Source organism: Halomonas huangheensis (assembly GCF_001431725.1).
Taxonomy (GTDB): Bacteria; Pseudomonadota; Gammaproteobacteria; order Pseudomonadales; family Halomonadaceae; genus Halomonas; species Halomonas huangheensis.
In genome coordinates, this window is sequence record NZ_CP013106.1 from 2,359,349 (window position 1) to 2,590,034 (window position 230,686).

The following is a 230,686-nucleotide window of genomic DNA, read 5'->3' on the forward strand; positions in this document are numbered from 1 at the left end:
AGAAGAAATCAGATGGGATGCAGCCGCCGTCAGGCAGCGCTTAAACCGCCGGATTATAACGTGCCAGCCCACCGTGCGACCAGCCTGGTCCAGCAATACGCAACCAGACTGTCATTTATCTGCGACCTGTTTGTCATCCTGACTGTACAACATCAAGCCCGGTCCGGCGGGCCTGAACCGTGACCCGCCCCAGGATCTGAACGGATCCTCGACGTCAGTGTGCGAATCGTCAGTCAATATTTCGTCACTGGCCAAAACCATCGGGGCACAAGAGCGGGCGAACTCGCTATCCAGCTATCGCCCGACATCCATCCGGCTCTACCACAACATCACGCCCCTATATCCATATAAGGAGAATGCTCATGCGTACCACAAGACGACAGTTCCTGGGACTTGGCCTCAAGGCCGGCGCCGGCCTCGGTCTGCTGAGCACTGCTCCTGGCATAGTGATGGCCGAGAGCCGCCGTCCAGTGATTACCTCCGGTGTCATGAGCGGCGACCTTTTGACCAATCGCGCCATGATCTGGTCTCGCGCCGATCGCCCGTCACAGATGCTGGTGGAAATCGCGGACAACGCCGAGTTCCATAATGCTCGCCAGTTGACGGGCCCCACTGCTCTGCCATCCACCGGCATGACCAGCAAGCTGGATGTCACGGGCCTCGGCAATGATAGCGAGCTGTATTACCGGGTACGCTTTGCCGCCCTGGGAGATCATCGCGCGATTAGTGAGCCCGTCGTCGGCAGGTTGCGCCTGGCTGGCGACAGCCCGCGCAATGTTCGCTTTGTGTGGTCCGGAGATACGGTCGGTCAAGGCTGGGGAATCGACAATTCGCGTGGTGGCATGCGCATCTATGAAACCATGCGCCAGCAGACACCGGATTTTTTCCTGCACTCCGGTGACACCATCTACGCCGATGGTCCTCTCGAGGAAACGGTCACCCTGGAAAATGGCGAAACATGGCACAACCTGATGACCGCCGAGAAATCCAAGGTCGCCGAGACGTTGAACGAATATCGGGGTCAGTACACCTATAACCTGCTCGACGAAAATCTCAAGCGCTTCAATGCGGAAGTGCCGATGTTCGCCCAATGGGACGACCATGAAACGGTCAACAACTGGTTCCCTGGCGAGATTCTCGACGATCCACGCTATAGCGAAAAGAATGTCTCGCTACTCTCTGCCCGAGCTCGTCAGGCATTCCTCGAGAACATGCCGATTCGTCAATGGCCAGACGCGCCGCAACGCATCCACCGCCGCTTCAACTATGGACCGGATCTCGAGGTATTCATGCTCGATATGCGCACCTATCGTGGTGCCAACTCGGCAAACATGCAGAATGCCGACGACCCAGCATCAGCGATCCTTGGCGGCAATCAAGTGGATGAACTGATCGCAGCACTATCCTCTTCCTCCGCGACATGGAAAGTCATCGCCTCGGATATGCCGGTAGGCCTGGTGGTGGCTGACGGCGACAACTTCGAAGCGGTAGCCAACGGTGACGACGGCTCGCCGGCCGGCCGCGAGCACGAAATTGCCCGACTGCTCAAAGCCATCCGCGACAACAACATCTCCAATGTGGTGTGGCTGACCGCAGACGTACATTACACAGCGGCGCATCACTATGCCCCCGAACGCGCCAGCTTCAAGGAATTCACGCCGTTCTGGGAATTCGTCAGCGGGCCGCTGCATGCGGGCACGTTCGGGCCCGGGGAGCTGGACGCCACTTTCGGCCCACAAGTCGCCTTCCAGAAAGCTCCGGAAGAAGGTCGCGCCAATCTGGCTCCCAGTGAGGGATATCAGTTCTTCGGCCAGGTCGACCTGGATGCCGAGAGCAAGGAACTGACCGTTACCCTCAAGGATGTCGAAGGGACTTCTCTGCATACAGAAGTGCTGACCCCAAAGATGGCGTGATACCAGACTACCCGTATGGCGATATAGCACCGATACTATCGAGTGTTGACGTGACGCTGCCAGCCACATTATGAGCAGAATGTTGCTCACAATGTGGCTGGCAGCTATTTTTTGAGCAGAAAAACTCTCATCTTCTGTCAAGACTGCTATTCTCTGAGAAGAATATCGCTCAACTGTCTACAGCCAAACTCAAGAAGCCGTCATGAAACTAACCGTCCAGATCCATCTGGAGCATTGCTGGCAAGATGCGGCCACTCTCATGTTCGATGATCCCGACAGCGGAGTCAGAGGCCCCTGCAAACTTGGATATCATCAGGAGCACGCTCTTGCCTGGATGTTTCGGGACGACCATCACGCCTGCAGTCTAAACCTGCCGGTAGAACTGATGTACAGCCACCACAGTGACCATTGGTTCGGCTTTCTTGAAGACATCATGCCCTCGGGAGCCAGTCGCCGTTACTGGGTCAACCAACTGGGTCTACAGCGTATGAGCAGCGCACAACAGGACAGCGTACTCTTGCGTCACGGCACCATTGCACCGGTCGGTAATCTACGTATACGCGAATCACTGCCTGAAACCCGCTCCGACAACCTCAGCAAACAGCGGTTTACCGTCAGCGATGTTATCGAACGCCAGGTGGATTTTCTCGAGTACGCCCAACAGATGGGAGCAGCCAGTGGCGGGGCTACCGGGGCAGGAGGAGAAGCTCCCAAGTTGCTGATTCGACGTAGTTCCAGCGATGAGGTCTGGATAGACACCTGGCAGGAGGACAACGTCCTTCTCGACAGCCCGTATCTGGTCAAATTCCCGCGTGGCCAGCGCCGTACGGATGACTGCGATATTCTTCGTGCGGAATACCATTTCTATCATGAATTGGAGGCGTTGGGACTCGACACCATCGATACCGGGCTGATGCAACTGCACGAAGGAGAAAGATATCCCTCGCTCTGGCTACCTCGCTTCGATACGGAACTCACCGAGACAGGGCGCATCCGTCACGGACTCGAAACCATATCATCACTGCTCAGCGCTCCCGCCGCCGCGCATCTTCGCCACGAATCGACACTACGTGCAGTGTTGCACAAGATGCATCAACAACACCGTGTTACCGGGCAGGATGAGCCCTTCAACTCACAGCGCTTCGCTATCGAGTGGGTCAAACGCGATTTACTGAACATTGCCTTTGGCAATTCCGATAACCACGGCCGAAACACTTCGATCATCAAGCGTCCACAAGGTATGTGGTTGGCACCCATCTATGACTTTGCCCCAATGAAGGCTGACCCGGAGGGTATCACCCGAACCATGCAATGGGGCCCTCCGCTGGAACAGGGAGGCGAGTACGATTGGCCTGGCATCGCATCAGCGCTGAATGACCTGGTTCCCGAGGAGCAACTGATCAACGAGCTCCAGACTCTCGCCAGCCAACTGACCGGGCTCCGTGATCGGCTAGCCGAACGTGGCGTTGCACAACGCCTGCTCGATATGCCGGGAGTCGGCCTGACATCACTCGATACACGCCTTCAACGCTGGGGACTATTGCCATGAAACATACACCGTTGACTCCAGAACAGCTCGAGGCGCTACTCCAGGAGCACCTGCAGCGACTGTTTGATGGGCGTTCGACTCAAGGTGAAGTATTGAGCGAACTGAGACGCAAGGTGCTGGGATTCAACCAGACACAGTATGCCGAACTAGTAGGTATCAGCCGGCGCACGCTATCAGATATCGAGCGTGACAGCAGCAATGTTACCGTAGCAACCCTTAGCCGCGTCTTTCGACCACTAGGCCTGCAGCCCGGTCTAATGCCGCGCCGGAAATCGCTACTGACAGCTCTCGTGTCCCCCGAAGCCAGCGACAGCAGCAGCTAACCTCGTCCGTGGCCAATGACGCACCCGCTGGCGTAACACCGGTACTGCTCTCAAGAAGACCACACGGCTCTCAAGAAGACCACACGGTCCATCTCTCAGATCTCATAGCACTGATACCGCTCAGCGCGACGAAGGTACTCCTGATGCGCTATCATCGCCACGCACAATAAGGGAGAGATCATGCCTGCCGCCCTGCCCCTGCCGCTTTCCACACCCAACCGCAACCTGGTACGCCTGACCTACGTTCGAGGCATTACCTGGACCGGCTTTCTGATCGCCATCATCATCGGCATCGAAGTGCTCGGTTTCGCGCTTGACGTACCAGCGGTGATCGCTGTCATCGTGGCCATGGGGCTGATCAATATCGCCACATGGTGGCGCCTTGGATGGCCTCGCGACGTCAGCCACCTCGAGTATCTGATTCACCTGTTGCTGGATGTCGCAGGCCTGAGTCTGCTGTTCTACTTCACTGGCGGTGCGACCAACCCATTCATTACCTACTATCTGGTACCGGTCACCATCGCCGCCGCTACCTTGCCCTGGTACTACGCCTGGGTGCTGGCGGCAACGTCCATGGGCGTCTACAGCATCCTGATGCTGACCTATCACCCGGTCCCCCAACTCGGCTCCCACTACACTCTGAATCTCAACCTTCACGTGCTGGGCATGTGGTTGAACTTCTTTCTTTCCGCAGGACTGGTGACCTTCTTCATCTACAAGATGGCCCATGCTCTGCGTCATCGTGATCAGGCACTGTCACGCACCCGTGAGTCAGCATTACGCAATGAGCAGGTATTGGCCGTTGCGACCCAGGCTGCCGGAACCGCTCATGAGCTTGGAACACCGCTGTCGACCATGGCAGTACTGCTGAATGAGATGCGCGAGGATGCCGACAAGGGCAGTCAGCTCGATGAGGACCTCACACTGCTTCGCCAACAGGTCGATCTGTGCAAGGCGCACCTGCGCCATCTGGTGGACAATGCGGACCGCCGGCGCATGGCCGAACCAGAGATTCGCGATGCCGAAACCTGGCTGAAGGCCTTGATCAGCCGTTGGCTGGTATTGCGTCCGGATGTCACCTATCAACTGGATATCGCCCGTCGCCGAGGCCATGCACAACTGGAGGTTGATACCACCCTCGACCAGGCGCTGACCAACCTGCTCAACAACGCTGCAGATGCCAGGCCGGACGATATCGTCATCGGACTCGACTGGAACTCGGAGAGCGTCATCATCGATATCCGCGACCACGGCCCCGGTATCGCCATGGAAATTGCCGACCAGCTTGGTGAGACGTTTGTCTCCACCAAAAGCAAAGGCCTCGGTATTGGCCTGTTCCTGACTCACGCCACGATCAACCGCTTTGGTGGCGGCGTTAGCCTGTACAATCACCCCGACGGCGGCACTCTGACCGAAGTCACGTTACCCCGCTCCGGCCAGGGCCTACATCCTTGAGGAAATCATGCAAGATTCAGCACAACGGCTTCTGATCATCGACGATGACGACATGTTCTGCCATGTACTCGAGCGCGCCATGCAACGCCGCAATTTCGACGTGGAAGTGGCACACGACGGACTTCAGGCTTTGGAGCTAGCCGGGCGCCATCAGCCTGAGATCGCCACGCTGGATCTGAAACTGGAAAATGAGTCCGGACTCAAGATCCTGCCTGAACTACTCAGCATCGTACCCGATTGCCGGGTGGTGGTGCTCACCGGCTACTCCAGCATTGCCACGGCGGTGGAAGCAATCAAACTCGGCGCAGTCAACTACCTATGTAAACCAGTAGATGCCGATGAGGTACTCGCCGCGCTGGCAAAAACCGAGGGCAACCCGGAAGCTGAAGTCGCCGACAATCCGCCTTCGATCAACCGTCTGACCTGGGAGCATATCCAGAAGGTGCTTCAGGAACATGACGGCAATATCTCGGCCACCGCCCGGGCACTGGGCATGCATCGACGCACGCTACAGCGCAAGCTGCAGAAGCGTCCGGTGCGCCGCTGATCTGCCACCGTTCTGAACGATATCAACGACAGAGGCCGCTTCTGAGGCGGCCTCATGCATCTCGCATGTTGATCCGGAACGACTCAAACCAAAGCTACTGAGCGGTCCATCCCAGATCAATATTCCAGCTCGCCCCAGTCACAGCACCAGCAGCATCCGACGCCAGATAAGCGACCAGAGAAGCCACCTCGGACGGTTCGATAAGGCGCTTTACTGCCGCATTCTTGAGCATGACCTGTTCGATCACTTCCTGTTCGCTCAAACCATGCAGCTTCGCTTGATCGGCGATCTGATTGTCGACCAGCGGGGTTTTCACGTAAGCGGGAAGCAGTGCATTGGCCGTAATACCCTGAGCGCCACCTTCGAGCGCCGCTGTCCTGGTGAGGCCAATCAACCCATGCTTGGCACTGATATAAGCCGCCTTGCCCGGTGAAGCCACCTGGGCATGTACCGAGGCGATATTGATGATGCGTCCCCAGCCGTTCTCACGCATCGATGGCCATGCCGCCTGGGTGAGTAGAAAGGGAGCAGTCAGCATCAGATCAATGATCTGACGCCACTTCTGCTCGGGGAACTCTTCGATTGGTGCGACGTGCTGGATGCCTGCGTTATTGACCAGAATATCGACACGCCCGAACCGGGATACCGCATCGGCGACGGCACTGCGACAGGCATCCGCGTCAGTGAGGTCCGCCTGGTGAAACACCGCACCGACCTTCTCGGCAACAACGGCGCCAGCCGGGTTGAAATCCACCGCCATGACCTGCAATCCCTGTTCACGTAGCTGGCCCACAACGGCAGCGCCAATGCCACTGCTGGTGCCGGTAACAAGGGCGACTCTCGGGGTTGTTGCTGACATGCGTGTCTCCTTTCATCAAAAGGCCTCGCGGATGCCATCCGCCAGGCCGACAAGGACAGAATCACAGCATAGGGAATGCTGCGTCGCAGAACCAGTGTCGTACCGGAAGTATCCCAGGCCCGGCGCCGACAATCTGACCTTCTACAATAGGTCGTCACATTGCACTGCACAAATGATCATGGAGTGGTAGCATTTCACAGCAAAGTGGCCATACACAGCAGGCGCCAGCTACCTTGTACAGGCCCCTGTCGCCCACTCATCAGTGATCACGGAGTTGCTCATGTCACCAGAGCAAATGTCTTCAGAACAGATGTCTTCAGAACAGCGCCTCAACAAAGCCATCGAAATCGCCAATGCGGCAGGACGTATGGTTCTCGAAGCGCGTGAAGCGGACAATCTCGAACACCACTTCAAGGATGGCCAGGAACTGGTCACCACCACTGACGTGGCAGTCGATACTCTCATCCGTGAGCAGCTCGAGATGTGCTTTCCCGGCGAGCAACGCCTGAGTGAAGAACTTGCTCCGGATCGCGATGCTGTCGAGCATGGGGGAGCACTATGGGTCGTTGACCCCATCGACGGCACTGTCAACTTCGCTCATGGACTGCGCCATGTCGCAGTCTCCATCGCCTATGTCGAGGATGGTGTCACCCAACTGGGCGTTGTGCATGCACCGTTTCTGAACGAGACCTTCACGGCCCTGCGTGGAGTAGGGGCCTGGCGCAATGGACAACCTATCAAGGCCAGTAATGGCACGAACCTGGAGCACAGTCTCGTCGCCACCGGCTTCCCTTACCGCCGCGACAGTCGCCCACCGCTGATGCGCCGCCTGCACGCAGTGCTCAGCCACTGCCGCGACATCAGACGCAACGGCGCCGCCGCCCTCGATCTCTGTGATGTGGCTTGCGGCAGACTCGACGCCTACTACGAGACGGTATCGCCCTGGGACTTCGCCGCTGGCTGGTTGATCGCCAGAGAAGCAGGTGCAGCGACCGGCCACCTCTATCCGTGCCCGGATGGCATACCGGAAGATCTGTACGGTGAGAACCTGCTGGTATGCAGCCGCGGCATATTCGATGAACTCGGCGACCTGCTGCGGGATGCCGATGCCGGCAAGTTCAACGACCACTGAACACACGGAACTCACACCCGCGATAGCGAGGATCGATCAGCATTCGCGGGAAGCAACTATTGGCGATGAACGTCACAATCGTTCACAATGCGCCCATCCTCTCTATCCTCTTCAATGCACCTCGGAGTGCAAGGAGCTGTAATGTTTGTTGTCATCTTCGGCCGCCCCGCTTGTCCCTTCTGCGTGCGCGCCAAGGAGTTGGCCTCTCGTCTGAGCGATGCCGGTAGCATCGAAGGCTATCGCTACATCGATATCCATGAAGAAGGCATTACCAAAGCCGACATGGAGAAGACCATCGGCAAGCCAGTCGAGACCGTTCCACAGATCTTTGTCGACCAGACACATATCGGTGGCTTCACCGAGTTCGACCAGTACGTGCGTGATAACGCTCTGGCAACCGAAGCCTCCTGATAGAAGCCGCCTGATACCAGCATCGATGATTCCCTCCAGGGCCGCCTACCGGCGGCCTTGTCATATCCAGCGTTCTGTCGTCCACCTGCCACCGTCCTGGTGCCGTTGAATAAACGTGTCTGGCCTGCGCCTATACTCAAGGCGCAAACAATAGGCTACGGCCAACAACAAGGCATGGAACCACCCAGCAGGCTTAAGGACCGGCAATGACTGAGCAGCCATCAATCAGCCAACAATTGTGGCTGGATTTTATCCATCAGCATCCAGAAGTCGGAGCACTGCGCCTGTGGCCAGCCGAGTCTCCGCTGGAATATCTCGTATTGGCCACCCTCAGCCAATCTCCCTGGAATATGGCCAATACGCTGACACAGCTCGAGGAACATGGTTATCGTGCTGTCAGCCACTATGCGCTGGCAGACCGCGGCCTATTGGTGTCACTACTGGCCAGTAATCGGCCAGGGCCACGATTGATCATCATCGAGTTGCAGACCACTCGCTTATCCTCGCCCGCACGAACCACACTTCAGCAACTGGTGACCGCTGGCGTACCAAACCAACAGCCATTGCTCGGCGCCAGCCGCCCCTGGCCAATACCCGACTGGGCCAGCTATCAGTTACTGCAGGATGATCATCCCCTTGCGGGTTGGCTGGCAGTGATGGGGCCGCGGGTCCATCACGTTGGTTACGACTGCGCCCAACTGGGGCGATCGCTCGCCGAGCTCGATAACGAGCTTCAGGTGCATGGCTTCAAACCAGCGGCAGTCAACGAGCAGCTATTGCCGGTATCGGCGCTGATCGAGCACCGCTACTATTCCGCTTGTTCACGCCGTCAGGCCTTCGCCGATGGCGATGAACACCGCATTGCATCAGGCGGCTTGCAGTTGGTGCACTCTCCACCCAGCGCTGGCAATGAACGTGTGGCGGATGTGCTGCTGCCACCCTATACGTGGTGCGAGATTTCCTGAGGTTCCAACTCGAGTTCAAGCTGTTGAGGTTCGAGGCGAGGATCCAGCTCGGTGAAGTGCGGTGTTTCCATGACCGGTACTGCGACGAAGGGCTCCTGCTCAACGAATTCGGTTCGTTCACCATGCAGGCGCACCATGACGAACATGGCGAGGCTGAACGCTGCGGCACCGAGGAATAACCACAGGCCATCGGGTCCCGCCACCTGCATCACCAGCGAGGCACTGAAGGGACCGACCACCGAGCCGATGCCATACCAGATCATCAGCTTGGCATTGGCCGCGACCACCTCTTCCGGCTCAAGCCAGTCATTGGTATGCGCCAGACTCAATGAGTACAGCGTGTGCAGCATTGCAGTGTGGAAGCAGGCAACAACCAACAGAATCCAGAAACTTGCGTTGCCCACCGCCGAGATGATCGCACCAGTCACCGTCATCACGATCGCCATCCACAGAATGACCCGCCGACGATCGAGGCGATCCGATACACGCCCAAGCGCCCACTGTGCAACCAGTGCAACCAGCGTGGTAATCGCCATGAAGCGCGCCGTCTGCGCCGTGGTCAACCCGATTTCCTGACCATAATATGGCGTCATGGCGAAGAACGCCTGTGCCATCAAGCCACCGGTAAATGCTCCGAGCAAGCCGACCGGCGCTCGCTGGTAGAGCGCCTTGAGGCGTATCTTGCGCGGCTGTATATCATGGTGACGGCTGGGGCCGTGGATACGATGGATCGACAGCGGTACCAGCGACAATGCGAACAGCATCCCCACCACCGAGAACAATACCGGGCCGGATGGGTCGGCAAGATTGAGCATCCACTGCCCTCCCGCCAGCGAGGTGGTCGATATCACCATATACCACCCCAGCACTCGCCCACGGTTGTCATTGGTGGACTCACCCGATACCCATGACTCCATCACCATCAGCATACCGGCAGTTGCGGCACCACCCACCAGGCGCCAGACCAACCACGCCCAGGGGTTTATCCACAAGCCATGAGCCATCGCGGTCACTGCCAGGGAAGCCGCACAGGCAGCGAAGACGCGAATATGCCCAACTCCGCGAATACGCTTCTCCAGCCAGTAACTGCCGAACACGAAGCCGAGCGAGAAGCTCGACATCAACAACCCCGCCATCTGCGAAGGAAATCCTTCCAGCGACATACGTACGCCGAGCAGCGTCATGATCAATCCATGGCCGAGCAGAAAGCTGATCTCGCAGAGGAACAGGATCGGCAAGGTGGCAGGCAGGGCGCGCAAGATAAACTCCCGGGAGTTTCAGGGTGGGTTGGGGCCGAGCATTCTACTGGCTGAAGAGATATCTTCCATCCCTCGGCAGCAGGATAATCCACAGATTCTGTGGATAACGCTGTGCATCAAGACGTTTGAAAACCCGCCGAGCGCGACAATCTCTAGCCTCGACTCAAGTTGGTCATAAAATCGACAACTGCTCGATACACAAATGGCCCGGCGAGAGCCGGGCCATTTGTTGTGCCGGAAGTGCAGCAATCCCTGTCGCGCTTTCGTTACTCGAAGGTCAGTTACTCGAAGGTCATTTCCGGAACATGATCGGGCACGACCAACTTGCCTGCGGTCTTTTCCTTGATCTCTTCGACACTGACACCCGGCGCGCGCTCCTTGAGAATGAAAGCGCCATCCTTGATCTCAAGGTAGGCAAGATCGGTCAGGACACGGTTGATGCAACCGGCACCGGTCAGCGGCAGCGTACACTGCTCGAGTAGCTTGGAAGTTCCATCCTTGGATGCATGGGTCATGGTACAGATGATGTTCTCTGCTCCAGCGACCAGGTCCATCGCGCCCCCCATGCCCTTGATCAACTTGCCGGGAATCATCCACGAAGCAATATTGCCATTCTGATCAACTTCGAAGGCGCCGAGGACAGTGAGATCGACATGGCCGCCGCGGATCATGGCAAACGACTCGGCAGACGAGAAGATCGCCGAGCCTGGTCGGCTGGTGACTGTCTGTTTGCCGGCGTTGATCATGTCAGCATCGACTTCATCCTCGGTGGGAAACTGGCCCATGCCCAGCAAACCATTCTCGGACTGCAGCATTACGTCCATGCCTTCCGGAATATAGTTGGCCACCAACGTCGGGATGCCGATGCCCAGGTTGACGTAGAAACCATCTTCGAGCTCGCGCGCGACGCGCTGCGCCATTTGTTCACGAGTGAGTGCCATCTTGATACCTCTTGTGTTCGGTGGAGAAGTCAGCCGTTTGTACTGGCGTCAAATCCGCTCAGGATTCACGCACGGTGCGCTTCTCGATGCGCTTCTCGAAGGTTCCCTGGATCAGGCGGTCAACATAGATGCCCGGTGTATGGATCTGGTCGGGGTCCAGTTCACCCGGTTCAACGATCTCCTCCACTTCGACCACGGTGATCCGACCTGCCGTAGCCACCATCGGATTGAAGTTACGCGCCGTCTTGCGATACATGACATTGCCGTAACGATCCGCCTTCCAGCCTTTGACGATGGCGAAGTCGCCGACGATGGCTTCCTCGAGGATATAGTGTCGGCCATTGAACTCCCGGACTTCCTTGCCATCGCCAATCGGCGTGCCATACCCGGTTGCTGTGTAGAAGGCGGGAATGCCAGCACCTCCGGCGCGCAGTCGCTCGGCCAGAGTGCCTTGAGGTGTCAACTGAACATCGATCTCACCATCGAGCATCTGGCGTTCGAACAACGCATTCTCACCGACGTAGGAGGCCAGAATTCGACTGATCTGGCGGTCTTCCAGCAGAACACCGAGTCCAAAGCCATCTACCCCACAGTTATTGGAGACCACGGTCAAGTCCTTGACCGCACGACGCTTGATCTCGGCAATCAGGTTTTCGGGAATGCCGCACAGTCCGAAACCTCCGGCGAGCACCGTCATCCCGCTGTCGATGCCGTCCATCGCCTCTTCATACGAATACACGCGCTTGTCGAATCCGGCCATTATGGCGCCTCATCTGTTGTCTGATGTGGATGCTATGTGATTAGTGCTATGTGGTTAATACAGTGTGGACAGTGTTGCCTCTTGTCATATATTTGTTAAGTTTGTTTTTCTTATCAATTTATTGGAAATTCCAATAAATTTGACCTTGGTCGTACACTCATGAGTGCCGAATCCCATGACCGTTAAACAACTGCGTGCCTTTCTTGCCGTCGCACGTACGCTCAGTTTCACGCAGGCCTGCGACCAACTTCATATGTCTCAGCCGGCCCTGAGCCTTGCCATCAAGGGACTCGAAGAGAGCCTCGGCGGTCGCTTGATGATCCGCACCACCCGCAGTGTACGACTGACCCCGGAAGGTGAATCTCTGGTACCACTGGCCAAGCGCCTGCTTGCCGACTGGGACAACACCGAGGAATTGTTGCGCCTGCGCTTCACCCTCCAGCTCGGCCACCTGTCGTTGGCTGCCATGCCCTCCTTTGCCGCCAGTCTGTTGCCGGAGGCTCTCAACCGCTTCCGCCGCATACATCCTCGCATCAACGTCACGGTGCATGATGTGGTCAACGAGCAGGTTATCGACATGGTGCGCCAGCGCCAGGTGGAGCTCGGCATCGCCTTTGAACCCGAGGCCAGTGGTAACCTCGACTTCGTGCCGCTCTACACTGACCGCTTTGTCGCCGTTGTGCCTCCTGACTCGCCGCTCGCCCAGCACTCCCGACTCGACTGGGACACGCTCATGACTCGCGACTTTGTCGCCCTGCAACGCCCGTCCATGGTGCGGCGCCTGCTGGAGCAGCAACTGGGGCCACGCTATGCCTCGCTCAAGATCGCCTGCGAGGCTCACCAACTGGCCAGCGTCGGCAGAATGGTCGCCAGCGGCCTGGGAGTCAGCGCGGTCCCTTCGCTGTGTATTCGACAAATGCACGAGATCGGCGCCGTCTGTCGTCCGTTGGTAGCGCCGCGGATCGAACGCGCCGTAGGCTTGATTACCTGGAACCCTCATGAGCTCTCCGTCGCCGCTCGTGTCATGGTAGAGATGCTGGAGTCGATCAGTGTTCCACCGTCGCTGCCTGACTCAGAGTAGTCCACTGCGGCGACCCACTGGGCATGTGAGGCACGATCCATTAGCATTGCTCGACTCTGGACTATCAGTCCTCTGTGACTCTTCCGCATGGAGCCTGCTTGCATGTCGAACATCAAGGGCCTGATCAGTGTTCTGCTGCTCATATTGAACACCTTGTTCTGGACACCGCCACTGCTGTGCCTGACTCTGATCAAGGTTGTGACACCCGGCCGGCCACTGCAGCGTCGAATCCTCGCGGGCCTCAACGCCATTGCCTTGAACTGGATCGGTTTCAACCTATGGTGGATGAAGCTCTGGGTACGTCCCAGCGTGCATCTTGAGGTTCCCGAAGAGCTCAGTCCCCAACAATGGTGGCTGGTTCTCTCCAATCATCGTAGCTGGACTGATATCTTTCTCCTGATGATGGCATTTCATCGGCGCATCCCCATGCCACGCTTCTTTCTCAAGCAGCAGTTGATCTGGATTCCCATTGTCGGGCTGGCCTGGTGGGCACTGGAATATCCTTTCATGCGTCGCTACACCAGAGAACAACTGAACAACAATCCAGCACTTGCGGAACGAGATCGTAAAGCTACCGAACGCATGTGCGAGCGCGCCCGTGATGTCCCCCTGTCGATCATCAACTTCGTCGAGGGCACACGATTCACGCAAGCCAAGCGCAACGAGCGACAGAGCCCCTATTCTCACCTGCTGCGACCCAAGGCCGGAGGCATCGCTCAAGTACTCAGTCTGCTCGGCGACCGCCTTGCTGGTATCATTGATGTCACAATCGACTACCAGTCACCGAAGCCCAGCTTCTGGAGGTTTCTGTGTGGCCGCGAACAGGGCATTCGAATCGAGGCCCGCACACTGGAAATTGAGGACTGGATGCTCGATGGCACATATCATAACGACTCGAACTACAAGGAACGCTACCATTCATGGCTGAATGCCCTGTGGCGAGAAAAGGACGCCTCACTCGACTCGCGCCCCTGGTAATCGCGTTGATACTGGCCGGCTGTGCCAACCAGTCGAGCCATCCACCCTCCAGTGGCCAGGCAATAAGTTCCTCCAGCGCCAGCATCTCCGGCAACTGGGTCACCATTCAACGTGGTGATACCCTCGGCAGCATCGCTTCACGTGCGGGAGTACCACTTGTGCGTCTGGAACGCTTCAACCCCGGAATTGATTCGCGCCATCTCGCGGTCGGACAACGCGTGCTCGTGCCCGGCCAACGGGAACGAGCACCCTCCGGCGGCCCCTACCGCTATCAGGTGCGAGCAGGCGACACCTATTCATCGATCGCGCGATATTTCAACTCGAATCCGCAACGTATCCAGAACGCCAACCCTGGCGTCAAGGCAACCGACATGCGTGTTGGACAGCTGATTCAGGTACCGTTGAACAGTACTCGGGCAACGGCTTCCAGCTCTGGTGCGACATCCTCGTCTTCTGCATCAACATCAGCGCAACTGCCTGACCCGGGGAATGTCCCATCGAAAGCACGCGGCTGGCCCTGGCCACTGGACGACTACCGCATCGTCCGTCGTTACGGTGCTGACTCACGGGGTGTTCTTCAGCCCATGTTGCTGGCGACCGATGAAGGCGCACAGGCCAAGGCAGTTGCCAATGGGGAAGTGAGCTTTGCCGACAGCATGCGTCAGCTCGGCAAGGTGGTTATCCTGCACCACAGTGACAACCTGCAGAGTGTCTATGCGCTGTGTGATAGTGTACTGGTCAAGAATGGTCAACAAGTGACGGCCGGCACACCATTATGTCGTGTGGGGCGTCACAGCAGCACTGGCCGCTACGATCTGCTGTTCGACATGCGCCACGGTGGCAAGCCAATCAACCCCACCACCATACTGCGCTGAGCCTCGTGCTGAGGTAAACCTCCGTTGAGAGGACACTGTGATACTCCATCGGGCGTCACAGTGTCTTCACACGACTGTCCCGGTCCTGTCACGAACTCCCCCCAACCTTGTGTCTGAGGCGGCCATAACAGGCCCGATAGACACGAGGAACTCCATGCAAATCTGTCTGGTCAGCGAAACCTGGTCCCCCGACATCAATGGGGTTGCGCATACTCTTGGCCGGATCAGCCAGGAACTGCGAGAAATGGGCATTACCTTGCAACTGGTTCGCCCACGTCCCGCTGCGCCTGACGCTCCTGCTGCCGAAGGAATTGAATCCGAGGTACAGGTACGCGGCATGTCGGTACCAGGCTACAAGGAAGTGCGCATTGGCTGGCCATCAGGACGCGCCATCAAGCGCCTGTGGAAGCAACAGCGCCCCGATGCGGTATACATCGCTACCGAAGGCCCGTTGGGATGGTCAGCGCTGCGTGCGGCGGAAAGCCTTTCGATTCCCGTGGTCAGCGGCTGGCACACCAACTTCGACCACTACTGCCATGACTATGGATTCGCCTGGCTCTCTCCGCTGGTGCGTCGTCGCCTGCGACACTTCCACAACCGTTGCGATGCAACCCTCGTGCCCACGCACCAGCAAGCTGAAGCGTTGACTGAGCACGGATTCGAACGTGTCAGCGTGATGGCACGAGGCATCGAAGGCGACCGTTTCACTCCAGACAAGCGCGACCAGACTCTGCGAGACAGTTGGGGAGCCAATGTTCATCAGCCGGTAGCACTCTACGTCGGTCGTCTGGCACCGGAAAAGAACCTCGACCTGTTGCGCGACACCATGCTCGGCATGCAGCTGGCCCGTCCAGACCTGCGCCTGGTCATCGTTGGTGATGGACCAGGACGAGCCTCGCTACAGAAAGCCCTGCCGGATGCGGTCTTCACCGGTTTCATCCCGTCCAGCGATCTCCAGGTCCACTATGCCAGTGCCGATATCTTCGTCTTCCCTTCATTATCGGAAACCTGGGGCAACGTGATACTCGAGGCGATGGCCAGCGGCCTTGCGGTTGTCGCCTACCGGCACGCCGCAGGCAGCGAACTGATCAGCAACGATCTGGATGGCATCAGCCTGCCGGCCGATGATCCCCAGGGTTTCCGCCTGGCGGCGGTGGAACTGTGTCAGCAGCAGGCTCGTTACGCGCGCCTGGGTAGAGCAGCACGTCAACGAGCACTGGCCTATCGCTGGCCAGCAATTGCCGAAACCTTCCTCAATGCTCATCGCAATGCAAGGGAGTCTCGCCATGCCATCTCGAATCCCGCAGGTGTTTGATCGTCTCGACATGCTGGAATGGCACCTCTGCCAACGCATGGCCGGGTTGTCTATCCATCGGCCTTGGCTATCGACGCTAAAGATCGCCAGCAAGGTCGGCGACTGGCCGGTATGGGTAGTGCTGATTCTGGCCCAGCCGGTCATCCACGGGCGTGAGATCGGTATACGCCTGATGCTCGAATACACTCTCACGGCATTGGCTGCCATTGCGGTCTATAAACTGGTCAAGACGCGACTCTGCCGTGAACGCCCATTCATTACCTTCGGCAAGAGCATCATGTGCAATGAGCCGGCGAGGGATCGCTACAGCTTCCCCAGTGGCCACACCATGCATGCGGTGATGTTCTGTGTGCTGGTAGCAACCCACGCCCCGGCGCTTCTTCCCTGGCTGGTACCGCTGGCCATACTGATCGCGATCTCTCGTGTCGGTCTTGGTCTGCACTATATCAGCGACGTGGTTGCCGGCGGAGTGCTTGGCTATGGCTTTGCTGCCGCCAGCCTGACGCTCTCAACAACAACAGCGCTGCTCGTTGAAGAGACACTACTCAGCGCCGCGTCTTGAATCATTTGTCGCTGGGCAGAGTAACGCCAGACGTGACATGCTGTGATCATGACTCCACGACCTTCACTGCCCGGCAAGTGTGTGCTTGACTCTCCGCCCCTCCACTATCTTGCCGACTTCCTGCCTTCAGCACAGGCCGACCAATTGCTGAACAGGCTGGGCCTGGAACTCGACTGGCAAACACCAGAAGTCCGAGTCCACGGACGACTTCACCCGATCCCTCGTCAGCAGGTGTGGATGGGGGATCACGCCTACCGCTATTCTGGTCAGCGATTTCAACCCTGCGCCTGGCACCCACTCGCCGATAAACTACGCCAGCGAATCGAACAGCATCTCGTCACCGCGCAACCCGGGCATTGGACCTTCAATAGCCTACTCCTCAATCGTTATCAGCATGGGGAGCAGCGTATGGGCTGGCATAGCGACAACGAAACGGAGCTCGGCGAGCATCCCTGTATCGCCTCGGTCAGCCTGGGCGCCGCACGCCCACTACGCTTTCGCTGGAAGGACCGCTCGCACGCGTCATTCAACGTCTGGCTCGAACACGGCAGCCTGCTACTGATGGGCCCCGGAGTACAGCAACAGCTCGAACACGCGCTGCTGCCGCGACGCAGTGATGGCGAGCGAATCAATCTGACGTATCGGTGGGTCAAGACGTAAGAGAGAAGAGAGAAGAGAGAAGAGAGAAGAGAGAATCTCAAGCGACGAATGACACGTTGTCAAAGCCCGGGAAGCCAGCCTTTCAGTTCCAGATTGACAGCAACATGCTGTTCATCTTGCAGCTACTTTGAGTTCGAAGGTCGGGCCTCTTTCCTTCTTCCCTCTTGTTTCTCGATACCAACAAACAGCGCGGCACCAATGGCACCACGCTGCAGATTCTCAAGATAACGGTATAAAGAGATACGTGGCACAGCGGCTCTATCGCCGTCCCTAGCCTCGACAGCCCCTTGGCCGCGATAGCCCTTAGCCGCGATGGTATCCAGGGGTTATGACCGGCATCTTGCTGACTGTCATCGGCAAACGTTTGCCACGTACTTCAGCAAATACGGTATTACCGATCTCGGCCTGATCGATGCTGACATATGCCATCGCGACGGGTTTGCCAACGCTGGGGCCAAAGCCACCCGAGGTTACCGTTCCGATATGCTCACCACTCTCATTGTAGAGCTCGGCTCCTTCACGCACTGGCGCACGCCCTTCGGCGAGCAGCCCCACACGCTTGCGTTGGTGATCCTTCTTCTCGATCTGATGGAGCACCACATCGGCGCCAGGGAATCCTCCCGCACGATCGCCACCACGACGACGAGGTTTGCCGATGGCCCATATCAATCCGGCTTCGACAGGCGTGGTGCTGGTATCAATATCGTGGCCGTAGAGACACAGACCCGCTTCCAGGCGCAGCGAGTCCCGTGCGCCAAGACCAATCGCCTCGACTTCCTCCTCCGCCAGCAACAGACGCGCCAGCTGTTCGGTCTGCTCTGCCGCCACCGAGATTTCGAAGCCATCCTCGCCGGTGTAGCCACTGCGGCTCACCCACACCGGAATCCCGGCAATCTCGAAGCGAGCGTGCTGCATGAATACCAGCTTGCAGGCTTCCGGGCACAGACGCTCCATGACCGCCGCCGTTTTCGGTCCCTGGATAGCCAGCAGACCACGATCAAGCTCTTCGACATCATGCTCGGGCAAGCCACGGCGCAGATGCGCCAGATCCTGGTCACGACAGGCAGCATTGACTACCAGATATAGGTGATCGCCCGCATTGACCGTCATCAGGTCGTCGAGAATACCGCCGTCTTCACTGGTAAACAGGCCATAGCGTTGCATGCCTACCGGGAGATCAGCCAGATCCGCTGGCACCAGCGTTTCCAGTGCGCCCAACGCCCCTTCTCCATGGATCAGGATCTGCGCCATGTGCGAGACGTCAAACAAGCCACAAGCAGCGCGGGTGTGCTCATGCTCCTTCTTGACCCCAAGCGGATACTGCACAGGCATATCATAACCGGCAAAAGGCACCAGCTTCGCGCCCAACTCCTCGTGCAGCGCGTGAAGTGGTGTGGTCTTGAGTTCTGTCATGGCGAATTCACTCATCTATCGTTGAAGAACCGGCCTGTTGCGAAGAGGCGCCCCGCAGGGCGCCTCGAAAAGCCAGCAGGCTCAGGATTTACCGTGACCCAGGTCTTCGCCGGGCAAGATATCCTTACCGTCGAAGTAATCCCTGGTCAGTTTAAACACCACCGGCGACAGCAGCGCCAGGGCAATCAAGTTGGGAATGGCCATCATGGCGTTGAAGGTATCGGCCATCAGCCAGATGAAGTTCAGCTTGGCCAGAGCACCCACTGGCACCGCGATCACAAACAGAATGCGGTAAGGCATGATCGAACGGGTACCGAACAGGAACTGGCAGCACTTCTCACCGTAGAATGACCAACCAAGGATGGTCGTAAAGGCAAATACCGCCAGCGCAATCGCGACAATGGCATCACCCGACGTACCGGCCAACGCATGGCTGAAGGATTGCGCAGTCAACGCCGCACCCTGCACCCCTTGTTCCCAGATCGGAGATGTCAGGATCACCAGCGCAGTGATCGAGCACACCACGATGGTATCGATGAACGTACCCAGCATGGCAATCAGACCCTGACGGACCGGGTTCTTTGTCTGCGCGGCAGCATGGGCAATAGGAGCACTACCCAGCCCTGCCTCGTTGGAGAAGATACCGCGCGCGACACCGAAACGAATGGCAGCCATCACCGCGGCACCGGCAAATCCACCAGCGGCGGCATGCGGGTTGAAGGCGTAGTAGAAGATACTGCTGAATGCCGCACCAATTTGATCAGCATTGGCAATCAGAGCGATGACACCCGCTACGATATAGGCGATACCCATGATCGGCACAAGCTTACCGGCCACCTTGGCGATACGCTTGATACCACCCAGAATCACCGCACCAGCGAGTACCATCATCACCACACCGGTGACCCAGGGGGCGATACCGAAGCTGGACTGCAACGCATCTGCCACCGAGTTGGCCTGTACCGTGTTACCGATACCAAAGGCAGCTATGCCACCAAAGAAGGCAAAAGCCACGCCCAGCCAGAGCCATTTACGCCCCAGGCCATTCTTGATGTAGAACATCGGGCCACCGATGTGATTGCCATTGCTGTCGGTCTCGCGATAGCGCACCGCCAGCACCGCCTCGGCAAATTTGGTCGCCATACCTACCAGTGCGGTAATCCACATCCAGAACACAGCACCTGGGCCACCCAACGCAATGGCAGTCGCCACGCCCGCGATGTTACCGGTACCGATGGTGGCAGAGAGTGCTGTCATCAAAGCGTTGAATGGAGAAACCTCACCATCCTTGGCATCGCCTTTGCTGTCGCGTCCCGCCCACATCAGTTTGAAGCCGGTACCCAGCTTGCGGATCGGCATCAGCTTGAGCCCCGCCTGAAGGTAGATGCCCACCCCCAGCAACAGGACCAGCATGATGGGTCCCCACACCACTCCATTGATGGAGGTGAAGATATTGTTGAGTGCTTCCACGGAAGTCTCCCTATGCAAGGCAATTATTTTTATGTACTGCCGATCCATCAAGGCGATCCATACAGATCGTGCGAATCAATGCGTCAGCCTCAACGAATACCGATTCCCCTGGTGCAGAGTCGACAGTACGAACCCGCCTACGATAGCGGATAGAGGCGAATTCGCACCAGCAGCAATAATCCACGCTGACACCACGCTACGCTGTGCGCCGTGTTTCCAGAATTTTCTTATTGGAAACTCAGGATACTCTAATGCGTGACTCTCTACGGTACAATCCCTCTCTCACTCAACGAGCCACTGTCGCTCATAGACACCCCACAGCCGCTGCGGGAATAGCTGTCCAATGACAGATACCAGCGAGGAGACGACAGAACGGTGCCGGATACAGCCGGATATCCCCTTTCCATCTTGCAGTGACTACTATTGCTACTGGACGCCACGCGCCTGTCGTTCCAATCTACAGCAGAGGATTTCGGTGGTTCCCGAATTCTTCAGGAACACTTATTGATACAGAGACTCGCAAAACGCCTTCGTTGGCGTTAGCATGCGCAACATCGGAAAACCAATTTTCGTATAGGAAATCGTGATGAGCTCTATCCCCGCCAACCTGCGCTACACCGACAGCCACGAGTGGATCCTGGACAACGGAGACGGCACCGTGACCATCGGCATTACCGACCATGCCCAGGAAGCTCTGGGCGACGTGGTCTTCGTCGAACTTCCCGAAGTCGGCAGTGCTCTTGCACGTGGCGATGAATTCGGCGTCATCGAATCGGTCAAGGCCGCCTCCGACCTCTACGCTCCTGTCGACGGCGAAGTCGTCGAGATCAACAACGAGCTGGAAGATTCACCGGAGACCGTCAACGATGCGCCCTATGAAGACGGCTGGATCATGAAAGTGCGCCTCGAAGACAAGAGTGTCCTCGAGAACCTACTCGATGCAGACGGCTATCAGGCCATCATCGACGCCGAGGGTTAACCCTCAATTCCATCTGTCTGACGGATGGATGAGCTGTCTGCCTGCCTTATCAGCAGGCAGCGGCTCTTCAACGCTCCATGCACTGTGACTACCCGCGCACTGCAATTACCCGCAAGCTATGCGATGCCCCGCAAACCATGCGTTGACCCGCACAGCATGCGCCTTGTTCACCATTGGGCTGTTGCCCACCACGCTACCAGGGTGTTCCATGGCTTTTGACAAACGCCGCCTGGCCGAACTGGCCGACCACGATGCCTTCATTCGTCGCCACAATGGACCGCGAGAGGACGACAGAAACACCATGCTGTCGGCCTTGGATATGGATAGCGTGGATACGCTGATTGACCGCACCGTGCCAGCCAATATCCGGCTCGGACGCGAGTTGGATCTCGATCCGCCCAAGGCCGAAGCGGAAGCTCTCGATTACCTCTATCGCCTGGCACGCCAGAACAAGGTGGCACGCAGCTATATCGGACAGGGGTATTACGACACTCACCTTCCGTCAGTCATCCAACGCAACGTGCTGGAAAATCCGGGTTGGTACACCGCATATACGCCGTACCAGCCTGAAATTTCCCAGGGCCGCCTTGAAGGTCTGCTCAACTTCCAGCAGATGGTCATGGACCTGACCGGCATGGAACTGGCCAATGCCTCATTGCTGGACGAGGCAACTGCCGCTGCAGAAGCCATGGCACTGTGTCGCCGCTCGAACAAGAAAGCAAAGAGCAACGCTTTCTTTGTTGCCGAAGATGTCTTCCCACAGACCATCGATGTCCTGCGTACTCGTGCCGCCTGGTTCGGCTACGAGATCATCACTGCTCCCGCCAGCACTCTGGGCGAGCATGATGTGTTTGGTGCACTGCTTCAGTACCCGGGTAACGATGGTCGCATCCACGACCTGGCACCGCTGATCGACTCGGCTCGCCAGCGTGGCGTCATGACCTGTGTTGCCACTGATCTGATGGCGCTGGTACTGCTCAAGGAGCCTGGCATGCTGGGCGCCGATATTGTTGTCGGTTCCTCGCAACGCTTTGGCGTCCCGATGGGCTTCGGCGGCCCGCACGCCGCCTTCTTTGCCACCACCGACAAGCTCAAGCGCTCGATTCCCGGCCGCATCATCGGCGTGTCGAAGGATGCACGCGGAAATACCGCGCTACGCATGGCGATGCAAACCCGTGAACAGCACATCCGCCGCGAAAAGGCGACGTCCAACATCTGTACCGCCCAGGCACTGCTGGCCAATATCGCTGGTTTCTATGCCGTCTATCATGGCGCCGAGGGCCTGCGCACCATCGCTGGCCGCATTCATCGCCTGACCACCATTCTTGCGCACGGTCTGCAGCAGAAAGGCATCCAACTGGTCAATGACAGCTGGTTTGACACTCTGCGTCTGACTGGTGTCGACCGCGGCAAGATCCTTGGCCGCGCCATGACCCATGACATCAACCTGCGCTACTTCGACAATGGCGATGTCGGCGTAAGTCTCGACGAGACCACTACCGCTCACGACCTCGATATCCTCTTCGACGTACTGCTCGGTGAAGAACACGGGCTCGGTGTTCGCGAGCTCGACGATGGTGTGGTCGCTGACCAGGCCAGCGGTATCCCGGCTGCCTGCCAGCGTACCAGCGACTTCCTGAACCATCCGACCTTCCAACGTTACCGTAGCGAAACCGAGATGCTGCGTTACCTGAAGCGTCTTGAAAACAAGGACCTGTCGCTGGCACATGCGATGATTCCGCTGGGCTCCTGCACCATGAAGCTCAATGCCACTACTGAAATGATGCCGATTACCTGGCCAGAGTTCGCGCGCATCCACCCCTTTGCGCCGAAGGACCAGGTGGCCGGCTATCGGCAGATGATTGATGAACTGGCGGCCTTCCTGGTGGAAATTACCGGCTACGATCACATCTCGATGCAGCCCAACTCCGGTGCCCAGGGCGAGTACGCCGGTCTGGTAGCGATTCGCCGCTACCAGGCCGCACAGGGTGAAGGCCACCGAGACATCTGCCTGATTCCGAGCTCCGCACACGGCACCAACCCGGCCTCCGCCGCCATGTGCAGCATGAAAGTCGTGGTCGTCGAGTGTGACGACAACGGCAACATCGACCTCACGGACCTGCGTGCCAAGGCCGAACAGCATGCCTCACAGCTTTCGGCAATCATGCTCACCTACCCGTCGACCCATGGCGTATTCGAGGAAGGTGTCCGCGAAGCCTGCGAGATCGTGCATGCCAATGGCGGCCAGGTATACATCGATGGCGCCAACATGAACGCACAGGTGGGTCTGGCCTGCCCGGGTGACTTCGGCGGCGACGTCAGCCACCTCAATCTTCACAAGACATTCTGCATCCCGCATGGCGGCGGTGGCCCCGGAATGGGCCCGATCGGTGTAAAGGCACACCTTGCGCCCTACGTTGCCAACCATGTGGTAACACCTCTGGAAGGCGTGGAAGCCAACTCCGGCGCAGTATCCGCCGCCGCCTTCGGTTCGGCTTCGATCCTGCCGATCTCCTGGGCATACATCAAGATGATGGGAGCTCGCGGCCTACGTGAAGCCACCGAGCTGGCAATCCTCGGTGCCAACTACATCGCCCGTCGCCTGGGCGACCACTATCCGGTGCTCTACAAGGGGCAGAACGGTACCGTCGCCCACGAATGCATCATCGATATTCGCCCGCTCAAGGCCGCTTCCGGCATCAGTGAGGAAGACATCGCCAAACGCCTGATCGACTATGGTTTCCATGCGCCAACCATGTCGTTCCCGGTGCCCGGCACCTTGATGATCGAGCCAACCGAGTCGGAGTCGCTATACGAGCTGGATCGTTTCTGCGACGCAATGATCGCGATTCGTGAGGAAATCGGCAAAGTGGAAAGTGGAGAGTGGACAGCCGAGGACAACCCTCTGGTGCACGCACCGCATACCATGGCCGACCTGATGGATAGCGAGTGGACGCGCAGCTACTCACGTGAAATCGGCGCGTTCCCTTCCGATGCGGTCAAAGGCGCCAAGTACTGGCCGGCAGTCAACCGTGTCGACAACGTGCTGGGCGATCGTCAGTTGATCTGTTCATGCCCGAGCATCGATGAGTACCGCGACTGACCTGCAGTCAAGTATGTACTCGATTGACACCCCGCTGCGGCGGGGTGTCATCGTTTCAGGTGCTGGAATAGTTGGCGGGAATAGTTGGCGGGAATAGTTGGCTGGAATAGTCATCTGGAATAGTCGGCTGACTCAGTTGGCGCCAGACGCATCCGGTTCGCCTGACGGTCGGTTGTCCGGGTGACCGAAGCGCTCAAGATGGCGCTGCTCGCGAAAAGCTTCGAGCAGCCGGAAGTAGCGGCCGGGAATCCGTGCATCGCGACGACTGACCAGATAGAAGGTCTCATCAACCGGCTGCGAGAGTGGCAGCTCACGTACCTGACGCTGCCAGGGAGACGTCTCCAACACCAACCGCGATACCACACTGAAGCCGAGTCCACGCGCGACCGCATCCAGCACCATGCCGACCTCGTTGGTAAAGCCCTGGCTGGGAAACTGGCTCATGGACCGAAACTCACTGGAAAAATTGGCCTTGAGTAGCGCACGCGCCTTGTCCAACCCCTCGCTGTAGTTGATGAATCCCAGCCCCAATAGATCATTGAGCGACGCTCCCGCGAAGTCCGCCGGGACCACAAGACACAACGGCTCGTCATACCATGCCTCGACATCAACCGCCTCCTCCCGAGGCATCTCAGTCACCACCCCGACATCATGACGACCGGTGATCACATCGGTGATGATCTCCGGCTGGAAGGCGAAGCAATAGGTCACACTCAAGCCGGGATTAAGCTGCTGCTGGCCGAGCAGAAATGGATACAGCATCACACCGATACTGGCGGTGGAGGCAATTCGGCACTCGCCACTGAACAAGCTATCGTCATCCAGCGAATGGCGAAATTGCTCATGATCCGAGAACAACCGGACACCATAATCATGAGCGCGCCGCCCTGCTTCGGTCAGCCTGATCCGTCGCCCCTGACGCTCGATCAGAGGCTTGCCGAGATACTGCTCCAACTTGCGCACATGTTGACTGACGCCAGGCTGCGTCATCGATAGCCGCCGGGCAGTGCCCGTAAAGCTACCGGTCTCGACGAGCGTAATGAAGGTACGGAAGTATTGAGCATTGAACATGGGCAGTCGGCCACTCCGTGAAAGCGCCGCCATTCTATCACTTTGCAGGTTCTACAGCAGCGCTGCCCCGGGCCTGCGGCTCGTGTTAGCATCAACATCAGCCATTTCGTACACCTCTGTTCTACCCAGTTTGAGAGCCCTGTTCATGTCCGACCCTATCGCCGCTCGCGCCGACGCCATCCATGAAGCCCTGCTGTCCATGGAGCAGGAGGCTGGTGCCGACGACCTCTTTCCTCTGGGCTACCTCATTCCCCAGATTCCTCTCGTCTTCGATCAACTCGACTACGACCCGATGGATGTGGACGGTGAAGAATTTGACGCCGTCTTCCATCAATGGCTGGACAACACTTTCGCCCAGGATGGCATGAGCGACGCTGACCAGCAGGCAGTTAGACAACTCTTCAACCTGGCGTGCCTTCAGGCCCAGGCCAGCACGCCCTGACAAGGAAGCCAGCAATGCCAGAAACCATTTCTGCCACCATCTCTCCGGAAGGCAGTCTTGAAATCCTGTCCCAGCACGAGGTCAATCGTCTGCGCGACACGTCTCAGGCCGGCCTGCATGACATTCTGCGCCGCTGCGCCCTGGCGGTGCTCAACTCGGGCAACCCGATGGATGATGGTCTTGCGCTGATGGAGACCTACCCGGATTTCGATATCGAGGTTCAGCAACAAGACCGTGGCGTACGCCTCAAACTGTCCAATGCGCCCGCCGAAGCCTTTGTTGATGGACGTATGATTCGCGGTATCCGAGAGCACCTGTCATCGGTGCTGCGCGATATCGTCTACGTCTACAACGAGATTCAGACCCAGAACCGTTTCGACCTGAGCTCCGGTGAAGGCACCACCAACGCCGTCTTCCACATCCTGCGCAAGGCCGGGACTCTGAAACCAGGCCTGGACCCCAGCATGGTGGTCTGTTGGGGAGGGCACTCGATCTCTCGCGAGGAGTACGAGTACACCAAGGATGTCGGCTATCACCTCGGTCTTCGCGATCTCGATATCTGCACCGGCTGTGGACCCGGCGCGATGAAGGGGCCGATGAAAGGAGCCAATGTCGCGCATGCCAAGCAACGCCGCTACCCCGCTCGTTACCTTGGTGTTTCGGAGCCCGGCATCATCGCCGCGGAAGCCCCCAACCCCATCGTCAACGAACTGGTGGTAATGCCGGACATCGAGAAGCGTCTCGAGGCTTTCGTGCGCCTGGGCCACGGCATCATTGTCTTTCCTGGCGGCGTTGGTACCGCAGAGGAAATCCTTTATCTGCTTGGCATCCTGCTGCATCCCGACAATGCCGATATGCAGTTGCCGCTGATATTTACCGGGCCTGCCAGTGCTGCCGATTACTTCACGCGCATCGATGAGTTTCTGGTCTACACCCTGGGAGAATCGGTGCGTAACCTGTATCGCATCATCATCGCTGACCCGGCGAGTGTCGCCAGAACCATGCGCGCCGATATTGAAAAGGTTACCGAGTATCGTCGCTCCCGGCAGGATGCGTTCCACTTCAACTGGCGGCTGACCATTGCTCGCGACTTCCAGGAACCCTTCACGCCAACTCATGAAGCAATGGCTTCTCTGGCCTTGCGTCGTGAACTACCCAAACATGAATTGGCTGCCAATCTCCGTCGCGCCTTTTCCGGGATTGTCGCGGGCAACGTCAAGGAACAAGGTCTGCGTGCCATAGAGGCGCATGGTCCCTTCCGCCTGCACGCCGACGCCGACCTGATGGCGAAACTGGATGCCCTACTGACATCCTTCGTCGCTCAAGGCCGCATGAAGCTGGCTGGTGAGTACGAGCCCTGCTACACGCTGGGCAATGCTGGCTGAGGCAAGAGTTGCTCGATGATCGCCGGGACGACTGCCATAACGGCCGCCCTCAACGATCATCACAACGACAACGGCCCGGGTTCATTACCCGGGCCGTTGCTGCTCTGACTCACCTGACGACTTCTGATTCACCTGGATTCGCCTAGCGACTGCTGTGTCTGGCAACTGCTGTGTCCAGTAATTGCTGTGTCTAGCAACACGCTTTCGACAGTGGTCAGTCCTTGCGTGCAAATATCAGCACGATGGCATACAACAATAGGCCCGCCGTTGCTCCCTGGGACAGCGTCGCAAGGCCAAGCGGCACACCACTTCCGACGACCTTCCAGCCGATCATCGCCAACATGCCAACAACCAGGCAACCAATCAGAGTGAACAACAGGCGCAGGAAGCGCGAGCGACCAGTTCCATCGAGGAACCGCCACTGCATGAGACTGGCCAACGCCAGCACACCAAGGATAATCCAACCAAGTGTTTCCCGGGTGGCATGACCCGCCACGGAGTAACGCGGCAGGGTCAAGGCCAGCACGATCATCAGCCCGACCATCAGGCTCAGTCGCGCCGGACTGGCCACCTTACCGGCAACCTTCGGTGTCCTTGACTCGCTCATCAGGCCACCTTGAGGTCTTGTGCGCTGATCCAGGCCTCGACCCAGGGCAAGGCAGCATCGTCAGCCATGAAGGTCTCCATGGCATCAATCTCCAGGCGCTCGTCCAGGCGCGTTGCCCCCTGACCCTGCAGCAGCTCATCGAGGCGACGCCCGGCGCCACAGAACGTGTCGCCGTAGGAGCTGTCGCCCATGGCAATCAAGCCATAGCGCAAGCTCGGGAGCCCGGGGCTCTGATCCTGAAGTTCTCTGACGAAGGGAACGAAATTACCGGGAAAGTCGCCGCTACCGGTCGTCGAGACGCAAAATAGTGCGAGGTCGGTATCTTCTGCGGTGACATCAGCGAGACTGGGCTGGTCGAGAACCTGCACCTCGTAACCCGCGTCTTCGAACAACGGCTTGACTTGTTCGGCTACGTCCAGGGCACCACCATACATGGTACCGACAAGTATCTTGAGTGTAGGCATATGAGGCTTGACTTGATGAAAGGGGCTGGAAAAACTGTGTAAATTCTATCATGTACGCCAGTCCTGGCATAACCCTGAGCTCGACCAGCTGGCGTCGCCCACATTCACCGCTTCACCACAACATTCGAGTTCCCACCATGCAGGAAACCTTCGACGCCTGGATCACCCCGATCATGATCGGCGGCCTGATGCTGTTCATGTGTTTCATTATCCGCGACCTGGCACGCACATCGCGCGCTGGACGCTTCGGCACCCTGATGTTGTTCGTCGTACTTGGCGCCGGCATGCTCGGTTATATCTTCAAGGTGGCAATTGGCTGGTGGCTCCAACAACAGGGCATTCAGACCTCATAGCTCATAGCTCATAGCTCATAGCCACCTTCATCATCGCCATTTCCCATATCACCAGTATTATCAAAGGCATCATGGCCAGTGCCAGGTGGGCATATCCAGAATTCCGCGACCGGGAATCTGCGTCTCACCCAACTGCTTGTCCAACTCAATACCTTGGCAGCGCTCTGAACCACCAAGAGCCGCGACCAAACGACTCGAATGGGTAACTACCCAAACCTGCGTGGACGCACTGACGCTGATGATCAACCTGGCCAATGCCGACAACAGATCCGGATGCAGACTATTCTCTGGCTCATTGAGCACCATCAGCGAGGGTGGTCGTGGCGTGAGCAATGCCGCCATCAATAACAGATAGCGCAAAGTACCATCGGAAAGCTCACTGCTGGACAGCGGCCGCAGCAGACCATGCTGATGGAAGGCCAGTGCCAGCCGACCGCCGCCCATCGGTTCGATCGCCAGACGGGCTCCCGGAAAGGCATCCTCGATCGCCGCATCGAGCGACTGGGCATCGCCAATCTCGCGGATCGTCTGTAGTGCTGCAACGAGATCGCGGCCATCGTGGTGCAATACCGGCGTACGGGTCGCCAACGGCACCTGGCGCGCCGGAGCCTCTGGATCAGTCCGAAAGTGATCGTAGAAGCGCCAGTCGCGAATTCTCTCACGCAACTCAAGTACCACAGGCGTCGCCCTGGCATCCGCCACCTGGCTGAACAAGCTGTCAAAGCTCTGTAGCTGCTCGCTGACACCGATCCAACGCCGCCCCTCCCTGACCCTTACCAACGGGCCCTTGCGGTCCACAATCGCACTTGTGGGCCGCCAGGCACTACCTACCCAGATAAGCTCACGCTTGATTTCCGGATCGAGGTTGAAATGGCTGGTGGAATCGGGGCGCGGCAGCCCCAGCTCGATCAGATAGCCGAAATCCTCACTGCTGAATCCCAGCTTGAGGCGCACGGCTTGCTGACGAGGCCCGCCCTGAACAGGCTCACTGCCCTCACGCATACCACGTGAAAACTGCTCGGGACCGGCCCAGAAGCAGGACGGTAACCCTCCCTCACTGGCCAGTGCGGATACCACGTCGCCCTGAGCGGTAGCAGCCAACAGACGCAGCGCACGATAAAGGTTGGATTTGCCACTACCATTGGCGCCGGTAATGACATTGAGCGCACCCAACTCGAGTCGCAGATCACGCAATGAGCGGTAGTTGGATACGGCCAGAGAAATCAGCATGGTGTGGATCTCACACGCGAGGCACCGCTCCTGAGAAGGATATCGCAACGCAAACAGCGCCGCTCCCCGAAGGAAGCAGCGCTATCGTGGCAGTCTGCGATCAGGAATCGAAGTCGGAGTCGGAATCCCCCACCTGACTCTTGAGCTTCTGCCCGGGACGGAAAGTCACCACTCGCCTGGCAGAGATCGGAATCTCCTCACCAGTCTTGGGATTACGTCCCGGTCGTTCACGCTTGTCTCGCAGGTCGAAATTACCGAACCCAGACAATTTGACCTGCTCGTTCTCACGCAGGCAAGCGCGGATTTCCTCGAAGAAAGCTTCCACCATGGACTTCGCTTCCCGCTTGGAAAGGCCGAGTTCCGTATGCAGATGCTCTGCCAGTTCGGCCTTGGTCAACGCACCCATGTTGTCATCCTCATGGTGATGGTCTTGCCAGCCGTCTGCGCTCACATACCGCTCCCTTCGATCAGGCTCTCAATTCCGCCTGTAGACGCTGGCGAGCAGTGGTAACGATGGCATCGACCAACTGATTGATTTCATCGTCATTTAGCGTGCGCGAAGGATGCTGCCAGGTCAAGCCCAGAGCGACACTCTTGTGTTGCTCAGCAACGCCCTTGCCCTGATAGACGTCAAACAACGCCACATCGGTCAGCCATTCGCCCGCCTCGCTGCCCACGGCATCAAGTAGCGCCTGGACCGGCGTGGTATCGGCTACGACAAAGGCCAGATCACGGCGGACCTCGGGGTAGCGTGACAGGGGTTTGAACGCAGGAACCCGTCCTTCGGTCAGTGCATCGAGACGCACTTCAAAGAGAATCGCATCAGCCTTGAGCCCCAGTTTCGCTCGCGTTGCCGGATGCAGTGCTCCGATCCAGCCGGCCTCTTCGCCACGATGCAGCACTCGTGCGCACTGTCCCGGATGCAAGGACGGGTGCTCACCCGGTTCGAAACGCCAGGCATTCGCATCACCAGCAACACCAAGCAGGCTCTCGAGATCACCCTTGAGGTCGAAGAAGTCGACCTTGTCACGACCACCGGTCCACCCCTCCGGCAGGCGTGATCCGCAAACCACCGCACCGAGCATCGGGATCTGCTCCAGCTGATCGAGTTCGCCGCGGAATACCAGACCACTCTCGAACAGCCGCACACGGGTCTGTTGGCGATTGAGATTGTGTTCCAACGCACGTACCAGACCCGGGAACAGACTGGCACGCATCACCGAAAGATCCGTAGAGATCGGGTTGGCCAGTACCGGCGACTTTGCCTCAGGCAACAACGCCTGCTGCAGCTCGGGAGCCACGAAGCTGTAGGTAATCGCCTCCTGATAGCCACATGCGGTCATCTGACGGCGCAGCAGTCCCAGCGGAGTGCGACCTTCGGCCTCGGGTTGCAACGCCAGGCGCACGGCTGGGCGACGCACAGGCAACTGGTTGTACCCATGGATCCGTGCGACTTCCTCAATCAGATCCTCTTCAATGCTGACATCAAAGCGCCAACTCGGCACCTTGACCGTCCAGCCATTATCCACGGACTCCACTGCCATACCGAGACGCTCGAGGATCTCGGCAATCTCGGCATTGTCCAGATGCTTGCTCAAGGCTCCCGCAAGGCGCGCCTCACGAAGGGTAACCTCTCGCCCGACGGGCAGATGCGCCTCACTGACCTGCTCGTTGAGAGGCCCGGCTTCACCGCCACAGATATCGAGCAGCAACTGCGTTGCACGCTCGATGGCACGACGCGTCATCTCGGGATCAACACCACGCTCGAAGCGATGAGAGGCATCGGTATGCAGGCCGTAGGAACGTGCCTGGCCGGCAACAGCAAGCGGCGTGAAGAAAGCTCCTTCGAGGAAGATATCGCGTGTTTCGCTGTTCACCCCGGAGTGCTCTCCCCCCATGACACCAGCGATGGCCAACGGCCCCTTCTCGTCAGCAATGATCAGCGTTCCGCTATCCAGCGCAACGTTCTGACCATCGAGAAGTACCAGCTCCTCACCCTGACGCGCCAGACGCACGATCACCGCCCCATTGAGGTTGGCGAGATCAAAGGCGTGCAGCGGCTGTCCGAGCTCGAGCATGACATAGTTGGTGACATCGACGGCCGGATCGATCGCGCGAATACCGCTGCGACGCAAGCGCTCCACCATCCAGGTTGGGGTGCTGGCGGTGATATCGACGCCCTTGATCACTCGTCCGATATACCGCGGGCAACGCTCGGGGTCATCGAGCTGGACCGGAAAGGTCTGGTCATGGGCAGCGACAACCGGAGTCCCCGGCAACTCGGCAAGCGGCAGGCGATTGAGCACTCCCACTTCCCGCGCCAGGCCGACCACACTGAGGCAATCGCCACGATTGGGAGTCAGATCAACCTCAATGGTGTGATCATCCAGTCCCAGGTACTCGCGCAGCCCAGTGCCCACCGGCGCATCCTCGGGCAACACCAGGATACCTTCAGACGTACCTTCTTCGAGCCCCAGCTCCGAGGCCGAGCAGATCATGCCGAAAGACTCGACACCTCGCAGCTTGGCCTTCTTGATCTTGAATGGCCCAGGCAATACCGCACCCACCTGGGCAAAAGGAATGCGCTGCCCGACGGCTACATTGGGGGCACCACAAACGACCTGCACGGTCTCACCACCACCGTCACGAACCTGACAGACATTCAACTTGTCAGCGTCGGGATGCTGAACCTTACCGACGACTTCAGCGACAACCACGTTGGTGAAATCGGCAGCAACCGGTTCCACGGCATCGACTTCCAGGCCAGCCATAGTGATCTGGTCGGCCAACCCCTGTGTCGAGAGCTGCGGCGAGACCCATTCGCGCAGCCACTGTTCGGAAACTTTCATTTCGGCTCCTGTTACGTCTGTTGCTGGCGAATGTCAGTGAAACTGCTTGAGGAAACGCAGATCATTTTCGAAGAACAGGCGCAGGTCGTTGACGCCATAGCGCAACATGGCCAAACGCTCCGCCCCCATACCGAAGGCAAAGCCGGTATAGCGCTCGGGATCAATACCGCCATGGCGGAATACTTCCGGATGCACCATTCCACAGCCCATGACTTCGAGCCAACCAGTCTGGGAGCACACACGGCAACCTTCGCCAGAGCACATCACGCATTCGATATCGACTTCGGCAGACGGCTCGGTGAACGGAAAATACGACGGGCGGAAACGCACCGAAAGGTCATCACGCTCAAAGAAGGCGTGCAGAAAATCCTCGATGGTGCCTTTGAGGTCGGCAAAGCTGACACCTTCCTCAATCAACAGACCCTCCACCTGATGGAACATCGGAGTATGGGTCAGGTCCGAATCACTGCGATACACGCGCCCCGGACAAACGATGCGAATCGGCGGCTCACCCGCCTTCATGGTGCGCACCTGCACCGGAGACGTATGGGTACGCAGCAGTCGAGTAGCATCAAAATAGAAAGTGTCGGCCATCCCCCGCGCAGGGTGATGCGCCGGAATATTCAGGGCTTCAAAGTTGTGGTAGTCATCCTCGAGCTCCGGGCCAACGGCAACGTCATAGCCAATGCGCCGGAACAGCGACTCGATACGTTCGAGAGTACGAGTCACGGGATGCAGACCGCCAGCAGGCTGACCACGCCCTGGCAACGTGACATCAACCCGCTCATCCGCCAGGCGCGCATCGAGCTCTGCCCTGGCCAGAGTATCGCGGCGTGTCTCGAGTTCCTGTGCCAGCGCCTGCTTCGCCTGGTTGATCTGCTCGCCGGCCGCAGGCCGCTCTTCAGGTGGCAGCTTACCGAGCCCCTTGAGCAGCGCCGTCAACTCGCCCTTCTTGCCCAGATAACGCACCCGAATCTCGTCGAGCGCCACCATGTTGTCTGCGGCCTTGATGGCCTCGCGAGCCTGTTGAACCAATACAGGTAGATGGTCCATCCGTAGAGCTCCGATGTGGTTGATCTTGCAGTGGAAACAAAAAAACAGGGGAAGAGCGGCTGCTCTTCCCCTGGGACGATCATGCTTCAGTACCCCTGAGGGTACGATGCGCTAATCGGACGCGCTTACTGGGCAGCCTTGGCCTTTTCCACGATGGCAGCAAAAGCAGCCTTCTCGTGAACGGCCAGGTCAGCCAACACCTTACGGTCGATTTCGATACCAGCCTTCTTCAGGCCACCAACGAAACGGCTGTAGGACAGACCATGCTGACGGGCACCGGCGTTGATACGCTGGATCCACAGGGCACGGAACTGACGCTTGCGCTGACGACGGTCACGATACGCATACTGACCGGCTTTGATGACGGCCTGCTTGGCCACGCGAAAAACGCGCGAACGGGCACCGTAGTAACCCTTGGCCTGCTTCAGAATCTTCTTGTGACGACGACGGGCGACGACACCACGCTTGACACGAGTCATAGCACTCTCCTGACTTTATCTAGTTACACCAAGGGTTAAATGTACGGCAGCATGCGACGCACGAGTGCCTTGTCGGCATCGTGAATCTGCTGCATGCCACGCAGCTGACGCTTACGCTTGGTGGACTTCTTGGTCAGAATGTGACTACGGAAGGACTGCTTGTGCTTGAAGCCATTAGCAGTCTTCTTGAAGCGCTTGGCTGCGCCACTGTTGCTTTTGATCTTCGGCATGAGGATAAACTCCGCTCGATATTTTTTAGAAAACCCGGGGCCGATCGCCAGTTCTTCAACTGACGACCCGTTTGTCTGGCCGTCGGATCACTTCTTCTTGGGGGCAATGATCATGATCATCTGGCGCCCTTCCATCTTGGGGAAGGCTTCCACTGTGCCGATCTCTTCGAGATCTGCAGCAATGCGTTCCATCAGCTTGCGGCCGAGGTCCTGGTGCGCCATTTCACGCCCACGAAAACGCAGGGTGACCTTGCCCTTGTCGCCACCTTCGAGGAAACGAATCAGGTTTTTCAGCTTGACCTGATAGTCTCCCTCGTCGGTGCCAGGCCGGAACTTTACTTCCTTGACCTGAATCTGCTTCTGCTTCTTCTTCTGAGCAGCCTTCTGTTTCTTCTGCTCGAATACGAACTTGCCGTAATCCATGATCTTGCAAACGATCGGATCGGCATTGGAAATCTGTACGAGATCCATCCCCTCAGCTTCGGCACGCTCAAGAGCATCGCTGGTATCCACGATGCCCAACTGCTCGCCGTCGCTCGCGATCAGGCGAACCTGATCCTCGGTGATGCGCTCGTTCATTGGCGGACGCTTTTCCTGGGGGCGTCCTCTGGGGTTGCTACGCTTGATGGTTGCGTCTCCACTTTAGCTTAGGAAGATGTCGAACAGGCGGCGGCCACATGACCGCCTACCCTCAATACCGCTCGGCCTGGACTCTCTCGATGAAGGCATCCACCGTCATGGTGCCCAGATTCTCACCGCTGCGCGTGCGCACAGCCACCGAGTCGGCCTCGACTTCCTTATCTCCGACGACAAGGAGATAAGGGACCTTCTGCAACGTATGCTCGCGGATTTTAAAGCCGATCTTCTCGTTCCTCAAGTCCGACTTGACGCGAAGGCCAAGATTCTGCAAACGAGAGGTCAAGGCTTCGGCATAATCTCGCTGAGCATCGGTGATAATCATCACCACTGCCTGCTCTGGAGCCAGCCACAGCGGCATGGCACCAGCATAGTGCTCGATCAGGATGCCAATGAAGCGCTCCATGGAGCCGACGATGGCACGATGGAGCATGACCGGAGGTTTGCGCTCGCCCTCTTCGGTCACATACTGGGCACCCAGGCGAGTAGGCATCATGAAGTCGACCTGCATGGTACCGACCTGCCATTCGCGCCCCAGGCAATCCTTCATATGATACTCGATCTTGGGACCATAGAAGGCGCCTTCACCCGGCAGTTCCTGCCATTCAACGTCACATGCCTTCAAGGCACTACGCAACGCATCTTCAGCACGGTCCCAGACTTCATCATCACCGATCCGCTTATCCGGACGCAGAGCAATCTTGATGGCAATGTCATCAAAACCAAAGTCACTATAGACCTTTAGCGCCTGCCGATGGAAGTCGGTGACTTCCGATTCGACCTGGGCCTCGGTGCAGAATACGTGACCATCGTCCTGAGTGAAGGCTCGTACACGCATGATACCATGCAGCGCGCCGGACGGCTCATTTCGGTGGCAACCACCGAACTCCCCGAAACGAACCGGCAACTCGCGATAGCTTCGCAACCCTGAATTGAAGACCTGGACATGTCCCGGGCAGTTCATCGGTTTGAGAGCATATTCTCGCTTTTCCGACTCAGTGAAGAACATGCCATCGGCATAGTTATCCCAATGGCCGGACTTCTTCCACAACGAAACATCCATGATCTGCGGACAACGAATTTCCTGATATCCGCCTGCCTTGTAGACGCCACGCATGTACTGCTCAACGACCTGCCAAAGCGTCCAGCCATTGGGGTGCCAGAACACCATCCCTGGCGCCTCTTCTTGCATATGGAACAGGTCCAGACGACGAGCCAACTTACGGTGGTCGCGCTTTTCGGCTTCCTCAAGGCGCTGGATATACGCCTTGAGCTGCTTCTTGTCTCCCCATGCGGTGCCGTAAATACGAGTCAGCATGGCGTTTTCGGCATTGCCACGCCAATAGGCCCCGGCCAGCTTGGTCAGCTTGAATGCCTTGAGGTGTCGTGTATTGGGCACGTGTGGGCCACGACACATATCCGTGTATTCCTGATGATGATAGAGACGAATGGTCTCGCCCTCGGGAATCGCACTGACGATTTCCTGTTTGTAGGGCTCATCACGATCGACAAAGGTAGCCAACGCCGTGTCGCGATCAACGTACTCGCGAACAACGTCATATTCCTCGTCGATCAATTGTTTCATACGCGCTTCGATGACTTCGAGATCTTCAGGAGTCACCGATTTACCGAAATCGATATCGTAGTAGAAGCCATCCTCGATCACAGGCCCGATGGCCATGTGTGCTTCCGGATACAACTGCTTGACGGCGTGGCCGATCAAGTGAGCGCAGGAATGTCGGATGATTTCCTGACCGTCTTCATCACGTGCAGTGATGATATCAACTCGCGCATCACGCTCGATCACGTCTGCGGCATCGACCAACACACCGTCGATTCGGCCGGCAATACAGGCCTTGGCCAGTCCCGGACCGATACTTGCGGCCAGGTCCATGATGCTCAAGGGTTCGTCAAAGGTTCTCTGACTGCCATCAGGCAGTGTCACGATGGGCATGAAAGCTGTCCTTGTGCAACAGTGGTGATCCATACCAGGGACCACATGCTGCCATCAGATGGATTCGAGGAGTTCAAACAGCGGCATAGCGTACCAGAAACGGGGCTTCGAGCGCCATCGGGATTGCCATCTTATCGACAATCACACCGGGCGGAAGTACCGATGCCCAGCGACCACCCACAAACAAAAACGAGGCGCCCGAAGGCGCCCCGTTTTTCATCGCTCCGGCCCGGGGGCCGGTAGAGACAAGAGTCAGGACAGAATTACTGCCACTCACCCAGCTCAACGCGACGGTTTTCAGCGCGGCCAGCGTCAGTGTCGTTAGACGCAACCGGCTGCTCTTCGCCGTAACCAACAGCACGCATGCGGCTCGGGTCGATGCCCTGGCTGGCCAGGAAGCGAGCAACAGAAGCAGCACGCTCCTGAGACAGCTGCTTGTTGTACGCAGCAGCACCAGTAGAGTCAGTGTGGCCTTCGATCACAACACCAACGTTGGAGTTGTTGCGCAGCGGCTCAGCAACACCCAGCAGAACCTGCTCAGCTTCCGGAGTCAGCTTGGCAGAATCAAACTCGAAGTGAACGCCACGCAGTACCAGGTTATCTTCACAACCCAGAGCGTTGACCTTCACACCAGCCGGAGTACCCGGGCACTGGTCCTGGAAGTCCGGCACGCCGTCACCGTCGGAATCCAGCGGGCAGCCTACTGCGTCAACAGCAACGCCAGCCGGGGTACCGGGGCACTGGTCATTCTCGTCGTAGACGCCATCACCGTCGGAGTCGACGCGAGCAGCAGCTACCGGCTCCTTGTTGGGCTCTGCACACAGCAGGGCGCCAGCAACAGTACCGATGGTAGCGCCAACAGCAGCGCCAGTGTCTTCGTCGCTGTCGCCGGAAGTACCGTAACCGATACCACCACCGATCAGACCACCAGCAACGCCACAGACCAGCGGATGCTGATACCAGGCCTTGTCGGCGTTGGAGCTCATGTCAGAGGATGAACCTGAGCTGGCACAGCCGGACAGGCCGACAACCAGAGCAGATCCGAGCAGCAAGCCAGTCGTTGATTTTTTCATGTAAGACTCCTTCTTTTTTGACACTCAATGCTGAATACCGGGTAACCCTGTTCTTCAGCGGGTCCAATGTTGTGCCGGACGAGAAACAGGATAGGTACCCTAATTCCCCTATGGCAAGATAAGCATGAAATATAGTACCTGACCAGCCCTGCGGCCCGGAACTTCACGCCTCTCACAACAACTTTTGCCGTATAGCGGTACCACACAGCAGCTAAACCATTGTGCGAACCAATGATGACGTTTCCATATCACGCCATCAATAGACCACTACAAGTATACCTGCACATTTACATCTTCGAACAGTGTTCGCATTGATTCAAGTAAGACTCTCTGGATAACGAGCTCGAAAATCCAGTACTGACTTTGCAGCCTCGAGCACTTGCTGGCGATACCGGTCCTCAACCTCCAATCTATGGCGGTCCTCGTCGAAGCGCTGTCTTGCCGTCAACTGCTTGCGCGCATCATGGGTATGCAGGTGTCGAGTCTGTTCATAAACCTCGACAAACACCCGAAACTCACTGCGCTCCAACAACGACGAATCAAGCAATTCCAGCAACACCTTGCAACGCCAGCAACCTTCGGTGACATCCACTTGCTCCTGCACCAACGAAGATGCAACCAACTCGAGATTCTCCAGTGCATTATCGCGTGCACGGCGGTCTTCATTGCGCCGAAAGATCTCGCGCCGCCCCACTTCCTTATGCAGGGTGACCGCGTAATACGCCAGTGCAACAATCACGACCAGCCCGATGCCAAGCAGGCTCAGCGCTACGGATGTGGACATGATTTCCCCCACTAGTTCAAAAGCTTGGCATTCTACACAACCTTACTGCAAGAGAAACCCCACAACCTTGTAGGAATCATCCCAAACGATGACCTGCGGCGATCACAAGATCAGAAGATCAGAAGAACGGATCAGCGGACGAGCGGATGAACAAAGCGTTCAGCCAGCAAGCGACACCAGATAGTGGTCAGCCAGCAGCAGCACGAACACGCCCAACAAATAGTGAATGGAGAACCAGAATGCCCGCAATGGCGCTTGCGCATCACGCCCTTTCCATACCCTCAGATTCCATATCATGAAGCGAATATTCAGAAAGCTGATGCCGATCAAGTATAACCAGCCGCTCATTCCAATAGAGAATGGCATCAAGGTCGCCGCGACCGTCAGCCAGCCATACAGCCACACCTGTAACCGCGCAAAGTCGTCACCATGGGTGACAGGCAGCATCGGTATCCCTGCCTCTGCATACTCATCCCGTTTGTAGATTGCCAGAGCCCAGAAGTGCGGAGGCGTCCAGGCAAATATAATCAACATCAGCAATAACGGTTCGGCACTCAATGTGCCCGTCACCGCCGTCCAACCCAACAAGGGAGGCGCTGCGCCGGCGACACCGCCGATCACGATATTCTGCGGGGTAGCACGCTTGAGAAAAACGGTATAGATCAGCGCATATCCCACCAGCGACCCCAACGTCAGCCACGCGGTCAGAGCATTCACCGTCGTCGCCAACAGCGCAATACCCGCTCCACTCAACAGCAACGCCCACCCGAGCGCGAGTGGCCATGGCATTCGTCCGCTAGCCAACGGCCGTCGGGCAGTACGCTGCATTACAGCATCCAGGCGCCGATCAACAACATGGTTGATCGCCGCTGCTCCGGCCGCGGCGAGACCGATACCAGAGATCCCAAAGATCACGGCACTGGGCGCTGGAACCGGAGCCGCCAACAACATCCCGACCAGCGCACATACCAGCATTACCAACACCACGCGCCACTTGCATAGCGCCATGAGATCACGCCAGACCTCAAGCGCGGAGGCCGACGGTAAAGACAAGGCTTCACGCATGGAGCCACCCCCCGCGCTTACCGAGTGACTGGGCAACCCGAACATTGGCGACCAGCGGATGGCGCAGTTTCCAACTGACAAGGCTGAACGCAAACACCAGCAATACAGCACCAGCCGTGTGCAGCAGCGCCAGCCCCAACGGCAGCCACAACAGTACGTTGGCGATACCCAACGCAACCTGCAGCATCAGCGCCGCGGTCAGGCTTACCAACCATGGGCGCACGCCCGCATAACGCCAATGACAAACGACCAGCACCATCAACGCAATCGCCAACGCACCTGCCCCTAATCGATGGGCAAGGTGAATGGTGCTTCGCGCTTCCACATGCAGCTGTCCATAGAGGTAATTGGGCCCAACCGTTTGAGTGAGATGAAACCCCTCTCCCCAGTCAGTTTCCGGCCACCACTGGGCATTGCAGGTCGGAAACCCCTGGCAGGCAAGCCCGGCATAGTTGCTCGTCGTCCAGCCTCCCAGCGCCAGTTGCGTAACCAGCAGGAGCGCAGCCAGCCACCACAGGCGCCCCATGGGAGCCGATACCAGGCGACGCTGCTGATGGAAGCGCCTCAGACGCAGATGTAACCAGAAAAATAGTGTCAGCACGCAGATACCGCCCAGCAGATGCAAGGTAACTACCTGGGGCCAGAGCTTGAGGGTAACGGTGTAGGCACCAAAAGCTCCCTGTATCATCAAGGCCGCAAACAACATGACAATCAGCCGCCAGGGAAAGTTATGCTGATGCCGCAACTTCCAACCAATCACTACCAGCGCCAAACCCAGCAAGCCCAATGTGGTCGCAAGGTAGCGGTGGATCATTTCCATCCACGCCTTGGAGGCTTCCAGAGGAACTCCGGAAGCGTGTTGACTGGCAACCTCTGCATTCGGGACCACAATGGCGCCGTAGCATCCTGGCCAATCGGGACAGCCGAGGCCGGCATCCAACAGGCGTGTCCAGGTGCCCGCCAATATCACCACCACGGAAAACAGCGCGCCACATAGACTCAGAGTACGCAACAATGTCACGCGCTTCGACAGCGCTACTGCAGCAGTGGCTTCAGCTTTCATGGCGCTCTCCCTGCTCGACAGACCTGGCCGTTCTGGAGTCAGCTGACTCGACTTCGGCCGAGAACTCCCGGGAGTTCTCGTCCAGCGGAGCAAACTCAGGCTCCGGGTTCATCTTGAACAGTTTTTCGATGTCATCCAGAACCAATGCGGTCTCGATCTCCGAGGAATACTCAAGGACTACCCTGCCTTCCGGGTCACCGATCCACACACGACCTTCATCTGCCCATGCAGGTTGCTGCTGCCAATGCGCGACATATTCACCAGGCAGCGCCTTGCTTTCACCACCGATTCGCACTCGGCTCAGTCGATGAGCGTTGCGCCCCAGCGCTCGATGCAATCGCCACCAGCGGTCAGCATCCTCGGCGCAGCCCTGTCCGCAGTCATAAACCATTACCCAGTCACCAGCTCCCTCCTTGTGAAGCTGATCGATAGGCCACTCACCAAGCATCGGGAGCCCAACATCGAGGTTGCCGTGAGCCGTTCTGCTATCAGGGATGCCCAACTGCCAATTCACCATTACCCAGGCAGCCACCATGGGTAGAGCAAAAACCGCAATCAGAGCCAACAGCTTGGCGCGTGCCGAATCGATCATTTCCGGACCTCCCTGGCTTCGGTATATTTATTGGCCGTTGGGGCTATCCCGCGGTCAGTAACAGAGGGACGAGCATCTGCCTGCAAGCGCCTGGCACCAAGTACCAGTGCAATCAAAGCCACCATTGCCAACGACCACCACTGCACGGCATAGGCAGTGTGTCGTTCCGGCGGCATGACATTGGGTGTCCACCAGATGGGTAACAGGCCTGCACCACTGGCCTGGTGCAGCCAGCCGTCAAAACGGAAGCCAGCAGGCCATGCTGCCGGCTCGATCTGTTGCAGACGGCGTCCTTCCAGTGCATCACCAAATACTGGCGCCTGACGGCCATCAGCCTGCCACTCACCGGTGATTCGCACTCGTCCCTCGGGCGTCGACACTTCAGGCGTTGCCCGCGACATTCCGGTTTCAAGGAACCCGCGGTCCACCAGCCAGCGCTGACCGTAGTCATCCACCAGCGGCGTCAACACTCCTACACCAAGTCGTCCATCCAAAGTACGGTTATCAAGAAACAGGGTCTCCTTGCCCAGAAAATGCCCCTCGACCACCAGCTCACTGCCCTCGCTGGGCAACTCACGCGGGGACTCTACCTGAGGGGCATTGGCCATGGCTTCCAGCCATTCACGCTTGTCGGCAGCCCTGTGCCACTGCCATAGTCCAAGACAGATACCGAGCGTCATCAGTAGACTGCACAGCACACACCAGATCATCAGCCGACCCCGACGACGCACCCTCGGTTGCCCTGACATTGCCTCTGAACGGACTCTTACCATGTTGCTCAAGATCCTGATCGCCGTTGTATTTGCCGCCATGCTGGCGAGCCTTGCTGCCGGAGCTGGCTTTCTGCTCAAGGACGACAGTCAGTCGCGTCGCCTGCTCACCTCTCTGAAGATTCGTGTCAGCCTCGCCGCACTCATGCTGATCCTGTTGGGCTATGGCTTTCTCAGTGGGCACCTGGGCGGTTGATTCCCCCCTGGTGGCAGGAGCCGGGCCAGCTATCATCCGGCCTGGCTCTCAAGAGCGCCTTTTCTGAAACAACCTGTACTGCATTCAAAAGACATAAACGAAGATGAAAAGGCCAATCCAGACAGCGTCGACGAAGTGCCAATACCAGGCTCCAGCTTCGAAGGCAAAATGATTGTGGTTATCGAAATGCCCACGCTTCACGCGCTGCAGCATGGCGAAAAGAATGATGGTGCCGATAATGACGTGGAGCCCATGAAACCCCGTGAGCATGAAGAAGGTAGAACCGTAGATACCTGCCTGTAGCGTCAGTCCATAATGATTCCAGGCTTCGTAATACTCGATGCCCTGAACGGCGATGAAGGTCACACCGAACAACACCGTCACCACCAGCCAGGTGTGAGCCCCATAACGGTCACCCTTCTTGAGAGCCTCGTGGGAGAACGTCAGCGTAATACTCGACGTGACCAACAGCACCGTATTGATCAGCGGTAGCTGCCAGGGGCTGAGGACCTCCTTCGGGCCCGAAATCGAAGGATCCGGTGGGTTCATCAACGGCCAGCTGGCGGTAAAGTCCGGCCACAACAACGCAGTGACTCCCTTGGCCCCCTCACCATCGAGCCATGGCAGAGCAAAGGTTCTCACGTAGAACAGCGCGCCAAAAAACGCAGCAAAGAACATCACCTCGGAGAAGATGAACCACGCCATTCCCCAGCGGAAGGAACGATCCATCTGACTGTCGTATAGCCCCTGCATCGATTCGCGGATCACATCGCGGAACCAGAACGTCATCACCGCCAGGATGGCAAGCAGCCCGGCCAGCATGATCGGCTTTCCAACACTGCCGTGCACCAGCCAGGTTCCGGTTCCAACCATCATCAACCCCAACGCCAGAGAGGCTAGAATCGGCCATCTGCTGGCTGCAGGTACGTAATAGCTTCCACCGCTCATGTACCACCTCCTGCGTAAACCTGACTAATGCTGTTGTCAGCGGTCAGCTTCAGCGAATCGAAATGCCCTACCACCGCCTGGTCGAGCAGCGTTTTACCGACTCGAGCCTGCTGTGGTCCGGAATCCTGCGGATGCAAGGTGTAGACCAGAGTGACGGTATTGACCTCCTGGGGCAGATCGCGAGTCAGCTGGAAGATCAAGGGTGCCTTGAAGCTCTCACCCGGCCCCAATTCCTGATTCTGGAAACAGAAACATGCCAGTTTGCGGAGGTGGAGAGATGCTTCGGACGGAGTAACGCTAGGCACTGCTCGCGCCACCATGGTTCGATCACTGAGATTGGTAAAGGTGAAGTGCACTTCGACGCTGGCGCCTGGATGCACCCTCACCTGGCGGGTATGCGCCTCGAGTTTCCAGGGAAGTCCTGCGCTGGCTCGAGTGATGAACTGCATATTCACTTCGCGGCTCATATCAGCATCCTGGTTGGCCAACGCCTGCGCTGTGGTCGAGGTCTTGCCATTGAGTCCCGTCACCTGACAGAACACGTCATAGAGTGGCACCAGCGCGAAAGCGAAGACGAACATTCCCGCCAGTACCACTAGTGTTCGCGCCACAGTACGACGGACCTGAGGTCTTCTGTCGTTTGACTCCATAGCGACACTCTCCTCAACAACAGCCATCTTTCTTCAACATCCGCAGTACTATGCTCGACCACTCAAGTGCAACATGTCCTCACGATCCTCAATGCTCGGTAGGTCGATATTGCGGAGGCGTCTCGAATGTATGCAGAGGCGCAGGACTCGGTACTGTCCACTCCAGGTCGACTGCGCCATCCCAGGCCTTGGCAGGCGCCTTCTCTCCACCGCGGACACACATGAACACGATGACCACAAACAGCAACTGGGACAGGCCGAACATGAAGGCACCGATGCTCGACAGCATATTGAAATCAGCGAACTGCAGTGAGTAATCCGGGATTCGCCGCGGCATGCCCGCCAGTCCGGAAAAGTGCATCGGGAAGAACGTCAGGTTGACACCCACAATCGACAGCCAGAAGTGCCATTGGGATAGGCGGAGATGGGGATAATGTCCTGTCCACTTCGGCAGCCAGTAATAGACCGCCGCCATGATCGAGAAGATTGCCCCTGGCACCAGCACATAGTGGAAATGCGCCACCACGAAATAGGTATCGTGGTACTGGAAATCCGCCGGCGAAATGGCAAGCATCAGGCCCGAGAAGCCACCGATGGTAAACAGCACCACGAAAGCTATCGCGAACAGCATGGCCGGCTCGAAAGTGATCGAACCGCGAAACAGCGTGGCAATCCAGTTGAATACCTTCACCCCAGTCGGCACGGCGATCAGCATCGTGCTGTACATGAAGAACAGTTCCGCCACCAATGGCAGACCAACCACGAACATGTGATGCGCCCAGACCATGAATGACAGGATGGCAATCGAGGCCGTGGCGTAGACCATCGACGCGTAACCAAACAGCCGTTTGCGCGCAAAGGTAGGAATGATCACCGACACGATGCCGAAGGCCGGCAGGATCATGATGTAAACCTCGGGGTGACCAAAGAACCAGAAAAGATGCTGGAACAACACCGGATCACCGCCGCCGCCAGCATTGAAGAAGCTGGTGCCGAAATTGATATCCATCAGCATCATGGTCACCACCCCGGCCAACACCGGCATCACCGCGATCAACAGGAACGCGGTGATCAACCATGTCCAGACAAACAATGTCATGTCCATCAGGCGCATACCCGGAGCACGCAGGTTAAGAATGGTGGCAATGATATTGATTGCACCGAGTATCGAACTGATGCCGGCAATATGCAGCGACAGGATGAAAAAGGTCGTCGAGGGTGGCGCATATGTCGTCGACAGCGGTGCGTAGAAGGTCCAACCGAAGTTGGGCGCTCCACCGGGCATGATCAAGGTACTCAGCAGTAGCGTGAACGCCACCGGCAACAACCAGAAACTGAAGTTGTTCAAGCGCGGCAACGCCATATCGGGAGCACCGATCTGCAACGGCACCATCCAATTGGCCAGCCCGACGAATGCCGGCATGACTGCGCCGAACACCATGATCAGGCCGTGCATGGTGGTCATCTGGTTGAAGAATTCCGGTTGCACCAGCTGCAGACCAGGTTGAAACAGCTCTGCACGTACCACCAGTGCGAAGACCCCTCCAATCAGAAACATCAGCAGCGAAAACAGCAGATAGAGCGTGCCGATTTCCTTGTGATTGGTCGTCAACACCCAACGCATCAGCCCGCGCGGCCGGTCGTGATGGGTATCTGAACCACCGACAGCATCGGCGGAACCCTGTTGTAGCCTGTGCTTGGGAGGCAGTGACGCCATGCGAAGTTCTCCCTGTTGGCAATGCAATCAAGTTGGAGCGCCAGCAAGCGCCGCTATTCGGTCATCATCTCGGCGATCTCCGAGGGCTGGATGGCTTCTCCAGTCTCGTTACCCCAGGCGTTGCGCTCATAGGTGATGACAGCCGCCAGTTCAACGGGGTTGAGCGTAGAGCTGAACGCCGGCATTGGCGTACCCGACACACCATTGATGACGGTATCGATATGATGTGCAGAATCGTCCATCAATGCCTGATTCCCTGCCAGCGCCGGGAAGGTCGGCGGCATACCGGAACCATCCGGCTGGTGACAGGAGGCACAGATAGCGCCGTAGACTTGCTCACCGCGCTCCATCAATTCATCAAGTGCCCATTCACGATCAACACCCATGGCCTCCTCTGCAGCGGCCGCCTTGCGCTCTTCCAGCCAGGTTTCGAACTTCTCCGGCTCCACCGCCTCGACCACAATCGGCATGAAGGCATGGTCCTTGCCACACAGCTCGGCACACTGTCCGCGATAGACACCGGGCTCATTGATACGCACCCAGTTCTCGTTGACGAAGCTGGGTATGGCATCCTGCTTGACGGCCAGGTCCGGCACCCACCAGGAGTGAATGACATCATCGCTGGTCATCAGCAGACGCACCTTCCTGTCCACTGGAATCACCAATGGCTCGTCCACTTCAAGCAGATAGTTCTCTCCTCGCTCGGCATTTCCGGAGATCTGCTCACGAGGTGTACCGAGACTGGAAGTGAACTCGACATCCTCACCCAGGTAGGAATAATGCCAACGCCATTGCTGGCCTGTGATCAGGATGTCCAGATCAGCCTCGGAAGCGTCGTACATCTTCTTGAGGGTCGCCGTTGCCGGAATAGCCATGGCGATGAGAATCAGCAACGGAATCGCTGTCCAGATCACCTCCACGGTAGTGTGCTCATGGAAGTGAGCCGCCTTGGCCCCCTTCGAGCGGCGGTAGCGGAAAAGCGAGTAGAACATCGCGCCGAACACCACTACCCCTATCACCACACAGATCCAGAAAATCGTCATGTGTAGCGAGTAGATCTCGCGGCTGACATCCGTCACCCCCACCGGCATGTTCCATTCCGCCGCAAGGGTGTGACTGCTCAGCGCCATCAAGAGCATGCCTGCAGTCATCCATACGTGCCGCATTCGCATCGATGCCTCCTGGAGCCAGTTATTGTCGTTGTAACTACTGAGTTTCTCCGGGCCTGCGCCAACCGAGCTCATCCTTGCGCAACGGCCCTTCTCCGAACGGTCCTTCTTTCAGCGGTCCTTTCCTCAACTTCAACCATGCACATCCAGCGGCATCGGAACGCACCTCATCCCGCCGCCAGCATGGCAACCACGATCAAGATCACTACCAGAATGATGCCCATGAGAAGACCCACCAGTATGAAGCTGATGGGCTTGCCGGAGGTAAAGTCTTCCCGCCGCTGTGCTTCGCCCTGCACGCCGAAAAAAGCTGCCAGCACAGATTTGACGGTCTTCCACATGTTGACCTCCAAGCGTCCCCTTATGCCTGACCATAGTTCAGGGATTCACAACTCGCTCGGAGGATTAGACCAAGGTCAGATATAGCGGCCAGCGAGAGCAGGTAACCGGAAAGCCCCTGACGACTCGAACAATATCCGACAATATCAATAGGTTAATAGATAAAAACAGGAAAAAAGAGCGCACAGGGATGATAGTGAAACCTGTGCGCGAATCAGCTACAAGCCAAACAGGCGAGTAATCAGCGGTAAGACAAAGGCAGTAACCAGGCCGGTCAACCCCATTGCCAGACCAGAGAAAGCTCCGGCCATGGCTCCAAGCCGCGCGAAAGATTGAGCGGTACCGAAGCCGTGGGCTGCCAGCCCCATGGTGAAACCCTGTACAACCGGGTCTCGAATGCCCAACAGACGAAAGATCACCGGACCTATCGCACAGCCGATCGATCCGGTGATCAGCACCAGTCCAGCTGCCAGAGAAGGAATGCCTCCGATCTTCTCGGCAACCCCCATGGCAATCGGCGAGGTCACTGAACGCGGCGCCAATGACATCACAGTGGCATGATCAGCTCCTAACAACAGTGCCAGCCCCAGAGTAGAAGCAACCGCAGTGATGATTCCGGCCAGGCAGGCCAACATCAGTGGCGCCAATAGCTGCCGCACTCGTTCTCGATGATCATAGAGCGGTATCGCCAACGCCACAGTGGCCGGTCCCAACAGGAAGTGAATGAACTGCGCCCCTTCGAAGTAAGTGGCGTAATCAATCCCGGACAACAACAGAAAAACGATAATCAACACGATACTCAGGGTTACCGCATGCAACAACGGTGTGCCACCCAGAAGTCGGTTGATTCGCACGGCCAGCGCAAACGCCAACAACGTGACCAACAGTGACAACAATGGATTTCCCGACAGATAAACCCAGAGTTCGCCCAATTCCATGACCTTCACTGGCGGCTTCATTGGCGCTCTCCGGACCGACGGGCCAATCGCTCCATCACCCAGGCAGTCACCGCCAGAGTCAGGGCCGTGGAGACGACCAGTGTTACTGCAATCGCCAGCCAGTCATCGGCAATCAAGCGGCCATGTACCATTAGACCCACACCCGCTGGCACGAACAGTAGTGTCAAATACCGCAATAATCCCTCGCCTGTGGTCCGCAGGCTGGACGGCACCTTGCCACGAACCATAAGCCCGACCAACAGGATCACCATGCCGATCACCGGCCCCGGTATCGGCAGGTCGAGCCAGCGCACCAACAACTCTCCAGCAAACTGACAGGCCAACAATATACTCATGCCCAGAATCAAAGGCATCGGCACCTCTCCTCGAAGGTCGTAGAAACGTGGATCGCCAAGCCTACACAAATCGCCCACAGACTGCTGGTCAATAACCAACCAATTGAAATAAAAGCGCAAAGAGGGCTTTTCATTTACCAGCGAACACGCTAGTATACGCCTCGTTCTCGGGGCCACTCCACTGGAGTTCGGGCTGCAAGAGAGCCAAGTCGGAGCGTGGCGCAGCTTGGTAGCGCGTTGCAATGGGGTTGCAAAGGTCGCAGGTTCGAATCCTGTCGCTCCGACCACTGAAATTCTAGATCAAACCGTCACTTACGGAATATTCCGAGTGGCGGTTTTTTCGTTGCTTGGGAAAACTATCCCAAAATATTTCCAAAACTTCCGCTAGCGGAATATTGAGCAACCGTGCTCGGCTCAGCCCCGCTCATCGACTAGCGGCCAATACTGCCGCGAGCCCTTCCTGCAGGTCCTTGACGAAATACTCGGGGACCTCCAGTGACGGGAAATGCCCTCCCGTTTCGGGCACGCACCATCGAACGATCTGTCGGTAGCGTTGCTGTGCCCAGGGGCGTGGGATCTTCTCGATATCGCGGGGATACATGGTGATGGCCGACGGCACCTCTACCCGAAGCTCGGGGTCCATCGAGCTGTGACTCTCGTAGTAGATACGCGCTGCCGATGCGCCCGTCCGCGTCATCCAGTAGAGGGTAACGTCGTCAAGAATCCGATCTCTGGAGATCGTCTCGAACGGACTGTCTTCAGTGTCCGACCACTCAGCGAACTTGTCGAGAATCCAGGCAAGCAGCCCAACGGGTGAGTCAACGAGCGAGTAGCCGATGGTCTGCGGGCGGGTCGCTTGCTGCTTCGCGTACGCCCCACGGGGGCCCGCATAGAAAGCACGGGTCTCCTCTGCCCATCTGCGCTCGACCTCCGTCAGCCCGTCGGTTGTCAGTCCGGGCAGCGCGTCTGCGAACGTAGTATGGATGCCGAGTACCTGCTCTGGAAACCTGCCGCCGAGGACCGTGGTGATATTTCCTCCCCAGTCACCTCCATGGGCTAGAAACCTGCTATAGCCGAGCCGCCCCATCAACTCCACCCATGCGGCGGCAATTCTTTCGGCCCCCCATCCGGTGGTGACCGGTTTATCGCTGTAACCAAAACCAGGCAGCGACGGAGCTACGACGTGGAATGCTGGTGCAGTGGCATCGTCCGGATCTGCCAGTTCGTCGATTACATGGGCGAACTCCGCCACGCTGCCTGGCCAGCCGTGCGTCAAGATCAGTGGTGTAGCGTCTGGGCGTGAGGACCGGCGGTGCAGGAAGTGAATCCCCAGATCGTCAATGGTCGTTCGGAACTGGCCGACCTGGTTGAGGCGTGCTTCAAACGAACGCCAGTTGTACTCGGTGCGCCAGTAGTTCACAACATCGACGAGATCGGAAAGAGGGACACCCTGGCGCCATCGATGAGGGTCAGGCGCTGGGCGATAGACCGTCTCAGCTTCCGGTAGCCGTGCCGCGGCCAGCCGTGCACGCAGGTCGTCGAGGTCAACTTCAGGTGCATGGGCTTCAAAGGCGTGCACATCGTTGGTTGGATGGTTCATGCGATGCTTCCTCCAGAGTGAGCGGCCATGGCGCCAACGCCATAAACACTGAAGGTAGCATCGGTGGTAACTAACCGATCTGTAGAGATGAAATCTTCTGATCATCGCGCAACCGGCCCATTGCGAATTACGCCCCATTGCTGACAACAGACAGCATCAACAGCGCAAAAGCCCGCGGAAGCAATAAGGCTCCCTCTCCAATATACATCAGAACTGAAATGGTCAGCGCCACTCAATTCTCGCGCGAAACTCCTGCCCAGAGGCATGCGAAATCACGAGCCCGCTGAGCAGGAAGCAGTCCTTTCCAAGGTATCCCTCAACAATCCAGGAGGTATGCCGAGGCCCTTGGGGGTTAGGCAGGAAGCTTGCTGTATAGTGGCAAAAAGGCTGCGATGCCTCTCAACCAGGTCTGGGCGTCGAGGTTGGGCATGTCGTCGCAATATCACGATAAAGCACGGAGACCAACTCATGGATGAAGCAGGCCTCAGCGGAAACTCAATCGTGCGATACGATGGTTCAGACGAGATATCTGTGTAGATGCACGTCAACAGCAAAAACGGACAATCATTGGTGGATACCGTCGGGCCAGTTGTAAGCGGCTATGTAGACCGTGTCTGGTCAGAAGGGGTAGCAGGCTGGAGTCCCGCCCCCAATGTGATGGTGTCAGTCAATGGCAGGCTTGTTGAGAGCGTGCCATGCTCCGATATGCGCCCCGACGTACAGGCAGCCAAGGCGTCGGTCGATGGCCGTGTTGGCTTCCATGCTCAATTATCTCTTGATGACGGCGACATCGTTCGGGTGACTACCCCTCAGGGGAAACCATTGCACCACAGTCCCTGGCTTTACCTACCCCCAGAGAGTGATGGATGGCTGCCAGCCTCATTGACTGCAAATCACCCTGAGTATTCCGGGGTAGCAGATTTTTCCGAGTCCTTGGCCTGGAAACGATTCCAGCCACTGTTCGGCCAACTTGGCGATATCTCGGCAGTGAAGTTTGATTCCGGCGATGGCCCTATGGTGGCACATCCCGGCATGTCCCCTGACGACGCCGGCCGTATCCATCGCTTCTACAAGCGGGTATTGACGCCCGCCGGTATCGCTAGCCCCGCGCTGCGTCATCAACAAGGCATTGGCGAGCGACAGATGCTGATCTTCGATTTCTTCCCTGGCAAGCCTCTGGATCGACATGGCCCAGGGTGGGAGGCGTGGTTACCAGCAGTCATGGTTGAGCTAGAGCGTCTGCAGCAATTCGGTGAACAACATCGCGAAGGCCTGAAGGTTCGTGGAGGCCGAAAGCCTCCTCTGGTCAACCATCTGTTTCGCCAGGCTCTGGGCGATGCACTGAGATGGGACCGCGCCCACGGCGAGCGGCGTTTCCTGTTGTGGCTTGTGACAAGGCTGAAGCGTCTGCCGCAAGTGCTTTCACACGGTGACCTACATCGAGAGAATGTGTTGGTGGATACGGAGCGAGGCAACATCGCCCTGGTGGACTGGGACCGTTGGGACTATCTTCCTGTCGGCTTTGACCTCGCTCGGTTGATGCGAGGCCTTGCTGGAGACACCGTCGAACAGCTTACCGGTGGCAGCCACGCCCAGCGCCTTGGAGTAGTTGGCTTTACTTACCTCCTGCAGCGTCATGACCGGCCGGCGATGGTTAACTCCGAGGAAGGCGAAGCATTGCGGCGTCGATGCCGGGAGCTGGCTGGCAGCCTACTCTAGGCCATTACCCCAAACCGCTCCGGCGGTGTCACGCCAATGATGCCTCCTTCGTCTTCTCCACCTCATACGGCGATCGGCTATACACGCTTCTGGATTTTGCCGATACGTCGACATCGGCAAACAGCGTCGCATGGACAGCATCAGCCACTTCCCTCCCACCGTCGATGTGCTCAGCCTCGACCTGTTGAGCATACCCGAAGCAGTCAAGGAGAAAGAGCATCCTGAACCGTATCTATGTCGCCGACGGTGCATAAACGTGGAGTTGAGCAAAGCGACTTCTCCTCAGCGCCTGGCGCATCGGAAGCTCTATGCTGCGGTATAACCACACGGACAGAAGCAGAATTGACGGAACCAGAATCATGAGTGCCATCATTGATGCCGGAGCCCCCAACTCACGGCCAAACCCATGGCCCGATATCGCTCGACTCACCAGCTGAATCGCTTCAAGCACCAACATGTGACTCATGTAGATTGAATACGAAACCATACCGATAATACGAAGGGGGGCAACCGTTAGTACTTTCTCTATACGATCGCTATTGCCGGCAACAGACAGGATCAACAGCGCGAAAGCCGGTGGAAGCAATAAATCCCGCTCTCCAATATGCATCAGTACCAGGATGGTCAGCGCTACCATCACAAACGCTGAATCATGGTGCAGCCAGCGCATGCTACCGCTCCGAAAAACCTGATATAACACTGCTCCCATACAGAACTGAAACAAGCAGCGCAAAGCACCATAGTCGTATGTAAGATTCAACCCTCGCTCACTGTCGAAAATGACGACCAGCCCCAGAATACCAACCAGACAGATAACAATGCGGGCCCGCCACCCCATGCCAAACAGAAATGAAGCAAGCACAGGAAACACCAGATACGCAAACCACTCTGCACCAATCGACCAGGCTGGACCATTCCATGTCAAACCATCCTGTAATCCTGCCGCCTGGAGCATCATGATCTGCTCAGCAAGGGCGGCCAGGTTCTTGCCTCCTTCAAAGGCTCCCCGTGGTAGGTCATCCACCCCGGCATGAATCAACGCCGCCCTTACCAACTCAAGCAGTACAAATGCCAGCAGTATCGAAAGGTGCAATGGATAGAGACGTGCAATTCTCCCGAAAATGAACGCCTTGAAGGAAGGCCACTCGATTCTCGAGCGAAATTCCTGCCCATAGGCGTGCATGATCACGAACCCGCTGAGCAAGAAGAATAGATCCACCCACAGGTATCCCTTCACTATAAAGGAGGTATGCTGGGAGACCTCAAGGTTAGGCAGGAAGCTTCCTGTATAGTGGTAGAGAACCACAAGGATCGCTGCGATGCCTCTCAACGAGGTCAGGGCGTCGATCTGATCACGCATGCATGTCTCCAGCTCGCACTCAATTCTGATAGAAAACTCTGCTGGGCCCCACACCGAGATGATCCACCTCAATAGGACTGGAAGGAGACCCCGGCATTCAGCTCTCCCTGGTCCCGGGACCTCAGCGACGTCATTTTGCTGCTTTCAAGGATTGCCGTTCCTTCAATAAGTTCCGCTGACGTTTGTCCTGCCCATCTCGGGAGCGGCACATAGGATCGACTCGGTACGGCTATCGATGTCTGCCGCTTTGTCCAGCGAGCTAGGCGGTTGTAATTGGCGTGAATCACCCGACCATGTCAGTGAGCCGTTCATGCCTGTCTACGGAATGAGTTACTGTCCGAATCCAGTTTCCACCAGCCCACATCTCCTTCTGACCACCACCTGTCGCCAATCTGGAACAATTTGTGTAAGAAATGTGTAAGATGCTTTGCAGGAGAATGCCCCCAACCTTGCCGTTACCCTGTAAGTTGAGGATCATCCAGCGGTATCCAATAGCAACGAGAAAGTGAAAGGAGAGATTTATGCTGCGTATTACGACACTATTTTCTGCCGTCCTGCTTAGTGCTGGCTTGATCAGTTCTGCCGCTCAAGCTCAAGAAACTCAGGGCACAACCGCTCCTTTCGAGACACAAGCGTCAGATACGAACTTCTCGGACGAACAACTCCAGCAGTTTGCGACGGCTGCGCAGGAAATCTCCACAGTATCTGGAGAGTACTCCCAACGCCTTCAACAGGCTGAAGACGAAATGGCTCAACAAACAATACGAGAAGAAGCCAACAACAAGATGATCGAGGTAGTGCAGAACAGCGGTCTTGATATCGAGACCTTCAATGCTATTGGTCAAGCTGCGCAGAATGATCCTGCCTTGGCCCAGCGCATACAGCAGTTCGCTCAATCCGGGTCTTGAAGCGCTTCAAACCAAAGCGCTATCGTTTGTCGTTATGCAGGCCGCTGCGGAAAGCGGCCTCATCTCTGCCAGACGATAACGGTATCTCACGATGACACGCCCCCTTTTCCTGCATTCCCACCCAGGGGACTGTCGTATCATTGGATGCACGATACTGCAGTGATACTGCTATGAGCCTCCCACATGAATAGGCTCATGATCTTGAGCTCGAGAAGACACGAGCACACTCTGCGCGACAGCCCAACTCCCTCCCAGTAACACCAACATCCCGATGAGTACATCGATAAAGGAAATACCGAGGTCGAGTACGACCCCCAGAACTGCTGGTGCAATGCCAGTGGCAAATACCATGCAGGCACTTAATGCAGCGCGTAGCCGGCCGAGGTGTTCAGTCCCCCACAACCGGGCCAGCAAGCTAGTGGCTATCGGTTCCTGAGCTCCTACCCCCAGGCCGCCACCAATCATCAACGCCCAAACACCAATATCCCCACCGATGAAAATGGCAATCAGTAGTGCCAGGGCGTAGGGCAATAGGTACAGTCGTGCCACTCGAGCAGGTCCCAGTTGATCGATCCAATGCCCACCCACCAGCGCACTGAACAGATTAGCGACACCCATGGCGGCCAATGCCAGAGCATAAACAGCCAGGCTGCTCCCGAGGTCTTCTGTCATACGAGCTTGATAGATGAAGACCCCAGTCATGGTAACCGGCAGGACCATCAACATCGGCAGTAGTTGCCAGAAGTCCTTTTCGCGAAAGGGATGCGGCCCTTGCTGTCGCCGAGATCGTGATGGACGCCTGCCCGGCGCTGGTGGCCATGCGCCATACAGCAATATCGGTACCCAGAGTCCTGCCAGCAACAGGCAGAACAGCCACCACAGTTCTCGCCAGTCCAGCCAGACCAGTAAAACAGCCACCAGCGTCGGAAGGATGGCTCCGCCCAGCATGGTACCAACACCCACCAGAGCGAGAGCCTTCCCTCTCCCCCCTTCGAACTCTCGACCTGCCAGTGTATTGCCAAGATGCGTCATCAGGCCTTGTCCACATAGCCGCACCAGACCAAGCCCCAACAAGCCTATGCCCCACCAGGGGGAAAATGTCAGGAGCAAGACACCATTCAGAAGAATGATGAGTACTACAAGGGCAAAGCGGCGAGGAGGAATCCAATCTATGCAGGGGCCGAAACTCAACATGGCGAAACCAGCAATCAGGGTAACGAATGCATAGGCGATGCCGAATTGACCTATGCTCAGTTCCAGCATTTCGGCAATGGGTATCTGAAACAGACCAACGAAAAAACTCTGGCCAGGACTCGATGTGAACATTGCCAGAAAGGCAATGCTCAACAGCCCCTTGTGTTGATGTAACAAGGCGCGATACCCCATTGGTGGCCTCCCTGTCAGTATCGAAGCGAAGAGAAGTAGCAGATGCCCCTTCATCCGCCATGGATGCGCTATGCCACAGGAGACAAGCATGAACCATCCTGAACTGGAAGTGGAAAACGTGAAGATCCGGCTCGAGAATCACGTAGCATCAGTAAGCCTTGATGCCTGGCTACCTTAAATATCTCATACCCAAAACCATACTTTACCCCTACGCCCACCGGGCCCTGCAACGACTATCCTGATAGCGCAGGGAACAAGGTGATTACAAAAATGACACTATATGAGATCAACTTCACTCGTCACGGGAAGCGAGGAATGCGGTGTTGCCACTTCCCCCACCCACCTACTCAAGAGGAGGCTTGCAAAGCCCTCGCCAAGCGCATGCAATTGGCTCAGATAGGCCATGCTCAGTCCTTCTCTGGACTGATGGAAAGCTACGGCATTACCGATGTGTGCTGGGTAGCTGTCGATCATCGACCGATGGTCGATATGGTGATCCCCTTGCTCAGACATGGTCTTGATCGCATACATAAGTAAGAGGGACAACGGTGCGCACCCCATGACATGGTCCGCGAGCCATTGACGGGCAGCGATCTGAGGTGCCGCCAATCCAGGCACCGGCCCTCCCCACCTTCAGCAGAGAGCGGCACGTCGTTCCGGCCGGTTTCCCATGCTGTCGAGCCTCTTGCGCAACCGTTGTAGATCCTCCGATCGCCCTTCCGCAGCCGCCTCCAGGATACTCATTACCCAGCCCGGCAAGGTCGATGCCAAGCCGTAGTAGATCCACTGGCTCTCCCGGCGGGCACTGAGCAAGCCATAGCGACGCAGTTCAGCCAGGTGACGCGACACCTTGGGTTGTGACTCCTGCAATGCATGCGTCATTTCGCATACACACAACTCCTGCTCATGTAGCACCAGCAGCATCGACATCAAACGGGTTTCATCTGCCAGGCATTTGCAGAGATGAAGAGGGTCCAGCGACAACATTTCATTGTTCACGAACCATCCTTCAATTCGAGGCGCGCGCATTCGACCAGCGACAGCTGAATATTCATATGTGAGCGATATTGGTCATTGTGAAGCGCTTTCACGCTCGTTGAGTTCGAGCCACAGGGAGAGACGCCGGCGAATTTCCTGCAGGACCTGCTCATAGGCATTCTCACGATCAACAAGACGGGGGTCGCGGATATCCCAATAAAGGTGTTCCGTGTGACTACCTTCCCAATCGCGACACGCTTGCTGCGCCTTGTCACACAGTACTATCACGGTATCGAAATGCTGCCCGGCGAACTCGTCCAGTGACTTGCTGACCAACCCATCCGTTGCAATGCCTTGTTGCTGAAGAACTGCGAGCGTCAGTTCGTGCGGGCGGTCCGGTTCGGTTCCCGCGCTGAACGCATCAAAACGCTCCGCGGCCATATGACGAAGTAGCGCCTCTCCCATCAGAGAGCGAGCAGAGTTGGCATTACACAGGAACAGGACCCTTGGTTTATTCATGCGATTACAGCCTCGAGAACATATGAAATTCCATATATAGACCGAATTCATGTCAATCCTGTGACCGCGGTAGTCCCGACACTGTCTGCCAATGGAGTCTGCCGATGAAGCGTGCAGCCGTACGCAGTCGCTGGCGAAAAAGGCGTATCAGATCTATGGTCCTCTAGCTGAAGCGAGCAGATGGAGGTGATAGATGAAGGTCAAACGCATCATGGCCAATACCCGGACAGCCGATATCGACAAGGCGGCTGCCTTCTACCGAGATATTCTGGGCCTGGAGTTGCTCATGGACCATGGCTGGTTCCAGACCTATGGCTCCGATGAGCAGATGGGGGTGCAGATCAGTTTCGGCTCGGAGGGTGGCTCAGGCACTGCTGTACCTGACCTTTCGATTGAGGTCGACGATCTGAATGAAGCGCTGAACAGAATCGAGAAGCACGCAGTACCGATCGAGTACGGACCAGTGAGTGAACCCTGGGGAGTGCGCCGCTTCTACGTCTACGATCCCTTCGGCAAGCTGCTCAATATTCTGCAGCATGAGTAAGAAGGTATTTCTACCGGCTATCTGGCGTGTCGACTAGCCCGCGCCCGCCTCCCCTTGAGCGACCTTGGGACGCTATCCAGCGTCTTCCTGTTCTACATAGGTCAAGGTGGTTTCCCAACTCTCGCTACTGACTTTGATCGTAGCCTTGATCATCTCTTCATCCCCGGCACAGAAAGCCGCATATATTGCCTTGTGATCCTTGAGCGCGATCCTGGGAAGAGTCCGCATGGACGTCTCCAGTCCTGCCTCTACCAATTGGATGAGAGTCTCCCCTACACGAATCGTCATGGGGTTGTGCGTGGCGCTGAGAATGGCACGATGGAAGGCGGCGTCGTGTTTCGACGTCTGCGCTCCGCTCTTGATCGCATCTTCCATGGCATCGATCGCCGCCCGGATATGCTCATGATCTTCTTCCGTGGCATTGGCCATGGCCTGAATCGTATATGCCGGTTCGAACATCTTGCGGAATTCGAGTACATCCCGTGTCATGCCACGAGCGAGGATCATGCCAAAAGCCATGGGGTCCACCAGCGGATCACCAGGTTCCTTGCGAATGATGGTGCCCTGCCCGCGCTTCACTTCGACAATGCCGATGGCCTGCAGCATCTTGATGGCTTCTCGCACACTTGACTTTCCGATTCCCAGGCTTTGGGTCAGCTCTGTTTCCGAAGGCAGGTAGTCACCTGGCTGAAGCTCGCCGCTGATCAGCGCGCTCTTGATACGCTCGAGCAGTTGAAGGGCAACGGAACTACGGTCAATCGAACTCCCGAATGACTCCATGGATGACGTCCTTGGCTGGCGTTTTACTGGCATGGTCCGGTCTTGCTCGACTGCCGTCAAGACTCTGGAAAGCCGCCGGAAATCAGGCTTCCACTCTATCCATGATAACGATTCTCCAGCCGACCTTGTTGTGCTGTTTCAACTGGGACGCCTGGCGCTTCTGCAAAATCGAGCCTAGCATGTGACAGGACATCAGACATCAGATGTCTGATTACAAGAATAAGGACCATGAATGTCAGACTCCAGAATCATTGTCATGACCACCGGTGGAACCATAGCCAGCGAACTAGATATTTCTGGCCGCAGTCTTTCCGGCGCGCTGTCCGGCGCCGACCTGCTGTCTCGTGCCAACGTCCCTGAACGTTTTCGGTCACGTGTGGAGGTACATTCGGTACTGCAGAAACCCAGCAACGCCATCACTCTCGATGACTTGTTGACAGTGCGCCAACACTGCCTCGCATTCATTCGAAATGAGGATGTTGCAGGCGTGGTCATTACTCACGGTACCGACACCCTGGAAGAAACAGCCTGGTTTCTCGACCTCAGTGTGCCTCACGGCACTCCGGTGGTAGTCACAGGCTCTCAGCGCGCCCCTCACCAACCGGGTACCGATGCGTTCTGCAACATCGTCGATGCCGTTCGCGTAGCAGCCGACCCAACCGCACAAGGGCTTGGTGCACTGGTGGTATTCAATCAGACAATCCATGCCGCCCGACATGCACGCAAGGTGTCGAGCTATCAACTACATGGCTTTGCCTCACCCACAACCGGCCCGATCGGCTACGTAGATGGAGACAACGTACGCATACTCAGTCAACCGTACACATCTCCAGCGCAGCCATTGCAGCCGGCTCATGCCCTACCTCGCGTCGACATCGTTACCGCCTATCTCGATGCCAGCCCAGTTCTCCTGCAGGCCTCCATTGACAGTGGGGCCAAGGGCATCGTCATCGAAGGCCTGGGGCGTGGACATGTTCCTCCCGGATGGCTGGATACCCTTGCTCAGGCCCAAACTCGACGCGTTCCTGTCGTAGTCGTAAGCAGTTGCCTGACTGGCCCGGTACAGCAGAGTTATGAGTTTGTCGGCAGCCTGTCCAGCCTGGAGCGAATTGGTGCCATTCCCATGCCGGACCTGAGTGCTCGCAAGGCCCGACTAGTCCTGTCAGCACTGCTCGCCGAAAACGATCCGCAGGATCTGGCGGCCAGACTCAAGGATCTATCACCCAGCAACTCGATTCCACCGTAGCTTTTCTCACTGCAACGCGCTCAGTCGCATCCTCATGACTCCACCGGGAGTCTCCAACCCGGTAAAACACTGCTCCAACAGCAACCACACAATGACCAACAAGATAGGGTGCTCCAATGAAAACCATCTTCACTCGCGTATCCCTGGCAACTGCCATCGCCGCGGCATCACTGGGAATCGGTCAGGTACAGGCCGCCGATTACAACTTCTCCTTTGCTCACGTACTCATTGAAGATACGTCCAATGGCCAGGCAGCCCTCGCCTTCAAGAAGGAAGTGGAAGAGAAATCCGATGGACGTATCAGCATCAACGTGCTGCCGGCTGCTCAGGTTGGAGGGGATGTGGAAATCATCGAGCAGATTCAAATGGGACTGGTGGATATCGGCATCCCACCAACAGCGACTCTGGGCAATTTCGAGCCACGCATGCAGTTGCTGGACCTCCCCTTCTTGATCTCCTCCTACGAGGATGTTGAAGCGGTGCTGGATGGCGACGTGGGCCGCGAGATTCTCGATACCCTCGAGGATGACAACATGCATGCGTTCAATTTCTGGGGCGCAGGCTTCCGACACATGACCAACAATGTGCGCGCCATCGAGACTCCAGAAGACCTCGAGGCCATTCGCATGCGTACCATGCAGGCACCGATCATCATTTCCACTTATGAGAATTACGGTGCCAATGCCACTGCGATGGCCTTCACAGAGGTCTACAACGGCTTGCAACAAGGGGTCGTTGAAGGTCAGGAAAATCCATTGGCCAACATCTATACCATGCGCTTCCAGGAGGTACAGGATTATCTGTCACTGACCAACCACGCCTATCACGCCTATGCCGCAGTGATGAACAAGGGCGCCTGGGAGTCGCTGCCGGAGGACCTGCAACAAGTCATGCAGGAAGCTTTCGAGAACGGACGTGATACGGCGCGCCGCCTGACCCTGGAAGATGAGAAAGCGATCCTCGAGGATATCGAGGACGAGATCGCCATCAATGCCATTACTCCAGAGAATCGTGAGGCCTTCATCGCGGCCAGCATGCCGGTGCACAAGGAATACGCCGAGATCGTAACGCCGGACCTGCTGAACAAGGTCTATGACGCAGTCGGTATCGAACACTGAGAGGCCCCGAACCCATGATCAAAACGCTCAATGCAGCGATTGATCGCCTGGAAGGGGCCGCGATGGTCGCATTCATGTCGATTGCGACCATCATTACTGCCATTCAGGTGGTTTATCGCTACGGCTTCAACAGTTCTCTGTTCTGGGCCGAGGAAGTCGTGATCTACGCCATCATCTGCATGAGCTTTGTCGGTGCGAGTATGGGCGTCCGTTATGGCGCCCATATCTCGGTCGATGTACTCAATGCAGTCGCACCGCCACGGATCAACCGTTGGTTACACTTCATCTCCGCGGTACTCGGCATCGTGTTCGCAGTGTTTATGATGCTCTATGGCTTTCAGCTGTTCGGCAAAACCCTGGAGCGCGGTCAATTGACCGCAGCACTTCGCCTACCGATGGCCTGGTTCTATCTCCCCATTGGAATCTCCGGTGTATTGCTGATCATCCGCTATCTGAAGGTGATTCAGGATGTCTGGTCCCGCCCACCCAAGCGCCATGCCGATGAACTCGCTGCCGAAGCCGACAAACTCGTGTAACCCCTGGAGACTCTCATGATCACGGCACTCCTGCCCATCTTCTTCGCCGTGCTGCTGCTGGGGCTCCCGATCTTCGCCTCCCTGGCGCTGGCAGTATTTGTCGCTATCGAATTTTTCGGCGCCACCAGCCCGGTCATCGTGCCGATGCGTATGTTCACCGGAATGAACAATTTCTCGTTGATGGCAATTCCGTTCTTCATCCTCGCCGCTGAGCTGATGCGTATCGGCGGCCTTTCCGATCGCTTGATCAATCTGGCCAAGGCTCTTGTCGGTTGGGTACCTGGAGGCCTGGCTGCGGCAACGGTGCTGTCATGCCTGTTCTTCGGCTCCATTTCAGGCTCCAGCCCAGCCACGGTGGTGGCGATTGGTTCGATCATGTTTCCGGCCCTGGTCGCGGCAGGTTACAACAAGCTGTTCGCCATCGGCCTTATCGCCACCGCCGGCACCCTCGGCCCCATCGTGCCACCGAGTATCGCGCTGATCATCTATGGTTCAGTGACCGGCACTTCGGTGGGCAGATTGTTTGCCGCAGGGCTGCTTCCGGCCATGCTGATCGCCGCACTATTGATTGCCTATTGCATGGTCTATGCATCATTCAAGGGCTATGAGCGAGCTCCATTTCCTTCGCTGCGAGAGATCGGGCAGGCGCTCAAGGCTGCAGCCTGGGGGTTGGGTCTACCGTTCATTCTGCTGGGAGGCATCTACAGCGGTGTCTTCACGCCCACGGAATCGGCTGCAGTTGCCTGTGTCTACGGCCTTTTCATCGGCATGGTCGTATATCGCACCATACGTTGGCCAGAACTCGTTTCCACGCTGCGCAGCTCGGGACTGACGTCGGCAACATTATTACTGATTACCGCTGGAGCCTCGGCTTTCTCCTGGCTGTTGGCAATCACCGGCACCCCAACCCAGCTGGCCAGTCAGGTTCTCTCGCTTACCGATGATCCGCTTCAGGTCATGGCATTGTTCAATATTGTCATGATCATTGCAGGATTCTTTCTCGACAGTGCCTCCGCGATCATTGTGCTCTCTCCTCTGCTCCAGCCTATTGCAGCCCAGGTCGGCGTCGACCCGGTACATTTCGGTGTCATCACCCTTGTCAACTTCTCGGTGGGCATGATCACTCCGCCTGTCGGTCTCAACCTCTTCGTTGCCATGTCGATATCTCGAATGTCGCTACAACAGGTGTTTCGCGCCTGTTTGCCTTTCATCGTCATGATGCTGGTAGCACTGGTGATCATCACCTATGTGCCCTGGCTGAGTAACTGGCTGCCTTCACTGATCTATTGAGAACGAACCGATGCAACAGGACACAACTTTCGGTAGCCGGGTCGACACTCGGCATTTCTGGCTCGACCTGCAACACCAGGCACGAATTGGCGCCCTGCCCCAAGGAGGACTGGGGCGACTCGCCCTGGACAACAATGACATTCAGGCACGCCTGTGGCTGATCAATGAAGGGCAGAAGCTGGGCTGCCAGGCATTCTTCGACCCTCTCGGGAACGTCTATCTGCGCCGCGAGGGCTTGCAACCTGACCTGGCGCCATTACTGATAGGCAGTCATCTCGACAGCCAACCCAGTGGCGGAATCTACGACGGCACGCTCGGCGTGCTCTCCGGACTGGCAGTACTGCGTACACTCCAGCAGCAGGGCACTGCGCATCAGCGCGCTATCGAAGTTGTCAGTTGGACCAACGAGGAAGGCGCCCGCTTTACCCCTGGAACGTCGGGCTCATCGTGGTTCTCCGGAAAAAGAGAGCTTGCGGAAATTCTGCCTTCACGCGATCACAACGGAGTAACTTTTGGCGATGCCCTCTCCACGTGCCTGTCGGCATTGGAAGGCTCTGGGGCACACGCCCGCTCCACGAGCTACTCTCCCTACGCCTACCTTGAGAGCCATATCGAGCAGGGGCCGGTTCTGGATGCCTCAGGCCTGCCAGTCTGCGCGGTCAGCGGTATACAAGGCGTGAACTGGTATCACTTCGAACTGACAGGGATTGCCAATCATGCTGGCACGACACCGATGGACATGCGCTGCGACGCCCTGATGGCCGCTCACGCTCTGATTTCTGAACTGAACAGCATCATCCACCAGCATCACCTGAAGGATGGGCAACTGCGCTTCACCATCGGTAAGTTTGCAGTTGCACCCAATTCGATCAACACCATCGCCGACCGCGTCTCCTTCGGCGTGGACCTGCGCCACCCGACTGCGGACGTACTCGCCACCATCGACGAGGAGTTTCAGCGCCTGGCTCAGCATCGCTGGAACGGTTGTGACACCACCTTGCAGGTATTGTCACGCATCCCTCCTGTTACCTTCGACGCAGGCATCGCAAGTCGGTTGGAGCGCAATATCGCCAACTACGCTCCCCAGGCTCCAAAGTTGGTGTCCGGCGCCTTTCATGATGCAATTCACATCGCTCACCTATGCCCCTCTGCCATGCTGTTCGTGGCCTGCCGAAACGGTATCAGCCACCACCCGGACGAACACGTCGACGCCCAGGATGCCGCCGTGGCAGTGCGCGCACTGTCCCAGACCGCATTCGAGTTGATAATGCAATGACGATGCCGGTTTCGCCCCATGGCTGACACTCACCTGAATAACCCTCCAGGAGCCGTCCATGACCGTTTCTCCCTTGTCACTACCGCTACGCGTGCAGTATCAGCAACTGCGTGACGGTGAATTACGTGCCATTCAGTTGGCCGAGGCTGCGGCAACCACCTGGCAATCTCGAGGCCTGCATGATCATGCCTATAGAGACTGGAATGGCGACGTGGCCCTGGCACATGCTCGAGCCGTGGACGAGTTGTTGGCCTTGGGAACCGATACTGGCGCCCTGATGGGAATGGCAGTGTCCATCAAGGACATCTATGCGGTCAGCGGGTTTGAGACCTTCGCCGGCTCAGCCAGGCGTCTCGGCCAACCCTGGGAAACTTCAGGTCCACTGGTTCGACAGTTGCTGGCACAGTTGCCAATTGTCATGGGCAAGACACATACCGTCGAGTTCGCGTTTGGTGGACTCGGCACCAACGCGCACTGGGGAACACCGAGAAACCCGTGGGATACCAGACAGCATCGCACTCCCGGAGGGTCCAGTTCCGGTGCAGGTGTTTCGGTAGTCACCGGTACCGCCAGTCTGGCATTGGGTACCGATACCGCAGGCTCAGTCAGGGTACCCGCGTCCATGACCGGAGTCTCTGGACTGAAAACCACCGCGGGACGCTGGCCCACCGCCGGAATCGTGCCTCTGTCCAGCACTCTGGACACGCCGGGACTTCTGGCGCGCCGCGTCGATGATCTGGCCTTTGCCTTCGATGGCATCGACCCGGGGCTCACTGGTCTCGGAAAGAGGGTTTTAGCACCACCCACCCTCAGCTCGCTCACTCTGGGAGTTCCTGACCGCTACTTCTGGGATGATTGCAGCCCTGGCGTTGCCGAGGCCGTGCAACAGGCCATCCGCCAACTGGAGAAAGCCGGAGCGCGTATCGTGACTCTCGATATTCCACACACCAATGACGCACTGGCATTGTTTCTGCAGGGAGGGCTTGCAGCGGCGGAACTGGCTGCATTCCTCAGTCATGAACTCCCCAACGCCCTGGACCACCTCGATCCCAATGTCGCCGCACGTGTCGAGGCGGCGGAGCAGATGTCTGCCACGGAATACCTACGTCGCTGCAGGATTCTCTCGGACTTGTCCGCCAGCGCCTGCGACTCGCTTTATCAGGTAGACGCGGTGCTCACTCCAACCGTTGCCATTACCCCACCGACGTTGATGCAGCTCGAACCTGAGGGAGCCTATGCCAGTGCGAACATGGCCGCGCTGAAGAACACCATGATCGCCAATTTCATGGGACTCTGCGCCCTCACTCTGCCAGTCGGGCGGGATGCCGCGAACATGCCGGTGGGGCTGCAACTCCTGGCCAGGCCAATGCAGGAACCCCGCCTGCTCGCCATCGGGATCAGTATCGAGCAACAACTGGGGGACAGTGTGGCTATTCTGGGAGAACCAGAGGTTCCATCACTTCTGTCATGACCTGCAGCAACCACTGGAAGACGGCAATGCCCCTCCATATAACTGTTGGGCATCGCCCCCTCACTCCCCACAATTCATGCGGTAGCGACGTGATTCGGCATCGAGTTCAGCGTCATCGTCAACCTTGCTGTAGAAGAACGGTGCCGCTTCGTCTTCCGCGGTAGCGAGTCGATAGCTGCCGCACAGCCCATAGCCACTATTGACCTCATGCGATTCCACCAGCGCTACTTCGCTTGAAGTTCCAAGGGCCGCGCTGATGGCCTGCTGTGCATCAGTATTGACGCGGCTGTCGGCCGAGTACTCATATCCGAACAACGCCACAATGGAGAACAGAATCAGAACCACGGGAATATACAGATTATGCATTGCGCAACGCCATATGACGGGACAGAGGGCAATATAATACGCGACCAACACGCTTGATGCTGTAACCAGGCCTGGCGCTGCAACGAGACAGTGGCGATACATTCTTCTCGCCACCCTCCGCTAGTCCATCTGCATGCCCCATGCATGACCAAACTGGATGTAGAAGACGTCTTCTTCCGGTCCCCTGGCGTAATCGAGTCCGACGTCCAGCCCCAGCTTTCGGGCAATGCGATAGCGCACCCCACCACCCCAGGTACTGGCATGGGCCTCATCACCACCGAAGGTATGGCCGTAACCACCAAAGCCAACCGCAGCCCAGCGTGATGTCAGTTGCCGTCTGAGTTCGATTTCCGAAGATACCACCCTATCGCCGGTGTAACGATTGCGCGCCAGACCACGGATATTGATGTCCGGTTGCATGAAAAATGGCGCGTCATCGGAAGCCAACAAGGCATCGACCATCGCACCGAGCGTCCAGGCATCCCAGGAGTGGAACCCGGCACCGAATACGGATGCCGTATTGAAGTCAGCATCGCTGCCGAAGGCGTCGTCGAAGCGCTGGAACTCCGCTACTACATTGACACCGTTGGTGGGAGTCATTGGGTTGTCACGATTATCGAAGTGAGCTTCCAGCCCCAGAGAGACCAGCTCGATCTTCCGCTCGGCCAGCTCCTCAATGCGCGGAAACTGATCCTCGGTATCCAGATTGATATCATTGCGCCGCCAACGCAGCGATGGGCCCAGAGAAAAACCACTGTCGCCGAAACGGTAACGCGTCTTCAGTCCGATATAGTCGATGTCGTTGTTGTAGCGCAGCGCCATATCCCGATTACCGGGATGAAAGTCGAGAACCGCCAACCCGGTGGCGGCTGCTACATCATAAAGCCAGCGACCATTGGCGTATGATCCCGAACGCATGATGCCACCGCCCCAGGAGCCATTACCGGTGACGGCACCCCCAAGAATGGTGCGCGTCGGAGGGAGGTTGGAACCGGGCTCAGGGTTTTGCACGAAATAGGCTGCCAGGCCAAGACCATCGTCCACTGCGGGCTCAGTGATCACGATCGGCATGGGAATGAAGCCGCCTTTGGCCAGCAGGTTGGACATATCCAACTGCCCATCCACTTCATCGAAGAAATTGCTGCGCCAACCGCTCTGCTGCGGCGGAGTGGAAGCCTGCTCTTCACTCTGGCCCGGATCAACAGTAGCGGCAGGGGATCCACCATCAGCAGGAATTGGCGACGCGTTTCCTGCATTACCTGAAGGCGCTTGTTGCGCCAGCCCCACTGATGGCAACAGCGAAGCCAGAGCTAGACTACCAAGCAGTACTGAGCTTTCGAACCGAATCATCGGGTGTCCCCTGGGACGTGGCATGAGCAGTGGCTGACGCCAATCGCGTACAGGGCATCATGGTTCCCCAAGGGTTTGCGCCGCTTTTTCTGCCTGGCGAGGCGGGCAAGCTCCCTGCCACCATTTCAGGTATTACTCATTGAACCAGGACAAGTGTAGCTCTGCTGCCCTCTACGTGTTGCAGGAAATACTGCTCGTCACCATGACGAGGTATCTTGCTCGTTCCAGAATCGTTAGCCTGGTGCGCCTGATGGCACCGGACTCAGTGGTGCCCCCTGCCATGACCATGCCCCTTTCCTTGACCACGGCCACGGTTTCCCCAGTGCTTGCGGGAGTAACGCTGCTTATCATGGCGGTAATCGTGGTCATCGTCATACCGTCTCCGGTAGTCGCGATGATATCGATCACGGTCACGATATCGGTCATGGTCACGGTGATAATATCGATCATGCTCACCATGGCCGATGACGCCGGGCGGGGAATGAATCCGCGCGGGATGGTAACTGCAACCCGCCAGGGCAGCGATGGCGGTCACAGCCAACAGAAGGAAAAACAGGCGCATGGGGGCTCCAGGTCAAGGTATCTACAGCGATGCTAACAATGACCACCATCGCTGCCATGTGGGCCACTGGCGACACTTGATGACAATCCTGTGCATCCAATGCGCACTCAAGCAGCACTCACCTCAGCACCCGTGGGGAATATGATCCGTATGTGTCGAACTGGACTAGCCATGACTGGACACGGCTGGCCAACGATCGAGTAGCCGGTGCAGAACAGCCATGACCACCAGCGTTGCCAACAATGCAATGCACATGGAACTGAAGCGATAGAGCGCATCAATCACCAGGTCCTGGTTAGGGCCTAGATACTGGCCGAACAGAATTCCCAAAGTGGTCATTCCTCCGAAACCGACACCGGAACCTCCACCTTCGAGAATATGCTCACGAGCAAACAACAATAGCCCACCGAAGTAGCACACCAATACCAGCAACAAGTGGTCACTCTGAGTGAACAACACCAGCTGCAGCGCAAGCGCCAGGTTGCAGCCCAGCAGTGTCCCTATCGCCCGCTTGCGCGCAGAGATCCGCGCACCGTGGTAGCCCAGCGAGAACAGGATCAGAATGGTCGCCATCTGCGCCGACAGAGAATCACGCAGATCCAATGACTGAAATACCACAAACGACAAGGTCGCGGTAATCGCGCCGATCAAGGTCTGATGACGCCTGAGCTCGTGTGATTTGACAACCGGCTGCGGTGGCTGACGCGGTTCGCGATCAGGTAGCAGCCCATGCATCAGGCAAGCAATCAGTACCGCCAGCACACTAGCCATCGTATTGCTGGCAAGCAAGTCGAACAGATCCAGATCCGGGTAGCTGGCAAAATGCAGCATGATGCTCAAGGTCAACACCCCATTGGCACCGAACAGGAACAGTGGACCGCTGGCCATCAAGGAAAAACGCCACAGGAACAGCATCAACACCAGGCCAGTCATTACCACCGGCATATGTTGAGTCAGTCCCACCACCAACGAGACCTCCACCACATTGAAACAAGCATTGGCCAGAAACTGGCGCACGACCCGCATATTGATTACCGGCACCATGCCCAGCAGAAACATCGGGAATACCGTGAAGAACACGCCATAATTCCAGCCCATGAACTTGCTGATCAGAAAACCGATACTGGCGCCAAGCGCGATACGCAGGCACTGGCGCAGATCATTGGCGCTCAAGCGAGTCCTTGTCGGGGCACTCGATTTACGCTGCACCACTGGAGTCGCCTGCTCCTCAGCAGAACCAGTTTCCCGCTCACTATTCGATGCAGCCCCCTTGGACTCAGCCCCCCCTGGCCCGCTTTGAATGGACGATGCAGAGCTATCAGTGGGCTCAGTAGACTCAGTGGGTTCAGTAGACTCAGTGGGTTCAGTAGACTCAGTGGGTTCAGTAGACATAATGCAACCAGGACATCAGGCGGACCTGCAAGGCACCCATGGCATGGGCCAGCAAGTTGTCACCGGGCAATAACTGCACCGTCGCTCGCGCGCCACTGGGCAGATCCCGGGGCAGCGATTCATCGAGCGACAGATGTATACGAATACGCTGAGCATCCCTCACCCATCGATCCGTAGAGGGGATGTCAGCGAGATTACCATCGGCAATCAACTGCCCATCCTGAACCCCCGCATCTCGGGATATGACATGCGCATCGAAGGCCTGACCGGGAATTCCGTCAAACACCACCAGTGCTGAGTCACCCGCAGCTACCTGCCGCAGGCTCTTCTCGCGAAAATCGGCAACCAGATCAAGCGAGTCCACGACCATCGCCAGTACCGCCTGGCCGCGTGAGATGAAATCGCCGTTTTCCAGTTGCAGATTGCTGACCGTAGCAGTGTGTTCGGCTCTGACACTGGTATGTTCCAGGTCCAGCTCAGCCTGGGCCAATGCGTTACGAGCCTGACGCAAGCGCAGGTTGGCGTCCCCCTCTTCGCCCAGCTCGACTTCCAGTTGTGCCACCTGGGCCTCGGCTGCCTGCAGTTCGGCTTGAGCCGACTGATCCGACGCCACCAGGCTATCCAACTGCTGACGCGAGATGCTGTGCTGTGCGATCAGGCGCTCAGCACGCGACCGTTCCCGATGCTGCTCCTCGGCCTTCGCCCGAGCGGCCTCCTTCTGCGCTCTGGCCGCTGCAAGACTGGCTGCCAGGCTAGCGTTGTCCTGGCGCGCCTGTTCGAGTGCGAGACGAGACTTGTCACGCGCCAGCACGAAGGGATCATCATCGATGCGAAACAACAGATCACCGCGCTGTACCTGCTGATTGTTCTCGACCTGCACATCACTTACCGGCCCACTGACCTGCGGGGCAACACGCACTACAGGACGCATGACACGCGCCTCCGGCGTCATCGGCATCCAGATATCCGCGACAAGAAAGTAGATAAACAACACACAGAACAGCCCGATGGCCGTTCGCACCAGAAGCGCAAAACGCTGGTCAGGGGACATGCAGGAACATCCTTGGAATGATTCGACTTACTGATTCAGTTCACTAATTTGACTGGCCTGGGCGCATCGAGCGCACAAGGACCGCGCAGATTAGCATATTATTAGCATGCTAACAATGATCACCGTCTATGGCGATGGAACCTATGCCAATCCATGCAGTCGCAGTGAAGAACGTCTGAATCCCCCGACAAGGACGATGGAGAATGAAACGACGCGATTTCCTTAAATCGGCAACTGCACTCGGCGCCTGCCTGCTGCCGGTTTCACCACTGCTGGCAGCAATGGATTCCCGGGTGATCACTACCGGCGAAGCGCAACCCTTCGATTACGCATGGCTCAAGGGGCTTGCACGTCACCTCTCCGAACAGCCCCATCAGGATCACAGCGGTCAGATTCCCGAGCAGCTCAAGGAGCTGAGTTGGGATGATTACCAGGCGATTCGCTATCGCCCTGACCATGCGCTGTGGAGCGACAGCAATGCCCCCTTCCGCTCCCAGATGTTCCACCTCGGGCGCACCTTCACGACTCCAGTGCGGATCTACCAGGTCAACAAGGGTGAAGCACGTGAAATCGCCTACGACCCGGCGATGTTTGATCTTGACGATGTCGATCTCGACAAATCACAGCTTTCCGAACGCCTGGGCTTCGCCGGATTTCGTCTCCATCACGAGAGTGACTGGCAGCGTGATATCGCGTCCTTCCTCGGCGCCAGCTACTTCCGCGCCGTGAGCCAAAGCATGCAATACGGTCTGTCGGCTCGCGGCCTGGCCATCGACACTGCCTCACCAGATAACGAGGAAGAGTTTCCTGTCTTCACGCGCTTCTGGCTCGAGCAAGCTGACGATCGACCTGTAGTGATCGTGCATGCGCTGCTCGAGTCTCCCAGCACCACTGGCGCTTATCGCTTCGAGATCACCAGAGACGTCGAAGGCGTGGTGATGGATATCGATGCCACGCTCTATCCTCGCAAGCAGATCGATCGGGTCGGCATTGCTCCCCTGACCAGCATGTACCTGCTGGGCGAGAACGATCATGAGGTCAACTATGATTGGCGCCCGGAAATCCACGATTCCGATGGTCTCTCACTGCAAAGTGGCGATGGCGAGTGGCTGTGGCGCCCGCTGGTCAATCCACCGCAACTGCGCTACAACGCCTTTTCCACCATATCTCCTCAGGGCTTTGGCCTGGTCCAGCGCGACCATGATTTCGACCATTATCAGGATGATGGCGTCTTCTATGACCGGCGCCCCAGTGCGTGGATCGAACCACGTGGCGATTGGGGGGAAGGGAGCGTGGATCTGGTCGAGATCCCGGCGATGGATGAAACCTTCGACAATATTGTGTCTTATTGGAATCCCGCCGATCCGCTACAGCCAGGACAAGAGTATCTCTATTCCTGGCGTCTGAGTTGGTACGGTCTGCCACCGAAACAACCAGGTCTCGCCCGCTGTGTGGCCACACGCACCGGCCTTGGTGGCGTGGTTGGTCAGAAGCGCGAATATTACAGCCGACGCTTCGCCGTCGATTTCCGCGGCGGCCCCTTCCCGCTGGAAGAAGATAGCGATATCGAAGTCGAAGCCGTCATCGAGGCCAGCCGAGGCAAGGTCGAGATTACGTCAGCGCGACCACTGGAGGCCATCCAGGGCTACCGCGCAATGTTTGATCTCGTGCCACCCGATGACAGCACGGATCCCATCGATATACGCCTCTATCTACGCGACGCCGAAGGCAACCCGATGACCGAGACCTGGCTGTATCAGTGGAATCCGCCGCCCGCAGATCAACGTGACCTGCACAACCCCGGCCACCTCTAGAGACATGATGCTGAAGGCTGGCGTTGCGTAGGGTACGACCCACCGGCATCATGACGGCGAGCACTACACTCTCGCCGTCATGATCGCCAACAGGAAATACTCGATGCCATACCCACCCCTGACTCGCCGGTGCATACTGATGCTGACCACCAGCTGCATGCCCCGGCTTATGGCTACCCTGCTGATCGCAAGTAGCCTCAGCGCCTGCACGACATACACCTGGGATGATGGGCACAAGGAAACCGTCTGGGGCGTTCCCACCGAAGACGAGACCCTCACCGAACAGGAGCGCCAGGCTCAAGGGGCCATCTATCGCGAACCCGGCGAGATACCCGAGCCAACCCAGCCTTGATGCCTTGAGCCGAGCAGGTTCAGGCGCTGCCTCCTTCAATCAGATTGAAACCGATGTTGCGACGTGACTGTGTCGGAGTTTCTCCGGCCAGCCGCGCCAACAGCATCGACGCAGCCTCAACACCCATCTGCATACGCGCTACCGACAGCGTGGTTAACGATGGATTGAGAAACTCGCCGAGTTCCAGCCCCAGATAACCGGTGACAGCAATCTGCTCAGGTATTCTCACACCCCGGCGCTGCGCTTCCAGCAATGCGCCGGTGGCCAGAATATCATTGGAAAAATGGATAGCATCCGGCGGTTCGGGCATCTTCAGCGCGGCATCCAGTGCCTCGACCCCAATGCGATAAGAGGCTGGCTGCTCATATTCCAGCAGCAGGCCTGCCTCCAGTCCCAACTCGGTCAGCCGATCACGAAATCCTTGCCAGCGCTGCCGTGCCCGATAATCACGCTCCATGTTGGAACCGGCAAAGAGCATGCGCTGATAACCCCTTCCCGCCAGATAATCAGCCATGGAACGCCCCAGAGTATGGCCATCCACGCCGACGCTCATGTCGATACAGTCGTCGCCATGTTCCATGATCTCAACTACCGGACGTCCCCATTCGCGAAGACGCTCGATCACTGCTGGCCGATGGCGCAATCCGGTGAGAATCACTCCAGAAGGCGAATAGCCAAGCACCGTATTGACCAACTGAGCCTCTCGATCGAGATCGAAATCCGTGGAGGCCAGCAGCATCTGATAACCGGCACTCTCCAACGTCTGCTGAATACCGTGCACCACCTCGATAAAGGTCAGAATCGACAACGACGGCACGATGACCGGTATCACCCTGGTCCCGGCCGATGCCAGCCCACCAGCAATCAGGTTAGGCACATAGCCCAGCGCCTCCACTGCGGCATCCACTCTTGCCTTGACCTGTTTCGACACTCGCTGTGGCGTGTTGAGCGCTCGCGATACGGTGATCGGTGCGACCCCCGCCTCTCGCGCTACATCACTCAATGTCACGCGTCCCTTGTCACGGTGGCGCTTGCGTCCGCGCGGCTCCCCACCTGTCGATCTGTTGTCCATGGACGCTGTTGCCTCTGATTGTATTGTGCTTTGCCATATTGGTCCCAGCTACAGTGCGACCAGTGTAACCCAATACCAAAGTAGTGGTAGCGCTACCATGAAAATGGTAGCGCTACCATCCAGTGCCTGCTAGCTTTTCCACCTAGCGGTGGTGATCCGCACTAAAGCGGGGACTCAGCCCTTGCTTCATTAGTGGACACCACCATACACCGGTCCAGGTTGATGCACTGAGCCGGCGCAACAACGGACCGAGTTCAACTCGCGATCGGGAGATAACGACAATGAAAGCACGCACCCTAACGCCCCTCGCCCTCTCCGGCCTCCTCGCTCTTGGTGTCAGCGCCCAGACCCATGCAGAGGAAATGGCCATTGCTCTGCACGTCGACCCATCTCACATCATGTTCAAGGTCGGTGAGCGTCTGAAGAGCTCTATCGAGGAACAGACCAACGGTGACATCAGCGTCACGCTGTTGGGTACAGAAGTCGGTGGTGAACGCGACCACCTTGAAGGTGCCAGTTACGGCGAATATTCCATCGCGCTCGGTGGCTCGATGCCTATGACGCTGTACGCACCGAAATTTGCCGCCGCAGACCTGCCTTTTGTCTATGACTCCAGCGATCAGGCCCGTCAGGTCTATGAAGGAGAGACCGGAGAGGCGCTCAATCAGAGCCTGATTGCCAACGGCAACATGCGTCTAGTGGGACTGTCAGCACGTAATCCGCGCAACCTGACCTCAAAGCAACCCGTCCACACTCCGCAGGATGTCAGCGAAGTTCGCCTGCGTATTCCGGAAATCGCTCCCTGGGTCACGATCTGGGAAGAAATCGGCGCTCTGCCTAGTCCCATTGCCTGGCCCGAGGTCTACACCTCACTACAGACCGGCGTTATCGATATGCAGGAAAACCCGGTGGATCTGATCCAGGCCGGCAAGCTGTATGAGGTGCAGGACTACATCAACCGCACCGAACACGTCTATTCCTTCTTCCATTGGCTGATGAATGAGGACTTCTATCAGGAACTGTCCGACGAGCACCGCGAGATTGTGCTCAATGCCATCGACGAAGCCACCATCTGGGGTGATGAGGCGGTGAAGGAGGGCCAGCAGGAAGTCTATGCCCAGCTCGAGGCAGAAGGCATGGAAGTCATCGAGACCGATGTCGATGCCTTCCGTACCGCCGCACGCCCGGCCATTGAGGAAGTCGCCCAGAGCTATGACCCTGCAGTACGTGACTACGTGCTGTCGCTGCTCAAGTAAAAGCCGGCTTCGGTGTCGGTCGGCAGGACAGTGGCTCCAGCCGACCGGCATCGGAACTCGACTCATCCCCACAATCGGCAACGGCCAGCGGAGATCTGCATGACTACCACCTTTTCATGCCTGGTTGCTTACTTCTGGCGCCTATTGACGCTGGTGGTGGTGACCGCCTTCGGACTGATGCTGATGGTGATGGCCATCCAGGTCATCTCCCGATACAGCCTGGGAATCGCCGTTCCCTGGACTGACGAGGTATCGCGTTACCTGTTTCTCAGCGAAATATTCCTCGGCTCGGTATTGGCTCTGCGCTACCAGGAGCATATCCGTATCACCGTGGTCACCGATCTGCTGTCGCCTTCCTTGCGACGCATTGCAGCTCTGCTGGCCGACCTGATCTGCATCGCCGTGCTGGTAATGATGATGGGTGGTGCCTTCAACATGATGGAGCGAACCGCCGGCGTGTTTGCCAGCACCTTCAACATGAGCTTCTCGTATCTCTATCTCATGCAGTTGATCGCCGCCGGCTTGATGATCCTGCTACTGGTGGAAGACATCATCAACAGGCTACGCGGCCTTGAAGACCACAATCGGCCCGACACCCAACCGCCAGGGAGTAATTGAGCATGGATATCTTCGTCATCATGTTCGTGGGGCTGATCGTCCTGTTGATGCTGGGCGTCCCCGTGGCCTTTGCCATGATCGCCTCGTCGGCAATCGTGCTGGGCTATACCCGCGGCTTCAGCGAGATTCCTCTGGAAATGATCGCTCAGCGTACGCTGTACGGTGTCAACAGCTTCACCTTGCTGGCGATTCCGGCCTTTCTGTTGATTGGCCGCTTGATGAACGCCGCCGGTATCTCCGACCGCGTCTTCGATGTAGCACGTTGCGCCGTTGGTCATCTCAAGGGTGGTTTGGGTCACGTCAATGTTTTGGCCAGCATGCTGTTCGCCGGCATGTCCGGCTCAGCAGTGGCCGACGCCGGTGGGCTTGGTGCGGTGGAAATCAAGGCCATGAAGGACGACGGCTATCCTGAGGACTTCAGTGCAGCAGTCACCGCCAGCTCATCGACCATCGGTCCGATCATTCCGCCCAGTATTCCGGCGGTGATCTACGGCGCCCTGGCCAATGCCTCGATTGCCGCAATCTTTCTTGGCTCGATTCTGCCGGGACTGTTCATGGGTCTAGGGTTGATGGCGATGGTCGCCTTCATCTCTCATCGCCGCGGCTATCCCACACGGGCCCGCGCTACACTTGCGGAATTCAGCCGCGCCCTGGCTCGCGGCCTGTTGCCGATGCTGACACCGGTGATCATTCTGGTCGGTATCCTGTCGGGGTTGTTCACGCCAACCGAAGCCTCGGTAGTGGCACTGCTCTACTGCCTGGTCATTTCCTTCTGTGTCTACCGCTCGATCAGCCTCCGCGAATTCTTCGGCATCCTTCGCGACACCGCTATCGACACCTCAGCGCTTCTGCTGATCATCGCCGGTAGCGCCCTCTACAGCTGGATACTGGCGCGCTATCAGGTCACCGCGCTGGTCGCCGACTTCCTGCTCGCCACCGTCAGCGACCCGGTTCTGCTGCTGCTGTTGCTGATTGCCTTCATCCTGCTGATCGGACTGTTCATCGACTCGGTACCGGCACTGTTCCTGCTCACTCCGCTACTGGTACCCGTTGTCGTGCAGTACGGAATCGAACCAGTGCATTTCGGCGTGGTGATGATCTTTACCCTGATGATCGGGCTGATAACCCCTCCGGTGGGAACCGTGCTGTTCACGGTGCAGAAAATCACCAGCATTTCGTTTTCATCTCTGGTGCGCGCCACCCTGCCGTTCTATATCCCGCTGTTCCTGGTGTTGCTGATCATCGCGATGGTGCCATCCATCGTCATGTTTCTACCCAACCTACTACTCAACTGATGCGCTCTCATCGCTGAGTGCGCATAGCTGAGGCCGTTCGACGGCAACGGCTCAGCGACGGCAATCAAGCACGACAACCAAGCGACAACAACAAGGAGAACACTCATGGCAGTCCTGATCACTGGAGGCCTCGGCCACGTCGGCTCCTGGGTCGCCACTCATCTCGCTCGTGGGGGAAAGAAAGTCATCATCTGCGACATGGCGGCAGCACACTTCGAGCGCATGGGGCTCGACTACCTGGAGGAAGTCCGCGACAACATCGTGCTGGAAGCCGTGGATGTGCTCGACACCCACACATTGTTCGAGACCTTTCTGCGCTACCGCGACGAACTCGAGGGCGTGATTCACGGCGTCTCGGTGATCGCCGGGCCAACCTTCAAGACTCGGCCGTTCCGTCATTTGTCGATAAACGCCATGGGCACCCTGAATGTCTACGAGACCTGCCGTCTGCTGGGCATCAAGCGGGTCGTCAACATGAGCTCCGGCGCGGTCTATGGCGATGCCGAGGGCCCACAGCACGAAAGCACGCCCTACAAGGCCACCGACCTGTACGGCGCGACCAAGATCTCGGCCGAGCTCTACGGTGACCAGTACAGCGAAACCTTCGATATGGATATTCGCCAGGCACGGCTGTTCTTCGTCTACGGGCCGGGCAAGAAGCCTTCGCATATGCACGCCGTCTACCAGGCGATGTTCGGCCCGTTGGAAGGACTCAAGTCGGTACACGCCGCCAACGGTCAGGATCAGGTCACCGACTGGACCCATGTCGAGGATACCGCTCAAGGAGTGGTGCGACTGTTCGAGACGCCCAACGTGCCTCATCGCCACTACAACATCTCCTGTGGCGTTGCGGTGTCACACCAGAGCATCATCGACAATGTGACGGCACTGCTCGGCCATGACAGCGATATGCAACTGGGACGAGGTCCCTTTGTAGTGCGTGGCGCGCCATTGGATATTCAGCGCGCCCGTGAGGACCTGGGGTTCGAGCCTCGTTACCCGGATATCCGTGAGGGTCTTGAGGACTATCACCGCTGGCTGACGGCCCAGTCAGTTTGAGGGAGTGGTTCAGGCGCGCTGGAACGTTACGGCCAGGTTGTTGGCCGGCAACTGTTCGACACCATGCAGTGACAGGTTGTTGCCGGCAGCTTCGGCAATCACCTGTTCAAGGTCCCGTACCCCCCAACTGGGGTCGCGAGCCTTGAGCCAGGCGTCGAACTCGGCATTGCTCGGCGCCGTATGCTTGCCGTTTCGACGATATGGGCCATACAGAAACAACAGGCCACCACTGACCAGTTGCTGGCCTGCTACACCCATCAGTCGCTCGGTGACCTGCCAGGGCGAGATATGAATCAGATTGATGGCCAGCATCGCATTCCAGTGTTCGGCTGAGTGCTGGAGAGCATCATCATCCGCCAATAGATTGCGGTGTTGTGCCGGCAGAATATTGCTCAATCCGCTATGCGTGCGCCAGGCCTCTATCGACTGGATCGCCGCCTCATTGATATCACTGGGTTGCCACTGCCAGTCTGGGTGGCGCTCGGCCATGTACACCGCATGCTCTCCACTGCCGCTGGCAAATTCCAGCAACCTGGCGCTTTCCCCCAAGAGTCCGGACAGCACGCCATGAATCGGTTCGCGATTGCGTGCCGTCGACGGACTGAACAGACGCGAGTCGGCAGGCGAATTGTCATTGCTCATCAACGTACTCCCGGTCATTACCCACAACACTGTTTCAGCTTGCGTCCGCTACCACAGGGGCAGGGGTCATTGCGCCCCGGCTTGAGACGCGAAACCTGCGGCTGACCATCCACATAGCGCCAGTGCCCCTCCTCACGCAGAAACCGTGAACGCTCTTCCAACATTCCCCAGCGCATGCGTCCGGCACGTCCCTCACAAAAGACTGCCTTGAAGTACACATGCCCGCTGCCGTCTTCCGCCAGGCCATGATCAAGAATCTGCAGATGCCGCCAGTGGCAATCATCATCGCCCAGTTCCGCCGGTCGAGTTGTCGAGTGCCAGCTACTGAGCAGATAGTCATCCAGTCCCAGTGCAAACGCCGTATAGCGCGAGCGCATCAGAGCTTCCGGCGTCGGCGCTTCGGCTCCGTCATGAATCAGTTGGCAGCAACTGTCCAGCGTTAGACCACTACCGCAGGGGCATGGACTTGTTGAGCAGACACTTGCTGGCCCTTTGCTGGTGAGGTCATTCATCAATGGGGCCTTCAAGTAAACACGGACCAACCGGTTTCGCGCGATAAACGCGCCAATGCCGACGTGCCCTGCAATGAGTTGCCGTAGCGATCCAATCCCGGCGACCAGACCGCGATCGAAGCCACATTGGGCACCACCGCCATGATGCCGCCACCAACGCCACTCTTGCCAGGGAAGCCGACCCGGTAGGCGAAATCGCCCGAGCCATCATAGTGACCACAGGTCATCATCAGTGCATTGATCGAACGTACACGCTCGATACCGATCAGTCGTTGATGACCAAATCCGCCACACAGGAAACGTGCGGCGCGCGCCAATTGCGCCGAAGTCATCTCGATGGCGCAATGATGAAAATAGGTGCCCAGCACACGATCGCAGTCATTGGTCAGGTTGCCACAGGACTTGAGGAAGTAGGCAAGGGAGTAGTTGCGGTCTCCGGTTGCCTGCTCCGAATGCGCCACATGGCGATTGATATGGATGTTGGTATCTTCTGCGGCTTCGCGAATGAAGCTGAGCATTTCGCCGAGGGTATCACGCGGCGCCTGACGCCCCAGCACGGCGTCGGTGGTGACAATCGCCCCGGCGTTGATGAAGGGATTACGCGGAATCCCCTCTTCCACCTCGAGTTGGACGATGGAGTTGAAGGCACGCCCGGAGGGCTCACGACCGACGCGCTCCCAGAGACCATCACCAAGGCGCCCCAAAGCCAGCGCCAGCGCGAAGACCTTGGACACACTCTGAATCGAGAATGGCGTCCGATAATCACCAGCGTGAAACTCCTGCCCATCCACCGTGCAGACACTGATCGCGAACTGCGCTGGATCGACGCAGGCAAGTTCGGGAATGTAGCTGGCGACCTTCCCCCAATCATTCTGCTGTCGAGCATCACGATCAATGGTATTCAGCAGTGCTTCAAGCATGACGTTTCCGACGTTATTCAGAGTTTCAAAGCTGACGACAAGAACAAGGCGACAAAACAGGGCGTTAACAACAAGCGGCGATGTTGGCGCCAGCCTTGATGGCTGTCAATGGCAACGGAGCGTGGCCCGCTACGCAACCGAGCAATTACGCTCACTTGCCCCGACGCAGCGCACGATTGGTGCGCATGGTTGGAGTTGCGGTAAGCGGATCTTCTGGCCACGGATGCCGTGGGTAACGCCCACGCATTTCCTTGCGGACTTCTGGATATACGTTGGTCCAGAAACTCTCCAGATCCATGGTGCGTGCCAACGGTCGCTGTGCCGGTGACAAAAGTTCGATACGCACCGCAACACGGCCGTCGACGATACGCGGTGTCTTCACCCAGCCCAACAACGCCTGCAGTTTGGCGGCCAACACCGGTACGACTCGAGTCTCTGCCGAGTCCTGATCCGCGGTGGTTGATTCGATGTCATAGCGCAATGCGGCACTATCGCCACTCGGCAATGTCATGCGCGTAGGCGCCAGCTCATCGAGACGGGGTAACAATTGCCATGGAATCCGCTGACGCAATAGATCTGTCCATGGCAAGCAACGCACTTGATCGAGCCGCGACAGATTCTCCAGATGCGGGCCCAACCATTCATCCAGCTCAGCGTGCATCGCTTCATCAGACAAGTCTGGCCAACCTTCATCATGTGCCGCGCGCAGCAATTGCACTCGCGTGCGCAACGCCTCGGCAGCATCATTCAGCGGCAGGCGGGGCTCCCGCAACAGCGCCTGCACCAATGCCTCGCGACGCGCTTCAGCACTCGGCGGCCCTGTGAGTGGTCGCCGCTCAAGCACCACAGCGCCCAGACCGCGTACCCGCTCACCGATCAAGCGCTTGCTCTGATCGCACCATTCGACACGCTCACGCCAGTCGTGAGTCTCGGCAAAGCCGGCCTCGAGATCGGCCAGCTCCAGGCGTGCCGCGTGACGAATCATCGCCTCCCGCGGGTCGCCGTCGGTATCGACTATCAACAACAGCTCGGAATGCGCCAGCGACTGATTTTCCGGCAGACGGACCATGCCACCATTGGCCATGCGAAAGCGCCCTACAGCAACTCGTTGCGCGATGCGTTCGGGCCACGCGCGCATCAACAAACGTGCCGATGCCTGCTGATGCCCGGCGCGTGGCTCAACACCAGCGATCCTCGCCAGGCGTCGCGTATCACGCCACCATTGCCCAGCACGCTCCCGCGACTGCCACAGTTCGCTCAGGCAACTATCCACATCACGCGACGTCCCTCCACTTCGCCCTTCCAACCACGCAGCGATGCCACAGGCCTCAGAGGTAGCGCCATCGCCCTGCGCCACGGCGTGCTCCAGCATCACCGCCAGTGCCGGTGATACCGGCCAACGACCAGCCTTGCGCCCCAGGCTGCTGACGCTTCCATCGGGACCCAGCAACCCAAGCTTCTGCAGTTGCTGTCGCGCCACATACCAGGCTCCTGCGGGCGGCGGTGTCACCCAGTGCAGGCTGACAGGATCGGCAACACCCCAACGCGCCAGTTCGAACGCCAATGTCGCCAGATCCGCCTGATGCATTTCCGCTTCGGCGTGGGGAACCAGCGGCTGCTCCTCTGCCCACAGCCGATAACAATGACCTGCGGCCTGGCGCCCGGCACGTCCTCGACGCTGATCGGCACTGGCTCGGTTGACCCGCCGTGTCGCCAGACGCGTCATGCCAGTGCGCGGCTGAAACACCGGGATGCGTTCCTGGCCCACGTCAATCACGGTCCGCACGCCATCCACGGTGACACTGGATTCGGCAATCGCGGTAGCCAATACCACCTTGCGACGCCCATCTTCCAGCGGGCACAGCGCACGACGCTGGGCATCCAACGCCATCCGCCCATGCAATGGCAATACCGACAGTTCGGGATGACGCTGGTTCAACACTCGCTGCAGACGCTCAATCTCCGCCACACCGGGCAGAATCACCAGTACATCACCCTCATGCGCCAGCGCCTCGGCAACCACACGGGCCTGATGTTCCGCCGCATCGCTGCGGGCCGCCGAGGGCCGATAGCTCGTCGTTACCGGAAACTGTCGCCCAGGACACTCGATCAATGGCGTCGCTTCGCCGAGTACCGCCTTGAGTGCTGCCACATCGAGGGTCGCGGACATCACCAGCAGACGCAGGTCATCGCGCAGTGCCTGCTGTACATCCAATGCCAGCGCCAGGCCCAGGTCTGCCTCGAGGCTACGCTCATGAAATTCGTCAAAGATGATCCCGGTGACACCCTCGAGCATCGGATCATCCTGAAGCATGCGCGTCAGCACACCTTGAGTGACTACCTCGAGACGAGTCGCGGCACTGACACGACTCTCACCGCGCATGCGATAACCGATGCGTTGACCGACGTCCTCGCCCAATTGCGCTGCCATATGCCCTGCTGCCAGACGCGCGGCAACTCGCCGAGGTTCCAGCAACAACAAGCGGCCATCGCCATCGTCACCTCGGCACCAATCCGTATCGAGCAACGTCAGCGGCACGCGAGTGGTCTTGCCGGCGCCAGGCTCGGCCACCAGCATCACGCGAGTATGCTGTTGCAGCGCGTCACTCAAGGCAGGCAAGCGAGATTCAATGGGCAGTTCAGCAGATAGATCCATGCAACATCCGGGGCAAGTGCAAAGGCGGGGCCGCAGCGGATCATACCATGGCCATTGCTCTACAACTTTGTATACATATTGAGCAATCGGTTGTTGCCTTTTACAGGCGTTATTGTCTACGCTCGAGAATGCTGACCAAAAGGTCAGGTTTTGATTCCGTTCAATGACAACGACAACGACAAGAGAACCCTGCCATGACACAGAGCTCGTACGCGACGCAACCATCGGCGTCGACCGCCGAGTCGCCGTCTCCCGCCCCTGGTTGGCTCGACCGCTACTTCAACGTCAGCCGCCGTGGCTCCTCGGTCAAGACCGAAGTGCTGGCCGGCATTGCCACCTTTCTTGCCGGGATGTATATCATCGTGGTCAACCCAGCGATCCTCTCCGACGCCGGTATCCCATTCTCCGCGGCACTCTCGGCCACCGTCGTCATCAGCTTTCTGAGCAGCCTCGCCATGGGGCTCTATGCCAGGAATCCCATTCTGGTGGCGCCCGGCATGGGCATGAATGCACTTTTCACTTATACCCTGGTACTGGGTGCAGGGTTGTCCTGGGAAGTGGCACTGGGCTGTGTGTTCTGGTCGGGCGTGATGTTTGCCTGCCTGGCCATGTTCAATGTCCGCGAGGCCATCATCGACGCCATTCCTCCTTCGCTGCGTTACGCCATCACCTGCGGTATCGGCCTGTTCATTACCTTCATCGGCTTGAAGAATGCAGGCTTCATCGTCGCCAGCCAGGCAACCCTGGTCAGCCTCGGCAATCTCGACGCCAGCCTGGTAACCTTCTTCCTCGGTCTGGTGGCCACCGCGGTGATGGTGATTCGTGGCTTCAATGGGGCGCTGATCCTCGGCATCGCCCTGACCACACTGATGGCTGCACCGATGGGACGGATGTGGGGCGGCGAGGAGGTGTTGGTGGCCTGGAACGGGCTGGCATCGATGCCGGATTTCTCGGCAGTATGGAAGGTCGATATCCTCGGTGCCTTGAAGGTCGCCTACCTGCCGTTCATCTTTGTGATGCTGTTCACCAACTTCTTCGACGCCCTTTCCTGCTTCATGGCACTGTCGGAATCCGCCAACCTCAAGGATGCCAACGGCAACCCGCGTAACCTCAAGCGCTCGATGACTGTTGATGCCTTCGCCTCGATGATTGCTGCACCACTCGGCACCAGTGCGGCTCAAACCTTTATCGAGTCCGGAGCCGGTGTCGCCCAGGGAGGACGCACCGGCCTGACCGCCGTGGTCATCGCGGTGCTGTTCCTGCCGTTCCTGTTCCTGTCACCGCTGTTGTCGCTGGTGCCCAGCATTGCCACTGCGCCAGCGCTGGTATTGGTAGGCCTGTTCATGATGGCCCCGGTGACACGTATCGATTGGAGTCGTTTCGAGGATGCGTTTCCGGCCTTTCTCGCCATCATCCTGATGCCGCTGACCTACTCGATCACCCTCGGCATCGCCTTCGGCTTCATGAGCTTTGTACTGATCAAACTGGCATTGGGTAAGCCGGGTGAGATCAAGCCGGCGATGTGGGTATCGGCGGTGCTGGCAGTGATCATGCTGGCGACGGCGCAATAGATACACTAGCGCCTAACCGTGGACTGTCGCCTGATGGTGAGAAGCTGTTCTGTCTGCGACAAGCGGCACAACTGGAGCGGAGCAGGCTCTCAAGCCGGCTCCGCCAGGTCGACACTTCAACGTAACGCGCACGGTCACCCCAACCGCTGCGGAACCCCGTTTGACCTGGCGCCGCTGGACTTGACGCCACAGCCCTTGAGCACCACATCAACCAGAAAGCCGGTGATGCGATCGAGGTCCTCATCGTTCAAGCGCTCTCGTCCAGTGATACCGAGCACCTGTGCCTCGAAGTCTGCATAGTGCTGAGTCGCCGACCAGATCAGAAAGATCAGTGATACCGGGTCAACGGGATCCATCAGTCCCATCTCGGACCAGCGACGGAATACTCGCGCCCGACCTTCTACCCATTCCCGCAGGTCGCCGCGCAGGTAGTCCTGCAGAAAGGGAGCGCCCTGCAGAATCTCGGTCGCAAACAGCCGTGAGGCCTCGGGATACTGGCGGGACATCTCCATCTTCGAACGAATGAAGGCGCTGAGCACCTCGCCAGGATCATCATCCTCGTCGATGTCATCAAGCATGGTGTTCCAGCGGGCCATTACGCCTTCGAGCAACCGCACGTACAACGCCTTCTTGCTGCCCATGTAATACAGCACATTGGACTTGGGTAACCCGGCTTGCTCAGCGATCAACTGCACGCTGGCGCCGCGATAACCATGCCGAGAAAACACCCGCTCGGCAGCCTCGAGAATATCCCGCTCGTTACGCTGGCGAATTGCACCACCGGTTTCCGGCGCCTCGGCGGAAACCTCCCTGTCCTGTGACCCTCTTGCCATGGCTCTCGCTCGCAGTTGTGTAGCCGTTGTGTGATCCGTTCTGCAATCCAATGGAAAGGACACAGAGCTTGCCTGATGGGCTACGTCGAGGCAATCACTGGCCCGCTTTTACCCACATGCCTGGGGGTCAGCCCCCCTTGCAGCACAACAACGCTCAACGCTTGGATACAGAATTTTACTCACAGGACTTGAAGAATTTGACCATTTGGTCAACTATTCAGTTAGAGACGATCAAATCCGCAATAATCAAAGCAACATGATCCAAACAAGATGATCTACATAACATGATCCACATAACAACGAACGATCAGCAACAAACACAACAGGACCCTGACATGATCGAATTCCACCTCAATGGGCGGCCGCAGCAGGTTGCCGCAGATGCCCACCTCAGTGTGCTGGAATTACTGCGTGAGCAACTGCTGCTGACCGGTACCAAGGAGGGCTGCGCCTCGGGTGATTGTGGGGCCTGCACAGTGGCCGTTGGTGAGGTCGGGGGCGATGGTCAGCTGCGCTACCACAGTGCCAATGCCTGCATCATGCCCGCACATCAGTTGCAGGGACGTCATCTGGTGACGGTGGAGGGTCTCGCCGATGGAGATCAACTGCATCCCAGCCAGGCCGCGATGGTCGAATGTCACGGTAGCCAGTGTGGCTTCTGCACGCCCGGCATCGTGATGTCGTTGTTCACATTGCATGAACAGCAGCGCCAGCAGCCTGCCCCTTTGTCAGCGGAACGCCTGGAAGCCGCACTGGGTGGCAATCTGTGCCGCTGCACCGGCTACCGCCCGATTCGCGACGCCGCCCTGGCCATGAATGACATGCCCGGCCATCAGCCGCACTGGCTGGATGCAGGCTCTCAAGAGCTCGCCGAGTGCCTGGCGACCGACGTCGGCGGCACCAGCACTTCGGATCAGGAAACCTTCCACCAGCCGCGTACGCTCGATCAGTTGGTGGACTTGCGCAGCCGCTACCCGGATGCACGCCTGGTTGCCGGCGGTACTGACCTGTGGCTGGAAGTCACCCAACAGTTGGCCGACTTCTCACGCGTCATCGATACCACCCGCGTCGACGAACTGCGCCACATCCAACCCGGTGATGACGGCCAGGGGCGCGAGGGCTGGTGGATAGGCGCCGCGGTGACCTATGCCCAGCTCGAACCACTGCTGGAGCGCGAATATCCGACCTTCGCTCACCTGCTCCATCGCCTGGGATCGGCCCAGGTCCGTAATCGCGGTACCCTGGGCGGCAATGTCGCCAATGCCTCGCCGATCGGCGATACGCCACCGGTACTGTTGGCACTGGATGCTCGCCTGCGCCTGGTAGGCCCATCCGGCAGCCGGGATATCGACGCGGGCGACTTCTTTCATGCCTACAAGCAGACTGAACTGGCCGCTGACGAGTGCCTGCAGGCGATCTTCATTCCGTCTCCGACCCCGGAGCGCCAACTCAAGGTGTGGAAACTCTCCAAGCGTCGCGAAGACGATATCTCCGCCGTGCTGGGTGCCTTCAGTTGGAGAGTCGACAACGGTCTGTTGCGTGACGTTCACCTCGCCTTCGGTGGCATGGCCGGTATTCCCGCCCGCGCGGCTGGCGCAGAAGCCGCACTGGAAGGTCAATTGCCCAACGCAGGGGCCTTCTCCGCTGCGCGCGCGGCGCTTGCCGATGACTTCTCGCCGATGAGCGATGTGCGTGGCTCCGCCGAGTACCGGCAGCACTCTGCAGCAGCGCTGCTCGAGCGCCTGCGACTGCTGATTGCCAACGAGTCCATAGATACAGCGAAATCCACCACATCAGAGGAGGTGATGCTCCATGCGTACGCTCACTGAACTGCCACTGCAAACCACCTCCGAGCAGACCCGGCAACCGCAGCCCTCCGAGGCTCAAACCAGTGCCTTTTCCGGTACCCCAGCCCGCCACGAGAGTGCCATCAAACATGTCACCGGTCGCGCGGCATATATTGATGACCTCGCGCTGCCAGCCGATGCATTGCATCTGGCGCTTGGGTTGTCGCCCGTTGCTCATGGTCGGATCACCCGGCTCGACCTTGCCGCAGTGCGCGCGGCACCTGGCGTGGTGGACGTGATTACCGTCGCCGATGTTCCCGGCCATACCGACATCGGTCCGGTATTTCCCGGAGACCCGATCATGGCCGATGGCGAAGTGCTCTATGCAGGCCAGGTCATCTTCGCGGTTGCCGCAGACAGCTACCGAGCCGCGCGCCAGGCCATCAAACAGGCGGTGATCGAGATCGATGAGGCTCCGGCCAGCCTTGATCCCGTCGCCGCTGCGGAAGCCAAAGACCTGGTTCGCCCCTCCCACCAGCAACTCAGCGGCGACTGGCAGCAGGCGCTAACTGACGCGGTACATATCATTGAAGGCGAGCAATTCGTCGGCGGCCAGGAGCACTTCTACCTCGAGGGCCAGGCCTGTGTGGTTCATCCCACCGAGGATGAAGGGGTGATGGTGCATACGTCCAACCAGCATCCCAGCGAAACGCAGAAGCTGGTGGCTGAGGTACTGGGAATTCCCTTGCACGCGGTCACTGTTGAAACGCGGCGTATGGGTGGTGGCTTCGGAGGCAAGGAAACCCAGGCCTCGCCCTGGGCGTGCCTGGCGGCGATTGTGGCGCGTCGTACCCAGCGCAGTTGCCGAATTCGCCTGCCACGCAGCGAGGACATGCGTGTTACCGGCAAGCGCCATCCCTTCCATAATCGATACCAGTTGGGGGTCGATGCGAAGGGCGTGATTCAAGGTGGCGATATCACCGTTATCGGCGACTGCGGCTACTCGCCTGATCTGTCCGACGCCATCGTCGATCGCGCCATGTTCCACGCCGACAATACCTACTCACTGGGCGCCGCTCGCGTCACGGGCCATCGGGCGCGCACCAATACCGCGTCCAACACCGCCTTCCGCGGCTTCGGCGGCCCCCAGGGCATGATGGTGATCGAAGCCGCCGTCGAGGATATTGCACGCCAGGTCGGAGAAGACCCGCTGACCATCCGCAAGCGCAACTTCTATCGTCAGAATCGCAATGTCACCCACTATGCCCAGACAGTGGACCAGATCGCGCTGCTCCATGAGTTGGTCGAGAACCTCGAGACTTCCAGCGAGTACTGGCAACGGCGCGAACGGATCCGCCAGTTCAACGCCAACAACCGGACCATTCGCAAGGGCCTGGCACTGACACCGGTGAAATTCGGTATCTCCTTCACCGCTCAGCATCTCAATCAGGCCGGAGCCCTGCTTCACGTCTACACCGACGGCAGCGTGATGATCAATCACGGCGGCACCGAGATGGGTCAGGGTCTGCATACCAAGATCTGTCAGGTGGTAGGCCGTGAGTTGGGTCTGGATCTGGAACAGGTACGCATCACTGCGACGCGCACCGACAAGGTGCCCAACACCTCACCAACCGCCGCTTCCAGTGGTGCCGACCTCAATGGGCAGGCTGCGCGTGACGCAGCACTCAAGCTCAAGCAGCGCCTGTTCGATTTTGCCGCCGAGCACTACCATCTCGACCGCGAAGCGATGCGTATGGAAACGGGTACCTTGATCGCAGGCTTCGGCGAGAGCGAAACCCGCATCGCCTGGGGCGAGTTGATCCAGACCGCCTATCTATCGCGTATCTCGCTGTCGGAAAAAGGCTTCTACGCTACACCACTGATCCACTATGACCGCGCCACCGGCAGCGGCCGCCCCTTCTATTACTTCGCCTTCGGTGCCGCAGTAGCCGAGGTTTCCGTGGATACCCTGAGCGGCGAGTACCAGGTCGACCGTGTCGATATCCTGCATGATGTTGGCGACTCGCTGAATCCGGCCATCGATATCGGCCAGGTCGAAGGCGGCTTCATCCAGGGCATGGGGTGGCTGACCAGTGAAGAGCTGAAATGGAACGACAACGGGCAACTGATCTCCCATGGGCCGGCGACCTACAAGATCCCGACCTATGGCGACCTTCCGGCTACCTTCAACGTCAAGCTGATGGAAGGCCACCCCAACTCCATGGCCAGCATCTACCGCTCCAAGGCAGTGGGTGAACCGCCGTTCATGCTCGGCATGTCGGTATGGTGCGCACTGCGAGACGCGCTAGCCAGTCTGAGCGACTACCGCCAGGCAGTACGTCTCGATACCCCGGCGACCCCGGAACGAGTGATGGCAGCGGCTGCAGCAGCCCGTGAGGCGGCGGGAAGCGGATCATGAATCGTCAACACAAGCCCGAGTGCTGGTACGAAGCACTGGCGCGTTTGCAACGTGAGGGCCTGCCGCATGTGGTGGCCACTCAGGTAACCAGTCAGGGCTCGACCCCTCGAGAGCCGGGCGCGCACATGATCATTACGCCCGATCATGTCTACGATACCCTGGGCGGTGGCACCTTCGAATGGCAGGTGATTGCCGCGGCCCGGGAAAATCTCGCAGGCGGCAAGGCCGGTATGCAACTCGAGGCATTCTCGCTGGGTGGCCGCAGCGGCCAGTGCTGTGGAGGTTTCGTCAACGTCATTCTCGAAACCTGGCCCGGCAGTGCGGTACATCTGGCGCTGTTCGGCGCTGGGCATGTCGGACGGGAGATCGCACAACTGGTGGCCCCTCTCGACTGGCAACTCGATTGGTACGACAGCCGTAATGATGGTTTCCACAACTTGCCCGAACCGACGCCGCGCCAACACCGCCGCCAGATGCCGGATATTGAAGCCGCAGTGGCCGAGCTGGCGGAACATAGCCATGTACTGGTGCTCACCCACGATCATGCCGAAGACTTCGCGCTGGTGAATGCCGCGCTCAAGCGCGGTGACTGCGCCTCCATTGGCCTGATCGGGTCACGCAGCAAGTGGGCCAGTTTCCGTCGCCGCCTCGAGGCGGAGGGGCACAGTGTCGAAGCCATTGACGAAGTGCGCTGCCCGATCGGTGATTCGGGCGGCAACAAGGCGCCCTACGCCGTTGCCCTATCTGCGGTGGCCGAACTGCAACCGCTCTGCACGCGCCACAACAGCAATCACGCAAAACGTGGCGAGAGCCGTGGCATCGATAGCGCCGCTCTCAGATCTCTTTTCCATTGAGTCCCAACGATGAGCAACTCCTCAGACATGGCGTCACAGAACGCCCAACCAACATCGCCAGATCCTCGCATTCAGGAGACAGCTCACAGCTGGGTAATGCGTGCTCGTATTCTCAGCTTTGATGCTGATCCCGGTGATGGCGACACCCCGAATGAGGGCAGCGTCGTCTACCATGAGGACGGCGCCCTATGGTGGGAAGCCGGACGAATTCGCGCGCTCGGCAACTGGGAGGAACTGTCCGCGCAACTCCCTACTGACGTGAGTGTGATCGACCAGCGTGACAAGCTGGTCATGCCCGGCTTCATCGATAGTCATGTCCATTATGTACAGCTCGACATCATGGCTTCCTACGGACGCCAACTGCTTGACTGGCTTAACGAGTACACCTTTCCCGAGGAGTGCCGATTCGCCCAGCGTGAGCACGCCGAGCATATGGCCGACGCCTTTCTCGATGAATTGATGCGCGTCGGCACCACCACCGCCCAGGTATTCTGCTCCAGCCATCCAAACTCGGTAGATGCCTTCTTCAGCGCGGCCCGCCGACGCGACCTGTGCATGCTGGCCGGCAAGGTACTGATGGACCGCCATGCACCAGAGGAATTGACCGACGACACCCGGGGCGGTATCCGCGATAGCGAACGCTTGATCAGCGATTGGCATGGTACGGGGCGACTCGGCTACAGCGTCACGCCGCGCTTTGCTCCGACTTCCACTCGAGAACAGTTGGACGCCGCCGGAGGTCTGCTGCGTAATGACCCCAGCCTGTGGCTGCAGACGCACCTCTCGGAAAACCTCGGAGAGTTGGATTGGGTTGCTGAGCTGTTTCCCGATAGCCGTGACTACCTTGAGGTCTACGAAAAGTCCAACCTTGTCGGGCCGCGCAGCACCTTCGCTCACGGTATCCATCTCGACAACGGCATGCGTGGGCGTCTCGCCGAACGCGGTGCCAATATCGCCTTCTGCCCCAGTTCCAACCTGTTCCTGGGCAGCGGGCTCTTCGACCGCAGCGCTGCACGTGACAACAACCTGAACCTGACCCTTGCCAGTGATATTGGCGCCGGTACCGACCTTTCCGGACTGGCCACGCTCAAGGCCGGATATCAGGTTGGTCAATTACGCGGACAACCACTGACCGCCTGGGCAGGATTCCACGCACTGACGCGAGGCAATGCCGTATCGCTGTCGCTGGATGACCGGATCGGGCGTCTCGCGCCTGGTATGGATGCAGACTTCGTGGTCCTCGACCTCTACGCCTCACCATTGCTGGCCAGGCGCATGGCACGTTGCACCAGTCTCGCCGAGGAGCTGTTCACGCTGATGATGCTGGGTGACGACCGTGCCGTGCACGAAACCTGGGCCGGAGGACGACTGCAGCACCGCAGACAGACTTAGAAGAGAGCGATCAAGGAACCAAGCTGTCGATTTCCAGGAGCGGCCTCATGCGAGACCGCTCGGTCATGGAAAGCGGTTGATCTCGCTCACCGCGAATAGAGCTGGAAATCCTACAGGGACTTTTCAACGCCGATGGTCTTCAACCAATCCTCGATGTCACGGGTACTGATCTTGCTGTCCTCTCCGTCATCCTTCTGAAAGGTATCCAGCATCGCGAAGAAGTCGTCGTTATCCAGCATGAACTCCGCCGATGCGTGTTCATCCTCGCTACGATCATCATCCCCACCGTGATTTCTCAGATCTTTCCTGCTGACAATGTCATCGCTACCGTTCCAGTCATCCCAATTATCCAGCATGGGGTCGATGACATCCCTGTTCTCTTCATAGAATGCGCGACCAAACCCATCGGCAGCCATATTCTGCCGATAATCATTGAATCCGCCTTCACCAACGGACTCCAGCCAGCTATCCAGGTCGTTGGTGCTGACTTTATCGTCTCCACCACCTTTCTTCTTCGCTGTATCCAACGTTTCAAAGAACTTCCATTCATCTATCAGGAATTGCGCGGCATCCCGTTCCGCTCTGGACCTGTCATTATCTTCCTCACTAATGCCTTTCAGGTCTTTCATGCTGACAATGGAGTCGCTACCATTCCAGTCATCCCAATACTCAACGATGGTATCGATATGTTCTCTATTCTCTTCGATAAATTCTTCATCAAAAGAAGAAATTTCTTCCTCCGACTCTACATATGAACGAATATCATCGAGGTCATTATATTTATCAGTCCTTCCAAAGACCTCATTCATCATATCTGCACGTTCCTGGCTGAACTCTCCTTGCGGGTGTGCCACGTCGTATAACCCTTCAAGATACTCGACGATCTTGTCGCGAGTACCACGCGTAGCACTGTCTCCCTGGGAAGGGTTGATGACCTGCTTGACACCATCCTTGACAAAAATCACACGACCATCAGACAGTAGCTCAATTGACTCAACATCCACGCGATCTACATCTTCCTTGAACTCTCCAAAGCTTCCGGGTTTCCCTCCATCACCAAAAACTGGAAGTCCGGATGGGTCGACATCCAGATCCAATTCCTCACGCAGATCTTCAATATCGTTGTAATCATCAGATTCGTTATGCAGGTCGGTTATCTTTTCTACCAACCGCTCATCCAGCTCCCCATCCGAATGGGTCAAGATATGTAAATCCTTGAGATAGTCAAAGATATCCTCTGCATCGCTTTCACTTAGCTCGCCATGATCATCCTTGTCAATCTGCCAGCGTTTGCCATCCTTTTCAAAAGTAATGACACTGCTATCGCCGGAGTCCAGTTCGATGGAACCTACGTCAACACGGTCAACATCTCTCTTGAAATCATGGAAGGTCCCAGGCTTATCATCATCTACGCCAAAGAGCGGTGGCTCCGAGTCATCCAAGGCACGTTTCAGGGCATCTATATCATTATATTTATCGGATTCATTGTGAAGGTCCGTTATCTCAGAAATCAGATCATGATCCTTCTTCCCACCGGGATGGGTAATTTCATGCAGCTCGGTCAAGTACTCAATGATCTTCTGACGAGTTGAATCACTTGCCTTATCACCGATAAAGGGATCAATAACCTGCCTCACTCCATCCTTGGTAAAGAAGACTCGTCCGTTGTCGGCAAGCTCGATGGAGCCAACATCGACTCGATCAACATCTTTCTTGAACTCTCCGAAACTCCCGGGACTACCGCCGTCTCCAAAGCGTTGCCGTCCGGATGGATCTTCGCCACTTTCTCCAATGCCAGAATCATGATCGTCATCCCAATTGGAGAACCAGTCATCCGAGATATTGTCATGTCCATCGACGTATTCAGTAAAGTCCTGGTATTGCTCTGGCCTCGACTCCCAAACAGGCTTGTCCTCCGGATAAAGATCGTAATAACCATCCGTGCCGTAATCGGAATCATATTCGTAGCGAGAATGAATGGTGTAGTTAAGCTTGTCGCCCCAATCATCCTCCGTGATACCAAGCTCGCTCCAGTTCTCGAAAGTGTTAAGTACTTCTTCTGCTTTCTGATCCGACTTTTGCTTGGCGACAACCCCCATCACAATGGCGGCAATTCCGCCCAGCGCAACCCCCGCAATACCCAAAGCCCCGGAGGCAATGCCCAGCCCGGTAGCCAGAGAACCGCCGGCGATCATGCTGGCCAGGTTGGTGCCTGCGGCTCCCGCGATACTGATTCCGGACAGCAGCTGCAGCGAGGCTGCGGCAAATTCGCTATCAAGGGCATCGGGATTGCCAATCAACTTGTCGATCGACATGGCGCCGAGTGCCAGATCCAGCACGCCCCCGGCCACGTCAGCAAGACCGCCTACCGTATTGAGTACACTTCCCACAATTCGGAGTTTACCGGAGGTATCCATGCTATCGGGATCAATACCCATACCTTCGATGCGTTGATCCACTGTGGCTAGAATAGTTCTTCGACTATCTTCGCTCACATTGTCCAGTACATCCCAGTTGATAGTGAAATCTGAACTGGCTTGTGAAATGCGCTCACTCGGATCTGACATGGCATCTTCGAAGCTGCCTTGAGAAGCCGTAACAAAGCTCGTGCTGTCCTCAGTAGCCGTGAAGAACGAGAGGGAGTCATCTGATTGAGAACTCTGGCTGATAATTGATCTCTGTTCCTCCATCGATCCCAGTTCATGACCTTCCGCGTCAAGGGTCCGCACTGGATCATCCGAGTTTGAATATCGGTCTAGATAAGACTCCGTCAGTTGCTCATTCGAGTCCCTATCCAAACCTAACGACGTCAGCATCCCTGGCTTATCGAATAGCTTCTTCAAAGCTTTAGCGCCGGCGGTGCCTGCCTCCAGCATCGCTGGTGATGTCGCGAGGGTGATCAACAACAGGCGAGCCGCTGCCATCCGCTCTTCAACGGTGTCTCCCTGGTTCTTGGTCAAGGTATAGATAGCCGCGGCTGCGGTCAGAGTGCCGGCAATCGCAGGAAGAGTGCCATTGGCCATACTGGCCTGCAGTAGCGCGGCTGCGCCGTTACGTACCTTGACGCTGTTGGGGGCTCCCTCATGATTACCCCTCAATATTTCAGAGATGCGCGAGCGCACATCGCGGATATCAAAGCTGCCGTTGGCCTTGAAGGAATCGGAGATGGCATTGGTAGCAACCTTGACTGCGGCCTTGTAGCTATCCAGGCCCTTCTTCACATCATCCGGCAGGTTGCCGCTGCCATCCTTCAGATAGTTCTGTACCGCCCTGTCCGAGAAGGAGAGGCCAAAAATCGTGGACCAGGTTCCTTGCAATGCGGTTTGCACCTGGTCATTGATGGCGAGTTCCAAAGATTCATCCGAATAATCGCCACTCTCGATGATGCTCGAGATCTCATCGATCAAGCCCTGATCCAGGAAATTGCTTCTGATCTCACTGGCTTTTTCATTATCCAGGTAGTCCAGTGACTTCAGGTCATTGGAGAAACGAACCTTGGCCGCATCACTGTCCATCCCTTCAAGCATCTCCATGTACTCGGGGCTACTCATGGAGTCGTAAATGCTGTTGACCAGACCTTTCTTGTCTTTTATCTTGCTGACGGCGTCTCGCATGAAACCATCGATGCCATCCACAACCTGTTCATTCTCGGACAACTCAGCCAACTTATCGTTGATTTCCTTTTCCTTGAGCAGCCCATAGGTGCTGGCCTGATCCATGATGGTCGAGCTATCTAGATAACTGGTTGTATCACCATCCCAGAAAAACGCATCTTTTTCCGTTTGGTAGGGAAGGTAATCAAATCCACCAACCAATGCTGTTTTGGCTTGTAGAAGTTCATAATACTGGCGTCGAGGATCATCCAGATCCAGATCAGCCCATTCATCCTTCATCTTGTCATGAAACAGCTCGCCGACGGTTTTTTCATCGTTGGTGGTTTCAGCATTCATGAAGTCCGTGGCTTCAGAATCGGCAACATCGATCTTGACGTTGTTATCCACATGACTGATTTCAGTGCCGGTTATCTTGCTCCCCAGCACCGAATATTTGAATGGCGCCACATAGGAAGAGACTGCATACGTTTTTCCATTATAGTCGAAGGTAATTGTTGTCGAATCATGCCTTTCCGGATCCAGCTGCGATACTGGTGGAAGTACATCATCTTCTGAAAGAACTTCCCAGTCGTTCTCCTTGGCCTGGCTCTTGAAATCCTTTACCGCCTGTTCAACATCGGTTGCTCCTTCCCCTTCGTCTACTTCTTCGCTCCCCCTTTGACTATTACTCCTGACGCTTGCAGACCATTCCGTGGTGGACGATGAACGGAAACCAGTTGGCTGTACTGACATCATTATTCTCCTTGTTCCGGCAAGCCCGTCAGGAGCTGATTCCTCTCCAACATCGCTGATGATTGCGGCGCTTCAATAATCAGCGAGAAACTGAAAGTCCAGAGCTGGACTCAGGGAGGGGGAACAAGTCCCGAGTAACAGATGAGGTGACCTGGCGCGCTGCTTTCTGTTTCCGCATCACAGCCATGACTTGTCGACATTGCGCTTGGTCATCAAAAAACATTGCACTTGGTCATCAAAAGACGTTAGCGCCGGGCGTAATGCCACTGAAGATGCTGAGCCGATGGATCGATAGCAATGAATATGTATCGAGACAAGTACAGCCATCAGGTCGTGGTCAACAGGTCACACCTGCGTGTCGGTCACATCGCTGGACGGGCTACCGCATATCCTCGGACGGGAATGACAACCCGGCGCCTCATGACCAGCACGAGTGGAAACACCATGCGGTAACCCTTGCCCCTTTGCTCAACGCATCAATTATTCGGGCGTGATGACCGAGCGGTATCGACTTCGGTGTTGCCCTCGGTCTTGGCCTTGCTCACTTCCATGGACTTCTGAGCGGCCTCTTCGAAAACCTGCTTCAATTGACCGACATCGATTCCGCCGCCACCTGAACCGCTGACTCCTTCGACGTTTTCCTTTCGATGTTTCAAGATAAACATTGGACACTCCTTGTGTTCTGGATAGCTGTAGACACCGCTGCCTCAACAAGAGGCTACCAGGGCTTATCCGGGCGAGATGGGCAGTTGCCACGCCTCCCTCCGAAAAGCCAGCCACTTCCACTCGACACCTCACTCAATCGATAAGTCTGTCATTCATATCGACAATTCACTTGTGATCAAATGAATCAATTTTTCGAACAAATGAATCAGTGATGAGTATATTGTTCATTTCGTTATCAACGAAAAAACTTGGCAGAATGTGGCTATCAATGAATATAGCCCAGACTCCCGGCAACGCAATGTTCAAGATGTTGTAATAATAGAAAAAATGTAATCAGTTGTTAATCGACTGATTCATATATGGCTTTTCATGATGTTCCCGAGCATCCAGTTTGGCTGGCAAGACGGGGCGGCCACAAACGGCGAAAAGAACGACTTCCTCCACGCTCTCCTCGCCGTGCGAAGATCGAAGTTGGCTGTCAGACAATCCGATTACTGCGCTCGAGCCTGATCGGAATTGCCTTGCTGGCTGGAGTCCCGGTATCCGCACCATGACTTTCCAGTGCAACGAGCACGTTGGTCTCAGGATAGTAGGCACCGACACAACCACTGGGGATGTCGTATTTTACCAACCGGAAGCTCGGAGCCCGGCGTTCGCTACCATCGTTGCGGGGCTCCCCAACCAGGTCGACCCAGTCACCATCGGCTAACCCGAGGCGTTGCAGATCAATCTGATTGATGAACAACACGCGCCGCTGCCCGGACACTCCCCGATAACGGTCGTTATATCCGTATACCGTGGTGTTGTACTGATCGTGGCTACGCATGGTCTGCAACGTCAACCAACCATCGCGTTGCGCCATCTGCTGGTGCAATATCGCTTCCGGTAACGGGTCGGCAGCAAAGCAGGCCTTACCGCTCTCGGTCGGAAACCTCAGTTCTCGTACCGGATTGCTCAGGTGGAAGCCTCTCGGCTTTGCCAAACGCAGGTTGAAATCGTCGAAGCCGGGGATAACCGCGGCAATCTCGTCACGGATACGGTCGTAGTTGGCGACCAGCGCCATCCAATCGATATTGGCATTTTCCCCACGTTGAGGCAGGACTCGCAACAAAGTCGCCTCGGCAATGGATGCCACGATCCAAGGCTCCGAGCGCAATAGTGGGCTGGCGGGCTCCTTGAAGCCGACGCTGGCGTGAACCATCGACATCGAGTCTTCGACGCTGACCGCCTGACGCTCCACTTCGTCACTGGCATCGACTTCACTACGCCCCAGACACGGCAGAATAAAGGCCTCCGTCTCGGCGCCAACCACCAGATGACTGCGGTTGAGCTTGGTGCTGATCTGCACATTGAGCCGTAGCTTGCGCATTGCTGCCTCGGTCCGTTCAGTGTCCGGCGTAGCACGACTGAAGTTGCCGCCAAGGCCAATAAAGGTCTGTGCCTTGCCCTGCTCCAGAGCTGCCAGACTCTCCACCGTGTTGTAACCAAGTTCGCGAGGCAGCTTGACGCCATACCGCTCCTCGAGGGCATCGATCAACCAGCCTGGCGCCTTCTCATCGATGCCCATGGTGCGATCACCCTGAACATTGGAGTGGCCACGCACCGGGCAGGCTCCCGCACCCGGGCGCCCGAAGTGGCCCCCCAACAGCAGCAGATTGATGATTTCACGCACACTACCCACGGCATGCAGGTGCTGGGTGATACCCATTGCCCAGGTGCAGATCACATTGCGCGACGCCGCGTAGATGGTGGCAGCCTCTTCCAGTTGCACACGACTCAGACCCGACTGCGATTCGATAGCCATCCACTCGGTGGAGCGAACCACAGTTTCCCATTCCTCGATGCCTTGAGTGTGGGCAGTAATGAAAGCCTCTGCTCGCTGAAAGTCACCCCGTTCTTCCATGGCAAACAGGGCCTTGGCTATGCCACGTACCGCCGCCATATCACCGCCCATGCGCGGCTGATAGTAACGCGAACTGATCGGCTGGCTGGACAGCGTGGCCATTTCCAGCGGTACCTGAGGATCGGCAAATCGCTCCAATCCGCGCTCTCGCAACGGATTGAAACTGACAATGCGTGCGCCACGGCGAGACGCCCGACGTAGATCGCCCAGCATACGCGGGTGATTGGTCCCGGGATTCTGACCAAAGACAAGGATCGCGTCAGCGTGCTCGAAATCTTCCAGCAACACCGTGCCCTTACCGACACCCAAACTGGCCTCCATACCAATACCGCTGGCTTCGTGACACATGTTCGAGCAGTCGGGAAAGTTGTTGGTACCGAACAGACGGACAAACAGCTGATAAAGATAGGCAGCTTCGTTGCTGGCACGTCCAGAGGTATAGAACAGCGCCTGATCGGGAGATTCCAGCTCAGCCAGGCGCTCGGCGATAGCCGCGATGGCCTCCCGCCAGGTCACCGCAATATAGCGATCGGTTTGCGGATCGTAGCGCAACGGCTCGCTCAGGCGCCCCTGGTCCTCGAGCATGAAGTCGTCCCAGCCGAGCAACTCTGCCACCGTATGCCGAGTAAAGAATTCAGCAGTCAGGCGTTTGCCGGTCACCTCCCAGGCGACGGCCTTGGCGCCATTCTCACAAAACTCGAAGGACGAGCGATGTTCCGAGTCTCCCCAGGCGCAACCGGGGCAATCGAATCCCTCGGCCTGGTTGGTCCGCAACAGCGAACGCACGCTCTTCCAGGGCGCCCGAGATCGTTTGACATGCCGGCTTACACTGCGCAACGCCCCCCAGCCTCCCGCCGGGCCAGCGTAGGCTGAAACACGCGGGTGGCGAGTCAATGACTCATCCTGCAATGGGGTGGAATTCGATTCAGTATCCAGCGTTTCTATGCTCATTGGTGATGCGGTTCTCGGCACTGTCGCTTGTATTGATGCACTGACGTGCAGGAAGGAAACCGGTCATATCCGGCGCAGGGGTCATGTAATCTCAGTCGGCTTGCCCGCTGAGCAATTCCAGCTGGTGCCCTCGGTTGGCACAGATCAGATTAAGGTCGCAAGCGCGCGCCACTTCCAGCGCGAGCCGCGATGGCACCGCCAGCGTTACCAGGGTGGCAATACCGGCATGCACGGTCTTCTGCACGAGCTCAACACTGCAGCGACTGGATATCACCAGCGCGCGAGGCCATTCATCGCTATCCAATGCATGGCCAATCACTCTATCCAGCGCATTATGACGACCGATATCGTGGCCACAGGACAACATTTCCCCCTGTTCCGATACGCCAAGAGCGACATGCAGGCCCGGGCGACGCAATGATGCCAGACGTTCGACCGCCTTCACGATCGAGGAAGAGGGGACCGCAGGCTGCGGACCAAGCCTGTGCAGTCCAGCAAACAGCTGTGCCTCATCGCTGGCACCACAGGCGCCACAACTCGAGACGCTGGCAGCAACACGGCGATGCTGCTGCGCCTGGCGCGCGAGCGACTCGCTGACGTCCAGGCGTACCGCCAACCCATGGCGCAGGCGTGATAGCTGGATGGCACTGACCTGGTCGCGTCGCTGGATCCAGCCTTCGCTGAAGGCGTGCCCCAGCGCCAACGGTTCGAGGGCGTCGGGTGTTGCCAATATCGTACCCATGGCCATGTCGTTGAGTGCCAGACTCACCGGCAACTCGACCGGTCCCTGGAGTTCACGCAAGGCCAGACCAGTGCGGTCTACATAGCCAGTGGTCCACCCATCTTGACACGGGGGCGACTCAACCATATTCAGCAGACTCCTCATCGTTGTCTCATCAGTCTGGCACGCCACGCTGCCTTCCAGCCAATTGATGACAGTGACGCGATGATAGACAGTATCTATCAATGCATTTGAATCCCGCAGCCCGGGAGAGGAAAAATCCTGCGGAATTCGATAATATGCGCACGGTCGCCGCCTTCGGCGACGGCATCCTGAACCCACCTGCTCCGGATTTACGCTCCGGCTCGCAAGAGGACCCTGTTTCGATGACTGCATCATCTCCGTTCCAGTCCGCATCCCCCGAGATCGTGGTATGCGCGATGTACAAGTTTGTCAGCCTCGACGATTACGAGGCACTGCGTGAGCCACTACTTTCCGCCATGATCAGGCACGAGGTGCGTGGCACGCTGCTGCTGGCGAGTGAAGGTATCAATGGCACCGTTGCCGGTCGCCGCGAGTCGATCGATGCGTTGCTCGATTGGCTGCGCGCCGACCCACGCCTCGCGGACCTCGACGTCAAGGAATCCCTGACCGAGAAGCCCCCCTTCCTGCGCACCAAGGTCAAGCTCAAGCGCGAGATCGTGACCATGGGTGTGGAAGGCATCGACCCGCGCCATACCGTAGGCACCTACGTCGAAGCCGAGCAATGGAACGAGCTGATCACCGATCCCGATGTGCTGCTGATCGATACCCGCAATGACTACGAGGTTGAAGTCGGCACCTTCGAAGGCGCCATCAATCCCAACACAGCCGCCTTCCGTGACTTCCCGGAATATGTGCAGCGCGAACTCGACCCGAGCCGTCACAAGAAAGTTGCCATGTTCTGCACCGGAGGCATTCGCTGCGAAAAGTCGACGGCCTATCTCAAGGAACAGGGCTTCGATGAGGTCTATCACCTCAAGGGGGGCATTCTGAAGTATCTGGAATCCGTACCGAAGGACCAGACTCGCTGGCAAGGCGAGTGTTTCGTCTTCGATGACCGCGTCACGGTCAATCATGACCTCGACCGCGGCAGCTACGACCAGTGCCACGCCTGCCGCATGCCGATTACCGAAGACGACAAGCACAGCGGCATGTACCAGCAGGGTGTGTGTTGCCCGCACTGCCATGACCGGCTGAGTGACGAGCAGAAGACACGCTTCGCCGAGCGGGAACGGCAGATGCAACTGGCTCGCGAGCGTGGTGAGGTTCACCTCGGCGCCGATGCAGTCGAGCGTATGGAGCAGCGTCGTCAGGCCAAGCGCCAACAACGCGAAGCCGCACGGCGGGCAAACAAGACACAGCAGCCGTAGGCACCGGGCTTCGAGCCGTTAGCGACAAGCTGTTCAGCGCCACCTCGTGAGCCACAGATAAAAGTTCAGTATCCGCGGTTACTTACGGCTTGAAGCTGACAGCCTATAGCTCAAACGGCTCGTTGCCAGGTTCTGCTTACCCCTGCTTCAGCGCCGCGAGAACGGCGTCGAGTCGTCTACTGTGGCGCTGTTCAACTCGCCACAGTAACCCTACTCGCTGTCCTTCGTCGTCCAACTGACACGCCACCAGCCCCTGCCCCAACGATACATCCAGCCATCCTCTACTGAGCACTCCTATGCCGCAACCGGCATCAAGCATGGTGCGCAGCGCGGCGATGGAACTGGCTTCCTGAACCTGGCTCAGCCGCACACCATGTTGCTCAAGACGCTGATTGAGCCTGCGCCGCTGCTGCATTTCCGGTGTCAGCAGTACCAGTGGAAACTGGCCCAACTGCTGCCAGGCGAGGCGCTCGGGTAATTGGAAGTAGCGTGGATTGGCAACCGCTACCGGTACTTCGCGATACAGTGGGCGACAAGCAAAGTCGGCCATGGCTGGAGCATCGGGAAACCCGACCACCAGATCAAGCTGACCGTCTTCCAACCCCTGAGCCAACGCAGAGGTTGCCAGTTCACGAATCCGCAACGACAACTGGGGAAACGCCTCACGCAACCGTATCAGCAACGGCACCAACTCGGGCAGTGCCGACGGCACCACGCCGAGGCTGAAGCGCCCAATCAACGGGCTATCCGAGGTCAGTTCACCGCGCAATGCGTCAAGCTCGGCCAGTACGCGACGCGCATGCACCAACACCCGCTCACCCTCCGCCGTAAAGCCCTCGAAGCGGCGACCCCGCACGATCAGCGCTGTGCCCAACTCACCTTCAAGTTGCTTGAGGCGTGCCGATAGCGTCGGTTGGGTGACATTGCAGGCCCTGGCCGCCCTTCCGAAATGCCGTTCATCGGCCAGCGCGGCGAGGAAGCCAAGCTGTCGGTGGTCCACGTCAGGCCTCAGCCAACCGGGCACGCAGCAGGTCACGGCGCTGCTCGTCCATGAAAGCCGCCTCGATGGCATTGCTGGCCAACCAACTCAACGTTTCATCCGACCAATCGAATGCCCGCTGGCAAGCGGCGAAATTCTCACGCATTCCGCCGCCAAAATAGGCCGGATCGTCGGAATTGAGCGTGATATTGAGCCCGGCATCGATCAAGCGTGGCAGGGAATGCTGTTCGAGATGCTCGACGACCTTGAGCCGCACATTGGACAGCGGACAGACCGTCAGCACGATACTCTCATCAGCGAGCCGCTCGAGCAGTTCGACATCCTCTATGGCTCTGACGCCATGATCGATGCGACACACATCCAGTTCATCCAAAGCTTCACGAATATAGGTGGGTGGCCCCTCTTCCCCGGCATGAGCCACACGAGCCAGGCCCAGCTCAGCTGCGCGATGAAACACCTCTCGGAACTTGCTCGGCGGATTACCCTGTTCGGCACTATCCAGTCCTACTGCACTGAAGTGCTCCAACCAGGGGCCGGCCTGCTCCAGCACCTGCAAGGCATCCTCGGCAGGCTGGTCACGCAGGAAGGCGAGAATCATCGCCGTGGAAAGGTCCAACTCATCACGGGCCTCACGGCAGGCAGCCAACAGCCCCTCCATGATGGTGGCGAAGGATACGCCACGCGCCAGATGGGCCTGGGGATCGATATGCATCTCAACATGCACCACACCCTCGGCAGCCGCACGCCGAAAGTAGTCGATGGCGAGATCATGAAAATCACGAGCGGTGAGCAATACACTCATGCCCTGAAAGTACAGATCGAGAAAGGACTGCAGATCGGTGAAGTCGTAGGCGGCTCGCGCCGCCTCGATATCCGAATAAGGCAGTTTCACTCCATTGCGCTCGGCCAGCGCAAACATCAGTTCCGGCTCCAGAGTCCCCTCGATATGTAGATGCAGTTCAACCTTGGGAAGACGGGTTAGAAAATCATCGGCCATGCTGCCACTCCAGTGAGTCTTTGTTACATGGTGACCGATTCCATGCCCTTGCGCCATGCCGCAGATGCCGGTTGTCCGAGTTCGAGAGCCAACCCAATCCCCTGCATACCGGGGCGCGGCTGAACCGGATCATGCTCATGAACCAGGTAGATGACGCTGCGCTCGGCCAGCCAACCCTCAATTCCTCGACTGACCTGATCAGCCGTGCTGGCATCCAGTCCGGCAAACGGCTCATCGAGAATCACCAGCCCGGGGTTGGTCAGCCATAGTCGCGCCAACGCCACCCGCCGCGCCTGACCACCCGATAGCTGACGCCCACCTTCACCGAGCCGGGTGCCCAGGCCGTCCTCCAGCGCCTCGACCCAATCCGCCAACGCGACCGCTTCCAACGCGTGCCAGAGCCGACCGGAGCTGGCATCAGGAGCAGCGACCCGCAGATTGTCGGCAATGCTGGCATCGAACAGGTCCACCTGCTGTGTCAAACAGCCCACCGAATGAGCCTGGCACTCAGGTGAGAGCTCCCCGATATCTCGCCCCGCGAGCTGGATATGCCCCTGCTGTAATGCCATCTGTCCGGTTATCAGCGACAGCAGTGTCGATTTACCGGCACCGGATGCGCCGCATACTGCCAGACGCTGCCCAGCGGCCAGATTGAAAGTGACATCATGCAACGCCTCAAACATGGCGCCCGGATAACGATGGCCAACCGCCGACAACCGCAGCGCAATTGGCCCCGGAGGTAGCTCGTCTGCGTCGCCAGTGTTCGAGCGCTGGACATCGATGTGATTGAGCCGCTCGGCCGCCGCCAGGGTCGCGCCAAACTGAGTAAAAGCCGCCGGTAACGGTGTTAACCCTTCGCTCAATGCCATGGCCGCCAGCGGCAACATGACCATCACCGGTGCAGAAACGCCACCGACCTGAAAGGCGGCAATGGCAACAGCGAGCACACTCAACCAGCAGATCCCGATGGCGGCAGCCGCCAGCGCATTGCCAACGGTAGAGATGATGCTCAAACGCCACTGATCACGCAGTAGTTGCTGCTCGATCCGTTCCAGTTGCTGACGACGACGCGCCAGAGCGTTATAGGCTTCCAACTCAGCGAGTCCACGTAGCGTTTCCATCATTGCTGAACGCAACTCCTCGAGGGTCTGGACCCGATGCCGACTGGCCGTCAAGCCAAGACGCGCCTGCCCCAATGTCAGCCAGCACCACACCAGCCCCAGACCGAGCGCCAGCCACAGGGCCGCGTCAGGGATCCACACCGCCACCAATCCGACCAGTGCCGTCGACAACAGTAGTGCCACCACAGGAGGTGCCAACAATCGCAAGTACAAGGCATCGAGGGTATCAATATCGGCGGTAAGACGATTGAGCCAATCACTGGCACGTCGCCCGCCGAGCCGCTCGCCGTCCATGCTGACCAGCGCAGCAAACATGCGCCCACGCAAGTCCGCCAACAGCCTCAGGATGGTGTCATGGTTGTAGAGGCGCTCAACGTAGCGTGACACCGTGCGACTGACGGCAAACAGGCGAATCCCTCCACCTGGCGTGTAGACATCCAACGCTGCAGTACCGCCTAGTGCCAACACCGCGCCGGTCAATGCCGAGGCGGTGATGAACCAACCCGAGACGGCCAACAGCCCCAACGCAGAGAGAGCCGTCAGCAGCATCAATAACATGCCCAGCAACAGACGCCGACGACGCTGGGCATGCAACCTGACCCACGGAGCCAACTGGACACGGATATCGCTCAGGGACACTCGTTTGTCGTGCATGACACCTCCCTGCCCGCTTCCAACACCAGTTGCCGATTACCCATTGCCATCAATGCCGGGTGATGCGTGGCGATGACCAGGCTACGTCCTTCACTGGCCAGCCGTCGAAAGCCAGCAATCAACACCTGCTCAGTGGCGCTGTCGAGGCTGGCGGTAGGCTCATCCAGCAGCACCAGCGGCGCGTCACTGAGGAAGATCCTCGCCAGGGCAAGGCGTTGGGCCTGCCCCCCGGACAACCCGCGACCACCTTCACCAATCGAGGTCGCCAGGCCTTCGGGGAGGGCCTTGACCAGACTACCGAGACCCGCTCGCTCGAGTGCTTCCATCATCTGAGCTGCGTCAGCATCGGGAGCGGTCAGGGTCAGGTTGTCGGCGAGACTGCCATGAATCAGCAGCGGACGCTGATCCATCCATGCAAAGTGCATGTCCTCTGCGACCAGACGCTGCCCATCACCGGCACCGACAAAGCCCGCCAGCATCTGCAATAGGCTCGACTTCCCGGCACCCGAGGGTCCGCTGATCGCCAATACATCGCCTCGGAATATGTCCAGATCGAGAGGGCCCAGCACTCGACCTCGCCCGGCATGCTCCAGGGTCGCGCCCTGCAATGACACCAACAGAGGGGAATCTTCTGCCAACGGCTGAACCGCATGGCGCTGAGCGTCCGGTTGTTCACTCAACAACGCCCAAAGCCCTTCGGCAGCGGCCAGCGCCGAGGCACGGTCGTGATAGAACTGAGAAAGCGTTCGCAATGGCTGAAAGAACTCCGGCGCCAGCAGCAGAATAAGTAGACCGCTGAACAATGTGAGATCTTGAGCAGGACCAAAGGGAATGTCTCCGAGCAGGCCGAAGCCGATATAGATCGCCACCACGGCGATCGCCACCGAGGAGAAGAATTCCAGCACCGCAGAAGAAAGAAACGCCAGACGCAGAGTTCGCAGACTACGACGACGATAGTCATCGGCAGCAGCGACCACTTCCAGCGTGGCGCGCGGGCCGGCACCGAACAACCGCAGCGTGGTAATCCCGCGGACCCGGTCAACGAAATGCGCAGAGAGACGTGCCACCGCCACAAACTGCTCACGGTTGAGTGCTTCTGCTCCCATGCCCACCAGCGCCATGAACAACGGAATCAGTGGCGCAGTGAGCGCCAGCAGTATCGCTGCCAGCCAGTCCTGCCACGCAACCAGTACCAATATCACCAGCGGCACCAGCATCACCAGTCGCATCTGCACCCAGAAGCGTGCGACAAAGCCGTCCAGCGCTTCGACCTGCTCGACCCATTGGTGCGCCAGGGAGGCAGTATGATGCTGGGTCAAGCGTACCGGACCCAGCGTGGCAAGGTGATCAAGCACCTCGCCACGCACACGCTGACGCAGGCGCTGGCTGGCACGCTGAGCCATCAGCTCCTGGCCGATACTCAGCAAGGCTCGCACTGCCAACAGCGTCACTATTCCCGCGCCCCAGGGCCAGACGACAGCGACGCCGCCACCCTCTCGAATAACGGCGTCGATCAAATTCGCCAGCAACACCAACTGCCCAACGGTAGCAAGTCCTGCGAGACCACCGCACAACACCGCAAGACTCAGCCAGCGACGCTGTTCAACAGTACGCCGAGACAACCAGCGGCGCGCTGGCGAGCCGCCGCTGGTTGTTCTGTCAGTGATAGCCGTCTCCGCGCACCTTGCCGCGGAACACCCAGTAGGACCAGGCCGTATAACCCAGCACCACCGGAATGACGAACAGCACTCCAAGCATCAGAAACAACTGCGACTCAGGAGCAGATGCCGCATCCTGGAGGGTGATGTCCGGCGGTACCAGATACGGCCATTTGCTGGCGATCAGGCCAAGATAGGTGAATATGAACATACCCAGCGTAGCGACGAAGGGTTGGCCTTCACTGCGATTCGCCACCGAGCGCCAGATCTGCCAGGCACACAGCAGTGCCAATGCCGGCAGAACCCAGAAGACCGTCAAGTGGCCGAACCAGCGCTCACGAACATACTCATCCACGAATGGCGTCCAGAGACTGATCACGCCAAACCCGATCAGTACAGCGATCAACAACTTCGGAGTGATGGAGTAAGCCCACTGCTGGACGCTGCCCTCACTCTTGAGGATCGTCCAGGTTGCGCCGAGTAAGGCATAGCCGGCGATCATGGTCAGGCCGGCGAACACCGTGAACGGCGATAGCCAGTCAAAAGGCCCGCCAACGTAAACATTGTTCTCGACCTGAAAGCCCTGAATATAGGCCCCTACCACCACACCCTGACAGAATGTGGCCAGCATCGACCCGAGGTAGAAGGCGCGGTTCCACCAATGACGGTTGCGGCGCGCCTTGAAGCGAAACTCGAAGGCAATGCCCCGAAATATCAAGCCCGCCAACATCAGAAACACGCCCAGGTACAACGCCGGAAGAATGATGGTATAGACCAGCGGAAAGGCCGCCAGCAGGCCGGCGCCACCGAGGATCAGCCAGGTTTCATTGCCGTCCCAGACTGGCGCAACAGAGTTCATCATCACATCACGCGCTTCTTCATCAGGCGCAAAGGGAAACAGGATTCCCACCCCCAGATCGAAGCCATCCATGATGACGTACATGATGACGCCAAAACCAATGATCAGCGCCCATATCATCGTGAGGTTGATCAATTCCATTGTCTCAACTCCTGAAGGTACGGCCGGCATCGGCCTCGAGGCTGGTGTGTGCAGCAGAGAGCGGACGCGTCGGGCGCTCAACCTCGTCATGGGGAGCTTCAGCCAACATGCCCTCTCGCACCACGCGGGTCAGATAGTAGCTGCCGGTCAGGAACACCACGGCATAGACCGCGATATAACCGATCAACGTTGCCAACACCATCCAACCGGACAACGACGGCGTCACGGCTTCGGCCTGAGTCATCATGCCGTAGACCAGCCACGGAGAACGCCCTGTTTCGGTAACGAACCAGCCGCCCAGTACTGCGATAAAGGGTGTTATCGACATCAGGCGCAACAACTGCAGGAAACAACGGTTCTGGTAGAGCCGACCGCCGCGCCGTAACCACAGTCCCGCGAAAGCGACGAAAATCATCAGTACGCCCATGGCAACCATGGCACGGAAGGACCAGAACACCAGCCACACCGGTGGCTGTTCTTCAGGCGGAACCTCCTTGAGACCCGGCACCACGCCATCGACATCGTGAGTCAGAATCAAGCTTGCGAGGCTCGGAATGCCTATCTCGAAACGGTTTTCCTGAGCGTCCTTGTCAGGCCAGGCAAACAGCAATAGCGGAACGTTACTGCTGGTTTCCCAGTTGGCCTCCATCGCCGCCACCTTGGTGGGCTGGTGCTCCAGCGTATTCAAGCCGTGGGCATCGCCGACAAATGCCTGTACGGGTGCCAGTACCAGCAACAACCACATGCACATCGACAGTGCCTTGCGGTTGGCTTCGACATCACGACCGATCAACAGATACCAGGCGCTGACGCCTGCCACCACAAAGCCACCGGTCAGGAACGAGGCCAGCGCCATGTGGGCAAAGCGATACGGGAAGGAGGCCGTGAACATCGCCTCTACCCAGCTGGTGACATGGAAGCGCCCATCCAGCAGCTCGACACCAGCAGGTGTCTGCATCCAGCTATTGGTCGCCAGAATCCAGAAGGCTGAGATGAAGGTACCTACGGCCACCATGATCGCCGCGAACAGGTGCACCCCCTCGGGAACCTTGCCACGCCCGAACAACAACACGCCCAGGAAGCCCGCCTCGAGGAAGAAGGCAGTAATGACCTCATAACTGAGCATGGGGCCCAGGAAATTGGACGTTGCCTGACTGAAGTTGCTCCAGTTGGTACCGAACTGGAAAGCCATGACGATGCCCGAGACCACGCCCATGCCGAACACCACGGCAAATACCTTGATCCAGAAGGCGGCCAGGCGCTCCCAGGCGGGATTACCGGTCTTGTAGAACAGGCCATGGAGCAAGGCGACGTAGGATGCCAGACCGATGGTGAACACCGGGAAGATGGCATGGAAGGATACGACAAAGCCGAACTGTATACGTGACAGGAGCACGGGATCCAGTTCCATGATGAGACTCCTCACTGCTGAAAAGAACAAACGGAGAGGCCCGACAACACCCTGTCAGGCTTGTCCCCGCAGCACTTTGTGTCCGAACCGCACAGCTCGCTCTCCCCGCCCTGCCTGGCGGAAGATCACGCCACACTACTTTGCTATGCCGATTCAGTTCACATTCAACATGATAGAAGCCTCGAGCGAAGCTGTCGCATGGCCGGATTGTCGCAGGACATTCTGCCACAGGCCTCGATGATTAGACTGGACCAGCGCCCTGAGTAATCACCAGTGACACCATATAGGCGGTATAACCGATGAACATCGCCAGCAGTGCTGCGCCTTCCAGGCGGTTGATGCGTCCCTCGCGCCCCTTCCAGCCCATGGCAAACACCGCCATCAGAATTGTCATTGCGGCCATCAAGCTCCAGTCACGCAACAGCACTTCTTGATCTACATCAATAGGTGAGATGAGTGCTGCGATACCAACGACGCCAAGGGTGTTGAAAAGGTTGGAGCCAACCACGTTGCCGAGCACAAGATCATGCTCATTACGGCGTAACGCACTCAACGCTGATGCCAACTCGGGCAGTGACGTTCCTACGGCTACCACGGTCAGGCCGATTATCAGATCCGAGACTCCCAACGCCTGAGCAATATCCACTGCGCCCCACACCAGCACTCGCGAACTGACCACCAGTAATACCAAACCAACCAGTGTCCACAGGATGCCTTGTTTCAGCGTCATATCCCGAGACTCGACCTCGGCCATGGCATCACCCGCCAGGGCATCCTCTTCTGCGGGCTGTGGTGTGCGCATACTACTGATGACACTGAATGCCATGAAAGCAGCCAACCCCACCAGCAACAGCGTCCCTTCCCATCGCCCGAAGACACCGCCGAGCATCATCACCGCCGACGCCAGGGTGGCAACACCGAGTACCGGCAATTCCCGACGAACCACAGAGGAGTGCACCGCCAACGGCGAAATCAACGCAACAAGGCCGAGAATCAAGCCGATGTTGGCAATGTTCGAACCATAGGCGTTACCCAGCGCCAGCCCGGGATTTCCCTGACTCGCAGCGAGCGCCGATACCGTCAATTCTGGAGCCGAAGTACCAAAGCCAATCACCAGCATGCCAATCAACAACGGGGATAACCCCAATTTTGCCGATGTGGCAGCAGCGCCCCCTACGAAGCGCTCAGCACTCCAGACCAACAGGATCAGACCACCGATAACTGCCAACACAGGAAGCAACATACCAACTCCTCCAGGATAGAATGGGCTGCATGGTTATCTATGGTGTCGCCCGCGTCAACGTGCCACACTTCCTTTCGACGAATCAGAGCCTTGGAGGATCGACCCTAAAGTGCCCAGCAAGGTCCGCGGACGTCTCGACCGCATTCGAAATACTCAGATCACGCATCACCCCGCGCCGGAGACGCAGCTCACTACACGCCGGCGCCTGCGGGCCTGTCATGAGTGCGACTGGGTCATGGCATTGCCGCCACTCAAACCGGGAGAGCAGGCGGACTGTGTCCGTTGTGGCCATACTCTGGTCAAACGTCACGCATACCCGGCCCAACGCAGCATGAGCCTGGCGCTGAGTGCCTTGATTGCGCTGGCTATCACGCTGATATTTCCCTTCATCAGCTTCAGTGCCAGGGGAATCGGCAACGAGATAGAGGTTACTCAATCAGCCACCGAGCTGCTTGTCTATCATCAGCCCATCGTCGCTCTGGTAGTCATGCTGGCAGTGTTTATCCTACCCGGGCTATATCTGATTGCGGTGGTATGGCTGCAATTCAGCCTGATGTTGCCCCAACGTCTCCCCTGGAGTCATGGCATAGCCCGATCGCTGTCCCACGTCGCGCCCTGGTTGATGGCCGATGTATTTATCGTCGGGACCATGGTCAGCCTGATCAAGATTGCAGGGCTGGCAGAAGTTGGCCTGGATATCGGCTTCTGGTCGTTTATCGTCTATGCCCTGCTGCTGCTGGCCACCACTCTGTCGCTGGACACTGATTGGCTGTGGTTCTCCTTGAGTGGCGAGCCTTTGGCACCAGAAGGCATACGTACCGGAGAGACCGCAGCGTCCCAGAAGCTGACCGGTTGTGCCGTATGCGGCCTCGTAGGGCGAATCAATGCACACGGCTCGGGCACGTGTGAGCGCTGTGGTGAGAAGCTTCATGTTCGACGCCCGGCCAGCCTTCAACGCTGCTGGGCTTTACTGGCAACGGCCGCAGTGTTGTATATTCCTGCCAACATATACCCGATCATGTACACCACCACGCTTGGTGATGAGAGCCCCAACACCATCATTGGCGGGGTTATCTACCTGGCCAGTCACGGCAGTTGGCCAGTGGCGATCGTGATCTTCGTCGCCAGCGTGATCGTTCCAATAGGCAAGCTACTGGCTCTGGTCTGGTTGTGTCTCGTCGCGCCACGCGCCGCGGACATGCGCGCCTTGACCCGCGCGAGACTCTATCGCCTCACTGAGCTGATTGGTCGCTGGTCAATGGTCGATGTATTCGTAGTTGCGATCCTCAGTGCCCTGATTCATGCCGGAGCTCTGATGTCGGTAACACCGGGTGCTGCCGCACTACCGTTTTCCGGGGTAGTAATAGTCACCATGCTGGCCGCGATGAGTTTTGATCCCCGTCTGCTGTGGGATGGCCTCGATTCCCGACCACAGCATGGCGACGACACCGCTGCCCCCGTTGATGAACAAGGAAGAACTTCATGAGTGAAGGCGACTCTCCCATACAGTCCACGCCACAGGAGGACGTGCACCGCGCGTCTGCCGCCCCCCAGAAGCGTCTGTCGCCGGTTTGGATCGTGCCATTCGTGGCGTTGTTGATCGGCGCCTGGCTGCTCTATGACAACTATTCCAGTCGCGGACCGGAGATTACTCTGCACCTGCCTTCGGCTGAAGGGATCGAGGCCGGAAAAACCCTGATCAAGACCCGCAATGTACAGGTTGGCAGGGTCGCGGAGGTACGCCTGAGCGATGACCTCAGCGAGGTGGAGATCAGCGCACGCATGGAGCCTGAAGCCACCGAAATGCTGGTCGAAGACAGCCATTTCTGGGTGGTCAAGCCACGCATCGATCGCGAGGGAATCAGCGGCCTGGGTACTGTGCTGTCTGGTGCCTACATTCAGCTCGAGCCCGGGCAGAGCGAAATTGAATCCCGTGACTTCGAGGTCAACGACCAGCCGCCAGTCGCGCCTCCCGGTGCCGAAGGCCTGCGCCTCAATCTGGTCAGTCAGATAGGCAACTCACTGAGTGTTGGTGATGCCGTGACCTTCCAGGGCGTCAACGTCGGCCGTGTCGAGGAAGCGACCTTCGATGTCGACACACAGACCATGCACCACAAGGTCTTCATCGAGAGTCCCTACAACGCTCTGGTGACCGAAAATACCCGCTTCTGGACAGCCAGTGGGCTGGATATCCAGCTCGGCTCTGAAGGCTTCCGCGTCAAGGTCGAGTCGATCAACGCCCTACTCGGCGGCGGCGTGACCTTTGGCGTTCCGGAAGATATTCCTGCTGGTGCCGACGCCGACGAGAATGCCACTTTCGAGCTGTATGCCGATGAAGAAACTGCGCGCCAGGGAACCTTCAACCGCTATCTCGAGTATGTCCTGATGGTCGAAGACACCGTGCGCGGCCTGAGTCGTGGCGCACCCGTAGAGTTCCGTGGCGTGCGCATGGGTACAGTAGCGGCAGTCCCCTGGAACTTCGGCACCCCCCAGGCCGACGACCGCGAACAGCTCGCCATTCCCGTGCTGATCCGTATTGAACCTCAACGACTCGGCCTTGATGCCAATGCCCTGGACCTGCGTGAATGGCGTGATCGCTTCGATCGACTGTTCGGTGAAGGGCTACGCGCCAACCTCAAGAGCGGCAACCTGCTGACCGGCGCATTGTTTGTCGATCTGAAGCTTGATCCAGAACTCAAGGGCGAGTACACCGCCGAAACCTTCGCTGACCGCCCGGTCTTCCCGATTTCCTCGGGAGGTCTGGCACAGATCCAATCGCAGATCACCGCACTGCTGGACAAGCTCAACCAGTTGGAGGTGGAACCCATTCTGACAGGATTGGATCGCAATCTGCATGTTGCCGAAGGCATGCTGAGCCAGGCTCGCCAGCTGGTGGAAAGCATGAATACTCTGGTGGGAAGCCCAGAGACGCGCGACCTGCCGCAGAACCTCAACCAGACCCTCGAGGAACTGCGTCATACTCTGGAAGGCCTGGGTCCGAACTCGGCCGCCTACCAGGACCTGACCCGCACTCTGGACGAAGTTGAAACTCTGGTGCGTGATCTACAGCCCGCCGCGCAGAAGATCAGCAATGATCCGCGCTCGCTACTGTTCGATAGCATTGATGGCGTGGACCCGATCCCACGCGCCCCTGCTGCAAGGAGCAACCCATGAGGTCAATATGGACGTCTGACCTGGTAAGCTTTCCAGGTCTGGCCAGCAAATTCGGCGTTATCATGGCAACCCTGTTGCTGACCGGTTGTGCCAGCAGTGGCGTCGAGACCACCAACTACATGCTGCCGGCGGATGCCGGCAGCGCAGACGCAACGCTTCCGGCTACGCACGACACCACGTTACTGATAGCGCGACCGCTAGTGGCCAAACATCTCGACCAGGAAGGTATCGTCCTGCAATTGGATGACATCACACTGAATGCAGCCACAACCAACCTTTGGGCCGCGCCGCTGCCCCAACAGCTCGAACGTGGCATGCGCGAGCGCCTGGCACATCGTCTACCCAGCACCCAGGTCCTGCTTAGTCAGGGCAACAGTCGCCGCGATGCAGTGACGCTTGAACTCAGCGTGGACAGCTTCCAGGGACGCTATGACGGCGCAGCTGTTGCCTCAGGGCAATGGATTCTGCGCGGAGGCGATGGCAAGGTGCAATCCTACGCGCCCTTCAACGCCGAAGTGACGCTCAACCAGGATGGCTATCCTGCGCTGGTCCGCGCGCTCGGCCGTAGCTGGGACGAGGTCGCCGACGAGATCACAGCAGGCTTTCACTCCTCTTCTCGCTGAGATCAGACGAATTGGCGTGGAGCATGCTTCCATGCGCAATGACGCAAGGCAGACGGGAACCCATCGGGTAAACATACCGAACGCAGGATGGGTTCCTCCTTTGCTGACGTTTTCCCCTGCTGCGCCGAACGCGCAAATCTGTCATCATGCACGCTGCGGATTTTCGGGGGTCCCCCAGCCGCAGCGGTCATCGATCTTTCCTCACGCCTTGCCAGGGACCGACGTCACTCCATGACGTCAAGCGAGTGCGTGCGAGCTGGAGCTTGCATGAGTTTTTCCGATCTCGGCCTGCGTGCCGAATTGCTGCGTGCCATCGAGGCGCAAGGCTACCAATCCCCTACCCCTATCCAGCGCCAGGCGATTCCGCTTGTCCTTGAAGGACGCGATCTACTGGCCAGTGCCCAGACAGGCACCGGCAAGACAGCAGGATTTACACTCCCCCTGCTGCAACGCCTCAGCGGGGGCCAACGCCCCCGTGCACGCCAGGTGCGTGCCCTGGTGCTCACCCCAACCCGTGAGCTTGCCGCGCAGGTCGGCGAGAGCGTACGTGAATATGGTCGCCACCTGTCTCTTACCAGCCATGTCATTTTCGGCGGTGTCGGCCAACAACCTCAGATCGACGCCGTGCGTCCCGGGCTCGACATTCTGGTCGCCACTCCCGGGCGCCTGCTCGATCTGCACCAACAACGCCACATAGACCTGAGCCGCGTCGAGATCCTCGTGCTCGATGAAGCCGACCGCATGCTCGACATGGGCTTTATCCACGATATTCGACGCGTGCTGAAGCTGCTTCCCGAGAAGCGTCAGAACCTGCTGTTCTCTGCGACCTTCTCCAATGAGATCCAACGCCTCGCCGAAGGACTGCTCGACAATCCGGCGAAGGTCGAGGTTGCACGTCGCAATACCACCGCCGAGAAAGTCGACCAGGCAGTGTATCGTGTCGACCGCGAGCGTAAACGCGAGCTGCTGTCACATCTGATCAGTTCACAGCAATGGTTCCAGGTACTGGTGTTCACCAGAACCAAACATGGTGCCAACCGCCTCGCCGAGCACCTCGGCAAGAGCGACATTCCGGCGATGGCAATTCACGGCAACAAGAGCCAGTCGGCTCGTACCCGTGCGCTGGATGCCTTCAAGTCCGGACAATTGCAGGTACTGGTTGCCACCGACATCGCTGCACGTGGCCTTGATATCAACGAACTGCCCCACGTGGTGAACTTCGAACTGCCCAACGTTGCCGAGGATTATGTCCACCGTATTGGGCGTACCGGCCGCGCCGGCAAGGAAGGCCTGGCGGTATCTCTGGTCTGTGTCGATGAACACGGTTTGCTGAAGAACATCGAACGCCTGATCAAGCGGGATCTTGAGAAGCATATCGAACCGGGCTTTGAACCTGATCCCAATGCACGCCCCGAGCCGATCGAGAATGGCCGTAATGGTCGCGGCCGTGGTGGCAGCCGGTCAAAGGATGGGGCACGGAGCAGTTCCGGTAACGGACAGGCTCGAGCCAACAACGGCAACCGCAGCAACAGCAGTAACCGCGGTAACAGCGACAGCCGTGGCAACGACGGGAACCGTGGTAGCCGCAGCAATGGCGGCAACCGAGACAGCAACGGCGGAAACCGTGGCAATGGCGACGCCGCAGCTCCTCGCCGCCGTCGTCGCAACAGCACACGGACGCGCCAGGCGTAATGCCGTCGCCAATCATCCATTCGTACCGATGAGGAACAGCACCATGGCTTCTCAAGAGATGATCAACGAATACCGTCGCTGGCGAGCCTTCCAGCGCCAGGCTCAACTGGACACTGAGCACCGCGCCGCCCGCCGCAAGATCGACGAGTCGCGCGTCTCGGCAACTCGCATGACCGAGGCGTACCGCGCCATGGCCGAAAAAGGCGCCGAGGAAGGTGCCTTCTACCGCACCATCTATCTGCGCAGCCATGAAGATGCCGCACTGACCTGCGAAGGTTGGTTATTCGTCCGCCGAGTGCTCGCCGAAGGTGGCTCCACCCGGGTCCGCGCAACATTGCTCGAAACCTTCCAACTGGCCAACGGCCAGTTGGAGCCAGGCAAGACTCCCGCCGAGAAAGTCACCCTCGAGATCTACGACCAACTACTGGTCGAGAAAGGCATGGCCACCGCAGTGCGCGTTGACCGTATCGATGGTGATCGTCAGGTGCAATTCCTGACCTTCTCCGATCAGGTACGTGGTGACATGCGTCGCCATCTCGACTGACATCCCGTAACGCCAATGGCTGGACCCGGCGAGGGTCCGGCCAGACACGGCAGACAAGCTCATGACCTTCTCGAAACTTCCGTGGCGATTTCTTCTGCTGATGGTACTGGTCGGCCTCAACCTGCGACCCGCGCTGTCTTCACTCGCTCCGCTGTTACATCGTGTCCAGCAGGATACTGGCCTGACCCCACTGGCCATCGGCGCCCTGACCACACTACCGGTACTCTGCCTGGGGCTGTTCGCCCCCATGGCACCCCGCCTGGCTCGCCAGTACGGGCCGGAGCGCGCGCTGAGCATTGCCCTGCTGGTCATTGCCTCTGGCCTGCTGGTGCGTTGGTGGCAAGCTCCCGCCGCACTGTTCATCGGAACGTTGCTGGTGGGTGCCGGTATCGGTGTAGCCGGATCGCTGCTACCGGCGCTGGTGAAGCGCGAACTCCCCAAGGGTGCAGACCTCATGACCGGCGTCTATACCATGGCGCTATGCCTTGGTGGTGCGCTCGGCGCCGCACTATCGATCCCGCTTGCTGAAAGCCTTGGCGGCTGGCCACGCAGCCTGGCGGCATGGTCATTGCTGGCGATCATCGCGCTGATCGCCTGGGAGGTGGCCATGCCTCGCACAGCGCCACTCAAGCACCAGCTCGGCCAGACCGGCACTGGCGCAACTCTCGGCCTGCTGCGTCAACCGTTGGCGTGGCAGGTGACGCTACTGATGGGCTCGCAATCTTCATTGGCCTATATCGTATTCGGCTGGCTTCCTACGCTGCTGGTCAATCGCGGCTACGGCGAGGCCGAGGCAGGCTGGCTGATGGGGTTGTCAGTCATGATCCAGCTCATTTCAGCACTTGCCGCTCCGTGGCTGGCTCGCCTCGGTCGCGACCAACGCCCCGCTCTATTGCTGGTCCTGAGCTTCTCAATGGCCGGACTATGGCTGTTGTTGATGGCCGATAGCAGCCTACGCTGGCTTGGCGTTACCCTGCTTGGCCTCGGCCAGGGCGGTAGCTTCAGTCTGGCTCTGACGCTGATTGTGCTGCGTACCTCGGATGCACGTCTCGCCGGGCGCCTATCAGGGCTTGCTCAGGGGGGCGGCTATGCCCTGGCATCACTCGGTCCGCTTGGCGTTGGCATCATGCTGGAAATGCAAGTCAGCACCGCTGCCGTTGCCTGGCTGTTGATGGCTATCGCGACAGTTGCTGCTCTTTGCGCCTGGTTTGCCGGACGCGCCAGGCAACTGGCTTTCACCGAGAGCGGCGGCTTGACGACGCTACCAGCACCAGTACGCTGATACGGCACTCACGAACCCACTTCCGATAACAGCCCATCGCCAGGAGACTGGATCGCACCATGCCCCATTCCCACAATGCCCCTCTGCTTATCCTCTACACCGGCGGCACCATCGGTATGGTCGAGACAGACAACGGTCTGGCGCCCGGTGATGACATGGAGGCCAGAGTTCGGCGTGCATTGGCAACGCTACCGCCTCAGCGACAGGCTCAGTTGCACCACTTCGAATGGCGAGAAACGTCGCGCTTGATCGACTCCAGTAGCGCGCGTCCCGGTGACTGGTCGAACCTCGCCCGGGAAATCGCCGAGTGCTATCGTGATTACGCGGGCATTCTGGTGCTGCATGGCACCGACACCATGGCCTGGACGGCTGCCAGCCTCGCCTTCCAGTTACAGGGCATCGATCGTCCTCTGGTCCTTACCGGCTCCATGCAACCACTGGAAGCCGCAGACAGCGATGCGCTCTACAACCTCGAAACCGCACTGCGCTATGCCGCTATGCCAGGCCTGCAGGAGGTCGCGCTGTGCATGAACGGCCAGCTACTGCGAGGCAGCCGGGCCCGCAAATGGCACACCACGGATCGCAACGCCTTCTCCAGCCCCAACCTGGCTCCGCTCGGTGAGCGCAAGGGCGACGATATCGTGCTGTTTGAAAGCCGTGGACTCGAGGCCAGCCAACGTGGCGCTCCACGCTTCGAGCTGCCGGACTATACCGGCCTCGAGGAGCGGGTGGTACGCATTACATTATGGCCTGGCATCAGCGCCCATCGGGTCGAGCAATGGCTGAGTGATCCTCTGGTCGCAGGTGCGCTGATCGAGGTCTGGGGAGGCGGTAATATTCCCGAAGACATCGAAATGGCTGCGGTGCTCGCCGAAGCTACCGGCCAGGGAAAACTGGTGGTAGCGATCAGTCAGTGTCCGTACGGCACCATCAAGATTGGCCACTATGCTGCAGGACAGATGCTCAATGCGGCAGGCGTGGTATCCGGTGATGACATGACACCGGAAGCCGCGTGGACCAAGCTGTTACACCTCGTGGCTCAACCACTTGAAGAAACTGATCGTCAGCGGCTTTTCCATACCAGTCTGGTAGGTGAGCGCAACTGACAGTCGAGCAGACCTGCGGGCAGAAACCTCAATTGCGGTATATGCTCGGGTGAGGACCCGGACCGTAATAATGTGAGGAGAACAACAGGATGGAACACCCCGATCACGCCTTCAGCGAACTCTTCGAGCAGCTCGGACTCGCGTCCGACGCTGCTTCCATCAAGCGCTTTATCGAACATAATTCCCCCCTGCCTGCCGACATGGAATTACCCAATGCTCCATGCTGGAACGAAGGCCAGGCCGAGTTTCTACGCGAAGCGATTGAAGAAGATGCCGACTGGGCCGAAGTCGTCGACCACCTGGATGTGTCGATGAGAAAAGCGTGAGGATATAAAGCAGCAAGCCTTGAGCTGCGGGCCATGAGCAGACCAATATCTTTATTTCCAGGCTCCTATCCTGCAGCTCTCACAGACAGGAATCCAGCTTCGGGGGATTGCTTCCCTCTTCCCTCTTCCCTCTTATATAGCTTATAGCTCATTCAGTATTGCCCCTTGAGCCGCTCTTCCACTCTGTGCAGGATCTGGCTACTCACCTTGCCAACCAGCGGCTTTGCAGCGCGCTGGACGGCACGGGCGACCAGACGGTTGCGGATTTCGTATTCGAGGATAAGTTTGACTCTGGTGCCCTCAGGAACGGCCTCCAACTCGTAGCGCCCCTGGTTACTGACACCATCCACCGAATGCCACGCCAGAACACTGGGCCGAACCTTCTCTGTGACCTTGACGTCGAAGGTCCAGTCGACCCCGATCGCATGCACGTACCAGCGATAGTGCTCATTACCCTGAGCCTCGATAGCCGTGATCAGGTCCGAATAGTCGGCAAAGTCCTCAACCCGTTCGAGAAGGTCAAATACCTGCTCTGGTGTGGCGGGTAGAGTCGCACTGTGTTCGACGGTCGCCATTCAATCTCCTGGCCAGACGTGTATGACGAATCCCGGGGTGATTTCAGTAAGTTCCTGATCAATTGACATATTAACCCGTGAATAACTCGATGATCAGGTTTCACAGGCACAAAGTAAAGAGAGGCTGGCACACGGTACCCCTCCAGGCCCATTTCACCCTGTGACTCACGACAAGTCACGCATCAGCAAGGCAAACTTCAGCTGTTCGGCATCCATCGTCTCACCTTCCAGAGCCAACCGCACCACATGCCCCGAGCCCGGCGCCACGTCAATCGACTGACCACTACGATTCTCCAGATGAGCGATGGTGAAACGCCGATTCCCCGCGGGGGTCATCAGCTCAACGGAATCGCCCACTGCAAAGCGATTGCGCACATCAATTTCCAGCATATGCCTTGTGTTAACAATATCGATGACTTCGCCGACAAACTGCTGATGCACTCCCACCGAATGACCGCGCTCGTAGTTCTGGTACTCGTCGTGGATATGGCGACGATAGAAACCTTCGGTATAACCGCGGTTGGCGAGGTTTTCCAACTCATCCATCAGTTGCATGTCGAAAGGCCGCCCCGCGACCGCATCATCAATCGCACGACGGTAGACCTGCGCAGTACGCGCCACATAGTAGTGCGACTTGGTGCGCCCCTCGATCTTGAATGAGCTGACCCCCATCGTCGCAAGCCGCGGAACATGCTGCACTGCACGTAGGTCCCGCGAGTTCATGATGTAGGTACCGTGCTCATCCTCATGCACTGGCATCAACTCACCGGGACGCGTACGATCCTCGATCAGTGCTGCCAGCGTCTGCTGGCCCTCGCGGCCTCCCACCGTGGGAATACTGTCCCCCGGTGTCCAGCCCCCGGAGACATCAGCGCCGGCAGAGGCAATCAGCTCACCCGAGGCATCGCTTTTTGCAGCATGTACGTCGTATTGCCAACGACAGGCATTGGTGCAGGTGCCCTGGTTGGGGTCGCGGTGGTTGAAGTAGCCGGACAACAGACAGCGCCCGGAATAGGCAATGCACAGCGCACCGTGGACAAAGGTCTCGATCTCGAGATCCGGGCATTGTTCGCGGAACTCAGCTATCTCTTCCAGCGACAGCTCCCGCGACAGAATGATGCGCTTGATACCCTGCTGTTGCCAGAAGCGCGCGGCCGCGTAGTTGACAACGTTGGCCTGTACCGACAGGTGGATAACCTGCTCCGGCCAGCGTTCGCGCACCATCATGATCAAGCCGGGGTCCGACATGATAAGCGCATCCGGTCCGGCCTCGATGACCGGTTCCATATCACGCAGATAGGTCTTCAGCTTGCTGTTGTGAGGAGCGATATTGGAGGCAATGTAGAAGTGCTTGCCTCGCTCGTGCGCATAGGCAATCCCGCGATGCAGGTTATCGACGCGGAAATCGTTGTTGCGTACGCGCAGCGAATAACGTGGCTGACCGGCATATACCGCATCTGCGCCGTAGGCAAACGCATAAGTCATGTTCTTGAAAGTACCAGCGGGAGACAGTAGCTCGGGAGCTTGCATGGAAAAATACCAGTTGTGACCAAGGCAACCGAGTATTCTTCCACGTTACAACTGTAATGATATTGACCTGCCTCACAGCCACACCCTACATTTCCACGACTGGTCAGCAGCACCCCAATTAGGTACCCTTGCGCAGCCGGACCGGACCCCGGCAGGCCAGATGCTTTCACCATGGAGCTTCTGGACCCCCAAATTCTCCGAATTCGAGTACTCTCATGACTGATTCCAGTAACGCCACCGTTGTCGTCTACTCCGGTGGCATGGACTCCTACACTGTCCTGCATCGCGTACTGCGCGAAACCCGCAATGTCCACGCGCTCTCCTTCCATTATGGCCAACGCCACTCCAGGGAGCTCGATGTCGCCCGCCGCGTCTGCGAAGAGCTGAGGGTCGCGCACCAGGTGGTCGATATCACCGCCATTCATGGCCTGATCGACAACTCTGCGTTGACTGATGACTCACGACCGATGCCCGATGACGACTACGCGGAGGACAACCTGACTGCCACGGTAGTCCCCAACCGCAATATGATCCTGCTGTCGCTGGCAATCGCCAAGGCGGTCAATGTCGGCGCTGGCCGCGTGGCCTACGGTGCGCATGGTGGTGACCATGTACTCTACCCTGACTGCCGGCCCGCCTTCGTCGAGGCGATGAACGACGTCGCAGCAATTGCCAACTTCTCGCCGGTCGAGATCCATGCACCCTACCTGAACGCCAATAAGGAACAGATCCTTGCCGACGGTCTGGCCATGGGTCTCGATTACGCCAACACCTGGACCTGCTATGTCGGCGAGGAACTGGCCTGTGGCCGCTGTGGCAGTTGTCGCGAACGCCTCGCCGCCTTTGCCGCCCACGGGATCAAGGATCCACTGAACTACGCGGATACCTCCCATGTATAGCGTCAAGGAAGCCTTCTATACCCTGCAGGGAGAAGGCATACAGGCGGGGCGTGCCAGCGTGTTCTGTCGCTTCAGCGGCTGCAATCTATGGTCCGGACGCGAGCAGGACCGTGAGCGTGCCCAGTGTCGCTTCTGCGATACCGATTTCGTCGGCACCGATGGCCAGGGCGGTGGTCGCTTTTCCGACGCCGCCAGCCTGGCTGACCATATCGTCGAACTATGGCCGTTTCCTGTGGGAGCATCAGGCTCGGTGCCCTATGTGGTGTTTACCGGTGGTGAGCCGCTGCTGCAATTGGACGCAGCCTTGATCGATGCCATGCACCAGCGGGGCTTTGAAGTAGCGGTCGAAACCAATGGCACCTTGCCAGCGCCACCCGGCATCGATTGGATCTGCGTCAGCCCCAAGGGCGATGCACCTCTGGCCCAGACATATGGCAATGAACTCAAGCTGGTCTATCCCCAGCGAGACCTGGCACCCGCACGCTTTTCCGGACTCGAGTTTGACCACTTCCTGTTGCAGCCCATGGATATCAGTCACGTGCCTGAGCACCACATTCCAACCACGGAGAGTCCGATGCAGGCAACTCTGGAATACTGTCTGTCCAATCCTCTCTGGCGATTTTCGCTGCAGACTCACAAGATCGCGGGGATCGCATGATGTCACTATTTGTCAATCAACTGACTCACCTTGATGTATCGCTGTGGTGCCCGGACAAGGGGCTGGTCGGCGCGAGCTGGCACCTTGATGCCGAACTGTTCGGTGAGCTTGGTGAGGACGGCATGCTGTTCGACTTCGGCGAGGTAAAACCCTGGATCAAATCGCGCATCGACGCGGGGGCCGACCACACGCTGCTGGTGCCGGGCAAGGCACCAGGCGTCGATATCAGCGACTGCCCCGAAGGCATGCGTATCCGTATGAAAACGCCTTATCCCATGGAAGTGCGCGGTCCTCGCCAGGCATTCACCATCCTGCCCTGCACGCGCATTGATACGGACAACCTGGCCGAGCACCTGACCCAGAGCCTTGGTCGCCGTTTTCCGGAACGTGTCGAGCGTATCGTTCTGCGTTTACGTGAAGAAGTCATTGATGGCGCCAGCTATCGCTACAGCCATGGCCTCAAGCGCCATGCCGGCAATTGCCAGCGCATCGCTCATGGCCATCGCTCACGACTGACAATCTTTCAGAATGGCGAGCGCCAACCTCACCTCGAAAGCCATTACGCCGCCTGGCTGGACAACAGTTATCTGGTCAGCGCCGAGGACATTGTCGCCGAAGGAGGGGCGCGCGACGCAACTCTGAGCACGGCATACCGTTCCGCTCAAGGGCAGTTCCATCTGACACTGCCACGTGAGCGCTGCCGAGTACTGGCCAGCGCCACCACCGTCGAAAACATTGCGATCTGGTTAACCCGCGAGATTACTCGAGCCACTGGCGTCGCCACCCAGTTGCACGCCTTCGAGGGAATCGACAAGGGAGCCTGCTACGAAATCGCCCCTGAGCAACTGGCACGGGAAGCATGACAGCACCGCATGCGGGTTGCCGTCCGGGTTGTGGCGCATGCTGTATCGCGCCTTCGATCAGCTCACCGATACCGGGTATGCCTCAGGGCAAACCCGCCGGTGTGCGCTGTGTTCAACTCGACGACGACAACCTGTGTCAATTGTTCGGAGACGCCAGGCGACCTCAGGTCTGTCTGGCCTTCGACTTCGATGCTGAGCTGTGCGGCGACTCCCGCGATGAGGCCCTGAAACTGATCACCGAGCTGGAGCAACTGACCTGAGACGTTGCCCAGGTCAGTTGTCGCCATCATGACAGCACTCATGACAGCACTACGGCGACCGCCAGCTTCACGATAGCGACAGCTTCACACATCGGATGTCTGCGATACCCGACGATCCAGCAGGTTGCGCCAGCGCACCAGCATCGGCGCATCACTGAGCGATATACCTGCCTGCAACTGACGGAATTGCTCACGAGCCTCTTCATCGTCAGGGGCGACGCGTGTCAACCATAGCTCCAGCGCGCACAACTGTTGATGAACATTGCCATCGCTTTGAGCTTCCTCCCGCGCCTGTACCGCCAGACTGCGCACTGTGTCACGGCTGCGCCCCAATTGGTCGCTCACAGATGCCAGACGAATCGCCAACTCCGGTACGAATAGGCTATTACGTTCACGCGCCAGCAACAGGCACTGATCCAGGTAGTCTTCGACACGCTCTAGATCGCCCAACGCCACACAGGCATCGGCATACCACAGATTAGGCCGTTGATAGGAATCACCACCAGTGATCTCCGCCAGCTCATCGCAGGCCGCCTCGATCTGCACCAACCCTTCTCGATTACCGGCCATTGCCTGCTGCCAACCCAGCACAGCACGCGACGAAACCTGCCACAGATGCAGGTGTGACGACCCGGTCAGATCAAAGGTACGTTGAGCACGATGGGCTGCTTCGTGAACATGTCCCAACTGTCGATACAGAGCCGCCGCATACATCAGTGCCATCGCCAGACTACCGGGGTGATTGATCTCCTCGGCAAGGCGAATGGCGGCTTCAATCTGCTGCTCGGCACGGCGGTAATTGCCGCGCAGGCACAGTGCCCAGGCATGGAAGCAGGCGGCAGCCACCTGAGGATGATCGGAGAACGGCAACCATTCGATCATCATCGGCGTGTTGAGTGGATCGAGCTCCTCAAGGTGATCATAGGCCTGGGGAATACGTCCGGCCCAGTATTCACAGCTGGCACCGGCGTAGTCGGCCAACCTCTGGTAGCGTGGATCCTCGAGTTGTGCCGCCAGATCACCGAGCCGCGACGCGAGCATGAAGGCATCGGCATGAGCGTGGCGTTGGCTGCAGCCTACCCAGAGCCCCCACTTGACGAGGAAGGCCTGTTCGAGGTCTTCCTCATCTTCGAGCTGCATACCGCAAGCCTGCAGCAACTCCTGCGCCTTGACGAAACTTTCATGGGCGGCTGGCGAGCCATGTCCTTCCAACGCGAAGGCTGCCTGCCCCCGCACAGTGAGCAAGCTGATCTCACGGTCATGTTGGTCATCCACCTGCCGCAACGCGGCAAGGCCAAAGTCAGCCATCTTCAACGCCGTACGATTGGCACTGACCTTGAGCGCCTCACGTGCCGCCAGCTCGAAGTAGCGAGCACCTCGGGCGTAGTGGCCGCTACGCCGTAGATGGATGGCGAAATCCCCGGGATGACGACTGATCCAGGCCGGATAGCGTTCCTCGATCAGGCACACCACCTGACGGTGAATATCAATCCGTACATCACGCGGACAGGATAGATAGGCCGCTTCATGCAGCAGTTGGTGGGTAAACTGGTATTCGCGGATGTTGCCCTCGCCTTCCACCGGCTCGATGATCTCGAGTCTGCGCATGGCATCCAATGCACGACTGAGCCGTCCCTGCTCCCAACCACAACACTCGGAAAGGAAATCGAAGCGAAAGTACCGGCCAAGCACAGCGGCAATATGCGCTACGTCTCGGTCACTGTCGAGCTGGTCGATACGACTGCTCAGCAGACCAAACAGGCCATGAGGCAGCTCTTCAAACTGTACGGCACGCCCCTCACGGCGATCCATATCCAGGCGGCGACAGATTTCCTGCAGATACAGCGGGACACCGTCACAGCGCTCGATAATCTGGCCGCGCAAGCGCGGCGACAGATGCAAACGGTAACGGCGTGCCAGCTCCGTCAACAATCGTGACGACTGCATGGCATCCAGTCGCCCCAGAGTGATCTGCTGATCCCAATGCAGACGAGTCGGCAAGGCTTCACGCCCATGATGACTGGCGATCAGCAGGAATGGGCAGTTGATTGGCAAGCGAGCCTGAAGCCCGGCCAGCACCTTGAAGGACGGCTCATCGACCCACTGCAGGTCGTCAATCATCAGCACCAGCGGGCATCGTGCTGCCAGCACATTGACCAGTCCGTGCATCAGGCTGACGATCAACTCCGACGCTTCACTGCTCTGCGCCAGTGCTGATGCCTCATGAGGTCTACCGACACCCAGAGCTTCCTCCAACCAGCGCCAGGCTTCCTCTCGGAGGGGAGCAAGTCCCAGCTCCTCGACCAGAGTGGCCAGCGACTCACGGGTGATTTCCTGCTGTAGGTGCCAGCGCAATAACTGACGTGCAACGCCATACGGCTCCTGCACGGACAAGCGAGTGTTGGGTTGCCAGCAGATCGAGGCGTCACGACTCTGCTCCAGATGGCGGAACCCCACCAGCAGCGCCGACTTACCCAGGCCGGAAGGCCCCCTCACCAACACACTCTGACGCAGGCCAATGCCCGCTCGCGCCAGGGCATCACGCAGCGTACGTAGCGCACTCTCTCGCCCAACCAGGCTTGGCGGCGTAGCTTCGCGCCCCCCCTCATTGTCCCCCAACACCAGGGCCCGCAACCGCACACGGCCGTCACTGGCCACCAACCGTGAGTACAGCCGTGGCTGAAGATCCAGCGCTGGCGGCATATGCTGGCTGGCCTGCTGGGAGATAACCAACTCGCTCCCCTCCGCAGCACTCATCAACTCAAGTGCCCCCTGCGTGACCTGTCCGAGTGGATCGACCAGGTGACGAGATGGCAGGTAGACCACCTGACCACTATTGAGACCGGCGGCCAGCTCAATCTCCGGCAGCTCACTCTCGCCGCTCCAGTGACGTGCGGACTCATCCGCCATCTGGCGACGACAATGCTCATAGAGTGCAACAAGCTCCGCCAACTGATGTGATGGTCCGTGAGTTCCAAAGCAAGCCAGCCCCAGACCACCAGTGGCACCGGGCAACCAGAAACCGCCGAGGTGGTGGCACTGCTGCTCCAACCAGCGCATCAACTCGAACTGGAGGGTCAGAGTGGCGCGTGTTTCGGCACGACTGCCGAGATCAGCAGACAGACGCAGGCGGATCGCCATGACCGACAACTGACGGCTTTCCACTTCTTCTTCATCAAGTGGCGCACTGTCAACCGCCAGAGCACGTGAAAAGGCACCCTTTGGCGAATGCGATGAGGCATCCTGCTGAGTATCCGACCAATGGGCTGCCAGTTGCAGAAAACTCGGTTCCGGTTGCTGACCCGACAGCGCCAGCATCTGCAGAAAACCGTTGTACTGCTCATGCGCTGCAGCCATCTGTCCGTGTTCGGCGAGCTGCCTTACCAGACGCTCATGGAAGGGGCCATAGCCGGAAAAACGACTGACCAGCCCATGCAACAGTCCGTCAGGCACACTGCCCTTCTGGCCTAGCACTTCTTCCGCAAAACGAATCACTTTCTGGCGCCACTCGTTGCGTGCCTTGAGTAGCAAGCGCTGAAATTCCGGGCACGATGGAAGTTGCAACTCCTCAACGAGATCACCGCGATAGCAACTCAATATACGCTCGAGGTTCTCGACATCCTGAGGACCGCTCAGCAAGCGCTGAAGGTCGTGAACATCAAAGCCCCAGTCATCAGGCAGTCGAAACGCGATGGTCTGGCGCGACACGCATAGCACGCGGTCAGCATCATCACCCAGTGACTGACGCAGACAGTGCAAGGCATGACGCAGATTGGTCCGGCCTGATGACAGGCCCTGATCGGGCCATAACAACTCGGCCAGGGTGGCTCGGTTCACCGGCTGCTGGTTGAGCAGCAGATATACCAACAGCGCCTTGACCTTGTCGTAACTGAACTGATTGACAACATCGTCCCCAAGCGTCAGGGAGAATTGCCCAAAGAGTGCCAGGTAATCCTGGTCTAGTGTCTGGGAGGCTTCTTGTAGGGCGTCCCTCATGGTGATGTCCCTGCATGGCGGTGTACTGGCTATCAGGCTGGCACACCGCTGTGAAAACGAAAGGCAACATCCTTTTGGGTTACCAGTTCCTTCTCGCGCGCTCGGAATTCTTCGATACGCACATCAATGTCGCTGACGGACAACTGACGCGCCAGCATCAGGTAATCCTCGAAATGCCGTCCCTCTGACTTGACCAGACTACGGTAGAACCTGGCAAGCTCTGAATCCAGGTGCGGGATCAAACATGCAAATCGCTCACAGCTACGCGCTTCTATCAGTGCACCGACAATAAGGATATCGACCAGCCGCTCCGGATCTTCAGTTCTCACCAGTTGACGCAGTCCGTCCGCGTAGCGAGATGCGCTGAGGTGGCGATACACGATTCCCCGCTCACGCATGATCTTGACGACTTGTTCGAAATGCAGGATTTCCTCGCGCGCCAGTTGTGACATGCGCACCAACAGCTCGTGCTGGTCAACGTAGCGGTACATCAGGCTCATCGCCGTGGATGCCGCCTTCTTTTCGCATTGAGCATGGTCAATCAACAACAGCTCTTCGTTGTCGAGCGCCCACTCGACCCAGGCCACAGGCGTGGCACAAGGGAGAAAGTCGAGCAACTCGACAGGCACCAACGCATCGGTGCCGGCATCTTGCCTGGCGGTCATATAGCACTATCTTCCAGTCGTTCATCTTCCAGACGTTCGCAGCTCCTCGCGTCAGGCTCCCCGCGGCGACGGCGTTCACCAGCTTCCGCCAGTGCCTGACCAAGGGCTACATAAAGTTGTTGCGGGTCATCGGGTGCGGATGGCTCAAGCGCAATACCGTAGCGCGACAGGTCCTGGATACGATCGCGTCCGACACGCAGCAACTCGACCACACGTGACAATGCTGGCTGGGCATCTCGGAAACGAACGCGATAGCGCTTCAACTGATCCTCGAGACATTGCGCATCAACAACACACAAGAAGCGTGTAGCCACTTCGACACGCATGGCGTCCAGCTCCTGTATCCGGCACTCTCGCTGCTCGGACGACATCGTCATCCAGTCATGGATCTCGACATCATGGCGCTGACAACCGCGGCAGACGCTGTCCCCCACCGTGGTGGAACACAGACCAACACACGGCGATACGATGCGTTGTGACATCGCCCCCTCCCGAATGCATTAACCCGTTAATGGTACCTTCTACCCCCAGGATAGGCACCCTTACTGCTGGCGAATTACCCAACAGGATGCCTGAACCCAATATTCATGTGCATTTTTTGCCTTGTTTTCCCCTCCGCCAAGGCTCTCGCTTAACATTGTCTACAATTTATTCTAGAATCTCGGCACCGTTGACACCGGTGACCATCACGGCGGTCGATGACTCATCCCATAGCGCCGCATCCGTGACCACCAACAACCAATGAGGGCCATCACGTGCTTGAAGCCTATCGCCAACATGTCGAAGAGCGTGCCCAGGAAGGCGTCCCCCCCAAGCCCCTGAATGCAGAACAGACTGCCGAGCTGATCGAACTGCTCAAAGCGCCGCCGGCAGGCGAGGAAGAAGCCATTCTGGACCTACTGACCAACCGCGTGCCGCCGGGTGTCGATGAGGCCGCCTACGTCAAGGCCGGTTTCCTCACCGCCATCGCCAAAGGCGAGGCGCAGTCCCCGCTGATCGACAGGATCCACGCCGTCAAACTGCTGGGTACCATGCAGGGCGGTTACAACATCGTCACTCTCGTCGAGCTGCTCGATGATGCCGACCTCGCGAAAGAAGTCGGCGAACAGCTCAAGCACACCCTGCTGATGTTCGATGCCTTCCATGATGTCGCCGAGCGTGCCAGCTCCGGCAATGCCGTCGCCAGGGACGTCATCCAATCATGGGCCGACGCAGAATGGTTCCTGTCGAAGCCAGCCCTCGCCGACAAGATCTCGCTGACGGTTTTCAAGGTTCCCGGTGAAACCAACACCGACGACCTGTCTCCGGCACCGGATGCCTGGTCACGCCCGGATATCCCGCTGCATGCCAATGCCATGCTCAAGAACGAGCGTGAAGGCATCGAGCCGGAAGTTCCCGGCACCAAGGGGCCGCTGGCACAGATCGAAGAGGTCAAGGCCAAAGGCTTCCCCGTCGCTTACGTCGGTGACGTCGTCGGTACGGGTTCGTCGCGCAAATCCGCCACCAACTCGGTGTTGTGGTTCTTCGGTGACGATATTCCCAACGTCCCCAACAAGCGAGCTGGCGGCTTCTGCTTCGGCAGCAAGATCGCGCCGATTTTCTTCAACACCATGGAAGACGCTGGCGCCCTGCCTGTCGAGATGGATGTCGCGAAGATGGAAATGGGCGACGTGATCGACGTCTACCCTTACGAGGGCAAGGTCTGTCGCCACGATAGCGACGAAGTCCTCTCCACCTTCGAACTCAAGACTCAGGTCATTCTTGATGAAGTTCGCGCTGGAGGCCGGATCCCGCTGATCATCGGTCGCGGTCTGACCGAAAAAGCGCGGGAGGAGCTTGGGCTGGAAGCATCCGATGTGTTCCGCAAGCCGGAGCAGCCGAAGGATACCGGTAAAGGCTTCACCCTGGCCCAGAAGATGGTCGGCAAGGCCTGCGGTATGGACGGCGTGCGTCCGGGCATGTACTGCGAGCCGAAGATGACCACTGTCGGCTCCCAGGATACTACCGGCCCGATGACTCGTGACGAGCTCAAGGATCTGGCCTGCCTCGGCTTCCAGGCCGACCTGGTCATGCAGTCCTTCTGCCACACCAGTGCCTACCCCAAGCCGGTGGACGTGGAAACTCACCACACCCTGCCCGACTTCATCATGAACCGCGGTGGCGTTTCCCTGCGCCCGGGCGACGGTATCATCCACTCATGGCTGAACCGCATGTTGCTGCCCGATACCGTAGGTACCGGTGGCGATTCTCATACCCGCTTCCCGATGGGCATCTCCTTCCCGGCCGGCTCTGGTCTGGTGGCCTTTGCCGCCGCGACTGGCGTCATGCCGCTGGACATGCCGGAATCGATTCTGGTGCGCTTCAAGGGTGAGCGTCAGCCCGGTGTCACGCTGCGTGACCTGGTGCATGCCATCCCCTACTACGCTATCCAGCAAGGCCTGCTGACTGTCGAGAAATCCGGCAAGAAGAATGCCTTCTCCGGCCGTATTCTCGAAATCGAAGGCCTTGAGGAATTGACCGTCGAGCAAGCCTTCGAGCTGTCCGACGCCAGTGCTGAGCGCTCCGCTGCCGGCTGCACCATCACTCTCTCCGATGAGTCGGTGAGTGAGTATCTCAAGTCGAACATCACGCTGCTCAAGTGGATGATTGCCAACGGCTACGGTGACAAACGCACCATCGAGCGCCGTATTCTGGCCATGGAAGAGTGGCTGGCCAACCCGTCGCTGATGCGTGCGGACGCCGATGCTGAATATGCCGAAGTGATCGAGATCGATCTCAGCGAGGTCAAGGAGCCGGTACTCTGCGCACCCAATGACCCCGACGATGCTCGTCTGTTGTCTGAAGTCGCGGGCGAGAGCATCGATGAGGTGTTCATCGGCTCGTGCATGACCAACATCGGCCACTTCCGTGCCGCCGGCAAGCTGCTCGAGAAGATCCCGGCAGGCAGTCTCAAGACACGTCTGTGGCTGGCACCGCCGACCCGTATGGATCAGCATCAGCTGACCGAGGAAGGCTACTACGGTATCTACGGCCGTGCTGGTGCTCGCATGGAAATGCCGGGCTGCTCGCTGTGCATGGGTAACCAGGCTCGTGTCGCAGCGAAGAGCACTGTGGTATCGACCTCCACACGTAACTTCCCCAACCGTCTCGGGGATGGCGCAGATGTCTACCTCGCCTCTGCAGAGCTGGCTGCCGTTGCCGCGGTGGAAGGTCGTCTGCCGACAGTAGACGAGTACCGCCGTTACATGGGAGAATTCGATGCAATGGCGGGGGAAATCTATCGCTATATGAATTTCCACGAAATCGAGCAGTATCAGAAGACTGCCTCGAACGTGATACCGGTAGCTCAGGAAGCCTGAGCCACCAAAGCAGAGGCTCGGAAGAGCCTCTGACTGTCGACTCCGATGCTCGCAACATCGAAAGGCCTCTTGAGGCCCGAGCCGATGAACGAAGCGCCCTCCGGGGCGCTTTTCTTTTGTCTGTTTTCTTGTCCGAGCTGTCTCGTATGTCTAGCCTTGCGAAGGGCTGACACCAAAGTAACGTTTGTACTCACGGCTGAACTGCGAAGTGCTGCGGTAACCAACCTCACTCGCGGCTCTAGCGACATTGATACGCTCTTGACCAAGCAGGACTCTCGCCCTCAACAGGCGTAAACGCTTGAGGTACTGCACCGGCGATAGCTGAGTCGTACGTTTGAAGTGGTGATGAAAGTGCGAGGGGCTCATGTTGGCACGTTCGGCGAGAGCTTCGACACTCAGCGCGTCGGCGAAGTGGCCATGCAGGTAGTCCAGCGACTCGGCAATGCGGGCATAGTGGCCCTGGCGTTGCACCAGCTGTCGCAGCGATTGCCCTTGCGGACCGACCAGCACTGCGTAGAGCACTTCTCGTACTCTTCCCGCCCCCAGTGCACGACTGGCGGCCTCGTCATGCAGGCAGTTCACCAGCCGTTGAATCGCCTCCGCCATAGGCATGTCGAGTGCGACTGACGCCATCGGCTCGGGAGAGCCCTGGTCCGTGGCACCCGACTCCGGCACATGGTGAACCAACTCACTCAGACTGAGCGGGTCCACGGCAATGGAAATACCCAGCAAAGGTGCATCGGGCGCCGCCAGGGTCTCGCACTCAAACGGCAGCGGCATCGCCTGAACCAGGTAATTGCCGGGGCCATAGTGGATGATTCTGTCCTCCAGGTAACCGATCTTGTCTCCCTGAACGATAACGAAGATCCCGGGTTCATAGATCAAGGGAGTGCGCGGACAGCTACATCGTGATGCAATCAGTTTCACCCCCTCGATGGCAGTTGTGGAAAACCCCTCCCCCGTGACCAGAGACGCAAGACTGTCTGCCAGGCGGGTGACGACCGCATCGCCATGGCTGCTGCCTGCCGATGTCATCGAGCCATGAGCAACACGGCCTGGCGCTGGTGCTGTTGGAATGTCGTCGAGCATGTGGCCTCCGGTACAGTTCCGATAAACCCAATCGGCACTTTCAGCGTATTGTGCATGATTTCTGCGAGAAATGAGCATGAGGTGATGAATTGACATAGGATCATGCATTCATTGCGCAGGATAGGGCATGGCCGAAACGGAAGCCATCAACCAGAATGGCAAACCGTTTTCCTCTCATCCACCGGGAGTCACGTTCATGACCCAAGCAACAGGCACAACCACCAGAGGTTACGCAGCACATTCCTCGTCCACGCCACTGGAGCCCTGGAATTTTGAGCGTCGCGCGCCGCGCCCCGATGATGTCTCGATCGAGATCCTCTACTGTGGCGTCTGCCACAGCGATCTGCATTTCGCTCGCGATGACTGGGGCATGGCTTCCTATCCCGTAGTGCCTGGCCACGAGATCGTCGGTCGTGTCACCGCCGTGGGGAACGAGGTCTCCCAGCACAAGGTTGGCGACCTGGTTGGCGTTGGCTGCATGGTCGATTCCTGCCGCCACTGCCAGGCGTGCAACGATGGGCTGGAGCAATTCTGCCAGGAAGGCTTCACCATGACCTATGGCAGCCCCGACAAACACGACGGAGCGCTGACCCAGGGCGGATATTCCGACAAGGTAGCGGTCAGTGAGCGCTTCGTGGTGCGAATGCCGGATGGCATCGATCTCAAGTCAGCCGCTCCTCTGCTTTGCGCAGGTATCACTACCTACTCGCCGCTCAAACACTACGGCGTCAAGCCGGGCCACAAGGTCGGTGTTATCGGCATGGGCGGACTTGGCCACATCGGGGTCAAGTTGGCCAGAGCTCTGGGCGCCGAAGTCACCCTCTTCACCCGTTCCGAATCCAAGGTCGCAGAGGCCAGACGTCAAGGTGCCGACCATGTTGTGGTGTCCACAGACGCGGCCCAGATGGCCGCTGTTGCCGAGACATTCGACTTCATGCTCGATACCGTGCCGGTAAAGCACGATATCAACCCCTACCTGCAGGCACTGAAATATGACGGAACACATATTCTGGTCGGCCTGCTCGAGCCCATCGATCCTGCCATAGAAGGCTTCAACCTGGTCTTCAAACGCCGTGTACTGGCCGGTTCCCTGATCGGAGGTATGCCCGAGACCCAGGAGGTGCTCGACTTCTGCGCCGAGCATGGCATCACCTGTGATGTTGAGGTGATCAATATCGACCAGATCAACGAAGCCTGGCAGCGCATGGAAAAGGGTGACGTCAAGTATCGCTTCGTCATCGATATGGCATCACTCAAGAACGCAGACTGACAAGCTCTGCGCACAAACCAGGGGCGATTCGAGCGTTGTTGAACGGCGCTTGAACGCCTCTCTGCAACGGGCGGGCTCACCAGCAGGGCGAGCCCGCCCGTTTCTCCATTGACCATGCAAGTACCCGGCGACAACTGCCAGCCACCTCACGATGCATGCGGGCTAAAGAACCGCTCATCGATCAACATGGCTTTACCCAAACCGCTGAGCACCAGATACTGAACGTCCAGTATCTGTTTTCATCCGTTTCTGGAGATCACCATGTTCACTGTCGCTACTCCCGATATCTGTGATACCTACCCTGAAGTTCAGGTCGTCGAGCCGATATTCATCAATTTTGGCGGCATCGAGGCATTCCATGGCCCAGTGCGTACCATCAAGTGTTTTGAAGACAACTCACTGGTCAAGCAGGCTGTAACAGAACCCGGTGAAGGCGCCGTGCTGGTCGTTGACGCCGGCGGCTCCACCCGCTGCGCAATGCTCGGCGATATGCTCGCGGAACAAGCTGCGGGGCACGGCTGGGCAGGTGTGGTGATGTATGGCTGTGTCAGGGATGTCGACGTCCTCGCCGAAACTGATCTGGGCATCCAGGCGCTCGGTGCACATCCACGTCGGAGCGAGAAACGTGGTGAAGGTACACGCGACATCCCGGTCACCTTTGCTGGTGTCACCATCTCTCCGGGACATTGGCTATATGCCGACAACAACGGCATCCTGATCGCCAATCAGGAATTGAAGTTGTAAGTCACCAGGCCGTAAGCAACGAATCTCGAGCTGCTGGGGTTACTTACAGCTTATAACTTACCGCTTACAGCACGAGCTTCTCGGAGCTCGTGCCTTTACCGCCCCCTTCATCGATGCCAATCTAGAATCATGTGCACAACATCGCTACTGCCATGATGCCACTGGTTCGGGATGTGCTCGCCAGTCTGCGTGACCATCTTCGGCCGCTGCTGGCAGGCCATCTTCTCTTTACGCTGCTTGCTTCGGGCCTGTTGATTCCCGCCATGGCCTGGGCACTGGCCGGCTGGCTATCACGCGTCGGCCAGCCATTGATTACCTCTGCCGATGCGCTGGACCTGTTGCTGAGCCCCTGGGGACTGCTGTGGGTCTATGGCACCTTCGTGCTGATTCTCAGTCTGCTGTACCTGCAGCAGGCCTGCATGATGCAGATAACCCTGTCGCCTCGTAGCCACCATGCCCAGCAGGCCTTTGTCTCGCTATGGCTGGCAGTACATCGGCTGCCCTGGCTGGTGGTGCTGTCCATGATTCAGGTCGCCTGCCACCTGTTGATGCTGACGCTCATGATCTATCTGGTGACACAGCTTCATCACGCCCTGCTCGGCGAACTCGACCCTTACTATGTCCGAAGAGTCCGGCCACCGGCATTCTGGTACTTTATCGCCTATAGCCTCCCCCTCGTCGGCACCTGGCTAATCATCGCAGGGCGTCTGCTGGTCCGCTGGTGGCTTGCGTTGCCCTGTGTAGTACTGGAGCGAGTCACTCCCGTTGTCGCACTCAAGCGTAGTATGGAACTGACTCGCCAGGATATTCCGCGACTGGCAACCGCGGTTTTCACCACTCTGGTAGTGATTCTACTGCTGCCGTCCCTGACCTCCATGGCATTGAGTAGCCTGTTGGGACCACTGCTGACTCACTTGCCGGAAAATAACGCACTGGTGATTGCCGTGATGCTGCTGATCGTCAGTGTTGTCACCCTGGTAACGCTGGCTGTTGCCTTTGCTGTCATCGCGCTCAACGCGCTACTTGCTACCTGCCTGTACCTGCGACGAGCGCATCGCCGCCCTCGCCCTTCAGCACCACCTTCTGACGCTCACCCCGGACGGCTTGCCTGGGCAGTAGAAGTCGGGGTGGTGATCTTTGCCCTATCCCAGGCAATCCTGTTCATCGATCGACAGGATCTGCGTGACAACATCCAGGTCATCGCACACCGCGGCAGCTCCTGGGCCGCTCCCGAGAACAGCATCTCAGCGATACGTCAGGCACTGGACGATGGCGCGGACCTCGTCGAGATCGACGTGCGCCTGTCCGCGGACGGCGTGGTGGTCCTCAGTCATGATGCCAGTCTCAACCGACTGATCGGGGATGAACGACGTATTGCCGACCTCGACTGGACAACCATGGCAGCGCTCGATGTCGGTACCGGCTTCAGCCACGCCTATGCTGGAGAGCCGATCGCCAGCCTGCAGCAGGCACTCGAGACTGCGCGTGGACGAGCCAGCCTGGTGATCGAATTGAAACCGGAGAGAGGCGATGAAAAGCGACTGCTCGACGCCGTGATGAGCGAGCTGTATCGCGAACGCGACTGGCGTGTTGCCTGTCGCGCCACTGCCGAGGATGCCCTGCAGCGCGAGCAATGTGGTAACCCGCGTATCTTCGAGGATTCCTGGCTGGCCACCCTGTCCTATCGACAACTGGTCGAGATCGACCGATCCGCGCCCGAAGCAAGATCGATTCTGCTTGCCGAATGGTCGCTACCCAGCGCACTGCCTCGCGACCGCTTCGATGCTCTGGGGCTACGTCACAGCCAGATCGACCACAACGAGGTCGAACGCGCTCACCAGGCTGATTACCAACTGTTTGCATGGACAGTCAATCAACCCGGACAGATGGCTCGCCTGCTGGACATGGGGGTTGATGGCATCATCACCGACCGCCCGGACCGTCTGGCAGCCTTGCTCGATGAGCGTCGGCAGCTAGGTGATGGTGCATTACTGCTGCTCAAGCTCCGCCATTGGCTGGCAGATGGCTAAGCACTCGAGATGCTGAAGCGATTGAGGTTCAAGGCTATTGATGCCCAAAGCTGGTGATACACGAGGTACCAGAAACAATGCCGCCCCTGGGCGTTACCCAGCAGCGGCATCGACAGTATCCAACACTGGCTCTCGCCTCAGTCGCCCATCACCACACCTTCACGACGCGGATCGGCACCACCGAAGAATCCATCTTCCGTCACCCGCAATGCCTGAAGACCACTGGTCAACTCACGGGTTTCCACATCATGGCCCAACCCTTCCAGATCACGAACCGTCGCCTCGGGGAATCGCCCTTCTTCCAGATAGACGGTATCTCCTAACGTGATTGCATGAGGCAGGTTCAGGGCCTCCTGAGCATTCAGGTCGCGATTCAACATCGCATCCATGGTCTGGGCCGTATAGTGAATGATCGCCGCACCACCGGGGGAACCTAGACTTGCCACCAGATCACCACTTTCGCCATCGAAGACCAGCGTCGGGCTCATGCTCGAACGCGGCCGCTTGCCCGGCTGAACCCGGTTGGCAATTGGCGTGCCGTCCTCATCGGTGGGAGCAAAGGAAAAATCGGTCAACTCGTTGTTCAGCAGATAGCCGCCCGCCAGATCGGTTCCACCGTTGGCCATGATGCGTGAACCGAAGCCTTGCTCGATAGTCGTGGTCATGGCAATCGCCTGCCCATCAGCATCGATGATGCTGATATGACTGGTACCGTGCTCTGGCTGCTCGGGCTGACTCGCCCAACTGGTCATCAGCGGGCCGGGATTCCCCGGCTCTGCTGCGCCGCTGCCCATGCTGGTATCACCGATCAATTCAGCTCTGCTGGAGAGGTAGTCTGGTGCCAGCATGGTATTCCAGTCGCCGCCTGGGGGTTCGACGAAACCCGGATCACCGATGTACCGTCCCCGGTCAGCAAAGGCCAATCGTGAGGCTTCAAGGAAGGGGTGCAACCACTCCACCGTCGGCACACCGTCATGGATGGCCGTCTCGATGTCAGGTCGAGCTGCCATCATGCCGAGAATCTGCATCACGGTCAGATGTCCTGAGGAAGGCGGCGGGAAGCCACAGACCTCATACTCCAGCCAGTCGTTGCACAGTGGCTCACGGTCTTCCGCGGTATAACCGGCAAGATCCTCCAGGCTCAGCTTACCGGGCATCTCAGGGTGCTGCTGCACTCGTGAGACCAGTTCCTCGGCGATGGACCCGGTATGCAACGCCGAACTCCCCTTGTCACTGATGCGCGTCAGAATCTCGGCCAGAGCAGGGTTCTTCAATACGGCGCCTTCCGCCAACGGCTGCCCGTCGGAATCGAAATAGAACTCCGCGGCAATCGAGTCTTCGGCCAATGAAGGGGTCGAGGCGATGCTCTGATGAAGGCGCGGGCTCACCGCAAAGCCCTCTTCAGCGAGGCTGATGGCTGGCTGAAATAGATCCTTCCAGGGCAGCTTGCCGTGCGCCTCATGCGCCAATTCAAGCATACGGACAGTGCCGGGGACGCCTACCGAGCGCCCACTCTCGACAGCCTTCATGAAATCCAGAGGCTCGCCATCCGCGTCGAGGAACAGCTTCTCGTCAACGGCACTCGGCGCTTTCTCGCGCCCGTCATAGGCATGGACCTGCTCGCCATCATACAACATCAGGAATGCGCCACCGCCAATGCCACTGGACTGTGGCTCAACCAGCGTCAATACCATTTGCACAGCGATCGCAGCGTCAATCGCGGAACCGCCCGCCTTGAGAACCTGATAACCGGCATCGGTAGCCAACGGGTTGGCTGCCGCCACCGCGAACGTCGACGTCGACCACCCTGGCTTCTCCGCAAAACCGGAGCTGCCTTCCGGGGAAATTGCCGGCCGGGTGTACTGGAAGTCGGCTGCCAGGGCACTGGAGATTCCCAGCGCCAGACAACCGATCAGGATGGAGCCCTGCTTGATGGCGCGGGGCAATGGCTGATATCGACAGGGGGATGCAGGATTCATCACCACTCCTTGTGTGACATTCTCGGGTCTTTCGCAGCCCAGAAGTCACCCGGGATTCTGGAAACTCAAGGTCATCCCTGCCTTGAACTGCGATACCCAATCTATTGTTATCGACGCCTCGCAACACCTGAGGCGCCACCGGTCATCACAGCATAGAACACCCAGCAGACGTGAGAACAGCGAGATTACTGACGTGACTCGAAGCGTGCGATACGCCAGGTGGCCAACAACGCGACGACAGCCAGCAACAGTATTCCCAAGGCAGCCCAGCCCAGTACCCACACGGCCTGGTGATAGCTATCCGGCACCGCCTTGTGGCTCGACTGCATACCAACTTCTGCCAACCGCGCACCGCCGTATAGAAACAGGATGAGCAGCCCCAACGGCAGAGCCGCTCGACAGGATGCCAACAGATGAGTGAGCCCGCCTGGTGGTGCAGGCTCCGAAGGCTCCTTGCGTCGAGTCGAACGGGACGCTGGCGTCGCCGTCTGCTTCCTGCGAGCTGCGGACTGACGTGGCTTGGGGGTCGGAGTCTTGCGCGATGGCGCTTTTCGCGACGAGGATTGAGGTGGGCTCAGGCGCGTCAAACACCAGCGCCCCAGCGCCCAGCTCGCCCATCCCAGGCAGACAACAACGGACAGCAGTACACTGCCCATGACCAGCATGTAGGCCATCAATGCTCCCCAACGGTGTAATTGACGACATGGTGCCAATTCCCAGCGCTGTTGGGGAGCCCTGATTGTGCTGACAACCACCCTGAGCCGTTGACAATCATCGGCTCAGCAAACTGATCGAAGACCTACCGTTCAGTAGAAGACATCCTCGACGACCTCTTCAATGATGTTGTTGGTTGCGTTGACCAGAATGGCCGTCGTTCCCGCGACCCACCATTCGTAGCCATCATGACGTGGCAGGACATCGTAGAAACGGCTATCGACCCGCTTGGCGATTCCCGGGGGCAATGGCTTGCCACGCGCGAGATTCTGACGAATTCCCGGCGGCAACGCCTCTCTCGGCCCATCTACCCAGTCACGATGGTCATGAAAGATATCGCGAATATCATCATGAGCCAGATTGATATTGATATCGCGATCATGATCATGATGGTCTCGATCATGGTCACGATAATCGTCGCGGTCATGGTCCCGGTAATCATTGCCCTGGTAATTATCGCCCTGGTGACGATTGCCACCACCATGTGCCTGACCCGGTGCCTGATTCTGAACATGGTCAGGCCCCTTGCCCTGTCCATTGCCGTGACCGCTGTTGCCATGCCCCTGGGCGTTGCCGTTACCATTTCCGGCAACCACCGAAGCACTGAACATTGCCAGGGTCAGCGCCAGCAATGCGGGCTTCCATGCCCGTACACGACGACCAGTCGAATTTCGTCTGTTATTCGCAAACATTCGATTACCTCCCTGCTTCAATCCGTTCATGCATTGCCTCCGGACGAACCTTGTCTACCTATTGGGCGCTATCCAGATACAGGATGCTATTCATGATCAGCGAAGCAGTTCGCGAACTACCTCATTGACCAGCTGATCGGTACTGATGCCTCGACCATCATCGTAGCGCTGCCAGTCACGTTGTGCATCCTGGTAGCGACGGTCATAGCGATACCGCTCACGGTCACGCCGCGCTTGCTGGTAGTCCCGCTGAGCCTCGCGGTACTCCTCCCGTGCTTCCAGGTAGTCCTCACGCGCGTCCTCATAATCATCGTCGCGATCATGGTGATGGTGACGATGTTTGCGATCATCCCAGTCATCGTCAGCAAAAGCAGCGCCGGATACCACAGCCAGTGATGCCGCCATCAGGGCAGCCAGTACAACGCTTCGCGGAGTCTTGAGATTCAGTTCTTTCATGACAGGATCCTCCTGCAATTTCCTGCCCTCAGTTTACCGATTTACTGCTCCTCGCAAGCCCTGGTGCACCATCCTCCCTGGCATTTGCACGACTGTCTTCACCTGGCGACAACACATAACCAATGGATCACATGCAGAGTAAATCACTATAAACACCAACGCCGCGGTATGGCCGCGGCGTTGGTGAAACATCAGTGGCAAAGGCAAGTTCAGGCCAGGGTCTCACCCGCCAGCATAAACCAGGTTTCAAGCACCGCGTCCGGGTTGAGCGACACCGAATCGATGCCCTGCTCCATCAGCCACTTGGCCAGTTCAGGGTGATCCGAAGGTCCTTGACCACAGATGCCGATGTACTTGCCTCTGGCACGACAAGCCTGAATGGCCATGGCCAACAGCTTCTTGACCGCAGGGTTACGCTCATCGAACAGGTGCGCAACGATTCCCGAGTCGCGATCCAGGCCCAGAGTCAACTGAGTCAGATCGTTGGAACCAATCGAGAAACCATCGAAATACTCGAGGAACTCATCGGCCAGCAGTGCGTTGGCCGGTAGTTCACACATCATGATGACCTTGAGCCCCTGCGGATCGGCAGGATCGCGCTTGAGTCCGTTGGCGGCCAGCAGATCAACAACCTCACTGGCTTCTTCCAGAGTACGTACGAACGGCACCATCAGTTCGACGTTATCCAGCCCCATCTCATCACGTACGCGCTTCAACGCTCGGCACTCGAGCTCGAAGCAGGGACGGAAGCTTTCCGAGATATAACGCGAGGCGCCACGGAAGCCGAGCATCGGGTTCTCTTCCCCCGGCTCGTAAAGCTTGCCGCCGATCAGGTTCTCGTACTCGTTGGACTTGAAGTCTGACATACGCACGATGACACGCTGCGGATAGAATGCCGCTGCCAGCGTCGAGATACCCTCAACCAGCTTGTCGACGTAGAAGCTGACTGGATCGGTATAGCCCGCGGTGCGTACATCGATGGTCTGTTGCAGTTCGGTGGGCAGTGTTTCGTAGTCCAACAGTGCCTTGGGGTGAACACCAATCATGCGATTGATGATGAACTCGAGGCGAGCCAGACCAACACCGGCATTGGGCAATGAGGCGAAACTGAAGGCGCGATCCGGGTTACCCACGTTCATCATGATCTTGAACGGAATGTCCGGCATGGCGTCCACGCTGGTGACATTACGGTCGAACTCCAGCAGGCCATCATAGACGTGACCGGTATCGCCCTCGGCGCAGGACACGGTAACATCGCGGCCCTCCTCCAGAGCGGCGGTGGCATCGCCACAGCCGACAACCGCCGGGATACCGAGCTCACGAGCGATGATCGCCGCGTGACAGGTCCGACCACCGCGATTGGTGACGATCGCCGAGGCACGCTTCATGATCGGTTCCCAGTCGGGATCGGTCATATCGGTGACCAGTACGTCTCCAGCCTGAACCTTGTCCATCTGGTCCGGCGACATGACCACCTTGACGGTACCACGCCCGATACGCTGGCCGATCGCACGGCCGGTGACCAGAGTACGTCCCTTCTCCTTGAGCTGGAAGCGCTCCAGCGAACCACCTTCCTGCTGGGAAACCACTGTCTCGGGACGTGCCTGCACGATGTACAACTGATTGTCATCGCCATCCAGCGCCCACTCGATGTCCATCGGACGATCGTAATGCTGCTCGATGATCACCGCCTGACGCGCCAGCGCCATGATCTGATCATCGTTGATACTGAAACGCATGCGATCCGCGAGAGGCACATCGACGGTGGCCACAGAGCGGCCCGCACTGGCGTCATCGGTATAGACCATCTTGATCAGCTTGGAGCCAAGATTACGGCGCAGCACTGCCGGACGACCAGCCGCCAGCGTTGTCTTGTGAACGTAGAACTCGTCAGGGTTGACCGCTCCTTGCACCACCGTCTCGCCAAGACCCCAGGACGACGTCACGAATACCGCATCACGGAAACCTGACTCGGTATCCAGGGTAAACATCACACCACTGGCTCCGGTCTCGGAGCGCACCATTTTCTGGACGCCAGCGGACAGCGCAACATTCTCGTGGGCGTAGCCGCGGTGTACGCGATAGGAGATCGCGCGGTCGTTGAACAGGGACGCGAAGACTTCATGTACCGCGCGTTTGATGTTGTCGTAGCCTTCGATGTTAAGGAAGGTCTCTTGCTGACCAGCGAAGGAAGCATCCGGCAGATCCTCGGCCGTTGCCGAGCTGCGTACCGCTACCTTGAGGTTCGGATGCTGGCTGACCATGTGCTCATAAGCCTCACCCAGCGCAGCCTCGAAAGCTGGCGGCAGTGGCGTGTCGATCACCCACTGTCGAATCTTCGCACCAGCTTCAGCAAGAGCGGCAACATCATCGACATCCAGACGCGCCAGCTCCGTGTTGATGCGCTCATTCAATCCTTGATGGGAGAGAAATTCACGGTAGGCATCTGCCGTGGTAGCGAATCCGCCAGGCACGGTAACACCAGCGCCCGCCAGGTTGGAGATCATTTCGCCCAGCGAGGCATTCTTGCCCCCAACACGCTCAACATCGTTCATGCCAAGCTTATCGAACCACACAATGTACTTTTCCACGTAATCCCCCTGGAGGCCGACGCCTCACCAATGTTGTTGCGCCGAAAACGGATAGCTGCGCCGAGAACGGATAGTTGCGCCGAGAATGGATTGTTGCGTCGTCAAGAATGGATGCTGGCGACTCTATCAGCGAGAGACCATGTTCGCCATTAGTCTAACAGCGAAGTCACTGGAGGATTTTTACAACAGCCATCGATTTATGACCTTTTATGTAGTCATGCTGTTCGTGCTACGCGGCACTATGCCGAATCAAACCCGCGTGATTGCTATGCTCGAACCTCTACAGCACTGTCTGGCACTGACTTACAAGAGCTTGTCGATATGCTGGCAGCCAGACACAATGCAGGGATTCATCACCAGGGCCCAGACATGATTCGTACCGCCTTTTTCATCTCCGACGGCACAGGTATCACGGCGGAAAGCCTCGGCCGGAGTCTGCTCGCACAGTTCGAGAATGTAGAAATCCGCAAGCTGACCAAGCCCTATATCGATACCATCGAGAAGGCTCGTTCGCTGGTCAGTATCATCGAGGCGACGGCAATCCGTGACGGCGTTCAACCCATCATCATCGATACCATCGTCGACGAACGCATTCGTGACGTGATACGTGCGGCACCGGGCTTCAAGGTCGATATCTTCTCGACCTTTCTCGAGCCGTTGGAGCGCGAGCTGGATACCCACTCCTCCTACAGTGTCGGACGCACTCATGCCATTGCCAGCGATGATGCCTATATGGACCGTATCCATTCGGTACACTTCGCTCTCGACAACGATGATGGCGCACGCACTCATCAGTACGACAAGGCAGATGTCATTCTGGTCGGCGTATCCCGCTGCGGAAAGACGCCAACATCGCTGTACCTGGCGCTGCAGTTTGGTGTGCGCGCCGCCAACTACCCATTGACGGAAGATGACCAGGACGAGAACGGCTCACTGAAACTGCCCGCCGTACTGGCCCGACAGCGTCATAAACTTTTCGGCCTGACCATCGACCCACGTCGGTTGTCTGCCATTCGCCACGAACGTCGCCCCAACAGCCGCTACAGCTCCATCGATCAGTGCATGCAGGAAGTCGCACAGGCCGAAGCGATGTACCGCAAACTGCATATTCCCTTTATTGATACCACCCGCTTCTCGGTCGAAGAGATCTCCACTCGCATGATCGCCGAGACCGGTATCAATCGCCGTTTCTCACCACGCTAGGAACGCTGTCGGTTTCAAGTACCGGGAGTCAGGCACAGGGTTTCCATTGCCTGACTCCGCCAACGGTCCTGCCCGATCCCTCTTCCGTCTTTCGTCTTTCTTCTACTCTCTGCCCCTTCCATCTGTCCTTTATTCTTTATTTGCAATGAGACTCAATCTCGTTACTATTACTTACAGATGCCATTGAAGCTGAATTCACCGGATAGTTGCCGTTGATCACTGGCGCGATGGGTTACATGGCCGAGAGCCACGCAGGGCTCTCGCCAGAAATACGCAGAGGTCTGGCGCTGATCCACGTCAGAGGGTGTTTACAGAACCGGCGAGCGAAAGCAAGACAAGGCGAAATTGAGCAAAAAGCGCAGTTTACACAGCGTAAATGAGCATTTTGAGACTGATTGACTCGCTTCGCTCAACACCGTATTGCCAAGTGCAGTTTTGCCAAGTGCAGTATTGCCAAGTACAGGCACTTTGTAGCTACCCTCTCAGCGTCTTCACAACAACACCACAAACAAGCGAGGGCTCCACCATGTCCCACCGACCTTCTCGTCACCCGCTGGCGCTTGCCATTGCGGTCGGCGCTCTGGCCATTCCCTTCTCCGCGATGGCCGAGGATGTCACCTCCGAGCAGGTCGTGACTCACTATGCAGACCTCGCCCACACCGTTTATACCGATGCGCTGAAAACCGCCAGTACGCTTGGTTCGTCAATCGACGCCCTACTCGCGTCACCCACCCCGGAAACCCTGGCCTCAGCGCGCAAGGCATGGCGTGATGCTCGAGTCGCCTACCAGCAAAGCGAAGTCTTCCGTTTTGGCAACCCCGTCGTCGATGACTGGGAAGGCCAGCTCAATGCCTGGCCGCTGGATGAAGGTCTGATCGACTACGTCGAGACCGACAACTACCAGCATGAACTAGGCAATGCCGGCGCCACCGCCAACATCATCGGCTCATCATCGATCACCATAGGTGGCGAAGAAGTCGATGTCAGCGAGATCACGCCGGAACTGCTCGCCAGCCTCAACGAGATCGGCGGTTCGGAGGCCAACGTTGCCACTGGCTATCACGCCATCGAATTCCTGCTCTGGGGGCAGGACCTACATGGCTATGAGCCTGGCGCTGGCGAGCGCGCGGCAACCGACTTCATGACAGGTGAAGCCTGCACCAACGATCACTGCGACCGCCGTCGTGCCTACCTCGCCGCGGCCAGTGAACTGCTGATCAACGACCTTGACTGGATGGTCAATCAGTGGGCTCCGATTGCCGAAGAGAACTATCGCTCCGAACTGCTGGCCTTACCTGCCGAGGAAGGCCTGCGACGGATGCTGTTCGGCATGGGCTCGCTATCGCTGGGCGAGCTGGCCGGCGAACGTATGAAAGTCGCGCTGGAAGCCAATTCCTGGGAAGACGAGCATGATTGCTTCAGCGACAACACGCATAACTCTCACTTCTATAATGGACAAGGCATTCAGAACGTCTACACCGGCCACTACCAGCGTAGCGATGGCAGCAACTTCGACGGTCCGTCGCTGGAAGCCCTGCTCAGCCAACAGGATGCCGATCTCGCCGCAAGACTCGACGGTGAACTTGAGGCGTCCATGGCTGCGCTGGGTGACCTGAAAGCCAGGGCCGAAGACGACGAATCACCAATGACTTTCGACATGATGATCGCGCCGGACAATGCAGAAGGTGCACAGCTGGTCGACAACGCCATCCTCGCACTGGTGACTCAGACCGGTTCCATCGAAAAGGCCGCAGCAGAATTGGGCGTCAACTCTCTGCAGTCGGATGATGCAGGCCACACCTTCTGAATCGGGCCCAGCCTTGCCTTCTGAATCGGGCCCAGCCTTGCGGAACAGAGAGAGCCAGGACAGTCAGTCTCTGCCCGATAACCGATGCTTGATCGAGCCGCACGTCTTTCCGACGTGCGGCGCTTGTCTCGTATGGAGTCACTGAATTCACATGCCCGGCGCTTCCACCACGGATTCCACTAGATACCTGGCCACCAGCCTCGCCACGATACTGGCGGTCTCTCCACTTGTTGCAGCGAATGCTCAGACCAGCGACTTCCAGACGACGCCCATGACCGGCGGCGATGGCTCGGTCTTGCAATTCGATCACAATGCCTATTCGCTACCGTTGCGCAACCTGCCGATGAGCGATCGCCTCGACTTCAGTGTCGGCAACAGCTTCTTCCGCAATCCCTGGGTGGTAGCCCCCGCCAGCACCGATGCGCGTGATGGCCTGGGACCGCTGTTCAATACCAATAGTTGCCAGGGATGCCACCTCAAGGATGGGCGCGGCAATCCTCCAGCCGGGGATGAAAGATCGATTTCCCTGTTCCTGCGTCTGTCACTGCCCGCCGGTGAAAAGGACGCTGCAATCATCGAACACACCGGCACTGTTCCGGTTCCCGACTATGGTCGGCAGTTGCAGACCGCCGCCATTCCTGGCGCCAGCCCGGAAGCCGACATGCAGCTCAGCTACCACCCTCGAGAAGTCGAACTCAATGATGGTACCTTCGTCGAGCTACGTGTTCCTGAGTATCGCATCGACAACCCCGCCTATGGGGAGTTGCCCGACGACTTGCTGACATCTCCCAGAGTCGCTCCGCCGATGATCGGTCTGGGCCTGCTCGAAGTTGTAACCGAGGATCAGATCCTGGCCTGGGCCGACCCGAACGACGAGGATGGTGACGGCATTTCCGGGCGCGCCAACCGGGTCTGGGATCTCCGCAGCGAAAGTACCGTCCTCGGCCGCTTCGGCTGGAAGGCCGGAGAGCCAACTATTGAACAACAGAGTCTGCATGCCTTCGCTGGCGACATGGGCCTGACGTCAACATTGGTGCCGAAGACAGATTGCATGCCAGACCAGGCTTGCGGTGAGTTTACCAACGGCGGTAGCCCAGAAGTCAGCGACAAGATCGCCGCTTTCATCACCTTCTATGCTGGAAGCCTTGCTGTACCTCAACGTCGTTCAATGGACGAACCTGAGGTACAGCAAGGGGCCCGTACCTTCAGCGATATCGGTTGTGCCGCCTGCCATCGACCGCGCATGACGACTGCCGAGTCCAGCGAACGCCCCGAGCTCGCCGCTCAGACCATCTGGCCCTATAGCGACCTGTTACTGCATGACATGGGCGAGCCACTCGCCGACCACCGCCCGGAGTTTCAGGCGACAGGGACGGAGTGGCGGACGCCCCCACTATGGGGCATAGGTCTGGCACAACAGATCAATCCACTGGCCGGATTCCTGCATGATGGCCGCGCTCGTAGTCTGGAAGAAGCAATTCTCTGGCACGCTGGAGAAGCCGAAGCCGCAACCACTCACTATCGAGAACTGCCTGAGGCGCAACGCACTGCCTTGATTCGTTTTCTGGAGTCACTATGAAGCTGATTCGCTGTCGCGCCATGACACCATTGACCCTTGGCATTCTGTTGACTGTTGCCGCATCGACCCAGGCCGAATCGAAAGATGACGATCAGGAAGTGCGTCAACGCTGGCACTCCGATATCGCGCAGCGCTATATAGAGTTGGCCGACCGTAGCTCAAGCCTCCAGCAAGCCAGCGTGGACTACTGTACATCGCCCGATGAGCAAAGCCGCACCCGGCTCGACCACCGCTGGTTGGACGCCTATCAAGCCTGGCAGGCAGTACGACTGGTCGATTTTGGCCCGATCGAGATCGATAGCCGCGCATGGCAATTGCAGTTCTGGCCCGACCGCAAGAATCTGGTTGGCAGCCGTATGGCCACCCACTTGCGTCAAACGTCACCGCTTGTTACCCAGAACGATATCGACGCTGCTGGAGTCGCAGAGCAGGGGTTCCCGGCACTGGAATACCTGCTCTACGACGAGGCAATGAGTGACATCGACCTGTCGGCCGCACAGCCCTGCTCGTTGCTGCAGGCCATCAGTGGCCATATTGCTGACACCAGCAGCGTGCTTGCCGAGGACTGGGAGTCCTTCGGCGAACACTATCTCGCCACCGATAGCTACACCGCTGCCACGCTACATGGCGCCATGCAACTGCTCGATACCATGGAAGACAAGCGTCTCGGCGCACCCCTCGGCATGATGGGATCCTCAGCCAATCACTATCTCGCCGAAGCCTGGCGCAGCGACGCTTCCGTGGCGCTGATCAGCGGCAGCCTGCAAGGTCTTCAGCAGGGATTCGCGCCCGGACTGCGCCAATGGCTTGAATCCCGGCAACAATCGGCACTGGCGGATGCTTTCGAGGCACAGCTTGCTGACACTATCGACGAGGCACAAAGTCAGAGTAGCGGCATCGCCAGCGGCCTCGAGGATGACGTATCACGTGCCAGGCTGGCGACGCTCTATCTCGAAGTCGCCCAACTGCGTGAACTGCTCAATCAACAGATCGCTGCCAGCCTCGGTGTGGTCCGCGGCTTCAACTCCAGCGATGGCGATTGAACGATGCGCACACTTCGAACAGCCAGCACGGATCGACAACGACGCATGTTGCTCAAGCTCGGCCTCGGCAGTCTTGCAACAAGTAGCCTGGCGCTGCCGCTGCGCGCCATGGCCGGGCTCGACGCAACAAGCGCCCCCGACCTGCGGCAATGGTTCTTCAGTGCCGTCGACAACGGCGATGGTCAGCACTTCCTCGCCGGAGTGCGCCACGATGCCAGTGATCACTTCCTGTTGCCGGTCGCGGAGCGCTGCCATGGCGGCTGCCTGCGTCCAGGCCACCCACAGACGGTACTGTTTGCGCGCCGCCCTGGCACACAAATGCATGTCATTGACCCGCGTCAGCGCCAGCCACTGCATGTGATCGAGGCCGGAGAGGGTTATCACTATTACGGACACGGTGTCTTCGAACCCAGCGGCCGCTGGCTATACGTCACCGCCAACCGCATCGACGATGCCATGGGACTGATTCGCGTCCATGACGCCGAGGCGGATTATGCGTGGCACCAGGATTTTGAACTGGCAGGCATCGGACCTCACGAGATTGCGTTGATGCCCGACGGCAAGACCCTCACCGTAGCCCTTGGCGGGATCAGGACTCATCCCGATATGGGGCGTATCAAACTCAATCTGGACGATATGGACCCGGCACTGCTGCTGGTTGATCGTCACAGCGGCGAAGTTGTCGAACGCCACCGCCCTTCTCATCACCAGCTCAGCTGTCGGCACCTGGATATTGGCCCCGAGGGCGAGATCATCGCCGGCTATCAGTTCCAGGGGCCGGCATGGGAAACGCAGCATCCGCTGATCGCGCGCCGCTCTACCAATGGCGAGTTCGATGAGGTCAGTCTGCCGGAGACTGTGCAGACCTCACTGGCATCCTACACTGCCAGCATTGCCGTCAGTCACAAGGCACCAACAGCATTGATCACCGCACCCCGAGGTGGACGCATCGTGTTGATCCAACGCAATAGCGGAGAGTTGTTGGCCAGCCCTGAGCTGGAAGATGCTGCCGGTGCGCGTTGTGATGGACGAGGAGGCTATCTGGTCACCAGCGGCAATGGCCAAGTGTGTCAGCTCGATACCAACGGAGAACTGACCACGCTAGCTGACTTACCACTGCGCTGGGATAACCATTTGACCTGATCAGCGTCTGCATCGAGTGCAGACGCGCTCAACGAATAACGCCTTCATCGCGCAGGCGTGCGATATCCTCGGCAGAAAGCCCCATCTCGGTGAGGATGCGTTCGCTGTGCTCGCCCAGCCGTGGCGGTGGCTCTTCGCCGGTGGCGCTGACGCCATCAAAACGCAGCGGGTTGGCCACCTGTGGAACACCTTTCAACATGCGTGTCATCTCACGGTACTGTACCTGAGGATCCGCCAGCACTTCCGGCAGCGTATGAATCGGCCCTGCGGGAATTCCCAATGCCTCGAATTCGGCCAACCACTCATCGCGGCCACGCTTGAGCAATGCCATCTGCACCAGCGGTACCAGTTCGTCGCGCTGGGCAACACGCCCCTCATTGCTCGCCCAGGGGCCCTGGCACCACTCGGCATGTCCAAGCAGCCCCGCCAACCGAGCAAACTGAGCATCGTTGCCCACCGTCAACACCAGATGACCATCGGCACAGGCAAAGGCCTGATAGGGAACGATATTGGGATGTGCGTTGCCATGGCGCTGCGGCGCTTCGCCACTGACCAGCGCATTGAGCGCCTGATTGGCCAGCGTCGCGACCTGCACATCCAGCAGCGCCAGGTCGATATGGCTGCCCTCGCCCGTCTCTCGACGACGATGCAACGCTGACAGCACACCAATGGTGGCATACAGCCCAGTCATCACATCGGTGATCGCGACACCGGTCTTCATCGGCATGCCATCAGCTTCACCGGTCAGGCTCATCAAGCCACCCATGGCCTGAATCATGAAGTCATAGCCGGCACGATGCGCATACGGACCGTTCTGTCCGAAGCCGGTGATGGAACACACGATCAATCCCGGATTGCGCTGTCGCAAGCTATCGGCATCGAGACCATAACGCTCCAGACCACCGACCTTGAAATTCTCGAGCACGATATCCGCGCCCCGTGCGAGCACATGGATCAGTTGCTGGCCGGACTCAGTGGTGATATCAACCGCCAGCGATTGCTTGCCGCGGTTGGCGCACAGGTAGTAGGCCGCCTGGCGCTCGACATCACCCTGATATTCACTATCCCAGTGCCAGGGCGGCCCCCAGCTACGCGTATCGTCGCCGCGTTGGGGATGCTCGATCTTGATCACCCGCGCGCCGAGATCAGCGAGCAGTTGACCACTCCAGGGGCCAGCCAGCACCCGTGACATATCCAGCACGGTGACACCAGCCAGCGGACCCGGTGCTCGCCTATCGATGGAGTCGCTAGAGAATGCCTGCATGACTCAGCCCGTGAACGCCTGAATACCGGTCTGGGCGCGACCGAGAATCAACGCATGCACATCATGGGTGCCTTCATAGGTATTGACCGCCTCGAGATTCATCACATGACGAATCACGTGATACTCGTCGGAGATACCGTTGCCGCCATGCATGTCACGAGCGACCCGTGCGATGTCCAACGCCTTGCCGCAGTTGTTGCGCTTGATCAGCGAGATGACTTCCGGCACCAGTTGGCCAGCGTCGATCATGCGCCCTGTGCGCAGCGAAGCCTGTAATCCCAGCGCTATTTCCGTCTGCATGTCGGCCAGCTTCTTCTGGATCAACTGATTGGCAGCCAGCGGGCGACCAAACTGCTTGCGCTCCAGGGTGTACTCGCGCGCGGCGTGCCAACACGCCTCGGCAGCTCCCATGGCACCCCAGCTGATGCCATAGCGCGCACGGTTGAGGCAGGAAAATGGGCCCTTGAGTCCCTGCACCGACGGCAAACGCTGATCGTCGGAGATCTCGACATCCTGCATGGCGATCTGGCCAGTGATCGACGCCCGCAGACTGAATTTGCCCTCGATCTTCGGTGCCGATAGGCCTTCCATGCCCTTTTCGAGAATGAAGCCACGGATCACGCCTTCGTCATCCCGTGCCCAGACCACGAACACATCGGCAATCGGCGAATTGGTGATCCAGGTCTTGGTGCCATTCAGACGCCAGCCAGACTCAGTGCGCTGGGCACGGGTCGCCATACCACCGGGATCAGAGCCATGGTCCGGCTCCGTCAAACCAAAGCACCCCACCCATTCGCCGCTGGCCAGCTTCGGCAGATAGCGCTCGCGTTGCGCCTCGCTACCGAAGGCATGAATTGGATACATCACCAGGCTCGACTGCACGCTCATGGCACTGCGATAACCGGAATCGACTCTCTCTACCTCGCGAGCGATCAAACCGTAGCTGACGTAGTTCATACCCGCACAACCATAGCCATCAATGGTTGCGCCCAGCAGCCCCAGATCACCCATTTCACTGAGAATCTCGCGGTCGAAGCGCTCGTGGCGATTGGCCTCGAGCACTCTGGGCATCAGCTTCTCCTGACAATAGTCATGAGCAGTCTGCAGGACCATGCGTTCTTCTTCGTCGAGCTGGTCGATCAGGCGGAAAGGGTCATCCCAGCTCATCGGGGTAATCTGGCTCATGGCGATACTCTCACTGGCAATTCACAGGATGGATCACGGCTACGACATGCTTGCAGAGCACTTCACCAGCAGCGAAGTCATCAGCACCTCATCAGCACCGGGCTGGAACAAGGCAACAACGTCGCGCCCGCAATAATGTCGACATTTTTTACAAATGTAGACCTTTAACCATTACTTGCCAACCCCTCCTCGACGAAAAGGTACTGAACTCAGCTCTCCATACCGGCTCGGTAGAGCCATTGGATACTGGAGAAATCCAGTTTGCCGTTACCCTGGGCACTGTGTTGCACAAACAGATTGCGCGCCTGAGACCCCATCGGCACAGCAGCACCGGAGCCCAGCGCCAGCTCCCAGGCCAGCCCCAGATCCTTGGCCATGAGATCCGTCAGGAAGCCGCCCTGATAATCGCGAGATGCGGCCGAGCCATCCATCACACCAGGCCAGGGGTTATAGACGTTCAATGCCCAGTTGCCACCACTGCTCTGCTTCATGATCTCCGACAGCACTGTCGGGTCCATGCCATTACGCACACCGAGCGCCAGCGCTTCAGCCGTCCCGCTCATCAGAATGCCCAACAACATGTTGTTGCAGATCTTGGCGACCTGTCCGCTACCGACTGGGCCTGCATGGAAGATATTCTTGCCCATGACGTCCAACACCGGCTGAGCCGTCACGAAGTCCTCCGCCGCGCCGCCAACGATAAAGGTCAAGGTTCCGGCATGAGCTCCGGCGATACCGCCTGACACCGGTGCATCGAGATAACGCAGCCCATGCTCTGCGGCGGCGCCACCGACCACACGCGCATCGTCCGGGGAGATCGTCGATGCATCGATGATCAATGGCTTCGAGTTCAAACGGGAGAACAGCCCGGGATTGTCGTCCGTGCCGAGGTACAGGCTACGGACATGACGCCCTGCCGGAAGCATCGACACCACAACATCAGCATCCCGAGCAACCTCCAGTGCACTGCTGCCGGGCGTGGCGCCCTCGGCTTCCAGCGCCTTCAACGCCTCTGCGACCAGATCGAAGACATGCACCTCGAAACCAGCCTTGACCAGATTGGTGGCCATCGGTGCTCCCATGTTGCCGAGGCCAATGAATGCAATTTTCATGATAAAACTCCTGAAACACTTGTCTGCGAAAACACCAGGGAGCCGAGCCGGATCAGGCGTGCTGCATCACGACTCGATACCACATCTCTCATTGCCCGCCATCAGCTGTTACAGGTCATCCAACGGTCCTGCTTGCGTTCCCCATGGCACACCGAACATGGCGGCAAGATCAGCTTCAGAGACACTTGCCACTTCCGCGTGCCGCCAGCGTGGTGACTTGTCCTTGTCGATCAACAAGGCTCGCACTCCTTCGGCAAAATCACCCAGCACACAGCATTGGACCGATACCACCAATTCCTCGCGGAAGGCATCCGCCAACGAGGTGTGCCGATGGCGCGCCAACATCTGCCAGGCAAGGTGTGCGCTCAACGGACAGCCGGCTTCGAGCCGTGCACGGTTGGCCGCCAGCCAGGAATTGTCGGTGTCGTCAGCCAGTATCGCGGTTACCGCAGCGCTGACGGTGGCCTGCTGAGCCAGTGACTGCAGATGGTCGCGCCATTCATCAACCTGACCCGCCGGCGCACGGGACCGATCCTCAAACTCAGCAAGAGCGGCAACCACTGCGGCTTCAGCGTCGTCGACGGTACCGGGCACAATATCGCTCTGAGTCAGACGTTCGAGCAGTGCCTGGCGATTAGCTCGTGGCACAAAGCGATCGGCAAGACCGAGGTCCAGCACATCTCGTGCGTTCAGGTTGGCACCCGTCAAACCAAGATATGCGCCGATCCCCGACGGCAGACGATTGAGAAACCAACTAGCCCCGATGTCCGGATATAACCCGATAGTGATCTCAGGCATGGCAATACGGGAGGTCTCCGTCACCACACGATGACGCGAGCCCGCCATCAACCCCAGGCCACCACCCATGACAATGCCATCAGCCCACACTACTACCGGCTTGGGAAAGGTGTGCAGTCGATAGTCAAGACGGTACTCCATACTGAAATACTCGCGTGCGAAGTCACCCGGTTGGCCAGCTCCCTGCTGTTCGTCCTTGAGTGCCCGCACCAACGCCACCACATCACCACCGGCACAGAAGGCCTTGTCACCGTCACCATCAAGCCAGACAAGGTGGACGCTGGGATCTTCAGCCCACTGCTGAAGCTGAGTATCCAACTGCCGCGCCATCTCCAGCGACAGCGAATTCAATGTGCGTGGCGAATTGAGCGTTGCCACTGCAATGCAGCCACCATCCTGAGTGGTGAGTCTGTCAAACCTGACCAACTCGTCGGTCATCGTGGTCTCCCTTGAAGTGTATGAAATTACGCTCTGAGCGTATGGAACCATGGTATAGGCGCAGCTGTAGGTACTGGCGTTACTGCAACGATTCGATGACCCCATCGTCAAGCAGCCGGCGTGCGACGATCACACGCATGATCTCGTTGGTGCCCTCGAGAATCTGATGAACCCGAGTATCACGCACCAGACGCTCCAACGGATATTCTCGGATGTAGCCATACCCCCCATGCAACTGCAGCGCTTCGTTGCACACATTGAAGCCAACGTCAGTCGCAAAGCGTTTGGCCATCGCACACCAGGCGCTGGCTTCCGGATCGGCCTGATCGAGCTTCCACGCCGCCTGACGGACCATCAAACGTGCAGCACTGAGCTCAGTGGCCATATCAGCCAACTTGAACTGCAACGCCTGAAAGGAGGCCAGTTCGCGACCGAATTGCTTACGCTCGCGCATGTAGGCGCCCGCCAGTTGCAGGGCATGCTGCGCAGCCCCCAGAGAACAGCTGGCGATGTTCAAGCGTCCGCCATCGAGGCCCTTCATGGCGAAACGAAACCCTTCGCCTTCCTCGCCCAGCCGATTCTCTGCCGGTATGCGAACGGCATCAAAACTGATCAGTCGTGTCGGCTGGCTCTTCCAGCCCATCTTGTCCTCGTTCTTTCCGTAACTGATGCCCTCGGCATCCGCCGGTACCACGAACGACGAAATCCCCGCTGCACCACTGTCAGGTTCGCCGGTACGGGCCATGACTACCAGCACCTCGGTGGAGCCCGCACCGGAGATGAACATCTTGGAACCATCGATCACATAGTCATCGCCTTCACGCACTGCACGCGTACGCAGGTTGGCCGCATCGGAACCGGCCCCGGGCTCAGTCAGACAGTAAGAGCCCAGCAGCTCGCCGTTGACCATGGCATCTACATAGCGGTCACGTACCCCGTCTGTCGCCCAGTTGGCAATCATCCAGGTAACCATGTTGTGGATGGTGAGATAGGCCGTCGTCGCGATACAGCCCTGAGACAGCTGCTCGAAGATCAACGATGCATCGAGCCTCGAAAGCCCCAGACCGCCGCGCTCTTCCGGTGTGTAGATGGCCAGAAAACCGGCCTCACCGGCACGCCGGATGACATCCACAGGGAAGTGCGACTCGGCGTCCCATTCAGCGGCATGATCCTTCAGCTCGACGCGAGCAAAATCCGCCGCAGCAGTCACCAGCGCCTGCTGGTCTTCAGTCAAGGCAAAATCCATACGTAACCGATCCTTTCATGAACGATATTGGGGTGGAGCCATGCTTGTCACGCGCCCCATTGCCGACCAACCTAGCACTTGCTTGGTTTGTGCTATATCAACCCATGGTCGTACGAACCACACTTTACGTTAACGTAAACTTGATCCAGTATCTGTATAAGACCTGAAGGCACCGAAGCGACGATTTCTTCAGTGTAGCGTCACGCCACATGCACCGCTCTGCTCGGGCAGAGACCTTATGCCGTGGTCCAATAAGACAGGACATCACCATGACCGACGCCCCACCCAGCGATGAAAGTAACTCAGCACAACGCCTGCAACGTAGCTGGTCCATCGGGGAGCTGGCACGCATGTTCGAAGTCACTCCGCGCACCATCCGCTTCTACGAGCAGGAAGGACTACTGTCCCCACATAGGCAGGGCCAGAAACGCATCTATCGCGAGAAGGACCGCGTCCGGCTCAAGCTCACCCTACGCGGCAAGCGCCTGGGGTTTTCTCTGGCCGAGATTCGCGAAGTCGTGATGATGTACGACGCCATGCCGGATGGTAACGCGCGACAGTTGCAACGGTTGATCGAGATCATCGCGGAAAAGCGCGCTGAACTGGAGCGTCAGGTAGAGGACATTCGCCTTATGCGATTGGAAATGGACGATGTCGAACGACGAGCCCAGGAGGTGCTGAGCCAGCTTCACGAACAGGCCTGAAACGGTAGCTATCACTTCGTTACATAGCGACCCCGGCCCAACAACAGCAGCTCATGTCTTTAATACCGGTCTTGAATACCGGCCTTGAATGCCGATCGTGAACACCGCTGAATGGCTTGGCCGGCCAGGATTCACCCAAGAGCAATTGATTTCCGACAACGACTCATCCAACAACAATTCGAGAACCCGCATGACACGCCAGACGCCCCCTCTCAGCTATGTCAGTGGTACCAGTGACCTTCCACTCAAAGGTCAGACCATTGGTGATTGTTTCGATGATACTGCGGAACGCTTCGCTGAACGCGAAGCGCTGGTCAGCCGACATCAAGGACTGCGATACCGCTGGCGAGAACTTCAAACTGAAGTCAATCGAGTCGCTTGCGCCCTGCTGGCAATGGGCGTGCGCAAGGGAGATCGCGTCGGTATCTGGTCACCCAACTGCGCGGAATGGGCGCTGACGCAGTTCGCGACCGCCAAGGTCGGCGCGGTGCTGGTCAACATCAATCCCAGCTACCGCACTCACGAGCTGGAATATGCGTTGAAACAATCCGGCACCTCAACGCTGATACTGCAGGGCGAGTTCAAGAGCTCCAACTATGTCGGCACCCTGGCGGAGCTGGCACCGGAACTGAAGCGTTCACGTACGGCGGCGCCCCTGAAACTGGCCGGTCTGCCGGACCTCAAGCGGGTCATTTGTCTCGATGCCACCCGCACCCTGCCTGGCATGCTCAGTTGGGAGCGCATGCTGGAGCGCTCCGGTGAGGTCAGTCTCGACGAACTGGCGGATGTTCAATCCGGTCTGCAATTCGACGACCCGATCAATATCCAGTACACCTCCGGCACCACCGGTGCGCCCAAGGGCGCAACTCTCTCTCACCACAATATTCTCAATAACGGCCTGTTCGTCGCACGAGCCATGAAGCTCACCGAGCATGACCGTATGGTCATACCGGTACCGCTCTATCACTGTTTCGGTATGGTCATGGGCAATCTGGGCTGCCTGACCCACGGCGCCACCATGATCTATCCCGCCGCAGGGTTCACCCCGGAGTCCACGCTACAGGCGGTATCCGAAGAGAAAGCCACTGCGTTGTATGGCGTGCCGACGATGTTCATCGCCGAACTCGAGCATCCCGACTTCGAACACCACAATCTCTCAACCCTGCGTACCGGTATCATGGCCGGCTCGATCTGCCCGATAGAAGTGATGCGCAAGGTCATCGAGCGAATGCATATGCAGGAAGTCACCATCTGCTATGGCATGACCGAAACCAGCCCGGTCAGCTTCCAGACCACGACCGATGCGCCCCTCGACAAGCGGGTCACCACCGTCGGCACTATCCATCCGCATCTCGAGGTCAAGTTGGTCAGCCCCGACAGCGGTGCAGCGGTTGTACGCGGCGAAACCGGAGAGTTGTGTACACGCGGCTACAGCGTGATGCTGGGCTATTGGAACAACGAGGCCGCTACCGCTCAGGCAATTGATGAATCCGGCTGGATGCACACCGGCGACCTCGCGACCATGGATGAAGAGGGCTATGTGACCATTGTCGGTCGTATCAAGGACATGATCATTCGCGGCGGTGAGAACATCTACCCACGTGAGATCGAGGACTTTCTCTACACCCACCCAGCTATCTCCGACGTCCAGATCATCGGCGTACCGGACGAGAAGTATGGTGAGGAAGTCATGGCATGGGTGAAGCTGTCGGAAGGTGAACAGCTGGATGAGGAAGCACTCAAGGAATTCTGTGCAGGCAAGATTGCCCACTACAAGGTTCCACGCTATGTGAAGTTCGTCGAAGAGTTTCCGATGACCGTTACCGGCAAGATCCAGAAGTTCAAGATGCGTAATCAGGCAACCGAAGAGCTGGGTCTGTAGAAAAGCAGCGAGCTACGAGCCGCGAACGCTCGTAGCTCGTAGCTCGTAGCTCGTAGCTCGTAGCCGAAGATTCTCCCCTACATTCCCTTCGGTGCAAAGATCCCCGGCGCGTTGCGCCAGTAACCCTTGTAGTCCATGCCGAAGCCGAAGACGTAACGATCTTCGACCTCGAGACTACAGTAATCAGCCTTGAGCCCAGGAACGGCCTTGCGATCGTGTGTCTTGTCGACCAGTACGGCGGTGGAGACGCTGCGTGCACCAGCCTCGCGACAGTACTCGAGGATGGCTGCCAGAGTGGCGCCTTCGTCGAAGATGTCGTCAACGATCACCACATGGCGGCCCGCCATGGGAATCTCTGGTGACACTCGCCAGAACAGCTCTCCACCACGGGTCTTGCCGCGGTAACGCGTGGCATGCAAGTAATCCACCTCCAACGGGAAACCCAACCGCGGCAGCAGATGCCCCGTGGTAATCAGGCCTCCATTCATCACGCAGTAGAAGACCGGTAGCTTATCGCCAAGATCGCGAGTGATCTCGTCGGCCATGCGATCCAACGCCAACTCGACCTCATCATGGTCGATCAGGCAGTCGGCGTTATCCATGACTTCGCGCATATCATCCAGCGAAGCACTATGAATGGGGTCCAGTTTAGGCATGGGAAATCACTCTAACAGGTTCAATCAGTATTCATGGCTTCCAGGTGCGCATGCACCCGGCGCCAGCGCGACAACGCAGTCAGCGCGTCGAGATCCGGTCTTGCCCGCGCGTAGCGCAGGCGTGCAGCACGTCGGCTGGTCATGCCTTCACAGGCCTCCAGCACCTTCAGCGCTGCTGGACGGTCATTACAGATCAGTGCCATATCACAGCCAGCATCAAGGGCTGCAAGAGCACGCTCAGCAGGTCCTCCTGCGACATGCGCTCCGGCCATGCTCAGATCGTCGGAGAAGATGACACCCTTGAAACCAAGGCTCTCCCTGAGCATACCCAGCCAGGACCGCGAGAAACCGGCAGGACGGGAATCGAAGGCGGGGAAGACAACATGAGCCGGCATCACACCATCAAGATGACCAGCCAGTTGGGTGAATGGCACCAGGTCATACTGACGCAGCGTATCAAGATCCCGTTCATCCACCGCTACACCATGGTGAGTATCGACATTCACTCCACCGTGACCGGGGAAATGCTTGCCAACTGCCACCATTCCGGCTTCGTGCAGGCCTGTGATAAAGGCTCCTGCCATGGCAGCCACGGCCTGTGGGTCGGCCGAGAAGCTCCGGTTACCGACCACTGAACAGAGTCCACGATCGATATCCAGTACCGGAGCAAAGCTCAGGTCCAGGCCACAGGCTGCCATTTCCATACCCAGCAACCAACCGGTATCCTGGCAAAGGCGTAGCGTCACTTCAGGCGCCTGCTCGAATTGCTGGGCGATGCGGGCCATCGGTGGGATGCGGGTAACGCCTTTCTTCAGGCGCTGCACTCGACCGCCTTCCTGGTCAATTGCCAACAGCAGATCGGGACGAATCTCGCGAATGGTCTGACAGAGCTCTCTCACCTGCACCGCATGCTCGGTATTGCGCGCAAAGAGGATTACGCCACCTACCGCTGGATGCTGGAGCAGGTCCCGCTCATCAGCCATCAGTTCGGTGCCAGCGAGATCTATCATCACCGGTCCAAGCGTCTGGGTCATGTCGCCTACCTGATCGGAAAAGGGAAAAGATTCTAGACTAAAGTCATTCACAGCGACAGCCTGGCTCATCATGCCGGCAGCATGGCCAGTCTCTCACCGATACCTTATCGGCGCATCATGCTCCGCGACACCCCGACATGGACCGACACCTCGACATTCTCTGAGGTCAATATCGGCCATATCAACCAGCGAAGCAACGCAACGTCGGTACTCGTGCAATTGCCTGATCCAGAGCATTGGCGTCATGCCGACCAGCAGGAAACTGCACTAGAATATCCCGCCTGGCATCACCGCATGGTTTCACCCTATCGGAATGCCCTCAAGGATGAACAGGGCTGCAACAGGCAGGAGCCTACTCGTGTATCGCGATCCTGACACTATCACCACATTACCTCTGGCCCTTGTCGCATTGGCTGGCCTTTGCCTGGGTAGCTTTCTTACCGTAGTGATCGAACGGCTACCGAGAATACTGGCACGCCAATGGCGTAGCGATGCGTTGGTCATAGCTGGGCGACTCCCAGCAACCGAAGCACCTCTGTCGCTGGTTCGCCCAGCCTCTCACTGCCCACGATGCCAACAATCCATAGCCTGGCACGACAACATTCCCGTGCTTGGCTGGCTCAAGCGACGAGGCCGTTGCGCCCATTGTCGAGCTTCGATAAGCCCGCTGTACCCTACCATCGAGCTTTCTGCCGCCGTTCTGACGGTCGCGATCATCTACACCCAGGGGCTATCGGGGTCGAGCATCATGCTGGTCGGGGCAGCACTGACGCTGCTGGCTCTGGCAGCGATCGACCTCCGTACTCAACTGCTGCCGGATATTCTCACCCTGCCGCTGCTATGGGCTGGATTGATATACCAGCTGTTGATCGCACCCGACATGCTTGAATCTGCCGTTATCGGCGCCATAGTGGGTTATGGCGCCATGTGGTGTATCTCCATGCTGTACCTCCTGGTCACGAGACATGAAGGCATGGGCCACGGTGACTTCAAACTGACAGCGGCGCTGGGCGCCTGGCTGGGTTGGGAGATGTTGCCACTGGTCATGCTGATCGCGGCTGGTACAGGCGCCGTCTGCGGGCTGCTGAGTCATGCTCTATCCCCGGATCTACGCGGCAAGCCTTTGCCTTTTGGCCCGTGGCTGGCTTTAGCGGGCTGGTGTGGCCTGATCGCGGGTGACACACTAATGTCGAGCTATCTTTCACTATTCCAGCCATGAGAGCACACCGCAGGGCTGAGCAACGAGGACACACTGGTATGATCGTAGGGCTGACAGGGGGCATTGCCTCAGGCAAGTCCACAGTGGCAAGCGCCTTCGGCGAACTCGGCATTGGTTGGGTGGATGCTGACCAGATTGCTCGCGAGGTCGTCGCGCCCGGCGAGCCGGCGCTGGCCGAGATCATGGCTCGCCATGGGCCTGCCATCGTCGATACCTCCGGCAATCTCGACCGAGCTGCACTGCGTGCCATCATTTTCGCTGATGAACAAGAGCGGCGCTGGCTGGAGAGCATCACCCACCCACACATTCGCGAGCGCCTGCACCAGCGTCTCGAGGAACTTCAGCAGAAGTCGTCAGCCTATGTGCTGCTGGTCTCGCCACTGCTGTTCGAATCCGGCCAGGCGGGTATGGTCGACCGCTGTCTGGTGATCGATGTCCCGGAAAGCGTGCAGATAGCCCGCACCTGCGAGCGCGACGGTGTTGATGAGGGCCAGGCCAGAGCCATTGTCTCCGCCCAGATGTCGCGTACTGAACGCCTATCCCGTGCCGACGATGTCATCGTCAATGATGGCGATATGACAGCGCTCAACGAACAGGTTCGAGCACTGGATCGTCGTTATCGCCAGGCGCTGATGGCATCGGCTTTGCCCAAAACGCCGTAATCTGGCATCCTGGCGCCTGAGTGTTGAATCCTACCGAGAGATTTCATGAACCAAACCGACCAGAAGCGCCCCCTGGAAGTCGCCTGCCCACAGTGCAGGAAGAAGGTTCAGTGGCGCGAGGACAATCCCTGGCGTCCCTTCTGCAGCGAACGCTGTCGCTTGATCGACCTGGGTGCATGGGCCGACGGTTCTCATCGCATCGCTGGCGAACCCGCCATGGATGAGACCAGCATCGATGAATGGGTAGCCCGTGCAGAGCGAGATATGAACAGGGATGACTGACGACACCTCGTATCGCCTGCTGGCCGAACTGGAACATTGCTTCGACCACATCATCGAAGGCGTGGAACGCCTGGTAGATTACTGGTCCACTGCGGATTTACCAGGCTGGGCCTTCAATGCAGATCATGCAAATGCAGATTGGCTCCGGCAGGCGTTGCTGGATGTCTGGTACCAGGACGGCCAGGATGGCCGCTCCACCAGCAGTCATGTGGGTATCATCGGTGCCGATGAAACCACCATGCGGCTGGTTGAAGAGCTCAATACCCTCAAGGAACGCTTCGCCCGTATCGCCGCAGAGATTCGCCAACAAAACCCTCAGCGCATTTCTGAGCTCAAGGCCATACTGCCCTTTCGTCACCCTCACCTGCACACTCATCTCAAGGGCTCCGGCCTGGCACGTCTTCACCTCAAGCAATGCTGGCGGAGCATTCCGCTAGCCGACGCACCGCTGACGCGGGTGCGTCTCGCCTGGTACAGCAGCGGCCGCTCCATTACCCGCCTGAGTGTTGCCGAGGCCGAGAAGCGTCTTCTCGCGCTCGACAGTGATGCCGTCCACGTCCGTATACAGCTGCAACGGCTGGCAGGCATTCCTGCTTCGGAACCCCTGGCTCAAGTACAACGGCAAGCTCCCTTGATGCGCGCCAACCTGTTCTATCGAGAGCCGCTGAAGGATGGACGCACCCGGCGCGCCATGAACGTCGCCTTACCGTTGTTTGTGCCCTGCCCCGACAAGCGGCTACCCGATCACAACATGCCACCACTACGCCCGCCCAGCGAACGACAGCGAGCGCGTCGCAGCGATGAGCGTCTGGAAGAAGATCCCTTCCTGCCCAGTCTGCGAATCTTTCGCTACCGCTCATATTGAGTTGGCCTGCAGCGGCTACAAAAGCTGCTCGCGATTAGACTTAAGGGGACTCACGACCGTCCCCGACGCTCCGCTTCGATCACCCGCAGCAGGTCACACGCACCACGTGGAGATTGAGCATACTCAGCCATCAAGCTACTCAATTGCTCTCTAAACTCCGCATCTCGTGCTTCCTGTGCTCGCTGCGCCTCTTCGCGCTCCAGTTCTTCGACAGAGCGCAACGGTGGGCTATCAGGAGCATCCTCAAGCTTGACCGAGCCATCCAGCCCTTTCAGCGCCTCAGCGAATGCATCATCCAACTCACGGAATTTACGTAGCTTTTCACGTTCATCCATAGGCTTGGAAGTATTGTTCTGTCTCATTTGTTACCGGCCGTAAGTGACAAGAAAAAAGCGAAAAAATTGATCATTTTCGACTCTTCACCTTTGAAAAATAACATCATTTAAACGTTTTTTCATGATTTTCAATGCAGTATCGTACACCACCCTTCTAATTCTTTGTGCACAATCGATCAAATCGGCACATTGAACTTGCCTTCAACACGCCCTACACTGCATAACTAAGTAACAGCATGTATCAGAAAGAAACAGATCGAATCACCTTTTCTTGATCAACGCGGGGCAGGATCGCTCCCCATACCAGCCACCAGTGAAGCATTCGGGTCGAAAGGCCAACCAACTCCAATAAAGCATGCCACTGGTTCAGGGAGATACGACATATGTTCAATGAAATGATGCGCGCCGAAATCTGGCTGCAGGAAACTCTGGACAGTCAACTCAGCATTGAAGACCTGGCCACACGCATGGGCTATTCATCGTCACAAGTACGCAGACGCTTTCGTCAGTCCTTCGGTATTTCTCCCAGCGCCTATCGCGATATGCTGCGGCTGGAGAAGGCTGCCCGCCTACTGATCCATACACCTCATGGTGTACATGATATCGCAAGGCGTTGCGGATATCGCAATCATTCTGCCTTTACGCGTGCCTTCCAGCGCCGCTATCACGTAGCACCCCGTGAGTATCGCCAGAATCAGCGACTGGAACTGTATCGTCACCGGCACAACCTACCGCACTTCTCTGTCAAGATGATCGACCTGCCGTTGCGTAGAGCGGCCGTCACGCGCCTCTATCAGCCACCGGAAATCATCGAGAACCTGGACAACTGGGAACGCAATGCTGATGGCGCTTATGACCTGCCAGCTCGAATCAGCAATGCCGCGCCCATCGCAATTCTTCACGATCATCCATTGGCAAGCGAATCACCGCGCATCGACCTGGGCGTACTGGTTGAAGAGGAACACGCGCATCGTCTGGCCCTGCCTTTACCGTTCCGCCTGGTAGTATTACCAGCTCAACGGTATGCATCCATTTCGATCGAGGACAGTTCGCACCTCACCAGCGCCATGCTGTTCATGGCCTGTCGCAGCCTGTCTGAACATGGCGTCTACCTCAGTGGAGAGGCGCCTCAGCTGATCAAGGGAAAGTACGAGCTCGAACTACGACTCCCTCTTCTTGAGGACGATTGAGCAGCGCAACGAATACATAGTTTGACCCATCAATGGCCGCAGTGGCAACTCTGCGGCCATTGTCTTGCACATTTGCCTCTTCTTTCGCTAATCCATTAAACACGAAGCCTCAGCCTCGCAACCTGCTTGTAAACGTGTCGGCAGAAATCAGCTCATCCAACTCAGGTCTTGTATGCAACATACGAGATCCTGAATTGAGGGGACCAAAAAACAACCCGCCGGTGATGGTATCACCGACGGGTTTTGACACACGCAAAGCTAAAGGCGCGCTTAGCTACTCATCAACGCGTGCTATTCATCAACGCGTGTTACTCTTCAACGCGTACCAGCCATGACTCGACGGTATCACTATCAAACTCTTCCTTCCACGCCTTGAGAGTCTTGTGGTTACCACCACGAGTCTCAACCACTTCACCCGTGTTGGGGTTCTTGTAGATCTTCAGCTTGCGCTTGCGGCGACCACCGGCAGACGCCGGTGCAGCCTTGGTGCTGGCAGCAGGCTTCGGATCGAGTAGAGCAATAACATCAGCTGGGCTCTTTTCGAACTTTGTCATCAATGCTTCAAGCTTGCTCTTGAACTCGAGCTCGCTCTTGAGACGATCATCGTTCTGTAGCTTTTCCAGCTGGGCTTGAACCTGCTTGAGCTGCTGCTCAAGCTGTACGTAGTCATTCAAGATTGAAGACATGAAAGTTACCTTGAATTATGATTTTGAGGATGCGCGCATCATTATTACTTCTGAAGTTGAAACTCGCAACTACTATAGCAATTTTATAATAGCAGTACTGCCGCAAATACTTTGCAATACCCACAAATAGCCATCATGAGCAACCCAGAAAGAGAGAAAAGACTTCTCATTTCGGTGCAGAATTATCATTGAGCGCCACGTTGCGTAGAACTTACAGGAGTAGTGTGCAGCACAATAGCTTCCGGAGGATGCATGGTGCAGGAGCCTGGCGAGAAAGCATACAGTGGCGGAAAATATGACTGCGAAATCACTCAACCACTAAAAATAAACACAGAAAAACAAATGCTCACAAAACAAAACACTAGCCAGACAATATCCAACAACGATGGCGGTGCAAACAAGACTACGCGCGAGTCCACTATAAACAGCTATAAACAGAAACGCCGCCCTGATGGGCGGCGCTTCTGCGGTCAGCGATGACCAACGGGTATCAGGATCAGTCCTGGCCCATCTGCTGCTTGATCAAGTCACCGATGGTGGTCGGACCACCAACTTCAGATTCCTGATCACGCAACTTGGTCATGTTACGACGAGTATCGTCCTGATCCTTGGCCTTGACGGACAAGGAAATCTGGCGGCTCTTGCGATCCACACTTACGATACGCGCTTCAACAGCATCGCCTTCGTTCAGGACGTTGCGAGCATCTTCAACGCGGTCAGCGCTGATCTCGGACGCCTTGAGCACGGCAATGACGTCAGTAGCCAGCTCAACATGAGCTTCCTTGGCATCAACTTCAACAACGCGGCCGGTAACAATAGCGCCCTTGTCGTTTACAGCAAGGAACTCAGCGACCGGATCGGTATCAAGCTGCTTGACGCCCAGAGAGATGCGCTCACGCTCCGGATCGATGGACAGGATGACGGCTTCAGCTTCGTCGCCCTTCTTGAAGGAGCGCACGGCTTCTTCACCGGTATCTGTCCAGGAGATATCGGACAGGTGAACCAGACCGTCGATGCCACCGTCGAGACCGATGAAGATACCAAAGTCAGTGATCGACTTGATGGTACCGGAAACACGGTCACCCTTGTTGAACTGAGCGTTGAAGGTTTCCCACGGGTTGGCAGTGCACTGCTTGATACCCAGGGAAATACGACGACGCTCTTCGTCGATATCCAGAATCATGACGTCCACATCGTCGCCCACCTGGACAACCTTGGACGGATGGATGTTCTTGTTGGTCCAGTCCATTTCTGAAACGTGAACCAGACCCTCGACACCCTCTTCCAGCTCGGCAAAGCAGCCGTAGTCGGTGAGGTTGGTGACGCGAGCGTGCACCTTGGTGCCTTCCGGGTAGCGACCCTTGATGTTGACCCACGGATCTTCGCCCAGCTGCTTGAGACCCAGAGACACACGATTGCGCTCACGGTCAAACTTCAGCACCTTGACAGAGATCTCGTCACCAACAGCAACGATTTCGCTCGGATGCTTGATGCGCTTCCAGGCCATATCGGTGATGTGCAGCAGGCCGTCAACGCCGCCCAGATCAACAAAGGCACCGTAGTCGGTCAGGTTCTTGACGATACCGAGAATCTGCTGACCTTCCTGCAGAGTCGCCAGCAGCGCCTCACGCTCTGCACTGTTCTCGGCTTCGAGAACGGCACGACGAGAAACGACAACATTGTTGCGTTTCGGATCGAGCTTGATGACCTTGAAGTCCAGTTCCTTGTTCTCCAGGTGCGCGGTGTCGCGAACCGGACGAACGTCTACCAGAGAGCCAGGCAAGAAGGCACGGATGGAGTCGACGTCGACAGTGAAGCCGCCCTTGACCTTGCCGTTGATCACGCCCTTGACGATCTCTTCCTTCTCGAAGGCAGCTTCCAGTACCTTCCACGCTTCGGCACGCTTGGCCTTCTCGCGGGACAGGCGGGTTTCACCAAAGCCGTCTTCCACAGCTTCGAGGGCAACGTGCACCTCATCACCAATGGCGATGTTCAGCTCACCATTATCGTCGCGGAATTGCGCGGCGGGGATCTGACCTTCGGACTTCAGGCCGGCATTGACGGTAACCCAGTCACCTTCGATGTCGACAACAGTTGCCGGGACGATGGCGCCCGGTTCCATGTTGATGTCCTGGAGAGACTGTTCAAACAGTTCAGCAAAGCTTTCGCTCATGATGTTCCTACGTGATCAACGTTGAGTGCGGCAGGGCCGCTTCTCCGCACCACCAGCAAGTGCGGGCCATTTCCGATAACCCCCGGGGATGTTGACACTGGTTAGACCTGACCGTGTTTTTCCTGGTTTTTTCAATAACCTGGCTTTTCAACAAGCCATTCATCAACTCGGCCACGTCTTGACATCTTGCCGGGGACTCCGCAAGCGAAGTTCAGGTGACGTTTGCCAGTCCCTTCTGGACCAGCAACCGGGTCAGCTGTTCCACCACTTCCGGTATGCTCAGGTTAGTGGTGTCGAGCTCGATGGCATCATCGGCCGGCACCAGCGGAGCCACGCTACGCTGCGTATCGCGAGCATCGCGTGCCTGAATCTCCTTTAAAAGACTCGGTAGACTAGCATCCAGGCCAGCCTCTCGCAACTGTATATGACGCCGCCTTGCCCTTTCCTCGGCACTGGCGGTGAGGAATATCTTCAGCGGGGCATCCTTGAAAACCACCGTGCCCATATCACGACCATCGGCCACCAGCCCCGGCGGCTGACAGAAGTCGCGCTGACGCTGCAGCAACGCCGAGCGCACTTCGCCCAAGGCGGCGACCCGAGATGCACAATCACCGATCTGCTCGGTACGAATGTCATTGGTGACCACTTCACCTTCCAGCTCAATGACCGCATGCCCCTGATCAACGCGAAACACCACATCCAGTTGGGCAGCAATTCCGGCGAGACTCGGCTCATCATCCAGCGCCACCCCCTTGCGCAGCGCGGCAAGCGCCGTCAAGCGATAGAGGCTACCGCTATCCAGCAGGTGCCAGCCCAGACGCTCCGCAATCAGGCGGCTGATGGTGCCCTTTCCAGCACCACCAGGACCATCGATAGCCAGCACCGGTGCAGCAGAGGTCGTCAGGGACTGTACCGTCATTCCAACTCCTCACGTACCTCATCGAGGCTCAACCCGACACGACGTGCCAACTCCACAAACCCCGGAAATGAAGTAGCAACATTGGCGCAGTCGTCCACCTCGATCGGTGCACTCGCACGCAACCCGGCAATGGTAAAGGCCATGGCGATACGGTGATCTTCATGACTCTGCACACGGCCACCACCGTAGTTCGGCGCCTCACCGCCCTTGCCGACGATATCGATGCCATCATCGAACAGAGTATTCTCGATTCCGAGGATCGTCATGCCATCCGCCATCGACTGCAGACGGTCCGACTCCTTGACGCGCAGCTCTTCGGCTCCTCGCAGACGTGTCACCCCTTCGGCATTGGCCGCGGCAATGAACAGCGCCGGGAATTCGTCAATCGCCAACGGCACTTGATCGGTGGGTATCTCAATCCCCTTCAATGGAGCATAGCGGATATGCAGGTCAGCCACCGGCTCGCCCCCCACTTCACGCGAGTTCTCCATGCGCAGATCCGCGCCCATCGCCTTGAGGATATTGATCACCCCGATACGGGTCGGATTGAGACCAACATGCTCCAGCACCAGGTCTGAACCAGGCGTAATGGCCGCAGCGACCAGGAAGAAAGTCGCTGACGAGATATCCGACGGCACATCGATCGGCGCAGCGGTCAGCTTGCCACCGCCCTGCAGCCAACAGGTATCGCCCTCACGCTCAACCCGGTAACCGAAGCCATTGAGCATGCGCTCGGTATGATCACGGGTCGGGGCTGGCTCACGCACACGCGTTTCACCCGCGGCGTACATGCCGGCGAGCAGCAGACAGGATTTGACCTGAGCACTGGCCATCGGCATGTCGTAATCGAGTCCTCTGAGCGGCTGGCCACCCTTGATTCTCAGTGGTGGGCGGCCACCCTCGGCCGTTTCGACCACCGCGCCCATTTCACGCAGCGGATCAGCAACTCGGCCCATGGGCCGACGCGTCAGCGAAGTATCACCGGTCAGTTCCGTATCGAAGGCCTGCCCCGCAAGCAAACCGGCAAACAAACGCATGGCGGTGCCGGCATTGCCCACGTACAGAGGCCCGGAAGGCTGCTGAAGACCATGCATACCAACGCCATGGATCACCACGCGCCCTTGATGAGGGCCTTCAATGGCAACGCCCATTTCACGAAAGGCTTGCAGTGTCGCCAGACTGTCTTCACCTTCCAGGAAGCCAGTAACTTCGGTGACGCCTTCACTCAAGGCGCCCAGCATGATCGAACGATGTGAAATCGACTTGTCTCCCGGCACGCGAATGCGTCCAGAAACACTGCCGCCCGGAGCGACGCGGTAGCGCAAGCTGTTGTTGTCCTGCATCTGATATTCCGCCTGATAACTGGTCTGATTGAGCAAGGATTCGAAGTAATGCCGAGCATGACGCGCACGATCGAAAGTCGCCAGCATGTCATCGCCATCTCCGTGCGTCACTGCCTGACGCAGCCGCTTGAGCCCAAGCTCGAAGTCATCCAGAGCATCAAGCACGGCCTCTCGGTTGGCGGTAAAGACATCGCGCCACATGACCGGATCGCTCCCGGCAATCCGGGTAAAGTCACGAAACCCTCCCGCAGCATAGCGGAAGATTTCCAGCCGCTCGTCCTGTCTGGCGAGCGTATCCACCAGCGAGAACGCCAGCAGATGGGGTAAGTGGCTGGTCCGCGCCAACACTTGATCATGGCGCTCGACATCCATGCTCAGTACTTCGGCACCGGCCAGCTGCCACATTGCCGAGACACGCTGCAGCGCATCGGCTTCAGTGTTGGCACAGGGAGTGAGGATGACCTTGTGGCTCTGATAGAGCTCGGCGTCCGATGCCGCCACGCCACTCTTCTCCGAACCAGCGATCGGGTGCCCAAGCACCAGGCGCGGCGGCAAGCTGCCAAACGCTTCAATGGCAATATCCCGCACCGCGGCCTTGGTACTACCGACATCGGTGATCACGGCCCGCTCTGCCAGTTGAGGCAGATATCGGGACAACTCCTGCATGACGGTGCGCATTGCCAGCACCGGCACCGCAAGTACGATCAGCGTTGCCCCCTCTACTACCTCGGAGAGGCAAGTGGCGCCAGCGTCAACCAACCCCATCTCGATACCGCGCTGGATCTCATCTTGATTGGGGTCACAAGCCAGAATAACGCTGTTGTCATCCTGACCGACACCGGCCGCCCGCAGAGCGGCGGCCAGCGAGCCACCAATCAGGCCAAGACCAACGACGAGGATCCGCGATGCTGCAGGTAAGCTCAGGTCTTGCCTCACCATCCTTACAACACACCCTGGGGATAGGAACCCAGCACCTTGAGCTCTGACGCCCGCAGCCTGACTTCTTCGAGCAATGCGGCAACGCGCGGCTCATCGACATGCCCGGCAAAGTCGATGAAGAACACATAGTTCCAGACTCCGGTACGAGATGGGCGAGTCTCGAGACGCGTCAGGTCGATCTGGTGACGATGAAATGGCTCAAGCAGATCGTGCAGCGCACCCGGCTGGTTGCGCATCGCCACCACCAGCGAGGTCTTGTCGGTCCCTGACATCGGCACCTGCTGATTGCCGATGATCAGGAAGCGCGTGGAGTTGTCCGGACGATCCTCTATCTTCTCGGCAAGATGCTTCAGGCCGTAAAGCTTGGCAGCCATGTCGCCGGCAATCGCCGCGCTATGCCACTCCGACTTGACCATCCGCGCCGCTTCGGCGTTGGACGATACCGGTACCCGCTCGGCGTGAGGGAAGTGCGCATCCAGCCATTTGCGGCACTGGGCGAAGGACTGCGGATGCGAATAGATCCGCGAGACCTTGTCCTTGAGCGTGGTGTCCGACACCAGCAGGTGATGGTGGATACGCAGCACCACCTCTCCGCAGATATGCAGCGAAGAGTCCATGAACGAGTCCAGCGTATGGTTGATCACGCCTTCGGTGGAGTTCTCGACCGGCACCACACCATAGTTGACCGCACCCGCTTCTACCTCACGGAAGACCTCGTCGATGGCCGCCATCGGCAGACTGATGGCACTGTCGCCGAAGTGCTTGAGTGACGCCTGCTGAGTGAAGGTGCCCTCCGGCCCGAGATAGGCCACCTTGATCGGCTGTTCAAGCGCCAGACAGGCCGACATGATCTCGCGGAACAGGCGCGCCATTTCTTCACTATCCAGCGGCCCCTGATTCATCTCCATCACCCGGCGCAGCACCTGGGCTTCGCGTTCAGGACGATAGAATACCGCGTCGGGGTCCGACGCTGTCTTGGTTTCCGCCACCTGGCGTGCACATTCGGCACGCTCGCTGATGAGGCGCAGAATATCGCTATCGATCTCGTCGATACGGTTCCGCAAGCCTCCCAGGCCCTGCTTGTTCGATTCACTCATGATCAGCCCCGCCGCTGCTCAAAGTCATTCATGAACGCTACCAATGCATCCACCGCAGCTTCCGGCACCGCGTTGTAGATGCTGGCACGCATACCGCCCACACTACGATGCCCCTTGAGATTCAATAGCCCCGCCTGTTCAGCCTCGACAAGAAAATCGCTGTCGAGGCGACTGTCAGCCAGCACAAAAGGCACGTTCATGCGCGAGCGATTGATGGGGGCTATCGGGTTACTGTAGAGAGCGCTACCATCAATGGCAGCATAGAGCTTGTCGGACTTACGCTGATTGATGGCATCCATGGCGTCGAGGCCACCGACATCATTCTTCAGCCAGTCAAAAACCAACCCCGCCAGATACCAGCTGTAAGTGGCAGGCGTATTGATCATCGACCCCGCCTCGGCCAGTTGACGGTAGCTGAACAGGGTTGGCATATCGTCACGCGCACGATCCAGCAGATCTTCGCGGACAATCACCACCACCAGCCCTGCGGGACCAATGTTCTTCTGGGCACCGGCGTAGATAACCCCATAACGCGAAACGTCCAGCGGCGCCGACAGGATCGACGAGGAAAGGTCCGCGACCAACGGTACTTCAATACCATCTTCACGCTGAGTGTGGGGCAGATAATCGAAGGCCAGGCCTCCAATGGTCTCGTTGGGCGTGAAATGCAGATAAGCTGCGTCACTGGACAAGGCAATGTCCTGCTGACGAGGTACTGCCACATGTCCGCTCTCGGCACTGGATGCCGCGACATGCGCGGCACCAAACAGATGCCGCGCCTCCTGGATAGCTTTCTTGCCCCAGATGCCGGTTTCAATGAAATTGGCCGTGCCACCCGGACCAAGAAGGTTCCAGGGCACGGCAGCAAACTGCTGAGTCGCCCCGCCCTGGGTAAACAGAATTCGGTAGTTGCTCGGTACGTTCAGCAACTCACGCAAATCGGCCTCGGCCTTCTCGGCAATCGCCACGTACTCGTCAGAGCGGTGGCTCATTTCCATTACCGAAAGACCACGCCCCTGGTAATCGAGCATTTCCTCACGGGCCCTTTCGAGCACCGCCGTCGGCAGAGCTGCTGGCCCCGCACAGAAATTGTAGTGACGCGTCATGGGTGTCCAGTGTCCTTCACTGATTGTCTATACTCGCGCCCCCGGCAACCTATCGACCGCAGCCGGGGACGCGGGACACGAATTATTCTTCGTTATCGTTACCGCTGCCTTCCGCAGCATCATCGTCGGCCTGAGACTCGCCGCTCGAATTGTCTCCAGCATCGGTGTTGCCTGCACCATTCTCGATGTCGCCACCGTCGACAGTCTCGCCATCAACCTCAGCGACAACATCTTCCTCATCGAGCTCTTCAATACGCACGGTCTTGACCAGAGACTCCGCCTCACCCAGACGAATCAACATCACGCCCTGGGTGTTACGCGAAGTGATCGAAACTTCACCAACCCGTGTGCGCACCAGAGTGCCACGGTCGGTAATCAGCATCATCTCGTCGCTGGAGTAAACCTGCATGGCAGCGACCATTGATCCATTACGCTCGCTGGTCTGTATGGCAATAACTCCCTGACCACCACGACCTCGTAGCGGGAATTCCTCGAGACGAGTCCGCTTGCCATAGCCATTCTCGCTCGCGGTGAGGATATAGATCTGATCGTCGCTGGAAGTGCCCTGCTCGACGGCAACGGCCTCTTCTTCGCCAGCGTCAGCATCGGCATCGATTTCACGGCTCTGCGGAATGATCAAGCTGATGACTTCCGCTCCGCCCAACAGACGCATGCCTCGTACACCGCGTGCGGTACGACCCATGGCACGAACCTGAGTTTCCTCGAAGCGAATCGCCTTGCCGTTGGAAGACAGCAGCATGGCGTGATCGCTACCGGAAGTAATGGCTGCGCCTATCAGACGATCGCCTTCTTCCAGGTCGATGGCAATCAGGCCCACGCTACGCGGACGTGAGAACTGCTCAAGGCTGGTACGCTTAACGGTACCGCTCGCGGTCGCGAAGAAGATGTAACAGTTGGGATCATACTCATTGACCGGCAGGATGGCGTTGATCGACTCACCTTCCTCCAGCGGCAGCATATTGACCAGCGGCTTGCCACGCGAACCGCGGCTGGCCGCCGGCATCTCATAGACCTTGAGCCAGTAGACCTTGCCACGATTGGAGAACAACAACACCGTGTCATGAGTCGAGGCCACCAGCAGGTGCTCGATGACATCCTCATCCTTCATCGAGGTCGCCGATTTGCCACGACCACCACGGCGCTGCGCCTGGTAATCCGACAACGGCTGGGTCTTGGCATAACCACTGCGCGAGACCGTCACCACCATGTCTTCCTCGGCGATCAGGTCTTCGATCGACAGGTCGAGACGGCTGGCCTGAATTTCGGTGCGACGCTCATCTCCGTACTGATCACGAACCGCTTCCAGTTCTTCACGGATGACTTCGAGCAGACGCTCGGATGACGCCAGAATCGCCATCAGTTCGGCAATGGACTTCAGAATCGAAAGATACTCATCGAGCAGCTTTTCGGTTTCGAGTCCAGTCAAGCGGTGCAGACGCAGCTCGAGAATTGCCTGAGCCTGAGCCGGAGACAGACGATATTCGCTGCTGCCTTCCAACAGACCGTAACCTTCTTCCAGGTCCTCCGGCTTGCACGATGTCGCACCCGCACGCTCCAACATGTCAGTGACCTGGCCTGGCTGCCAACCGCGAGCCAGCAGCTTCTCCCTGGCCTCTGCCGCATTCGGCGAAGCCTTGATCAGCTCGATCACCTCATCGATGTTGGAGATCGCAACTGCCAAACCTTCAAGGATATGTCCACGCTCACGCGCCTTGCGTAATTCGAACAGGGTCCGGCGGGTAACGACTTCGCGGCGGTGACGAATGAACGCTTCAAGGACCTGCTTGAGGTTCATGGTCTTCGGCTCGCCATCCTCCAGCGCAACCATATTGATACCGAAGACGTTCTGCAGCTGAGTCTGGGCGAAGAGGTTGTTGACCACCACATCGCCACTCTCGCCACGCTTGACCTCGATCACCACACGCAAACCATCCTTGTCGGACTCGTCGCGCAGCTCGGCAATGCCGTCGATCTTCTTGTCCTTGACCAGCTCGGCGATCTTCTCGATCAGACGCGCCTTGTTTACCTGATAGGGAAGCTCGGTAACGATGATGTGATCGCGGCCACTCTTGTCGTCGTGCTCGATGGTATGACAGGCACGCACATAGATACGCCCACGCCCGGTGCGATAGGCATCGAGGATCCCGGCACGGCCATTGATGATACCCCCGGTCGGGAAGTCTGGCCCCGGGATGTATTCCATCAAGTCATCGACGGTCAGGGTGTAATCATCGATCAGCGCCAGGCAGCCGTTGATGATTTCCACCATGTTGTGCGGCGGGATATTGGTCGCCATGCCAACAGCGATGCCCGAGGAGCCATTGATCAGCAGGTTGGGCACGCGGGTCGGCAACACGTCAGGTATGCGTTCGGTGCCGTCGTAGTTGTCGACCCAATCGACGGTGTCCTTCTCCAGGTCGGCCAGCAGTTCGTGGGCCAGCCTCGCCATGCGCACCTCGGTGTAACGCATGGCAGCGGCATTATCGCCATCGATGGAACCGAAGTTGCCCTGGCCGTCGACCAGCACATGCCGCATGGAGAAGTTCTGCGCCATGCGCACGATGGTGTCGTATACCGCACTGTCGCCGTGTGGGTGATACTTACCAATTACGTCGCCCACGACACGGGCGGACTTCTTGTAGGGCTTGTTCCAGTCATTACTCAGCTCATGCATCGCGAACAGCACGCGACGATGAACTGGCTTGAGACCATCGCGTACGTCCGGTAACGCGCGGCCAATGATTACGCTCATCGCGTAATCGAGATACGACTGCTTGAGCTCGTCCTCGATATTGACTGGCAGAATCTCTCTGGCGATGTCACCCATGGGTCGTCAAGTCCTTTGCGCAGCAACAGGTAGGCGCGTCACAACATGGCAAGGCGCACAAATACAGCGCAATAGCATACCATCGATAGACGCCTCCGCGCAGCGTCCCTCATTACTTATGCAGACTGACTTTTCTGAGCAGCAACCAGCGCGCTCAACGACTCACGCAACGAGCCTTCGATAGTCATCGCACTGTTCTCAGCGACATTCAGCAGCACAAAGGTCAGAACCGCGCGGCAGACCCGTTGCTGGTCGCTGCGACGACGAATCTCCTGAACCATTTTCGCACTACGCGAGCCCACTTCAGCCAGCTGCGTTTCCACAACCAGATCATCTCCTGCGACCGCTGCAGCGCGATAATCGATATTGAGGTTGACCACCACAAAAGCAATCTGTCCATCCCGGAGCTGATCCATCAGTGCAGCATGGTGATCAAAGTAATCCCAACGCCCTTCCTCGAGAAACTCGAGATAGCGCGCGTGATTGACATGACCGTAGCCATCGAGGTGATAGCCACGTACGCGCAGTTCGATTGTTGTGATGTTGTCGTCCATCTGGAACGGTCCTTTCGTTTAATGAAGCCTGGTTTTATGAAGCCTGGTTTTATGAAGCCTGGTTTCATGAAGCATGGCTTTATGAAGCATGGCTTTATGAAGCAGCCCCACGATCAGGGCCCCTGCTCACAGTTGGCAGAGTAAGGTCGATCGGTCGCAATTTCAAACATACGTTTGACATCATGTTCACCACTTGAACCCCGCGCGACAGCATGCACGACCTTGGTTGTGTTCAGGCATTTCGCCACTGGAACCCATCGCCGCCATTGTCCATAATGTGCGTCCTTTCTGTACCGGGAAATGCTTCATGTGGTTCAAGCACTTGCATCTCTACCGCCTGCACGACGCCAGCAGCCTCGACAGTACCCAGCTGGAATCGGCTCTGGCCGACCAGGCATTTCGTCCACTAGGTGGCGCGGAAGCGCGTAGAATCGGCTGGACAACACCCGCGGGGCGGGCCGGCGTCCAGTACCTTCATGAACTGCAGGGACATCGGTTGATGACCGCACTGCGCCAGGAGCGCATCCTGCCGGCCTCTGTCGTTCGCGAGGAAGTCGATGAGCGTGTCGCCGAAATAGAAGCTCGGGAAAGCCGCAAACTGCGTCGTCAGGAAAAACAAGGCATCAAGGAGCAGGTCTATGAGGAACTGCTGCCGCGTGCATTCGTGCGCAGCCAGAAGACCGACCTCTGGTGGGACAGTCGACGCAATATGATTGCCATCAACACCTCAAGCAGAAAACGCGCCGAAGAGCTTCTCGACCTTCTGCGGGAGTCGCTGGGCAGCCTCAAGGTCACACCATTGGCAGCACAAACCTTGCCAATTCGAGCAATGACCACCTGGCTGACTGACCCCGCGGCACGTCCGGCTGATATGCTGCTTGGCGATCAGGTCGAGCTCAAGGCCAAGGGTGACGATGGAGTCCTGCGAGCACGTCAGGTCGACCTCGATAGTGATGATATCCAGCGTCTACTGGAAAGTGGTCGCCAGGCCAGCAAGCTGGCTCTGGGCCTCGAAGGCCGGCTGCGCTTTGTCCTGCACGACGACCTCGCCGTCAAGTCGCTGGCCTTTGACGATGCTCTCGTCGAAGAAGCCAACCAGACCGATGATGGTGATGATGCGATGGTGCGCATGGAAACCGATTTTCTACTGATGGCCCAGGCTCTCAGTGAAAGCGTTGACCGACTGATCGACTGGCTCGGGGGTGAGGCAACCAGTCACTCGAGCATGGATAACGTATCTCTTGCGGCAACATCATGACATCGACACATGACCCTATAAGCCAGGATCCCTGGCACGATATTCGCCCTTACCAGGACGATGAGGTGTCCGCCACCCTCACCCGACTGGCCGAGGACACTGAGCTGCTGGGTGCCCTGACCCGCTACCGCTTGCCGCGCATGTCCCACATCATGCCGCGTACATCACGCGCCCTCGCCAGTTGGGTGATCAAGCGTGAGACTCGTGGTGTATGTACCGTACGCGATTTTCAGGGACGCATTGCCGCTTATATGCAACGCATGTTGCGCACTTCCACCGATAGTTTTCAGGTCGATGGGCTCGATAAACTGGACAGCGATACCGCCTACCTGTTTATCGGCAACCACCGTGATATCTCGCTGGATCCGGCTTTCGTCAACTACGCACTGTATCTCGCTGGTCGTGATACCGTACGCATTGCCATCGGCGACAACCTGCTGAAAAAGCCTTACGTCACCGATCTGATGCGGCTCAACAAGAGCTTTATCGTCCCACGTAGCGCTCGTGGCAAGCGTGCCATGCTGACCGCCTATCTCAATCTATCCAGTTACATTCGCCACTCGATCTGCAGCGATAACCACTCGATCTGGATGGCCCAACGCGAGGGCCGAGCCAAGGATGGTATCGATTGCACCGATCCAGCAATCATCAAGATGATGACCATGGCCCACCGTGCCGACAACCGTCAGGCCCCGCTCGGTGAGGGCATCAAGGAGCTGCGTCTGGTACCGGTGTCGATCAGCTACGAGTACGACCCCTGCGATGTGCAGAAGGCACGTGAGCTCAAGGCGGTCAATGAGGAAGGTGAGTACCGCAAGAGCGAATTCGAGGACATCAGCTCTATTGTCGCCGGCATCACCGGCCACAAGGGCCGCGTACACCTGCGTTTCGGCACCCCGCTGGGTAACGAGTTCGAGACTCCAGAACAGGTTGCCGAGGAAATTGACCGCCAGGTGCTTGGTGGCTACCACCTGTTTCCCAGTCATTATCTGGCTCTCGAGGCGCTCGGCACCCATCCCGAACTACTCGATATGAGCGAAGTGACTGATGCCGACCGTACCCGCTTCACGCAGCGGCTCGCTGAAGTTCCAGAAGCCCTTCGCTGCTGGTGGTTGTCGCAGTATGCCAATCCGGTCATCAACTGCTCACGCACTCACCACAGTTCACAATAAAAGGCGGCCTTGATAACGACTCTGCCAGAAACCCACCGTATCGCCTCCGGTAACTGCACTTTCCACATGGACGCGGAAAGTGCGATGTTCTCCACAACCAATAGCTCCCAGCAACCAATAGCCCCAGTATCAAATACCCCGCCAGTCAACGCAGTTTTTCCGCGCAACGCCTCCGTGCTCATCCCGCTCCCGGCCACCCCCTCAGCCGCCTGGCACCCGTCAGTTGACACCAGTCTGGATGTGACGCGCGAACCTTTATGATCGATCATTGTTGGTGTCAACCCACAAGGCCTGGATGACCATGTCCTCGAGTCGTTGTATGTTGACCAGAGCATGCCGCCTCAGGCATTCCAGATGCATATAATGATTACAACCAAATAGGCTACGCGGGCCATGAAGGACATTCGCGCCATGCTTGCCATGGCGGCGCGAACAAGAATTCACGATATCTGGCGCCCGCTGGTTGCCGGTATCGTCATGCTGCTGATGTTCATCGGCTTTTCAAGCCACAGCCAGGCAGCTATCGATGTCGTGCGCCTGCGTCAGGTGATGCAGGCCGAGTATGGCAGTGTCGGCGAGTCCATCATCAACCAATGGCTGGCATTGATCGAGCGTCTACGCGGCGAGGATATTGCAACGCAGCTACATGAAGTAAACGATTTCTTCAACGACAACATGCGCTGGCTAGAGGACCACACTATCTGGGGCGAAAGCGATTACTGGGCAACTCCCGCCGAGGCTCTCGGCCGAGGCGCAGGCGATTGCGAGGATTTCTCGATCGCCAAGTACATGACGCTGAAGGAACTCGGCACCCCCATCGACAAGTTACGCATGATCTATGTCCGCGCACGCATCGGGCGTAGCGCGATCAGCCAGGCGCATATGGTACTTGGCTACTACGAAACCCCTGCCTCGGAACCTCTGATCCTCGACAACCTTGTCACCACCATCAGACGTGCAGGGCAAAGAAACGATCTGGATCCACTGTTCAGCTTCAATGGTAGCGGCCTCTGGGCCGGTGCCTCGACTCAATCCAGAGCAGACCCCATGGCCCGCCTATCACGTTGGCGTAGTGTCATCGAACGCATGCAGCGTCAGGGAATCAATTAACCACTGGGCACGTGCATCAGCAGTCAAGGGAACACTTCATGTCACTTGTAAAACAACTCTGGCTGGCTATATCTGCAGTACTCCTGCTCGCCTTTGGCGGCAGCCTACTGGTCGCAATGACCAGTAGCCGCGCTTATCTCGAGCAGGAAGTAGGCATCAAGAATGCAGACAATGCCAACGCTCTGGCATTGGCGATGACGCAATTGCCCAAGGATGAAGTTACCCTCGAACTGCTGGTTTCCGCACAATTCGATACGGGGCACTACCGCGAAATCAAACTCACCGATATTTCCGGTGACATGATCGTCCGTCGTACCGCAAACGAAATCGATCCACAGGTACCAGCCTGGTTCAGTGCAATCGTCGCTTTCGATGTACCGCCCGGAGAAGCTGTGATACAGGACGGGTGGCGGCAATACGGCATCGTGACTCTGCATAGCCAGCACGACTACGCTTATGTGTCACTGTGGCAAAGTGCGTTACGCATGGCCGCCTGGTTCGCCGCAGCAGGCATGATCAGCATGGTCATTGCCTATATCATTGTTCGTCGAATTCGCGACCCCTTACGTTCGGTCACTCGTCAGGCCAACGATATCAGCCAGCGCCGATTCACCACCTCCCCGCTGCCTCACACCCTGGAGCTTCGCGAGGTATCGAACGCCATGAACCGACTCTCGGCCAGCGTTCGTCAAATGCTTGAACGAGAGAGTGAGCAGATTGAACGCCTGCGCCGTCAGCTATTGCACGACTCGACCACTGGTGCGATGACACGCGAGGCCTTTATCGATCGCCTCACCTTCCAACTGGCTCAGGAGGACGGCACCAGTTACGGCTGCGTAGTCCTGGTCAGAGCCACAGATCTCGCTCGCATCAACGAACACCACGGCCACGCTTACACGGACCTGTTACTTCAAGATCTCAGCAAACGGCTGAAGACTGTGGCCGAAGCACATGGCAATGGTCATGTTGGCCGGCTCAATGGCAGCGATTTTGCCCTACAGCTGTGTGGCAACGTCGACCAGGACTGGGCACTTGAGCGTATCGAAGACTCCCTGGGCGCCATGACATCCCAACACGTCCCACTCCTCAGTCTGCCTGCCGCCTTTGCCAACTATAGCTTTGGTGACGACCGCGCAAGTCTGCTGTCAAAACTGGATGGAGCGCTGTCGCTTGCGGAAAGTCGCGGCGGTAGAGGGATTGAGGTCTGTCGCGATACATCCTGCGTATCCCTGTACCAATCCCGAGCCGATTGGCGCGAAGCACTACTGGCAGCCATGGACCATGGCATCATGCTGGGCCAATACCCGGTGGTCGATAGCCAGCGGCAACTGCTGCATTTTGAGGCTCCAGCCCGCCTCAACCTCAAGGGACAATGGCACCAGTCGAGTACTTTCATGCCATGGATTTCGCGCCTGCGCCTACATGATGACCTCGACCTGAAGGTGCTCGATGAAGCACTGAAAACCATCAACAACCATCAGCAACCTCTGGGAATAAACCTGTCCCACGAGTCAGTCATGTATCCAAACCTGATACTAATGATGCAGCAGCGCCTCAGTACCAATCCAGAGGCTGCAACCAGACTGTGGATCGAAGTGCCGGAATCGATTGCACGTATGGATGTCGAGGGCTTACGTTACCTCTGCCAGACGCTAAGGCCATTCGGCTGTCATGTGGGCATCGAACATGTCGGAGCTGCCTTCCGCCAGTTGGGAGATCTTCAGGACCTTGGGCTCTCCTACATCAAACTGGATGCCACTCTGACCAATGGCGTCAGCCAAAGCCCTGAGCAGCAGACCATCCTGCGGGGCATGGCAACGCTATGTCACTCTCTGGCAATACTGGCGATTGCCGAAGGCGTACAGAATGAGGACGACATTGAGACACTGTTCGAGATCGGTCTCGATGGCGTCACAGGACCTGCCGTTAGCCGTATGCCGTAAGTCCCTGGGTATCGAGCGACGAGCTGTCAAGCACCACCCCCAAACCCCATAGGTACAGGGCCCAAGGTTCACATTCGAGGTTACTTACAGCTTCTAACGTACAGCTTACAGCTTGGGCTGCTCGTAGCTCGTAGCAAGACTAGATCAGAGGCTCATCATCTCCGACCAGGTCAACATCGTTATAACGGCGGCGCAGCGACTGACGCTGCATGATCTTGTCTCGAGCAGCCTGCGGAAGGTCAGTGAAGCTGATGACTCCCTTGTCCATCAGCAGGTCCAGCACGTCCTCCAGCACACGCACGAAATCAAGGTCCGACTGCTGGAGACGAACACGTTCATCAGCCCCCTTGACCTCGGCGAGGAACTGCAGCAGATCCGAGTCATCAGCGTCAACCTGCTCTGTACACTGCGCCGTCGCTACCTTGCTTACGCTGAGAATCCTTCTGTCAGCATCGCGCTGAACATACATGTTCTACCTCCATAGTCACCACTTGAGGCCCCTACTGTCGTCGATTCAACATAGCTCAAACCCTGCATCAGAGCGCTACGGGACGCGACAACATGGTGTCGCGCCCCGTAGCGATAGATCACTCGATATCCAATTGCCCCTGGTCAATCATCTGGGACAGGAAGTCGTGCGAGTTCTGCCCTCCCATGCTGACATTCTCCAGTTTGATCTTCTGGTCAGCATTGCTGTTATCCTTCGCGAGGTCACCATCACTCTTGATATAGAGTGTGGTCGAGCTACCAGCCTGCTCAGCGTGAATATAGCCATCCAATGCCGTCTGATCGGTATCATTCTGAGCATCATAGCCCTCGAGCAGATCTCCGAGTGACAAGCGGTCTCCTTCACCAGCGTCGAAGTTGCCAACGTCGAAGTTCAGAATTCGGTCTTCCACCGGAGCGTCCGAGCTACCCGCATCCCCCAGTTGCCAGGCAAAGGTATCCGCAAAGACCTCGTTGCTGTTCAGGGTATCACCGATCAGTTCATCACTCCCCTGACCACCGATCAGCAGGTCACGGCCAGCGCCGCCATTGAGTACATCATCACCGCCCTTGCCGTCGAGGGTATCATCGCCTCCCGAGCCCCCGGAGATCGCTTCCGCGTCGGCAGTACCCTCCAGTGTGTCATTCTCTGCGGTACCCGCTATCACCGGAAGGTCCGCAAAATCGGGGGCAGCCACATCCGAATAGGTGTTGTAGTAGTCGAACCCACGATCACTGAAGGCAATATCCCCATTGGGCAAGCCGTTGATATTGATCTCCAGGGTCTGCTCGACCCGATCACCGTCCTGATCGGCAATGTAATAGGTGAAGGTCTCGGTCAGAACATCGCCGACATCCATCCCATCACGAGCTTCACGACTGATGCTGTAGCTGTAACTACCATCGCTGTTCGTTGTCAGTTCACCATACTGACCGCTGACCACCCCATCGGCGTTGGCACCGACCCAGCCCAGACTGTCCTCGATATCGGGCTCATCGGCACCGTAGGCGATGATATCGTCGATGACGGTACCTTCCAGCAACGGAAGATCATCGGTCGATGAAATCCGCGCGTACAGCAGGTAATGGTTAACCTGATCCTCGTAGGTTCTGATGGTATTGACCAGATTACCGTTATCGAGGAAGCCCTCGATCTTGAGAATGAACTCTCGATCCCCCACCGTGATCCTCTGGGTGGTTGTGGGATTGGTGATCTGAATAATATCTCGGTTCTGGGCAGCCGTCCCCGTATTGGACGTTTCGGTGTGATCCAGTTTGACGGTCGTCGAGATTCGCGTATCGACACCGTCAATACTCACCGTGAAGTCGACTTTGAGATCGACTTTATCCAAGGTGTTCCGTCCACCAGTGACAACCTTGTTGTCATGGGTAAATGTCCCCAATGAAAACAGTGAGTCCGTCGGCACCGCTGCACCACTATACAGGCCATCAGCATACTTGAACCTGTAGCCAGCCCCGCCCCAGTAAAGGCTGATCAACGTTGAACTGCTGCTCTCATCAATCGAGTCGTTACTGGTGCCGGTGCCCTTGATATTCACCCAATCGGCACGCAAGGTATGGATCAACTGCTCGCTGATCGGCACCATCAGGTCGCTATCCGGCGAATAGGTCACCGGCGTGTCATCGCGAATGGCGATATCGAGGCTATCCGTGAACTCACTGCCATCATCATCTCGAGCCACCACAGCAAAGGACTCGAAAACATCATCGATGTTGGCCCCCTGAGTGCTGTGCTCCAGGCTGTTGCTGGTCAGCTCATAGCGCCAGGTGAAGACACCACTCTCATCGCCAGGTTCGATGGTCAGAGTGCCCAGATCGGTGGTGATCGAGCCGCCATTCAGCACTTCCATACCGGCTACGGTCAGTGATGCCAGCGCATCGGCGCCGGTGTCGATGGTGAAAGCGCCGGTAGTGATGTTGGAACCATCACCCGCCCGTGAACCGGTGCTGAGCCCCGCTTCGTCGACTTCGCCATCGGTACCGGTCAGTGCAGGAATCAACGGCGTTGAATCATCGGCCACATTGAGCGTCAACAAGGCCGTCGACGTATCACCATCACCATCGGTGATGGTGTAATCGATCTCCACCGTCCCCTCTACACCGCGAGCCGCCCTGAAGATCACCTCGCCGGTTTCGGGGTCAACATCCACATCCCCCAGTGCCGGGTTACGCAGTTTGGCACTGGCCAAGGTGGCACCATCGGCGCCTTGACTGTCATTGGCGACAACGTCATAGCGGAAGGTTCCATCCTCGGGAACATCTTCCATCGGGGTGTCATCAGCCGCTACCGGTGAGTCATCATTGATATGGATATTGAGCACGCCTTCCGCCGTGTCACCATCCACATCGCTGATTTCATACCGCGCTCCGATATACAGATTGTCTTCGCTATCCGCTACCGGGTGATCCAGCGGCTTGTGCAGTGTCACCGTGTAGTCACCGGTGGATACATTCGTCAGCTCGAGCGTCAGTACCGTTTCGCCAGCAGCAGATCCTGTCAGCGTCAGACCATCGGCACTCACCGAGAACTCGACGTCCTCACCACCCGACGTCAGCGCCGGAAGATCCTTCAGCAGCCACGTGAAGGAACCTTCACCATCACCGCCGAAGCGATACACCATGTTGCTGCTGAAGCTGGAACCTGCAGCGGCCCCTATGTCATCAGGACCACCCTCCAGACCTCCTGGCAAGGCATCTTCATCCAGATGTAGCGTGTCGGGATTGATATCAGGATCGGTTTCCGACGTTGACGGCTGCTCGGGATCGGTGACATTGAAGGTCAGCAGCGCCGTATCGGTATCACCATCGGTATCCTTCATGGTGTATTCGATCACGACCTTGCCTTCAAAGGTCTCGTTGGGATGGAAGATGACATCTTCACCGACAAGCTCGATGGTCCCCGCTCTCGCGGCGGCCTCCGCCTGAGAGGCATCATCCTGACCGATCACCTCGTCACCCAGCATGACCAGGCGCGCAGACACCAGTTCACCACCATAGAATTCCTGCGCTGTATCGCTGGTATCCTCGTGACTGTCACCACCGGCTCGGTCATTCTGGAGCACATTGAAGGCATGTCCATACTGGCTGTACTGTTCGACCGAACCGCCATCATCGTCCATGGCGATCGGCGAATCATCGTTGACGTGTACCTTGATCGCCCCCTTGGCTTCATCACCATTACCATCGGCAACGACATAACCGATGTTGAACTCGATGTTATCCTCGATACTATCGGTGGTATCCGGATGGTCCAGCCCCTGCCAGATGGAAATGGTGTAATGAGGGCGTGGGTCATCGGGATCTGTTGAACGCTCGAGAACGAAGTCCAGCACCAACTCACCCTGCTCATTACGCCCTTCAACGATCATCATTTCGCCGAGGCCGGCCGTACCGGAAAAGCTGAAGGCGACTTTACTGCCCTGACTGGTGAGATCCGTCGGGAAGCTGTCAAGATCCCATTGAAGATATCCCTCTCCATCGGGACCAAAGTCAAGATCGAGCCGTCCTTCAAAGGTGGCGGCCTCCCCAGCCACATCACCATTACCACCCGCATTGCCTACCACAACACCGCCGTGTTCAATGCCATCCTCATCCAGCATCACCAGTTCGGGATCAACCGGCACCTCCGGCTTGTCAGGATCGGTAACATCCACCTGGAACGACGCACTGGACGTATCACCATCGCCGTCGGTGATGTTGTAATCAATGGTCGCCGTACCCTCGAAATCATCCGTCGGCGTAAAGACGATGTTGCCATCGCCATCGAGAGTGACCGAGCCATGGGTACCATTCGCCAGGCTGACACCGGTCACGGCCGCGCCGTCAGCCCCCTGAGTGTCGTTAGCCAACACATCCGCGGCATCGATGACCAGCGGCGTATGCTGGTCAGTGGTCAACGTCTTGTCATCCACTGCAGTCGGTTCGGTGTCCAGCGTCTCCACCGTCAAGGTGCCGCTGGTGCTCTCGCCGGCCACGTCGGTCACGGTGACGTCGAAGCTGTCGACCTGTGCGGCATCGTCAGTGTGGTCTTCGGCGTCGCTGTCTTCGGTGTAGCTGTAGCGGATCACGCCCGTGGCCGCGTCGTAGTCGGTCACCGTCAGCGAGCCACGCTCCGTGGTGGCAATCGCGATCGGGTTGTCGGCACTGGCGGAGGTCACGTCCACGCCGCCCACGCTCACCGCGGCAATGCCGGCCTCGGCACTCACCGTCAATGTGCCGGTCACCGTCTCGCCGCTGCCTTCGGTCACGCTGTTGTCGGCGTCACTCGCCGTGCCATCAGCATCCTCTGGGGTCACCACCGGCGGTGCATCGCTCTGGCCGGTAATGGTGATCGTCAGCGTCGCCTCACTCGCATCACCATCGGCGTCGGTCAGGGTGTAGACCAGCGTCTCGGTCAGCGTCTCGCCGTCATCCAGCGCCTGCACGGCCGGCAACTCGTTGTTCAACGCATACGTCCAGGTCCCATCACCGTTGTCGGTGAAGGTACCGTACTGCGTCGCCGTCGGGTCATTGAAGGCCACACGGCCGAGGCCGTCGGCACTCTGGGTGTCGTTGGTCAATACGGTTCCCGTCACCGGGTCGACCGCATCCTCCTCGACGCTTGCACTGTCGTCGGCAGCGCTCGGTTCGGTGTCCAGCGTCTCCACCGTCAAGGTGCCGCTGGTGCTCTCGCCGGCCACGTCGGTCACGGTGACGTCGAAGCTGTCGACCTGCTCCTCGCGGTGATCTTCCGCATCGCTGTCTTCGGTGTAGCTGTAGCTGATCACGCCGGTGGCCGCGTCATAATCGGTCACCGTCAGCGAGCCACGATCCGTGGTGGCAATCGCGATCGGGTTGTCGGCACTGGCCTGGGTCACGTCCACGCCACCCACGGTTACCCCGGCAATGCCGGCTTCCGCACTCACGGTCACCGTACCGGTCACCGTTGCACCGCTGTCTTCCACCACGCTGTTGTCCGCGCTGCTCGCGGTACCGTCGCTGTCCTCCGGAGTCACCACCGGCGGTGCATCGGTCTGGCCGGTGATGGTGATCGTCAGCGTCGCTTCACTGGTGTCGCCATCGGCATCGGTCACGGTGTAGACCAGACTCTCGGTCAGCGTCTCACCGTCATCCAGCGCCTGCACGGCCGCCAGTGAGTTGTCCAGCTCGTACGACCAGGTGCCGTCACCGTTGTCGGTGAAGGTACCGAACTGTGCCGCCGCCGGATCATTGAAGGCCACCTCTTCGGCATCGGCACTGTGCGTGTCGTTGTCCGTCACGTTGCCGGTCACCGTGGTGCTGTCTTCGGCGATGCTGGCCGCGTCGTCCTCGGCCGTCGGTTCGGTATCCAGCGTCTCCACCGTCAAGGTGCCGCTGGTGCTCTCGCCGGCCACGTCGGTCACGGTGACGTCGAAGCTGTCGAGCTGCTCCTCGCGGTGATCCTCGGCATCACTGTCTTCGGTGTAGCTGTAGCGGATCACGCCGGTGGCCGCGTCGTAATCGGTCACCGTCAGCGAGCCGCGATCGGTGGTGGCGATCGCGATCGGGTTGTCGGCACTCGCCGAGGTGACGTCCACCCCGCCCACGCTCACCGCGGCAATGCCGGCCTCGGCACTCACCGTCAGCGTGCCGGTCACCGTTTCGCCGCTGCCTTCGGTCACGCTGTTGTCGGCGTCACTCGCCGTACCGTCGGCGTCCTCCGGGGTCACCACCGGCGGTGCATCGGTCTGGCCGGTGATGGTGATCGTCAGCGTCGCTTCACTGGTGTCGCCATCGGCATCGGTCACGGTGTAGACCAGACTCTCGGTCAGCGTCTCACCGTCATCCAGCGCCTGCACGGCCGGCAGTGAGTTGTCGAGTTCGTACGACCAGCTGCCATCACCGTTGTCGGTGAAGCTGCCGTACTGTGCCGCGGTGGGGTCATTGAAGGCCACACGGCCGAGGCCATCGGCACTCTGGGTGTCGTTGGTCAATACGGTTCCCGTCACCGGGTCGACCGCATCCTCCTCGACGCTTGCACTGTCGTCGGCAGCGGTTGGTTCGGTGTCCAGCGTCTCCACCGTCAAGGTGCCGCTGGTGCTCTCGCCGGCCACGTCGGTCACGGTGACGTCGAAGCTGTCGACCTGCTCCTCGCGGTGATCTTCCGCATCGCTGTCTTCGGTGTAGCTGTAGCTGATCACGCCGGTGGCCGCGTCATAATCGGTCACCGTCAGCGAGCCACGATCCGTGGTGGCAATCGCGATCGGGTTGTCGGCACTGGCCTGGGTCACGTCCACCCCACCCACGGTTACCGCGGCAATGCCGGCCTCGGCACTCACCGTCAGCGTGCCGGTCACCGTCTCGCCGCTGCCTTCGGTCACGCTGTTGTCGGCATCACTCGCCGTACCGTCGGCGTCCTCCGGGGTCACCACCGGCGGTGCGTCGGTCTGGCCGGTGATGGTGATCGTCAGCGTCGCTTCACTCGCGTCACCATCGGCGTCGGTCAGGGTATAGACCAGGCTCTCGGTCAGCGTGTCGCCGTCATCCAGCGCCTGTACCGCTGCGAGGCTGTTGTCGAGTTCGTACGACCAGGTCCCATCACCATTGTCGGTGAAGCTGCCGTACTGTGCCGCCGTCGGGTCATTGAAGGCCACACGGCCGAGGCCGTCGGCACTCTGGGTGTCGTTGGTCAATACGGTTCCCGTCACCGGGTCGACCGCATCCTCCTCGACGCTTGCACTGTCGTCGGCAGCGCTCGGTTCGGTATCCAGCGTCTCCACCGTCAAGGTGCCGCTGGTGCTCTCGCCGGCCACGTCGGTCACGGTGACGTCGAAGCTGTCGACCTGCTCCTCGCGGTGATCCTCGGCATCACTGTCTTCGGTGTAGCGGTAGCGGATCACGCCAGTGGCCGCGTCGTAGTCGGTCACCGTCAGCGAGCCACGATCGGTGGTGGCGATCGCGATCGGGTTGTCGGCGCTCGCCGAGGTCACGTCCACGCCGCCCACGCTCACCGCGGCAATGCCGGCCTCGGCACTCACCGTCAGCGTGCCGGTCACCGTCTCGCCGCTGCCTTCGGTCACGCTGTTGTCGGCGTCACTCGCCGTACCGTCGGCGTCCTCCGGGGTCACCACCGGCGGCGCGTCGGTCTGGCCGGTGATGGTGATCGTCAGCGTCGCTTCACTCGCGTCACCATCGGCGTCGGTCAGGGTATAGACCAGGCTCTCGGTCAGCGTCTCGCCGTCATCCAGCGCCTGTACCGCTGCGAGGCTGTTGTCGAGTTCGTACGACCAGCTGCCATCACCATTGTCGGTGAAGGTACCGTACTGTGCCGCCGTCGGGTCATTGAAGGCCACACGGCCGAGGCCGTCGGCACTCTGGGTGTCGTTGGTCAGCACATCGCCGGTCAGGGCGGTGCTGGTGTCTTCGGCCAGTTCGGCGCTGTCGTCGGCAGCGCTCGGTTCGGTATCCAGCGTCTCCACCGTCAAGGTGCCGCTGGTGCTCTCGCCGGCGACGTCGGTCACGGTGACGTCGAAGCTGTCGAGCTGTGCGGCATCGTCAGTGTGGTCTTCGGCGTCGCTGTCTTCGGTGTATACGTAACGGATCACGCCGCTGGCCGCGTCGTAGTCGGTCACCGTCAGCGAGCCACGATCGGTGGTGGCAATCGCGATCGGGTTGTCGGCACTCGCCGAGGTCACGTCCACGCCGCCCACGCTCACCGCGGCAATGCCGGCCTCGGCACTCACCGTCAGCGTGCCGGTCACCGTCTCGCCGCTACCTTCGGTCACGCTGTTGTCGGCGTCACTCGCCGTACCGTCGGCGTCCTCCGGGGTCACCACCGGCGGCGCGTCGGTCTGGCCGGTGATGGTGATCGTCAGCGTCGCTTCACTCGCGTCACCATCGGCGTCGGTCAGGGTATAGACCAGGCTCTCGGTCAGCGTCTCGCCGTCATCCAGCGCCTGTACCGCTGCGAGGCTGTTGTCGAGTTCGTACGACCAGGTCCCATCACCGTGGTCGGTGAAGCTGCCGTACTGTGCCGCCGTCGGGTCATTGAAGGCCACGCTGCCGAGGCCGTCGGCACTCTGGGTGTCGTTGGTCAGCACATCCCCGCTCAGGGCGGTGCTGGTGTCTTCGGCCAGTTCGGCGCTGTCGTCGGCTGCGCTCGGTTCGGTATCCAGCGTCTCCACCGTCAAGGTGCCGCTGGTGCTCTCGCCGGCGACGTCGGTCACGGTGACGTCGAAGCTGTCGAGCTGTGCGGCATCGTCAGTGTGGTCTTCGGCGTCGCTGTCTTCGGTGTATACGTAACGGATCACGCCGCTGGCCGCGTCGTAGTCGGTCACCGTCAGCGAGCCACGCTCCGTGGTGGCAATCGCGATCGGGTTGTCGGCACTGGCCTGGGTCACGTCCACGCCACCCACGGTTACCGCGGCAATGCCGGCTTCCGCACTCACGGTCACCGTACCGGTCACCGTTGCACCGCTGTCTTCCACCACGCTGTTGTCCGCGCTGCTCGCGGTACCGTCGGCGTCCTCCGGGGTCACCACCGGCGGCGCGTCGGTCTGGCCGGTGATGGTGATCGTCAGCGTCGCTTCACTGGTGTCGCCATCGGCATCGGTCACGGTGTAGACCAGGCTCTCGGTCAGCGTGTCGCCGTCATCCAGCGCCTGTACCGCTGCGAGGCTGTTGTCGAGTTCGTACGACCAGGTCCCATCACCATTGTCGGTGAAGGTACCGTACTGTGCCGCCGTCGGGTCATTGAAGGCCACGCTGCCGAGGCCATCGGCACTCTGGGTGTCGTTGGTCAATACGGTTCCCGTCACCGGGTCGACCGCATCCTCCTCGACGCTTGCACTGTCGTCGGCAGCCGTTGGTTCGGTGTCCAGTGTCTCCACCGTCAGCGTGCCGCTGGTGCTCTCGCCGGCGACGTCGGTCACGGTGACGTCGAAGCTGTCGACCTGCGCGGCATCGTCAGTGTGGTCTTCGGCGTCGCTGTCTTCGGTGTATGCGTAACGGATCACGCCAGTGGCCGCGTCGTAGTCGGTCACCGTCAGGGAGCCGCGATCGGTGGTCGCAATCGCGATCGGGTTGTCGGCACTGGCGGAGGTGACGTCCACCCCGCCCACGCTCACCGCGGCAATGCCGGCCTCGGCACTCACCGTCAGCGTGCCGGTCACCGTCTCGCCGCTACCTTCGGTCACGCTGTTGTCGGCGTCACTCGCCGTACCGTCGGCGTCCTCCGGGGTCACCACCGGCGGCGCGTCGGTCTGGCCGGTGATGGTGATCGTCAGCGTCGCTTCACTCGCGTCACCATCGGCGTCGGTCAGGGTATAGACCAGGCTCTCGGTCAGCGTGTCGCCGTCATCCAGCGCCTGTACCGCTGCGAGGCTGTTGTCGAGTTCGTACGACCAGCTGCCATCACCGTTGTCGGTGAAGCTGCCGTACTGTGCCGCCGTCGGGTCATTGAAGGCCACACGGCCGAGGCCGTCGGCACTCTGGGTGTCGTTGGTCAATACGGTTCCCGTCACCGGGTCGACCGCATCCTCCTCGACGCTTGCGCTGTCGTCGGCAGCCGTTGGTTCGGTGTCCAGCGTCTCCACCGTCAAGGTGCCGGTGGTGCTCTCGCCGGCCACGTCGGTCACGGTGACGTCGAAGCTGTCGACCTGTGCGGCATCGTCAGTGTGGTCTTCGGCGTCGCTGTCTTCGGTGTAGCTGTAGCGGATCACGCCGGTGGCCGCGTCATAATCGGTCACCGTCAGCGAGCCACGATCCGTGGTGGCAATCGCGATCGGGTTGTCGGCACTGGCCTGGGTCACGTCCACGCCACCCACGGTTACCGCGGCAATGCCGGCTTCCGCACCCACGGTCACCGTACCGGTCACCGTTGCACCGCTGTCTTCCACCACGCTGTTGTCGGCGCTGCTCGCGGTACCGTCGCTGTCCTCCGGAGTCACCACCGGCGGCGCGTCGGTCTGGCCGGTGATGGTGATCGTCAGCGTCGCCTCACTCGCGTCACCATCGGCGTCGGTCAGGGTATAGACCAGACTCTCGGTCAGCGTCTCGCCGTCGTCCAGCGCCTGTACCGCTGCGAGGCTGTTGTCGAGTTCGTACGACCAGGTCCCATCACCGTGGTCGGTGAAGCTGCCGTACTGTGCCGCCGTCGGGTCATTGAAGGCCACACGGCCGAGGCCGTCGGCACTCTGGGTGTCGTTGGTCAGCACATCACCGGTCAGGGCGGTGCTGGTGTCTTCGGCGATGCTGGCCGCGTCGTCCTCGGCCGTCGGTTCGGTATCCAGCGTCTCCACCGTCAAGGTGCCGCTGGTGCTCTCGCCGGCGACGTCGGTCACGGTGACGTCGAAGCTGTCGAGCTGTGCGGCATCGTCAGTGTGGTCTTCGGCGTCGCTGTCTTCGGTGTATACGTAACGGATCACGCCGCTGGCCGCGTCGTAGTCGGTCACCGTCAGCGAGCCACGATCGGTGGTGGCAATCGCGATCGGGTTGTCGGCACTCGCCGAGGTCACGTCCACGCCGCCCACGCTCACCGCGGCAATGCCGGCCTCGGCACTCACCGTCAGCGTGCCGGTCACCGTCTCGCCGCTACCTTCGGTCACGCTGTTGTCGGCGTCACTCGCCGTACCGTCGGCGTCCTCCGGGGTCACCACCGGCGGCGCGTCGGTCTGGCCGGTGATGGTGATCGTCAGCGTCGCTTCACTCGCGTCACCATCGGCGTCGGTCAGGGTATAGACCAGGCTCTCGGTCAGCGTCTCGCCGTCATCCAGCGCCTGTACCGCTGCGAGGCTGTTGTCGAGTTCGTACGACCAGCTGCCATCACCGTTGTCGGTGAAGCTGCCGTACTGTGCCGCCGTCGGGTCATTGAAGGCCACACGGCCGAGGCCGTCGGCACTCTGGGTGTCGTTGGTCAATACGGTTCCCGTCACCGGGTCGACCGCATCCTCCTCGACGCTTGCGCTGTCGTCGGCAGCCGTTGGTTCGGTGTCCAGCGTCTCCACCGTCAAGGTGCCGGTGGTGCTCTCGCCGGCCACGTCGGTCACGGTGACGTCGAAGCTGTCGACCTGTGCGGCATCGTCAGTGTGGTCTTCGGCGTCGCTGTCTTCGGTGTAGCTGTAGCGGATCACGCCGGTGGCCGCGTCATAATCGGTCACCGTCAGCGAGCCACGATCCGTGGTGGCAATCGCGATCGGGTTGTCGGCACTGGCCTGGGTCACGTCCACGCCACCCACGGTTACCGCGGCAATGCCGGCTTCCGCACTCACGGTCACCGTACCGGTCACCGTTGCACCGCTGTCTTCCACCACGCTGTTGTCGGCGCTGCTCGCGGTACCGTCGCTGTCCTCCGGAGTCACCACCGGCGGCGCGTCGGTCTGGCCGGTGATGGTGATCGTCAGCGTCGCTTCACTCGCGTCACCATCGGCGTCGGTCAGGGTATAGACCAGGCTCTCGGTCAGCGTGTCGCCGTCATCCAGCGCCTGTACCGCTGCGAGGCTGTTGTCGAGTTCGTACGACCAGGTCCCATCACCATTGTCGGTGAAGGTACCGTACTGTGCCGCCGTCGGGTCATTGAAGGCCACGCTGCCGAGGCCATCGGCACTCTGGGTGTCGTTGGTCAATACGGTTCCCGTCACCGGGTCGACCGCATCCTCCTCGACGCTTGCACTGTCGTCGGCAGCCGTTGGTTCGGTGTCCAGTGTCTCCACCGTCAGCGTGCCGCTGGTGCTCTCGCCGGCGACGTCGGTCACGGTGACGTCGAAGCTGTCGACCTGCGCGGCATCGTCAGTGTGGTCTTCGGCGTCGCTGTCTTCGGTGTATGCGTAACGGATCACGCCAGTGGCCGCGTCGTAGTCGGTCACCGTCAGGGAGCCGCGATCGGTGGTCGCAATCGCGATCGGGTTGTCGGCACTGGCGGAGGTGACGTCCACCCCGCCCACGCTCACCGCGGCAATGCCGGCCTCGGCACTCACCGTCAGCGTGCCGGTCACCGTCTCGCCGCTACCTTCGGTCACGCTGTTGTCGGCGTCACTCGCCGTACCGTCGGCGTCCTCCGGGGTCACCACCGGCGGCGCGTCGGTCTGGCCGGTGATGGTGATCGTCAGCGTCGCTTCACTCGCGTCACCATCGGCGTCGGTCAGGGTATAGACCAGGCTCTCGGTCAGCGTGTCGCCGTCATCCAGCGCCTGTACCGCTGCGAGGCTGTTGTCGAGTTCGTACGACCAGCTGCCATCACCGTTGTCGGTGAAGCTGCCGTACTGTGCCGCCGTCGGGTCATTGAAGGCCACACGGCCGAGGCCGTCGGCACTCTGGGTGTCGTTGGTCAATACGGTTCCCGTCACCGGGTCGACCGCATCCTCCTCGACGCTTGCGCTGTCGTCGGCAGCCGTTGGTTCGGTGTCCAGCGTCTCCACCGTCAAGGTGCCGGTGGTGCTCTCGCCGGCCACGTCAGTCACGGTGACGTCGAAGCTGTCGAGCTGCTCCTCGCGGTGATCCTCGGCATCACTGTCTTCGGTATAGCTGTAGCGGATCACGCCGGTGGCCGCGTCGTAATCGGTCACCGTCAATGAGCCGCGCTCCGTGGTCGCGATCGCGATCGGGTTGTCGGCACTCGCCGAGGTCACGTCCACCCCGCCCACGCTCACCGCGGCAATGCCGGCCTCGGCACTCACCGTCAGTGTGCCGGTCACCGTCTCGCCGCTACCTTCGGTCACGCTGTTGTCGGCGTCACTCGCCGTACCGTCGGCGTCCTCCGGGGTCACCACCGGCGGCGCGTCGGTCTGGCCGGTGATGGTGATCGTCAGCGTCGCCTCACTCGCGTCACCATCGGCGTCGGTCAGGGTATAGACCAGACTCTCGGTCAGCGTCTCGCCGTCGTCCAGCGCCTGTACCGCTGCGAGGCTGTTGTCGAGTTCGTACGACCAGCTGCCATCACCATTGTCGGTGAAGGTACCGTACTGTGCCGCCGTCGGGTCATTGAAGGCCACGCTGCCGAGGCCATCGGCACTCTGGGTGTCGTTGGTCAGCACATCGCCGGTCAGGGCGGTGCTGGTGTCTTCGGCCAGTTCGGCGCTGTCGTCGGCAGCGCTCGGTTCGGTGTCCAGTGTCTCCACCGTCAGCGTGCCGCTGGTGCTCTCGCCGGCGACGTCGGTCACGGTGACGTCGAAGCTGTCGAGCTGCTCCTCGCGGTGATCCTCGGCATCACTGTCTTCGGTATAGCTGTAGCGGATCACGCCAGTGGCCGCGTCGTAGTCGGTCACCGTCAGTGAGCCACGATCGGTGGTGGCAACCGCGATCGGGTTGTCGGCGCTGGCGGAGGTCACGTCCACGCCGCCCACGCTCACCGCGGCAATGCCGGCCTCGGCACTCACCGTCAGCGTGCCGGTCACCGTCTCGCCGGAGCCTTCGGTCACGCTGTTGTCGGCATCACTCGCCGTGCCATCAGCGTCCTCCGGGGTCACCACCGGCGGCGCGTCGGTCTGGCCGGTGATGGTGATCGTCAGCGTCGCCTCACTCGCGTCACCATCGGCGTCGGTCAGGGTATAGACCAGGCTCTCGGTCAGCGTCTCGCCGTCATCCAGCGCCTGTACCGCTGCGAGGCTGTTGTCGAGTTCGTACGACCAGGTCCCATCACCGTGGTCGGTGAAGCTGCCGTACTGTGCCGCCGTCGGGTCATTGAAGGCCACGCTGCCGAGGCCGTCGGCACTCTGGGTGTCGTTGGTCAGCACATCCCCGCTCAGGGCGGTGCTGGTGTCTTCGGCCAGTTCGGCGCTGTCGTCGGCAGCGCTCGGTTCGGTATCCAGCGTCTCCACCGTCAAGGTGCCGCTGGTGCTCTCGCCGGCCACGTCGGTCACGGTGACGTCGAAGCTGTCGACCTGTGCGGCATCGTCAGTGTGGTCTTCGGCATCACTGTCTTCGGTGTAGCTGTAGCGGATCACGCCCGTGGCCGCGTCGTAGTCGGTCACCGTCAGCGAGCCACGCTCCGTGGTGGCAATCGCGATCGGGTTGTCGGCACTGGCGGAGGTCACGTCCACGCCGCCCACGCTCACCGCGGCAATGCCGGCCTCGGCACTCACCGTCAATGTGCCGGTCACCGTCTCGCCGCTGCCTTCGGTCACGCTGTTGTCGGCGTCACTCGCCGTGCCATCAGCATCCTCTGGGGTCACCACCGGCGGTGCATCGCTCTGGCCGGTAATGGTGATCGTCAGCGTCGCCTCACTCGCATCACCATCGGCGTCGGTCAGGGTGTAGACCAGCGTCTCGGTCAGCGTCTCGCCGTCATCCAGCGCCTGCACGGCCGGCAACTCGTTGTTCAACGCATACGTCCAGGTCCCATCACCGTTGTCGGTGAAGGTACCGTACTGCGTCGCCGTCGGGTCATTGAAGGCCACACGGCCGAGGCCGTCGGCACTCTGGGTGTCGTTGGTCAATACGGTTCCCGTCACCGGGTCGACCGCATCCTCCTCGACGCTTGCGCTGTCGTCGGCAGCCGTTGGTTCGGTGTCCAGCGTCTCCACCGTCAAGGTGCCGGTGGTGCTCTCGCCGGCGACGTCGGTCACGGTGACGTCGAAGCTGTCGACCTGTGCGGCATCGTCAGTGTGGTCTTCGGCATCACTGTCTTCGGTGTATGCGTAACGGATCACGCCGGTGGCCGCGTCGTAGTCGGTCACCGTCAATGAGCCACGCTCCGTGGTGGCGATCGCGATCGGGTTGTCGGCACTCGCCGAGGTGACGTCCACGCCGCCCACGCTCACCGCGGCAATGCCGGCCTCGGCACTCACCGTCAGCGTGCCGGTCACCGTTTCGCCACTGCCTTCGGTCACGCTGTTGTCGGCATCACTCGCCGTGCCGTCGGCGTCCTCCGGGGTCACCACCGGCGGCGCGTCGGTCTGGCCGGTGATGGTGATCGTCAGCGTCGCCTCACTCGCGTCACCATCGGCGTCGGTCAGGGTATAGACCAGGCTCTCGGTCAGCGTGTCGCCGTCATCCAGCGCCTGTACCGCTGCGAGGCTGTTGTCGAGTTCGTACGACCAAGTCCCATCACCATTGTCGGTGAAGCTGCCGTACTGTGCCGCCGTCGGATCATTGAAGGCCACACGGCCGAGGCCATCGGCACTCTGGGTGTCGTTGGTCAATACGGTTCCCGTCACCGGGTCGACCGCATCCTCCTCGACGCTTGCACTGTCGTCGGCAGCCGTTGGTTCGGTGTCCAGCGTCTCCACCGTCAAGGTGCCGCTGGTGCTCTCGCCGGCCACGTCGGTCACGGTGACGTCGAAGCTGTCGACCTGTGCGGCATCGTCAGTGTGGTCTTCGGCGTCGCTGTCTTCGGTGTAGCTGTAGCGGATCACGCCAGTGGCCGCGTCGTAGTCGGTCACCGTCAGCGAGCCACGCTCGGTGGTGGCAATCGCGATCGGGTTGTCGGCGCTGGCGGAGGTCACGTCCACGCCGCCCACGGTTACCGCGGCAATGCCGGCCTCGGCACTCACCGTCAGCGTGCCGGTCACCGTCTCGCCGCTGCCTTCGGTCACGCTGTTGTCGGCGTCACTCGCCGTGCCATCAGCATCCTCTGGGGTCACCACCGGCGGTGCATCGCTCTGGCCGGTAATGGTGATCGTCAGCGTCGCCTCACTCGCGTCACCATCGGCGTCGGTCAGGGTATAGACCAGGCTCTCGGTCAGCGTCTCGCCGTCGTCCAGCGCCTGCACGGCCGGCAGTGAGTTGTCCAACGCATACGACCAGCTGCCATCACCGTTGTCGGTGAAGCTGCCGTACTGTGCCGCCGTCGGGTCATTGAAGGCCACGCTGCCGAGGCCGTCGGCACTCTGGGTGTCGTTGGTCAGCACATCCCCGCTCAGGGCGGTGCTGGTGTCTTCGGCGATGCTGGCCGCGTCGTCCTCGGCCGTCGGTTCGGTATCCAGCGTCTCCACCGTCAGTGTGCCGGTGGTGCTCTCGCCGGCCACGTCGGTCACGGTGACGTCGAAGCTGTCGACCTGTGCGGCATCGTCAGTGTGGTCTTCGGCGTCGCTGTCTTCGGTGTAGCTGTAGCGGATCACGCCGGTGGCCGCGTCATAATCGGTCACCGTCAGCGAGCCACGATCCGTGGTGGCAATCGCGATCGGGTTGTCGGCACTGGCCTGGGTCACGTCCACGCCACCCACGGTTACCGCGGCAATGCCGGCCTCGGCACTCACCGTCAGCGTGCCGGTCACCGTTTCGCCGCTGCCTTCGGTCACGCTGTTGTCGGCGTCACTCGCCGTACCGTCGGCGTCCTCCGGGGTCACCACCGGCGGTGCATCGGTCTGGCCGGTGATGGTGATCGTCAGCGTCGCTTCACTGGTGTCGCCATCGGCGTCGGTCACGGTGTAGACCAGACTCTCGGTCAGCGTCTCGCCGTCATCCAGCGCCTGCACGGCCGCCAGTGAGTTGTCCAGCTCGTACGACCAGGTGCCGTCACCGTTGTCGGTGAAGGTACCGAACTGTGCCGCCGTCGGATCATTGAAGGCCACCTCTTCGGCATCGGCACTGTGCGTGTCGTTGTCCGCCACGTTGCCGGTCACCGCCGTGGTGCTGTCTTCGGCGATGCTGGCCGTGTCGTCTTCGGCCGTCGGCTCGGTATCCAGCGTCTCCACCGTCAGTGTGCCGCTGGTGCTCTCACCGGCCACGTCGGTCACGGTGACGTCGAAGCTGTCGACCTGCGCCGTCTGGTGATCTTCCGCATCGCTGTCTTCGGTGTAGCTGTAGCTGATCACGCCGGTGGCCGCGTCATAATCGGTCACCGTCAGCGAGCCACGATCCGTGGTGGCAATCGCGATCGGGTTGTCGGCACTGGCCTGGGTCACGTCCACGCCACCCACGGTTACCGCGGCAATGCCGGCCTCGGCACTCACCGTCAGCGTGCCGGTCACCGTTTCGCCGCTGCCTTCGGTCACGCTGTTGTCGGCGTCACTCGCCGTACCGTCGGCGTCCTCCGGGGTCACCACCGGCGGTGCATCGGTCTGGCCGGTGATGGTGATCGTCAGCGTCGCTTCACTGGTGTCGCCATCGGCGTCGGTCACGGTGTAGACCAGACTCTCGGTCAGCGTCTCGCCGTCATCCAGCGCCTGCACGGCCGCCAGTGAGTTGTCCAGCTCGTACGACCAGGTGCCGTCACCGTTGTCGGTGAAGGTACCGAACTGTGCCGCCGTCGGATCATTGAAGGCCACCTCTTCGGCATCGGCACTGTGCGTGTCGTTGTCCGCCACGTTGCCGGTCACCGCCGTGGTGCTGTCTTCGGCGATGCTGGCCGTGTCGTCTTCGGCCGTCGGCTCGGTATCCAGCGTCTCCACCGTCAGTGTGCCGCTGGTGCTCTCACCGGCCACGTCGGTCACGGTGACGTCGAAGCTGTCGACCTGCGCCGTCTGGTGATCTTCCGCATCGCTGTCTTCGGTGTAGCTGTAGCTGATCACGCCGGTGGCCGCGTCATAATCGGTCACCGTCAGCGAGCCACGATCCGTGGTGGCAATCGCGATCGGGTTGTCGGCGCTGGCGGAGGTCACGTCCACGCCGCCCACGCTCACCGCGGCAATGCCGGCCTCGGCACTCACCGTCAGCGTGCCGGTCACCGTTTCGCCGCTGCCTTCGGTCACGCTGTTGTCGGCATCACTCGCCGTGCCGTCGGCGTCCTCCGGGGTCACCACCGGCGGCGCATCGCTCTGGCCGGTAATGGTGATCGTCAGCGTCGCCTCACTCGCGTCACCATCGGCATCGGTCAGGGTATAGACCAGGCTCTCGGTCAGCGTCTCGCCGTCATCCAGCGCCTGTACCGCTGCGAGGCTGTTGTCGAGTTCGTACGACCAGGTCCCATCACCGTTGTCGGTGAAGCTGCCGTACTGTGCCGCCGTCGGGTCATTGAAGGCCACGCTGCCGAGGCCATCGGCACTCTGGGTGTCGTTGGTCAGCACATCCCCGCTCAGGGCGGTGCTGGTGTCTTCGGCCAGTTCGGCGCTGTCGTCGGCAGCGCTCGGTTCGGTATCCAGCGTCTCCACCGTCAAGGTGCCGCTGGTGCTCTCGCCGGCCACGTCGGTCACGGTGACGTCGAAGCTGTCGAGCTGCTCCTCGCGGTGATCTTCCGCATCGCTGTCTTCGGTGTATGCGTAACGGATCACGCCCGTGGCCGCGTCATAATCGGTCACCGTCAGCGAGCCACGCTCGGTCGTGGCAATCGCGATCGGGTTGTCGGCACTGGCGGAGGTCACGTCCACACCGCCCACGCTCACCGCGGCAATGCCGGCCTCGGCACTCACCGTCAGCGTGCCGGTCACCGTCTCGCCGGAGCCTTCGGTCACGCTGTTGTCGGCATCACTCGCCGTGCCGTCGGCGTCCTCTGGGGTCACCACCGGCGGTGCATCGCTCTGGCCGGTGATGGTGATCGTCAGCGTCGCCTCACTCGCGTCACCATCGGCGTCGGTCAGGGTATAGACCAGCGTCTCGGTCAGCGTCTCGCCGTCATCCAGTGCCTGTACCGCTGCGAGGCTGTTGTCGAGTTCGTACGACCAGGTCCCGTCACCATTGTCGGTGAAGCTGCCGTACTGTGTCGCCGTCGGGTCATTGAAGGCCACGCTGCCGAGGCCGTCGGCACTCTGGGTGTCGTTGGTCAATACGGTTCCCGTCACCGGGTCGACCGCATCCTCCTCGACGCTTGCGCTGTCGTCGGCAGCCGTTGGTTCGGTGTCCAGCGTCTCCACCGTCAAGGTGCCGGTGGTGCTCTCGCCGGCGACGTCGGTCACGGTGACGTCGAAGCTGTCGAGCTGTGCGGCATCGTCAGTGTGGTCTTCGGCATCACTGTCTTCGGTGTATGCGTAACGGATCACGCCGGTGGCCGCGTCGTAGTCGGTCACCGTCAATGAGCCACGCTCCGTGGTGGCGATCGCGATCGGGTTGTCGGCACTCGCCGAGGTCACATCCACGCCGCCCACGCTCACCGCGGCAATGCCGGCTTCCGCACTCACGGTCACCGTACCGGTCACCGTTGCACCGCTGTCTTCCACCACGCTGTTGTCCGCGCTGCTCGCGGTACCGTCGCTGTCCTCCGGAGTCACCACCGGCGGCGCATCGGTCTGGCCGGTGATGGTGATCGTCAGCGTCGCTTCACTGGTGTCGCCATCGGCATCGGTCACGGTGTAGACCAGACTCTCGGTCAGCGTCTCACCGTCATCCAGCGCCTGCACGGCCGGCAGTGAGTTGTCGAGTTCGTACGACCAGCTGCCATCACCGTTGTCGGTGAAGGTACCGTACTGCGTCGCCGTCGGGTCATTGAAGGCCACGCTGCCGAGGCCGTCGGCACTCTGGGTGTCGTTGGCCAGCACATCGCCGGTCAGGGCGGTGCTGGTGTCTTCGGCCAGTTCGGCGCTGTCGTCGGCAGCGCTCGGTTCGGTATCCAGCGTCTCCACCGTCAAGGTGCCGCTGGTGCTCTCGCCGGCCACGTCGGTCACGGTGACGTCGAAGCTGTCGACCTGTGCGGCATCGTCAGTGTGGTCTTCGGCGTCGCTGTCTTCGGTGTAGCTGTAGCGGATCACGCCCGTGGCCGCGTCGTAGTCGGTCACCGTCAGCGAGCCACGCTCCGTGGTGGCAATCGCGATCGGGTTGTCGGCACTGGCGGAGGTCACGTCCACGCCGCCCACGCTCACCGCGGCAATGCCGGCTTCCGCACTCACGGTCACCGTACCGGTCACCGTTGCACCGCTGTCTTCCACCACGCTATTGTCGGCGCTGCTCGCGGTACCGTCGCTGTCCTCCGGAGTCACCACCGGCGGTGCATCGGTCTGGCCGGTGATGGTGATCGTCAGCGTCGCTTCACTGGTGTCGCCATCGGCATCGGTCACGGTGTAGACCAGACTCTCGGTCAGCGTCTCACCGTCATCCAGCGCCTGCACGGCCGCCAGTGAGTTGTCCAGCTCGTACGACCAGGTGCCGTCACCGTTGTCGGTGAAGGTACCGAACTGTGCCGCCGCCGGATCATTGAAGGCCACCTCTTCGGCATCGGCACTGTGCGTGTCGTTGTCCGTCACGTTGCCGGTCACCGTGGTGCTGTCTTCGGCGATGCTGGCCGTGTCGTCCTCGGCCGTCGGCACATCGTCCAGAACGTCAATACCCAGCTTCGCGGTGGCGGTGTCGCCATCGGAGTCGGTGACTTCCAGGTTGAAGATGTCACGCACATGGTCGGCGGCGGTACCGCCACCATCGACGTGCTCGTCGGTGCTGCCGTTGAGCGTGTAGCTCCAGCTGTAGACGCCATCCGTCTCGGTCACGGTCAACGTACCGAGGTCGGTGGTGACCGTGATGCCGTCACTACCGGCATTGGTCACATCGGTGCCGTTGACGGTCAGGGCCTGCAGGTCGTCGCCGCGGGTCTCGATATTGAACACGCCCGAGGTGGTCTCGCTGTCGGCGTCCGCATCGCTGCCACCACTCAGGCCCGCCTCGTCGACGGTATACAGCGCGTCGCCTGCAGCCGGATCGATATCGTCGTTCGGATCATCGGGATCACCCGGATCAGGACCATCCGGTACGCCGGGTTCCTCCGGCGGTACCACGATCTCCGGCGTGGAGTCGGCATCCACCGTCACCGTCAGCGTGGCATCGCTGGTATCACCATCGGCGTCGGTGATGGTGTAGTCGATCAGGGCATCGCCTTCAAAGCCCGGCGCCGGGGTGAAGGTTACCGTGCCATCGGCATTGAACGTCAGGTCGCCATCATCAGTGTTCTGCAGCGCGGCATGCGTCAGGGTCGCGCCATCGGCGCCCTGGGTATCGCTGGTGCCATCGCTGTTGGTCAGCACGTTGTAGCTGACCGCCTCGTCCTCGCCAGTGGTGGTCGTGTCGTCCACCGCGGTCGGCACATCGTCCTGAACGTCGATGCCCAGCTTCGCGGTGGCGGTGTCGCCATCGGAGTCGGTGACTTCCAGGTTGAAGATGTCACGCACGTTGTCGGCATCGGTGCTGTCGACTGTGCTGTGCTCGTCGGTGCTGCCGTCGAGCGTATAGCTCCAGCTGTAGACGCCATCCGTCTCGGTCACGGTCAACGTACCGAGGTCGGTGGTGACCGTGATGCCGTCACTACCGGCATTGGTCACATCGGTGCCGTTGACGGTCAGGGCCTGCAGGTCGTCGCCGCGGGTGCCGATATTGAACACCCCCGAGGTGGTCTCGCTGTCGGCGGCCGCATCGCTGCCACCGCTCAGGCCCGCCTCATCGACGGTATACAGCGCATCGCCTGCGGCCGGATCGATGTCGTCGTTCGGGTCATCGGGATCACCCGGATCAGGACCATCCGGCACACCGGGGTCTTCCGGCGGCACGACGATCTCCGGCGTGGAATCAGGTGCGACGGTGACCGTCAGCGTGGCATCGCTGGTATCGCCATCGGCATCGGTGATGGTGTAGTCGATCAGTGCATCGCCTTCAAAGCCCGGTGCCGGGGTGAAGGTTACCGTGCCATCGGCCTCGAAGGTCAGCGTGCCCTGGCTGTCGTCGACCAGGCTCGCGGCAGTCAGGATCGCGCCATCGGCGCCCTGGGTATCGCTGGTGCCATCGCTGTTGGTCAGCACGTTGTAGCTGACCGCCTCGTCCTCGCTGGTGGTGGTCGTGTCGTCCACCGCCGTCGGCACGTCGTCCTGAACGTCGATGCCCAGCTTCGCGGTGGCGGTGTCGCCATCGGAGTCGGTGACTTCCAGGTTGAAGATGTCACGCACGTTGTCGGCATCGGTGCTGTCGACCGTGCTGTGATCGGTGGTGTTGTCGCTGAGTGTGTAGCTCCAGCTGTAGACGCCATCCGTCTCGGTCACGGTCAACGTACCGAGGTCGGTGGTGACCGTGATGCCGTCACTACCGGCATTGGTCACATCGGTGCCGTTGACGGTCAGGGCCTGCAGGTCGTCGCCGCGGGTCTCGATATTGAACACGCCCGAGGTGGTCTCGCTGTCGGCATCCGCATCGCTGCCACCGCTCAGGCCCGCCTCGTCGACGCTGTACAGTGCATCGCCTGCGGTCAGATCGATGTCGTCGTTCGGGTCATCGGGATCACCCGGGTCGGGACCATCCGGCACACCGGGTTCCTCCGGCGGCACCACAATCTCCGGCGTGGAGTCGGCATCCACCGTCACCGTCAACGTCGCGGTGCTGGTATCACCATCGGCGTCGGTGATGGTGTAGTCGATCAGGGCATCGCCTTCGAAGCCCGGCGCCGGGGTAAAGGTCACCGTGCCATCGGCCTCGAAGGTCAGCGTGCCCTGGCTGTCGTCGACCAGGCTCGCGGCAGTCAGGATCGCGCCATCGGCGCCCTGGGTATCACTGGTGCCATCGCTGTTGGTCAGCACGTTGTAGCTGACCGACTTGTCTTCGCCGGTAGTGGTCGTGTCGTCCACCGCGGTCGGCACATCATCCTGAACGTCGATGCCCAGCTTCGCGGTGGCGGTGTCGCCATCGGAGTCGGTGACTTCCAGGTTGAAGATGTCACGCACATGGTCGGCGGCGGTGCCGCCACCATCGACGTGCTCGTCGGTGCTGCCGTTGAGCGTATAGCTCCAGCTGTAGACGCCATCCGTCTCGGTCACGGTCAGCGTGCCGAGGTCGGTGGTGATCGTGATGCCGGCACTACCGGCATTGGTCACATCGGTGCCATTGACGGTCAGACTCTGCAGGCTGTCGCCGCGGGTGTCGATATTGAACACCCCCGAGGTGGTCTCGCTGTCGGCATCCGCATCGCTGCCACCGCTCAGGCCCGCCTCGTCGACGCTGTACAGTGCATCGCCTGCGGTCGGATCGATGTCGTCGTTCGGGTCATCGGGATCGCCCGGATCTGGACCATCCGGCACACCGGGCTCCTCCGGCGGTACCACGATCTCCGGCGTGGAGTCGGCATCCACCGTCACCGTCAGGGTGGCATCGCTGGTATCGCCATCGGCATCGGTGATGGTGTAGTTGATCAGTGCATCGTCTTCGAAGCCCGGCGCCGGGGTGAAGGTTACCGTGCCATCGGCATTGAACGTCAGATCGCCATCATCAGCGTTCTGCAGCGCGGCATGCGTCAGGATCGCGCCATCGGCGCCCTGGGTATCGCTGGTGCCATCGCTGTTGGTCAGCACATTGTAGCTGACCGCCTTGTCCTCGCCGGTGGTGGTCGTGTCATCCACCGCCGTCGGCACGTCATCCTGAATATCAATACCCAGCTTCGCGGTGGCGGTGTCGCCATCGGAGTCGGTGACTTCCAGGTTGAAGATGTCACGCACGTGATCGGCGGCGGTGCCGCCACCATCGACGTGCTCGTCAGTGCTGCCGTCGAGCGTATAGCTCCAGCTGTAGACACCGCCGTTTTCGGTGACGGTCAGCGTGCCGTACTCGCCCGCGATCTCGATGCTGTCGGGCGCACTGTCGGCGCTGAGCAGCGCGGTCACATTGGTGCCGTTGACCGTCAGCTGCTGCAGCTCATCGCCGAAGGTGTCGATATTGAACACGCCCGAGGTCGTCGCACTGCCGTCGCCGGCACGGCTGCCGTCGGCCAGCCCGGCTTCCTCGACGCTGTACAACGCATCCCCTGCGCTCGGATCGATGTCGTCGTTCGGGTCATCGGGGTCGCCCGGATCAGGACCATCCGGCACACCGGGCTCCTCCGGCGGTACCACGATCTCAGGCGTGGAGTCTTCCGCCACCGTTACCGTCAGCGTCGCGGTGCTGGTATCGCCATCGGCGTCGGTGATGGTGTAGTCGATCAGCACATCGCCCTCGACGCCTGCGGTCGGGGTAAAGATCACCGTGCCGTCGGCCTCGAAGGTCAGCGTGCCTAGGCTGTCGTCGGCCAGGCTCGCGGCAGTCAGGGTCGCGCCATCCGCGCCCTGGGTATCGCTGGTGCCGTCGCTGTTGGTCAGCACGTTGTAGCTGACCGCCTCATCCTCGCCGGTGGTGGTTGTGTCATCCACCGCGGTCGGCACATCGTCTTGGATATCGATACCCAGCTTCGCCGTCGCCGTGTCACCGTCGCTGTCGGTGACTTCCAGGTTGAAGATGTCGCGCACATGATCGGCGGCAGTGCCGCCACCAGCGACGTGCTCGTCGGTGCTGCCGTCGAGCGTATAGCTCCAGCTGTAGACGCCATCCGTCTCGGTCACGGTCAGCGTGCCGAGGTCTGTGGTGATCGTGATACCGGCACTACCGGCATTGGTCACATCGTTGCCATTGACGGTCAGGCTCTGCAGGCTGTCGCCACGGGTGTCGATATTGAACACGCCCGAGGTGGTCTCGCTGTCAGCGGCCGCATCGCTGCCACCGCTGAGGCCCGCCTCATCGACGCTGTAAAGCGCATCGCCCGCAGACGGGTTGATGTCGTCGTTCGGATCATCGGGATCGCCCGGATCAGGACCATCCGGCACACCGGGTTCCTCCGGCGGTACCACGATCTCAGGCGTGGAGTCTTCCGCCACCGTCACCGTCAACGTCGCATCGCTGGTATCACCATCGGCGTCGGTGATGGTGTAGTCGATCAGTGCATCGCCTTCGAAGCCCGGCGCCGGGGTGAAAGTGACCGTGCCATCATCGTTGAGCACCACTTCGCCCTGGCTCGGATCTCGCAGGCTGACAGTGGTTACTTCAGCACCATCCGCCCCTTCAATGTCATTACCAATGACATCAACCGTTACGGGGGTCTCCTCGTCCGTCTCGGAAGCATCATCAATGGCCGTAGGAACGTCATCCTGGATTTCCAGCGTCAGCTTCGATCGAGCACTATCGCCATCGCTGTCAGTCACCTCGACTCGGAAGGTGTCACGTACATTGTCGTCGTTCGTGCCCGGGCTGGAGTGCTCATCGCTCGGAGTCGTCAGTTCGTACTCCCAGTGATAATCACCGTTGTCGTCTACGGTCACCGTCAAGGTGCCTTTATCAGTAGTGACAACTCCACCATCGGTGACATCGACACCATTGACTACCAGCGAACCTACACCATCATCACCAGTGTCAATGTCGAAAGTACCTGTCGCGCGTTCACTGCCGGAACCAGAATCACTACCGCCGCTCAGGCCTGACTCACTGACGGTATACACGCCATCTCTGGCATCCGGATCATTAGGGTCTACAGGTGGAACAACAATTTCCGGCGTGGAATCAGGTGCGACGGTGACCGTCAGCGTGGCATCGCTGGTATCACCATCGGCGTCGGTGATGGTGTAATCGATCAGAGCATTACCTTCGAAACCGGGCGCTGGAGTGAAGGTGACGGTGCCATCTTCGTTGAGTACCACGCTGCCCTGACTCGGATCACGCGGGCTGGCAGCAGTTACCTCGGCACCATCCGCCCCTTCAATGTCATTGCCGATGACATCAACGGTGACCGGAGTATCTTCGTCCGTTCTGGCAGTATCATCGATGGCCGCAGGCACATCATCAATGATGGCAATATCCAGCGACCCAGTCGCCGTGCTGCCATCCACATCAGTGACCGTAACGCTGATGGAGTCCAGTACACCTTCATCGGTGCCGCCGGGCACATTATCACCATCGATGTTCTCGGAAAGCACATAGGTATAAGTGACCGTACCGCCATTCTCATCACCGGTGAATCCGGTCAAGATCAGCGTGCCAAATGGTGTCTCGACAGTCAGAGGGTTACTGGACAAGGACTGCAGGCGACCGATATCCAAAGGGCCGCTATTACCGACGGTCAATGCCCCCAGCCCATCCGGTGAAGAAAAGCCAAAGCTGCCACTCTGTGTTACCAGAGCACTATCGGGAGAGCTGCCATCGGGCAAGCCGGATTCCCGGACCAGTTGTTCTGCCCCGGTAAAAGCCGCAGCATAGTCGTCGTCAGCCGGGTTATGCGGATTACCGGGATTGTCGGGTGTTTCGGGAATATCTGGCGTGTCAGGTGCAGGGGGCTCAAGTCCTGTCAATGATACTGGCTGATCAGGCCCGTCTTGCCCGAAGCCATTACCCTCACCAACCTCGATGCCATCACGACTTCCGAGATCAAAATCGAAAGAAAGCGGGTCTACATCTTCGACAATGCGCAGCAGGCGCACAAAACTATGCCCCTCCGACGCAGGGCCTGCACCATCGGAACCAGCTGCCGGCTCCTCCAGAGCATCCAACAAGTCGCCATCGCCACTCTCGAGCAGTTCTATAACCTCGGCGACAGAACCGGACTCCAGTACCAGGTCACTGGTCAGATCGCCTTGCCCCAACTGCGCATTCAACGCAACCTGAGTCGACTCCCCAATCGTTACTGGGTCACGTCCATCAGGCAGTTGCATACGGACACTGGCGCCTTCGGAGGTAATGATGACCTCTCCCGCTTGAAGGGTATCCCCTTCACGCGCCACCCGCAGATCACCTTCTGCGTCTCTGATCCATGCCTTGCCTGTAACGGAAGTGATTGTCGCCACGATCATACGGATATCCCGAGTCCCGAAAATAGTTGACTAGCCCATTAAAGCGGGAAGCTATCATCTCCTCAGGCGGGTCTATATTGTACCGACGGTCAATACGGCATATTTCGCGCGGAAATGTGCTGGCTTGCACGACGCAACCCTCTCAAGTAAATCATCTATCTCAAGTACTTTGTCGAGAGTTTTGCCGATTCAGGCATTCGTGGGATATCAGCAGGCACTACAAGGCTGAGTTGCGGAAAACCGGACTGTCATGGGCAAGGAGACACTTGCAGACCTATGCGCGGGAACACGAGCGTTCGCAACATCATTGTGAGCGTTGCGACAAGCGTATATTGCCATCAAGAGATAGTGGCCTCCGGAAAGAGATAGTGGCCACGGAAAAAGATAGTGGCCCACGGAGAATGGGCCACACAGGAAAGAACTTGAAGAATCAGCCGGTATCAACCAGGCGCCAGGGCAGGCTATCGCCAGCGCAGAGAGGCACCAGGGTTTTACCCTCACCAAATGGCAGCTCGGCAGGTACCTGCCACTCTTCACGCTTCAGAGTGATGCTGTCGGCATTGCGCGGTAAGCGATAAAAATCAGGGCCATGATGACTGGCAAAACCTTCCAGACGATCCAGTGCTCCTGCCTGGTCAAACGCCATGGCATAGAATTCGATGGCGGCAAATGCGGTATAGGCACCGGCACAACCGCATGCGCTTTCCTTATCATCACGTCCATGCGGTGCACTGTCGGTTCCCAGGAAGAAGCTGGGATCTCCGGAAGTGGCAACTTCAATCAGAGCTTCCCGATGACGCTCGCGCTTGAGAATCGGCAGGCAGTAATAGTGTGGACGAATACCACCAACCAGCATGTGATTGCGGTTGTACAAGAGATGGTGTGCAGTAATCGTTGCCGCGATGTTCTCGGGCGCCTCACTGACAAAGCGCGCCGCATCCGCCGTAGTGATGTGTTCAAACACCACACGCAGTGAAGGATGCCTTTCGATCAGCGGTTTCATCACTCGCTCGATGAATACCGCTTCACGATCGAAGATATCGATGGCTGAATCCGTGACTTCACCATGCACCAACAGCGGCATGCCCAACCGCGCCATGGCTTCGATCGCTGCATCACAATGCTTGAGATCGGTAACACCAGAGTCCGAGTTGGTCGTCGCCCCAGCTGGATAGAGCTTGACGGCCTTCACTCTACCACTGGCCCAGGCTGCCTCAACATCCTCCGCCGTGGTGCGGTCGGTGAGGTAAAGCGTCATCAGCGGCTCAAACTGGCTATTCTCCGGCAGAGCACTCAAAATGCGCTCGCGATAAGCCAGTGCCTGTTCGAGGTTGGTAACGGGCGGCTTGAGGTTGGGCATGATGATGGCACGCCCCATCTGGCGAGCGGTGTCCGCTACAACCGCCTCTAGAGCAGCGCCGTCACGCAGATGAAGGTGCCAATCATCGGGCCGGGTCAGGGTTATCGAAGTCACGGGCAGTCCTGTATATATGAAATGTAGATGAGCGGTCATGGAGAGAATTTCAGGAGCCGTAGTATAACGCATCGAGTCAATATCCGACGCATGTCCCCACGCTGGTGTCTGCCACGGTAGCCATGGAAAACCGCCACATCAGTCTGCAAATCGCGTATCATCAGGCAAGCGCGGCCAAGGGCCCAGCCGTCAGGTTTCATGAAGAGGAAACGATGCCCAAAGTACGTCACTACGCAGATCTGGTCGCCACTCTCGCCGGCTTGATGTGGCTGATGCTGTATTGGTCTATCAGCATATCCCTATCCATCGGCAGCCCGGAACCTGCCATGGCTGCGCTGCTGCTGCTCGGCAGCATGATCCTGATCAGTTTTGTCCATCGACCGGTACGCGTGATGCTGAGCCGCTATCACGTCCGCAAGCGACGCACCGAAATGTGGATGCACATCCTCGCTCTGCCGCTGACATTGGCCTTCCTGCTGGCGATCGTCATCGACCACCTCATCACCCCGATGTCCGGTGCGCAGAAGATGCTGCTGTTCAACGTACTGGCCACCGCCAGCTGGCTGGTCTTCGTTGTCACGCTGTTGATGAAGCTGCTCGTCCGCGCCATCGCCGATCGCCGTGCCAACAACGAGTCCTGAACGCCCGGGACGGTATCAAGCGTTGGCGAGCGATAATCAGACAAGGCCCAGGTCTGGCGGGGACTGATCCCCGCCGTAAGCCGTAACAGGCATCACTCGAACCGGTCGACACGGAACGGGTGCATATCCACATCAGGCGTCTCACCTTCAATCATCTGCGTCAATAACTTGCCGGTGGCAGGGCCGAGCGTGAAGCCCTGGTGACCATGACCACAGGCCAACCACAAGCCATCCTGGCCAGGTACAGGCCCGATAATCGGCTTCATGTCCGGCGTGCAGGGGCGAGCGCCCTTCCAGGGCTGGGACTCAAGCCGTTCCCCCATCGGAAACAAGCTGCGTGCGGTGCGCTCTGCAGCTGCCAATTGCCTGACATGAGGAGGCGCGTCGAGCCGCTCGAGCTCAGCACCAGTGGTCAATCGAATTCCCCCCTGCATGGGCGCCAGCAGATAGCCAACCTCTGCATCCATCACCCAATGGCACAGGCGCTTGTTGGCCGGATGCTCATAGTGCATGTGGTAGCCACGCTTGACGAACAACGGTATCGACAGGTCAAACTGCTTCAGCCATTCCTGAGTCCAGGGGCCCAGCGCCATGACAACACCATCTGCAGTCAACGCGCCGCTTGAGGTTGCTATGTTCCAGCCATCCGCTGTGCGCTGAACGTCCTTTACATCGCCTTGGACAATGCGGCCACCAGTACTCTCGAATGCCTTGGCGTATGCGGCTACCAAAGCTCCGGGATCGGCAATCGTCCAGGGGTCCTGCCAGTGGATAGCACCCACCAACTGGCGTGACAGATGCGGCTCTTCCCGTGCCAGCTCGGCGGCATCAAGCACTCTGAAATTGAGGCCAAAACGTTGTGCATCCTCGCGTGCTCTTGCAACCCGAGCAGAAAGCGCAGCATCGGTGCGATAGACCTCAAACCAACCCTCCCGGCGCACAAGGTGCTCGGCACCTGCTGCTTCTATCATCGGTGCGTGCGCTTCAAGACACTGGCAGATCAACGATGCGTACTCGGGAACAATCTTCTCGTAGCGCGCCGGCGAGGAGTTCCTCCAGTACTTGAGCAAGGGACCAGCCGTGGACATCATGGCCGAAGGCCGATATCGGATATCGACCTGGCGATTGGGCATTACGCGCATCAGCGTTGCCAGATCACGTGGAAAAGGATAGGGCCTTACCGCTTCACGTTGAATGATTCCGGCATTGCCATAGGACGTTTCACGCCCGGGTTCACGGCGATCGACCAGAGTGACACGGTGCCCTCTCTTCTGCAGATGCCAGGCGATCGACACCCCGACCATCCCAGCACCAACCACCACCATCTCACGTGACATTCCGCCTCTCCCGTCCTACGTCGCAATCGAATAGGTAAACTCGTCATTCGTAGCGTGCGAGTTACCGCTGCACCAATTTGCTGCCTCGTGCGTATAATGCCTCGACATATGCCGACTTTACATATCTATATGCTTGATTAGCTGCACAAAAAGCAAAACCGTTTCAGTTGCGCTCTTTTCCCTCTGCGGCCGCGCGATTCTGCTCTACCATGCGCGTCCGTACAAAATCCGAATGGCTGACGTGCAGCAGATCCGCCAGAGCCCGGATTCGATGCTCTTCCAATGCATCCTTTGCGCCATCTGACCACGACAAAGCCCACATCTGCTGCACCAGGCCCACGCGCTGTTCGTAGCCCCAATGATCGCGCAACTCGCGGACAAAGCGGTGATGATCCACGGCACTTTCAGCCTCTTCCCGCGCCAGATTCATCAACTCGTCAAGCTGCTCACCATCGAGCTGAAACTGCTTGCTGAGCTGCTCACGCATCAACTGAAGCTCGACTTCCTCGACCTGGTAGTCAGCGCGCACCACCTCACACAGCAGGACCGCTGTCGCGAGCCGCAGATCCGGCTCTGCAGCGACAGAACCAGAATCCGATACCTCATTGATCCAACGCTGCAATGACGCCATCATCGACATATGCTTCTCTCCTTACAGGAAAATTCCAATGCCTCACCCTCTTCTGCTGGTCGCGGTGCTGACATTCGTTGGCGCCATCATCAGCGCCCTGGGCACCTGGAAGGTACGAGACGTCAATAGCTGGCCAAGCGTAGAAGCCATTGTCATCAGCACGGATGTCAAGCTGGCTTCTGCGGCCCAACACAGGCGAGAAAGGGATGATCAGCAGCGCCGATACCTTACGCGCATCCAACTACGCGCCAGCATCAACGGCACCACTATAGAATCCGACAACAGCGGCTTTGACGGTGTTCCCTCCTTCACCTCACGACAAGACGCCGAAGCCTATGTCGATCGCTACCCACCAGGCAGTCGCGTGACGGTTCGAGTATCACCTCGCGATTCACGCATCATGCAGCTGGGCGACAAGCGCCTGCCCTGGGGTCGCATCGGGCTCACGGCGTTTCTGCTGTTCGTCAGCCTCGCGACCTTTACGCTTTACCTGAGCCGCGGTTGAGTCAGGACTCGATACGTTTGACCAGTAACACCAGCGGAGCACACAGCAAGTACATCACGCCCAGCAGGATGAAGATATCATTGAAGGCCAACACCTGAGCCTCTCGCATCAATACCTGCGACACCATTCCTGCCGCACTCTGCTGTGGATCGGCCACATGCCCTGTCAGCATCGACTCATAGCCAGCAAGCCGCTGCAGTACTATCTCGCGTCCTTCATTCACTGCTGGAATCAGCTGGTTCCAATGGTAATCCTCACGGACATCGCGAATGGTATCCATCAGCGCCAGCCCCACTGCACCGCCCAGGTTACGCATCACATTGAACAGACCACTGGCATTCCCCACTTCTTCGCGAGGCAGTGTCCCCAGCGCGATGCGTGATACAGGTATGATGCAGAAGATCAGCCCGACCCCACGCACAATCTGCGGCCAGAAGAACTCGTCGAACCCCGATTCCGCGGTCAGCACCGCATTCATCAATGAGCCGACCCCCACCAGCAGAAAGCCAATGAACAGCATCAAGCGCAAGTCCATGCTACCGGAAAGACGGCCGGCCACCGGTGCCGTGAAGAACATCGCCACCCCGGTGACAAACATCACCTGACCAATCTGCAAACTGGAAAAGCCACGCACATAACCAAAGAACAGCGGCATCAAATAGACCAGCCCGTACAGCGCTACACCAATGATGAAGCCCTGAGTGGCCCCAAGCGCGAAATTACGATTGGCGAAGGCCCGTAGATCCACAATCGGGTGGTCATGGCGCAAGGTCCGTACAAAGAAACCAATGGCGGTAAAGACACAGAGCAACGCCAGCGAAAGGATCAGGTCATCGTCGAACCAATCTTCGCCGGGCCCTTCCTCAAGCACATATTCAAGGCTACCGAGAAACACCGCCATCAGTGTCAGACCCAGCACATCGAGGCGTCTGATGACACGCAGGTCACCCTTGTCGATATCAAGGAAGTTCCAGGCAGCCCAGGTCACCAGAATGCCCGGCACGATATTGGCCAGAAACAACCAGTGCCAACTGGCCAGCTCGGTGATATAGCCACCCACGGTCGGACCGATCGACGGTGCCAGCGTCACCACCATGCCAATCACCGCCTGCACCGCGCCCATCATTCGACGTGGAAAGATCGAGAAGCTGATCGCATGAGTGATGGGGATCATTGCCCCTCCCAGGAAGCCCTGGATGGCGCGCAGAATCACCAACTGTTCAATAGTGGTCGCCAGGGCGCAGCCCAGGCTGGCAAGGGTGAAACCGGCACAGGAAACGACGAAAGCAATGCGCGTCGACAGAATGCGTGTCAGCATCCCCGACAGCGGAATCATCACGATCTCGGCGATCAAGTACGACGTCTGAACCCAGGAAATCTCTTCACTACTGGCCGACACCCCGGCCTGAATTTCATTGAGCGAACTGGCCACGATCTGGATATCCAGAATCGCCATGAACATGCCAAAGACGGCAGCAATAAAACCTATCCGCTGTCGCATCGGCGGAAGTTCATCCACCCCCGCCGTCGCCGTAGCTCCAGCACTCATGAATCGTTGTCCACACCAGTCGCGGTTGCCTCAGGTCTGACCGCCAGGGCATCACCATCAAGGTTGTGAGTATCGACTTCAGGTATCACCGACAATCCGGCGCGCATCAATCCCAACGCCTCGTCAGGCCCGGTTAGCCTGATCTTGACCGGTACCCGTTGCACAATCTTGTTGAAGTTCCCCGTCGCATTGTCCTGCGGCAGCAGGCTGAACTGTGCGCCAGTCGCTGGTGCGATACTGTCGACGACACCCTCGAGCTCCAGATCCGGATAGGCATCAACATGCAGGCTCACCGGTTGCCCGATACGCATGCGTTCCGTCTGGGTTTCCTTGTAGTTGGCGATGACATAGGCAGCCTCAACCGGCACCAGATGCATCAACGTCAGCGACGGCTGCGCCAGATCACCCACTTCCGCGGTAATCGCTCCCACCACCCCTGCGCGTGACGCTACTATCCGCGTCTGAGTCAGATGATGCTGGGCCACCGCCTCGGCAGCCTGAGCGGCCTCGATATTGGCTTTTGCCGATTCGATATCCGCGTCAGCAACATCCAACTGCCGCTGCGCGGACAGCAATGAGGCGCGCCGAGCAGCCAGAGTGGACGTCGCCACCCGCAGCTCGGCTTCATCATCCTGACGTTGCTGCTGCGACGCGTACTGACGCGACTCCAGCGACTGCGAGCGCTCGACATGCCGCTGAGCCTGAACCACCTGCGCCTCGGCAGCTTCCACTTGCGCTTGAGCCTCGGCAATCGCCGCCTGCTGACGGTCTCGCTGACGCTGAGCCTGCACGAGCCCTGCTTCCGCCACCTGACGCTCGGCTTGTGCCTGAGCCAACTGATTACCGGCATCAGAGTCATCAAGCTGTACCAGTACCTCACCCGCTGCGACGCGCTGGTTATCCTCTACCGGTATCGCGGTAATACGCGCGGATATCTCTGCCCGCAGTGTGACACTGTCACTTTGTACATAGGCATTATCGGTCTCCTCGATGAAGCGGCCCACCTGCCACCACTCCACTCCTTTCCAGACACCCGCGACCACAGCGATCACGGCCACCAGGCCCAATGCCACTACCTTCTTGCCTGCCATTTCGCCTTCCTTCCACGGCCGGAATCATCGCTCCGGCGAAGTAACGGGTTGTCTTCACAGACAGTTGAACCAGAATACTCTCTCACCACCCCTGCAACCGTGGGGCGTGCAGCCTCGGACCATCGGATACTGAATGCTGAAATATAGAGTACCGGCTTCGCACCTCGATCCTGATCATAGGCTTGGAGTGCAAAAATGTAATGTATGATACACTACCAGCTAAAGCGAATCATTATGCGCAGGAACCTCATGCCATGAGAGATAGAGCGGAGATCGACTCTTCCAGTCAGCAACAGATGACCAACAAGGGCAAGGCCAGACGCCAGCGACTGCTGTGTGCGGCACGGGATGTGTTTCTGGAGAAGGGCTACAACGGTGCCAGTATCAATGACATCGTTGCACGCGCTGGTGGCTCACTGAGCACGCTGTACAAGCAGTTCGGCAGCAAGGAAGGCCTGTTCGTGGCGGCGTTGGAGGCTCATGCCGGCAACGTCTGGGCACGTCTCGAGGAAGGTCGCGACCGCCCACCCGAAGATGTCCTGTTCGAGCTTGCCCAGGGGCTGATCGACCTGGTCTTTACCCAATCCCACCTGCGCTTGATACGCAGCATCGCTTCCGAAGCCGAACGCACCCCGGAACTCGGCAGATTATTCCTGGAACGTGGTCCTGATCGCACACGACGCGAACTGGCCGACTACCTGAAGGCACAGCACGAGCGGGGGACAATTCGCATTCAGGACCCACGCGCAGCAGCCTCCATGTTTACAGGTATGGTGCTCGGTGAATGGCTGATTGACTCACTCACCGGCCGCGTCCCGGAAATCGACGAAGCCGCGCGCAACCAACGTGCACGCAGCTGTACCGACTTGTTCCTGGCTGGGCTGCGTGGGGTGGACAGCGAGTCCCGAGAGCAGTGAGCCGCAGAGGAAGGTTTCTCAGTGGCTATCCGCAAGCCACGCCAACGCGCCAGCTGCCAACGCCTTGATCCCGGTTTCCATGGTCACAGGATTACCGGGGAAGTAGTACGGCGAGTGCGGCATCTCGAGATGCGTCATTTTCTCAGCAACACTGCTACCCGGTGTATTGCTCCAGCGTTCAGCGGGAGTGGCGCCGATGAACCAGTAGACACACGGAATATCGTCGCCCGAGAAACCACCCGCCTCAGCATTACCAAAATACGGGAAGTCCTCGCTACCGTTGAGCCGATGCATATCGTAGAGTGCCGACTCCCCAAGCCATCGTGTGTGCCCAGCGCGTACCCTCGCCACACTGGCTGGATCGTTGTGAAGCGCGATGGTCTGGGACATCACCTCGAACTCCGGCTCTTGCGGCGAGCGCCCAGCGTCACACTCCGCCCTGACGATACGCTCGATGGAGGCGATAACGCGCTGATGTTGAGCATCATCGAAACTGCGGATATTGATCTCCATATCGGCATGATGCGGGATAATATTGCCCTGAGTGCCAGCCTGCAGCTTGCCCACGGTCACCACCACGGTGTCTTCAGGAGGAATCTCGCGAGACACAATGGTCTGCAGACGGGTGACAATATGTGCAGCAATCACGACTGGATCAACGGTCTGCGCCGGCATCGAACCATGGCCCCCCGCTCCATGCACGCGTACTGCCAGCGTTGTTGCCGCAGCCATCGCCTTGCCTTCCAGGTGGCCAACCGTTCCCGCCAAAGCCGGCATATTGTGCTGACCAAGCACCACATCCGGACGCCCAAAACGCTCGTAAAGACCATCATTGAGCATCGCCTGAGCGCCACCAAAGACTTCCTCGGCTGGCTGGGCGATCAATATCGCAGTGCCGCTCCAATGCTCACACAACGATGCCAACACCCCAGCCGCCCCCACCAGGCAGCTCGAGTGAAGGTCATGCCCACAGGCGTGCATCACCGGCACCTCCCGGCCATCAGGCGTCTTGCCAGTGTCAGTGCTGGCATAATCGAGACCGGTGGCCTCCTTGATCGGTAAGGCATCCAGATCACTACGCATCATGACCTGCGGCCCCTCTCCGTTGCGGAGTACCGCCACTACCCCAGTTCCTCCGACACCACGTGTCACTTCAAGACCAAGCGCCTCAAGCGCCTCGGCCACTGCCGCGCTGGTCTGATGTTCGTGGAACGGCAGCTCCGGATGTTGATGCAAGCGCTGATAGAGCGCACTCACCTGTGCCATCTGCTGTGTGGTTGCTGCATCAAGTAGCGTCTTCACTGCTAATTCAGTCGTCTCAGTCTCAGTCACAGTCACATCTCCTTGCCGACTCAAGTCGTGATTTCCGAACGGTTAACTTGCTTGTGCCCAACATACTTCTGGCACAACAGTACTACCGCGGTATTGACCAGCAGTCCCCAGAACCCCGCGTGCCAACCGAAGGGGCTGGTGACCGCAAACTGGAAGATCAGAAACACGCTACTGCCCGCCAATGCCCCAAGAGACGCCGCACGCTTTGTCAGCGCCGGGAAGAACAAGGCTCCGAGTACCATTGGCATTAGCTGTACGATCAAGCCATACGCACCAAGCAGCAGTATGACCAGTGATGAAGGGTTGATCAGTGCGACCAGGTAAGCCACCAACGAGACGGCGAGTACACAGATACGTGTTGCCTTGACGGCCTGCTGCTCAGTGGCGTTACGCATTACCGTCGGTCCAAGCACATCACGCGTCAGTACCACGGCCGCGGTATGCGCCAGGTTGGCACCCGTCGACATCGCCGCTGCCAGTGCACCCGACAACATCAAGCCGACTACCCAGGCAGGGAAATCCGAGACGTTGATCACCAGTTCCAGCAATACTCGATCCGAGCTGGCCAATGGCGTATCGGCGAAGGTCAGGATGCCGGCAAACCCGATCAACATCAGCGGTATCAGTAGATAGGCGTACAGCGGGTAGAAGACACTAACCTTGCGCAGACTGCGGCCACTGTCAGCGCTGTAGAACTTCATGAACAGATGTGGCCACATCGCACCACCGAAGGCACTGACCAGTACCGCCGTGCTGAAGGCGCCCCACTCCATGCCTTTACCACCACCCGGAATGGTCAAGTATTCTGGTGCTTTGCTGGCAATCTCGGTGAACATCTCCTGCACACCGCCATAGATATGAGTCGGAATTATCAGCCCCAGAAACCAGGCAATGGCGATCATCATGATGCCCTGCACCAGGTTGGTCCAACCGATGCCATTGAGTCCACTGGTAAAGACATAAGCCGCGACAACGATAAACGCCAGCAATGCTCCCAGCCAGAACGGCACCAGCGAATTGGTCGCCGCCTGGAACAACATGCCTGCACCAGCAATCTGCACCGTTAGATACGGCACCATCGCCAGAACACCAATCACGCCAGCCAATAACCCCAGTGGGGTACTGCGATAGTGATCCGAGATCAAGTCACCCTGGGTGAGGTAGCCACGCTCACGACCCAGCCGCGCCACTTTCGGGCCCAGCACCCAGATGGTGATCGGTATCAGCCCCAGATAGGCAATGATGTAAAACGCGGGGGCGCCCCTTGAATACGCCCAGCCAGGGCCACCGAGAAAGGAGAATGCCGAAAATATCTCGGCGCCAAGAATGAAGAACAGGATCAACACGCCAACATGGCGTCCGCCAGCGACGTAATTTTCCAGCGTCGAAGGACCATCTCCGCGAGCTCGAATCCCCACCCACAGCACTACCGCCAGATACGCGAGGGTGATCAAGGTCACCAGTATGGAATCACTCATCGCCTCGCCCCCCCATGGCGGATGACGTAGGCCACCCAAAGGCCGAGGAAAAGCACCGCCATCCACAGCACATACCAGAAGAACAGGAAAGGAAGCCCCATCACGTAGGGTTCGATACGGTTGGCGATCAGCGCGCCGGGCCAGATCATGGCGAGCACACAGATAACAAAGTGTGCCGCCACACCGAAGTGATAAGTCTTGCTCATGCTTGACCCCGCGTTGGTGTTGTTGTCGGAGTGACCTACTTAATATGGCGGCAGGCTTGCAATAGCAAAAATATCTATATTGAATCGAAGCAATAACAAACAGGTATGGAATAACAAACAGGTATGGAATAACAAATAGGTAAGGAAGAATGGAATTTCGTCAGCTGCGTTACTTTCTCGCCATCGTCGAAGCCGGCTCTGTATCAGCGGCCAGTCGCCGTATACATATCGCACAGCCGGCCCTCACCCGTCAGATGAGGCTTCTGGAAGAGGAACTCGAAATAAAGCTGTTCGAGCGCCATGCCCGAGGCATCTCTCTGACCATGGCTGGCCGATCACTGGTCGAATATGCCGAGGAGCTGGTAGCTCGCCATGATGAGCTCAAAGGGCGACTGGCTGCGCTTGGACACGGCATGACCGGTCGATTGAATCTGGCAGTAACAGTCACTCACCTATGGATGCCCCAGGTCAGTGCTCTGTTGCGGGAGTATCGCCAGCGTTATCCTTCGGTGGCCATGGAAGTCACTCCATTGCTGTCAGGCCCACAGCTTGAACGACTAAGAGAAGGTACGCTCGACGCCGGATTGCTGTATCTCGACCGCGACGACACTGTCGAAATCACCAGCATGAAAGTGCGTGATGACAAACTACTACTCGCCGTCCCCGCAGACTCGCACTGGGCCAGCAATCCTCCGCAACGTCTATCCGAACTTGAACACACTGATTTCGTATGGGCATTCCGGCATATTTCCCCCGAGTATCATGATCGAATGACTCAACATTTCCGGCGCCTGAACTTCCATCCGCGTGTCGTCCAATATGGCGCAGACAACATCGCCATACTCAGCATGGTCTCCGCAGGACTCGGCATTACCATCGTCCCGGACTCAGCTTGCGCCAACCCCATGCCCAGCGTGGTATTCCTGCGTATGGAGGAACTCGAACAATGCATCATGCCGCTACATCTGGCATGGAGAGAGGATAACGACTCACCGACAGTAGCGAACCTCGGCGGTTTGGTGAGAGAGCATCTCGAGACATAGCACATCTAAACAGAGCACTTCGAGACCAGGCATTTCAAGACTAGGCATTTCGAGACAGAGCTCGTCGAAACAGCGCACGTCGAGATACAACCGACGGCAAGATCAGTGAGAAAAAGGGGTAACTGGGTAACTGCAAAAGAATCCCCAGCCTTACAGACCTATCCCAAACGCCCCCAGCGCTGGAGAAACAAGGCATAGACCTTCAGTGTGTGCTCGATGGAAGCAATACTGACACGCTCATCCACGCCGTGAATCCGCTCGGCCACCGGCCCATAACAGCTTCCGGAAATCCTGTCGGCAACATGGAAGGCGCGTAGATCCGTGGTACAGGTCAACGCATGATACTCCGGCCTTGCTCCGGTAAACGCATGATGACACTCCTCCAATATCTGGATTCCGGGAGAATCAGCGTCAACCAGATGCCCCCCCGAACGGAATCCATGGAACTCGACCTGGAGATCGGAAATCTCCATCCCGATCATGGCGCGCGCCTGTTCCACGCAGCGCTCGATGCGCGCCATCATGGTCTGAGGAGCCATCCCGGGGGGAAAGGCAATACGGCCCTCCAGCCAGGCCTGAGAAGGAACGGTGGAAGCCCAGTTGCCACCTTCGATACGACCGATGCTGAGATTGAAAGGATGAGGAACATTCAGATACGGCGATTGACGCTCTGCATTGAGCTGGCCTTCCAGCGATTTCAGCGCAGGAATCATCGCCTGCAATGCCTCAATGGCGTTGCAACCCGCCGAGGCATCCAGCACATGCGCTGGCTCGCCATCCAATACAAGGCGAAACCATAACACTCCGACCTGAGCCGAAGTCACCACTGGCCCCACGGGCTCAGGAATCATGACGAAATCGCCACCAAAGCCCTGCTGCAGGCACGCCAGAGTGCCATTACCGGTACATTGGCCTTCGATCACCGCCTGCAGCGTCAGCGGAAACTCGAGGGGCATATCAGCCTCTCGCGTAGCCACCACTGCCATGACCATCGCTGCCACACCTGACTTCATCTCGCCCACACCCCGGCCATACAGCCAGCCATCCCGCTCCACTGCGCACCAGGGCGGATGGGTCCACCTTGCCACCGGTTCGGCCGGCACAACATCAAGGTGCCCGTTGAACACCAGGTGGGGTCTGGGAGATGTCCCGTTGAGCACCGATACAAGGTTGTAGCGCGAGCCCTGCGTAGCGTAATCCACCGGAACATCCGCACAGTGCAGGTGATGCTGAGCATACTCCAGAGCAACTCGCTCGACCGGCAGGTCGAAATCCAGTAACCGCTGCTCCATCAGCGCCAGCACACCGCTTTCCTGACCACGGATGCTGTACTGTTGCACCAGCTCAGACGTCAGCGCTAATGTTTGAGGCATGAGCGACTCACATACCTTCAGCAACCGCTGTTCCTTTGTCGTCAAACCGCATACAGCGTACTCTGGACCACTCATATGGCGTTACTCGCACAACAGAATGTCGGCAATATCTTACAAACTGTGCTCTATCGTAGCTTAGCAAGCCAGTAGCACGCTGACACGACAAGCCAGTACATCGACGCCGCTCAAATAATGGTGCTGAAACCAACAACTCCAGCAAAAGGACTGTCATGCCTCGTTATGCCGACCACCTCTATACCCCTGGTCCCGACAACCCCTTCCCCGGTATCTGGGTACTGAAGAGACGATTGGGGCGTGATATCCCCCATCGACTCGGCTCCAACGAAGGTCTCGACATGCCCCACACGGCGCTTCGCCGCCACTTCGGCGACACCATGGCTGATCATGTCTATTGCTATGGAGATGCAGAAGCACACGGCGTACGCCAACGCCTATGTCGAGAGCATGGCTTTGATTTCGATACCCTGCTGGTCGACGCCGGTTGCGACAGCCTGCTGGCACTGGTGCTGCGCGCCACCGCCCCTCCTGGTAGCTGCGTGGTCAGCTCCGCCGGCACCTACCCCACCTTCGCCTACTTCGCGCGCGGACAAGGCTGCCAGTTGGTTGAGGTCGCCTATCACGAAACCGAGCATCACCTGGCGCCAGACATCGATGCGCTGATCGATGCCGCCCACCAACACCAGGCCCGTCTGGTGTATCTCGCCAATCCGGATAACCCCACCGGCCACCGCCACGACCGGCACACCGTCAACCGACTGCGCGAGAAGCTGCCGAAGGATTGCTGGCTACTGCTGGATGAGGCCTATCACGATTTCCGCGACGACGCTGACGCTCCCGAGTTTCAGCAGGCGATCCCGGGCGTGATTCGTTGCCGCACGCTTTCCAAGGCACACGGGCTCGCTGGCCTACGTATCGGCTACGCCATTGCCGAGCCCGATACCCTGGCGATGCTGATGAAGGTGCGGATTCACTACGCGGTATCCAGCCTCACGCTGGCGGCGGCAGAGGTAGTGCTCGATCACCCCCAGGAAACAACCCAGCACATCCGCGATGTTATCCAACGGCGTGAGCAACTCGCCCAGCACTTTCGCGAGATGGGAGCCGATGTATTGCCCAGCGCGACCAACTTCATCTGCGTGCGGCTCGATAATGCCGAACTGGCCGCAGAGGTCCATTCTGACCTGCTCGACGAAGGAAAATTGATCGCCCGCGCGGCCCACCCATCGCTGGGTCATGTGCTGCGCATCACCGCCGTAGCAGATGCACTGGTACCCGGCAGGCTGGCGCGCCTCGAACAGGCCATTGGCCAGCGAAAGTGAAGGCGTAGACCTGAAGGACCGGACTTGAAAGACCGGACCTGAAAGACCGGGCGTAAAGGAAAGCGCGTTAAGAACGGGAGCATCAACCAGCGTCTCCCGGAACAGGAAGCCCCGTGACGACGCTGTTTTCATCTACATTAGAGAGGTGCGGTTGTGTCTCACTGACCCCGCCTCCTCGACCCAATGCATGAGAGATGGATATGAGAAAACTCGGTCTGATCGCCACAGTGCCCCTTTGGGTCGTCGCCCCCGTGCTGGCTCAGACAGAGACACCTCAGCCATCCGTTGCAGCAAGCGAAACCTCGGCCTCGGCTCATTCCACCGACACAGAAGATGCATCGACTCCCCGCTCGCCGTGGCTTCTGGTGCCCACCATCAGCAGCAATCCCAAGATCGGTACCTCTGCCGGCCTTGTCGCGGGTTATCTGTTTCACACCGACCCGGAGTCAACCTCCTCCATGTTCGGAGTCGCAGGCACCTACAGCACGACCGACTCGGTAGTCGGCGGTGTTTTCCTGCGCAGCTACTGGGATGCCGATAGCAAACGCCTGATCGCGGGAGTAGGAGGAGGAAGGATCTACAATGACTATGAGGACTTCCTCGGCACCAGCGCCGAGGCCGAAACTACCGATGAAATGAAGGCGGCATTTGTCCGCTACATACAGGAGTTCTCTGCTGACTGGTTCATTGGCGGGCAGGCAACCTATGCCAATTACACCACCTACGGCGATAGCTTCAACGCGCAGCAGATTCTGGATACTGCCGGCCTTACCGGGATCAAGTCCGGCGCCGTCGGCATGGTGCTGGAATACGACACTCGCGATACCCAGAATACCCCGACGTCCGGCACACACCTGAACGTCAACAACCTCGCGTATCGAGAGGCGCTCGGTGGCGACCACGACTTCGATACACTCAATGCGGAATTCGCCCACTACCTGCCACACGGCGATGGCAACGTCTTCGCCTGGCGCGTCTTCGGGCGTGCCACTCATGACGCCCCACCCAGCGGGTACTCCAGCGTCGAATTACGCGGCTATACCCGTGGGCAGTATCTTTCCCCCAACTCAGTATCCTTCGAAGCCGAAGAACGCTGGCATCTACATGGTCGCTTCGGCATCAACGCCTTTGCCGGTGTTACCTGTCTATTCGGCGATGGCGATCGTTGCGACCGTAGCGACAACCTCTACCCCGCCGCTGGCGTCGGCGCCCAGTACACCATCAAGCCAGAGGAGCATATGGTCATCAGCACCGACTACGCCGTCGGCAAGGATGGCAACAATGGCTTCTATGTCAGGTTGGGGCAGGCGTTCTAAAGCGCTTTTCTTTCGCCATGTTCATTGATCGCTGTTGGGGCCCATCAGGCAAGCAATGAATCACCCCGTCCAACAGCGTAATACATCAACCCGGCATCGCGGACGATCTCCGGATCATAGAGGTTACGCCCATCGACGATGACCGGCATTGATAGCTGAGATTTCAGCCATGCGAAATCCAGTGAACGAAACTCCTTCCACTCGGTACAGATCACCAGAGCGTCCGCGCCCTTCACCGCCTGAACTCGATCGCCAGCCAACAGCAAGTCGTCACGCTCACCGTAGAGACGGCGGCATTCCTTCATCGCTTCCGGATCATAGGCCTGTACAGTGGCACCAGCATCCCACAGTGCTTCCATCAGCGTACGGCTCGGAGCGTCGCGCATATCATCGGTGTTGGGCTTGAAGGATAACCCCCACAGCGCAATGGTGCGGCCCTTGAGATCACCATCAAAGGCGTTGGCCAGTTTGGAAAACAGCGTCTGCTTCTGGCGGTTATTGACCGACTCGACCGCAGCAAGCAACTCGGCCTGATAGTCCACATCTCGCGCAGTACGCTCCAGCGCCTGCACATCCTTGGGAAAGCAGGAACCACCGTAGCCACAACCGGGGTAGATGAAGTGGTAGCCGATACGCGGATCGCTGCCGATACCGCGACGCACCTGCTCCACATCGGCGCCCAGCCGCTCCGCCAGATTGGCAATCTCGTTCATGAAGCTGATCTTGGTGGCCAACATGGCATTGGCGGCGTACTTGGTCAGCTCAGCGGCGCGCACGTCCATGAACATCAGCTTTTCCTGCAAGCGGATGTAAGGGGCGTAGCACTCCCGCATCAGACGTTTGACGCGCTCGGAATTCGTTCCCACGATGATGCGCGCACCATGCGTGAAGTCCTCAATGGCGGCACCTTCCTTGAGGAACTCAGGGTTGGAGCATACCTCCACGTCGAACTCAGCACCGCGACTGGCGAGACGCTTCTGCACCTGCGCCAGAACCTTGTCCGCCGTTCCCACGGGCACCGTGGACTTGTCGACGATCACCTTGTCTTCCTGCATATGCTCACCGATGGTGTCAGCCACGGCCAGCACATACTGCAGATCAGCGCTGCCATCTTCATCCGGAGGAGTCCCCACGGCGATGAACTGCAAGACGCCAAATGCCACCGCCTCCGCCGGGTCGGTGGTAAAACGCAGACGGCCAGTGCCGACATTGTGCTTGACCATGGATTCCAGGCCCGGCTCATAGATCGGAATCTCGCCCGCCTCGAGGCGAGTAATCTTTTCCGCATCCACGTCCATGCACAGGACATCGTGCCCAACATCCGCCAGACAGGTGCCCGTCACCAGCCCCACATACCCGGTGCCAAATATGGTGATCTTCATTCCCTGTCTCCCCATACCTTCAAAGATGAAAACCCGTTGCCAATTCGCAACCTAAACTCCGTAATACGCCCGATACCACTCGACAAAACGCGCCACCCCATCTTCAACCGAGACCGACGGACAGTAACCGGTGGCGGCAAACAATGCCTCGGTATCCGCCCAGGTCCTGGGGACATCGCCAGGCTGCATATCCTTGAAGTCACAGATGGCCTGCTGACCGGTGGCCTTCTCGATGGCATGGATGAAATCCATCAACGACACGGGGCTACCGTGACCGATATTGTAGAGCGCGTAGGGCGCCGTACTGGTGTCCGTGGTCACTTCACTGGTACCGCGCGGTGTCGGCACGATATCCAGCACCCGCACCACGCCTTCGACGATATCATCGATATAGGTGAAATCCCGTGACATCTCACCGTGGTTGAAGACTTCCAGCGGCCTGCCTTCGAGTATCGCGCGTGTGAACTTGAACAGCGCCATATCCGGACGGCCCCAAGGGCCGTATACAGTAAAGAACCGCAATCCCGTGGTCGGCAGGTCATACAGGTGTGAGTAGGTATGCGCCATCAGCTCATTGGCTTTCTTGGTGGCTGCATACAGGCTAATCGGATGATCGACGTTATCGTCGGTGGCAAACGGAATCTTGTCGTTGGCACCATAGACCGAGCTGGATGACGCATACACCAGGTGCTTGACCCCGTGATGGCGACAACCCTCCAGCACATTCATATGCCCCACAAGGTTAGCGTCCACGTAGGCGTGGGGATTCTCCAGCGAGTAACGGACGCCAGGCTGCGCCGCCAGATGAATCACTCGCTCGAAGCGCTCCTTCTCGAACAGCAATGCCATGGCATCGCGATCCGCGAGGTCTACCCGTTCAAAGCGCACATCACTGCAGCCTGAAAGGTCGTCAAGCCGCGCCTGCTTGAGCGAGACATCATAGTAGGCATTGAGGTTATCGATACCGACGATGTCATGACCGTTGCCGGACAATCGTCGCGCCACTGCGTGGCCAATAAAGCCCGCCATACCGGTGATCAGCAGTTTCATTACAAGATCCTTGCCAAATGCAGCGCCATTGTAACGCGACCTGGTCAGCGCTGGGCGACAAATTCCCTTCGGTCCTTTCCATCAACCCTTTCCCTAGCCATTTCCCTCAACCCTTTCCATCAACCCTTTCCCTTCGAGCGCTTCCTTTCGAAATCTGCTTTTCGATTACAACACAGCGCCCTGTTCGACAGGCAAAGACGCGACAAGTGCCATCGCACCCAGCGCTTCACCTTCAGCCCAGCTCATGTCGGTGATAAGCCATGTCGGTGATAAGCCATGTCGGTGATAAGCCATGTCGGTGATAAGCCATGCCGGTATAAGCTATGGTAGTCTTGCGCCGAAATGTACGCGCAGAAGCTGCAGCAAGCATCTGGGCTGACCTGCAAGTCGTGAAAATACTAGTGAAAGAGCCGCAGCAAGGAAACAAGGAGCCAACCGTGAACCATCAGCGCATCGCCTTCGTCATCGAGGATCTCTATGGTGGCGGCGCTCAGAAGTCCTTGCTGTACACCGCAGATCAGCTTCGCCAGCGCGGGCATGCCGTCAAGGTGTTCACCCTGAGGGAGAAGATAGAACATCGGCTCCCGGAAGGACTCGACATCGAGGACCTCGCGGTGGTCACCCGCTTCACCAAGGCGACCTCCACCGTGTTGACCGAAAAGTGGCAGGCTCGCCAGATCAACAAGGCCCTCAAGGCCTGGCAGCCAGATGTGGTGATTTCCTGTTCCTGCGACAAGATCACTCGTCACCTGGACTTCGACAACCTCTACTTCTGGATCAAGTCGGATGTCTCGGCCAAGTTCAGTGATCCTGAGCAGCGCGAGAAAGCCTTTGCCAAGGTGCGGCGCTTCTACAATGGACGCAAGGTAATCGCCGTCTCCCACGGCGTGAAAGAGAATCTGGAAAAGGTCGTCGGGTTAAAGGCTGAAAACATCATCCCGATCTACAACCCTTACGAGCGCGAACCTTTTGTCGCCATGGCCGAGGAAGCCCTCGAGTTACCCCAGGGTGTCACTGCAGGCCACTATTTCCTGAGCGTTGCGGCCATCGAGCCACGCAAGCGTCAGGATCGCCTGCTCCGGGCCTATCGTCATGCTCTGGATAACCATGGCCTGACAACTCCGCTGCTGATCATGGGCAAGGGCAAGCCGGACAACGAACAGCGCCTGAGTGCCTTGATCGACGAACTCAAGCTGCAGGAGCACGTCCACGTGCTCGGCTATCACCACAACCCCTACCCCTATATCCAGTCGGCATTGGCGATGGTGCTGACCTCCGAGGCCGAGGGGTTGCCACGGGTACTGATCGAAGCACTATTGCTGCATACCCCGGTGATCAGTGTCGACTGCCCCAGTGGCCCGAAGGAAATTCTCTCCCAGGAACTTCAGGAATTCCTGCTCGAGCCCGATGACGAGGCAGGCCTGGCAAGCGCGCTCGCCCGTATGGAAGCCAACCCGGTCACCATTGAGCCACGACACTATCAGCAATTCCTCAGGGAAAACGTTCTCCCTCATTTCGAGGCACTGGTGTAGCGCATGCGGCATTGCCTGTGATCTCACTCCTGACTGGCCAGACCCCATGCGAAAGAGATGCGAAAGGAACGTTGGATGAAACTGCTCGATATTCCGTTCAATGACCGGCGGCGACGTTACCTGGTCTTTCACCCTCGTAAACTGCCGGCTCGGCTGGCACTGGCCAGCACCTCGACGACCGAGGCCTTCGAATCGGTTGGTTCGAGCCGCTTCTACACCTCAACCGACGGCTTGATTCTGGCCAAGGTTGTACGGGACAAGTTCTGTCAGCGCCGGGAGCCCTTCAAGTGGTTGACCCGCGATTACCTCGAAAAACGCTGGCTGGGGCAATCCGATGCGCGCAAGGAATACCTGAGCATGCGCATCCTGAAGCGTGCAGGGTTACGCACACCGCGCTTCCATGGCTGGGGCATCAGCCTGAACCCTGCCAACCGCAATGCGTCACTGCTGTTGATGGAGCATATACAGGGCGCTGAAATGGGCGGTGACGTCGTGTTCATGCGCGCAGATGAAGCTACCCGAGAAAAGTTACTCGACCGCGTCGCCGAGGAAGTGCTGATGCTGGCAAAGGCGGGATATCTGCATCGCGACCTGCATCTCAACAACTTGCTGGTGACAGACAACCAGGAGTTGATCTGGGTCGATGCCCACCTGAAACCTATGCCGAAGGCCCGCGACAAGCGCTGGCCAGCGCTCAAGGCGACATTGTCGGATAGCAAATTCTACGGAGCACAATATCGCCAGCGCATCCAGCGTCACCTGGAAGACGCATGGCGCTGACTCCCCAGGTCCGCGAGCGCCAGATAGCTCGCAACCACAGTGTCCAGTTGAAACCGAAGGCAGATATCCTGGGGAATCTCCGGAGGCACTTCCAGCACTCGTCGAATGGCTGAACCAAAAGCAGCAATATCGTCAACAGGGACCAGGTAGTCTCGCATCTCATCGATGAGTATTTCGCCCGGCCCCGTCGGGCAGTCCACGCTGACCACCGGCGTACCGCAAGCCAATGCTTCCACAAGCACCAGCGAAAAGCCTTCATAGTCAGAGCTGAGCAGAAGCGCTGAAGCACAGCGCATATAAGGATAAGGGTTATCTCGGTGCCCCAGGGTCTTGACTCGCGTGGTCAGCCCTCGTGCCTCGATCATGGA

At 58.7% G+C, this 230,686-nt stretch carries 181 protein-coding genes and 1 tRNA gene (1 of these 182 only partly in view); 83 read left to right on the forward strand and 99 right to left on the reverse strand.

The window, feature by feature from the left end; translation table 11 throughout:
* Positions 1 to 362: 362 nt before the first annotated feature.
* The 5 genes from AR456_RS10450 to AR456_RS10470 all read left to right on the forward strand — a co-directional run bounded on the left by AR456_RS10450 (position 363) and on the right by AR456_RS10470 (position 5,787).
* Positions 363 to 1,913, forward strand: a complete 1,551-nt coding sequence (locus tag AR456_RS10450) for an alkaline phosphatase D family protein (RefSeq protein WP_021817453.1) — start codon at positions 363 to 365, stop codon at positions 1,911 to 1,913.
* 202 nt (positions 1,914 to 2,115) lie between these two features.
* Complete coding sequence (locus tag AR456_RS10455) at positions 2,116 to 3,462, forward strand: type II toxin-antitoxin system HipA family toxin (protein WP_021817452.1); 1,347 nt, start codon at positions 2,116 to 2,118, stop codon at positions 3,460 to 3,462.
* Positions 3,459 to 3,785, forward strand: coding sequence for a helix-turn-helix domain-containing protein (locus AR456_RS10460; protein ID WP_021817451.1), 327 nt, complete (start codon positions 3,459 to 3,461; stop codon positions 3,783 to 3,785). Before AR456_RS10455 ends, AR456_RS10460 begins: the two co-directional genes overlap by 4 nt.
* A gap of 180 nt (positions 3,786 to 3,965) precedes the next feature.
* Positions 3,966 to 5,240 carry an ATP-binding protein gene (locus AR456_RS10465; protein ID WP_021817450.1) on the forward strand — a complete coding sequence of 425 codons (1,275 nt, stop codon included), beginning with the start codon at positions 3,966 to 3,968 and terminating at the stop codon, positions 5,238 to 5,240.
* A gap of 7 nt (positions 5,241 to 5,247) precedes the next feature.
* Positions 5,248 to 5,787: a response regulator transcription factor gene (locus AR456_RS10470; protein WP_021817449.1), complete on the forward strand. Its 540-nt coding sequence runs from the start codon at positions 5,248 to 5,250 to the stop codon at positions 5,785 to 5,787.
* 94 nt (positions 5,788 to 5,881) lie between these two features.
* On the opposite strand, the gene AR456_RS10475 is transcribed toward AR456_RS10470, so the two are convergent.
* Complete coding sequence (locus AR456_RS10475) at positions 5,882 to 6,646, reverse strand: 3-hydroxybutyrate dehydrogenase (RefSeq protein WP_021817448.1); 765 nt, start codon at positions 6,644 to 6,646, stop codon at positions 5,882 to 5,884.
* 310 nt (positions 6,647 to 6,956) lie between these two features.
* Between AR456_RS10475 and AR456_RS10480 the strand changes: the two genes are divergently transcribed.
* From AR456_RS10480 to AR456_RS10490, 3 genes are all read left to right on the forward strand, one after another.
* Entirely contained in the window at positions 6,957 to 7,778 is an 822-nt protein-coding gene (locus AR456_RS10480) for an inositol monophosphatase family protein (RefSeq protein ID WP_172796138.1), read from the forward strand.
* A gap of 141 nt (positions 7,779 to 7,919) precedes the next feature.
* Positions 7,920 to 8,189: a GrxA family glutaredoxin gene (locus tag AR456_RS10485; protein ID WP_021817446.1), complete on the forward strand. Its 270-nt coding sequence runs from the start codon at positions 7,920 to 7,922 to the stop codon at positions 8,187 to 8,189.
* A gap of 206 nt (positions 8,190 to 8,395) precedes the next feature.
* The gene (locus AR456_RS10490) at positions 8,396 to 9,154 is read left to right on the forward strand and encodes a VOC family protein (RefSeq protein ID WP_021817445.1); all 759 of its coding nucleotides are present in this window, start codon (positions 8,396 to 8,398) and stop codon (positions 9,152 to 9,154) included.
* Here AR456_RS10490 and AR456_RS10495 read toward each other — a convergent pair.
* The 3 genes from AR456_RS10495 to AR456_RS10505 form a co-directional block, all read right to left on the reverse strand.
* Positions 9,130 to 10,413 (reverse strand): MFS transporter, encoded by a 1,284-nt coding sequence (locus tag AR456_RS10495; RefSeq protein ID WP_021817444.1) that lies wholly within the window; start codon positions 10,411 to 10,413, stop codon positions 9,130 to 9,132. The two genes, AR456_RS10490 and AR456_RS10495, sit on opposite strands and share 25 nt — an antisense overlap.
* A gap of 281 nt (positions 10,414 to 10,694) precedes the next feature.
* Positions 10,695 to 11,354 carry a CoA transferase subunit B gene (locus AR456_RS10500; RefSeq protein WP_021817443.1) on the reverse strand — a complete coding sequence of 220 codons (660 nt, stop codon included), beginning with the start codon at positions 11,352 to 11,354 and terminating at the stop codon, positions 10,695 to 10,697.
* Positions 11,355 to 11,412: 58 nt separating this feature from the next.
* Positions 11,413 to 12,114 carry a CoA transferase subunit A gene (locus AR456_RS10505; RefSeq protein ID WP_021817442.1) on the reverse strand — a complete coding sequence of 234 codons (702 nt, stop codon included), beginning with the start codon at positions 12,112 to 12,114 and terminating at the stop codon, positions 11,413 to 11,415.
* A 175-nt stretch (positions 12,115 to 12,289) separates the two neighbouring features.
* On the opposite strand from AR456_RS10505, the gene AR456_RS10510 reads away from it, so the two are divergent.
* From AR456_RS10510 to AR456_RS10535, 6 genes are all read left to right on the forward strand, one after another.
* Positions 12,290 to 13,195, forward strand: coding sequence for a LysR family transcriptional regulator (locus AR456_RS10510; RefSeq protein ID WP_021817441.1), 906 nt, complete (start codon positions 12,290 to 12,292; stop codon positions 13,193 to 13,195).
* A gap of 102 nt (positions 13,196 to 13,297) precedes the next feature.
* On the forward strand, positions 13,298 to 14,173 hold the full coding sequence (locus AR456_RS10515) for an acyltransferase (RefSeq protein WP_021817440.1): 876 nt from the start codon (positions 13,298 to 13,300) through the stop codon (positions 14,171 to 14,173).
* The gene (locus AR456_RS10520; RefSeq protein WP_081694566.1) at positions 14,116 to 15,048 is read left to right on the forward strand and encodes a LysM peptidoglycan-binding domain-containing protein; all 933 of its coding nucleotides are present in this window, start codon (positions 14,116 to 14,118) and stop codon (positions 15,046 to 15,048) included. The genes AR456_RS10515 and AR456_RS10520 overlap by 58 nt, the downstream gene beginning before the upstream one ends.
* 154 nt (positions 15,049 to 15,202) lie before the next feature.
* On the forward strand, positions 15,203 to 16,363 hold the full coding sequence (locus tag AR456_RS10525; protein WP_021817438.1) for a glycosyltransferase family 4 protein: 1,161 nt from the start codon (positions 15,203 to 15,205) through the stop codon (positions 16,361 to 16,363).
* Entirely contained in the window at positions 16,335 to 16,925 is a 591-nt protein-coding gene (locus AR456_RS10530; RefSeq protein WP_021817437.1) for a phosphatase PAP2 family protein, read from the forward strand. The genes AR456_RS10525 and AR456_RS10530 overlap by 29 nt, the downstream gene beginning before the upstream one ends.
* A gap of 48 nt (positions 16,926 to 16,973) precedes the next feature.
* The gene (locus AR456_RS10535) at positions 16,974 to 17,585 is read left to right on the forward strand and encodes an alpha-ketoglutarate-dependent dioxygenase AlkB family protein (RefSeq protein ID WP_051995679.1); all 612 of its coding nucleotides are present in this window, start codon (positions 16,974 to 16,976) and stop codon (positions 17,583 to 17,585) included.
* 303 nt (positions 17,586 to 17,888) lie between these two features.
* On the opposite strand, the gene gcvT is transcribed toward AR456_RS10535, so the two are convergent.
* Together gcvT and AR456_RS10545 are read right to left on the reverse strand one after the other, a co-directional pair.
* Positions 17,889 to 18,998: a glycine cleavage system aminomethyltransferase GcvT gene (gcvT, locus tag AR456_RS10540; protein WP_021817435.1), complete on the reverse strand. Its 1,110-nt coding sequence runs from the start codon at positions 18,996 to 18,998 to the stop codon at positions 17,889 to 17,891.
* Between the two features lie 81 nt (positions 18,999 to 19,079).
* Positions 19,080 to 20,468, reverse strand: coding sequence for an alanine/glycine:cation symporter family protein (locus tag AR456_RS10545; protein ID WP_021817434.1), 1,389 nt, complete (start codon positions 20,466 to 20,468; stop codon positions 19,080 to 19,082).
* A 586-nt stretch (positions 20,469 to 21,054) separates the two neighbouring features.
* Between AR456_RS10545 and gcvH the strand changes: the two genes are divergently transcribed.
* Both gcvH and gcvP read left to right on the forward strand, forming a co-directional pair.
* Entirely contained in the window at positions 21,055 to 21,447 is a 393-nt protein-coding gene (gcvH, locus tag AR456_RS10550) for a glycine cleavage system protein GcvH (protein ID WP_021817433.1), read from the forward strand.
* A 208-nt stretch (positions 21,448 to 21,655) separates the two neighbouring features.
* Complete coding sequence (gene gcvP / locus AR456_RS10555) at positions 21,656 to 24,550, forward strand: aminomethyl-transferring glycine dehydrogenase (RefSeq protein ID WP_021817432.1); 2,895 nt, start codon at positions 21,656 to 21,658, stop codon at positions 24,548 to 24,550.
* Positions 24,551 to 24,682: 132 nt separating this feature from the next.
* Here gcvP and AR456_RS10560 read toward each other — a convergent pair whose 3' ends face one another.
* On the reverse strand, positions 24,683 to 25,621 hold the full coding sequence (locus AR456_RS10560; RefSeq protein ID WP_021817431.1) for a LysR family transcriptional regulator: 939 nt from the start codon (positions 25,619 to 25,621) through the stop codon (positions 24,683 to 24,685).
* A gap of 145 nt (positions 25,622 to 25,766) precedes the next feature.
* Here AR456_RS10560 and AR456_RS10565 point away from each other — a divergent pair, with 145 nt between their 5' ends.
* The gene (locus AR456_RS10565; protein WP_155829137.1) at positions 25,767 to 26,063 is read left to right on the forward strand and encodes a hypothetical protein; all 297 of its coding nucleotides are present in this window, start codon (positions 25,767 to 25,769) and stop codon (positions 26,061 to 26,063) included.
* Positions 26,064 to 26,077: 14 nt separating this feature from the next.
* Positions 26,078 to 27,448, forward strand: a complete 1,371-nt coding sequence (gene ppnN / locus AR456_RS10570) for a nucleotide 5'-monophosphate nucleosidase PpnN (protein WP_021817429.1) — start codon at positions 26,078 to 26,080, stop codon at positions 27,446 to 27,448.
* Positions 27,449 to 27,662: 214 nt separating this feature from the next.
* Here ppnN and AR456_RS10575 read toward each other — a convergent pair whose 3' ends face one another.
* Positions 27,663 to 28,055 (reverse strand): hypothetical protein, encoded by a 393-nt coding sequence (locus AR456_RS10575; protein WP_021817428.1) that lies wholly within the window; start codon positions 28,053 to 28,055, stop codon positions 27,663 to 27,665.
* Positions 28,055 to 28,519, reverse strand: a complete 465-nt coding sequence (locus AR456_RS10580) for a flavodoxin (RefSeq protein WP_031207009.1) — start codon at positions 28,517 to 28,519, stop codon at positions 28,055 to 28,057. The genes AR456_RS10575 and AR456_RS10580 overlap by 1 nt, the downstream gene beginning before the upstream one ends.
* A gap of 137 nt (positions 28,520 to 28,656) precedes the next feature.
* On the opposite strand from AR456_RS10580, the gene AR456_RS10585 reads away from it, so the two are divergent.
* Entirely contained in the window at positions 28,657 to 28,872 is a 216-nt protein-coding gene (locus AR456_RS10585) for a DUF2788 domain-containing protein (protein ID WP_031207007.1), read from the forward strand.
* 69 nt (positions 28,873 to 28,941) lie between these two features.
* Here the strand turns inward: AR456_RS10585 and AR456_RS10590 are convergent, their stop codons facing one another.
* From AR456_RS10590 to AR456_RS10655, 14 genes are all read right to left on the reverse strand, one after another.
* Positions 28,942 to 30,102 (reverse strand): AAA family ATPase, encoded by a 1,161-nt coding sequence (locus AR456_RS10590; protein WP_021817425.1) that lies wholly within the window; start codon positions 30,100 to 30,102, stop codon positions 28,942 to 28,944.
* 100 nt (positions 30,103 to 30,202) lie between these two features.
* Positions 30,203 to 30,553 (reverse strand): integration host factor subunit alpha, encoded by a 351-nt coding sequence (locus AR456_RS10595; protein WP_021817424.1) that lies wholly within the window; start codon positions 30,551 to 30,553, stop codon positions 30,203 to 30,205.
* A 16-nt stretch (positions 30,554 to 30,569) separates the two neighbouring features.
* Entirely contained in the window at positions 30,570 to 32,951 is a 2,382-nt protein-coding gene (gene pheT, locus AR456_RS10600) for a phenylalanine--tRNA ligase subunit beta (protein WP_021817423.1), read from the reverse strand.
* Between the two features lie 33 nt (positions 32,952 to 32,984).
* Positions 32,985 to 34,004 (reverse strand): phenylalanine--tRNA ligase subunit alpha, encoded by a 1,020-nt coding sequence (gene pheS / locus AR456_RS10605; protein WP_021817422.1) that lies wholly within the window; start codon positions 34,002 to 34,004, stop codon positions 32,985 to 32,987.
* Between the two features lie 125 nt (positions 34,005 to 34,129).
* Positions 34,130 to 34,483, reverse strand: a complete 354-nt coding sequence (gene rplT / locus AR456_RS10610; protein WP_021817421.1) for a 50S ribosomal protein L20 — start codon at positions 34,481 to 34,483, stop codon at positions 34,130 to 34,132.
* Between the two features lie 35 nt (positions 34,484 to 34,518).
* A complete protein-coding gene (gene rpmI, locus AR456_RS10615; RefSeq protein WP_021817420.1) occupies positions 34,519 to 34,713 on the reverse strand; it encodes a 50S ribosomal protein L35 in 195 nt (64 codons plus the stop codon).
* An 87-nt stretch (positions 34,714 to 34,800) separates the two neighbouring features.
* Positions 34,801 to 35,340, reverse strand: coding sequence for a translation initiation factor IF-3 (gene infC, locus AR456_RS10620; protein WP_081694565.1), 540 nt, complete (start codon positions 35,338 to 35,340; stop codon positions 34,801 to 34,803).
* A gap of 64 nt (positions 35,341 to 35,404) precedes the next feature.
* A complete protein-coding gene (gene thrS, locus AR456_RS10625) occupies positions 35,405 to 37,303 on the reverse strand; it encodes a threonine--tRNA ligase (RefSeq protein ID WP_021817418.1) in 1,899 nt (632 codons plus the stop codon).
* 263 nt (positions 37,304 to 37,566) lie between these two features.
* Entirely contained in the window at positions 37,567 to 38,376 is an 810-nt protein-coding gene (locus AR456_RS10630; protein ID WP_021817416.1) for an OmpA family protein, read from the reverse strand.
* Positions 38,377 to 38,692: 316 nt separating this feature from the next.
* Positions 38,693 to 39,160: a DUF2489 domain-containing protein gene (locus AR456_RS10635; protein WP_021817415.1), complete on the reverse strand. Its 468-nt coding sequence runs from the start codon at positions 39,158 to 39,160 to the stop codon at positions 38,693 to 38,695.
* 159 nt (positions 39,161 to 39,319) lie between these two features.
* On the reverse strand, positions 39,320 to 40,225 hold the full coding sequence (cyoE, locus tag AR456_RS10640; RefSeq protein WP_021817414.1) for a heme o synthase: 906 nt from the start codon (positions 40,223 to 40,225) through the stop codon (positions 39,320 to 39,322).
* A complete protein-coding gene (locus AR456_RS10645) occupies positions 40,218 to 41,288 on the reverse strand; it encodes a COX15/CtaA family protein (protein WP_021817413.1) in 1,071 nt (356 codons plus the stop codon). The genes cyoE and AR456_RS10645 overlap by 8 nt, the downstream gene beginning before the upstream one ends.
* Positions 41,278 to 41,880, reverse strand: a complete 603-nt coding sequence (locus AR456_RS10650) for a hypothetical protein (protein ID WP_021817412.1) — start codon at positions 41,878 to 41,880, stop codon at positions 41,278 to 41,280. Before AR456_RS10650 ends, AR456_RS10645 begins: the two co-directional genes overlap by 11 nt.
* Complete coding sequence (locus tag AR456_RS10655; RefSeq protein WP_236995498.1) at positions 41,877 to 42,653, reverse strand: SURF1 family protein; 777 nt, start codon at positions 42,651 to 42,653, stop codon at positions 41,877 to 41,879. The genes AR456_RS10650 and AR456_RS10655 overlap by 4 nt, the downstream gene beginning before the upstream one ends.
* Between AR456_RS10655 and AR456_RS10660 the strand changes: the two genes are divergently transcribed.
* Positions 42,652 to 42,846 (forward strand): DUF2909 domain-containing protein, encoded by a 195-nt coding sequence (locus AR456_RS10660; protein ID WP_021817410.1) that lies wholly within the window; start codon positions 42,652 to 42,654, stop codon positions 42,844 to 42,846. The two genes, AR456_RS10655 and AR456_RS10660, sit on opposite strands and share 2 nt — an antisense overlap.
* Before the next feature lie 84 nt (positions 42,847 to 42,930).
* Here AR456_RS10660 and AR456_RS10665 read toward each other — a convergent pair whose 3' ends face one another.
* The 7 genes from AR456_RS10665 to AR456_RS10690 all read right to left on the reverse strand — a co-directional run bounded on the left by AR456_RS10665 (position 42,931) and on the right by AR456_RS10690 (position 48,981).
* The gene (locus AR456_RS10665; protein ID WP_021817409.1) at positions 42,931 to 43,794 is read right to left on the reverse strand and encodes a cytochrome c oxidase subunit 3; all 864 of its coding nucleotides are present in this window, start codon (positions 43,792 to 43,794) and stop codon (positions 42,931 to 42,933) included.
* Positions 43,791 to 44,444, reverse strand: a complete 654-nt coding sequence (locus AR456_RS10670; protein ID WP_021817408.1) for a cytochrome c oxidase assembly protein — start codon at positions 44,442 to 44,444, stop codon at positions 43,791 to 43,793. The genes AR456_RS10665 and AR456_RS10670 overlap by 4 nt, the downstream gene beginning before the upstream one ends.
* 88 nt (positions 44,445 to 44,532) lie before the next feature.
* Entirely contained in the window at positions 44,533 to 46,161 is a 1,629-nt protein-coding gene (gene ctaD, locus AR456_RS10675; protein WP_021817407.1) for a cytochrome c oxidase subunit I, read from the reverse strand.
* Between the two features lie 53 nt (positions 46,162 to 46,214).
* Positions 46,215 to 47,333: a cytochrome c oxidase subunit II gene (coxB, locus tag AR456_RS10680; protein WP_021817406.1), complete on the reverse strand. Its 1,119-nt coding sequence runs from the start codon at positions 47,331 to 47,333 to the stop codon at positions 46,215 to 46,217.
* Positions 47,334 to 47,497: 164 nt separating this feature from the next.
* Positions 47,498 to 47,671, reverse strand: a complete 174-nt coding sequence (locus tag AR456_RS21035; protein ID WP_021817405.1) for a DUF2970 domain-containing protein — start codon at positions 47,669 to 47,671, stop codon at positions 47,498 to 47,500.
* A gap of 216 nt (positions 47,672 to 47,887) precedes the next feature.
* Positions 47,888 to 48,628 carry an LrgB family protein gene (locus AR456_RS10685; RefSeq protein WP_021817404.1) on the reverse strand — a complete coding sequence of 247 codons (741 nt, stop codon included), beginning with the start codon at positions 48,626 to 48,628 and terminating at the stop codon, positions 47,888 to 47,890.
* The gene (locus AR456_RS10690) at positions 48,625 to 48,981 is read right to left on the reverse strand and encodes a CidA/LrgA family protein (protein WP_021817403.1); all 357 of its coding nucleotides are present in this window, start codon (positions 48,979 to 48,981) and stop codon (positions 48,625 to 48,627) included. The genes AR456_RS10685 and AR456_RS10690 overlap by 4 nt, the downstream gene beginning before the upstream one ends.
* A gap of 192 nt (positions 48,982 to 49,173) precedes the next feature.
* On the opposite strand from AR456_RS10690, the gene AR456_RS10695 reads away from it, so the two are divergent.
* Positions 49,174 to 49,250 (forward strand) — tRNA-Pro (locus AR456_RS10695).
* Positions 49,251 to 49,387: 137 nt separating this feature from the next.
* On the opposite strand, the gene AR456_RS10700 is transcribed toward AR456_RS10695, so the two are convergent.
* Complete coding sequence (locus AR456_RS10700; RefSeq protein WP_021817402.1) at positions 49,388 to 50,563, reverse strand: epoxide hydrolase family protein; 1,176 nt, start codon at positions 50,561 to 50,563, stop codon at positions 49,388 to 49,390.
* A gap of 933 nt (positions 50,564 to 51,496) precedes the next feature.
* Here AR456_RS10700 and AR456_RS10705 point away from each other — a divergent pair.
* Positions 51,497 to 52,282, forward strand: coding sequence for an aminoglycoside phosphotransferase family protein (locus AR456_RS10705; RefSeq protein WP_162148472.1), 786 nt, complete (start codon positions 51,497 to 51,499; stop codon positions 52,280 to 52,282).
* A gap of 232 nt (positions 52,283 to 52,514) precedes the next feature.
* Here AR456_RS10705 and AR456_RS10715 read toward each other — a convergent pair whose 3' ends face one another.
* Complete coding sequence (locus AR456_RS10715) at positions 52,515 to 53,642, reverse strand: acyltransferase family protein (RefSeq protein ID WP_021817399.1); 1,128 nt, start codon at positions 53,640 to 53,642, stop codon at positions 52,515 to 52,517.
* A 521-nt stretch (positions 53,643 to 54,163) separates the two neighbouring features.
* Here AR456_RS10715 and AR456_RS10720 point away from each other — a divergent pair.
* A complete protein-coding gene (locus tag AR456_RS10720; RefSeq protein WP_021817398.1) occupies positions 54,164 to 54,550 on the forward strand; it encodes a DUF4168 domain-containing protein in 387 nt (128 codons plus the stop codon).
* Between the two features lie 168 nt (positions 54,551 to 54,718).
* On the opposite strand, the gene AR456_RS10725 is transcribed toward AR456_RS10720, so the two are convergent.
* The 3 genes from AR456_RS10725 to AR456_RS10735 all read right to left on the reverse strand — a co-directional run bounded on the left by AR456_RS10725 (position 54,719) and on the right by AR456_RS10735 (position 57,433).
* Positions 54,719 to 55,936: an MFS transporter gene (locus AR456_RS10725; RefSeq protein WP_021817397.1), complete on the reverse strand. Its 1,218-nt coding sequence runs from the start codon at positions 55,934 to 55,936 to the stop codon at positions 54,719 to 54,721.
* A gap of 633 nt (positions 55,937 to 56,569) precedes the next feature.
* Positions 56,570 to 56,923 carry a metalloregulator ArsR/SmtB family transcription factor gene (locus tag AR456_RS10730; RefSeq protein ID WP_031206993.1) on the reverse strand — a complete coding sequence of 118 codons (354 nt, stop codon included), beginning with the start codon at positions 56,921 to 56,923 and terminating at the stop codon, positions 56,570 to 56,572.
* A gap of 84 nt (positions 56,924 to 57,007) precedes the next feature.
* Positions 57,008 to 57,433, reverse strand: a complete 426-nt coding sequence (locus tag AR456_RS10735; RefSeq protein ID WP_021817393.1) for an arsenate reductase ArsC — start codon at positions 57,431 to 57,433, stop codon at positions 57,008 to 57,010.
* 193 nt (positions 57,434 to 57,626) lie between these two features.
* Between AR456_RS10735 and AR456_RS10740 the strand changes: the two genes are divergently transcribed.
* On the forward strand, positions 57,627 to 57,977 hold the full coding sequence (locus tag AR456_RS10740) for a VOC family protein (RefSeq protein WP_021817392.1): 351 nt from the start codon (positions 57,627 to 57,629) through the stop codon (positions 57,975 to 57,977).
* A 72-nt stretch (positions 57,978 to 58,049) separates the two neighbouring features.
* Here the strand turns inward: AR456_RS10740 and AR456_RS10745 are convergent, their stop codons facing one another.
* Entirely contained in the window at positions 58,050 to 58,757 is a 708-nt protein-coding gene (locus tag AR456_RS10745) for a FadR/GntR family transcriptional regulator (protein WP_021817391.1), read from the reverse strand.
* Positions 58,758 to 58,989: 232 nt separating this feature from the next.
* Here AR456_RS10745 and AR456_RS10750 point away from each other — a divergent pair, with 232 nt between their 5' ends.
* The 6 genes from AR456_RS10750 (at position 58,990) to AR456_RS10775 (ending at position 65,694) form a co-directional block, all read left to right on the forward strand.
* Positions 58,990 to 60,003, forward strand: a complete 1,014-nt coding sequence (locus AR456_RS10750) for an asparaginase (RefSeq protein ID WP_021817390.1) — start codon at positions 58,990 to 58,992, stop codon at positions 60,001 to 60,003.
* 116 nt (positions 60,004 to 60,119) lie between these two features.
* A complete protein-coding gene (locus tag AR456_RS10755) occupies positions 60,120 to 61,121 on the forward strand; it encodes a TRAP transporter substrate-binding protein (RefSeq protein WP_021817389.1) in 1,002 nt (333 codons plus the stop codon).
* Positions 61,122 to 61,135: 14 nt separating this feature from the next.
* Positions 61,136 to 61,657: a TRAP transporter small permease gene (locus AR456_RS10760; RefSeq protein ID WP_021817388.1), complete on the forward strand. Its 522-nt coding sequence runs from the start codon at positions 61,136 to 61,138 to the stop codon at positions 61,655 to 61,657.
* A gap of 15 nt (positions 61,658 to 61,672) precedes the next feature.
* Complete coding sequence (locus AR456_RS10765; protein ID WP_021817387.1) at positions 61,673 to 62,947, forward strand: TRAP transporter large permease; 1,275 nt, start codon at positions 61,673 to 61,675, stop codon at positions 62,945 to 62,947.
* Between the two features lie 10 nt (positions 62,948 to 62,957).
* Positions 62,958 to 64,223 (forward strand): M20 family metallo-hydrolase, encoded by a 1,266-nt coding sequence (locus AR456_RS10770; protein ID WP_021817386.1) that lies wholly within the window; start codon positions 62,958 to 62,960, stop codon positions 64,221 to 64,223.
* A 58-nt stretch (positions 64,224 to 64,281) separates the two neighbouring features.
* The gene (locus AR456_RS10775) at positions 64,282 to 65,694 is read left to right on the forward strand and encodes an amidase (protein ID WP_021817385.1); all 1,413 of its coding nucleotides are present in this window, start codon (positions 64,282 to 64,284) and stop codon (positions 65,692 to 65,694) included.
* 60 nt (positions 65,695 to 65,754) lie between these two features.
* Here the strand turns inward: AR456_RS10775 and AR456_RS10780 are convergent, their stop codons facing one another.
* The 5 genes from AR456_RS10780 to AR456_RS10800 form a co-directional block, all read right to left on the reverse strand.
* Positions 65,755 to 66,060 (reverse strand): hypothetical protein, encoded by a 306-nt coding sequence (locus tag AR456_RS10780; RefSeq protein WP_021817384.1) that lies wholly within the window; start codon positions 66,058 to 66,060, stop codon positions 65,755 to 65,757.
* 120 nt (positions 66,061 to 66,180) lie between these two features.
* Positions 66,181 to 67,410: a BamA/TamA family outer membrane protein gene (locus AR456_RS10785; protein ID WP_021817383.1), complete on the reverse strand. Its 1,230-nt coding sequence runs from the start codon at positions 67,408 to 67,410 to the stop codon at positions 66,181 to 66,183.
* Positions 67,411 to 67,581: 171 nt separating this feature from the next.
* Positions 67,582 to 67,860 carry a hypothetical protein gene (locus tag AR456_RS21285; protein WP_155829131.1) on the reverse strand — a complete coding sequence of 93 codons (279 nt, stop codon included), beginning with the start codon at positions 67,858 to 67,860 and terminating at the stop codon, positions 67,582 to 67,584.
* A gap of 277 nt (positions 67,861 to 68,137) precedes the next feature.
* Complete coding sequence (locus AR456_RS10795; RefSeq protein ID WP_031206989.1) at positions 68,138 to 69,184, reverse strand: DUF2955 domain-containing protein; 1,047 nt, start codon at positions 69,182 to 69,184, stop codon at positions 68,138 to 68,140.
* Between the two features lie 169 nt (positions 69,185 to 69,353).
* Entirely contained in the window at positions 69,354 to 70,415 is a 1,062-nt protein-coding gene (locus AR456_RS10800) for an HlyD family secretion protein (RefSeq protein WP_021817380.1), read from the reverse strand.
* A 203-nt stretch (positions 70,416 to 70,618) separates the two neighbouring features.
* On the opposite strand from AR456_RS10800, the gene AR456_RS10805 reads away from it, so the two are divergent.
* Positions 70,619 to 72,229, forward strand: coding sequence for an OpgD/OpgG family glucan biosynthesis protein (locus AR456_RS10805; protein WP_021817379.1), 1,611 nt, complete (start codon positions 70,619 to 70,621; stop codon positions 72,227 to 72,229).
* 103 nt (positions 72,230 to 72,332) lie between these two features.
* Positions 72,333 to 72,581: a hypothetical protein gene (locus tag AR456_RS10810; RefSeq protein WP_021817378.1), complete on the forward strand. Its 249-nt coding sequence runs from the start codon at positions 72,333 to 72,335 to the stop codon at positions 72,579 to 72,581.
* A 19-nt stretch (positions 72,582 to 72,600) separates the two neighbouring features.
* Here the strand turns inward: AR456_RS10810 and AR456_RS10815 are convergent, their stop codons facing one another.
* Positions 72,601 to 73,653 carry a LacI family DNA-binding transcriptional regulator gene (locus tag AR456_RS10815; RefSeq protein WP_021817377.1) on the reverse strand — a complete coding sequence of 351 codons (1,053 nt, stop codon included), beginning with the start codon at positions 73,651 to 73,653 and terminating at the stop codon, positions 72,601 to 72,603.
* A gap of 281 nt (positions 73,654 to 73,934) precedes the next feature.
* Between AR456_RS10815 and AR456_RS10820 the strand changes: the two genes are divergently transcribed.
* From AR456_RS10820 to AR456_RS10835, 4 genes are all read left to right on the forward strand, one after another.
* On the forward strand, positions 73,935 to 74,909 hold the full coding sequence (locus tag AR456_RS10820; protein WP_021817376.1) for a TRAP transporter substrate-binding protein: 975 nt from the start codon (positions 73,935 to 73,937) through the stop codon (positions 74,907 to 74,909).
* A 99-nt stretch (positions 74,910 to 75,008) separates the two neighbouring features.
* Positions 75,009 to 75,527, forward strand: coding sequence for a TRAP transporter small permease (locus AR456_RS10825; protein ID WP_021817375.1), 519 nt, complete (start codon positions 75,009 to 75,011; stop codon positions 75,525 to 75,527).
* 2 nt (positions 75,528 to 75,529) lie between these two features.
* Positions 75,530 to 76,822, forward strand: a complete 1,293-nt coding sequence (locus tag AR456_RS10830; protein ID WP_021817374.1) for a TRAP transporter large permease — start codon at positions 75,530 to 75,532, stop codon at positions 76,820 to 76,822.
* A 105-nt stretch (positions 76,823 to 76,927) separates the two neighbouring features.
* A complete protein-coding gene (locus AR456_RS10835; protein WP_021817373.1) occupies positions 76,928 to 77,881 on the forward strand; it encodes an NAD-dependent epimerase/dehydratase family protein in 954 nt (317 codons plus the stop codon).
* A gap of 9 nt (positions 77,882 to 77,890) precedes the next feature.
* On the opposite strand, the gene AR456_RS10840 is transcribed toward AR456_RS10835, so the two are convergent.
* The 4 genes from AR456_RS10840 to hrpB all read right to left on the reverse strand — a co-directional run bounded on the left by AR456_RS10840 (position 77,891) and on the right by hrpB (position 82,611).
* Positions 77,891 to 78,523, reverse strand: coding sequence for a DUF938 domain-containing protein (locus AR456_RS10840; RefSeq protein ID WP_021817372.1), 633 nt, complete (start codon positions 78,521 to 78,523; stop codon positions 77,891 to 77,893).
* 17 nt (positions 78,524 to 78,540) lie between these two features.
* The gene (locus AR456_RS10845) at positions 78,541 to 79,035 is read right to left on the reverse strand and encodes a YchJ family protein (protein ID WP_051995677.1); all 495 of its coding nucleotides are present in this window, start codon (positions 79,033 to 79,035) and stop codon (positions 78,541 to 78,543) included.
* Positions 79,036 to 79,046: 11 nt separating this feature from the next.
* Positions 79,047 to 79,955 carry a glutaminase gene (locus AR456_RS10850; protein WP_021817370.1) on the reverse strand — a complete coding sequence of 303 codons (909 nt, stop codon included), beginning with the start codon at positions 79,953 to 79,955 and terminating at the stop codon, positions 79,047 to 79,049.
* Between the two features lie 151 nt (positions 79,956 to 80,106).
* Positions 80,107 to 82,611, reverse strand: a complete 2,505-nt coding sequence (gene hrpB, locus AR456_RS10855; protein ID WP_021817369.1) for an ATP-dependent helicase HrpB — start codon at positions 82,609 to 82,611, stop codon at positions 80,107 to 80,109.
* Between the two features lie 194 nt (positions 82,612 to 82,805).
* Here hrpB and AR456_RS10860 point away from each other — a divergent pair, with 194 nt between their 5' ends.
* Complete coding sequence (locus AR456_RS10860) at positions 82,806 to 84,182, forward strand: NCS2 family permease (RefSeq protein ID WP_021817368.1); 1,377 nt, start codon at positions 82,806 to 82,808, stop codon at positions 84,180 to 84,182.
* Positions 84,183 to 84,316: 134 nt separating this feature from the next.
* On the opposite strand, the gene AR456_RS10865 is transcribed toward AR456_RS10860, so the two are convergent.
* Complete coding sequence (locus AR456_RS10865; RefSeq protein WP_021817367.1) at positions 84,317 to 85,015, reverse strand: TetR/AcrR family transcriptional regulator; 699 nt, start codon at positions 85,013 to 85,015, stop codon at positions 84,317 to 84,319.
* Between the two features lie 335 nt (positions 85,016 to 85,350).
* On the opposite strand from AR456_RS10865, the gene xdhA reads away from it, so the two are divergent.
* The 4 genes from xdhA (at position 85,351) to guaD (ending at position 91,467) form a co-directional block, all read left to right on the forward strand.
* Positions 85,351 to 86,844 carry a xanthine dehydrogenase small subunit gene (xdhA, locus tag AR456_RS10870; RefSeq protein WP_021817366.1) on the forward strand — a complete coding sequence of 498 codons (1,494 nt, stop codon included), beginning with the start codon at positions 85,351 to 85,353 and terminating at the stop codon, positions 86,842 to 86,844.
* Positions 86,828 to 89,221 carry a xanthine dehydrogenase molybdopterin binding subunit gene (gene xdhB, locus AR456_RS10875; RefSeq protein ID WP_021817365.1) on the forward strand — a complete coding sequence of 798 codons (2,394 nt, stop codon included), beginning with the start codon at positions 86,828 to 86,830 and terminating at the stop codon, positions 89,219 to 89,221. Before xdhA ends, xdhB begins: the two co-directional genes overlap by 17 nt.
* Entirely contained in the window at positions 89,218 to 90,075 is an 858-nt protein-coding gene (gene xdhC / locus AR456_RS10880; protein WP_021817364.1) for a xanthine dehydrogenase accessory protein XdhC, read from the forward strand. Before xdhB ends, xdhC begins: the two co-directional genes overlap by 4 nt.
* A gap of 96 nt (positions 90,076 to 90,171) precedes the next feature.
* Positions 90,172 to 91,467 (forward strand): guanine deaminase, encoded by a 1,296-nt coding sequence (guaD, locus tag AR456_RS10885; RefSeq protein WP_021817363.1) that lies wholly within the window; start codon positions 90,172 to 90,174, stop codon positions 91,465 to 91,467.
* Positions 91,468 to 91,577: 110 nt separating this feature from the next.
* Here the strand turns inward: guaD and AR456_RS10890 are convergent, their stop codons facing one another.
* The 4 genes from AR456_RS10890 to AR456_RS10905 form a co-directional block, all read right to left on the reverse strand.
* Positions 91,578 to 95,816: a DUF4190 domain-containing protein gene (locus AR456_RS10890; RefSeq protein WP_155829128.1), complete on the reverse strand. Its 4,239-nt coding sequence runs from the start codon at positions 95,814 to 95,816 to the stop codon at positions 91,578 to 91,580.
* A 473-nt stretch (positions 95,817 to 96,289) separates the two neighbouring features.
* Entirely contained in the window at positions 96,290 to 96,478 is a 189-nt protein-coding gene (locus AR456_RS10895) for a hypothetical protein (RefSeq protein ID WP_021817361.1), read from the reverse strand.
* A gap of 479 nt (positions 96,479 to 96,957) precedes the next feature.
* On the reverse strand, positions 96,958 to 99,333 hold the full coding sequence (locus AR456_RS10900) for an FdhF/YdeP family oxidoreductase (protein WP_031206979.1): 2,376 nt from the start codon (positions 99,331 to 99,333) through the stop codon (positions 96,958 to 96,960).
* A gap of 91 nt (positions 99,334 to 99,424) precedes the next feature.
* Entirely contained in the window at positions 99,425 to 100,201 is a 777-nt protein-coding gene (locus AR456_RS10905) for a formate dehydrogenase accessory sulfurtransferase FdhD (protein WP_021817359.1), read from the reverse strand.
* Positions 100,202 to 100,440: 239 nt separating this feature from the next.
* Between AR456_RS10905 and trhO the strand changes: the two genes are divergently transcribed.
* Positions 100,441 to 101,466 carry an oxygen-dependent tRNA uridine(34) hydroxylase TrhO gene (gene trhO, locus AR456_RS10910; protein ID WP_051995683.1) on the forward strand — a complete coding sequence of 342 codons (1,026 nt, stop codon included), beginning with the start codon at positions 100,441 to 100,443 and terminating at the stop codon, positions 101,464 to 101,466.
* 136 nt (positions 101,467 to 101,602) lie between these two features.
* Here the strand turns inward: trhO and AR456_RS10915 are convergent, their stop codons facing one another.
* The 7 genes from AR456_RS10915 to AR456_RS10945 form a co-directional block, all read right to left on the reverse strand.
* On the reverse strand, positions 101,603 to 102,466 hold the full coding sequence (locus AR456_RS10915) for a LysR family transcriptional regulator (protein ID WP_021817357.1): 864 nt from the start codon (positions 102,464 to 102,466) through the stop codon (positions 101,603 to 101,605).
* Between the two features lies 1 nt (position 102,467).
* Entirely contained in the window at positions 102,468 to 103,463 is a 996-nt protein-coding gene (locus tag AR456_RS10920) for an adenosine deaminase (protein WP_021817356.1), read from the reverse strand.
* Between the two features lie 23 nt (positions 103,464 to 103,486).
* On the reverse strand, positions 103,487 to 105,238 hold the full coding sequence (cydC, locus tag AR456_RS10925) for a thiol reductant ABC exporter subunit CydC (protein ID WP_021817355.1): 1,752 nt from the start codon (positions 105,236 to 105,238) through the stop codon (positions 103,487 to 103,489).
* Positions 105,214 to 106,860, reverse strand: coding sequence for a thiol reductant ABC exporter subunit CydD (gene cydD, locus AR456_RS10930; protein ID WP_236995499.1), 1,647 nt, complete (start codon positions 106,858 to 106,860; stop codon positions 105,214 to 105,216). Before cydD ends, cydC begins: the two co-directional genes overlap by 25 nt.
* 37 nt (positions 106,861 to 106,897) lie before the next feature.
* Positions 106,898 to 107,896: a cytochrome d ubiquinol oxidase subunit II gene (cydB, locus tag AR456_RS10935; protein WP_021817353.1), complete on the reverse strand. Its 999-nt coding sequence runs from the start codon at positions 107,894 to 107,896 to the stop codon at positions 106,898 to 106,900.
* A gap of 4 nt (positions 107,897 to 107,900) precedes the next feature.
* Complete coding sequence (locus AR456_RS10940) at positions 107,901 to 109,307, reverse strand: cytochrome ubiquinol oxidase subunit I (RefSeq protein ID WP_021817352.1); 1,407 nt, start codon at positions 109,305 to 109,307, stop codon at positions 107,901 to 107,903.
* A gap of 241 nt (positions 109,308 to 109,548) precedes the next feature.
* On the reverse strand, positions 109,549 to 110,550 hold the full coding sequence (locus AR456_RS10945; protein ID WP_021817351.1) for a calcium/sodium antiporter: 1,002 nt from the start codon (positions 110,548 to 110,550) through the stop codon (positions 109,549 to 109,551).
* A gap of 109 nt (positions 110,551 to 110,659) precedes the next feature.
* Between AR456_RS10945 and AR456_RS10950 the strand changes: the two genes are divergently transcribed.
* From AR456_RS10950 to AR456_RS10985, 8 genes are all read left to right on the forward strand, one after another.
* On the forward strand, positions 110,660 to 112,036 hold the full coding sequence (locus AR456_RS10950) for a PqiA/YebS family transporter subunit (protein WP_081694559.1): 1,377 nt from the start codon (positions 110,660 to 110,662) through the stop codon (positions 112,034 to 112,036).
* Positions 112,033 to 113,724, forward strand: a complete 1,692-nt coding sequence (gene pqiB / locus AR456_RS10955; protein WP_021817349.1) for an intermembrane transport protein PqiB — start codon at positions 112,033 to 112,035, stop codon at positions 113,722 to 113,724. Before AR456_RS10950 ends, pqiB begins: the two co-directional genes overlap by 4 nt.
* Entirely contained in the window at positions 113,721 to 114,347 is a 627-nt protein-coding gene (locus AR456_RS10960) for a PqiC family protein (protein WP_021817348.1), read from the forward strand. The genes pqiB and AR456_RS10960 overlap by 4 nt, the downstream gene beginning before the upstream one ends.
* A 267-nt stretch (positions 114,348 to 114,614) precedes the next feature.
* Entirely contained in the window at positions 114,615 to 116,039 is a 1,425-nt protein-coding gene (locus AR456_RS10965) for a DEAD/DEAH box helicase (protein WP_021817347.1), read from the forward strand.
* Positions 116,040 to 116,082: 43 nt separating this feature from the next.
* Positions 116,083 to 116,583, forward strand: coding sequence for a hypothetical protein (locus AR456_RS10970; RefSeq protein WP_021817346.1), 501 nt, complete (start codon positions 116,083 to 116,085; stop codon positions 116,581 to 116,583).
* 61 nt (positions 116,584 to 116,644) lie between these two features.
* The gene (locus AR456_RS10975; RefSeq protein ID WP_021817345.1) at positions 116,645 to 117,865 is read left to right on the forward strand and encodes a CynX/NimT family MFS transporter; all 1,221 of its coding nucleotides are present in this window, start codon (positions 116,645 to 116,647) and stop codon (positions 117,863 to 117,865) included.
* A 59-nt stretch (positions 117,866 to 117,924) separates the two neighbouring features.
* Complete coding sequence (locus tag AR456_RS10980) at positions 117,925 to 118,971, forward strand: asparaginase (RefSeq protein WP_021817344.1); 1,047 nt, start codon at positions 117,925 to 117,927, stop codon at positions 118,969 to 118,971.
* Positions 118,972 to 119,060: 89 nt separating this feature from the next.
* Positions 119,061 to 119,297, forward strand: coding sequence for a DUF2789 domain-containing protein (locus AR456_RS10985; RefSeq protein ID WP_021817343.1), 237 nt, complete (start codon positions 119,061 to 119,063; stop codon positions 119,295 to 119,297).
* 152 nt (positions 119,298 to 119,449) lie between these two features.
* Here the strand turns inward: AR456_RS10985 and AR456_RS10990 are convergent, their stop codons facing one another.
* Together AR456_RS10990 and trhP are read right to left on the reverse strand one after the other, a co-directional pair.
* On the reverse strand, positions 119,450 to 119,872 hold the full coding sequence (locus AR456_RS10990; protein ID WP_021817342.1) for an SRPBCC family protein: 423 nt from the start codon (positions 119,870 to 119,872) through the stop codon (positions 119,450 to 119,452).
* A 165-nt stretch (positions 119,873 to 120,037) separates the two neighbouring features.
* A complete protein-coding gene (gene trhP, locus AR456_RS10995) occupies positions 120,038 to 121,402 on the reverse strand; it encodes a prephenate-dependent tRNA uridine(34) hydroxylase TrhP (protein WP_021817341.1) in 1,365 nt (454 codons plus the stop codon).
* Between the two features lie 215 nt (positions 121,403 to 121,617).
* Here trhP and queC point away from each other — a divergent pair, with 215 nt between their 5' ends.
* From queC to AR456_RS11015, 4 genes are read left to right on the forward strand one after another with little or no spacing between them, the layout of a single operon-like run.
* The gene (gene queC, locus AR456_RS11000; protein WP_021817340.1) at positions 121,618 to 122,301 is read left to right on the forward strand and encodes a 7-cyano-7-deazaguanine synthase QueC; all 684 of its coding nucleotides are present in this window, start codon (positions 121,618 to 121,620) and stop codon (positions 122,299 to 122,301) included.
* Positions 122,294 to 122,959, forward strand: a complete 666-nt coding sequence (gene queE, locus AR456_RS11005; protein WP_021817339.1) for a 7-carboxy-7-deazaguanine synthase — start codon at positions 122,294 to 122,296, stop codon at positions 122,957 to 122,959. The genes queC and queE overlap by 8 nt, the downstream gene beginning before the upstream one ends.
* A complete protein-coding gene (locus AR456_RS11010; protein ID WP_021817338.1) occupies positions 122,959 to 123,822 on the forward strand; it encodes a 6-pyruvoyl trahydropterin synthase family protein in 864 nt (287 codons plus the stop codon). Before queE ends, AR456_RS11010 begins: the two co-directional genes overlap by 1 nt.
* Positions 123,819 to 124,082: a YkgJ family cysteine cluster protein gene (locus tag AR456_RS11015; protein ID WP_031206970.1), complete on the forward strand. Its 264-nt coding sequence runs from the start codon at positions 123,819 to 123,821 to the stop codon at positions 124,080 to 124,082. Before AR456_RS11010 ends, AR456_RS11015 begins: the two co-directional genes overlap by 4 nt.
* An 84-nt stretch (positions 124,083 to 124,166) precedes the next feature.
* Here AR456_RS11015 and AR456_RS11020 read toward each other — a convergent pair whose 3' ends face one another.
* Genes AR456_RS11020 through AR456_RS11030 form a run of 3 tightly spaced genes read right to left on the reverse strand, consistent with a single transcriptional unit; the run spans position 124,167 to position 129,225 of the window.
* Positions 124,167 to 128,078, reverse strand: coding sequence for an ATP-binding protein (locus tag AR456_RS11020; protein WP_021817336.1), 3,912 nt, complete (start codon positions 128,076 to 128,078; stop codon positions 124,167 to 124,169).
* Positions 128,079 to 128,110: 32 nt separating this feature from the next.
* Positions 128,111 to 128,743, reverse strand: a complete 633-nt coding sequence (locus tag AR456_RS11025) for a MiaE family protein (protein WP_021817335.1) — start codon at positions 128,741 to 128,743, stop codon at positions 128,111 to 128,113.
* Entirely contained in the window at positions 128,740 to 129,225 is a 486-nt protein-coding gene (locus AR456_RS11030; protein ID WP_021817334.1) for a DUF1289 domain-containing protein, read from the reverse strand. The genes AR456_RS11025 and AR456_RS11030 overlap by 4 nt, the downstream gene beginning before the upstream one ends.
* Positions 129,226 to 129,498: 273 nt before the next feature.
* Between AR456_RS11030 and acnB the strand changes: the two genes are divergently transcribed.
* A complete protein-coding gene (acnB, locus tag AR456_RS11035) occupies positions 129,499 to 132,102 on the forward strand; it encodes a bifunctional aconitate hydratase 2/2-methylisocitrate dehydratase (protein ID WP_021817333.1) in 2,604 nt (867 codons plus the stop codon).
* Between the two features lie 150 nt (positions 132,103 to 132,252).
* On the opposite strand, the gene AR456_RS11040 is transcribed toward acnB, so the two are convergent.
* Positions 132,253 to 133,191 (reverse strand): AraC family transcriptional regulator, encoded by a 939-nt coding sequence (locus tag AR456_RS11040; RefSeq protein WP_021817332.1) that lies wholly within the window; start codon positions 133,189 to 133,191, stop codon positions 132,253 to 132,255.
* A 196-nt stretch (positions 133,192 to 133,387) separates the two neighbouring features.
* Here AR456_RS11040 and AR456_RS11045 point away from each other — a divergent pair, with 196 nt between their 5' ends.
* The 3 genes from AR456_RS11045 to AR456_RS11055 all read left to right on the forward strand — a co-directional run bounded on the left by AR456_RS11045 (position 133,388) and on the right by AR456_RS11055 (position 137,235).
* Entirely contained in the window at positions 133,388 to 134,461 is a 1,074-nt protein-coding gene (locus AR456_RS11045; protein WP_031206965.1) for an NAD(P)-dependent alcohol dehydrogenase, read from the forward strand.
* Positions 134,462 to 134,722: 261 nt separating this feature from the next.
* A complete protein-coding gene (gene rraA / locus AR456_RS11050; protein WP_021817330.1) occupies positions 134,723 to 135,205 on the forward strand; it encodes a ribonuclease E activity regulator RraA in 483 nt (160 codons plus the stop codon).
* A 152-nt stretch (positions 135,206 to 135,357) separates the two neighbouring features.
* Positions 135,358 to 137,235 (forward strand): glycerophosphodiester phosphodiesterase family protein, encoded by a 1,878-nt coding sequence (locus tag AR456_RS11055; protein WP_021817329.1) that lies wholly within the window; start codon positions 135,358 to 135,360, stop codon positions 137,233 to 137,235.
* A 137-nt stretch (positions 137,236 to 137,372) separates the two neighbouring features.
* Here the strand turns inward: AR456_RS11055 and ggt are convergent, their stop codons facing one another.
* The 5 genes from ggt to ppsA form a co-directional block, all read right to left on the reverse strand.
* A complete protein-coding gene (gene ggt, locus AR456_RS11060) occupies positions 137,373 to 139,214 on the reverse strand; it encodes a gamma-glutamyltransferase (protein WP_021817328.1) in 1,842 nt (613 codons plus the stop codon).
* A gap of 185 nt (positions 139,215 to 139,399) precedes the next feature.
* The gene (locus AR456_RS11065) at positions 139,400 to 139,888 is read right to left on the reverse strand and encodes a hypothetical protein (RefSeq protein WP_021817327.1); all 489 of its coding nucleotides are present in this window, start codon (positions 139,886 to 139,888) and stop codon (positions 139,400 to 139,402) included.
* A 132-nt stretch (positions 139,889 to 140,020) separates the two neighbouring features.
* The gene (locus tag AR456_RS11070; protein ID WP_155829125.1) at positions 140,021 to 140,620 is read right to left on the reverse strand and encodes an anti-virulence regulator CigR family protein; all 600 of its coding nucleotides are present in this window, start codon (positions 140,618 to 140,620) and stop codon (positions 140,021 to 140,023) included.
* A 96-nt stretch (positions 140,621 to 140,716) separates the two neighbouring features.
* On the reverse strand, positions 140,717 to 141,076 hold the full coding sequence (locus AR456_RS11075; protein WP_021817325.1) for a hypothetical protein: 360 nt from the start codon (positions 141,074 to 141,076) through the stop codon (positions 140,717 to 140,719).
* Between the two features lie 209 nt (positions 141,077 to 141,285).
* Positions 141,286 to 143,667: a phosphoenolpyruvate synthase gene (ppsA, locus tag AR456_RS11080; protein ID WP_021817324.1), complete on the reverse strand. Its 2,382-nt coding sequence runs from the start codon at positions 143,665 to 143,667 to the stop codon at positions 141,286 to 141,288.
* A 369-nt stretch (positions 143,668 to 144,036) separates the two neighbouring features.
* On the opposite strand from ppsA, the gene ppsR reads away from it, so the two are divergent.
* The 5 genes from ppsR to AR456_RS11110 all read left to right on the forward strand — a co-directional run bounded on the left by ppsR (position 144,037) and on the right by AR456_RS11110 (position 150,442).
* A complete protein-coding gene (gene ppsR, locus AR456_RS11090) occupies positions 144,037 to 144,870 on the forward strand; it encodes a posphoenolpyruvate synthetase regulatory kinase/phosphorylase PpsR (RefSeq protein ID WP_021817322.1) in 834 nt (277 codons plus the stop codon).
* A gap of 526 nt (positions 144,871 to 145,396) precedes the next feature.
* Positions 145,397 to 146,677, forward strand: coding sequence for an imelysin family protein (locus tag AR456_RS11095; protein ID WP_021817321.1), 1,281 nt, complete (start codon positions 145,397 to 145,399; stop codon positions 146,675 to 146,677).
* A gap of 151 nt (positions 146,678 to 146,828) precedes the next feature.
* On the forward strand, positions 146,829 to 148,256 hold the full coding sequence (locus tag AR456_RS11100; protein WP_021817320.1) for a di-heme oxidoreductase family protein: 1,428 nt from the start codon (positions 146,829 to 146,831) through the stop codon (positions 148,254 to 148,256).
* Positions 148,253 to 149,299 (forward strand): imelysin family protein, encoded by a 1,047-nt coding sequence (locus AR456_RS11105; RefSeq protein ID WP_021817319.1) that lies wholly within the window; start codon positions 148,253 to 148,255, stop codon positions 149,297 to 149,299. Before AR456_RS11100 ends, AR456_RS11105 begins: the two co-directional genes overlap by 4 nt.
* Positions 149,300 to 149,302: 3 nt before the next feature.
* Positions 149,303 to 150,442, forward strand: a complete 1,140-nt coding sequence (locus AR456_RS11110; RefSeq protein WP_035587773.1) for a DUF1513 domain-containing protein — start codon at positions 149,303 to 149,305, stop codon at positions 150,440 to 150,442.
* 28 nt (positions 150,443 to 150,470) lie between these two features.
* Here the strand turns inward: AR456_RS11110 and AR456_RS11115 are convergent, their stop codons facing one another.
* From AR456_RS11115 to AR456_RS11135, 5 genes are all read right to left on the reverse strand, one after another.
* On the reverse strand, positions 150,471 to 151,706 hold the full coding sequence (locus AR456_RS11115; RefSeq protein WP_021817317.1) for a CaiB/BaiF CoA transferase family protein: 1,236 nt from the start codon (positions 151,704 to 151,706) through the stop codon (positions 150,471 to 150,473).
* A 3-nt stretch (positions 151,707 to 151,709) separates the two neighbouring features.
* Entirely contained in the window at positions 151,710 to 152,891 is a 1,182-nt protein-coding gene (locus AR456_RS11120) for an acyl-CoA dehydrogenase (protein ID WP_021817316.1), read from the reverse strand.
* Positions 152,892 to 153,100: 209 nt separating this feature from the next.
* Positions 153,101 to 154,003, reverse strand: a complete 903-nt coding sequence (mmsB, locus tag AR456_RS11125) for a 3-hydroxyisobutyrate dehydrogenase (protein WP_021817315.1) — start codon at positions 154,001 to 154,003, stop codon at positions 153,101 to 153,103.
* 108 nt (positions 154,004 to 154,111) lie between these two features.
* Positions 154,112 to 155,239 (reverse strand): enoyl-CoA hydratase/isomerase family protein, encoded by a 1,128-nt coding sequence (locus tag AR456_RS11130; protein ID WP_021817314.1) that lies wholly within the window; start codon positions 155,237 to 155,239, stop codon positions 154,112 to 154,114.
* 79 nt (positions 155,240 to 155,318) lie between these two features.
* A complete protein-coding gene (locus AR456_RS11135; protein ID WP_021817313.1) occupies positions 155,319 to 156,485 on the reverse strand; it encodes an acyl-CoA dehydrogenase family protein in 1,167 nt (388 codons plus the stop codon).
* 269 nt (positions 156,486 to 156,754) lie between these two features.
* Between AR456_RS11135 and AR456_RS11140 the strand changes: the two genes are divergently transcribed.
* On the forward strand, positions 156,755 to 157,189 hold the full coding sequence (locus AR456_RS11140; protein WP_021817312.1) for a MerR family transcriptional regulator: 435 nt from the start codon (positions 156,755 to 156,757) through the stop codon (positions 157,187 to 157,189).
* 190 nt (positions 157,190 to 157,379) lie between these two features.
* The gene (locus AR456_RS11145) at positions 157,380 to 159,071 is read left to right on the forward strand and encodes an AMP-binding protein (protein WP_031206954.1); all 1,692 of its coding nucleotides are present in this window, start codon (positions 157,380 to 157,382) and stop codon (positions 159,069 to 159,071) included.
* Between the two features lie 77 nt (positions 159,072 to 159,148).
* Here AR456_RS11145 and AR456_RS11150 read toward each other — a convergent pair whose 3' ends face one another.
* Complete coding sequence (locus AR456_RS11150; protein WP_021817310.1) at positions 159,149 to 159,727, reverse strand: hypoxanthine-guanine phosphoribosyltransferase; 579 nt, start codon at positions 159,725 to 159,727, stop codon at positions 159,149 to 159,151.
* 20 nt (positions 159,728 to 159,747) lie between these two features.
* Entirely contained in the window at positions 159,748 to 160,761 is a 1,014-nt protein-coding gene (gene nagZ / locus AR456_RS11155) for a beta-N-acetylhexosaminidase (protein ID WP_021817309.1), read from the reverse strand.
* Positions 160,762 to 161,119: 358 nt separating this feature from the next.
* On the opposite strand from nagZ, the gene AR456_RS11160 reads away from it, so the two are divergent.
* The 4 genes from AR456_RS11160 to AR456_RS11175 are packed head-to-tail and all read left to right on the forward strand — an operon-like array spanning position 161,120 to position 163,789.
* A complete protein-coding gene (locus tag AR456_RS11160) occupies positions 161,120 to 161,980 on the forward strand; it encodes a prepilin peptidase (RefSeq protein ID WP_236995500.1) in 861 nt (286 codons plus the stop codon).
* 38 nt (positions 161,981 to 162,018) lie between these two features.
* Positions 162,019 to 162,642: a dephospho-CoA kinase gene (coaE, locus tag AR456_RS11165; RefSeq protein WP_021817306.1), complete on the forward strand. Its 624-nt coding sequence runs from the start codon at positions 162,019 to 162,021 to the stop codon at positions 162,640 to 162,642.
* Between the two features lie 45 nt (positions 162,643 to 162,687).
* Positions 162,688 to 162,924 (forward strand): DNA gyrase inhibitor YacG, encoded by a 237-nt coding sequence (yacG, locus tag AR456_RS11170; RefSeq protein WP_021817305.1) that lies wholly within the window; start codon positions 162,688 to 162,690, stop codon positions 162,922 to 162,924.
* A complete protein-coding gene (locus tag AR456_RS11175) occupies positions 162,917 to 163,789 on the forward strand; it encodes a hypothetical protein (protein ID WP_021817304.1) in 873 nt (290 codons plus the stop codon). Before yacG ends, AR456_RS11175 begins: the two co-directional genes overlap by 8 nt.
* A 50-nt stretch (positions 163,790 to 163,839) precedes the next feature.
* On the opposite strand, the gene AR456_RS11180 is transcribed toward AR456_RS11175, so the two are convergent.
* On the reverse strand, positions 163,840 to 164,151 hold the full coding sequence (locus AR456_RS11180) for a hypothetical protein (protein ID WP_031206951.1): 312 nt from the start codon (positions 164,149 to 164,151) through the stop codon (positions 163,840 to 163,842).
* A gap of 356 nt (positions 164,152 to 164,507) precedes the next feature.
* Between AR456_RS11180 and AR456_RS11185 the strand changes: the two genes are divergently transcribed.
* Entirely contained in the window at positions 164,508 to 165,314 is an 807-nt protein-coding gene (locus AR456_RS11185) for a helix-turn-helix domain-containing protein (protein WP_021817302.1), read from the forward strand.
* Between the two features lie 308 nt (positions 165,315 to 165,622).
* Here AR456_RS11185 and AR456_RS11190 read toward each other — a convergent pair whose 3' ends face one another.
* Entirely contained in the window at positions 165,623 to 166,000 is a 378-nt protein-coding gene (locus tag AR456_RS11190; RefSeq protein WP_021817301.1) for a histone-like nucleoid-structuring protein, MvaT/MvaU family, read from the reverse strand.
* Positions 166,001 to 166,252: 252 nt separating this feature from the next.
* Here AR456_RS11190 and AR456_RS21410 point away from each other — a divergent pair, with 252 nt between their 5' ends.
* Entirely contained in the window at positions 166,253 to 166,480 is a 228-nt protein-coding gene (locus AR456_RS21410) for a hypothetical protein (protein WP_031206949.1), read from the forward strand.
* Between the two features lie 16 nt (positions 166,481 to 166,496).
* Here the strand turns inward: AR456_RS21410 and rpsA are convergent, their stop codons facing one another.
* The 7 genes from rpsA to AR456_RS11225 all read right to left on the reverse strand — a co-directional run bounded on the left by rpsA (position 166,497) and on the right by AR456_RS11225 (position 176,979).
* On the reverse strand, positions 166,497 to 168,173 hold the full coding sequence (gene rpsA, locus AR456_RS11195; protein ID WP_021817300.1) for a 30S ribosomal protein S1: 1,677 nt from the start codon (positions 168,171 to 168,173) through the stop codon (positions 166,497 to 166,499).
* A 211-nt stretch (positions 168,174 to 168,384) separates the two neighbouring features.
* A complete protein-coding gene (gene cmk / locus AR456_RS11200; protein ID WP_021817299.1) occupies positions 168,385 to 169,092 on the reverse strand; it encodes a (d)CMP kinase in 708 nt (235 codons plus the stop codon).
* Positions 169,089 to 171,374, reverse strand: coding sequence for a bifunctional prephenate dehydrogenase/3-phosphoshikimate 1-carboxyvinyltransferase (locus AR456_RS11205; RefSeq protein WP_021817298.1), 2,286 nt, complete (start codon positions 171,372 to 171,374; stop codon positions 169,089 to 169,091). Before AR456_RS11205 ends, cmk begins: the two co-directional genes overlap by 4 nt.
* A 2-nt stretch (positions 171,375 to 171,376) precedes the next feature.
* Entirely contained in the window at positions 171,377 to 172,471 is a 1,095-nt protein-coding gene (gene pheA, locus AR456_RS11210) for a prephenate dehydratase (RefSeq protein WP_021817297.1), read from the reverse strand.
* Positions 172,472 to 172,473: 2 nt separating this feature from the next.
* Positions 172,474 to 173,577, reverse strand: coding sequence for a 3-phosphoserine/phosphohydroxythreonine transaminase (serC, locus tag AR456_RS11215; protein ID WP_021817296.1), 1,104 nt, complete (start codon positions 173,575 to 173,577; stop codon positions 172,474 to 172,476).
* 82 nt (positions 173,578 to 173,659) lie between these two features.
* Positions 173,660 to 176,425: a DNA gyrase subunit A gene (gene gyrA / locus AR456_RS11220; RefSeq protein ID WP_021817295.1), complete on the reverse strand. Its 2,766-nt coding sequence runs from the start codon at positions 176,423 to 176,425 to the stop codon at positions 173,660 to 173,662.
* Between the two features lie 116 nt (positions 176,426 to 176,541).
* Positions 176,542 to 176,979, reverse strand: coding sequence for an acyl-CoA thioesterase (locus tag AR456_RS11225; protein WP_021817294.1), 438 nt, complete (start codon positions 176,977 to 176,979; stop codon positions 176,542 to 176,544).
* Positions 176,980 to 177,286: 307 nt separating this feature from the next.
* Here AR456_RS11225 and AR456_RS11230 point away from each other — a divergent pair, with 307 nt between their 5' ends.
* From AR456_RS11230 to AR456_RS11250, 4 genes are all read left to right on the forward strand, one after another.
* Complete coding sequence (locus AR456_RS11230) at positions 177,287 to 178,237, forward strand: recombination-associated protein RdgC (protein ID WP_021817292.1); 951 nt, start codon at positions 177,287 to 177,289, stop codon at positions 178,235 to 178,237.
* Positions 178,234 to 179,409: a 1-acyl-sn-glycerol-3-phosphate acyltransferase gene (locus AR456_RS11235; protein ID WP_021817291.1), complete on the forward strand. Its 1,176-nt coding sequence runs from the start codon at positions 178,234 to 178,236 to the stop codon at positions 179,407 to 179,409. The genes AR456_RS11230 and AR456_RS11235 overlap by 4 nt, the downstream gene beginning before the upstream one ends.
* A 393-nt stretch (positions 179,410 to 179,802) precedes the next feature.
* Positions 179,803 to 180,519 (forward strand): transglutaminase-like cysteine peptidase, encoded by a 717-nt coding sequence (locus AR456_RS11245; RefSeq protein ID WP_417935317.1) that lies wholly within the window; start codon positions 179,803 to 179,805, stop codon positions 180,517 to 180,519.
* Between the two features lie 38 nt (positions 180,520 to 180,557).
* Complete coding sequence (locus tag AR456_RS11250) at positions 180,558 to 182,462, forward strand: EAL domain-containing protein (protein ID WP_021817288.1); 1,905 nt, start codon at positions 180,558 to 180,560, stop codon at positions 182,460 to 182,462.
* Between the two features lie 139 nt (positions 182,463 to 182,601).
* On the opposite strand, the gene AR456_RS11255 is transcribed toward AR456_RS11250, so the two are convergent.
* The 3 genes from AR456_RS11255 to pyrC form a co-directional block, all read right to left on the reverse strand.
* Positions 182,602 to 182,931, reverse strand: a complete 330-nt coding sequence (locus tag AR456_RS11255; RefSeq protein ID WP_021817287.1) for a hypothetical protein — start codon at positions 182,929 to 182,931, stop codon at positions 182,602 to 182,604.
* A 118-nt stretch (positions 182,932 to 183,049) separates the two neighbouring features.
* Entirely contained in the window at positions 183,050 to 209,341 is a 26,292-nt protein-coding gene (locus AR456_RS21290) for an Ig-like domain-containing protein (protein WP_056933003.1), read from the reverse strand.
* Positions 209,342 to 209,771: 430 nt separating this feature from the next.
* A complete protein-coding gene (gene pyrC, locus AR456_RS11265) occupies positions 209,772 to 210,815 on the reverse strand; it encodes a dihydroorotase (RefSeq protein ID WP_021817283.1) in 1,044 nt (347 codons plus the stop codon).
* A gap of 212 nt (positions 210,816 to 211,027) precedes the next feature.
* Here pyrC and AR456_RS11270 point away from each other — a divergent pair, with 212 nt between their 5' ends.
* On the forward strand, positions 211,028 to 211,456 hold the full coding sequence (locus AR456_RS11270) for a hypothetical protein (RefSeq protein WP_031206942.1): 429 nt from the start codon (positions 211,028 to 211,030) through the stop codon (positions 211,454 to 211,456).
* A gap of 92 nt (positions 211,457 to 211,548) precedes the next feature.
* On the opposite strand, the gene AR456_RS11275 is transcribed toward AR456_RS11270, so the two are convergent.
* Positions 211,549 to 212,793, reverse strand: a complete 1,245-nt coding sequence (locus tag AR456_RS11275) for an NAD(P)/FAD-dependent oxidoreductase (RefSeq protein ID WP_021817281.1) — start codon at positions 212,791 to 212,793, stop codon at positions 211,549 to 211,551.
* 163 nt (positions 212,794 to 212,956) lie between these two features.
* A complete protein-coding gene (locus tag AR456_RS11280) occupies positions 212,957 to 213,433 on the reverse strand; it encodes a tellurite resistance TerB family protein (RefSeq protein WP_021817280.1) in 477 nt (158 codons plus the stop codon).
* A gap of 28 nt (positions 213,434 to 213,461) precedes the next feature.
* Between AR456_RS11280 and AR456_RS11285 the strand changes: the two genes are divergently transcribed.
* Positions 213,462 to 213,929 carry a DUF3592 domain-containing protein gene (locus AR456_RS11285; RefSeq protein ID WP_021817279.1) on the forward strand — a complete coding sequence of 156 codons (468 nt, stop codon included), beginning with the start codon at positions 213,462 to 213,464 and terminating at the stop codon, positions 213,927 to 213,929.
* A gap of 1 nt (position 213,930) precedes the next feature.
* Here the strand turns inward: AR456_RS11285 and AR456_RS11290 are convergent, their stop codons facing one another.
* Both AR456_RS11290 and AR456_RS11295 read right to left on the reverse strand, forming a co-directional pair.
* Positions 213,931 to 215,478: a DHA2 family efflux MFS transporter permease subunit gene (locus AR456_RS11290; protein ID WP_021817278.1), complete on the reverse strand. Its 1,548-nt coding sequence runs from the start codon at positions 215,476 to 215,478 to the stop codon at positions 213,931 to 213,933.
* On the reverse strand, positions 215,475 to 216,569 hold the full coding sequence (locus AR456_RS11295; protein WP_021817277.1) for an HlyD family secretion protein: 1,095 nt from the start codon (positions 216,567 to 216,569) through the stop codon (positions 215,475 to 215,477). The genes AR456_RS11290 and AR456_RS11295 overlap by 4 nt, the downstream gene beginning before the upstream one ends.
* A 254-nt stretch (positions 216,570 to 216,823) precedes the next feature.
* On the opposite strand from AR456_RS11295, the gene AR456_RS11300 reads away from it, so the two are divergent.
* On the forward strand, positions 216,824 to 217,486 hold the full coding sequence (locus AR456_RS11300; protein ID WP_021817276.1) for a TetR/AcrR family transcriptional regulator: 663 nt from the start codon (positions 216,824 to 216,826) through the stop codon (positions 217,484 to 217,486).
* A gap of 18 nt (positions 217,487 to 217,504) precedes the next feature.
* Here AR456_RS11300 and AR456_RS11305 read toward each other — a convergent pair whose 3' ends face one another.
* Genes AR456_RS11305 through AR456_RS11315 form a run of 3 tightly spaced genes read right to left on the reverse strand, consistent with a single transcriptional unit; the run spans position 217,505 to position 220,502 of the window.
* Positions 217,505 to 218,818, reverse strand: a complete 1,314-nt coding sequence (locus tag AR456_RS11305; RefSeq protein WP_021817275.1) for an amidohydrolase — start codon at positions 218,816 to 218,818, stop codon at positions 217,505 to 217,507.
* A gap of 20 nt (positions 218,819 to 218,838) precedes the next feature.
* A complete protein-coding gene (locus AR456_RS11310) occupies positions 218,839 to 220,296 on the reverse strand; it encodes a sodium:solute symporter family protein (RefSeq protein ID WP_021817274.1) in 1,458 nt (485 codons plus the stop codon).
* On the reverse strand, positions 220,293 to 220,502 hold the full coding sequence (locus AR456_RS11315; protein WP_021817273.1) for a hypothetical protein: 210 nt from the start codon (positions 220,500 to 220,502) through the stop codon (positions 220,293 to 220,295). The genes AR456_RS11310 and AR456_RS11315 overlap by 4 nt, the downstream gene beginning before the upstream one ends.
* 149 nt (positions 220,503 to 220,651) lie before the next feature.
* On the opposite strand from AR456_RS11315, the gene AR456_RS11320 reads away from it, so the two are divergent.
* Positions 220,652 to 221,545, forward strand: coding sequence for a LysR family transcriptional regulator (locus AR456_RS11320; RefSeq protein ID WP_021817272.1), 894 nt, complete (start codon positions 220,652 to 220,654; stop codon positions 221,543 to 221,545).
* Between the two features lie 158 nt (positions 221,546 to 221,703).
* On the opposite strand, the gene AR456_RS11325 is transcribed toward AR456_RS11320, so the two are convergent.
* Complete coding sequence (locus tag AR456_RS11325) at positions 221,704 to 222,918, reverse strand: ArgE/DapE family deacylase (protein ID WP_236995501.1); 1,215 nt, start codon at positions 222,916 to 222,918, stop codon at positions 221,704 to 221,706.
* Positions 222,919 to 223,148: 230 nt separating this feature from the next.
* On the opposite strand from AR456_RS11325, the gene AR456_RS11330 reads away from it, so the two are divergent.
* Positions 223,149 to 224,258: a pyridoxal phosphate-dependent aminotransferase gene (locus AR456_RS11330; RefSeq protein WP_021817270.1), complete on the forward strand. Its 1,110-nt coding sequence runs from the start codon at positions 223,149 to 223,151 to the stop codon at positions 224,256 to 224,258.
* A gap of 200 nt (positions 224,259 to 224,458) precedes the next feature.
* Positions 224,459 to 225,574, forward strand: a complete 1,116-nt coding sequence (locus AR456_RS11335; RefSeq protein ID WP_021817269.1) for a BamA/TamA family outer membrane protein — start codon at positions 224,459 to 224,461, stop codon at positions 225,572 to 225,574.
* Between the two features lie 44 nt (positions 225,575 to 225,618).
* On the opposite strand, the gene AR456_RS11340 is transcribed toward AR456_RS11335, so the two are convergent.
* Together AR456_RS11340 and AR456_RS11345 are read right to left on the reverse strand one after the other, a co-directional pair.
* Positions 225,619 to 226,956, reverse strand: a complete 1,338-nt coding sequence (locus AR456_RS11340) for a UDP-glucose dehydrogenase family protein (protein ID WP_021817268.1) — start codon at positions 226,954 to 226,956, stop codon at positions 225,619 to 225,621.
* Between the two features lie 51 nt (positions 226,957 to 227,007).
* Positions 227,008 to 228,006, reverse strand: a complete 999-nt coding sequence (locus tag AR456_RS11345) for an NAD-dependent epimerase (RefSeq protein WP_021817267.1) — start codon at positions 228,004 to 228,006, stop codon at positions 227,008 to 227,010.
* Positions 228,007 to 228,443: 437 nt separating this feature from the next.
* On the opposite strand from AR456_RS11345, the gene AR456_RS11350 reads away from it, so the two are divergent.
* Positions 228,444 to 229,538, forward strand: coding sequence for a glycosyltransferase (locus AR456_RS11350; RefSeq protein WP_021817266.1), 1,095 nt, complete (start codon positions 228,444 to 228,446; stop codon positions 229,536 to 229,538).
* A 75-nt stretch (positions 229,539 to 229,613) separates the two neighbouring features.
* On the forward strand, positions 229,614 to 230,318 hold the full coding sequence (locus AR456_RS11355) for a lipopolysaccharide kinase InaA family protein (RefSeq protein ID WP_021817265.1): 705 nt from the start codon (positions 229,614 to 229,616) through the stop codon (positions 230,316 to 230,318).
* Here AR456_RS11355 and AR456_RS11360 read toward each other — a convergent pair.
* Positions 230,294 to 230,686, reverse strand: the 3' end of a protein-coding gene (locus AR456_RS11360) for a glycosyltransferase (protein ID WP_021817264.1). It continues 747 nt past the right edge of the window; 393 of the gene's 1,140 nt are visible here — the last part of the coding sequence; its start codon lies beyond the right edge, outside the window; its stop codon occupies positions 230,294 to 230,296. The genes AR456_RS11355 and AR456_RS11360 overlap by 25 nt on opposite strands.

Excerpts from the sequence above, each read along its gene's own strand:
- AR456_RS10730 (WP_031206993.1), bottom strand. The coding sequence starts at position 56,923 with ATGTTGTCGCTGGACCCTCTTCATCTCTGCAAATGCCTGGCAGATGAA.
- pheT (WP_021817423.1), bottom strand. The coding sequence starts at position 32,951 with ATGAAAGTTTCCGAACAGTGGCTGCGCGAATGGGTCTCGCCGCAGCTC.
- AR456_RS10505 (WP_021817442.1), bottom strand. The coding sequence starts at position 12,114 with ATGGCCGGATTCGACAAGCGCGTGTATTCGTATGAAGAGGCGATGGAC.
- AR456_RS10825 (WP_021817375.1), top strand. The coding sequence starts at position 75,009 with ATGACTACCACCTTTTCATGCCTGGTTGCTTACTTCTGGCGCCTATTG.
- trhO (WP_051995683.1), top strand. The coding sequence starts at position 100,441 with ATGACTGCATCATCTCCGTTCCAGTCCGCATCCCCCGAGATCGTGGTA.
- AR456_RS10715 (WP_021817399.1), bottom strand. The coding sequence starts at position 53,642 with ATGCGTGATCAGATCGACGCCCTGACCTCGTTGAGAGGCATCGCAGCG.
- AR456_RS10585 (WP_031207007.1), top strand. The coding sequence starts at position 28,657 with ATGCAGGAAACCTTCGACGCCTGGATCACCCCGATCATGATCGGCGGC.
- nagZ (WP_021817309.1), bottom strand. The coding sequence starts at position 160,761 with ATGACCCAGACGCTTGGACCGGTGATGATAGATCTCGCTGGCACCGAA.
- AR456_RS11075 (WP_021817325.1), bottom strand. The coding sequence starts at position 141,076 with ATGAAAGAACTGAATCTCAAGACTCCGCGAAGCGTTGTACTGGCTGCC.
- AR456_RS10525 (WP_021817438.1), top strand. The coding sequence starts at position 15,203 with ATGCAAATCTGTCTGGTCAGCGAAACCTGGTCCCCCGACATCAATGGG.
- pheS (WP_021817422.1), bottom strand. The coding sequence starts at position 34,004 with ATGGACCATCTACCTGTATTGGTTCAACAGGCTCGCGAGGCCATCAAG.
- guaD (WP_021817363.1), top strand. The coding sequence starts at position 90,172 with ATGCGTGCTCGTATTCTCAGCTTTGATGCTGATCCCGGTGATGGCGAC.
- AR456_RS11230 (WP_021817292.1), top strand. The coding sequence starts at position 177,287 with ATGTGGTTCAAGCACTTGCATCTCTACCGCCTGCACGACGCCAGCAGC.
- AR456_RS10765 (WP_021817387.1), top strand. The coding sequence starts at position 61,673 with ATGATCACGGCACTCCTGCCCATCTTCTTCGCCGTGCTGCTGCTGGGG.
- pqiB (WP_021817349.1), top strand. The coding sequence starts at position 112,033 with ATGAGTGAAGGCGACTCTCCCATACAGTCCACGCCACAGGAGGACGTG.
- ppnN (WP_021817429.1), top strand. The coding sequence starts at position 26,078 with ATGCCAGAAACCATTTCTGCCACCATCTCTCCGGAAGGCAGTCTTGAA.
- AR456_RS21410 (WP_031206949.1), top strand. The coding sequence starts at position 166,253 with ATGGTGCAGGAGCCTGGCGAGAAAGCATACAGTGGCGGAAAATATGAC.
- AR456_RS10980 (WP_021817344.1), top strand. The coding sequence starts at position 117,925 with ATGCCCCATTCCCACAATGCCCCTCTGCTTATCCTCTACACCGGCGGC.
- thrS (WP_021817418.1), bottom strand. The coding sequence starts at position 37,303 with ATGCCCATCGTGACACTGCCTGATGGCAGTCAGAGAACCTTTGACGAA.
- AR456_RS11180 (WP_031206951.1), bottom strand. The coding sequence starts at position 164,151 with ATGAGACAGAACAATACTTCCAAGCCTATGGATGAACGTGAAAAGCTA.
- AR456_RS11325 (WP_236995501.1), bottom strand. The coding sequence starts at position 222,918 with ATGCCTCAAACATTAGCGCTGACGTCTGAGCTGGTGCAACAGTACAGC.
- AR456_RS10670 (WP_021817408.1), bottom strand. The coding sequence starts at position 44,444 with ATGGAGTCAAACGACAGAAGACCTCAGGTCCGTCGTACTGTGGCGCGA.
- ctaD (WP_021817407.1), bottom strand. The coding sequence starts at position 46,161 with ATGGCGTCACTGCCTCCCAAGCACAGGCTACAACAGGGTTCCGCCGAT.
- AR456_RS10940 (WP_021817352.1), bottom strand. The coding sequence starts at position 109,307 with ATGGAACTGGATCCCGTGCTCCTGTCACGTATACAGTTCGGCTTTGTC.
- AR456_RS10560 (WP_021817431.1), bottom strand. The coding sequence starts at position 25,621 with ATGTTCAATGCTCAATACTTCCGTACCTTCATTACGCTCGTCGAGACC.
- AR456_RS11140 (WP_021817312.1), top strand. The coding sequence starts at position 156,755 with ATGACCGACGCCCCACCCAGCGATGAAAGTAACTCAGCACAACGCCTG.
- AR456_RS10490 (WP_021817445.1), top strand. The coding sequence starts at position 8,396 with ATGACTGAGCAGCCATCAATCAGCCAACAATTGTGGCTGGATTTTATC.
- AR456_RS10985 (WP_021817343.1), top strand. The coding sequence starts at position 119,061 with ATGGAACACCCCGATCACGCCTTCAGCGAACTCTTCGAGCAGCTCGGA.
- AR456_RS11250 (WP_021817288.1), top strand. The coding sequence starts at position 180,558 with ATGTCACTTGTAAAACAACTCTGGCTGGCTATATCTGCAGTACTCCTG.
- AR456_RS10590 (WP_021817425.1), bottom strand. The coding sequence starts at position 30,102 with ATGCTGATTTCTCTGGCCGTATCCAACTACCGCTCATTGCGTGATCTG.
- ppsR (WP_021817322.1), top strand. The coding sequence starts at position 144,037 with ATGATTCGTACCGCCTTTTTCATCTCCGACGGCACAGGTATCACGGCG.
- AR456_RS10465 (WP_021817450.1), top strand. The coding sequence starts at position 3,966 with ATGCCTGCCGCCCTGCCCCTGCCGCTTTCCACACCCAACCGCAACCTG.
- AR456_RS10760 (WP_021817388.1), top strand. The coding sequence starts at position 61,136 with ATGATCAAAACGCTCAATGCAGCGATTGATCGCCTGGAAGGGGCCGCG.
- rplT (WP_021817421.1), bottom strand. The coding sequence starts at position 34,483 with ATGACTCGTGTCAAGCGTGGTGTCGTCGCCCGTCGTCGTCACAAGAAG.
- xdhC (WP_021817364.1), top strand. The coding sequence starts at position 89,218 with ATGAATCGTCAACACAAGCCCGAGTGCTGGTACGAAGCACTGGCGCGT.
- trhP (WP_021817341.1), bottom strand. The coding sequence starts at position 121,402 with ATGCAAGCTCCCGAGCTACTGTCTCCCGCTGGTACTTTCAAGAACATG.
- AR456_RS10770 (WP_021817386.1), top strand. The coding sequence starts at position 62,958 with ATGCAACAGGACACAACTTTCGGTAGCCGGGTCGACACTCGGCATTTC.
- AR456_RS10460 (WP_021817451.1), top strand. The coding sequence starts at position 3,459 with ATGAAACATACACCGTTGACTCCAGAACAGCTCGAGGCGCTACTCCAG.
- AR456_RS11315 (WP_021817273.1), bottom strand. The coding sequence starts at position 220,502 with ATGAGCAAGACTTATCACTTCGGTGTGGCGGCACACTTTGTTATCTGT.
- AR456_RS10725 (WP_021817397.1), bottom strand. The coding sequence starts at position 55,936 with ATGGGGTATCGCGCCTTGTTACATCAACACAAGGGGCTGTTGAGCATT.
- cyoE (WP_021817414.1), bottom strand. The coding sequence starts at position 40,225 with ATGCGTGAAGCCTTGTCTTTACCGTCGGCCTCCGCGCTTGAGGTCTGG.
- AR456_RS10535 (WP_051995679.1), top strand. The coding sequence starts at position 16,974 with ATGACTCCACGACCTTCACTGCCCGGCAAGTGTGTGCTTGACTCTCCG.
- AR456_RS11275 (WP_021817281.1), bottom strand. The coding sequence starts at position 212,793 with ATGTCACGTGAGATGGTGGTGGTTGGTGCTGGGATGGTCGGGGTGTCG.
- AR456_RS10780 (WP_021817384.1), bottom strand. The coding sequence starts at position 66,060 with ATGCATAATCTGTATATTCCCGTGGTTCTGATTCTGTTCTCCATTGTG.
- AR456_RS11175 (WP_021817304.1), top strand. The coding sequence starts at position 162,917 with ATGACTGACGACACCTCGTATCGCCTGCTGGCCGAACTGGAACATTGC.
- AR456_RS11055 (WP_021817329.1), top strand. The coding sequence starts at position 135,358 with ATGATGCCACTGGTTCGGGATGTGCTCGCCAGTCTGCGTGACCATCTT.
- AR456_RS10530 (WP_021817437.1), top strand. The coding sequence starts at position 16,335 with ATGCCATCTCGAATCCCGCAGGTGTTTGATCGTCTCGACATGCTGGAA.
- AR456_RS10510 (WP_021817441.1), top strand. The coding sequence starts at position 12,290 with ATGACCGTTAAACAACTGCGTGCCTTTCTTGCCGTCGCACGTACGCTC.
- AR456_RS11205 (WP_021817298.1), bottom strand. The coding sequence starts at position 171,374 with ATGGTGAGGCAAGACCTGAGCTTACCTGCAGCATCGCGGATCCTCGTC.
- AR456_RS11185 (WP_021817302.1), top strand. The coding sequence starts at position 164,508 with ATGTTCAATGAAATGATGCGCGCCGAAATCTGGCTGCAGGAAACTCTG.
- AR456_RS11295 (WP_021817277.1), bottom strand. The coding sequence starts at position 216,569 with ATGGCAGGCAAGAAGGTAGTGGCATTGGGCCTGGTGGCCGTGATCGCT.
- AR456_RS10975 (WP_021817345.1), top strand. The coding sequence starts at position 116,645 with ATGACCTTCTCGAAACTTCCGTGGCGATTTCTTCTGCTGATGGTACTG.
- AR456_RS10890 (WP_155829128.1), bottom strand. The coding sequence starts at position 95,816 with ATGATGTCAGTACAGCCAACTGGTTTCCGTTCATCGTCCACCACGGAA.
- AR456_RS10485 (WP_021817446.1), top strand. The coding sequence starts at position 7,920 with ATGTTTGTTGTCATCTTCGGCCGCCCCGCTTGTCCCTTCTGCGTGCGC.
- AR456_RS11255 (WP_021817287.1), bottom strand. The coding sequence starts at position 182,931 with ATGTATGTTCAGCGCGATGCTGACAGAAGGATTCTCAGCGTAAGCAAG.
- AR456_RS11300 (WP_021817276.1), top strand. The coding sequence starts at position 216,824 with ATGAGAGATAGAGCGGAGATCGACTCTTCCAGTCAGCAACAGATGACC.
- AR456_RS11225 (WP_021817294.1), bottom strand. The coding sequence starts at position 176,979 with ATGGACGACAACATCACAACAATCGAACTGCGCGTACGTGGCTATCAC.
- AR456_RS11145 (WP_031206954.1), top strand. The coding sequence starts at position 157,380 with ATGACACGCCAGACGCCCCCTCTCAGCTATGTCAGTGGTACCAGTGAC.
- xdhA (WP_021817366.1), top strand. The coding sequence starts at position 85,351 with ATGATCGAATTCCACCTCAATGGGCGGCCGCAGCAGGTTGCCGCAGAT.
- AR456_RS11130 (WP_021817314.1), bottom strand. The coding sequence starts at position 155,239 with ATGACCGACGAGTTGGTCAGGTTTGACAGACTCACCACTCAGGATGGT.
- hrpB (WP_021817369.1), bottom strand. The coding sequence starts at position 82,611 with ATGGATCTATCTGCTGAACTGCCCATTGAATCTCGCTTGCCTGCCTTG.
- AR456_RS11310 (WP_021817274.1), bottom strand. The coding sequence starts at position 220,296 with ATGAGTGATTCCATACTGGTGACCTTGATCACCCTCGCGTATCTGGCG.
- AR456_RS10905 (WP_021817359.1), bottom strand. The coding sequence starts at position 100,201 with ATGGTTGAGTCGCCCCCGTGTCAAGATGGGTGGACCACTGGCTATGTA.
- AR456_RS11270 (WP_031206942.1), top strand. The coding sequence starts at position 211,028 with ATGCCCAAAGTACGTCACTACGCAGATCTGGTCGCCACTCTCGCCGGC.
- AR456_RS11355 (WP_021817265.1), top strand. The coding sequence starts at position 229,614 with ATGAAACTGCTCGATATTCCGTTCAATGACCGGCGGCGACGTTACCTG.
- rraA (WP_021817330.1), top strand. The coding sequence starts at position 134,723 with ATGTTCACTGTCGCTACTCCCGATATCTGTGATACCTACCCTGAAGTT.
- AR456_RS11340 (WP_021817268.1), bottom strand. The coding sequence starts at position 226,956 with ATGAAGATCACCATATTTGGCACCGGGTATGTGGGGCTGGTGACGGGC.
- AR456_RS10835 (WP_021817373.1), top strand. The coding sequence starts at position 76,928 with ATGGCAGTCCTGATCACTGGAGGCCTCGGCCACGTCGGCTCCTGGGTC.
- AR456_RS10900 (WP_031206979.1), bottom strand. The coding sequence starts at position 99,333 with ATGAGCATAGAAACGCTGGATACTGAATCGAATTCCACCCCATTGCAG.
- AR456_RS10690 (WP_021817403.1), bottom strand. The coding sequence starts at position 48,981 with ATGCCTTTGATTCTGGGCATGAGTATATTGTTGGCCTGTCAGTTTGCT.
- AR456_RS10450 (WP_021817453.1), top strand. The coding sequence starts at position 363 with ATGCGTACCACAAGACGACAGTTCCTGGGACTTGGCCTCAAGGCCGGC.
- AR456_RS10630 (WP_021817416.1), bottom strand. The coding sequence starts at position 38,376 with ATGAAAAAATCAACGACTGGCTTGCTGCTCGGATCTGCTCTGGTTGTC.
- AR456_RS10820 (WP_021817376.1), top strand. The coding sequence starts at position 73,935 with ATGAAAGCACGCACCCTAACGCCCCTCGCCCTCTCCGGCCTCCTCGCT.
- AR456_RS10815 (WP_021817377.1), bottom strand. The coding sequence starts at position 73,653 with ATGGACAACAGATCGACAGGTGGGGAGCCGCGCGGACGCAAGCGCCAC.
- AR456_RS10500 (WP_021817443.1), bottom strand. The coding sequence starts at position 11,354 with ATGGCACTCACTCGTGAACAAATGGCGCAGCGCGTCGCGCGCGAGCTC.
- AR456_RS10945 (WP_021817351.1), bottom strand. The coding sequence starts at position 110,550 with ATGTTGCTTCCTGTGTTGGCAGTTATCGGTGGTCTGATCCTGTTGGTC.
- rpsA (WP_021817300.1), bottom strand. The coding sequence starts at position 168,173 with ATGAGCGAAAGCTTTGCTGAACTGTTTGAACAGTCTCTCCAGGACATC.
- AR456_RS11040 (WP_021817332.1), bottom strand. The coding sequence starts at position 133,191 with ATGCTCGACGACATTCCAACAGCACCAGCGCCAGGCCGTGTTGCTCAT.
- AR456_RS10750 (WP_021817390.1), top strand. The coding sequence starts at position 58,990 with ATGTCAGACTCCAGAATCATTGTCATGACCACCGGTGGAACCATAGCC.
- rpmI (WP_021817420.1), bottom strand. The coding sequence starts at position 34,713 with ATGCCGAAGATCAAAAGCAACAGTGGCGCAGCCAAGCGCTTCAAGAAG.
- AR456_RS11320 (WP_021817272.1), top strand. The coding sequence starts at position 220,652 with ATGGAATTTCGTCAGCTGCGTTACTTTCTCGCCATCGTCGAAGCCGGC.
- AR456_RS21285 (WP_155829131.1), bottom strand. The coding sequence starts at position 67,860 with ATGATCGATATTATCACCGTGACCATGACCGATATCGTGACCGTGATC.
- AR456_RS11095 (WP_021817321.1), top strand. The coding sequence starts at position 145,397 with ATGTCCCACCGACCTTCTCGTCACCCGCTGGCGCTTGCCATTGCGGTC.
- AR456_RS11235 (WP_021817291.1), top strand. The coding sequence starts at position 178,234 with ATGACATCGACACATGACCCTATAAGCCAGGATCCCTGGCACGATATT.
- AR456_RS10515 (WP_021817440.1), top strand. The coding sequence starts at position 13,298 with ATGTCGAACATCAAGGGCCTGATCAGTGTTCTGCTGCTCATATTGAAC.
- AR456_RS10840 (WP_021817372.1), bottom strand. The coding sequence starts at position 78,523 with ATGAGCAATGACAATTCGCCTGCCGACTCGCGTCTGTTCAGTCCGTCG.
- AR456_RS11010 (WP_021817338.1), top strand. The coding sequence starts at position 122,959 with ATGTCACTATTTGTCAATCAACTGACTCACCTTGATGTATCGCTGTGG.
- coaE (WP_021817306.1), top strand. The coding sequence starts at position 162,019 with ATGATCGTAGGGCTGACAGGGGGCATTGCCTCAGGCAAGTCCACAGTG.
- AR456_RS10520 (WP_081694566.1), top strand. The coding sequence starts at position 14,116 with ATGGCTGAATGCCCTGTGGCGAGAAAAGGACGCCTCACTCGACTCGCG.
- serC (WP_021817296.1), bottom strand. The coding sequence starts at position 173,577 with ATGACGCGTCACTACAATTTCTGTGCGGGGCCAGCAGCTCTGCCGACG.
- AR456_RS10665 (WP_021817409.1), bottom strand. The coding sequence starts at position 43,794 with ATGAGCGGTGGAAGCTATTACGTACCTGCAGCCAGCAGATGGCCGATT.
- AR456_RS21290 (WP_056933003.1), bottom strand. The coding sequence starts at position 209,341 with ATGATCGTGGCGACAATCACTTCCGTTACAGGCAAGGCATGGATCAGA.
- yacG (WP_021817305.1), top strand. The coding sequence starts at position 162,688 with ATGAACCAAACCGACCAGAAGCGCCCCCTGGAAGTCGCCTGCCCACAG.
- AR456_RS11245 (WP_417935317.1), top strand. The coding sequence starts at position 179,803 with ATGAAGGACATTCGCGCCATGCTTGCCATGGCGGCGCGAACAAGAATT.
- AR456_RS11280 (WP_021817280.1), bottom strand. The coding sequence starts at position 213,433 with ATGTCGATGATGGCGTCATTGCAGCGTTGGATCAATGAGGTATCGGAT.
- AR456_RS10735 (WP_021817393.1), bottom strand. The coding sequence starts at position 57,433 with ATGAATAAACCAAGGGTCCTGTTCCTGTGTAATGCCAACTCTGCTCGC.
- AR456_RS10810 (WP_021817378.1), top strand. The coding sequence starts at position 72,333 with ATGCCATACCCACCCCTGACTCGCCGGTGCATACTGATGCTGACCACC.
- AR456_RS11020 (WP_021817336.1), bottom strand. The coding sequence starts at position 128,078 with ATGAGGGACGCCCTACAAGAAGCCTCCCAGACACTAGACCAGGATTAC.
- AR456_RS10685 (WP_021817404.1), bottom strand. The coding sequence starts at position 48,628 with ATGAAGCCGCCAGTGAAGGTCATGGAATTGGGCGAACTCTGGGTTTAT.
- AR456_RS10965 (WP_021817347.1), top strand. The coding sequence starts at position 114,615 with ATGAGTTTTTCCGATCTCGGCCTGCGTGCCGAATTGCTGCGTGCCATC.
- AR456_RS10745 (WP_021817391.1), bottom strand. The coding sequence starts at position 58,757 with ATGGAGTCATTCGGGAGTTCGATTGACCGTAGTTCCGTTGCCCTTCAA.
- AR456_RS11065 (WP_021817327.1), bottom strand. The coding sequence starts at position 139,888 with ATGGCCTACATGCTGGTCATGGGCAGTGTACTGCTGTCCGTTGTTGTC.
- AR456_RS10655 (WP_236995498.1), bottom strand. The coding sequence starts at position 42,653 with ATGGTAAGAGTCCGTTCAGAGGCAATGTCAGGGCAACCGAGGGTGCGT.
- AR456_RS11030 (WP_021817334.1), bottom strand. The coding sequence starts at position 129,225 with ATGTCACAACGCATCGTATCGCCGTGTGTTGGTCTGTGTTCCACCACG.
- AR456_RS10740 (WP_021817392.1), top strand. The coding sequence starts at position 57,627 with ATGAAGGTCAAACGCATCATGGCCAATACCCGGACAGCCGATATCGAC.
- AR456_RS11105 (WP_021817319.1), top strand. The coding sequence starts at position 148,253 with ATGAAGCTGATTCGCTGTCGCGCCATGACACCATTGACCCTTGGCATT.
- AR456_RS11345 (WP_021817267.1), bottom strand. The coding sequence starts at position 228,006 with ATGAAACTGCTGATCACCGGTATGGCGGGCTTTATTGGCCACGCAGTG.
- ggt (WP_021817328.1), bottom strand. The coding sequence starts at position 139,214 with ATGAATCCTGCATCCCCCTGTCGATATCAGCCATTGCCCCGCGCCATC.
- AR456_RS10845 (WP_051995677.1), bottom strand. The coding sequence starts at position 79,035 with ATGAATGACCTCACCAGCAAAGGGCCAGCAAGTGTCTGCTCAACAAGT.
- AR456_RS10805 (WP_021817379.1), top strand. The coding sequence starts at position 70,619 with ATGAAACGACGCGATTTCCTTAAATCGGCAACTGCACTCGGCGCCTGC.
- AR456_RS10635 (WP_021817415.1), bottom strand. The coding sequence starts at position 39,160 with ATGTCCACATCCGTAGCGCTGAGCCTGCTTGGCATCGGGCTGGTCGTG.
- AR456_RS10850 (WP_021817370.1), bottom strand. The coding sequence starts at position 79,955 with ATGCTTGAAGCACTGCTGAATACCATTGATCGTGATGCTCGACAGCAG.
- gcvH (WP_021817433.1), top strand. The coding sequence starts at position 21,055 with ATGAGCTCTATCCCCGCCAACCTGCGCTACACCGACAGCCACGAGTGG.
- AR456_RS11330 (WP_021817270.1), top strand. The coding sequence starts at position 223,149 with ATGCCTCGTTATGCCGACCACCTCTATACCCCTGGTCCCGACAACCCC.
- AR456_RS10800 (WP_021817380.1), bottom strand. The coding sequence starts at position 70,415 with ATGTCCCCTGACCAGCGTTTTGCGCTTCTGGTGCGAACGGCCATCGGG.
- AR456_RS11045 (WP_031206965.1), top strand. The coding sequence starts at position 133,388 with ATGACCCAAGCAACAGGCACAACCACCAGAGGTTACGCAGCACATTCC.
- AR456_RS10700 (WP_021817402.1), bottom strand. The coding sequence starts at position 50,563 with ATGAACCATCCAACCAACGATGTGCACGCCTTTGAAGCCCATGCACCT.
- AR456_RS10580 (WP_031207009.1), bottom strand. The coding sequence starts at position 28,519 with ATGCCTACACTCAAGATACTTGTCGGTACCATGTATGGTGGTGCCCTG.
- AR456_RS11135 (WP_021817313.1), bottom strand. The coding sequence starts at position 156,485 with ATGGATTTTGCCTTGACTGAAGACCAGCAGGCGCTGGTGACTGCTGCG.
- cydC (WP_021817355.1), bottom strand. The coding sequence starts at position 105,238 with ATGCACGACAAACGAGTGTCCCTGAGCGATATCCGTGTCCAGTTGGCT.
- mmsB (WP_021817315.1), bottom strand. The coding sequence starts at position 154,003 with ATGAAAATTGCATTCATTGGCCTCGGCAACATGGGAGCACCGATGGCC.
- gcvP (WP_021817432.1), top strand. The coding sequence starts at position 21,656 with ATGGCTTTTGACAAACGCCGCCTGGCCGAACTGGCCGACCACGATGCC.
- AR456_RS10785 (WP_021817383.1), bottom strand. The coding sequence starts at position 67,410 with ATGATTCGGTTCGAAAGCTCAGTACTGCTTGGTAGTCTAGCTCTGGCT.
- queE (WP_021817339.1), top strand. The coding sequence starts at position 122,294 with ATGTATAGCGTCAAGGAAGCCTTCTATACCCTGCAGGGAGAAGGCATA.
- AR456_RS10475 (WP_021817448.1), bottom strand. The coding sequence starts at position 6,646 with ATGTCAGCAACAACCCCGAGAGTCGCCCTTGTTACCGGCACCAGCAGT.
- AR456_RS10860 (WP_021817368.1), top strand. The coding sequence starts at position 82,806 with ATGACACAGAGCTCGTACGCGACGCAACCATCGGCGTCGACCGCCGAG.
- AR456_RS10775 (WP_021817385.1), top strand. The coding sequence starts at position 64,282 with ATGACCGTTTCTCCCTTGTCACTACCGCTACGCGTGCAGTATCAGCAA.
- AR456_RS21035 (WP_021817405.1), bottom strand. The coding sequence starts at position 47,671 with ATGTGGAAGACCGTCAAATCTGTGCTGGCAGCTTTTTTCGGCGTGCAG.
- AR456_RS11150 (WP_021817310.1), bottom strand. The coding sequence starts at position 159,727 with ATGCCTAAACTGGACCCCATTCATAGTGCTTCGCTGGATGATATGCGC.
- gyrA (WP_021817295.1), bottom strand. The coding sequence starts at position 176,425 with ATGGGTGACATCGCCAGAGAGATTCTGCCAGTCAATATCGAGGACGAG.
- AR456_RS10990 (WP_021817342.1), bottom strand. The coding sequence starts at position 119,872 with ATGGCGACCGTCGAACACAGTGCGACTCTACCCGCCACACCAGAGCAG.
- cmk (WP_021817299.1), bottom strand. The coding sequence starts at position 169,092 with ATGACGGTACAGTCCCTGACGACCTCTGCTGCACCGGTGCTGGCTATC.
- AR456_RS10565 (WP_155829137.1), top strand. The coding sequence starts at position 25,767 with ATGTCCGACCCTATCGCCGCTCGCGCCGACGCCATCCATGAAGCCCTG.
- AR456_RS10645 (WP_021817413.1), bottom strand. The coding sequence starts at position 41,288 with ATGAAAGCTGAAGCCACTGCTGCAGTAGCGCTGTCGAAGCGCGTGACA.
- queC (WP_021817340.1), top strand. The coding sequence starts at position 121,618 with ATGACTGATTCCAGTAACGCCACCGTTGTCGTCTACTCCGGTGGCATG.
- AR456_RS10920 (WP_021817356.1), bottom strand. The coding sequence starts at position 103,463 with ATGGCCGATGATTTTCTAACCCGTCTTCCCAAGGTTGAACTGCATCTA.
- AR456_RS11120 (WP_021817316.1), bottom strand. The coding sequence starts at position 152,891 with ATGAGCCAGATTACCCCGATGAGCTGGGATGACCCTTTCCGCCTGATC.
- AR456_RS10970 (WP_021817346.1), top strand. The coding sequence starts at position 116,083 with ATGGCTTCTCAAGAGATGATCAACGAATACCGTCGCTGGCGAGCCTTC.
- cydB (WP_021817353.1), bottom strand. The coding sequence starts at position 107,896 with ATGGAATTGATCAACCTCACGATGATATGGGCGCTGATCATTGGTTTT.
- AR456_RS10830 (WP_021817374.1), top strand. The coding sequence starts at position 75,530 with ATGGATATCTTCGTCATCATGTTCGTGGGGCTGATCGTCCTGTTGATG.
- AR456_RS11290 (WP_021817278.1), bottom strand. The coding sequence starts at position 215,478 with ATGAGTGCTGGAGCTACGGCGACGGCGGGGGTGGATGAACTTCCGCCG.
- xdhB (WP_021817365.1), top strand. The coding sequence starts at position 86,828 with ATGCGTACGCTCACTGAACTGCCACTGCAAACCACCTCCGAGCAGACC.
- AR456_RS10470 (WP_021817449.1), top strand. The coding sequence starts at position 5,248 with ATGCAAGATTCAGCACAACGGCTTCTGATCATCGACGATGACGACATG.
- AR456_RS11015 (WP_031206970.1), top strand. The coding sequence starts at position 123,819 with ATGACAGCACCGCATGCGGGTTGCCGTCCGGGTTGTGGCGCATGCTGT.
- pheA (WP_021817297.1), bottom strand. The coding sequence starts at position 172,471 with ATGAGTGAATCGAACAAGCAGGGCCTGGGAGGCTTGCGGAACCGTATC.
- AR456_RS11025 (WP_021817335.1), bottom strand. The coding sequence starts at position 128,743 with ATGACCGCCAGGCAAGATGCCGGCACCGATGCGTTGGTGCCTGTCGAG.
- AR456_RS10720 (WP_021817398.1), top strand. The coding sequence starts at position 54,164 with ATGCTGCGTATTACGACACTATTTTCTGCCGTCCTGCTTAGTGCTGGC.
- AR456_RS11115 (WP_021817317.1), bottom strand. The coding sequence starts at position 151,706 with ATGCAGGCATTCTCTAGCGACTCCATCGATAGGCGAGCACCGGGTCCG.
- AR456_RS11335 (WP_021817269.1), top strand. The coding sequence starts at position 224,459 with ATGAGAAAACTCGGTCTGATCGCCACAGTGCCCCTTTGGGTCGTCGCC.
- gcvT (WP_021817435.1), bottom strand. The coding sequence starts at position 18,998 with ATGACAGAACTCAAGACCACACCACTTCACGCGCTGCACGAGGAGTTG.
- AR456_RS10455 (WP_021817452.1), top strand. The coding sequence starts at position 2,116 with ATGAAACTAACCGTCCAGATCCATCTGGAGCATTGCTGGCAAGATGCG.
- AR456_RS11100 (WP_021817320.1), top strand. The coding sequence starts at position 146,829 with ATGCCCGGCGCTTCCACCACGGATTCCACTAGATACCTGGCCACCAGC.
- AR456_RS10575 (WP_021817428.1), bottom strand. The coding sequence starts at position 28,055 with ATGAGCGAGTCAAGGACACCGAAGGTTGCCGGTAAGGTGGCCAGTCCG.
- AR456_RS10660 (WP_021817410.1), top strand. The coding sequence starts at position 42,652 with ATGTTGCTCAAGATCCTGATCGCCGTTGTATTTGCCGCCATGCTGGCG.
- AR456_RS11285 (WP_021817279.1), top strand. The coding sequence starts at position 213,462 with ATGCCTCACCCTCTTCTGCTGGTCGCGGTGCTGACATTCGTTGGCGCC.
- AR456_RS10865 (WP_021817367.1), bottom strand. The coding sequence starts at position 85,015 with ATGGCAAGAGGGTCACAGGACAGGGAGGTTTCCGCCGAGGCGCCGGAA.
- AR456_RS10895 (WP_021817361.1), bottom strand. The coding sequence starts at position 96,478 with ATGTTTATCTTGAAACATCGAAAGGAAAACGTCGAAGGAGTCAGCGGT.
- AR456_RS10480 (WP_172796138.1), top strand. The coding sequence starts at position 6,957 with ATGTCTTCAGAACAGCGCCTCAACAAAGCCATCGAAATCGCCAATGCG.
- AR456_RS11110 (WP_035587773.1), top strand. The coding sequence starts at position 149,303 with ATGCGCACACTTCGAACAGCCAGCACGGATCGACAACGACGCATGTTG.
- coxB (WP_021817406.1), bottom strand. The coding sequence starts at position 47,333 with ATGCGAATGCGGCACGTATGGATGACTGCAGGCATGCTCTTGATGGCG.
- AR456_RS11070 (WP_155829125.1), bottom strand. The coding sequence starts at position 140,620 with ATGTTTGCGAATAACAGACGAAATTCGACTGGTCGTCGTGTACGGGCA.
- AR456_RS10755 (WP_021817389.1), top strand. The coding sequence starts at position 60,120 with ATGAAAACCATCTTCACTCGCGTATCCCTGGCAACTGCCATCGCCGCG.
- AR456_RS11190 (WP_021817301.1), bottom strand. The coding sequence starts at position 166,000 with ATGTCTTCAATCTTGAATGACTACGTACAGCTTGAGCAGCAGCTCAAG.
- AR456_RS10650 (WP_021817412.1), bottom strand. The coding sequence starts at position 41,880 with ATGATCGATTCGGCACGCGCCAAGCTGTTGGCTCTGATTGCGGTTTTT.
- AR456_RS10960 (WP_021817348.1), top strand. The coding sequence starts at position 113,721 with ATGAGGTCAATATGGACGTCTGACCTGGTAAGCTTTCCAGGTCTGGCC.